The sequence below is a fragment of the Vreelandella populi genome (genome assembly GCF_003989825.1).
Lineage (GTDB): Bacteria > Pseudomonadota > Gammaproteobacteria > Pseudomonadales > Halomonadaceae > Vreelandella > Vreelandella populi.
Genome location: NZ_RZHE01000015.1, coordinates 1 through 229,511, shown reverse-complemented (window position 1 = coordinate 229,511; position 229,511 = coordinate 1). Strand labels below are relative to the sequence as shown.

Genomic DNA, 229,511 nt, shown 5'->3' with positions numbered 1-229,511 from the left:
GCCGTGGCTGCGTGGCACGCTCCTGAGGCTATGAACAGCGAAGGCAGTACCGCCTGTAACTCGACACCAGGAACATTGAAGTCGCGCCGCATCTCCTCGCGTGGGTCGCAGACAATGACTTCAAATCCCAGTGTCTGAGCGAACTGGGCGCAGGGAACGGCGATAGTGGAAATGCCTGCGATAACCAGGCGCAACGACGGGCCAATACGAAGATAGGCGGCATGCTCATCGCACGTGACGGCAGGCCCCGGCCCTTCGGGCACGATGAAGCGCTTGCGCGAGCCGTCCAGTAACACATGACGTATCAATGGTCGGCGCCCCATCAGCGTGGCATGCACGACTTCAAGATGGATCAATGTGTCGGCGCTGGGTTCAAGCCGTTCCACCAGCACATCAAGACGCCCGCCGCAGGGCAGGCGAACGGTGTCATCACTTTCTCCACCGTAATGAATCAGTTGAACCGGTGAAGATGAAAGGGCGCCCTTTTCCAGGCGTTCCAGAAAGTTCTCTTCAACGCACCCGCCTGATAGTGAACCGATGAACTGCTCTTTTGAGCACGCAGCCATGACGGCCCCGGGTTCCCTGGGTGACGAGCCAAAGGTCGTCAGTACCGTACACAGCCAGACCACACGGCCCTGGTTAGCCCACTGAAGGGCACGCTCGATAACCTGAAGATCAAGGTGCTGCATTACAGCGCCACCTCGGCGCGTCTTTCTATGGGGATATCGCTTTGCTCAAGCTTTCGACGAACGGTCTCGGCGGTAAACGGAGGATGTGTAAAGCGCACGCCTGTTGCATCGAACAACGCATTGGCAATGGCCGGGGCGCCGGGGAGCGACGTGGATTCGCCGACACCTAGTGACGGCTGATCCGTTCTATCCAACATTAGAAGCTGAATATCCGGAAGCTCCGAAAAGCGCAGGATGGGGTAGCTGCCCCATTCGCGATTCATGGGTAAACCCTTTTCGAAGGTCACCCGCTCTTTCAGGGTTCGGCTAAGTGTCTGGATGACGTTGCCATGCACCTGGTGGCGTACGCCGTCGGGGTTGATCATGAGTCCAGCATCCTGGCCCACATACAGACGTTCGATAATAATTCGGCCGCTGGCGGGATGCACTTTCAGTTCGACGACCCAGGCCGCCAGCGCCGCGCCGAAGCCGGGGAATTTACTATGCACATACTGCGCGTAGGCAAACCCGCGCCCGTAATGCCAGCCCGCTTCGATACGGGGGGTAGAATATGCTGGGCGAGGCTGCCAATGAGCGCGTGTTGCCAGGGCCTTGACGAGTTCTATGGCGCGCGTATCGGTCAAGTGCCGAATTCGGAAGGCAATAGGGTCTTCCCCGGCCAAGAAAGCCAGCTCATCGATGGCACTTTCGTGTGCAAACGCGTTCGGCATGGCGGAAACGCCGCGTAGCCATGAGGCGCGCACGAGCGTGGGCACATCATCACAGGCAATGCGCCGATGCGGATAGCCATAGGGCGGAACGGACGTGCGGTCCCCCATCTGGAAAGGCACGTCGCTGGGTTGCTGTGTGCCTGTCAGCAAAAGCGCCAGGGTCGGTGCATTGTTGGAAGGATAGCGAGCAACGAACCGGTAACCTGCCAGGTTACCGTCGGCATTGATGCCGGCGTCAACATCCATCCGCTGGGCGGCCCCCTTGGGTTCCCAGAGATGCTCCTGCTCGCGGGTGAGTTGGACGCGCACGGGGCGGCCAACGGCCCTTGATAGCAACGCCGCATCAGCCCCCACATCATCAGCGCAGTTGCGGCCGTAACAGCCGGAAGCCTCCATACGCGTGATGGTAATGGCGCTTTCATCCAGCAGCATCAGACGCGACAGCTCGGCACGCAGGCTATGAGGATTCTGCGTGCCCGACCAGACGTGCAGTTGATCGTCACGGTAGTGAGCAACCGAGCATGAAGGCCCAATTGAGCCATGCAGTTGAAATGGCCAGACATAAGCGCGTCGAACACGATGTTGAGCACTTTTGAGGGCATCGTCGACCTGGCCTTCTTCAAGCAGCAGGCGCTTTTGAACCGGCAATTCATCCAGCGCCTGTTCAATGTTATGCATGGGGGGCAGTGTGCCGGGCTTGCGCCAAACGATATTGAGTTTACGGGCAATAGCAGCTGCCTGCTCTTCGCGTTCAGCCACAACGCCGACAAAATCACCAATCGTCACGACACTGACCAGCCCTGCCATGCCGGCGACTGAACTTTCATCGACGGATATCAGTGAATGACCGACGAAATCGCCCCGATCATAGCCACTGTAAGGAGGTCGTATCACATGGCCGTAGAGCATATCCGGCAGGCGAAAGTCATGCACGAACGTCAGTGCACCCGTTACCTTACCGGGAATATCCACGCGAGGCGCAGCCTTGCCCACCAGGCAATATTGGTGGGCAGGTTTGAGGGGAACATCATCGGCAAGCTTCAAGGCATGTCGGGCACCGGCGAGCAGTTCGCCATAGCCGATGGCGGGTAACGTGTCGTCTAACGGTGCAATATGACCTACGCGACAACGGAGCTTATGTTGAGGTAAACCAAAATGCAGGGCGGCTCTGGACAGTAAATATTCACGCGCCTGAGCGGCAGCACGACGAAGCGGCTCGGCAGTAATCTGAATAGTGGCGCTAGCAATCGTTGGCCCCTGGTTGGGTACCTCGAACGGATCTCCCAGCACCATGGTGATGGACTCAAGCGCTACCTCAAGCTCTTCAGCTACGATCTGGGCAAGCGCGGTGCGTATGCCTGTGCCAAGATCCACATGGCCGTTGAACGCCAGCACTTGGCCCGTGCTCAGGATAGCAATGAATATTTCGGGCTCAGTAGGTACGAAATTAGAGTGTGTGCCCGGTTGTCCTGGCGCAGGTTTGGGAGGCGTAATCGGGTCCCGATACACGATAAGAAGGTCTGGATCATGTAGAAGGGCTTGCCGATCATAGGCTTTCTTACCGGTCATGTGGCCTCCATGGTTGTTTTTAGATGCTCAGGTCTTTCATGTATCGTGAGAGGTTGCTTGAGTTTAATATAAATTTATAATGTGTACGCCATAAATTGGCGGTGAATAAAGCGGTAATTCTCGCGTTATACGTAAAGTCTCCTTAACCTTTTTCCACTGCCATACTTGAAAGACATCATTGCGCATCAGCAAGGAGTTTGAATGACATCGGACCGTTCCCACGACGTCCAAAAAAATGCGCACCCTACGCCGTCTGAGCAGGGGTACGATTTTTCAGAGCAGGTAGGTCATTTGCTGCGTAAGGCCTATCAGCGTCATATCGCCATTTTTCAACGTCACGTCTGTGATAAGCAGCTAACGGCCATTCAGTTTGTCGCCTTGTGCACAGTGATGGAGCGGGGGGCCAGTTCCTTAACCGATATCGTTAACGCCACGGCTATAGATCCTGCCACTGTTAGGGGGGTGATCAAGCGTCTCAAGGCCCGTGAATGGGTCACGCTGACCACCGACCCCAACGATCAACGCAAGGTGATGGTGGTAATTACCGAAGCCGGGGCCGCTATCGTTGAGGCAATGGTGCCCAATGCCCGACAGATCAGCGATGCCACCATGCAAAACCTCAACCCTGCCGAGCGCGTCGCGCTGATGCACCTGCTGGAAAAAATGAATGCAGACCCCGTGGCCTAGCACGGGGAGCTTTTCCGTTTGTGGGCGCGACAGTCAATGCATCCTTACTCGCTTTATGTCATTGCCAAGCCGCACCCAGAGTGGCGCCAAAAGCGGCAGTATGATGGCCAGTAGCGACAGCCCGAACAGGCCCATGGCAATGGGGCTGTGCAGGAATACCTCCCAGGAGCCGCGACCCAGCAGCAGACTGCGGCGCAGGTTCTCCTCAAGCAGCGGCCCCAGAATCAAGCCGAAAGCCAAAGGGGCAGCGGGTAGCGATAAGAGATACAAGACGTACCCTACAGCGCCGAAGAAGAGCATGATGTAGACATCTGCCATGCTGCTGCGAATAGCATAGGCGCCCACCACGCAGAGCAGGGCAATGCCAATGAGCAGCGTATGCGAAGGGATGCGCAGTACCCAAGGCAACCAGCGCATCAGCAAAAGGCCGATGACCAGTGTAAGCAGCAACGCGAGGAAGAATCCGGCGTAGAGGCTCGAGACGAAACCTGGGTTTTCTGCGAAGAGCATGGGCCCAGGCCGCAGCCCATGGATCAACAGCGACCCCATTAATACTGCTGTGATGGCATCTCCAGGTACGCCCAGCGTCATCATTGGTATCAGCGTGCCACCAATGCTCGAACTATTAGCGGCCTCGGGCCCCACCACACCCTCGACGGCGCCATGGCCGAAGCGCTCGGGATGCCTTGAAAAGCGCATCTCCTGGGCATAGGCGATAGCCACTGCGATAGCCGACCCGGCAGCGGGTATAGCGCCGACAAATGCGCCAATAAAGGAACCGCGCAGCATCGACGCCCAGCGTCCAGCGATCGTGCGAAGATTTGGTAGAGGCAATTGGGTAGATTGCATGTCGAACTCAGGCGTGGCGCGGTGAGAGCCGTGCAGATTCCTTAGAACCTCAGCGAGACCAAACAACCCTACACATAGCGGTACTAGTTCGATGCCTCCTTGCAGGCCACGTGTATCGAAAGTGAAGCGCGAGACGTCGGTTAAAGCATCGAACCCTACCATTCCACAGAGTAGACCGACGGCGCCGACCAGCAATCCGCGTACCGTTGAACCTGGCGAAGCGTAGGCAAGTAGCACCAAACCGAACACTGCGATAGCCGTGAACTCGGGGCTTTTAAAGCGCATCGCGATCGAGGCCAGCATTGGAGCGGTGACAACCAGAAGTGCCAGACCGATGACGCCTCCCACGCTCGAGGCGATCAGCGCATAGACCAACGCTTCCTTGGCCCGCCCTGCGCGGGCAAGAGGATGGCCGTCCAATTGAGTGACGATTGCACCCGGCGTGCCTGGAATGTTGATCAGGATAGCGGAGATTGAGCCACCATAGACGCTGGCAACGAACACACAGAGTAGAAAAAGAATGGCAAATGCGGGGTCCATACCGAAACTCAGCGGTAGCAGAATAGCCAGCGCCATGGTGGAGCTTACGCCCGGCAGGGCGCCGAGCACGATGCCAAGCAGAGTGCCCAGCACGGCAAGCATCAAACCCCAGGGCGATGCGAGCGTTGCCAGGAGCGAGGTAAGGAAACTGTCGATCAGCATGGGAGTCTCCTAACCGCGGGCGTCATAGAGCGACACCCAGTAGGGTGATGAAGATCAGATACAGCGCAAGGCTTAGCAATGCGGCGGTCATGATGCCGAGCAGTAAGGCACGACGCAGGCGATGGCAGCGACGATACTCCAGCCAGATGAGCCAAGGGGTGGCGAAAAGCCAGGTCGCTGGCAAGAAACCAAGCGATGTCACCACGCTCGGCAGCGCCAAAAGAGAAACAAACAGGGCCACCGCGTGCGTGTGACGGCCAAAGGGAACGTTATTTTGGGGCGGCGTCTGCTCGGCTGTCCTGCGCGAGTGCAGTGCCCAACCGGCCAGCCCCTTGAGAAGTAGAAGGCTGCCTCCCAGCAACATGAAGCTGAGAACGGTCAGCGGCAGCAGTGCGGGACCTGGATCAGGGCCTCGGCCTAGCGTGTTCATCAGCATTGTATTGCCACTTACGTTGATGAACCCGACAAGGGCAATGCCACTGAAAAGCAGTCCACAGGCAAGATCGCGCCCGACGGCGCGATCAAGAAAAGCGTTAAACGAACGCATGGCGTCTCTCCTAAGCCGTGAGCAGGAGCCGTCAGCGCGTCAGCGCGTCATCCACCAGATTGGCGGAAGAAAGGATTTCGTAGACCTCATCGGCGCGCTGGGTAAGGTAATCTGAGCTTGCCTCCCTAGGTTGCGGAGCTATCACTAAGCCCACCTCACTTGCCGCCAACTGAAACGCTTCGTCTTCAAGCAGTGTGTAGAAAGCCGACTCCAACGTGTCGCGGCGCTCATTGGGTACGCCTTGTGGCAGATAAAGCATAAAGAAGTCCTCCGCCGTGAAGTCATAACCTTGCTCCTTGAAGGTAGGAACATCCGGTGCAAAGGGGTGGCGCGCATCTGAGGCCACGCCCAGTATCTGGAGCTGCCCCGAGGCGTGCTGGTCAGCTAATAACGGTATTGGCAGCAGGGCGGACATGACCTCGCCAGAAAGCAATGCCGAGAAGGTGGGGGCGTAACCCTGATAGGGGATCTTCGTCAGTGTAACGTCAAACTGCGACTCAAGCATGCTGGCTGCGATATAGGAGAAGCCGCCGGGCGAGTCGTTACCGTTGATAATTGCGCCGGGCGATTCCTGGAGTGTTTGCAGATAGTCAGCAATATCCGTGATGCCCGTATCGCTGCCCACCGCGAACGCGGCTGGCTCGGGGCCGATGAATACCAGCGCCTCAAGTTCGTCCAATGGCGTGGCATTGGGGTTCATGTAGCTTTGGGCGATGGCATGGGTACCCATCATACCTAGGGTATAGCCATCTGGGTCGGACTCAGCTACGTGGCGAATGCCCGTAGACCCGGCCGCCCCCGTCACATTTTGAACGACGATGGGGACAGAGAGTGCCGTGCCAGCATGCTCGGCCATTAAACGGGCCGCCAGGTCATAGGCGCCGCCAGCGGGCCAGGGAACGACGAGGGTGAGCGCACGCTCGGGAAAGTCATCGGCTAGAAGTCCGGAACTCAGGGGCAGGGTGAAGCCCAAAACGGACGCTATTATCAAACGGCGAAGTGTCATGTAAGTTACCTGTTATGTTGTCAGTGGGATCAACGCAAAGCGTTTTATTGTGGTTTGTTGGTTTTGCGAGCTGGCGAGCGTTGAAGTACTCCTTCCTCTTTTAATGAACAGTGAGTGTTAAGAAGCCAAAAGGCCGCAAAGCGGCCTTTTAGAAGTGCTGTTCAGCCTCCCAGCAAATGATCGATCGCTGCCTGGCGGTCGATGACATCGCCGTACTTGCTGTCGATGTCGAACAGGTTCGCCTCGTGCGGATCAGGGTGGCGGTCGCCCACACAGTCGCGCACTACCATCACGCGGAAACCGTACTGCAGGCCGTCGACGGCGGTGGCACGAATGCAGCCACTGGTCGAGCAGCCGGTGACGATGATCGTATCGACGCCCATGGCCACCAGCATCGATGCAAGCGAAGTGCCGAAGAAGGCGCTCGCGTACTGCTTGGTGATAACCGGCTCAGTTGAATCCGGCACCACTTCAGTGCAGAACTCGGCGAAGGGGTTGCCAGCTACCATGGCGCGCATGACCGGCGACTTCTTCACCCAGATGCCGCCATCGACCTGATCCGGCGCATGGTAGAGAATATTGGTGTGGATGACCGGGGTGCCACTCTGCCGAGCGGCATCCAAAAGCGGCGGCATGTTGGCCACGGCCTCGACGACGCCGGGGGCGAAAAGCGGCGACTCCTCACGCACGTAGCCCTGCATGAAGTCCACCACCAGAAGTGCTGCCTTGCGCCCGAAACCGATGCGCCCGTCCCAGACGCCCCGATAGTTCTCCTGGGCTGAGTTTTCTTCATGACCCGAGTCGTTTTGAAGCGAGCTGTCTTGAATCGCATCAGGGGTTGCCATGGGTAAGCTCCTAGTAGGCGCCAGAGAGCAGGGCGCCCGCGCCGGGCACCACCGGCTCCAGGTCCAGCGCCTTGAGCATGGCGTAGGTGGTGGCGATGGCAGCGGTCACCACCGGCTTGCCGGTCAGCGCCTCGACCTTGGCGACGGCTGGAAGTGAGGGCATCTGCACGCAGGCCGAGAGCACGATGGCATCGATATCGCTCAGGTCGAGACTGGCCACGATCTCGGGCAGCTTGGCCGGGTCATGACGCGCCACGTCAAGGTTGTTGGGAATTTCCAGGGCGCGATAGTCGACTACCTCAACCCCTTCCTGGCGGATATAGTCCACGACCATCTCGGTCAGCGGCTTCATGTAGGGAGCTACCACGACCACACGCTTGGCCTTCATGACATGCAGAGCATCCACGAGTGCACCGGCGCTGGTGACGACCGGCGTATCGCAGCCGTTCTCTTCAGTGCGGCGGCGCAGACGCTTCTGCGACTCACGGTGATAGCCAGGGCCCATCGACATGATGGCCACTAGGCAGGCGTACCCCATGACGTCCACGGCGGCATCGGAAAGCTCCAGCGCGCAGCGGTCGGACTCCCCGTCCATGGCGGCCAGCTCGTCTTTGCTCACGGTTTTCATGCGCATGCGGCTGGAGTGAAAGGTAAAGCGTTCGGGGCGAATCAACTGCCGTGCGGTGAGCATGGCGGGAATTTCCGTCTCCATGGTGATGTTGGAGCTCGGCACGATCTGGCCGATACGATAGGTCTTGGTTTCAAGCGTCATGGCAATCGGCCTCTCAGAGTGGGGTGCCGAGGAAGTCTTCGAAGGCTGTGAAGAAACCTTCGAAGTCATCCCAGGGAATCATGTGGCCTGCATTCGCGGCGGTAGTAATACGAATCGACGGCAACAGCGTTTGGATCTCTTCGCGATCTTCCTCCTGGATCACGCCGCCTTTGCCAGCGCAGATCAGAAGCAAGGGCACCTTGATAGCAGGGAGATCCTGGTGGATATCCACACTATGGAACTCCTCGAAGGCCTGCACGATGGCCGGCGTATAGCACGTGTGCAGCCACTCGGCGCGCAGGCGCAGCTGCTCCTCGCTCCAGGTGGGGCAGTAGGCGCGCATAGTGTCTAGATCGGCGCCATGGGTGCAGTCGCGAATGGAGTCCACGTACCAGGGCAGCTTGCTGGGATACTCCCGGCGCCCGGGGCCGGAGACAGGCGGGTCGATCAGCACCAACTTGTCGATGCCGCGTGCGCCACGGGTCATGGCGCGCAGGGCAAAGCGTGCGCCCATGGAGTGGCCGGCGAGGATTACGTTTTCAAGCCCCAGCGCTTTGATAAAAGCGATGACATCATCGGCACAGGTATCAATATCGTAGTCAAGCTCCGGCCCCGTGGAGGAGAGCCCCCGCCCGCGCACATCCAACACGTAAGTATCGAAGTGTTGGCCGAGGCGCTCGGCGACGAATGCCCAGGTGACGGCGGGGCTTGTGATACCCGGGATCAGCACCAGCGCTTGCCCGGTGGAAGCTGACTCGCCGCCAAAGCGCAGGTAGTGCTGGCGAATACCGTTGGCGTGGACGTTGGCGCCGTAGCGGTACGTGCTGGCAGAGGTCGTATCGGTCATGCCGGGCTCTCCTCACTAACGGCTTCAGGTGCTTTCAACGGCGTCTCGAACACGTCGTAGCCGAAGACCCAGGCGGGGTCCTCATCCTGGCGCAGCCAAGTGTTGTCATGGGAAACCTTCTGCACGCGAGAGGCCCGCTCGAAGCGGTTGGTGCGGTAGAGCTCGAAAGCATTACGATAGTCGTGGGCGCCCACTTCTTCCAGGCAGCGGACCAGCATGGCAGCATCCTCGATAGCCATGGCAGCCCCCTGAGCCATGTGGGGTTTCATCGGGTGACAGGCATCGCCCAGCAGTACCAGGCGGTTGTCGTGCCACAGCGGCAAGGGGTTGCGTTCCAGAAGCGGCCACTTGGTCACCGTTTCGGTGCAATCGATCAATGCCTGAACGGTGGGGTGGTAGCCCGTGAAGGCTTCACGCATCTCTTCGCGCGAGCTGTCAACGAAGGACGTGCCGTGGCTCCACTCGGGCTCCGGTACGCCGGTGACATAGTAGTACTCTTTCTCGTCGCCGGTAACGAAGTAAACCATCATATGACGGTCTTCTGACCACCACTTCACGCAGGCCTCGAAATCCAGATCATAGGCCTTGAGCTTCTCAGCGGAGATGATCGCCCTGTGCGCGACCCAGCCGCTATAGATGGGTGCCTCAGACCCCAGCAGTTTTTCGCGAATTTGCGAGTTGACGCCATCGGCGCCGATCACAAGGTCCGCTTCCTCGGTGGTGCCGTCGGCAAAGGTCATGCGCACTTTGCCGCCCTGGTCGTCGACATCCACCAGGTGCTTGTCGAAGAAAAGATTTTCCTGATCGAGCGTGCTGACCATCAACTCGTGTAGGTCGCCGCGGTGAACGGTGATGTATGCCGCGCCGTAATGTTCGTGGGCAAAGTCGCCAAGAGGAATACGCGACTGGTATTCGCCGGTCAGGCCGTTGCGGCTGAACCAGTGGTCGGGGTGCGAGCCCATGGCATTGAGCTTGTCCTCAATGCCGATGCGCCGCATTACCTTCATTACGTTGGGACCCAGATGGATACCGGCGCCCAGGCGGGAAAATGCCGGGGCCTGCTCGTACACCTTGGTGGGGTAACCGGCCTGCTGCAGCAAGGCGCCAGCAGCAGCGCCGCCAAGACCTGCGCCAATCACGGCGATGGTGGGTTTGTTATTCATAACGTTATTTTCCTCGTTTTTATTGGCATAACGCACAGGGGAGGCAATAGCCAAACCTTTGAAAGGGTATTTGAAACGCTATAAAACAACGTATACGCCATTTATTTTTTGGTCAAGGAAAAATCAATTCAAACCTTTAAATAATTTCCATCATCTATTAGATTCTTGTAACTATATATTTAATATGGATATTTATGTTTTTTTAAGTTGCCATTATAAAAAACTTGCGAGATGGGAGAGGAGAGTGGTATATGTTTTATAGTCGCGTATTTATAGTGTGTGCACTATTTTTAAGCGAGTCAAAACACTTTGCACCGTGCAGGTGCATTGAAGGTGGGGATGGCCACAATAGATAAAATATTGTCAAAAAAATAATTAACAATTACGTAAGCGCTGCCGATAAATAAGAGCTCTCTAAATAAATACTTGCTTTAACAATAACGATGATAATTCCCTATGACGCTGAAGCTAAAAGTGAATGGACAGAATGTTGAGCTGGCCATTCCGCCTACAACACCTCTGCTCAACGCACTGCGTAACGACCTGGCGTTGAACGGCCCGAAGTATGGCTGTGGGCTGGGCGAATGCGGTGCGTGCAGTGTGCTGGTGGATGGCATGGCTGCCAGAGCCTGCGTACTGACAGTCGCCTCGGTGGTTGGACGAGAAGTCACGACACTGGACGGGCTGGCCGATAAGGGCCGCCTGGATCCTGTTCAACAAGCGTTTATCGATGCGCAGGCAGCACAGTGTGGCTATTGCCTGAATGGCATGATTATCAGCATCCGTTCGTTGTTGAACCACACCTCCACTCCCTCTTCCGAACAGATTGGGGCGGCGCTGGAGCATCATCTTTGCCGTTGTGGCACGCACCTGGAAATCCTGGATGCCGCTCATCGTGCTGTCGCACTCAACGCGATGGCGTTGGGAGGCGTTGATGACTGAGCGCCATTCCACGGTGAAGCCCTATCAAACTGCCTTGCCCGCCGGCTTCGAGAACCTGCGCTACGGTGTTGTAGTACGCCCGCCTCACTACCGCTGGAACGGCGAACATCTTACGTGTGACCGGCTGGCGCACGTTGATACATCGGCGCTGAAAACGTTGCCATATGACGCAAAAGCTGTGGTTGAGGGGAATTTTGTAGGGGTCGTGGCAAGCAGTATTGAAAATGCCCGCGATGCCGCTAAGCACTTGATTCTAAGCTGGCAGGCACACGACCAAATTGCGGAGACGCCAGCACAGCAAGCACGCGTAAACGAAGAAGATCACAAGGCTCTGGTACATAAAAAAACCGGCGTAGCTGATGTCGAGGGCGGCCACGCTGACAGATATGAGCGCGACTACGGCTGGCCCAGCCGCATGCGCTGGGGAGAAACCGAAGGCTGGGTGGTTGCCGAGTATCGAAACGACCGTCTTGATATCTGGACACAAACCACAACGCCGGAAGCGCTGCGCCAGGATTTGAGTACCCTGACGGCACTAGATGCGGATCAGATAGCGCTTTATACCAACACGGGAGCAGAGCGGCGCGTGGCCTCGGGCCTTGGCCGCCATTGTGGTGACGATGCCGCTGTGGATGCTGCCCTGATGGCACGTGCGCTGGGTCATCCGGTCGCTGTATGGCTGGATGCACAGTACAGCGTTGATGTTAAGGCTCTCGGGCAAGCGCAACGCCTGTCGTTAAGTGCCGCCTTTGGGGAAGGTGATCACATCGAGCATTATCGCTACCGGCAGGCGCATGCCAGTGGCGAGGTGGCAGCCGTCGGGCTGTTTTTGAGCGGGCGAGCCCTTGTGCTGGGTGTTTTAACGGACACTGAAAAGCCGCTGTATTCTCCGTATACCTTCCAAAACGCGCATCTGTCGGCGCATACCGGGCGCCCCTCGGGGCAGCCTTTGAACGATACCCTGCTGGGTATTCAACAGACCTTCGCCCGTGAATCATTTCTTGATGAAGTCGCTCATGCGCGCGGCCAGGACCCGCTGGCGTTACGCCTGCACTATCTTGACGACGTACGTGGTCGCGAGATTATTGAATCGGTTGCCAAGCGAGCTGACTGGCAGGTAAATACCCCTTCTCGTATAGCATCGAGTGATGTGTTGCAGGGCCGTGGTTTGGCCTATGCACAGCTACCCGACCGTCAACAGCGTCTGGAAAGTGGCGTACGCTCTGCCTGGATTGCCGATGTCGAGGTCAACCGGATCACGGGGAACGTGCAGTTAACGCGACTGGTCGTGGGCCAGGATTCGGGCGTCGAGGTTGATACAGCGCGTTTGCAACACACGCTTCAAGCGCGAGTATTAGGCGAAGCGCGGCCATTACTGGGAAGTGAGCCGGCTTTCGATGAGTGGGGCGATGGCAGTTTAGAAGCCAAAAAAGAGTTGCCTTTGGCCAGGCGCCAGTCTTCGCTTGAAAGGCAGGTGGTGACGCCAAATGAAGCATCCTCCGTGTTGCCGGTTCCCCTTGAGGATACCGAATTTTCGCCGGGTGTTGCCGTCATTGCCAATGCATTGTTCGATGCCACCGGCATACGTTTTCGTCAGCCGCCTTTTACGGCCAATCGTGTACGGCAGGCGCTGCAAGAGCAGGATCTGGAAGCATCCCAGGGCCGTGATAGCCTGTTTTTACCTCGCAAAAGCAAAGCGCCGCGCCGCCAATGGCTGGCGGCCGCTGCCTTCATGACGGTTGCCGGTAGCGCGGCCATGGCCTGGCCCTGGAAAGGGGCGATTGCGCCTGTCTCGCGGCCAGCGGCCAATCTCTATTCCGCTGAAACTATCGAGCGCGGGCGACTCGTAGCGGCGGCAGGCGACTGCGCGGCTTGCCACACCGCAAGCGGCGGTGCCGTCAATACCGGCGGTCACGCGTTTGAGACACCCTTTGGTACGCTTTACAGCACCAACATCACGCCCGACGAGGCGACCGGCATTGGCAACTGGTCCTATGCCGCTTTCGAGCGTGCGATGCGCCACGGTATTGGCCGCGATGGTCGCCATCTGTATCCGGCGTTTCCCTATACGGCGTTTGCCAAGACCAGCGAATCCGACCTTCAGGCGCTCTATGCTTACCTGATGTCCCAGCCGGCCGTAGCAGCGCCAGCGCCTCAAAACGATCTATCGTTCCCTTTCAGTGTGCGTGCGCTCATGGCGCCCTGGAATGCGCTTTATCACGACCCCAAACCGTTTCAGCCGGATCCTGCGCAAAGTGAGCTCTACAATCGCGGCGCTTATCTCGCCGAAGGACTGGGGCATTGCAGTGCCTGCCATAGTCCGCGCAATGCGATGGGCGCGGAAAAGAACGGTAAGTACTACTTTGCCGGTGCCGTCGTCGATGGTTGGGAGGCGCCTGCCTTGAATACGCTTTCAAAATCTCCCGTTGGCTGGAGCGAAAGCTCGCTGTACGACTATTTACGTCACGGCGAATCGGCCCTGCATGGCGTGGCTTCAGGGCCAATGGCGCCTGTCGTTGCCGGATTGAGCGAGCTGCCAGAGTATGACGTGCGCGCCATCGCCCATTACGTGGCGCAGCAGATGGAGGCCCCGTCAGGGGACACTGAGGCACAGCAGGTCGATGCCCAGCAACGCTTGGCCGCAGCGGCGGTGAGCCCCAGTGGCATGGAGGAGGGCGAGCGCCTGTTTGAAGGTGCTTGTGCCGCCTGCCATCTGGATAACGGCTTGCCATCGTTTACCCGAGCCAGAACGTCGCTTGCGCTGAATACCAACCTTTACAGCGAGCGTCCCGATAACGTTATTCAATCGATTTTAGGCGGTGTGCATGCTGACACCGTCCCTGGTGTAGGTAACATGCCCGGTTTTGCCGACAGCTTCAGTGATACACAAGTCGCTACCCTGGCAACCTATCTACGGGCACGCTTCGCGCCCGACGCGCCTCCCTGGCAACAACTTGAACAACGCGTTGCCGCAATACGCCAGCCTCATCACAACAATACGCACTCTTCTCTCTGACAATACAAAACGAGGTGGATCATGAAACGCAGCAAGTGGATATGGGCAGTCTGGATAGTGGTTCTTTTGAGCTGTCTTGTGCCTTACACCCTACTAACGAATGTCGCGGCCTGGTACGGCAGTTTTCTGTTCTGGACCTGTGCGGGGGTTGCCGTCATCGCACTGAATATCTTCATCACCAAAGACTTCGAGGAGCATGGCAATGACTGAGTCAATGATCTGGTGGTCGATCGCCATCTATCTACTGATCGCGACCGGGATTGCCGTTCTCTCACGCCAGGGCGCGGCAGAAAGCATGTCGGGTTACTTTCTGGGTAACCGGCAAATGAACGGGTTTGTCTCGGCCTTAAGCTACAGTGCAACTACCTATAGCGCCTTTATGATGGTCGGCCTGGCCGGGCTTACCTATGCCGGTGGTGTAGGCGCACTGGGCTTTGAAATTATCTACTTTGCCGGTGTTTCGCTGGTGGCCATTTTCGGCCCCCGCTTCTGGGCCGTTGGCAAGAAGTTCGGGTTTGTAACGCCTAGTGAGATGCTGGGTCATCGCTATAACAACAAGCATGTAGCTATGGCTGTCTCGCTTGCCAGTTGTATATTTCTAATTCCTTACTCTGCCGTTCAGTTGGCTGGCGTGGGCTACCTGCTGCAAGGGATGACAGATGGTGCGATTACCTTTACCACGGGTATTGTGATCGCCACAATCATTGCCATTTTCTTCTCCTATATTGCCGGTATCCGTTCGGTCATGTGGACCGACTCGCTACAGGCGCTGATGATGATTGTTGCCTCTACGCTAGTAGCCTTTCTGGTAATCCAGGGCTTGGGCGGCTTCAGCGGATTATTCGGCACGCTTGAAGCCGAGCATCCGGCATCACTGAGCGTTCCGGGTTCCGGCATTTTCAGTCTGGTGACCTTCCTTGGGCTAAGCATTCCCTGGTTCTTTTTCAGCCTCTCCAATCCACAGGTGAGCCAGCGCCTGTTCATGCCATCTTCGCTGCGCGCGATGCGCCAGATGCTGATTGGTTTTCTGATATTCGGCCTGATCTATACGCTGGTATCAGTACTGTGGGGCTTCTCAGCGCTGGCCGCGTTCCCGGATCTGGCGCGAGCGGATCTGGCAACGCCTACGCTGCTGGCGTCTGACTTCATCCCACCGGTGCTGGGTGTCATTGTCATGATCGGCATCATGGCAGCCGCCGTCTCCACCATTGATTCCATCATGCTGACCCTGGCCTCCATGCTGTCGCGTGACGTGTATGCCAACGTCAAGCCTGGCGTGAATGAAAAGCGCCAGCTGCTGATGGGTAAAATCGTGATTCCGGTTATTGCCCTGATGGCGCTTGGGTTTGCCGAATTGCAGCTGGATCTGATTGCAGTGCTTTCGGTGGCGACCTCGTCAGGCCTGGTCGCCATGGTGCCTGCCATTATCGGAGCTTTCTACTGGAAGCGCGGCACTGCTGCAGGTGCGCTGGCAAGCGTCGTGGGTACCAGCGTGTTCGTGCTGGGGATGTATGCCACGGGTAACTCCCTGCTGGGTTTACCTGCCGGTATATGGGGTATCTTTGTCTCCACGTTCCTCTTTGTGGGTATAAGCCTTGCTACCAAGCCGCATGAGGCTTCGGCCAATGCCTTCCTGAACGCTATTTCCGAAGAGCTCGGGCGTAAAAAGCGTGCTCCGGTCAGTGCGCCGTCATCTCAGAGCGCCGCTGTGTAGGACTATTTCTACCGACGCTATCTCTCGGTAACTGTCTGCCTCGATGCTGGGCTGGTAAATACAGCCAGCGTCGGGGCAGAGGTTACCGCCCTCAACGTCATACTGACGATATGCAGGAGTGGTTATGGATCACGCAAGCTTTACGGAAATCTGCCTTCACCAGTTGAAAATGTCCGGCGTCCAGTCCGATGAAAGGCTCATCGTACTGACCCAAGGTAACGACCGCCTCGATTATGCCGATGCTTTCATGGCCGCCGGGCAACGTTTGGGCGCCAATATGTACCATATGCGTCTGCCGTCACCGCCTCTTGTGGGTGGTTGGAATGTCGGCACTACCGGGCTTGCTGCGATGCCCGAGGCGGTGGAAGCGCTCAAGAACTGCGACATGCTTATCGACTGTATCTTTTTGCTGTTCTCCCCAGAACAGATGGCCATTCAGGCGGCGGGCACCCGAATTCTTACCGCTGTGGAGCCGCCTGAACTGCTGGCGCGTATGCTGCCAACCCAGGAACTCAGAGAGAAGGTCGAGATTGCCGCTGAGCTATTGGCCAAGGCCAAGGTGATGCGTATTACTTCTCCCCATGGCACTGACGTTACTTACCAGCTTAATACCTACCCGACGGTTGCCGAATATGCGTGTACCGATGAGCCGGGCCGCTGGGACCATTGGCCGTCTGGCTTCGTGTTTACCGGCGGTGATGACGATGGCGTAGACGGCACCATTGTCGTGGCGCCCGGCGATGTCCTGTTGCCTCAGAACATGTATGTCCGCGAGCCGATCACCTACACCATCAAGAAGGGCTGGATTACCGGTATTCAAGGTGGCTTGGATGCCGAGCTGGTTAAATCCTATATGGACAGCTTCAACGACAAACGTGGCCTGGGCATGAGCCATGTTGGCTGGGGCATGAACCCTGATGCCAAGTGGCACCGCATGGTGCCCGGTGAGTTTCCGGGCGGGATGGGCATGGAGCCACGCAGCTTTTATGGCAACGTGATGTTCTCCACCGGCCCTAATAACGAACTGGGTGGTCCCAACGATACGGCCTGTCATCTGGATATTCCCATGCGCAATTGCTCGCTATTTTTGGACGACGAGCCTGTCGTGGTTGATGGCGATATCGTTGTGAAGGATATACAGATGCCTAGAAACTGACCGTTAGCGGCATTTCAATACAAAAGGCACCCGGCGGGTGCCTTTTGGCGTTTGAGCTTTCTTAAAGGCTCACTCCCACACAGCCAACTGGCGGCGGTGAGTAACCTGAGCCTGGGTAGCACTCACCGGACGTAGCCAGACTTCTGTGCTGGGCAGACACTGAGAAAGCAGCGCGCAGGCACTGGGGGTGAGCGCGCCGATACGCGGATAGCCGCCAATCGTCTGGCGGTCATTCATCAGGACAATCGGTTGGCCATCGGGGGGGATCTGTACCGCGCCCAGGGGAATGCCTTCTGAAATCACCCCTTCCAGTTTGCTGTTAAGCGCGTGCCCGGTCAGCCGAATGCCCATCCGGTCAGCGCGTTGGTCGACGGTCCAGGGCTGGTTGAATGCTTGATAAAGGCTACGCCCGGCAAAGTGGGCCACCTGGGAGCCCAGCACCAAGGGAAGCTGGCAGCGCTTTTGTGGCATGGGCAAGCTGGCATTGTCCGGCAATCGGCGGGGTGATGGTGTATCGCCTTGCCAGCTCAGCTGATCGCCGGCTTGTAGAGGCTTGCCGTTCTCATGCAGGCCACCGATCATCTCTCGCACGGTACAGGCACGGCTGCCGAGGATTTCCGGGGCCTGCAGGCCGCCGGGAAATGCCAGATAAGCGCGTAGCCCGGCGTGCGGCTGGCGAAACGTCAGGCATTGCCCGGCTTTTAGGGTAAAGCACGCGTTAGGAGCGAGCGGCTCGCCATCAATGCGGGCATCGAGATCGGCCCCGGTCAGCGCAAGGCAGACGTTGCTGCTGGCTTCTAATGTCAGGTTGCCGCCCATGACGATTTCCAGCGCCGCGCTATTGGTTGGGTTGCCCAGCAGCCAGTTCGCCCAGTTATAGGAGATCCAGTCGGCAGCGCCACTCTGGGTAACGCCCAGATGACCCACGCCGAAGCGCCCCGCGTCCTGAATGAGAGCCAGCGGCCCGGCCTGTTTAACGGTTATGCTGCCTTGGCTCATGCGCGCTCCTCCAGTGGGGTGGCATCACCGCCGGCGGCTTCAAACTCAGCCTTGGAGATGGACATGAAGCGTACCTTGTCACCTGGGCGGAATAGCGGTTCACCGCGCCGGGCGTACTCAAACAGGGGAACCGCCGTGCGACCCAGGATATTCCAGCCACCGGGTGAGAGCAGCGGATAGATGGCCGTCTGCCTATCGGCGATGCCCACGCTTCCGGCCGCTACGCGGCGTCGTGGTGTCTTCAAGCGTGGCGTGGCCAAGTCTTCATCCACTAGCCCCATGAATCCGTAGCCAGGAGCAAAGCCGAGGGCGAACACGCAGTAGTCGTGGCCGCAGTGACGCTCAATCAACTGCTCAACGCTTAACCCTGCGCGCTTGGCCACCTGCGGCAGCTCAGGGCCAACGCTCTCGTCGTACCACACCGGAATTTCATGTAGCTGGCCGTTTTGAGTATCGGCGGGCTGCAAGTCTTTCAGCGCTTCGCGGGCAAGGGCTGTGGCCTCAACAAAGGCTATGACCCGGCAATCATAATGAATCAACAGTGTCGTGTAAGAAGGAACAAGGTCGATCAGCGCATCGCCGAAAGCGTGACGCAAGGCGGTGTCGGCCGCCATGATCCAGGCCATGTTGCTCTCGTCGATGGCGTCGAACAGACGTACTGTCAGCGCATCCATGGCAGCGGTTTCAAGACGCAGTTTCACGCGGACTCCAACGCTTTAAAGGCATCACGGATGGCACGTACGGCCGCGATTGATTCGGGGTTGTCGCCATGCACGCAGAGCGTGTCGCAGGGCAGGTGAAGTGCGGTGCCGTCACGGGCGGTCAGGGCTTCACCCTTGGCCAGTGCAATAGCCTGGGCCACGATAGTTGCCTGGTCGTGATGCACAGCACCTTCTAAGCGGCGCGACGCCAGGTGGCCGTTGGCTTCATAAGCGCGGTCAGCAAAGGTCTCAAACCACAGCGTGATGCCCATTTTGGCAGCCAGTTCGCGATGCGGCGCGGTATCAGCGGTAGCCATTACCATTAACGGGAGGCTTGCATCAAACGCTCGCACAGCGCGCATCGCGCCTTCCAGCAGCTCAAGGTTGGCGGCCATATCGTTATACATGGCGCCGTGCGGCTTGATGTAGCTAAGCTCGGCATCCTCGGCGCGGCAAATGCCCGCAAGCGCGCCTGCCTGATAAAGCATCATATCTTCGACTTCAGCCGCCGAGCAGGTCATGGAACGACGCCCAAAGCCCATCAAATCGGGATAGCCTGGATGAGCGCCGATGCGCACGCCATGCTTGGCCGCCAATGCGACGGTGTGGCGCATGACGTGGGGGTCGGAGGCATGATAGCCACAGGCGATATTGGCACAGTCAACGTAAGGCATGACCTCAGCATCAAGGCCAAGTGTCCAGTTACCGAAGCTTTCGCCCATGTCGCAGTTGAGTAGGGGAATGACCATAACGACTCCAATTATTATTACAGAGGTTATTTGGGATGCGTTATTAAAGCCAAACTAATATAGGGGAGAGGCTCTTTCACTTACCAATCGTTTTTCACGATACTTAATATCGGTAACTTCTATCGTATTGTTATTTCTTATAAAAATAGTTGACGATAGGGGGTAATACGATTATCAACTAAATAAAGCACTCGATAAAAAATAAAGAAAAACGCGCATTTGACTCAAGCTACTCACAATAAATGGGTCGATAAAAAAGCGTTTTCCGGGGTGAATCATGCACTTGCCAGCCACGCACCATCAACGGGGCGGTTTACTGCCAGCGTTGGACTTGAAATTACATTGCAGTGGTAGCTCGCTCTACGAGCCAAATAACTGCTCTGTGAATCGATGCGCTTCGATAGGCAGCGCCGATATCTTTTGGTCATTGCACGCGTGGATTAGGCAACATTATGCTCGATTTCAAAGAACTTGAAGCCTTTGTTTGGGCCGTCAAATTGGGATCCTTTCGCAAGGCGGCCGTACGTCTGCATTTGACTCAACCATCGGTTTCAGAACGTATTTCGCGCTTAGAAGCGACGGTAGGCGAACTGCTGCTGGAGCGCTCGGCTCGCCCGGTGCAGCCCACGATGCGCGGGCGTGAATTTTTCCTGCATGCCGAGCGCATGCTCAGCCAGCGCGATGAAGCCATGAAACTCTTCGACAGCGAAGAGGAGTACTCTGCCCCTCTTCGGCTAGGTACGATTGAAACCATTGCCCATAGCTGGTTCCCCGAATTCATGCGCCAACTTACCGAGCGCTACCCACGTTTAACCATTGAGCTGACGGTGGATTACTCGCCGACGTTAAACGAGCGGCTTATCAGTAACGAGCTGGATATCCTGCTGGCTATGAATGGCTATCTGCCACCCAAGCAGATCGAATACGAAGCGTTAAGCCCATATGAAATGGGTATGTTCGTATCTCCCCAGCATGCAGAAATGCTCAATGAAAGCGCCGAAGCCTGGTGTAAGAAGCTGCCGTTTATTTCGTTTGGCAAACTGGCCCGCCCTTATGAAGAGCTGGTTCAGTACCTGGCCGAGCAGGGCGTTACCCATCCGCGTATCCATAGCGTTAGTACGCTGATGACCATCGCACGCATGACGATGGAAGGCCTGGGTATCGGCGCGCTTCCGGTTGCCACGGTGCTTGATGAGTGGCGGCGTGGCGAGCTTCTTCGTCTGGCGTTACCGGTGCCGCTACCGGCAATGAACTATGATGTGATATGGCGTCGCGCCAATCATCCCCGCTTTTGCAGAGGCGTTGGCCGTTTAGCCCAACAAACAGCCATCGCTTACGCGCATGCGCGCCGTGTCGAGATGACCAGCGCGCTATTCAACGGGCACTGGGTACAGCCGAGCGCCTCCCTTACCACCCCTGACGCATCAACTCCACTAATATAAACAAGAGGATTTACTCATGCGTATGCGCATCGCGACCCCACTATTTCTGGCAACGGCTTACGGCCTGTTAACGACAGCTTCCGTCCAGGCAGCTCAATGGACCATGGCCACCCCCTATGGAGACGCCAGCTTTCATACCCAGAATACCAAGCAGTTTGCAGAAGATGTGGCTGAAATGACGGATGGCGAACTAACGATCACCGTGCATAGCGGGGGCTCGCTTGTCTCTCATGGTGAGATCAAGCCATCGGTACGTCGCGGCACCATCGATGCTGGCGAAGTATTCATGTCGGTTCTCTCCAATGATGACCCGATCTTCGAAATCGATACGCTGCCCGGCGTAGCCGGCAGCTACGAGGATGCCTTTGCGTTGTGGCAGGCCACCAAGCCCATGATTACTGAGCTATTCGCTCAGGAGGGATTGATTCCACTTTATGCGGTTGCCTGGCCGGCGCAAGGGATTTATACCGCTCAGGAGTTGACGGATCCCGCCCAGTTTGAGGGGTTGCGGGTGCGTGCGCCCAATATCAATACCCAACGGTTCGTGAACAACCTGGGCGGCAGCCCCACGGAAACCGAAGAGTCGGACATTCCCACTGCGTTCAGTACTGGCCGTGTAGACGCCATGATTACCTCAAGCTCTACGGGTAATTCCATGACGGCGTGGGACTACGTGTCCTATTACACCGACGCCAACTTATGGCTTCCGAAAAACATCGTGTTTATCAGCCAGCGCAGTTTTGACCGTCTGGATGAAGAGACTCAAGAATCATTAATGGAGGCCGCCGCGCGTGCGGAAGAACGTGGCTGGCAGTTAAGCCGTGAAAATAATGAGGAAAGCCTCGCCACCCTTGAAGAGAACGGTGTCAGCGTCGCCAAGCCCAATGAAGAGGTCGCTGCTGCGCTCCAGGCGGCAGGCGACCAGCTCTTCCAGGATTGGCTGAGCCGCGCCGATGATGAAGCGGAGGCTGCGCTCGAGGCTTATCGGGAACAGCAGGCTAACTAAGCCTGGAACGTTCTTCAGAGGCGGTATTGGCCGCCTCTTTTCGCCCAGCCACTCGGTGAGATAACGAACATGACGTTTAAATTCGACAAGCTCTACCGCCTTGGTGCTTGGGGGGCGGCGGCCTGCATGATCGCGATTTGTGCACTGATTGCACTGCAGGTGGCTTTTCGCGCTATTGATGCGCTGCTGATTCTGGTGGGCCTGAGCCGCCTGGGTATCAGTATTACCGGTGTTTCCGAGATGGCGGCCTATTTATTAGTGGGCGCCACCTTCCTTGGCCTAGCCTATACCTTTGTGCATTACGCCCATATTCGCGTGACGCTTTTGATTTCACGACTGCCTTCTGCCATCCGGGTATGGTTTGAAGTGGCCGCTCTGCTTATTGCCTTGACGATCAGCCTGATACTCGGGTATGGCCTGATTGAGCTGGCAAGAGAAAGCCTGCAATACAACGATGTGTCATCGGGCTTTTTATCCATACCGCTGTGGATACCGCAAAGTGTCCTGGTAATCAGCGTAGGCCTGCTCAGCCTTGCCTTAATAGAAGCGTTGGTGATTGCGCTGCGCATCGCCGTACGTGACCCGTCCAGCTTTCGCGAAGCAACATCCACCGATGATAGCGAAATGCACTGATTCCCTGCCGACACTGCTTGGCCACGTTATGTTGGAGAAAAACCGTGTTAACACTCAGTTTGGCAACTATTTTCACCTTGGTGCTTTTGCTGGGCGGGGGCGTCTGGATCGCTTTTGCCTTGATCGGTACCGCCTGGGTGGCACTGCAATTCTTTAGCCCGTTTGACCCAGGGCCGATTCTTGCCTCTGATTTTTGGGGGGCGAGTTACGGTTGGGATTTAACGGCGCTGCCGATGTTTATCTGGATGGGCGAAATACTCTTTCGCTCAGGGCTTGCGGACAATATGTTCCGCGGTCTTTCGCCCTGGCTCAACCGCTTACCCGGGCGCTTGCTGCATACCAACATTATCGGTAGCGGCATGTTTGCAGCCGTATGCGGCTCGTCGGCGGCCACTTGTGCCACCGTAGGTAAAATGACCCTGCCAGAGCTTGAGCGGCGCGGCTACGATAGCAATATGGCCATTGGTACGTTAGCCAGTGCCTCGACGCTAGGCTTGCTGATTCCGCCCTCCATCATGCTGATTGTTTACGGTGTGGTGACCGAGCAGTCCATTTCACGCCTATTTATGGCAGGCGTTGGCCCGGGCCTTATGATTCTGGCGATGTTTATGTCTTATCTGATCCTCTGGGCGCTCATCAAGGGTGATCGAGCGGGGCTGACCGGGGCAGATGAATCATCCATGAGCTTCTCAGAGAAGCTGCGTAATACCTGGGCACTGGCACCCATTCTGGTGCTGATCGGCGGCATTATTATCTCTATTTACGGCGGGCTGGCATCGCCTACTGAAGCGGCGGCGGTCGGGGTTGTACTCTCTATGATGATTGCGCGCTGGAACGGCCACTTCACACTTCAGATATTCAAAAGCTCGTTATTTGCGGCAATTCGTACGGCCTGCATGATCGCGTTTATTATCGCCGGCGCGTCGTTTCTTACCTCGGCGATGGGCTTTACTCAAGTACCCATGCAGTTGGCACGTACGATTAGTGAAATGGGCTTATCACCCACTATGCTGCTGATCGCCCTGACAGCGCTCTTGCTGATCATGGGCTGCTTTTTGGACGGTATATCGCTTATCCTGCTGGTAACCGCGGTGATTATGCCAGTGGTGAGCGCGGCGGGGTTTGATCTGATCTGGTTTGGTATTTATCTGGTGGTCGTGGTGGAAATGTCGCAAATCACCCCGCCTGTAGGCTTTAACCTGTTTGTCATTCAGGGACTGACCGGCAAGGATATTTTGACTATCACCAAGGCGACGCTGCCTTTCTTCTTATTGATGCTCTTGGCAATTGCCTTGATGCATTTCTTCCCGGCAATCGCGCTTTATCTGCCTTATGCAATGAATAGCTAATCTAAACAGGCCGCGAAACGCGCGGCCTGTTGGTTACTACGGGCGCGATGGGGGTACGATTATTTGTTTTTCGGTTTGCTGATTAATCCTGACCGGTGGATATTAAGGGAAGCATCGCGCCGACTGTGCTCTTTTTGATTTACATCAGGATAGCGTAAAGAGACTAGCGCTTGTTTTTGGTCCTCCAATTGAGAACTCAGCGTTAGCGTATGCTGGAAGAGCAACTGATGAGCTTCAGCCAACAAAGTGGCGCTATCGACCTTGACGGGAGCGGTCATATTCAACGCATTGATGAGTATATCGGTTTGCTTTTGAACATTATGAAGTACTTCATCTATTTTTAGTGCGTAGGTATAGCTAACCGTCTTTAACTGATATAACAAAGCAGCCAGCTGAGAAGCTGGGTTTTTGGATAACCAGGCGTCAGCAATAGGCCCAGACAAACGAATACAGAGCAGGGGTTTATCGTTCAATAAAAAGCTTTCATGACTCTGATGTATCGCATGCACTATGTTATCAGGAACTCCCCATTTAGCTGCCAACCATGCGCCGACTAACGTATGGTCACAACCAAAATAGCTCTGCTCTGCGCGCGCTAGCTCTGCATGTGAGCCTTCTGCATAAGGAGGTTCTGCATAAAAAGCGTCTGTAAAAGTCAGGTCTGTGCGAGATAAACCTGCATGCGGTTGTTCTGTATAGGATAGAGGAGGTTCGGCATACAGCGTCTTCGCCTCATCAGGGTAGACGGATTGAAGCGCCAGTATGCCAATATCTTGCAATAAGGCTGTGGTAAAGGCGCTTCCACTTTGCTCCGGACATTCCTGCTCAGCAAGATAACGTGCCACCAGAGCGGCGGTGATGGCACGTTGCCATGTTCGGTTATGGTAAGGCGCCTCTGTGGCATGCTGGAATAAACTAAATCCTAATATAACGGCAAGAGTCGCATCTAAACCAAGACGCTGTACTGCCTCCAAACAGGTTTGAACGGGTGAGGATGTTTGTGAGTGATACGCGCTGTTAGCAAACGCAATCAAACGCAGCGTTAAAGCTGGGTCGTGCTCAATTGCCTTGACATAATCACCTAAGGTTGATCTTGATGAACGAGCTATTTCAAGCACCCGAAGCGCAACAGAAGGTAGTGAAGGGAGATTCTTACACTGTAAAAGCGATTGGTTCAAAAACGCCGGTAGCTCGTTAGTCAGTGTCATGTAGAGCGTATTGTCTGATTCTAAAGAGCCCGTCATGTGCTCTCCTCATGTACTGTCAGCGTAGCGGGCGGCGTTGATGTCGTACTAATATCATATACTCCCTAGCTGCTAACGTCTTCTCAGGTAGTTAATGAAAAAATTTTTACGACTAATGGTTAGCTCGCCAGTAGGTTTTTTTAGGTCAAAAAGCCGTCTTTTTGAAACTTTTTCTGGTTATCCTACGCCCCATCAGTCCAAATCATGTGTTGGCTAAGGAAGTGGATATTGAAGAGCGCGATGCTTAGATTGGCGGGCTTTCCCGCTTGCAAATTCTAGGATGACGACGCGACAATTTGTATAAATAATCGTCATCATCTAAGCCGTCCATGTCTCAAGGCGAGAGGGCCTGCCAGATTAAATTGACGCCCACCAAAAACATGGCAAAAATCACCAGCCGATAAAACAGTTTTTCATTAACACGGCTTTGCAGCCAAAAGCCGTTACGCACGCCCATCCAGGCAACGGGCACCAGCAGCAGGGAGGCCCAGGCGCTGGTCACGTTAACTTCACCCAGCCACAGATATGGACCTAGTTTGATCGCGTTAACTACCGCAAACGAGACGGCGCAGGTGGCAATAAACGTCTCTTTGGATAGCTTGCGTGGCAGCAGGTAAAGATTCAGCGGTGGGGCACCGGCATGAGCAATAAAACTGGTAAAGCCACACACGCTGGCGGCAGGCAGTGCCCAGCGGGTGGAGATGGCCTTTTTGGCCACTGGCTTGAACAGCATGTAGGTGGCAAACACCAGAGATATCCCTCCAAGCACCAGGCGTATCCCTTGTTCGCTCAGACGGTCAAATAACAGCGTGCCCACCGCCACCCCGACCAGTAGCCCTGGCAAAAAGCGCCATACTTCGGCCATATCATGCTTACCCCACCATGCCTTTACCGCAAATACATCCATCACCAAGAGCAGTGGCAGCAATAGCCCTGCCGCTTGGGTAGGGCTAATCGCCAGCGCCATTAGCGGCACCGACAGCGTACCAAAACCACCGGCAAAACCCCCTTTGGAAACCCCTGTCAGATAGACGGAAAATACGATTAACAGCCAAGCGATGGTGGAGTATTCAGGGAGCACGGCGATTCCTTGGCGGTCACGGAAAAGTAAAGCATTGAATGTTAAAATCCTGCCTTAGCAGGGTTTTAATCACATGGAGATTTATGCGAGATGAATGTTAGCAGGCGAAGGGGTCTGTGTCCCAATTGCCTTCTTGATGAGCCAAGCTCACAGAATAATCAGCGTGGCGAGACCCAAAAAAGATAAAAAACCAACCACATCGGTAACGGTCGTCAATATCACCGCACCCGATAAAGCGGGGTCAATCTGTAGTCTTTTCAAAACCAGGGGGACCAGCACACCTGCGATGTTAGCCAGGCTCATGTTGATAAAGATTGCCAGGGTTATCACCAGCGTGATCAGAGGGTCGCTAAACCAGAAATAGGCAATCAGCCCGACCACTAACGCCCAAACCAGACCATTACTCATGCCTACCCATAGCTCTTTATTGTAGAGCCAGCGTTTATTGTTACCCGCGAGTTGGCCCAGCGCTAAACCGCGTATAACAACGGTAAGCGTTTGGCTGCCGGCAATACCCCCCATGCTTGCGACTACTGGCATCAAAATGGCCAGTGCTACAATTTGATCCAGCACGGCTTCAAATTGCCCGATAACAAACGCTGCTAAAAAAGCGGTCAATAAATTAATACCTAACCAAACGCCTCGGCTTTTAGCGCTGCGCACAATCGGGGTAAAGACTTCCTCTTCATCACTGACGCCTGACATATGCTTGAGCGTCAGGTCGGCATCATCCTGGGTAATTTCTAATACGTCAGCGGCGTTTAGTTGCCCGACCAGTAAGCCGTCGCTATCGCATACGGGCACAAAGTGAAGCTCTTTAGAGCGCAGCAGCGCAGCCGCATCGCTGACTTTCATTTGGTCATTGAGGGTAAAAAAATCATTTATGTAATCATCAACCACGGCATCCTGTGGCTGCTTGATTAAATCAATTAGGGTTAAGGTGCCCAGTAACCGCTTATCCTTATCTGTGATCATGATCTGCTGCGACTCATCGTCGAGCAAACGATGAATTCGGATGTAGCGTTGCACTGCTTCCAACGACACGCCTTGTTTTACATTAACGGTTTCTGGGTCCATGTAACGACCCACTACGTCATCCTCATAGGCATGTAGATTCTCGACCTGGGCGCGAATCTCTTGGTCGAGGCTTGCGTAGACGCTGGTTTTTATTGACTCATCAGCAACATCCAGTACTTCTGCAACTTCTTGAGCATCCAGGCCTTTAACAATTTGCTCAACGTCGCTGGCCGATAAATCTTCGATATAGTCGGCACGGATACCTTCGTCAACTTCCGCGAGAACCTCGCCTATCACCTCGTCAGGAATAAACTCCCAAAGAAAATCGCGTGTTTTGGCCGGGAAGGATTCAAGTGTTCGCGCAATGTCTAAAATATCGAGTTCATTGAAAAACTCGTGTAGAACCGCTGTTTCTGGAGTGTCTAAAAGCTTTTGAAGGTGAAGCAGCAGCTCTTCGTTATTGGTATATTTTTCATCATCGCGCATAGCGTCCGTCCTTTTTGGAAACTAGGTATTGAAGGCAATAAAATTGCAAACTCTCGGCGGCTCGCTTTGTTGAGTTTATAGACTGGTTGGATTGAAAGCCACGCGTACCCCGGTAGCCATGCGCTGCTGACCGGACACAGGTGGTACATCGTTACCTACCATTTCATTGGTGACATCGGTCTAGGTCAGCGTAGCGTGGGTGAACCCTAATGGCGCCAGAGCCAACGGAGGCAAGTATGGAGTATGTGCGGACTCATCTAGAGAAGGCCAATAGCTAACCTCAGTTGTATCCTGGTTGAAGAAGAACATAAGGGCCGGCCTAAGTGCTCTCGCCCACCTGAAGCGTAAAACCCACGTCGTGCTGGCGGCGGTAGACGCTTTTGCCGCTTAATCTGCGAATGAGTTCCTGAGCGGCCAAGCGGCCCATGTCTTCGCGTGGAGAGAGAATAGTGGTGAGTTTCGGCGTGATATGTTGGCCGAGCGGTAGGCCATTGAAGCCTGCAATGGCAATATCATCCGGCACACTAAGACCTCGGCGCTGGGCGGCCAACAGGGCGCCTGCGGCAAGGTCGTCGTTGGCAAAATGGATGGCCTGTGTAGCGGGATAGTGTTGTAACACCTGGGCCAGACTTTCTGCGCCTGCCTGCAGGCTGCCTAACGTATCCAGTTCTAACAAGGGGGCCTCAAGCCCCTTCGCCTTCAGCACCGCTTTATGTCCTTCGTAGCGCATCCCCGCGCGATAATCGTGAGAGAGCCGCGCGGCAACATACACAATTCGCTGATAGCCTCTGTCGATAAGGTGGTTCGTCATACAGCTCCCGGCAGCCGTATGGTCGAGGCCTACATTTAGGTCCATCCCTTTGCCTAGTTCCATCACTTCCATAATGGGGTGGCCACAGTTAGCCAATAGCGTCCGGCACGCATCGTTATGGCGTAGCCCGGCGGTGACCAGAGCCGAGCACGACCAGCCTAGAAAGGTACGCACTAACTGATACTCACGGTCCAGGTCGTAATCGGTATTGCCGAGCAGGATCTGATATCCCTGTGCTTCTAGCGTTTCCTGCAAGCCTTTAATGACCTCCACAAATACGCTGTTGATAAGTGAAGGTACGATAATGGCAATTAACCGGGAGCGGGAGGATGCCAAGCTTCCTGCTACCAGGTTGGGCACATAACCCAGGCGCTCCACGCTTTCCAAAACACTTTGGCGTGTACTGTCGCTCACCTTATCTGGGTGATTCAGAGCCCGCGATGCGGTAATCGGGGATACCCCCGCTGCCTGGGCCACTTGGCTGAGTGTAACTTGCTCAGGACGACGACGTGACTTGGCATTAGTCGGGGAGTCTTTAGACATTAGTCACACGTCCTTGATGTTCAACTTGTCGATACGCAGAGAGTAATCTAGAAGTAATGGTAGCGCTATCATGACAGCGCTACCATTTGACGGTTGATTGATGGTTAAACACCGCGACGATAACTAATAACAACAACAGTGAGGTATCACTAGGTGAACAGCCAGAGTGAACAACTTCTTCATATCGGCGTTATTGGTCTTGGCGCTATGGGCATGGGAATAGCGAATACTCTTTTGCAAAAGGGGTTTGATGTTACTGGTTGCGATATCGCTGACGAAGTCCGCGCCTCTTTTGTCGCCTCCGGTGGGCGCAGTGTCGCAACGCCTGCAGAACTCTCTCACTGTAATGTTGTGCTGGTCGTGGTGGTTAACGGTAATCAAGTTGAACAGGTGCTGTTTAGTGAGCAGGGCGTGGTTGGGCATCTAGCGTCAGGTAGCCTGATCATACAGTGCGCCACGGTAGCGCCTAGTCAGGCGAAACAGCTTGGCGAGCGTGTGGCAGCAGAGGGATTGATGATGCTGGATGCACCGATTAGCGGCGGTGCTGCTAAAGCCAAAAGTGGCGAGTTATCGGTCATGGCGTCGGGCGCCGCGAAGGCATTCAGCTACGCGAGTGACGTGCTCGATGCCATGGCGGCCAAGGTTTATCACCTTGGCGAAGATCCCGGTGTGGGTTCCAGTATGAAGCTGGTCAATCAACTGCTAGCAGGCGTACATATCGCGACTGCCGCTGAAGCCATGGCGTTGGGTATCCGAATGGGGCTTGACCCCGAGGTCATCTTTGAGGTGATTACCCACTCGGCGGGCAATTCCTGGATGTTCGAAAATCGTGTCCCCCACATTCTCAAAGGTGACTACACGCCGCTTTCGGCGGTGGATATCTTTATTAAAGACCTCAATATCGTGCACCAGACCGGGCGTGAGCTTTCGATGGCAACGCCGGTTGCCGCCAGTGCGTTGCAGCAGTTTACCTCGGCCAGTGGGGCAGGCTTCGGTCGAGAGGATGATTCCGCCGTTATCAAAGTCTATCAGCGGCTATCAGGTATTACGTTGCCTGAAGCGGCTAACGATGCTCAGGGAACCTAAGCATGAGCGCGGAGCAGGGCATAGCCCTTGAAAAAATAGCCCTTGGAAAAACAGCCCTTGGAAACATAGTGCTGGGAGCCATCGCCGATGATTTTACCGGGGCAACGGATCTTGCCAATAACTTGGTGCGCGGTGGCATGCGCTGTGTACAGGTAATTGGCGTGCCGCAGGAGTCGATAGATCTCCAAGAGATTGATGCGGTAGTGGTAGCCTTGAAATCACGCTCTTGCCCGGCAGCTGGGGCCATCGCGGATTCTCTCGCGGCCCTTGAGTGGCTACGTGAGCAGGGCGTCCGACAGCTGTACTTTAAGTACTGCTCTACCTTTGATTCCACTGATCAAGGCAATATCGGCCCCGTGGCCGAAGCATTGCTGGATCGCCTGGGCGCCTCTCAAACCGTAATGGTGCCGGCGTTTCCGATTAATGGTCGTTCGGTTTATCAGGGCCACCTGTTCGTAGGTGACCGCCTGCTTAACGACAGTGGTATGCAGCATCATCCGCTCAACCCGATGCAGGACGCCGATCTGGTGCGGGTCTTATCCCGCCAAACATCCCATCCGGTAGGCTTGCTCAGTCACTCGGTATTGGCCCAAGGCGCCGGCGCCACTCTTGATCACTTATTCGCACTTGCCGAACAGGGCACTCGCCATGTGATTTGTGACACGCTTGATGAGCAGGACCTGGATATATTGGCAGAAGCTACCGTGCTGATGCCGTTGGTTACCGGTGGTTCTGGCCTGGGACAGGCCTTGCCCGCTCAGTACCGTGCCCAAGGCTGGCTGGAGCCCGTTACCGAACCGGGGCGTTTACAGCCTGCATCAGGCAGTGCGCTGGTGTTGTCCGGGAGTTGTTCTAAAACAACCCTGGCACAAGTAGCTGATTTTCTGGCGCGTCACCCTAACGGCGGTTTTGCGCTAGACCCTTTGTCGCTTGCCGAAAGTGATCGACAGTGGGAGCAGGCGCTGGCTTTTGCTCGGCAGCAACTATCGGAACAGACCGCGGTATTAATCTACGCTTCGGCAGAGCCAGAGAAGGTTAGCGCTGCCCAGAAAGCATTGGGTGTCGCGCGGGCAGGAGCGCTGGTCGAAGAGGCATTGAGCCAATTGGCGGTCACGCTGGTTAACGAAGGCGTTGGTCAGTTGCTAGTCGCCGGGGGCGAAACCTCGGGGGCAGTAGTCTCGGCGCTGGAAATTTCCACCCTACGTATTGGCGAGCAGATTGATCCTGGCGTGCCCTGGACTCAGACACCGCTGGCGGGGCGTGAAGCGCCGCTTTCCCTGGCGTTGAAGTCGGGTAACTTCGGGAGTGTCGATTTCTTCACACGAGCCTTTGAGGTGCTGGCATGAGCGTTTATCTGCGCCGCCCCCATCCTAATAGCTGGCGGGAGCAGATCAGGGCCCTAGGCAAGTCGCGAAGCTTGAGGCGTGATTACCTCGGGATTAGTCCACATTGCGATAAAACATAAAGAGGTACCGATACGTCATGATTCGATTAGCCGCCAACCTCAGTATGCTGTTTAACGAGCACGATTTTATGGACCGTTTTTTAGCGGCGGCTGATGCGGGTTTTAAAGGGGTTGAGTACCTGTTTCCCTATGCCTATAGCGCTGCGGAACTGCGCCAGGCGCTTGACGAAACACACTTAGAGCAAGTGCTGTTCAACTTGCCGCCGGGTGATTGGGAAGCCGGTGAAAGAGGCCTTGCCAGCCTGCCTGGGCGCGAAGCTGAGTTTCGTGATTCGGTCGTCGAGGCGTTACGTTACGCCGAGACGCTCAACTGCCCCCGCGTTCATGCCATGGCGGGCTTGCTGCCTAAAGGTGCCGATGCGACGACCCAAGCCGATCATCAGGCTACCTACTTGCGTAACCTGCGCTACGCCACTACTGAGGCCGCCAAGCTGGGCAAGGACATATTGATCGAGCCTATCAATACCCGGGATATGCCCAATTACTTCTTGTCGAGACAGGCGCAAGCCATGGCGGTATTGAAAGAACTGGGGACGAGCAATCTGAAACTACAGTTTGATCTTTACCATTGTCAGATCATGGAAGGAGACCTTATTCGCCATCTTGAGCGGCAGTTTAGCGTTATCGCTCATGTTCAAGTGGCGGGAGTGCCGGAACGGCACGAGCCCGATGTTGGCGAGGTCAACTATCCGGCGCTGTTTACCAAGCTCGAAACGCTGGGCTATAGCGGTTGGGTTGGCTGCGAATACAGGCCGGCTGGCGATACGCGACAAGGTCTAGGCTGGGGTAGAAACTATGGGCTTCACTCATGAGCGAGTTGTGGAAAACGGTCTCAAACGCTAACAACCTACAATAAAGCGAGGACACCTTAATCATGCATATCTTAATCACGGGCGCCGCTGGATTTTTGGGACAGCGTCTTTTACATCGACTGATTAGCCGCAAAGAGCTGTGCGGTCATCCGATCTCGCACTTAACGCTGGTCGATCAAACCCAGGCTGGCGTACCTGACGCGTTTGATATGACGATCCGCAATGATGCCGTGGATATTACAGCTTCTGATGCGCTGGGTAGTGCGCTTGATCAAAAGCCCGATGTCATCTTCCATCTGGCGGCGATCGTAAGCTCCGCGGCAGAGGCCGATCTTGATCTGGGGATGGCGGTCAATTTTGATGCTACTCGCGCTCTGCTGGAAGGTTGCCGTGCCCGTGGTTTGCATAAGACGCGCTTAGTCATGGCAAGCTCCGTGGCGGCTTACGGCGGGGATCTGCCCGATGTGCTGGATGACATGACGGCCTCGCAGCCGCAAACGTCCTATGGCACGCAAAAAGCAATGTGCGAGCTTCTAATCAACGACTACAGCCGACGCGGCCTGATTGACGGCAGAGTACTGCGTTTGCCGACTATTGTGATTCGCCCTGGGCGGCCGAATGCCGCGGCGTCGAGCTTCGCGTCCAGTATTCTGCGCGAGCCCTTAAACGGGGAGGAAGCCATTTGCCCCGTACCGTTGGATCAGGCGCTTTTCGTTATGTCACCGGATAAGGTGATCGACGCGTTGATACATGGCGCCGAAGTGCAGGGAGAAGCGCTCGGCAAGTTTCGCGCGTTCATTCTGCCGGGCATCACCACCAATGTTTCCGAAATGCTGGAGGCGTTGCGTGAGGTGGCGGGCGCTGAGGCAGTGGAGCGTGTACGTCATGAGCCTGACCCACACATTGAGCCTCTGGTGGCTAGCTGGCCCGCTCGGTTTGAAACCGCTAAAGCTAACCAACTGGGTTTTGTCGGGGACCGAGATTTCAAACAGATTATCGATGCCTATGTGGCAGAGCATCGCTAATGGATCTTCGCCTGCCTGGCGGGCGAGCAATAAGGGGCTACTACTCCCCGCCGTTCTTACTAATAAATACAATCAGGAGTATTACCATGACCACTCGTTTCGCTCGACGTACGCTTGCGACCGCCATCGGCACCGCTACCACGCTTGCCCTGGCGGGCCTGGCATTTCAGGCTCAGGCCGCCACAGAGGTAAGCGTGGGCTACGCTATTTCTAGTGACTCTCACTATGGCGCCGGTTCGCGGGCATTTAAAGAGACCCTCGAAAGCCTCTCTGATGGTGCTTTTACCGTTACGGATCACCCCAGTGGCTCGCTCGGCGGGGAGCGGGCCATGATCGAGGGGCTGCAAATAGGCACCGTCGATATAGTGATTACCTCCTCCGGGCCATTGGGTAACTTTGTACCAGAGACCTACGTTCTCGACCTGCCGTTCTTGTTTACCAGCTACGAGCAGGCTCGCTGCGTGCTTGATGGCGAGATTGGCCAGGAACTACTCGATAAGATGGGCGACCATGACCTGGTCGGCCTGTCCTGGTCGGAAAACGGCTTTCGCCATATCACCAATAGCCGACGCCCCATCGCAAAGCCTGAGGATGTCCGTGGCCTGAAGATACGCACCATGGAAAACCGCATTCATCAGCAGGCTTTTCAGGGATTAGGCGCGAGCCCGACACCCATGGCCATGCCGGAGCTATTTACTGCCTTGCAACAAGGCACGGTGGATGGCCAAGAAAATCCCCTTACGGTCATTGTGGCCGCGAACCTCTATGAGGTGCAGGACCAGCTATCGCTGACTGGCCACGTCTATTCGCCTGCCATTCTGCTTGGCTCGCCGGTTCTGATTGATGGACTAAGTGAAGAAGAGCGCGCCTGGTTTGATGAAGCCGCCCAAGCCGCTACCGAAGCGACCCGCGCTGAGGTATCACGCTTGGAAGAGGAGGGCGTGGCATTCCTTCAGGAGCGTGGTATGACAGTGACCGATAACGTCGATCCAGCACCCTTCCAGGAAGCCGTGGAAGCGGTCCATGCCGATTTCATTGAGCAGTACGGCGATGAGATGCTGGAGCGCATTCGCAACAGCAGCTGCTGAGCCCATCTTGTGGCGCCCTTGGGCGCCACCTTCCTATTACCTGGCGGATGAGGTGACTCATGGTGTCCTGGTTTCTGCGTGTCGAACATATATTGACTCGGTTGGCGCTGGCGATTGCTATTCTGATGCTGATCGTTTCGGTATCGCTGGGGTTCTATCAAGTGCTTACGCGATTTCTCTTCAACGCGCCCTCAACCTGGTCGGAGACGTTGTCGCGAGCGTCTATGATCTGGTGTGTTTTTATGGCAGCAGCGGCTACGTTTCGCGGCGGCTTTATGATGGCCGTAGAGGTTATCTACAAGCTTGTGCCCAAGCCCACCCTGCTGGCGCTTGAGTGGTTTATCGGCCTGTGCTGTCTTCTGGTGCTCTTTGTATTGGTGTTCTACGGCATCCAGATGACCCAGCGGGTCAGCAACCAGACGTTGTCGGCCCTTGAAGTCTCAATGTCTTGGGCGTACGCGGCTATCCCGGTAGGCAGCGCCTTTGCGATGCTGGCCGTTATCGCGCGGCTGCTGGCCCAAAGTTGCGGTCTTGAAGCTTTAGGGCCAATGCATGATGAAGCAGCCGAGCAAGAGGTAGCAGCAACGTCCACCATGCCGCCTGCTACCCAGAGTGAGCCGCGCTTATGAACTTAGCCATTGGTCTTTCTCTGTTGATTTTATTCGCCACTGGCGTGCCGATCGCGATCTCCATTCTGCTGGCATCGATCATCGGCATTGAGTTTTTCTCGCGCTTTCCCTTGATGATGGTGCCCCAGCAACTGTTTGTGGGGCTGGATAACTTCCCGCTGATGGCGATTCCTTTTTTCATCTTGGCGGGCAACCTGATGGCGGCCGGTGGTATCTCTAACCGACTGGTTGACTTGGCCAAGTCAATCGTGGGCGGCGTTCAGGGCGGGCTGGCAATGTCCTGCGTACTGACCTGCATGATGTTTGCGGCGGTTTCAGGCTCCAGTGTGGCGACGACCTTTGCTATCGGTGCAATTCTTATTCCCGCAATGGTCAAGCACGGTTATCCCAAACCCTTGGCCGCCTCCATCCAAGCTTCATCGGCAGAACTGGGGGTGCTAATTCCGCCCTCTATTCCCTTGATTCTATTTGGGGTAAGTACCAATACCTCGATTGGTCAGCTGTTCATTGCAGGCATCGGTCCAGGGTTGTTGGTCGGCGGTGCGCTGCTGGTCTTTGTGTATATTTTCTGCAAGCTGCGCGGTTTTGGTCTTCAAGATCGCAATGACCGCACCCGCTTCACGACGGCCTTCCAGAGCGCCTGGGCGGCGATGCTGATGCCGGTGGTGGTCATCGGCGGCATCTATGGCGGTATTTTTACCCCTACGGAGGCCTCGGCGGTGGCGGTGTTTTATGCCTTGGTCGTCGGCGCTTGCTACCGTGAGCTTAAGCTTGCCGACCTGATACCCGTACTGCGCCAAAGTGTTGTGTCTACCGCCGCGGTAATGCTGATTATCTCAGCAGCCGCCCTGTTCAGCTTCTTAATCAGCCGCTCCGGCCTTCCGGCTCAAGTTGCCGCTGGGGTCACGGCCATGTTTGAAAGCCCCTGGGCTTTTTTGCTGGCAGTCAATGCGCTGCTTCTTGTGGTGGGGATGTTTGTAGAGACCGGCGCCGCCATCCTGGTGCTGGCCCCGATCCTCACCCCGATTGCCATGCAGTTTGGGGTTCATCCGGTGCATTTCGGGCTGATCATGGTGGTCAACTTGGCCCTGGGAATGATCACTCCACCGCTGGGCGTCAACCTGTTTGCTGCATGTGCGGTGGCAAAAATTTCCATTGATCAGATGCTGCCTTGGTTAGTGCGCTTTGTGCTGGTAGTGCTGGTGTGTCTGATGGCGATTACCTATATGCCCTGGATCTCCATGGGCTTGGTTAACCTGCTGTATGGCTAAGGAGTATATTGATGATTCATTTGCCCGAATTTCCGCCCCAGGCAGCCCTGATAGGTAATGCCTGGGTCGATACCGACGCTACGTTACCGGTAGAGGCCCCTGCCCGTGGAGAAGTCGACACGCAAATTGCCCGCTGCACATCCAAGCATGTTGATGACGCCGTCACTATGGCGCGGCGCGCCTTTGCCGGTGAGCTGGGGGAGTGGGCTCAGTGGAGTGCCCGGCAGCGCAGCGCCTGGTTATTTGGTTTTGCCGATGCCATTGAGGCTAACCATGAGAATTTATCAGCCTTGGAGTGCCTGGACACAGGTAAACCTTTAACCCAGGCGCGCGCGGATATTAAAGCCTGCGCTCATTACTTTCGCTTTTATGGCGGAGGCGCCGATAAATTACATGGCGAGACCCTGCCCTATGAAGAGGGCTACACCGTCATGACGCTACGCGAGCCATATGGTGTCTGTGCTCAGATTATTCCCTGGAATTACCCGGCCCAGATTTTCGGCCGCTGCGTGGCAGCCGCCTTGGCGACCGGCAATACCGTGGTCCTCAAGCCTGCCGAAGATGCCTGTTTGAGTGTCTTGAGCTTGGCAAAGCTGGCGGTATCTAACGGCTTGCCAGCAGGAGTGCTCAATGTGGTACCCGGGCTTGGGCGCGAAGCTGGCGCTGCCCTGGCCGCGCACCCAGGCATTGACCATCTCTCTTTCACCGGCTCGCCCGTGACCGGCACCCAGGTAACCCAGGCTGCTGCCGAACACCACGTTCCCGTCACGTTAGAACTGGGTGGCAAGTCGCCGCAGATTGTCTTTGCAGATGCTGATCTCGATGCTGCTTTTGAAGCGGTGGTGCGTGGGATTATCCAGAATGCGGGGCAAACCTGCTCGGCGGGAAGTCGTCTGTTGATACAGCGCGATATATCGAAAGCGTTTACGGATCGTCTAATAGAACGCTTCTCGACACTGCAGTGTGCGTCGGGTGAGGAGGACGTTGACTGCGGCCCGCTGATCAATGCCCGCCAAAAATCGCAGCTTGATCAGCGGCTAGCCACGGCTGAAGCGGACGGTATTCGAGTTTCGGCGAGAGGGCAGCTAGCTAAAAACGCCTCACCAGCCGGGCATTTTGTCGTCCCGCATCTGCTCACCGATATTCCCGATGATCATGATGTGCTGCGCGAAGAGCTGTTTGGCCCAGTGCTGGCTGTCCAGATATTTGAGGATGAAGCGCAAGCGCTGCGCCTGGCGAATGCAACCGACTTCGGGCTTTGCGCCGGTGTCTGGACGCGCGACGGTGGCCGCCAGCTGCGCTTGGCAAGAGGAATCCGCAGCGGCCAAGTATTTATCAATAACTACGGCGCGGGCGGCGGTATTGAACTGCCTTTCGGCGGTGTCGGGCGCTCGGGCTATGGGCGGGAAAAAGGCTTCGAAGGGCTGCGCAGCTATACCCGGATTAAAACGGTCGCCATTCGCCATGGCTAGGCAAAATCATATCTATTTCAGGTTAGGAGCTTATTCATGAATCAATCCGTTCGTACAGAGCATCGCATCGGCATGGTCGGTGTAGGACTAATGGGCCACGGCATTGCCAAAAACATTCTCAACGCGGGGTATTCTTTGGCCTTTCTTGATCACCCAGGCAACCAACCCGTGGACGATCTGCTGGCGTCGGGCGCCGTGCCGTGTTCTAGCGCGCGGGAAGTGGCCGAAAAAGCCGACGTGGTATTGCTGTGCGTAACGGGGTCGCCCCAGGTAGAGGCCGTGCTCTTTGAGCCTGATGGCGTGCTGGAGGGGCTCGCCCAGGGCACCATTGTAGTGGACTGCTCTACCTCGTTGCCAAGCTCCACGGCTAAGGTCGCCGCTAGGGTGGAAGAAGCGGGCGGCCACCTGGTCGATGCGGCGATGACACGCACTCCCAAAGAAGCCGAGGAGGGGCGCTTAAACCTTATTGTCGGTGCACATGAGACGCTGTTTGAAGCGTTGCGCCCGCTACTCGCAAGCTTTGCTGAGGTCATTACCCATGCGGGCGCCGTAGGCTCAGGGCATACCCTTAAGCTGTTGCATAACTACGTGTCGTTGGGCTTTTCAGCCGTACTGGCCGAGGCGACCGCGGCTTCCCGGCGAGCGGGTATCGATGACCACGCTTTTCTGGAGGTGTTGACCAAGGGCGGCGGGGGCGGCGTGGTGCTGGAACGGTTACGTCCCTTTATTGAATCAGGCGATGCTTCGGGGTTTCGCTTTAGCGTGGCGAACGCGCATAAAGACCTGGGCTACTACCACACCATGACCGATGAGCTTAATACGACAAGAGGCGTGGCCGGTGCGGTGGCAGCGCTGTATGCAGGCGTAGAGGATCAGACCATGGCGGTGCCGGAGTTGATTCACCTGCTTGAGACGCGCACTGAATCCTGACCAGGGTGATGAATGACGGATAGTAGTTAATATGGGGAATTATCGATAAAGGCAAAGCTCAACAAGCTTTGCCTTTATGCTTCAAGCGCGGCGACTGAATGCTTCAGTCCCTTGGAAACCGGGCTTCCAATTCAGCAACCTGTTCAGGCGTCAGCGCGCGCGGGTTTTCGCCGCGCAACAGCAGAAACAGCTTTGCCGTTTCCTCGAGCTCTTCAGTGGCATACACCGCCGCTTCGAGGTTTTTTCCTGCAACAACCGGGCCGTGGTTGGCAAGCAGCACGGCACTGTGCTTGCCTGCTAGGCCGCGTACCGCTTCGCCTAGTTGTTGGTCGCCCGGGATGTGGTAAGGAACCAGGGGAAGCTTGCCCACGCGCATGGCGTAATAGGCGGTGAGAGGCGGAATGCAGTCGCAGGGGTTGATACCCGGCAGGCAGGAAACCGCCACCGAATGCGTGGAGTGAAGATGAACGATAGCGCCAGACTGCGGCCGCTCGTCGTACATGGCCATATGCAGAAACTGCTCTTTGGTGGGTTTATCACCGCTGATCAGCTGGCCTTGGGTATCCAGGTGCGAGATACGCGCAGGGTCCAGTCGCCCAAGACAGGCGTTGGTAGGGGTCATCAGCCAGCCGCCGTCATCAAGGCGCACGCTGATATTGCCGCTGGAGCCCATGGTCAGGCCACGATCGAACAGCGATTTCCCCAGCGTGCTGATCTGTTCGCGCAGGCGGTTCTGGTCGTGCGTGCTCATGCCAATACCTCAAACGCTCGGGTGAAGAAATCCACGCTGCCAAAGTTGCCCGACTTGAGCGCCAGGGAAAGCGGCGCCTCGCGGTTGGCAAGTGCCGCCTGTGTCCAGGGTACGCCGGGGTCGATCTGCTCGCCGATACGTAGCGCTGAAACGCCCAGGGCAGACACCACCGCACCTGAAGTTTCGCCACCGGCAACCACCAGTCGGCCAACGCCTTCATTGACTAGGGTAACGGCAAGCTGGCTTAGCGCTTCTTCGACGAGAAGGCCGGCCTTATCGACGCCCAGCTCCGCCTGAGCGGCCTTGACCTTATCAGGGTCGGCAGAGGCATAAATCAAGGCAGGTGCATCTTGTTCAAGACGCTCGAACGCGAAGGCCAGGGCCTGCTCCCACTGTTTGTCGTCTTTCGCCAGAGCCTGCGGGTCAAGCGCAAAACCAGCGCCAGGATGGCGTTCGAGGAAATCAGCAACCTGGGCAAGCGTTGCCCGTGAGCAGCTGCCGGACAGTACCAGCATGTTACCAGAGGCGGGTTGAAGACGCCCCGGCTCGGCAATCTCGGCAAGCCAACCCTGTTTGCGGTACTGGGCAGGCAGGGCCTGGCCAAGCCCCGAACCACCGGTTACCAGGGACATCGTTACCGTTGCCTCCGCCAGTACGTCCAGGTCGCTGTCATCGACGGTATCGCAGATTACATGGCGTACGTTTTCAGCTGCCAGGGCATCAAGGTGTTGGCGAGTGGCCTCGGCTCCCTTGGCTAGCGTGGCGCGGCTGGCCAAGCCTACGGCGTGGGAGGTCTGGCGTGAAAGCACGCGTACCAGATCCGCATCGGTCATGGGCGTCAGCGGGTGATGTTGCATGCCGCTATCGTTAAGCAGGCGATCGCCAACGAACAGGTGTCCTTGATATACCGTACGGCCATTAATCGGAAATGCCGGGACCATCACGGTTTGCGAGATGCCGAGTCGATCAAGTAGCGCATCGGCAACCGGGCCGATATTGCCCTTGTCGGTTGAATCAAAGGTCGAGCAGTATTTGAAAAATATCTGCCGGGCACCCTGTTCACGTAACCAGTCAAGTGCTGCCAGTGAATCGGCGACGGCCTCATCAACCGGGCAGGAGCGTGACTTAAGCGCCACGATCACGGCATCCACGTTGCTTAAATCAGGCGGGGTGGTCGGCACGCCGATCACCTGAACGCAGCGCATGCCGCCGCGTACCAGGTTATTGGCAAGGTCTGTGGCACCGGTGAAATCGTCGGCGATAGCGCCCAGTACGATGGTCATAGCATTCTCCAGGATACGGCCTTCAGGTAGCAGCGGTTTTGCGGCGTGCGCGCTTGATCAGCGGCGTAATCAGCGTGACGGCCAGCAGAAGGAAAGCAATGCTCAGCAGCGTGGCGCTGATAGGACGCTCAAGAAAGATGCTGAAATCGCCTTGTGACATGGATAAAGCACGGCGCAGCTCGCTTTCTGCGATAGGGCCCAATACCAATCCCAAGATAATGGATACCAGGGGGAAGTTGATCTTCTCAAGCAGATAGCCCAGCACGCCAAAGCCCATCATCAACCATACATCAAACATGGAGTTGCGCACCGAATAGGTACCCACGATGCAGCACATGATAATGATGGGCCCGAGTGCGGAATAAGGTACATTCAGCAATTTGGTAAACAGCACGATGAACGGCTTTGAGAAAAGCAGAATCATAAAGTTGACGATAAATAGCCCGGCAAAGACGGCGTAGATCAAGTCACTGCTGGTTAGCATGAACATTGGCCCAGGCTGCAGGCCGTGCATGATAAACGCGCCTAGAATAACGGCCGTAGTGCCGCTACCCGGAATGCCCAGCGCAAAAAGCGGCACCAGGGCACCCATGGCCGCTGCGTTATTGGCGGACTCAGGGGCGGCGATGCCTTCCGGCGCGCCCTTGCCAAATTTCTCAGGGTGCTTGGACCAGCGGACCGTTTCGCTATAGCTCACCATTGCCGCGGTACTGGCACCGATACCCGGCAGGATACCGATGACGACCCCGATAATGGATGAACGCGACAGGGTCATGCCAATCTGGCGCAGAATAGGCAGGTCGAAGATCTTTACCTTCACCTTTTTCAAGGGCTGGTGATTTTCATGGTCCAGCGTGCGTTTCATGACTTCTGAAACGGCAAACAAACCGACAATGACCGGAATCAAGCCCACGCCTTCGGCCAGGTTGAGATTGCCAAAGGTAAAACGGCTGGTGCCGGTGAGTGGATCAATACCGATGGTCGCAATGAATAGGCCTAGAGCAGCACCAATCAAGCCGAATATGAGACGACCACCGAGTGATGCAACCACGGTTAAACCAAGTACCGCCAAGGCAAAGTATTCGGGGGATGAAAACTTCAAAGCCATCTTGGCCAGCATGGGCGTGAATATAATCAGCGCGACGGTACCCACAAGGCCGCCAATAGCCGAGCTTAAAACGCCGATGCCCAAAGCTTTGCCTGCTTCGCCACGCTGCGTCATGGGGTAGCCGTCAAACGCCGTCATTACCGCTTCAGGCGTGCCAGGGGCCCGGTACAGAATGGCCGTAATCAGACCTGAAAAGACCGTTGCGCCATAGATGGCGGTCAACACCATAAAGGCCGTGGTCGGCTCCATGCCATAAGTAACCGGCAGCAGGATAACCACCAGAATGACGCCGCTAATGCCGGGCAGTGCACCGCCGATAAAGCCGATAAACACGGCAGAGGTTAAGAGCAGCAGGTTAAGTGGCTGCATCACCACGGCTAACCCGCCCAAAAAATGTTCTAGCATGGTCGACTCCCTAGAAGGTTGGGTCTGTTATGGGTCAGCCTTACGGCATGGGGATGCCGAGCAGCGAAACGAAAACGCCCTGCATCAGTACGGCAGCAATAACTAATGTAATGGCAATGGTCATCCACGAACGGGCGCCCAGCAGCAGCGTGCCGATAAACGTAAATATCAGGCTGGCGATTAAAAAGCCGACGCTTTGCATCAATAACGTGTAGGCGACAGCCGCCGCTATAAACCACCAATGGCGGGTTCGGCCAAGAGAGAAGCGTGACGAAGCTGGTGCTGTTTCAGCTGAGGTGTCAGGGGTAGTCTGGGGCTCGCTGACCAGTGCCTGCTTGCGGTCACGCCACGTGATGGCGAGCAGTATAATGCCCAGCGTAAACAGAACGATCAGCAGTGTCAGTGGCCAAACGCGAGGGCCGATAAACGTGGATACTTGCGCAGAGCTTGGGAATTGCAGTGTGGGATAAAGACTCACCACCGCGAGTGACACGACCCCCAGCGCAAAAAGAGTGATCCTGGCGTGCATGGTAAACCCTGAAAGGGATAATGGAAGACCGGCCCCGCAAGGCCGATCTCTCAAATGGATACAGGAGGGGACATGCCCCTCCACCAACCAGCAGCTGCTGGTTTAGTCGTTTTGCAGCAAGCGTGAGTAAAGCTCGTAGTTGTTCTCAAGCCGCTGACGGTACTCGTCGCTACCCATCCAGCCTTCGCGGTAGTCAAGGTTCACTCGCTCAGCGTAGCTCTGATAATCTTCAGAGTCGTACACCTCTTTGAAGGCTTCTTCCAGACGTTTCATGATCGGCGCAGGCGTATCGGCGTGTACAAAGATGGCGCGATCGTTGCCGTCGGTCAGATCCCAGTCGTTTTCAACTGTCGTCGGTACATCCGGGTAATCGTCAAGACGCTCATCGCTGAACACCAGAATCGGCATCATCTGGCCTGCTTCGATGTAGCTCAGCAGCGGGCTTAGCGAGGTGGTGGTCGCATCAATGTTGCCGCCTAGCACGTTGGCAGTGGCGTTGCCTGTGCTGTCGTAAGGGATAAAGTTCATGTCCAGGCCTGACGCATCACGCAGCGACAGGAAAGTCACATGGTCAGGGCTTGCCGTATGCGTGCCTCCAACGGTGACTTTGCCGGGATTTTCCTCAGCGTATTTCACGAAGGATTCAAAATCGGGAAAACGCTCAGGATTGACAAAAAGCGCCATCACGTCGGACTGCATACGTGCAACCGGCGTTAATTGATCCAGACCCACGGGGTTTTGGCCCGCCGCAAGTGAGGTCACAAGCGTAGTGGACGCAAAGTCCAGCGTATGGCCGTCAGCTGCGCTTGTCGCGGTACGCTGGTGCGCCAACGCACCAGAGGCCGCCGGCAGGTTAACCACCGTAATGCGAGCGCCACCCATCGCTTCTTCAAACATCGGGCGAACGACCCGCGCGAAGTTATCGGTACCACCACCGGCACCTGCCGCTACCAGAAACTGGATCGGCTTGCTCGGGAAGTTATCGGCATCGCTGGCGCTGACACCGGTCGCCACACCGATAAGGGCAAAAGCGAAAGAGGCGTATTTAACACTATGCTTAATAGACATATTTTTCTCCAAGTTGATTGTTATTGCTTTTAAGATCCGTTGCGATAAAAAGCAGGGCCAATGGCATGCCGCCCTGCTGTTGGTTACTGGCTATCCGCTTTATAAAACAATTCATCTTGTTTAAGACGAAGCTCATATAGCCGCGAGGATGGTAACCGAACATCGGCCAGGGTAATGGGTTGATTAGAGGCAATATCCCGAATCACCTCGGCGCCAGGCAGTAGGTAAAAAGGCACCTTGGCTTCACCTGCAAGGGCGGCGGCGGGGTGAATTTCCGGGCGCAGGCCTTCGATATGTCGGTGGTGCCCCTTCATTTCGAGCAGCTGACCTGCACTAATGGGCTGGGTCGTGCGTGCCGTCAGGTCGAACTTGGGCGTCGTGGCGTGACCTCCCCCTGACGTCAGGCCATTCAGCACGATATCCAGCAGGGAGATAGGCGCTTCCAGGCCTAAAAGGTGGCGCGGCAGGTAAACCATGGCACTATTACCGCTACGGCTTAATACGTGACCTTTATCGCGCAGCAGCGTCCATACATGCGGGTCTTCACAGCGCACCACTACAAATACACCGCCTGCAAAGCTAAGCTCGTCTGGACGGCGCAGACAGTTGAAGACTTCAAGACGCTCGTTGCCTTCCAGCACGCCGCCTTCTGACCAAGTGTCCAGCAGTGACGGTACTTCAATCGTTCTGAGCACCATGGCATGAAATTCAGGCAGATCTGGCTGCAGGCCTGTCGCGTTGGCAACATTGACCATCTCGCACAGGTCAGGCACGGAAATCTGCGGAATAGCTGACAGGACCTCACCGCGAGCTTTAACCGTTGCGCACGCATCGCTATCGTCAAGCTTCCAGAGCGAGGCCATTTCAGAGGCATCGTATTGGGTGCCGTTACAGGTCACGGTGCCTTGCGCTTCATCCCAGATGAAGTCGTATTCGCTGCTTTTGCCTGCCGAAACAACCTCAAAACCCAGCGTTCTCGCCCAAGTAATAAGGCCGATAAGAAGACTTGGCTGATCGCCATCAAGCGGGGTGAACAGGCGCCCCTGCTTTTCAGCCAGACGCGTCAGGTAAGGGCCCACCACCGATTCGGTTTCTTTGGTGGCGATACCTACATGCTTGCCTGCCAGCAACGCAGCTTCGGAATAACGGGCACCTACATCAGGAATGCCCGTGGACTCAACCAGAATGTCAAAGGGGAGTGCCTTTATCGTATCGAATGAGGCTGTGGCAATATAAAACCCTTTTTCCCAGGCAGCTTCGGCATCACTTGAAGAGTGGCATACCATTATCTGGGATTCGGGAATACCCGCATGGCGTAAGGCTTCAGCCGCTTTTTCAGGGTTGATATCGATCGCGATACGGGCCGATAACCCTTGCATCTGGCGTGCCTGGCGAAGTACGCCACGGCCAAAATCCCCAGCACCTGCAATGCAGGCTTCAACTACCTTGGTTGACTCAAAGTGTTGTAAGTAATTCATAGATAAAGGGTATTCCCTGTTTTGGTCAGAGTGTATTGCAGGGTGACCGTTAACCCATTAAGGCTGATTTGCCACGGCGGCACAGTATACAGATGCTGGAAATGTTGTGGTATACCATTTTAAGGGTCAATAAAAGCAGTGTAATACTTTAGTATTAAAAAAGTGCATTTTTTAATTAAGTGTATGAATGCATTGGGTTAAAGAATAGTTTGTTTTTATATTATAAAATTTGAAAGGATATTTTTGGTATGCCATTCTTTGTGTTTGCTAACTAACGTGAATAAATCTATGCCAGAAGCTGTTCAGTCCAATCACGCGGGGCTTGTCGAAAAAGTCGCGAACTATTTACGTGAACATATCGTGATGGATCATTTTCAGCCGGGTCAGCGGCTGCCTGAACGTACGTTGGCTGTCGAATTGCAGGTTTCGCGCACGCCTTTGCGCGAGGCGCTCAAGATTTTGGCTACTGAAGGTCTGGTGGTGATTTCCCCTAACCGGGGCGCGGTGGTGGCAGATGTCAGTGCGGCTGATATGAAAGAGAAAGCGTATGTACTGAGCGTGCTCGAACAGGCAGCTGCCGAACTCACCTGCGCTATCGCCAGTGATGAGGATATTGCTGAGTTTCAGGCACTGCATTATGAAATGAAAGCAGCCTTTCTAAGGCGGGACCGACAGAACTATTTTCGTTTAAATCAGGATATCCACAATCAGATTGTGGCTCTGTCAGGTAATACAACGCTAATCGACATGCACACCACGCTTAGCCGGCAGCTATATCGGGTTCGCTATCTTTCCAATCAGAAGAATGAAAAATGGGCGACTGCGATGGAAGAGCATGAGGCTATTCTAGCGGCGCTGGAAGCACGTGACGGCGTGCGTGTTGGGCGCGAGTTGCGCAACCATTTAGGGAAAACCTGGATAAAGTACGCTAACGGCGAAGAAGTGAGGGATCAATCCGGTAACCTGCCCGGCTAGCGCAGCGCTTACCGTTTAAAAAAGATTACAAGCGCTTTTGTGATGTCTATTGTCGTGTTAATCCTTCATGGTGGGCTCTGGCCGTGTCGCTAGCCACATCGCCACCCCAGCCAACAGCGCAATAATTGCCCAGCGCAACCAGCCGCTACCCACATGCAGCAAGATAAATAGGGCGCTTGCGCTAATCATGCCTACCGCCAGAATTTTGGCACGCCGGGTAATGGCGCGCTCACGCTCCCAGTTCTTGATCAATGGCCCAACATAGCGGCGCGAGCGGATCCATGCTTCAAAACGCGGCGAGCCTTTCGAGGCACAGTAAACGGCCCCCAGCATAAACTCGGTAGTCGGTAACAAGGGCAGGAAGATACCGATGACGCCAATGCCGAAACTCAGCGCAGCAAGACCTACCCATAAGGCGCGAACCAGCGTTATGGATTCTTTAGGTTGGCTGTGTTCTAGCGGCGTACCGTTTGGCTTTTTCTCTTCCATCAACATACCCTAATGCTGGGGAGTGCGTTGCGGCGCGTCATGACCTTATCGCTGATGTTAAGCTAGCTGCGCGTCCGGATGACGACGCATCGCACAAAGCAGCGTAAACCTGTTGATACTGGGTGAGTTAGCTATCAAAAATCAAGGCGCAAGGGCAATAAGAGGGGCCGACGCCGTGTCGCTCTGAATGACCTGAAGCTCCGAGCCGTACACCCTGGCGACAGTGGCGGCCGTTAAAACATGTTGGAGCAGGTCGTGTTCAACGCATTGCCCTAGGCGTATCAGCCATACACGGTCAACGTAAAGAAGTCTGATCAAGCGTAGAGAGAAGGGGAAAGAGGAGGAAAGAATCACTTTTTATCATTCGCTAAAGCGCAATAATCCAAAGACTATTTATAAAACAAACGTTAGGCGAGCCATTTAATATCGGCCCGCCTAACGTGATAAGACTTGCTAATGTTTTACAATGAAGTTGGCCGTATTAGGTCGCTATACGTAATGAACGTATCATTTAATAAAGCACCGTCAATAAAGCCTAGCCAAGCATGGCCACTCTGCAAAGCAGATGTTAGCCTGCTTTCTTGTTAACAAGCGTTTCAGCCAACTGGGTGAGCTTATCATCGGTGTTCTTTTCTTCTTCAAGCGTTTCGGCGAGAAGGTCTTTGGCTTCGGTATAGCCTAACTGCTCGGCAAGCGCACAGAGTGTACCGTAAGTAGCGATTTCATAATGCTCTACTTTTTGCGCAGCGCCGATTAGGCCAGCATCACGCACGGGGCCTTTTTCGGTTGCGTCGATAAGCTCTTGGCCCTCTTCGATCAGGCCCTCCATCGCATGGCACTTCATGCGCTTGATACGGATATCTGGCAGGCTGTCGGCTACCTTTTCAAGCCTTTCTAACTGCCCTTGAGTTTCTTCAAGGTGATGTTTGAACGCCTCAGCCAGTTGAGGATCATCAGCTGCCCGAGCCAGTTTGGGTAGTGCCTTTGTAATCTGCTTTTCAGCACTATTTGTATCAGAAAGAAGGTGGGTGAAAAGCTCCTTGGCGTTTTTAATAACCATCGTGTTGCTCCTGCTTGATTAATAAAAGGATCATCCGTAATAAACGTCTTCAGCCCTTTAAAGCTAGCAGGGAATTTGCACAGAACAAATTTATGTAAGTTAAGCTTTTAAGGCAGGTACCATTCGTTAATGCACTTAATGTTGAAATAAGTAACTTAAAAATTGATTAAAGTTAATATCTATCAATATTAAAACGGTGATGAAAAGTTATGAGCTGCCGATAAACAATTGAAAAGCAATGAAACACATCATGAGGGCTACGCCGATATCAATCAGGCGCCAGGTAAGCGGGCGGGCAAGCCAAGGGGCAAGGCTGGCGCCACCAAGGGCCAGTGCGCTGAACCATATGAACGAGCCGCTGGCGGCTCCCAAGGCGTAGGCGCCGGGCATCGGCTGTTGGGCGCCAAGTGAGCCAATCAGCAACACGGTATCCAGGTAGACATGAGGATTAAGCAGCGTGACCGCCAGCGCAGCTAGCATTATGGCGCTAAACGAACGGGGTGATGTGGAAGTAGCTTGAAGCGATTGAGGACGGCAGGCGCGGTATAACGCCTGACTGCCATACCAAAGTAAAAACACTATGCCGCCCCAGCGTGCGATAGCAAGCAGCAGCGGGCTTTGGGTCAATATGCTTGCCAGCCCAAAGACTCCTGCGGTTATTAGGGCTGCATCGCATAAGATGCACAGCAAGGCGACCGCTACATGGTGCTCGCGTCGCAAGCTTTGCGATAAAACGAAGGCGTTCTGCGCGCCAATCGCCATGATTAGTCCAATGGCTATAAAAAGGCCATTGCTATAACTCTGCCACATTCCGTTTATTCCTTATCAATCGCCTTTTAAAGCGTGTTATGCCGCTTATTAGAAGCGCAGTTTGCTAGAATCATTTTCATAAGAAAAACGAATACTCCTGATGCCCTATAAGGAAAACTGATTGCTGGACTATAAATTGCTGGCGGCCCTGGCCGCCGTGATAGAACAGGGCGGGTTTGAGCGCGCGGCGAATACGCTGGGGCTATCCCAGTCGGCGGTATCCCAGCGGGTCAAGCTGTTAGAAGCCCGTATTGGTCAGCCGGTGTTAGTGCGTGCGACGCCGCCTGCTCCCACAGAAATCGGTCGTCGATTGCTGAATCATGTACAGCAGGTGCGCTTACTTGAGCGTGACCTCACGCGCCAGGTGCCTGCATTGGATGATGCGGTGCCGGAACGCCTGCGCCTGGCGATTAATGCCGACAGTCTGGCCACCTGGTGGCCCTCGGCAGTGAGTGGTTTTTGTACCCATCAAAACGTATTGCTGGAGCTGGTCGTCGAAGATCAGGAGGTCGGGTTAAAGCGTATGCGCGCAGGCGAAGTAGCTGGCTGCGTATGTGCTGCCGAGCGCCCTGTCGCAGGTGCCAATAGCGTGGCATTAGGTGCCATGTCGTATCTTGCGGTCGCAAGCCCTGCTTTCATGACGCGATACTTTGCTGGCGGCATCAGTACAGACGTACTTCCTCAGGCGCCTGCCATCGTATTTGGTGCTGATGACCAGTTACAGCACCGCTATCTGGCGACGCTGAATATAACGGGCAGTTTTGCCTATCATCTGTGCCCTTCGTCTGAAGGCTTCGTGCGTTTACTGGAAAGCGGGCTTGGCTGGGGAATGGTGCCCGAGCTTCAGGTACGTGATGAGCTGGCCCAGGGCAAGCTCGTCGAGCTGATAACCGGGCACGTCATCCATGTACCGCTTTACTGGCATTACTGGCGTAACGGCGGGCGCTTACTGGCAGGTTTGACGCAGCATCTCCGCCATGAAGCACAAGCGGCCTTGGTACCGCTGTAACGCTGCTTGGCTCTGTCAAACGGTTGTCATCTTTTACCGGTAAGGTGCTTGTTTTCATTACGGTACTACCCTATGCCTGCCCCAGCGCTTGTTATCGAAGGCTTACACAAAACGTTTGGTGATAAAAAAGCTCTGGACGGAATCGACCTTCAGCTGTCGAGCGGCAAGGTATTGGCCCTGCTTGGGCCATCAGGCTGTGGCAAAACCACGCTGCTGCGCTGTATCGCGGGGCTTTCCGGTATCGATGAAGGTCATATCTGGCTCGCGGGGGAGTGTGTCGCCAAGCCGACGCACTACCTGAGCCCCAACGAGCGCCAGTTGGGCATGGTGTTTCAGGATTATGCGCTTTGGCCGCATATGAGCGTTGCGCAAAATGTTGCCTTCCCCTTGGAAATGCAAGGGGTGAAAGCAAGTGCACGGCGTGAGCAGGTGGCGTGGGCGCTCTCCCTGGTAGGGCTTGGCGATTATGCCGACCGCCAGCCAGGGTCGCTTTCGGGAGGCCAGCAGCAGCGCATATCTCTGGCGCGGGCCATTGTAGCCAAGCCCAAGCTGCTGCTGATGGATGAGCCGCTCTCGAATCTGGATAAAGGTCTACGGGAAAATCTGGCGCTGGAAATACGCACGCTAATTGAAGAGCTCGCCCTGACGGCTGTGTTTGTGACCCATGACCAGCACGAGGCTTTTGCCCTGGCCGATCAAGTGGCCGTATTGCAGCAGGGGAGGCTTCAACAGATAGCCTCTCCCAAGGCCCTGTACCAGGCGCCTGCCACCCCCGATATTGCTGCGTTTATTGATGCGGGTACGCTGGTTGATGGGTACTTCAGTGCCTCCGGACTAGAGCTTGCAGGGCAAATGCTTCCCGTTGCTGCCTGTGATGGTTATATCGGGCCTTCGCGTATTTTATTACCCCGGCGAGGCATTACGCTGACAACACCCGCCCAAGGGGCGCTGGTGGCCACGGTGCGTGGTCGGCTGTTTCAGGGCGACTACACCTCGCTGACACTCGCACTTGATCAGCATACCGTTTTAAAACTGCATACCTATGAATCCGATGTACCTAACGAGCACGTTGGCCTTTTGGTCGACGGTTCAGCACTGCGTGCATGGCGGCCAAGTGGAGAGGCGCTAACCTGCGCTTCTATCCGGGATGCTGTTGCACTTCTTTAAGCTGTAACCCACCTGTAAGGAAATCACTGATGGTCTCTCGACGCTTGTCTGGCCCTGCAATGGCGGCCCTCACGAGTATGTTGTTATTAGCTACAGGAGCAAGTGCTCAGGCACAGGCTTTAACGGTTTATTCTGCAGGTCCGGACGCGCTGATTGAGCGGCTGGCTGCGGACTTTACCGAGCAAACCGGCATTGCTGTGAACGTTTTCCAGAGCACCACCGGGCAGGTGATGGCTCGCCTGGAGGCCGAGCGTGCCAATCCGCTGGCGGATGTGGTTATTTCGGCTTCATGGGACAGTGCTACGTCGTTAGCAGATGAAGGACTGCTGCACGAATACCTTTCCGCCAATGCAAACCAAGTGCCGGATTTTCTAAAGACAGACTATTACGTTGCCCAAGGCGTATCGGCCCTGGCCCTGGTCTGGAACCGTAACAGTGACTCGCCTGCACCCAAGGATTGGAGCGACCTGACGGACGCCGCCTATGCCAATCAGGTCACCATGCCTGACCCGGCTCAATCCGGGGCGGCTTTCGAGCTGGTCACCGGGCTTTTGACCTCCATGGGTGAAGAAGGAACATGGTCGTTACTTGAAGCGCTGGTGGATAACGGCATGATCGTGCCGGGGCCAAATGCGCGTGCGCTTAATCCCGTGTTACAGGGCGCCAAGTCGGTGGTGTTTGGCGCGGTTGACTATATTTCGCTTGGGCAACAGGCCGATGGCGAGGCGATAGACGTCATTTTTCCTGAAAGCGGCACGGTGATCGCCCCCCGGCCCATGATGATTCTGGCCTCGACTGCACAGCCTGATGAAGCCGAACAGTTTGTCGACTTTGTCCTTTCTGAACAGGGCCAGAAGCGCGTAGCAGAGAGCTACTTGATGCCCGCGCGTGATGATATTGACGCCCTGCGCCCGACACTTGGCGAATTAACGCTGATCGATGTGGATGCCGAAGAAATGAACGCTCAGCGCGATGCCATCCTATCCCGTTTTCGTGACGTGACGGGCCATCAATGAGCGTAGGTAAGAGGCTACGCCTGCCCCGGTTAACCGGGGCAGGCAGCGTATTGCTGCTCACTGCGCTGGCGCTGTTAATGCTGGTGGGGTTGCCGCTTGGGTATATCATTTTGCAGGCGGTGTTTCCCCATTGGACACGGGGGGATCTTTCGGGCGCCTTCACGCTATTTATACCCACGCTGCTAGATCCCGCGTTGCTCAAACTATTAGGTAATACGCTGCGCTTGGGGTTGGTGGTGGTTGCCGCCTGTGCCTTACTGGCCGTGCCTCTGGGGGCACTGCGGGCATTAACGCGCGTGCCGGGTGGCGCTTTGTGGGATGTCATCTTTCTGATCCCCTTCATGATTCCGCCCTATATCGCGGCTCTCTCCTGGATGTTGACGCTTCAGCCGAGGGGCTACGCTCAGCAGCTGACCGGCATGGAGGCGAACCACTTTCTGTTCTCCTTTCCGGGCATCGTGTTTGTCATGGTGCTTAACGTGTTTCCGGTGGTTTATTTTGCCGTTTCGCGCACCATGCTGAGTGTCGGCGGTCGCTATGCGTCAGCCGCGCGCGTTTGTGGTGCCAATAAATGGAAGACGCTCTGGCGGGTCACGTTACCCCTATCTACGCCCGGTATCGCGGCCAGCCTGCTGCTGGTCTTCGCGCTGACAATTGAAGAATTCGGGACCCCCGCCATGCTGGGTGCCCAGGCAGGCTTTTACGTTCTGGTAACCGGCATTCACCAGCGCTTTTCCGATTGGCCGATTGATATTCCAGGGGCCGCAGTGCTTTCGCTGTTGCTGGTCATGCTGGCCATGGGCGCTTTCTATTTCCAGCACTGGCTGGTAACGCGGCGTTCCTATATTAGCCAAACCGGTAAGCCCGCCGTGCTGGAGCGCGCCGAACTGGGCGGTTGGAAATGGCCGGTCATGGTACTTTTCTCAACCGTTGCGTTCATTTCGGTGGTAGTGCCCATTCTAGCCGTATTGGCAACGGCGCTGACGGGAACGCTGTCAGGCGGACTGGTGCTCGACAACCTGTCGTTGCGCCACTTTGAGGCGCTGTTTGCTAATCGCGGCGGTGCCATGCAGGCGTTGGGCACGAGTTTGAGTCTGGCGGTGGGCGCTGCCTTGATTACCGGCGTGTTAGGCGCGCTGGTCGGGTATTTGGTGGTACGCGCTCAGGTGCGCGGTAAAGGCCTGCTGGATTTGCTGTCGCTGTTACCCAATACGCTGCCGGGCGTCGTGGTGGCAGTGGGGCTGATTCTGGCGTGGAACCAGAGCCATTGGCCCATCCAGGTATACAACACCAGTGCGATGTTGCTGCTGGCGTATACGTGCCTGCTGCTGCCTTACCCGGTACGCTACGCATCCGCTGCGTTTCGCCAAATGGGGGAGAGTCTTGAGGCGGCCGCGCGCGTATGCGGGGCGGGTTTTCTGACCACGTTTCGGCGTATTTTGCTACCTGCGCTGGCGCCCAGCCTGCTGGTGGCCATGCTGCTGGTATTTGCAATCGCCTCGCGGGAGCTGGTGGCTTCACTAATGGTCGCGCCCGCGGGCATGCGCACGGTCTCAACGTTTGTGTTCGGTCAGTTTGAGCAAGGCTCGCCAGGCGTCGGAATGGCCATGAGCGCCGTGGCGATTTTTACCACCACGGCGCTGTTGGTCGGGCTGACCGCGTTTAGTCGCAAGCGGTTAGCCGTCACGGGCTAGCTGGGAGCGCTAGAACACGGCGCGTACGGCAATATATAGAACCGAGGGTGCCAGTAACGCGCCAAGGCCGGTATAGAAGGTAGCCGTCATGGCGCCATAGGGAACAAGTTTGGGATCGGTGGCGGCAAGCCCGGCGGCCACGCCGCTGGTAGTGCCCATCAACCCGCCGAAGATCATCGCCGAGCGGGGGTTGTCCAGGCCGATATGCCGGGCAGCGATGGGGGTTAGGATCATCACCAAGATCGACTTGAACAGGCCTGCCGCAATCGAAAGGGCAATAATGTCGGAAGGTGCACCAATGGAGGCACCTGCAATAGGGCCAACAATATAGGTGACGGTACCGGCGCCAATGGTGGTCAGGGAAACCGGGTCGCGGTAACCAAACGCGTAGGCCACGGCAACACCTGCAATGAAGGACACGATTACCCCCAGAAACAGCGCAATAATGCCGCTGATGCCTGCCTCACGAATCTCCTGAAAGCGAACGCCATAAGCAGTGGCAATAATAGCCAGGTCGCGCAGCATGCCGCCGCCCATCAGGCCTAACCCGGCGAACAGACTGATATCGGCAAGCCCTTTACTGCCGCCGGTATAAATGCCGCCGAAATAAGCCAGTGCCAATCCCACCATAATGGCAATCGCCGAGCCGTGAACGCGCCCTTTGGTCAATTTGTCGCTGACCAGATAGGAGATATACATGGCCCCGCCCACCAGGGCAAAAGCGGCGATCAGGTGCTGTTTTTCAAGTTGCGTAACTAGTGATTCAATCATGATAGCGGCCTCTTGTTAGCGGGCATGGCGCGCGCGAGCGCTGGCATGAGAATGAGGGGACGATGAGGCGCTCAAGGCTTTTTTAGCGCCTTTTGGCGACACGGGCACGATGTCCTTGGTTTCGCCGGCTTTCTTTTCGGCTGGAGTGGCGCGGCCGAGCCGGTTGAGAAAAGGGATCAGGGCAAAGCTTACGATGACCGCCAAAAGGGCTGCCAGCAGGGCAATCATGCCGCCATCAAACGCCGCCGCCACATCTTGGCTGGCGGCCATGGCTACCACGATAGGAATATACATACCGTTCCAGAACTTGATGCCGTCTTCGGTACTGGCGGGCATCTTGTTCTTATCCATCAGATATCCGCCCAGAAAAATCAGCATCAGCATGGCAATGCCAACACCACCTACGTTGGAGTCCACGCCGAGCAGTATGCCCAGCACATCACCAGCCCACAGGCCCACCAGCATGCAGCCTGCCAAAAGTGCAACACCGTAAATTACCATGGCAACCTTCCTGTATTATCGTTGTTGGAAGTGGTCTAGTTCGATGGTACGCCGCAGACAGACTCATTCCTTGCCTGCGGCGCACGTTTGATCACGCGCTGGCCGTGGCCGGTTGAGTTTTGAAGATATCGGTATAGGTACTGCGCAGCTGGTTCTTCTGCACCTTGCCCATGACATTACGCGGCAGGGCATCGGCAAAGAAGACCCGTTTGGGCTGTTTATAGCGGGCAAGCTGATCTTTAAGCGCTGCCAGCACTTGGGCTTCCGTCACGGGTTCGGACGCATCGGGTACCACCACCGCAACCACGCCTTCACCAAGGTCGGTATGCGGTACACCGATGACCGCAGACTCGACCACACCCGGTAGCTCGTCAATTAACTGCTCTACCTCTTTGGGGTAAACGTTATAGCCACCGGAGATCACCAGGTCCTTGTCGCGGCCTACAATATTCAGGTAGCCATACTCGTCGATAAGTCCCAGATCGCCGGTAATGAAGAAGCCGTCATCGCGAAACTCTGCCTGGGTTTTTTCCGGCATGCGCCAGTACCCCTGAAACACGTTCGGGCCACGCATCTCGACCATACCGGTTTCGCCCGGGGCAACCGCTTTACCGCTTTCACGATCCGCAATACGTACTTCCACCCCCGGAAGCGGTAGGCCCACCGTGCCCGGGCGGCGCTTGCCGTCGTAGGGATTGGAAGTATTCATGTTGGTTTCGGTCATGCCGTAGCGCTCGAGAATGGCGTGACCGGTACGTTCTTCGAACGCCTCGTGCGTCTCGGCCAGCAGCGGCGCTGAGCCGGAGATGAACAGGCGCATATTGGCAACCACCTCGCGGTTCAGGCGCTCGGAGGCAAGCAGGCGGGTATAGAAAGTGGGCACGCCCATCAGCACGGTGGCGTGGGGCATGAGATCCAGCAGTTCATCGACGTCCAGCTTGGGCAAAAACGTCATTGAGGCACCGTTGATCAGCGTGATGTTGCACGCCACAAAAAGACCATGGGTATGGAAAATCGGCAGCGCATGGATCAGGTGGTCCTGATCGGTATAGTGCCATGCCTCGCTCAGCGCCTGGCTGTTAGAAGCCAGGTTCTTATGACTGAGCATGGCGCCCTTGGAACGTCCGGTAGTGCCGGAGGTATATAAAATCGCGGCCAGTTCGTCTTCGCCCACCTCACAGACTGTCTCCGTTTCCTGGGCGCTTACGACTTTGTCCATCAGGCTGCCGTCGGCCTGGGTGCCCAGGCTTTCGACTTGAGCAACGCCAGACGCGCTCGCATTGCGCTTGGCCTCTGTAAGTACCTGTGGCCGACAGATGTAAAGATGAGGCTCGGCATCTTGTAGAAAGTAGCCAATTTCGCTGTCGGTATACGCCGTATTGAGCGGCAGATAGACCGCGCCTACCTGTAGGCAGGCAAGATACAGCATGACAATTTCAGGGCTTTTATCAACCTGCACGGCAACCCGGTCGCCGGGTGAAACGCCTAGCTCAAGCAGTACGCTGGCCATTTTGCGACTGGTCGCGAGCACGTCGGCATACCGGTAGCGCTGACCATTAAGCGTATCCATCAACACCTTGTTAGGCTGGCGCTCAAAATGCGGGTAGAACTGCAGATAGAGATTGTGATTCATGACGATTCCTTATTATTTTGCAACAGCGGCCGCTATCAAGCGCTCGCTTCGGTACTGAAGTACTGATCGGCCTGGCCTGCCAGGCGGCGAATATCATTGGCACATACCACGCTGTGGTTGCGGGTGTAGGCTTCATGGTTTTGCTCAATACGGTCAAGTTGATAGAGATAGTTGACCATCAGCCCGTGGGCTTGCTGCATGCCTTTGGATGAGGTATCCCCCAGCCAGTTAAGCCGGTGAAGGCTGGCGCCGTTGCCTAGATGAAAACGCGCAACAGGATTGAGCGGCTGACCGCTGCGGTGCTTGGCCTCTACCAAGTAGCGGGCCGCCAGGCGCATGAACTCCTTGTGCACGGCGGCCGGCAGGTCGACGCTTTCGTTGGACTCAAGAAAAGTTTGCAGCGGCTGGGAAAGCGTTACCGCCTGCGAGGTGCGATGCTCGGCAAGCCAGTCGGCAAAGCCCGGCACCGGTGAGAGGGTGACGAAGTTCTTGAGCTGGGGGAGCTCGCGGCTCAGCTCCTGCACTACCTGCTTGATCAGGAAGTTGCCGAACGATACGCCCTTGAGCCCCGCCTGGCAGTTGCTGATGCTATAAAACACGGCGGTGTCAGCTTCATCCATGGGCACTTCTTCACCGTGCTCCAGAATGCGTTGGACGTTGTCCGGAATACCTTTGCATAGCGCCACTTCCACGAAGATAAGCGGCTCGTCTCCGGTTGCCGGGTGAAAGAAGGCATAGCAGCGGCGATCCTCCGGGTCCAGCCGACGGCGCAGGTCGCGCCAATCGCTGATGGCATGCACCGCTTCGTATTGGATCAATTTTTCCAGCACGGCGGCGGGGGTGTTCCAGTCAATGCTCTCCAGCACCAGAAAGCCCCGGTTGAACCAGGAGTTGAACAGGTGAGAAAAATCGCTGTTCAGTGCGGCAAGATCAGGTTCATGACGCAACTGCTTGAGCAGGTCGGCACGCATTTTAACCAGCTCAAAGGTACCGCCTGGGCAAAGATTCAAACGGCGCAGTAAATCCTGGCGGCGTGGTTCACAGGCATTAAACAACTTCTCAAGCGCCGCGTTATCTTCAGAGTCGCAGTAGGCCTTATAGGCTGCGTGAATCGCCTGGGGCTCGGCGGCATACTCATCGGCCAGCAGTTTAAAAAAAGCCTGACGCTCTTCTTCTTCAAGCTGCTGATAATGGGTTAGGGCGCTTTGTGCCGTCATTATCTGAGAGGCTTCGCCCCCGCGTTGCATCAGTGTTTCACAAGCTGAGGAGAGAGCATGCAAATGGGCATCGCTCCCTTGCACGGCCTTCGAGGCGTTGCCCAACAGGCGAGTACGCGTGCTGATGTTGGAGAGTAGTCCTTGAAGAAACGTCATGTTCACATTCATGCACATCGACCTCTGGATGGACGGTTCCCTAGCAGCACACGCTTTATGGTGCTAGAGAGATTTATCAGATGCTTTGTTATATATAACAAATAGAGGTTTAAGATATATAGGTCAATAGATGCGCGTTAGACATAGGGTGAAGACGGCGCTGAAGGCAGCAGGGCGCAGCTGCGACAATAAGAGAGGGCGCAAGGCCAGGCGAAAAGAACTGTGCAGAATAAAGTTCAGGGGTTTGAGGCAGGTATTGTGAAGCTGCTGTACGCTCAAGCGTTGATGCAAACGAGTGCCTTAAAGAAGGGCTTGCGTGCAGCAGCTTAAAAGGGTTTACGTGGTTTACCGGCGTTCAGCTATCACTCAGGGTCACGGTTAATGTTAAACGGTGACCATGCCTGACGTACGGGCATGATCTCCAACCGGTTGATATTGATATGTGCAGGCAGTGTGGCGAGATAGTAGAGCTGCTCGGCAATATCTTCGGCCTGGAGCGGCGTGGTGCCGCGGTAAAGTGCGTCAGACGCCTCCTGATTACCTTTAGTGCGCACCAGGGTGAACTCGGTTTCCGCCATGCCGGGGGCTAGGTCAGTGACACGGACGCCGGTGCCCAGCAAATCACAGCGCAGGTTATAGCTGAACTGTTGAACAAACGCCTTGGATGCGCCATACACATGGCCGCCGGGATAAGGCCACTGGCCCGCCACCGAACCCAGATTCAGAATGCTGGCGCCTTCGTCATTCGCCAGCAGCAACGGTAGAGCCGCGTGGGTCACGTTGACCAACCCGGTGATATTGGTATCGATCATGGTATGCCAGTCTTTAAGATCGACCTTTTGCGCGGGTTCCGGGGCCAGTGCCAGGCCTGCGTTGTTGATCAGGCAGGTCAGCGGTAAAAATTGTTCGGGCAACTCGCCAAGCGCCTTGGTCACGGCATCGCTATCGCGAACGTCCAGCGTCAGGGTGAGTACCGGCACCTGCTTGGAAAGCTCCTCCTCCAGCGCCTTTAAGCGCTCTTCCCGACGGCCGGTCAGAATTAATGACCAGCCGGACTGTGCAAACCGCTGTGCGGCGGCTTTACCAAAGCCGGAAGTAGCACCGGTAATTAAAACGCTAGGCATCGCGATGACTCCTTTGTGGTGGGCAAATAGCACAGCTCTAATGTAGCCTGTTTCGGCGTGTTTAATGAAGGTTTGATGGCTATTTACCTAGCCGTTAGCTATTTGGCATTCAGAACAAACGTTACCCCTTTGGGTGGCCAGGCGGGACGATTAGATCCAGCGGTTGTCAGGTTTCCACGTTGCAGTAAAGTGCTGGATCAACCGGGGGAGGCATAAAGTAATGCCAGTTCTACCTCATGGTCTTTAAGCAGAGACATGGCCTCATTGACACCTGCCATGCGAATCTCGACATTGATACCACTAAATGTTGACATGAAATCACCCAGAGGCTTAGCAATCAGATCCGCGATAAACCCTTCGCCCACGGCAATTCGCACATCCCCCCGCGCCAGCCCCTGCAGTTCCATAGCACAGCTTCTTCTTGGGCGCGCTGAGTATGGAAATGATGTACTAGCAGCTGCCCGGCCTGGGTGGCGCGCATACCGCTACCATGACGCTCGCAAAGTTTGGTATCCAGGGTTTCTTCAAGCGCTTTGATTTGGCGGCTAAGCGCCGAGGGGGCAACGTCCAGATGCGCCGCGGCACGACGCAATGACCCACGCCGGATCACTTCGTTCAGATACGTCAGGACGCGCTGGTTAAGCATAGGAGAAAGCCATTTAAATAGATTGAGTCATCGAAATCGTTTAACAAAACTGCTTGATAGGCTAAGAACAGACTATTCAAGTAAAAGCGTCAGTAGAGTTTTGTAAACAGCTAACTGCTCAGGTGCTCTTTTAGGCACTTTAGTAGAAGATCACGGCTTTCATACAGCATATCACCCCGCCAGATACAGTGAGACTGGTGGCTTGTCGTCACATCCTCAAGAGGAAGAAAGCGCACATTAATAAAGCCCGCTTTGGCAAGTGACTGAGGGACCAGCGCCACGCCCATAGCATTGGCCACCAGAGCGAGAATCGTTAGCCAGTGCGAGACTTCGTGGCAGATATATGGGTCGACATCCTCATGGTGAAACAAGCTGATGATACGGTCGTAGTAATGAGGGGCCAGTTCCCGGCCAAATATAATAATCGGCTCGTTGGCGAGGGCTTTAATAGCTATGGTCCGTTGCGCAGCCAAAGGATGATGGGCTGGCAGGCAGCAGAGAAAAGATTCATCGGAGAGCACCAGCGACTCAATGCCTTCAGGTAGGGGCATTGAGTGTATAAAACCGATATCAAGCTTTTCCTCTACAACGGCATCAACTTGTTGCGCTGAGTTGCGCTCAGTCAGTTGGATATCGATCCCTGGATAGTGTGTTTTCATGTTAGTAATGACCTCGGGTAGGCCGCGAAACAGCATCGCGGGGGTAAAGCCTACACGGACCAGGCCTGAGGCGCTGGCAGCAATACGCTGGACAAGCTCTTGAGAGTCTTTGAGCTGTCCTAGAATACGTCGCGCCTGATGTTGAAAGGCCTCACCCGCCGGGGTCAGTTCCACCCGCTTGCTACTGCGCTCCAATAGCTTTACTCCCAGTTCGCCCTCCAGCTGTCGCAAGCTGGCGCTAAGCGGAGGTTGAGAGATATGTAATCGCTGCGCTGCGCGGCCGAAGTGTAGCTCCTCCGAAAGCACTAGAAAGTAGCTTAGCTGTCGAAAAGTGAGCGCCACGATATTAGCTCCAAGTGATTCACCAGATTTTAATCATACACAAAACTGTATCAATGAATCTCAAAACAGTATTGGAGACGGCGCAATTACCCGCTTAATGTGAGGGGAAAACATATAATAAGCCCAAGAGGTACACATTTTGAACATGCCTATTCATCGTAATATTCCTGATGCCTGGGGACAGAACAGTTATCGGAGCGATCCGAGTCTTTCCCAACTGCTGGATGTTTATTTACCCGCTTCACTACGTCGTCACCTTGAACCGTATCTAAGCGAGATGGGAGAGCTGGCAGGGGGGGAACTGGAGACACTTGCCCTCGAAGCAGATCAAGCGCCGCCTAAGCTAGTCCTTCGTCGACGTAACGGTGCCGAGGTTCAGGAAATCCGTAAGCATCCCGCCTATCAGCGTCTGGAAGCGTACGCCTACGGCCGGTTCGGCTTGGCGGCCATGTCCCACCGAGGCGGCGTGCTCGACTGGCCGGAGCCGATGCCCGCTTTGGTCAAGTACGCCTTGACCTATCTGTTCGTGCAGGCGGAATTCGGTCTTTGCTGCCCTCTGAGTATGACCGATGCGTTGACCCGAACGCTCAGAAAGTTCGGCGACGACGCCTTGGTAACGCGCTACTTGGATTCCCTGACGTCCCAAGATATGGCGAACAACCACCAAGGTGCCATGTTCATGACCGAGCAGGACGCGGGTTCCGATGTGGGCGCCATCACGACTAGAGCTCGCCAAGAGGACGGCAAATGGCGGTTGTACGGCGATAAATGGTTCTGCTCCAACCCCGATGCCGCACTGGCGATGGTGCTCGCCCGCCCCGAAGGGGGCGGTGCAGGCACCCGCGGCCTGACCCTGTTTCTGATGCCGCGTCACCTGGACAACGGCGAGTTGAATCATTACCGGATCGTGCGCTTAAAAGACAAGATGGGTACACGCTCCATGGCTAGTGGCGAGATCGTTCTCGAAGGTGCCGAGGCCTATGTTGTCGGCGAGCCGGGCCAGGGCTTTAAGCAAATGACCGACATGATCAATATGTCGCGCCTCTCCAACGGCGTACGTTCGGCCGGGCTGATGCGCCGCTCGCTCAATGAAGCACTGTTTATTGCTCGCCACCGCAGCGCATTCGGTAAACAGCTGATGCATATGCCGCTAATGCAGCGTCAGCTCAGTAAGATGATGGTGACCGCCGAGCAGGGACGAACCTTAGTGTTTCACACCGCCGAGTGCCTGCGTCGTGCCGATGCGGGCGATGCCCAGGCGGTAAAGCTTCTGCGAATTCTTACGCCTATGATCAAATTTCGCACCACGCGAGATGCGCGCAAGGTGGCCGGCGACGGCATGGAAGTACGCGGCGGGTGCGGCTATATCGAAGAGTGGTCCGATGCGCGCGTATTGCGCGATGCTCACCTGGGCTCTATTTGGGAGGGCACAAGTAACATCGTCGCCCTCGATGTATTCCGTGCTGTGAGGCGAGAGCAGACCCTGCCTGTGCTGGCGGAGTACCTGAGTGCGCGGCTCGACGAGATCGCGCTCGGCGACAGCGAACGAGCGCTTTTCAAGGCGCTGCTCGCAAGCGCCGTGGCCGGGGTCGAAGCGTTGGCGCTGGAAAACGAGCACGACGCGGATGCACGGCGCATCGCCAGCGGCCTGTATCACGTCACTTCGGCGATCCTGCTCGCCTGGGAGGCGTATCAAGTGTGCAATGACAAGCGCAGACTGGCGTTGGCACGTTTGGTCGTCCGCCATAAGCTATTGCCTAGCTCGCCGCTTGCTCCGCGCTCGGAATCGGGCGATGCCCTGACGATACTACTTGAAGAGGCACCAATGAGCGACGAGCAGGTAGAGGCCCTGGTGTCAGTAGACATGCTGGCGCGTCAGGTGGAGGCAGCCTATGACTAAGGCAATGGGCGCACTAAGCGATATCAAAGTAATCGATCTAAGCCGGGTGCTGGGCGGGCCTTACTGCACCCAGGTGCTGGGCGATTACGGTGCCGATGTCATCAAGGTCGAGCCGCCCAGCGGGGATGAAACCCGTGGTTGGGGACCTCCCTTCGAGGGCGATGCGGCCTCTTACTTTCATGGCTTAAATCGAAGCAAACGCGGCATGGCACTCGATCTTCGCCACCCCGATGGTCAGGCTGTACTGCTTCAACTGCTGGCAAGTGCAGATGTACTGGTGGAAAACTTCAAACCCGGCACGCTCGAGAAGTGGGGGCTGGGTTTCGATACTCTGAACGAGCGCTTTCCCCACCTGATCCAGTGCCGAATCAGCGGTTTCGGCGCCGACGGTCCCATGGGGGGATTACCGGGTTACGACGCTATCATTCAAGCGATGGCCGGATTGATGAGCGTTAACGGCGAGAAGGGCGGCGAGCCCTTACGCGTTGGCTTACCGGTGGTGGATATCGTTACCGGGCTAAACGCGGTGATCGGTATCACGCTGGCGCTTCACGAACGTACACGCAGTGGAAAGGGCCAGTTCGTCGAGGCGGCGCTGTTCGATTCGGGGCTCTCCTTGATGCATCCTCATTTTCCGAACGTTTTCTACGGAGGGCCTCAGCCGCGGCGCACCGGCAACGAACATCCTAATATCGCGCCATACGAGGTATGCCGCACCGCCACCCAACCCGTTTTCCTCGCGGTAGGTAACAACGCCCAGTTCGCTCGCCTTTGCGAACAGCTCGATTGTAACGAGCTACTTACCGATGACCGCTTTGCTAGTAACGGTGCGCGTCTTTGCAACCGTGAGGCGCTTCGCGAAATGCTCGAGACGGCCATGGCCAGCCGCGACGGCGTTACACTCGCCGAACAACTGATGCGAAGCGGCGTGCCTTGCGGGCCGGTCCTGAATACGTCTCAGGCCTTGGAGCACCCACATACTCAGCACCGCAACATGGTGATCGAAATAGGTGCATACAAGGGTACCGGCTCGCCGATCAAGCTGGCGCGAACGCCCTCTAGCTATACTACACCGCCGCCGCGGTTTGGCGAACATACCGATACCATCCTCAAGGAGGTAGGGCTGACTCAAGAGCAGATCGATGCATTAAAGGAAAAGGGCATATTGCCAGTGGCGCTGCGAGCTTGAGCGGCCCACGAATTATCGCTCGATACGAAAATATGTAAGTCAATAGCTATTCCAAAAATAACACAACGCGAGATCACTTCCATGACAAGTACACGCCTGGCCACCGGCCTTTTATCGACCATTTTTGTTGTCTTTTCTGGTGTTGCATCAGCAGCCGAGCTGCCTAATACCATGACCTGGACGGCCTACGATGTAGGCTCCCAAGGGCATTCGGAGGCTTCAGCCATCGCTGATGCTTTTGGCCGCGCTTATAACACACGTGTTCGTATTCAGCCCGCGGGTTCTGCTATCGGGCGGCTTCAGCCGCTGTTAAGTGGGCGCGCCGACTATGCGTTTTTAGCCACCGAATCCTTTTTCGCGACAGAAGGGCTCTACGATTTCAGTGATCGGCGCTGGGGACCTCAGGATCTGAGGGCGATTGCGGGGCGCCCCTCCACCTTCGGCGTTCCTTCCGCGGCCGATGCGAATATACACACTCTGCAAGATTTGCAGGGCAAGCGAGTGGCTTACGTGGCCGGCAATCCTTCGGTCAACGTAAAGTGCGACGCTATCCTTGCCTTCGGCGGGCTGACACGCGATGACGTCGATGCAGTGATGTTCCCCACTCACGGCGCTGCCATGAGTTCTTTGGTCGAAGGTCGCGCTGATGCCACCTGCACCACCACCACGGCCAGCCAACTATACGAGCTGGAAGAGTCCTCGCGTGGCATTCGTTGGGTAGATATTCCTGCCGATGACGAACAGGGGTGGTCGCGCATGAACCAGGTAGCACCGGTCTTTCAGCCGTTCACCGAAACGATCGGTGCGGGACTTTCCGAAGACTCTCCCGCCAATATGCTGGCCTACCGTTATCCCATCATCGTCACTATGGCGGATCAAGACGAAGAACAGGTCTATCAGTTGATTGGAGCGCTGGATGAAAGCTACGACCTTTATCGTGACGCCACCGCTGCTATTAAGCGTTGGTCCATCGAAGACGCTGGCGTGCCACCTATCGATATTCCGTTCCACCCAGGCGCCGTTCGCTATATGCAAGAGAAAGGGCTTTGGGATGAGGATATGCAAGCTTGGAACGATGCACGCTTGGCGCGGCTTGAAGCACTCAAAAACGCTTGGAGTTCACTTCTCGAAGAAGAGGCTAACCTGAACGGCGATGCGCTGGCCGAACGCTGGGAAGAGCGTCGCCAACAGGTCATCGACGAGCTTTAAAGTCGGCCTATAGAGGAGTGTCGTCATGAGTGATGCAAGCCAGGCGCGCATGAGCGGAGTCGCCCGCTGGGTCGTAATGGGGCTTGGTGGGCTGGGTCTATTGATGACGATCAATCAGACCTTTGCGCTTAAGTTATTCGGCTTCTACCCCATCGGGAATGCCTTTATCTACTACTTGATTGGAATTTTTCTGGCAGTAGCTCTGTTGATTTTCCCTGCCCGTCAGACCGATAGCGAGCGCTTGCCTTGGTACGACTGGCTGTTGGCCGCCGCCGCGTTAGGTGGCAGCCTTTACCTCGGGCTCAATGGACTGCGTATGACCCAGCAGGGATGGGAGTACTTCGCTCCGCTTTCGGCGACGCTCATCGCTACCATGATGCTATTACTCGTACTGGAGGGCGTGCGGCGCTGTGGAGGCTGGGCCATCTTTGCAGTGGCGCTAATATTCGGTGCTTATCCGCTCTATGCAGGCTATATGCCGGGTTTTCTGTGGAGCAACGGGTTTGAGCTGGGTGAAACCATTCGTGCTCACGTGATGGGCGCTGAAAGCATTGTTGGCGTGCCCATGCAGGTGGTGGCCAATCTGATTGTTGGCTTTGTCGTCTTCGGTATTGCGCTTACCATTACAGGCGGTGGTGAGTTTTTCATGAATTTCGCCACGGCTTTGATGGGGCGAAGCCGCGGCGGCCCTGCCAAAGTGGCGGTGGTCTCCAGTGCTTTCATGGGTAGCCTCTCTGGGAGCGCCGTTTCCAATATTTTAACGACCGGGACGATCACTATTCCCGCCATGAAGCGCAGTGGCTATAAGCCTGAGTACGCCGCCGCAGTGGAAGCCTGCGCCTCCACTGGGGGAACGTTGATGCCGCCGGTCATGGGAGCGGTGGCGTTTATCATGGCCTCGTTTCTGGGAGTGAGTTATGGCGAGGTAATGATAGCGGCGCTACTGCCGGCGATCTTGTTCTATCTGGCGCTGCTGCTGCAGGTGGATCACTACGCAGCGCGAAAAGGGCTTCAGGGAATGCCCGCCAAGGATATTCCTAGAATTGGTACCACGCTGGTGGCCGGATGGCCTTATCTATTGAGCCTGGCTGTGCTGATTTATATGCTTCTGGCCATGCGTCTGGAGAGCCAAGCACCCTATTACGCGACACTCGTATTGCTGGGCATTGCACTGTTTCGCCGACAGAAGCGGCTAGGATTAAAGCAGTTGGGTGAGTTCTTCTATCAACTTGCTCATGGCGTGGGCAACCTGGTCGCGGTGCTCGCAGGTATTGGTCTAGTGGTCGGTGGGCTCTCCTACACTGGCGTGGCGGGCGCTTTCTCCCGCGAGTTACTGCTTTATGCGGGCGACAGCATACCGTTAATGCTGGCAGCCGGAGCGGTAACCAGTTTCATTCTGGGTATGGGAATGACTGTAAGTGCTTGCTATATCTTTTTGTCCATTCTTCTGGCGCCTGCATTAGTGGGGGCTGGATTGAATCCTCTGGGCAGTCACCTGTTCATTCTTTACTGGGGCATGCTCTCGTATATCACGCCACCGGTGGCGCTTGCTGCTATCACCGCCGCAGGCGTGGCAGGTGCCAATAATACGCGCACCAGTCTGCATGCGGTGCGCCTGGGTGGGGTGCTATTTGTACTGCCTTTTCTGTTTGTTCTTAACCCTTCATTGATTCTCCAGGGCGAGGTGTTCGATATTGTTGTCTCCACGTTAACAGCTCTAACCGCTATCTGGCTGGTGGCGGCGGCGATGGAAGGCTATCTGTACCGCGTCGGCTCCGTTTCTTGGCCCTTAAGAGGGGCACTGCTGATAGCGGCACTACTAATGATGTATCCGGAAGGCCGAAGCGATTTGCTGGGGCTTGGAATGTTAGTAGTCACGTATGGTGTGGCGTTTTTGCGTCAAGCAAGGCAAGTGCCTTCGCCACCGCCACCGCTAGACCAGGTATGTCATAAACCATGAACGCTTTGCCCCTTGTCGGGTTTTCGCCGACAATGCCTGATTCCTTTAAACGCGGGGCAGAACGGATGCAAGCAAATGGATTTTTTGACCGGGTAGGCGAGACCATTGGCGATGTGATTCGTACGGTGGTGGAATTTCTTCTGGGCATTTTTACCAACTTCTTTGGTGCCTTTGGCGATTTTATTGACGGCCTGACCCGATCATTAGGAATCAACGACTCTTTTTTAAGCATTGCGGTGTTGGTGATCGGGCTGCTGATTCTATGGGGAGGGGTAAAGTCGTTTTTACGTGGCTCAATTGTTGGAGGCATTGTGAAAACTATTATCGCGCTATTTATTCTTTCTTGGTTGATGATGTAACGCAGTGGCACAGCCTTTCTATAAGTAAGCGCGCTAAGTATTTGTATGGATACCGGAAGTTGGCGCGCATTACTAATGCCTGAATTCAACTCATAAGAGTATGACCATTTATCATTTGCCTATTTGGTGCAATTTGCCATCATTTGCACTTCTTTAGTGCAAAGTGGGTGTAATGAAAACTTATCTTGGCAAGATGCGTGGCGAACGTATTCAGCGCGCCCGAGTAGGCTGGCAAGATGCCATCTGGTCATGGCTGGGTGCCTTTACCGGTATGGCCGTCATCTGTTGGCTAAGCTCGGCATGGCTTTCGCAACAGCTGCTGATTGTGGGCTCGTTCGGGGCGACATCGGTGCTGATTTACGCCGCGCCGGAAAGCCCTTTCGCCCAACCCAGCCACGTGCTGTTTGGTAGCGTGCTCTCGGCCTGTATAGGCGTAGGCTGCTATCAGCTGCTGGGAGCAACACCGATTTCCATGGCGCTTTCAGTTTCCCTGTCAATTCTGGTAATGCAGCTCACGCATACGGTGCATCCACCCGGCGCAGCGGCCGCCTTGATTGCCGTAGGCGGTGGGGCTAGCGTGCATCAACTGGGGTGGTGGTATCCGTTATTGCCTATTGGCATGGGCTGCGTGGTCATGCTGGTCATCGCCATTCTGGTCAACAACCTGGCCCGCCATCGCCGCTACCCGCGCTACTGGTAAAGCGCTTAGAGGCGCTGAAGCTGTTCTTCAAGCGCAAAGATATGCGCATCATCAACCTGCAACTCGCGCAAGGCGCTTGCCAGGTTCATAAGGTAGTCGCGGTTGGGCCCGCTAGGCCCTTCGGCGCGGGCGATCTGCTGCGCCATGGCCTCAAGCGGCGCCGGGCCTAGAAACGCAGGGTTATCATCGGTGGCCATATAGACCAGGCCCTGAGCTTCGCTGCCATCGGTAAAGTGCATTGAGGTGATTTCACGCAGGTAGCCGTTTTTCTCGCGGTGGTCCAGCGGCGCCAGGGTTTCCGGAGTAATCCGGTAGGCCATGCCGTGGCAGATGGCGCCGGCCACCGGCGTTAGCGTGACTACACGGCCAGGCGCTTCTGGCGTGCCGCGGTGATCATGCGAGCCCTGCCAGAAGCGACGCTCCCAGCCGGTAATATAGGCACTGCGACTTTCCAGATAGGCAAAATCAGCTTTCCAGATCAGCGAGCCGTAGCCAAACAGCCAGATATCGGCGTGCTGTGCAAACTGGTTGCGCTGCTGGTTGATGGCGGTGGTGTCGATCAACGTGGGCACCGTGAACGTGGTGAAAAGGCCATGGTAACATGCCCTATCACTTTCTCCTGGAGCGGGACATGCGCGCGATTTTTCTGGTAGATAACGGCTCGCTGCGCCCGGCGGCCACGCTCAACCTGCGTCGGATAGCGGCAGAGCTGTCGCAAAAGCTGGATGAGCCGGTACAGGCTGCCTCGTTACTTCACTCCAATAAAATTCCCCCTGACGAGCTTGAGGGTACGCCCGCGTTGACCCTTGGCCCTGCTGCTGAATGCAGCGCTGAGCAAGGGGCAACCGAGCTTATCGTGGTACCGTTCTTTTTTGGCCCGAGTAAAGCCTTGACTGGCTATTTGCCCGAACGCATGGCGGCTCTACAGGAAAAGTTCCCAGGCGTTAGCGTACGCGTAGCCCAGCCACTGGTAGACGAGCTGGGCGATATCGATCTGCGTCTAGCCAAGTTGCTGGCGGATAACGTACGTGAGCATCTTAACGGTGAGCGGCCGCACGTTGCCCTGGTAGACCACGGAAGCCCCATTCCCGACGTCACGGCCGTTCGCAACCGCCTAGCCGGGCAGTTAAGTGTTCTGCTGGAAGAGGAGGTCGCCTGTGTGGCGGCGGCGTCCATGGAGCGCCGCGACGGTGATGAATACCGGTTTAATGAGCCGCTTCTGGAAAATCTGCTGGATAAGCCTGAGTTTCAGGCAGGGCCGGTGGTACTGGCCATGCTATTTCTCTCGCCAGGCCGCCACGCAGGCGAGGGCGGCGATATCGATGAGATTTGCCGCGCGGCGGAAAAGCGTCATCCAGCTCTTAACGTAATGACTGCGAAGCTCGTCGGCGAGCATGCCGGGATCGTAGATATCTTGCATTCCCGGCTACGCCAAGCGATTGATGGCGAACGCTTTCTACTCGACCTACCCGCACTCAGTGATACGCCACGCTAGGTGATAGGTGTAACAACGTCCAAGAGCGCGTAGAATCGCGGGCCTTTGCACGCGCACTTTATACGCTAACCAGGGCCCACATCTTGATCGCAACCGCCAATATCACCATGCAGTTCGGGGCCAAGCCCCTGTTTGAAAACGTCTCCGTCAAATTCAACAACGGCAATCGCTACGGTCTGATTGGCGCCAATGGTTGCGGCAAGTCGACCTTTATGAAGATTCTGGGCGGAGAGCTTGAGCCGTCATCGGGTCAGGTCATGCTGGATAGCAGCACGCGGCTGGGGAAGCTGCGTCAGGATCAGTTCGCTTATGAAAACGAGCGTGTAATTGACACCGTGATCATGGGCAACACCGAGCTTTGGAAGGTTGCCGCCGAGCGCGAGCGCATCTATAGCTTGCCGGAAATGAGCGAAGCGGACGGCATGGCGGTCGCTGACCTTGAAGTACGCTTTGCCGAGCTTGATGGCTATACCGCCGAGTCCCGCGCAGGTGAATTACTGCTGGGTCTGGGCATTCCTATCGAGCAGCATACCGGGCCGATGAGTGAAGTGGCCCCAGGCTGGAAACTGCGTGTGCTCCTGGCCCAGGCGCTGTTTTCCGACCCTGATGTACTGCTGCTCGACGAGCCTACCAACCACCTGGATATCAATACCATCCGTTGGTTGGAAGATATTTTGACGGCGCGTAACAGCACCATGATCATCATTTCCCACGACCGCCACTTCCTGAACAGCGTATGCACCCACATGGCGGATCTGGACTACGGCGAGATTACTCTGTTCCCGGGTAACTATGATGACTACATGACGGCGGCAACCGCCGCGCGCGAGCGTCAGCACTCGGATAACGCCAAGAAAAAGGCCCAGATTGCCGAGCTTCAGCAGTTTGTGAGCCGCTTCTCGGCGAACGCCTCGAAAGCCAAGCAGGCGACCTCGCGCGCGCGCCAGATCGACAAGATCAAACTTGAAGATATCAAGCCCTCAAGCCGTGTCAGCCCGTTTATCCGCTTTGATCAAAACAAGAAAATACACCGTAATGCGGTGAATGTTGATGCCATTACCAAGGGATACGATGGCGCGCCGCTGTTCGAGCGGTTTTCCATGACGGTTGAAGCCGGTGAGCGTATCGCCATCATCGGCCCCAACGGTATCGGCAAGACGACATTGCTAAAAACCCTGGCGGGCGATTTGCATCCCGATAAAGGCGAGGTGAAATGGACCGACGCGGCCGAGCTTGGGGTGTTTGCTCAGGATCATGCCGACGACTTTGCCATTGATGCTACGCTGTTCGAGTGGATGGCGCAGTGGACCCAGGGAGGCGAGCAGGTGGTGCGTGGAGCGCTTGGCCGGATGCTGTTCTCAAGTGACGACATCGGTAAATCGACCAAAGTGATTTCCGGAGGAGAGCAGGGGCGTATGCTGTTTGGCAAGTTAACACTCACTAACCCTAACGTGTTGCTGATGGACGAGCCGACAAACCACCTGGATATGGAGTCCATTGAAGCGCTCAACCTGGCGCTGGAAAATTACCCAGGCACGCTGCTGTTTGTCAGCCACGACCGCGAGTTTGTCTCCAGTCTGGCCACACGCATCATTGATATGCAGCCTGGCGGCATTGTCGATTTCAGCGGCAGTTACGATGACTATCTGCGCAGCCAAGGGGTGGCGTAACACTCAGCCGATAATCTGGGTGTAGGTGTCTTCCGTGGCATTTTGATGCTGGGTATCCAGCACGTCGGCGTTAAATAGCGTTGCCGCCTCTTTGGCAAGTGCCACAAAGGCAATCATCTGTTGATTGCGGCGTTTGTGTAGGGGCGGTTTGACGATCAGGCTGATGCCTTTGATTTCCTCATCGGCGCTTTCGTTTCTGTACAGATCAGGGAGCTCGCCGGGCAGGAAGGCGTTGGCAATCGTGATCGGGTTGGCCGGCTGCTGGCCCGCCACCAGAAATACCTTCTTAAGCGGGTCGTAGTCGGCGTTGATCTTTTGAAGCCACTGAGTAAGCGTTTGCTCGGTGGCCTGCCCCGGTTCAGCAAAAATGATAAATAAAGAGTGCTGGGAAACCTTGGCGGCCGGTTGGATCGTCACAGGCGTTTCGTCGGCAGGTGACTCGACAACCCTGGCAGGTGACGGCGTAAGCCTGTCCGCTTTCTCTTTGGCGCGACGTCGGCGCCATGGAATAATGACGTAGATGAATATTGCTGCCGCTAATCCCCCGAATACCAGCGATATCAATGCCAACATTAAAATGGCAGTCGTGCGATCCATATTCTTAAAATCCCTTTTTTTAATTCGTGACTCAGTGTTATTTAATCGTAGAGCTCTTGCCTTCAATGCCAGCGGCACCCTCAGCCAGTAAAGCACCAATAGCGAGAGTGTTTACCTGGAAAAGCAGTTCAAGCGATGGGAGGCATGATCACGGGCGGAGGTCAAAAAGGCTTTTATAGGTTACGGTACCCACCTTTTGGGCGAAATTTCATGCCCGTACTGACTGCAAGCCCAACAGACCCAGCGAAAGCAAAAACGCCACCGGCGAATGCAACATACCATCTTCGCATTTTGCCAACGTACTAGGTTACCAGTCTTTACCTTTATAAAAGTACAAAAAAAGCACTACCGCAGTAGTGCTTTTTGATCAGTAAACTGTCAAACGGCAGCTGGGCTTAGCCCGTGCGATCATACCCGTTATCCATAAACGGATAGTCGGTATAGCCCTTTTCATCGCCACCGTAGAAAGTGTCGTGGTTGGGTTCATTGAGTGCTGCATCAACCCGAAAGCGCTCAGCGAGGTCAGGGTTGGCAATATACGGCCGACCAAACGCCACGACATCTGTCGATTTGTCGTTAATGCGGGCTTCGGCGCGTTCAGCGTCGTAGTTGCCGCAGTAGATCAGGCTACCGCTAAAACGCTCTCGCATCTGCTCACGGAAACCGTCGGGGAACTGAATATCACCACCGGCCCAGTTGGGCTCGTTCAGGTGCAGGTAGGCGAGGCCGCGCTTGGAAAGCTGCTCCGCTATGTAGAAGGCCATCTCTTTCGGCTCATCATCGGTCAGGCCGAACAGTTCGATAAAGGGGGTCATGCGAATGCCCACCCGGTCTGCGCCGTACACCTCAATGACCGCATCAATAACCTCTAGCGGGAAGCGGGCACGATTCTCGATCGAACCGCCGTATTGATCGGTACGCTGGTTGCTGCCAGTTGCCAGGAACTGGTTGAGCAGGTAAGCGTTGGCCGCGTGCACTTCCACCATATCGAAACCGGCACGCTTGGCGCGAATAGCGGCTTGGCGATAGTCGTCCACAATGCCGGAGATTTCATCGGCTTCAAGGGCACGGGGCGTGCTGGTGGGGTGCTGGCCAGCAGTGCCATCTTCAAACTCGACAAAACACTGGGCGCCTTCGCCTTTCAGGGCGCTAGGCGCGACCGGCTGCTCTCCATTGGGTTGAACCATTTCATGGGAAACGCGCCCAACGTGCCATAGCTGAATTGCAATGCGACCGCCTTTGGCATGAACGGCGTTAACCACCCCTTGCCAGCCGGCTTCCTGCTCATCGGTCCAGATACCCGGCGTGTAAACATAACCGCGAGCGGTGGGCGAAATATTGGTAGCTTCGCTGATGATTAACCCCGCACCGGCCCGCTGCCCGTAGTAGGCCTCTTGCATCTTGCCTGGCACGCTGTCCGGCGTGCGCGACCGGGTAAGCGGTGCCATGATGACTCGGTTGGGAATCGACAGGCTGCCCAGTTGGGTCGGGGTAAAAAGCGTTTCATACGCCATGCAGCTAACTCCTTTTACGGCAATAATAGATAACAGTGGTCAGAATAGACCAGTTTACTAGTAAGCGCCAACTATGATGTTCTACGCGCTGTTATGCGGTCTAGTTAAAACAAACCCCCGCCTGGAAAATAAGGCGGGGGCATTAGAGCGTGAGGGATCATTTATTCACGTTGCCAGGGCCAGCGCCGTTTGACGGGCGTATCGACTTGCCCAATGGCGCTGGTAAGCGGCAGTATTATCGCGGCTAGCTGCCGGTGGCATACGGCGCTGCTGAGCACACCCGGGCACTGTTTAAGGAGTAGCTCGCACTGCTGGGAGGCCAGAAATATCTGTTCAACCGCCTGAGGGGCAAACAGTGGCCGGGCCTCTCTGCAGCAGCGGTTTAACTCTCGCGCCAGCATTGAAAGCATCGTGGCATCCAGCCAGCAGGGCAGCGGGTCGTCAAGGCGGCCAGCAATAGAGTGCTGAATCGCTTCAAACGAGGTTCGCAGAAACACGAGGGTCTGGCGAAGCTGTCGCTGCTCACTGGTCATTTGGCCATCCCGCTAAATGTCACTAAAAGAAATTGGTTCTCATTAACATCTTTTCGACGATAACGGCAGTCAATTAGGGTGTCAATATAAAGGCTATCGACAGGCGGAGGTTTTAACCGTACCGGGTAGCGCCATTTACTGACTAAGCAGCACGAGCCCTTGGCCAAAATAGAAAACGCCAATCCCGGTAACGATCCAGCGTGTCCAGGTGCGAAAGTTGGCATCGGTCAGGCGGTGTAAAATACGCGTCCCGGTTTGGGTACCTAAAATGGCAAAGGGAGCCGCCAGTAGTACCATGCCCCATTCTCCTGCGCTTAATGCCAGCGCCGCCCCCAGGTAAAACAGGATCTTGATGCTATGGGCGACCACCTGAATCATCGCTTTGGTGGCCACTACCTGGCGGCGGTCCATTTGCGAACGCACAAAAAAGATATCAATTAAAGGTCCCGACACCCCAGCGGCAATAGTTAGCCCGCCGGAGGCCATGCCGCACAGCAGCGCGTGGCTGGCCCGATTGGCATTCAGATGAAACCAGCGCTTGGGCATCCACACCAAAATCGGCATCAAGCCGATCAGGATCGAAACGGTGGCCGCATTGGGGCTGTAATTGAACAACAGCAGTAACCCAGCCGCGCTCAGCACGCCAAGCGTCATAAAGGCAACGATTCGCCAAACAATAAACCGCCGTGAGAGCCATGCGCGCGACCCGTTGGCGGTCAGCTGAATTACACCATGCACGGCCATGGCAGTGCTCGCTGGAAAAACCAGCAGCAGAAACCACAGCAGCACCAAACCGCCCGCCATGCCGAAGATGCCTGACAGCATTGAGGTCAAAAAGACAACAAAGACAAACAATGAACCGATGAGTAATGACATGTTAGGGCTTCTTAGCTACGGCAAAAGGGCCAGACCTGATAGAAACGGCGGCATTGAAACTCGGCTTCGCAGGCGTTGAGCTGGGTCTGGTAGCGGCTTGTGCGGGTAGCAATCTGTTGCCCGGCGCGCAATACATGCGGCTTATTACGGTAAGTGCCGCGCCGATAGCCGCCGGCCCCTTCGTGATAGGCGTAGTAGAGGTGTTCCGGGTTGGTCAGCGAAATGCCCGCCTGCTGTTGTGAGCGGCGGTTGTACCAGCCGATAAAATCGGTGGCGTGCTTCATACTGGTACGCCGCGCAAACAGGCTGCCGGCCTGGTCACGGTACTCGCCCCATACCGGGTCCTGCGCCTGGGCATAGCCTTTTGCCGAAGAGGGGCGAGGGCCGGGAATAAAGCCTAGATAGTACTTACGATCCGGACGGATATGGCTTTTAAAGGAAGATTCCTGCTGAATAAATGCCATTTGCGTGGCAATCGACGTGCCCCATTTTTCTTGAGAATCCCGCGCGTAGTCATACCAGGTGGGCTGTTCACGGAAAATTTCGCAGATATTGCTCTGATCCCGAGGCGGGTTAGGGGCAAAGGTGGCGCACCCTGAGAGCAGCAGGACAGTGCTGATTACCCCCCACGTACGCAGTGTCATAAGCCACGACAAGTATCTCGTGGGAAAACTATCAACAGGGCAAAGCATGACGAATTCCTTGTGGATAAAAGTGCCGTCACCGATATTTTATACCGAGTCAAATCAGCTTCTTGTTGGCCGCTAGCGTAACAGGTTTTCAAGGCATCGGCGTAGCCGCTGAGCCTCACGGGCCAGCGTTTCACCTGAAAGCATACCTACCCCCATTACCAGGCCTGAGCGCGGGTCATGTTCTGCGCATACCGGGCTTAGCGGGCGTACGATCAAGTGCTCTTTGAGTAGCGCTTGGGCAAGCTGAACATCGTTGATGTGCGATGCAAATTCGATGCACAGGCTAATAGCGCTGCTCGGTGGCGAAATACGCTTTACAAAGGGAAGGGCACGCAGCTGGTCATGCATTACCTGCTGGCGGCCAAGATAATCGCGCTGAATACGACGGCACCAGGCATCCAGATCACCATCAAAAATGAACTGCGCAAGCACCGCCTGATCCAGCATGCGCCCCTCACGAAACAGCTCGCTGCGCAGGCGGTTCATGGGCCCGGACAGCTGGCGGGGGACCACCAGGTACCCCAACCGCAGGCCCGGAAACATCATCTTGGAAAAAGAGCCGGCCAGTAAGTGATGTCCGGATTCTGGATCAAACAGCAGGTTTGAATGGTCGTTGCGGTTGAACTCGTAGTCATCTTCAATAATGTAGGTAGGCGCCAGGGTATCGCACAGGCGCTGCTTGTCGTGAAGACAGGTCGGCACACTGAGCGGATAGTGATGGGAGCCGGTCAGATACGCCAACTGAACGGGGGCCAGCGAGGCTGACAGGGTATGGCCATGATCGGGGTGCCACGGCAGCATCTCAACGTTCATTCCCGTAGCAGTAAATACATTGCGCGCCCCCCAGTAGCAGGGTGATTCCATTGCCACCGTATCGCCTACATCGGCAAGCGCCATGGCGCAAAGCTCAAGACCGTTATGGGTGCCATCGGTGATGATGATCTGGTCAGTGTCGCAGCGAATATTGCGCCAGCGCTCCAGAAAATCGCGTATGGCTCGCTTTAACGGCCCATAGCCGCCGGTCGAGTAGGAGAGTAGCAGCGCATTTTGCGGGACTGTCACGCTGGCATAAAGCTGGCGCCATTTACGCATGGGAAATTGGGCAATATCCGGAATACCCGGCACAAAGGCCCCGCTTTGAATCAGGCTGGCGCCCAGGCCTTGCAGCACTTTCTGCGCGCGTTTGGAAAGGGGGCGATTCTGGGTAGGCGAGTTGGCGGCGAGGGAAGGTTTGCTGGTCCAAGTGCCCTGACCATGAGCCGTTTTAAGCAAGCCTTCTTCAAGCAGCGTACCAATCGCCAATGCCAGGGTCTGGCGGGCCACCCCCAGCTTCTGTGCCAATACCCGATGAGAAGGTAAGCGTAGCCCGACGGGCCACTGCTGGGTAATCGCAGAACGCAGTGCTTGTTCAATACGGACCTGCTTGCTTAGCCGTTCAGGTTGGAGTGCATAAAGATGTTCAAGTTGGTGCAAAACCTGCTCACGGTCCATGCAAAGCTCCCTTTTACCTGGCTGAAAGTACTAACAGCGTGAACTGTCAGGCAATTATCAGCCGATTCTTTGCACTGTATTGGTGCATTAAGAAAGTGGTCTAGTTAAACAGAAAAGTGGTGCATACGCGTTCTACCTTCAGCCTGCTAGCGTGTCTATATGCCCTATAAACGGGATAAGGATACTGCGCCATAGAGCGCCAATGACAACATCCAATAACTTGCAGGATACTTTGCTATGAGCACTCCCACTTCTGAACAAGATAAACTCGTCCGGGTACTGGCCCGTGGCGATGTACTCGCCCTCGCGTTTGGGGCCATGATCGGCTGGGGCTGGATCGTTCTTACCGGAACCGCCATCCAGTCCGCCGGCAGCCTGGGCGCTATTCTAGCCTTTATTGTGGGTGGTTTTGCCATTGTGCTGGTCGGTTTGACCTACGCAGAGCTTGCCTCCGCCATGCCCAAGGTTGGCGGCGAGCACGTTTACAGCTACCGGGCGCTAGGCCATCTGCCCTCCTTTTTATGTACATGGGCGATCATTCTCGGCTATTTGAGCGTGGTGGCGTTTGAAGCCGTTGCACTGCCCACGGTTATTGAACACCTGGCGCCTAACTACGCCGTCGGGCACCTTTGGACCATTGCTGGCTGGGAAGTAAAAGCGACCTGGGTGGCCGTGGGTGTAGGCGGTTCGCTTTTGATGATGTTGATCAACTACTTCGGCGTGTCCACCGCGGCCCTGCTACAAAAAGTGGTGACCGGCCTGATTCTGCTGGTCGGCGTGATGTTTGTGACAGGCTCCCTGTTTGAGGGTGAGACTATCAACATGATGCCGCTTTTTGCCCATGGCGATAACGGCACCATGGCTGGGATCATTGCGGTGTTGGTCATGGTGCCCTTCCTGTTTGTGGGCTTTGACGTGATTCCCCAGGCCGCGGAAGAGATCAATCTGCCTTATAAAGCCATCGGCAAGGTACTCATGCTTTCGGTCATTCTGGCGGTGGTGTGGTACGCGCTGATCATTTTGGCGACTAGCCTGGCGCTTAACAGCACCGAGCTTGCTGCAAGCTCCTTGAGCGTGCCGGACGCCATGGGCGCGCTGTTTAACGCTTCCTGGGCCAGCAACCTGATGGTAATGGCGGGTATCGCGGGCATCATTACCAGCTGGAACGCGTTCTACATTGGCGGCTCGCGGGCCATTTATGCGCTGGCTAAAGCCGGCATGCTGCCCGCGCCGTTTGGCAAGCTGCACCCGCGCTATAAAACACCCACCAACGCTATCTTCCTGATGGGCTTTCTCTCCTGCATCGCGCCGTTCTTCGGCCGCCCGGCTCTGGTGTGGATCGTTAACGCCGGTGGACTGGGTATCGTGATCGCTTACCTGTTTGTGGCGATCTCTTTTATGGTGCTGCGCGTGCGTGAGCCGGACATGCCCCGTCCGTTCCGCATTCGTCACGGCAAGCTGTGCGGCACCCTGGCCATTGTTCTGTCCTTCGGCATGGCCTGCCTCTACTTGCCGGGTAGCCCGGCCGCGTTGAGTGGTGCGGAGTGGAGCATCTTCGCCGGCTGGTCGGTACTGGGTATTGCGCTGTATATCCACGCGCTGCGTACCTACGGCCGCGCCTATAGCGACCAACACATGATGGCGGATCTGTAAGCCGTCTACGACATTCACAGGAGCATTGTATGAGCTTTATCGAACAGTGGTTGCACGAAGCCGTCCCCGCCCTGGTAGGCGGCGAGTGGCGCACCGGAAAAGAAACCTTTGCCGTGGACAACCCCGCCACCGGCGAAACCATTGCCCGTGTCGCAGAGCTTGGCGCGGAAGATACCCGTGATGCCGTGGCCGCGGCTTATGAAGCCGGCCCTACCTGGCGCGCTACCCCGGTAAAACAGCGCTCAGCCCTGCTGCGCCGCTGGTTTGAACTGATCACTGAACATGCCGACGACTTAGCGCGGCTGATGACCATGGAGCAGGGCAAGCCGCTGGCGGAAGCCAAGGGCGAAGTCACCTACGGCGCCTCGTTCATCGAGTTCTTCGCCGAAGAAGCCAAACGCATGGCCGGCGAAACCCTGCCCAGCCACGGCGCCGACAAGCGCCTGTTGGTGCTGCGCGAGCCAGTCGGCGTGGTGGCCGCCATCACGCCGTGGAACTTCCCGTTGGCGATGATCACCCGCAAGTGTGCCCCGGCACTGGCCGCGGGCTGCACCGTGGTGATCAAGCCCGCCGAGGCAACGCCCCTGACCGCCCTGGCAGCGGCGTACCTGGCGCTGGAAGCGGGCCTGCCCGCAGGTACCATCAACGTGGTGACCGCCTCCAAACCAGCGGAAGTCGGTGAAGTGCTGACGACTGATTCACGCGTGCGCAAGGTGTCGTTCACTGGCTCCACGCCGGTGGGCAAGCGCCTGCTGGCCCAGTGCGCCAGCACCGTGAAGAAGACCGCCATGGAGCTGGGCGGCAATGCGCCATTTATCGTGTTTGACGATGCCGACGTGGACGCTGCGGTGGACGGTGCTATCGCCTCCAAATTCCGCAACGCCGGGCAAACCTGCGTGTGCACCAACCGCTTTCTGGTCCAGGACGGCATTTACGATGCGTTCGTCAGCAAGCTCACCGAACGGGTAAAAGCCCTAAAAGTAGGCGACGGCCTGGCAGACGGCAGCGTAATTGGCCCGCTGATCAATCAGGCCGCGGTCGATAAAGTGCAGCGTCATGTGGATGACGCCATGAGCCAAGGGGCGCGCCTTATGTGTGGCGGCGAGACTCATGCGGCGGGCGAGCGCTTCTTCACGCCCACGGTACTCGCTGACGTGACCACGCAGATGGCGGTGGCCGATGAGGAGACCTTCGGCCCAGTTGCGCCTGTATTCCGTTTCAAGCAGGACGAAGAGGCCATCCAGATGGCTAACGATACCCCATTCGGTTTGGCGGCCTACTTCTACGCCACGGATTACCGCCGCATCTGGCGCACCATGGAAGCGCTGGAATACGGCATGGTCGGCGTCAACGAAGGGCTGATCTCGACCGAGCTGGCGCCGTTTGGCGGTGTAAAAGAGTCCGGCTTGGGCCGTGAAGGCTCCCACCACGGTCTCGATGAATTTACTGAATTAAAATACGTCTGCGTCGGCGGCTTATAAGGAGAAGTATCATGACAAATCACGAACTGAACGAACTGAAAAACCGTTATGTGGCCAACGGCGCAGCGACCCCGAATACGGCCTTTGCCGAGCGCGCTGAAAACGCCGAACTGTGGGATGCCGACGGCAACCGTTGGATTGACTTCGCGGGTGGCATCGGCGTTTTGAACCTCGGCCATCGCCACCCGAAAATCGTTGCCGCCGTTGAAGCGCAGCTACACAAGGTCATGCACACCAGCGCCGCGGTCATCTCCTACGCGCCTTACGTTCAGCTGTGTCAGAAACTGTGTGAACTGACCCCGGTACGCGGCCCCGAGCGTAAAGCCATGCTGGTCAACACCGGTGCCGAAGCGCTGGAAAATGCCGTGAAGATTGCCCGCGCCGCCACTGGCCGTACCGGCATCATCACCTTCGATGGCGCCTTCCACGGCCGCACCATGATGACGCTTGCTATGACCGGCAAAGTGTTGCCCTACAAGAATGATTTCGGCCCGATGCCGGGTGACGTCTTCCGCGCGCCGTTCCCCAATCCCTTGCACGGTATTAGCGAAGAGGCCTCACTTAATGCCATTCGCACGCTGTTCAAGACTGATATCGCCCCGCATCGCACGGCGGCGATTGTGATCGAGCCGGTCCAGGGCGAAGGCGGCTTCTACATCGCTTCACCGGATTACCTGAAAGCGCTGCGCGCGCTGTGTGATGAGCACGGTATTCTGCTGATTGCTGACGAAGTGCAGTCCGGCTTTGCGCGCACCGGCAAGCTGTTTGCGCTGGAACATAGCGGCGTTGAGGCGGACATTCTGACGACTGCCAAGAGCCTGGCTAACGGCATGCCGCTGTCTGCGGTGGTCGGTTCGGCCAAGGTGATGGACGCCTCCGGCCCCAATTCCCTAGGCGGCACCTACAGCGGCAACCCGCTCTCCTGCGCGGCGGCCCTGGCGGTGATCGAGGTGATCGAGGAAGAGAATATCCTTGAGCGCAGCGCGCAGATGGGTCGCCTGTTGGCTGAACGTTTTGGCGTATGGGAAGAGCGCTTCCCCGCCGTGGCACACGGCCGCCAGCTGGGCGCCATGGCCGCGTTCGAGCTTTTGGATAGTAACGGCAAGCCCGACACCGCGATGACCCAGCAAGTTTGCGCGAAAGCGCGTGAGAAAGGGTTGATCCTGCTCTCCTGCGGCTTCTATGGCAACAGCATCCGTATTCTGGTGCCGTTGACAGTGTCTTCCGAAGTGCTGGAAGAAGGCTTAAGCATTATTGAGCAGTCGCTGGAAGCGCTTAGCTAATACGCCGCATTAGGCATCTATAGCCCGCCCCCGCCAAAAGCGTTCGCTTGCGGCAGGGGCGGGCTTTTTTATATGCCGCTGAATAACGCAAAATGCCAGGGAGGCGCTTATTCAGACGCCGTCAGCCGGGCGAACAAGGGCATCAGCAGCGCGAAAAGCTCGGCTTGAGAAGAGATGCTGCACTTGGCGTAGAGCTGGCGACGAAACACTTTAACCGTTTGCAGGCTAACCCCCAGATGCAGGCTGATGGAGAGAGAGGAGTGGCCTCGTAAGATAAACAGGGCCACTTCCGCCTGGCGCGGGCTGAGTCTGATACGGTGTTCCTGCTTGAGCACCCCTTGTAGACGCTCTTCAAGCGGCGCCGGTGCAGCTTTCATTGCGTCTTGTGGCCGATAATCCTGCCAATGTTTTTTCATCAGGCCGGCAAGGGTAATGGCGTGCTGCTCCACCGCCTCACGTTCCCGTTTGTTGAAAGGCTTGCCACTGGAGCGATCTCTGCCAAGGCAGGCCGTTAAAGTGACGCCTTCAGTGAGGCTTGTGAAAATCGCGATCTCATCAAGCAGCGTGGTCTGCTGATAGTAGTTCTTGTAGTAGTGCGTGCGCCTGAAATGGTCAGGAGCAACATCCATCAGGCGGCGTATCCCTTCCACACCACCTCGCAGGTGCTCGCGATAAAACGGGTCGAGCAGATAGGCGCCACCTAGATATTGGCTGTCCATCGGTAGATAAACTACAGGGTCGGTGTACTCCCGGTAGAGCACCATGGGCCGCTGTTCGCCGTGATAAGCGATGATAATCAGGTTATCGAACGCCGTTAGGTGTTTTACCAATCGGGAAAAATGTTGAGGTAACTCAGGCGTTGCCAACGCCATGATGGTGCTGGCCAGCAACGGGTCATATTCGTTACGTATCACCAATTCCACATCCGCAAAGCCATACCACGCTGGGGTTATATACGATCGGGTGGGCGGCCAATACCTTTTAAACAGGTTGGCTGCCAAGCGTCTCAGTCTAGCTGGACAGTAACAATATCAGCAATGGCGAGGCCAAGCCGGTCGTTAAAAGAAGAAAACTCTCGCTGGTACCGCCTCAATAACAAGCTTGATAAACCAGCTCGTCGTTTTGTGCTGATAGGGTAATTGCCCGGTGCCGGTTCTAACGTTTCCTGGAGATGGATGATGGCGGATAACAATATAAGACTGGAAAGAACCTTATCCCTAAAAGCCGTGGTGCTGTTTGGCCTCGCTTACATGACACCCTTGATCGTGCTGGGCACCTTCGGCGTAATCGCCAGTACCAGTAATGGCGCGGTACCCACTGCCTATCTTATTACTACCGTGGCCATGCTGTTCACGGCATACAGCTACGGCATCATGGCGCGGACCTACCCGGTTTCAGGTTCTGCCTATACCTATGCACGTAGGGCCATCGATTCGCGGGTGGGTTTCATGGTGGGGTGGAGCGTGCTGCTGGATTACTTCTTCCTGCCCATGGTGATCTGGCTGATCGGCGCTGCCTACCTGAATGCGCGTTTTCCGGAGGTGCCAAGCTGGATATTCCTGCTTGGCTTCATCGGTATCACTACCTTCCTGAATATCTACGGCATCAAGCTGGCGTCCAAGGTGAACTCGCTTTTGATGACCTTTCAGATACTGGTCATCGCTTTCTTTGTACTGCTGTCGATTCGCCATGTGGTGTCTACCGGCGGCACCGATGCACTTTTCAGCCTTGGACCATTTCTGGGTGAAGACGCGGGTTTTACGGCGATTGCCGCAGGTGCCGCGGTGGCGGCCTACTCTTTCCTTGGCTTCGATGCCGTGACGACGCTGACCGAAGAGACTATCGAGCCAAAGCGCAATATTCCCCGGGCCATCATGCTCACTGCCCTGATCGGTGGCGGTATCTATGTGCTGGTGGGTTACACAACCCAGTTAGTACATCCTGGTAGCAGCTTCGTAAACTCCGACTCCGCCGCCTTTGAGATTGCAACAACCATCGGGGCGGATCTCTTCGGGGCTATCTTCCTGGCGGGCATGGTGCTTGCCCAGTTCACGTCCGGCCTTGCGGCTCAAGCGAGTGCTTCCCGGCTGCTGTTTGCCATGGGGCGTGACGCGGTACTACCACCCAAACTGTTCGGCGCGCTGCACTCACGCTTCCATACCCCGGTATTTAGCATCGTTCTAACGGGCGCTATCGGTATTATCGCCCTGTTTCTTGATGTGCTGTCCGCTGCGTCGTTCATCAATTTTGGCGCTTTTATCGCCTTTATCATGGTCAACCTGTCAGTAATCTTTCTGGTCAGCAAGGACGCCGAGGCAAGACGCCAGTATGGTGTGCTCAAAGGGATGGTGGTTCCGCTGATTGGCGCCGCGGTCAACCTGTGGCTAATGAGCAAGCTGGATATCAACGCCTTTATCCTTGGCCTGATCTGGCTTGCCATCGGTCTGGCCCAGTTGACCTACCTGACCCGCTTCTTCCGCCGTGAACCGCCGGAAGTCGATTTTGACGAGTCAGAGCCTGAGCCAGCGTACTCGGTGGCACAAGAAACGCGTTAAGGAGTTTAGTATGTCCCGATACTTGCCTGTGCTGATGGTACAGGAAATCTCACGGCGGTACGGCGCCGACTCCGAGCTTCTGGAATTCGAAGCTGAGCTGGCGGTCCATTTGAGCGACTTTGGCGCTGATTTTGAGCAGCCTCGAATGGTGGTCTATCCCGAAATGCATCTTTGTAGCGCCTCGGGAACACCTGAACAGCGAAAGGAGCAGTTGGAAGCCGCGGCTGAGCATATCGATGGGCCGCGCCACCAATGCCTGTCGCGTATCGCCCGCAACCTGGGAATATGGCTACTGCCCGGCACGGTATGCGAGCGTGGGGAGGATGGGCATCTTTACAACACCGCTCCGGTGTATTCGCCCGAAGGCGAGCGAGTGGCGGCCTACCGCAAGTGCTTCCCCTGGAGGCCTTATGAGCCGTACCGCCCAGGTGACCGCTTTGACGTGTTCGAGGTGCCGGGGGTAGGGCGGGTTGGGCTTGCCATCTGCTACGACATCTGGTTTCCCGAAACGGTGCGGCAGCTCGCCTGGATGGGGGCCGACGTGATCATCAATCAAGTCGCTACCACCACCTGCGACCGCGCTCAGGAGCAGATTCTTGTTCAGGCAAACGCCATCTTCAATCAGGTATATATGGTGAGCGTCAATGCTGCCACGCCCTCGGGCGAAGGGCGGAGCCTGATTGTCGATCCTGAAGGGCGGATTCGCGCGCAAATGCCCGGCGCCACCTCAGGCATTCTCACCGACGTGCTCAACCTGGAGGAGGTTGAAAGGGTGCGCACTTTCGGCACCGCCGGGTTGAACCGCATGTGGTCTCAGTATCGTGATGATGATCCCGTACTCGAATTACCCATGTACGAAGGCCGCATTGATCCGCGTAAGTGGAAGAATCGATAACAGCTGAGTTCTCCTGAGTTGCTTAGAGCATCGCTCAATTGACGTGGCGTGCCTGCAACGGGGCTAGCCCGCCACCCCTGGAAGCCTTCGCTTTCCGTGGTGGCGGGTTTTGCATTTTAGGGCCACATTAACCTACTCGAAATGCGCGAGGCCGCTGCTCATTGAAGTGGGTGGCGCTATGGCCTTGCTGCCCTTATTTCTATTTTTTCAATCAGGAGCGCTGATGAGCGTCTTTTCTCTGGTGAGCATACTGATCACGCTCGCCGCCGTCTCGAGTTACTTCAACTACCGCTATATCAAGTTGCCGACCACCATCGGCGTCATGCTGGTGGCGCTGATCGCCTCCCTCGCTCTGATTCTGATCAGCCCCTACCACGAAGGGCTGCGTGACGAGGCAACGGCGTTGGTGGCGCGTATCGACTTCGACCAAGTGGTGCTGCACGGTATGCTGGCCTTTCTGCTGTTTGCCGCCGCCATCCATGTCAAGTTCGACAATCTGAGCCGCGAGTGGCTGCCCATTGCGCTGCTGGCCGTGGTGGGTACCCTGATGTCCACCTTCATCGTGGGCACACTGACCTGGTTGCTGCTTGACTGGATGGGGCTCGGCATTCCCTTCCTGCACGCTCTGCTGTTTGGCGCCTTGATCTCACCGACCGACCCCATCGCGGTGGTCGCCATCATGAAATCCGTGGGTGTTTCCCAGCAGCTCGAAAGCCAGATATCCGGGGAGTCGCTGTTCAACGACGGCCTGGGCGTGGTGGTATTTCTGGTGCTTTTGCAGCTTTCGGGACTAGATGTGGCAGCCGAAGGCTCACACATGTCATCTCCTATTGATGCGGCGGCGATCGGCATGCTGCTGCTCAAGGAGGTGGGCGGGGCGCTCTTGCTGGCCTCGGTCGTGGGGTACGTGACCTATCAGATGCTCAAGCGCGTGGATAACTATCAAGTAGAGGTGCTGCTTACCCTGGCGCTGGCCATGGGGCTTTACGCCCTGGCGGATGGCCTGCATCTGTCCGCGCCCATCGCTGTGGTCATCGCGGGGCTTTTCGTTGGCAATCATGGGCGCCTGTTCGCCATGTCGGAAAAGACACGCGAAAACGTCGATACCTTCTGGGAGCTGATCGACGAGATTCTCAACGTGGTGCTCTTTTTCCTGATCGGCCTGGAGCTTCTTATCCTGCCCATCGAACGCGCCTGGCTGGTAGCGGGCGCTTTGGCGATCCCCATCGTGCTAGCGGCGCGCGGGTTTTGCGTATCCATCATCATGGGCCCGCTTGGCCGAATGACCAGCCAATCCCCAGGCGCGATCCGGATTCTCACCTGGGGCGGGCTGCGCGGCGGCATCTCGGTAGCCATGGCGCTGTCGCTGCCCGAAGGCGAGCTCAGAAACCTGGTGCTCACGCTCACCTACTGCGTGGTGGTCTTTTCGATCATGGTTCAGGGCCTGACCATGGGGAAAGTCATTCGCTTGAGCAGTAAACCGTCGGCGCGCTCATGAACCTCAGGCAGACCGTTCGCTGACGGCCTGCCTGCCGATCATGAAGTGAGTGGCTTAATCCAGCATCTCGGGCTCGTTGGCATTGGCCGGTGTGAGCAGATAATAGAGCGCGGGCACTACCAGCAGGGCGAGCAGCGTGGCCGAGATCAGTCCGAAGATGATCACCAGCGTGAGCGGTCGATAGGTAGCGCTGCTTATGGCCAGCGGAATAAGCCCGATGATGGTGGTCACTGCGGTGGTTAAAAGCGGGCGCAACCGTCGGGCGGCGCCTGCGGAAGCGGCCTCGGCTACGCTCATGCCCTCCCTGAGAAAGCCGTTCATGGTATCGACCATGATGATGCCGTTGTTGATCGCAATACCGATCAGCGATACCAGCCCGATCATGGCAAAAAACGAAAACGAGATGCCGAACGCCCAGAAACCCAGCGCGGTACCAATAATCGCCAGCGGCATGGTGGCAAAGATGATCAGCGCCTGGCGGAAGCTGCTGAACACGATCACCAGCACGCCCACCACCAGCACGATGGCCACCAGCATGGCGATACCGATCGAGCCGACGGTGTCGGCGGTCTCGGCGGATTCGCCGCCCACCGCGATGCGATATCCCGCGGGCCAGTCGCGCTGTAACTCCTCAAGGCGCGGCGCAACGTCGTTCATGATTTCGGTCACGGTACGGCCCTGGTTCTTGGCCAAAACGGTCAGCGCGCGCTCGCCATCGACGTGGGAAATCGCAATCGCGCCTTCCGACTGCATGGGGCTCAGCAGCTGGAACATAGCGATAGAACCGCCGTCCGGCAGATAGGCGCGCACTCGCGAGAACTCCTCGACATTGCTCGGCCCGCCCGCTTCACCTGGCTGGCTCGGCCACTCCATGCCTAAGCGGATGTCGATATCGTCGGTTTCACCGGAGGTGGCGAAGGTGCCGATGATATCGGAGCTGTAGGCGATGCGTACCTGGGCGGCAAGCTCTTCGTGGGTGATGCCGAAAAAGCTCAGGGCATCGCGATCAGGGCGCAGCGCCAGTTGGGGCTGCGGTGCGCCCAGGTTATCGCGCACGTCCACCACGTTCGGGGTAGAGCTGAGCACCTGCTGCACCTGCATCGAAAGCTCTTTCAAGGTATCCATGCTGCCGCCAAGCAGCTGGATCTCGATGGGATCCCCCGGTGAGGGGCCGCTGCTTTCCGGCACGACCAGAAGCTCAGCGCCGGCGACGTTACGGGTGAGAAAGTCGGAAAGCTCGGCGCGCAGCGACTCCGCCAGCACGTAGGAGTCCTCATCGCGTGCATCGCGGGCCTTGAACATCGCCGAGAAGCCAATGAAGTTCTCGGCATCACTGGGCTGTAGCGAAGCGGCGCCGCCTCCGCCAGCGAACGGGCTCTTGAGCCCCACCAGCTTGATGATGCTCTCGAAGTAGGGCTTATTGCGCAGTATCTCGCCGATCTGATCAGCCACGACCTGGGAGGTCTCCAGCGGCGCGGTAGGCGGAAGCTCGATATTGATGCCCAGCCGCTCACCGTCCGCCGGCGGGAAGAGTTCGAGGCGCGTTTGGGTAAACGCAAACAGGGAAATCACGAACAGCGCGACGGCGCCCAGCACCCATAGCCAGGCACGGCCGCGGCCGGCCACGATATAGCGGCCGTTAAAGCGTTCCACCCCGTTAACGGCGCGCTGGGTCACGCGATCCGCCATTCCCGGTTTTTCCTCACCTTCTGCGCGGCGCTGCTTGCCCAGAAGCACCCGCGAAAGCGGCACTGCACAGAGCATTGCCACGACAAAGGAGAGCACCAGGCAGATGATGATCGTGGTGGGCAGTACGCGGATAAAGGCGCCCATGGTACCGCCAATCGACATCAGCGGCGCCATGGCCAGAATCGTGGTCACCTGGGCTGCAAAAATGGGAACCGCGTACCGTTTGACGGTGATCAGCACGGCTTGGCCGAAGGTGCGTCCATTGCGGTAGATTTCGTCGTGCAGCCCCTCCATCAGGATGATGAAGACATCGATGATCATCACCAGCGCGATCACCATGCCGATGATCACCAGTTCGTTGAGCGAATAGCCAAACGCCCAGATAGCCAGCAGCACGCCGGCAAAGGTAATCGGGACAGCCAGGCCGGAGACGATCGCCTCACGCCAGGAAATGGTGATGAACAGGATGACAAATACCACCAGCATGGTCTGCAGGGCGCTGACAAAGACTTCCGTCAGCGAATCCCAGATCTGTACGGCGTCGTCCTGCAAGACGGAGTAGTGCACTTGGGCCGGCCAGGTGTTGGCGGCTTCCAGGTCGGCGAGTGTTGCGCGAATGCGCTCGACCACCTGCACGGTATCGGCCCCCGGGGTTTTGGTAATCGACATCTCGAGCGATGCATCAAAATCGCCGCCGCGCTCGCTGAAAAACGCCCGCGACTGTTCGGTTTCCTGCATGCGCTTGACGGTCGCGACCTCGCCCAGGGTCAGTGCGCGGGAGCTCTGGCTGTTCTCAAGCCTGGATACGGGCAGCGCGCGCAGGTCATCGATATCCGAAAAGCGTCCTTCCAGGCGTACCACTGCGCCCATGTTCTGACTGCGCACTTCACCAAAGGGCTGTTCAATATTGGCCTGCTGCACGGCGTTGCGGATGGCGGTAGGCGATAGCCCTAGCGCCAGCAGTCGCTCCGGGTTGATCAGGATCTGTACGATTTCCTCGCGCTCGCCGCCGATGTTGACCTCGTTGATGCCCTGCACACGTTCCAAGGCATCGCGAATTTGGCGTGCGGTCTGGTTAAGCGTGGCGGAACCGGCGCTCCCGTGCAGCGCCAAGGTCAGGATCGGGCGGTCGTCCACCGAGCTCTGGTTGATGCTGGGGCTTTCGACCTCGGAAGGAAAACCGGACTCTGCATCGGCCACGGCGGCGCGCAGCCGTGTCATGGCATCCACGGTATCGGTCGATGCGTCGAACTCGACGGAAATCACCGACAGCGAATCGAAGGAAGCGCTGTTGACCGTGTTAACACCGCTAAGCGTGGTGATCTCGTCCTCGATCAGATCGGTGACCTGCTCTTCGATGGAGCGCGGATCCGCCCCGGACCACACCGTGGTGATGCTTGCCTGGGGGATATTCAGCGCGGGCAGCGCCTCCTTGACCAGCGCCGAGTAGGCGAACAGCCCGCCCAGCACCATCGTGACCGTCAGCAGAATACCGAAGATTGGCTTGAGAAAGAAAAAGCGCATCAACTGATGAGCGTTGCGTACCTCGTCGGTTTCGCGCGGCGCCTGCGGTGTCTCCTGGATAGTTGTATCCGAACTCATGGTTGACCCTCGATAAGCGTCACGCGATCACCATCGTTCAGCCGGGTGCGCCCTTCGGTCACCACCTGCTCACCGGGGGATAGCCCCTCCAGCACTTCGCGGCGCTCGCCAGCCTGTTGGCCAAGCTGGACGCTGCGCTCCTCCACTCGGCCGCTCTCCTCATCAAACACGAACACGAAGGCCTGATCATTCAAAAACCGCAGGGCGTTGAACGGAACGCTCAGCGCCTGCTTTTTTTCAGGCTCGGCCATCCAGACGGCCACGAAGGCGCCATCCTGCAAGCGCGGGTTGTCGCTGGTGGTGCGAATAATGATCTCGAAAGTGCGCGACTGCGGATCGACCGACGGGCTGATCGCGTGTATTTCACCTATTTCGCTCTCACCGAGCATCTCGGGGTCGAGGCTGTCCGCGTGCTGTGGCGGGCGCCCACCGATAATGGCGCGCGCGCCTACTTCGACGCGGTCGAAATTATATGACGGCAGATCAAGACGCACCTCGAAGTGTGAGGGATCGATCACCAGCGCAGGTACTGTCTGAAGCGCGCCCTGCTCGGAAGAGGTGTCCACGGTGCTGGGCATGAAGTAGCGGCCCTGTTCGATGTTGAGCCGCGCCAGTACGCCATCGATGGGCGATACCAGCCGTGACTCCTCAAGCATGACCTCGGCCTGGGCGATCTGGGCACGGGCGTTGTCACGCGTGGCCAGCGCCTGCTCGACCTCCACGCGCGCCTCGTCCAGCTCCTGGGCAGACGCCGAGCGCTGGTTGACCAGCGTCTCGTAGCGATTTTGGGTGACCCGCGCCAACGACAGGCTAGCCTCGGCCTCGTTTAACGACGCACGGGCGGAGGCCAGCTCCGCTTCCAAACGCCCAGGGGCCTGGTGCGCAATCAGTTGGCCCTCGGCAACCGGCATGCCTACACGCAAGTCCTGGTCCACAAAGGTGACCTTGCCCTGTTCGGTAAAGGTCAGGTACTCCCGGCGCAGCGAGCGGGCAGTGCCCTGGCTGTATTGCCATCCCTGCAAGGCGGTCACCGCGGCAGGTACAACGCTGACGCTGACCGCGGGTTCTTCCGGAACCTGCGTCTCAGCGTTATCTTCTCCATTACTTTCTCCACCACTACAGGCGCTCAGCAGCAGTAAAAGCGCAAGGCTAAAAGCGATGTGTTTGATGTTCATAACGCAGAAGTTCCTGTTGAGGACGGATCAAACGCAGAGACGGCATCAAAGCCGCCTCCCAGGGCAAGATGCAAGTCGATGCGGTTTTCCAGACGATCGTACTGGGCCGTGATAGTGGCGCTGCGGCTATCCAGCGCGCGCTGGTAACTCTCCAGCACATTCAGGAAGGGCTCGATGCCCTGCATGTAGCGGTTGAACGAGACGCGAACCGCTTCTTCGGCGTAGTCAGCCGCTTCATTGCTTTCCACAACGCGCCGGTCCAACAGAGCGTCCACTTCCAACGCCGTCTCGACTTCCGAAAGCGCCGTTAGCGCGACATCCACGTAGCCGTAAAACGCCTCATCACGCTGGCCTTCAGCGGCATCCGCCTGGGCGCGTAAACGTCCGCCCTGAAAAATGGGCTGCACGATATTGCCCGCAATCGTCCAGATAAAAGAGCCGCTGCTGAACAGATCCGCCAGTTCGCTGCCTGTTGAGCCGGTGCTGCCGGTCAGTGAAATGGAAGGAAGAAAGGAGCGCTCTGCGGCGCTTAGTCGGTAATCTGCTGCCTGGAGCGCCCACTCGGCACTGCGCACATCGGGCCGGCGGGCCAAAAGCTCGGCGGGAACCCCGGCCGAGGGAAGCGGCGGCACGGCAGGCAGTTCGCTGGTCGTGATCAATTGCCCTGCGGGGTACTCGCCCATCAGCGTTTCCAGTTGGCGCGTCACGCGGGCCAGGTTTTCCCGGCGCTGCTCAAGTCCCGCCTTGGCGGAGCCCAGGTTGGCATAAGCCAGGGTGACATCGGTGGGCGAGACGACGCCGGCGTTGGCACGGTTTTCCACTTGGCGGGCAAACTCGCCAAGTGCCTCGACGGTGCTCTCGGATAAATCCACCTGGGCTCTTGCCTGCACGACGCCCAGATAAAGCGACACGACATCCGCGGCCAGGGATTGATGCATGCCCCTGAGCTGCTCGCTGGCGGCGAGAAAATCCGCCTGCCCGGCGTTGGATAAAGACGAGAGCCGCCCCCATAAATCGATTTCCCAACTGACATCCAGCGACGCGCTATGGCTATTGGAAATGCTTTGCCCGCCGCCCTCGGACCCGGGTGCCGGGGCGCCCTGGCGCTGCTGCCGCGAGCTGTTCAACCCGGCGCTGACCTGGGGGAAGAGGTCCGCGCGATCACTGCGTGACTGCGCCTCGGCGATGCGCGCCTGGGCGATGGCCTGGGCAAGCCCCGGGTTATAGTCCAGGGCATTTCTAACGAAAATGTTTAGCTCTTCGTCCTGGAAATCCTGCCACCACGTATCACCAGCGAACACCTGTTGCCCGGTTGCTGCCAAAAAAGCGCCTGGGAGTTCCACGGGTAGTGGAGTGGGCTTAGGGGAAGGGGTGGCCGCACAGGCGGTCAACAACACCCCCAAGCTTGAAAGATAAACGAATCTGCTAAATCCATTGAAGGGTATCGGCATATATTCAGTCCGTTGAAAGAAGGCGTAGCATTATTTCGCGGTGGCTGGCCTTGATGGCTGCAATCTCGGAGGCGGCACTTTCGCCTCCAATAATCATTTGCCAGAACATGGCCAGCACCGCCGGTGAAAACGCTAAGGCAATCTGCCCAGGCGTAAGGGCTGTGTGCGACGTGTACTGGCGTAGATAACTTTCCAGTGCGCGCTGGCGTTTTTGGATATAAGGCCGATAGGTCTGCTGATACCACTGCTGGACTCTAAGAGGATTTCTACCGCTTTCGACGATCAACAGCCGCATGATGGTGAGCCTGCGTGTCGTTTTGCTATCGCCATAAAGTATGTCCAGAAAGCTATCGACGGCGGATTCCAGAGTGCCTTCGCTGCTCAGCTCCCAGGCATCATCGATCGCGATGGGTAGCATGATCGTATCGAGCAGCGCCTCGAACAGCGCTTCCTTGCTTGTGAAATGCGCATAAAACCCCGCTTTGGTGATGCCTGCCTTACGTGCAATGCGCTCAACCGTGGCGCCTTCGAATCCTGAAATACTGAATTCATCCAAAGCGGCGTCCAATATGTACTGGCGGCGAACAGGTGCGGTTAGTCGCGTACGTTTTGCCGAAGCGGTGGTTGCTTCACGAGTTTTTGTCATGGGGATGATTACCGCCCAGGAAGCGATGGTAAAAAATGCTACTATACCTTAACGACCGTTTGGTCGTTAAACGTTTCTTCGATCGCTCATCCATGGCATAGCGCCAAGGGGTAAACCTCTTTGCCGGCGCTGCCGCATGTTGATCGCTAACCGCTTCAGGGATAAGCACATGATTAATGTACACAAAGGGCGCTGGTCGCTAACGTTAGCCATCGGTAGTTTTGCGCTCAGCGCAACGGCTTTAGGGGCTCAGTGGGAAGGAACCCTGGGGGCCGGTGCGGTTTACACTCCAGACTATCTGGGCAGCGACGATTACGAATGGACGCCTTTTCCGGCCCTTGAAGCAAGCTACGACAACACGCTGTTCGTCAGCATGAGAAGCGGCATTGGCTGGAATATCGTCAATCGTGACGGTTTGCAGGTGGCGCCCTTTATTGGTTACACCTTCGGGCGCGATGATACCGGTGACATCAGCAATCTGGAGGAAGTCGATGGTGGCGCCACGGCCGGGCTGCGTATCAGCTATCAGGGTGGCCGCTGGCGCTACAGCGGATCGGCCGAAACGCCCTTCACCGGCGATATCGATGGCTACCGCCTCGCTTTAAAGGCCAATCACGTCACGCGCTTTAACGAACGTACCGTCATGACGCTTGGGCCGGAACTTACCTACTTCAGCGACAAGTGGACCGATGCGCTGTTCAGCGTTTCGCCGGGTGAGAGCGCAAGGTCAGGCATTGCGGCTTACGCGGCCGACGATGGCGCTTTCTCGGTAGGCGCCAATGCCTCGTTGAGCTACTACTTGACGCGGCAATGGTCGGTCACCGGCGTCGTTGGCGTATCAAAGCTTACCGGTGATGCCAGCGATAGCCCGATTGTTGACGATCTCGGCAGCGATATGCAGTGGCGCACGGGCGCGTTTATCAACTATCACTTTTAAGACCGCTGCGGTTATTTCGAAACTGACTGAACAAATTGTTGCGCCGCTCCATCGGCTGGCATAACCAAAAAGCCACATGCACCATCACCAGCAACACCTCGACCAGTTCGCCGTCTTAATGCATCAGTTGGATGGCGGCCTGTATTTCTTGTAGGGAATCGTGGTGGCGTTTGATCGTGAAAACGTAGACAGCGTTTGAACCAAACGAGCTATATAAATGCCTTCACTCTACGGATGGACGAGGACTATTCGCTGGTAAATCTATTCGTCATAAAACCAGAATGTTACCGTCAAGGTATTATTGGCGTAAGCAGCAGTATGCCAACGTATAAATCAGCAAGGTTTTTACTGACAGGAGAGTAACGATGTATATCGCGATGAACCGTTTTCGGATTGCCCCAGGACGCGAAGAGGATTTCTTAGAGGTGTGGCGCAACCGCGATTCGCATCTGAATGAAGTGCCGGGTTTTAAGCAGTTCAAGATGCTCCAAGGCGCAAGTCAGGAAGATCACACGGTGTTTATCTCTCATAGCGTATGGGAGTCTGAAGAGGCTTTTCGTGCCTGGACACAGTCAGAGGCGTTCCGTAAGGCCCATGCAGGCGCCAAGTCGCCGGAAGGCATTTACCTTGGCCCGCCCAAGTTTGAAGGGTATGAGGTGGTGTTGTAACCACAGCGGCTATTTTGAACGTGAGGCTATCGTTAGCAGTGGCAAATAGCGTTCCAACAGCTGGGCGCACCAAAAGATTAAAACGCTGATGAAAGTCCGCCATCTGTGTGACTAGCTCGCTGCGCTTGTGCCAGGCCGCTAGGTAGTCAGAAAGCGAGATATCTTGCCTACGTTGAGCAATATTTTGAAAGCCTGGGTCAGGATTGGCTATTGCTGCTCATCCAACCGTTCAACTGTTAGTGCCTAGCTTCCTTACCCTCAAAAGGGCTAGCACCAAGCATACATACCCGGCTCAAACTGCTCTTTGACGCACTATTCCTCTGCCGATAAAGGCAGTTAAAAAAAGCCAAAAAAATTGCTATTCGAGCCCTTGAAAGTCGGTTGAATGCTCCTATTTCGAGAATTGCGGAGGCGCTGCACCTCGGGCGTAGCGGCCTCCTCTCACAATCTGCCTAGCGTAGGAGGTGTTCGATATGTTCGATGATCTCAAGCGTTTTGAAACCGGCTCACCCCAGCAGTTTGACTGGCTGCGTCAGTTGCTGGACGGCTTCTTTTCCGACGGTAATGTGATGGATATTCGCGCGGTGCCTCGGGGCAGTTTCCCAATGATCAACATAGCGCGTAGCGACGATACCGTGCGGGTATACGTATTTGCTGCGGGTTTGGCACCATCGGATCTGACCATTGATGTCCAAGACAATGTGCTCACTTTGCGAGGCAAGCGCGAGCCCGTAATGGGCAGCAATGAGGATGGAAGCTCGCGCCCGGTGTTTCGCCGCGAACGCGCCAGTGGTGAGTTCGTACGGTCTATAGCCCTACCAGATGGATTGGATGCCGAGCGTGCAGAGGCGCGCCATGCCCATGGCGTGTTCGAGATCGTGCTGCCTAAACGGGAGGAGCTCAAACCGCGCCGTATTGATGTTCAGGCGGCGTGAGTCATGTTTATTAACCTTGAGAAGGAGGGATAAATCATGAATAACGTTGTTCTTTCATCTAACCGTTCTTCGCTCCAACAGCGTGGCGATGAGAAGCGCGAACAGGAAGCCCTGCTGCCAGCAGTGGATATTATTGAGGAGTCCAATGCGCTCAAGCTGGTGGCTGATATGCCCGGCGTTACTCATGAAACGCTTAAAGTAGAGCTCGACAATAACGTACTGAGTCTGGAGGGAGAGATAGCGTTGGATATAGCCAAAGGACTAAGTGCACTCCATGCTGAGGTACGGGGCCAGCGTTTCGCGCGGCGTTTTCGCCTTAGCCACGAAGTGGACAGTGATGCTATTACCGCCACTATCGTCAATGGTGTGCTGACGCTAACGCTGCCTAAGAAGGATAGCCATCGCACGCGGCGTATTGAAGTCCAGGCGGCATAAGGGCAAGCGACTGAGTAAACAGCAGAGTGCCTGCGATACCGTGGGCACTCTTTTTTGTACGCTTATTAGCTACCGTTCTACGTAAAACTCGCCCTTACCTACCACCACTGCGTTACCGCCAACGTGAACAAAACCGGGCTTGAGGTCGCCATTAGCCGCGGTAAAAATAACACTGGGACGCCCCATGTCTACTCCTTGATGGATTTGCAAGCGTAAGGGGCTTGTTTGGGTCGAGGCCAAGTACCCGGTTAACGCCGCCGCGGCACTCCCGGTGGCGGGATCTTCGCAAAGGCCATGTTCCCTGGAAAACATACGGCTACGAAGCGTTGTTGCTGAGCTTTCAGACGTCTCTGTTACATAGAGATATATCTGTTCAGTGCCGCTCGAAGCAATGGCGCTGGCCCATACGGCTGCTGAAATGTGTATATTTTTCAGGGCCGCCGGGTCACTCAGCTCAATAAGATGAAATGCCAGCCCGCAGGATGAAATAACCGGCGTGCCGATGACCTGATGGGATTGCAAGCCGAGTAACGACGCTGCCGTTTCCTGGTCCAGCGTGCTTGGCGTAATGCTGGTGGGCCTTGCGGTCGTAAACGCGGCTTTCTCACCCGAGTAGCGAATGGAAAGCTCGCCCACGGGCGGGTGGAGCACTAGCGTTTGCTCACGCTTTACTAGGCCAAGTTCGGCGAGAAGCTGCGCGGTGCCGACCGTGGGGTGGCCGGCAAACGGCAGCTCTTGGGTGGGCGTGAAAATCCGCATTGGGTAGTGGTTTGAACCTGTTGCAGCACCTAAAAATACCGTTTCAGCCAGATTAAGCTCATTGGCGACCGCCTGCATGGTCTCCGTTGACAGCCCGCCGGCATTTACAAAGACTGCCAGCTGATTGCCTGAGAAAGGTTGGTCGGTAAAGACGTCGAGCAGGTAATATTCAGCGATTTTCATATGGGTCTCTTCAAGTTGTGTGTTTCCAAAAGGATTTACGGCCCTCCTTTTGCGCTTGAGCACGGGTAATACCAATATCTCTTAGCAACCGGTCATCAAGTGTCAGCAATTGGCGGCGGCTGCGGCGACGCTCGCGGTAGGCGCGTATTTGAGAACGTAGCTGATAGCGAAGCTGAATAAGGCTAAAACGCGGCATGGCAAATCCTCCAGTGGTTTGCCACTTCAGGTTACGCAATCGGCTATTGGTAATACAGATATAGAATTCTGTATTTTAACAATACAGATAGCGTATCTTATATCTCTGTATGGCGCCTTTAAGAGGTGTCTGTATTGCTTTGGAAGGGGATAGGCTATGACACGCTATGAAAAAGTCGCGACTGTATTGCGCGAACGTATCGAACGCGGCATTTACCGCGTGGACGACCGCCTTCCTTCCATTCGTGCTGTTTGCAAGGAGATGGAGGTCAGCATCTCGACAGCGCAAGAGGCTTACCGTCAGCTCATGGATGCAGCGCTCATTGAGTCTCGGCCCAAGTCCGGCTATTTCGTACTGCCAAGCCGGGTGCCGACTGTACTTCCGTCAGTATCTCGCCCCGCCCAGCGGCCGTTGGATATTTCCCAGTGGGATCAGGTGCTGGAGCTTATCGCCACACAGCGTGACGATAGCCGGCTCTTGTTGGGTCGCGGCGTGCCGAATCTTGATTATGAAACGCTAAAACCACTGTCAAAAATTCTCGCGGGCCTGCATCGCAGCAGTGATTTCAACGGCTTCAATTACGATAAACTGAACGGCAGCCCCGAGCTTCGTCAGCAGGTGGCCAAGCTTGCCGTGGCCTCAAACTGTCTGCTTCACCCCGATGACATCCTGATCACAACGGGCTGTCAGGAAGCGCTTGCCATCTCGCTGCGCACGCTCACCCAGCCCGGCGATGTGGTGGCGGTGGACTCACCCAGCTTCTACGGCACCATGCAGATATTAAAGGCCAATGGCCTAAAAGCCCTGGAAATACCCACCGACCCGCAAACGGGTATCAGCCTGGAAGCATTGGAGCTGGCGCTGGAGCAGTGGCCCATTCGCGCGATACAGGTGACGCCTACTTTCAACAACCCTTTGGGGTATACGATGCCTGAGGCGCGTAAGCGGGCGCTGTTTCAGCTTGCCCAGCGCTTTGATGTCGCGATTATTGAAGATGATATCTACGGCGATCTAGCCTTCACTCAGCCTAGGCCGTGCACGATTAAATCTTTTGATGACGACGGGCGCGTACTGCTGTGCAGCGGCTTTTCCAAAACGGTGGGGCCAGGCTTGCGGGTAGGGTGGCTGGCGCCGGGGCGCTATCGTGATCAAGCGCTGCACATGAAATACGTCTCCACCGGTGCGTCAGCCACGCTGCCGCAGCTGGCGGTGGCGGAGTTTGTGGCCAAAGGGTACTACGAGCGCCATCTTCGCTACGCCAACCGCCAGTATCAGCGCCAGCGGGATATCATGATCAGCTGGGTTCAGCGCTACTTCCCTGAAGGTTCGGGCATTAGCTACCCACAGGGAAGTTTTTTGCTATGGGTGGAGTTACCAGCGGCAGTGGACTGCGTGCGCCTCAATGAACGGCTGGCGCAGAAGAAACTCCACGTGGCCCCTGGCTCGCTGTTTTCCGCATCGGGCAAGTTTCGCCAATGCCTGCGCTTGAACTACGCGTTTACGTTAACACCCGCCATGGAGGACGCCGTACGCAGCGTGGGCGAGCTTGCCATGAAGATGGTGGAAGAGGCCAACCAGCATGCGGCATATTAAGATGAAAGCGGCTTCCATCCTCACAAAGTAAGGTTGTCCTGACGCACCTCCAGCTGTTCCAGACGCTGCTTCAATAGCCCCGGAAAACGGGTATACCAAGTCTGATTGAGCGGAGAAGGATGGGGCAGCGGGTAGAGCGTAAAGGTTTGCGTTTCGCCTTGGTCGTCCTCCAGCGTCACCTCGATACTGCTTTCAAAGCGATCATCACGTTTCCAGAAGGCTTCCAGACGTGCACGTTCCTCTTTGGAGCGACCAATACCGAACCACAGAAAGGCTTCGCGCCCCAGTGTGATCAGGGTTCGCCCCTTCCAGCGCGAAATCAGTACCTCGTTCATCAGGTTATGAAAGTGACGCTTGACCTTCATCGACCATGCCTTGTTACCCACGGGCTTATAGGGCACGGTGTTGATCCAGAAAAAGTGCTCGCCCACCGCTTTTGATGCCTCAAAATCCGGCATCGACTCGCCATAGAGCTGCTCGTAAAGCGCCTTTCTGACTAACTGCCCACCGGCACCAATAAAGGGTTCGCCATGGCGTACCTCGTCACGGCCTGGGTCGCGGCCGAAAAAGCCGATGCGCAGGTTCGGCTTGCCAAGGCCGATAATGGGTTCTAGCGGGTCGCGTTCGAAGCGTTCGTAGACTTCAACATCGATCCCCTCGATCTCTGCTGCCAGGGTTTTGAATTTCTTCTGCTGACGTGGGGTCAGTGACATCCTGCATCCTCCTTGTTGCAACCACCGGGCGCCTGGTTCAATCGAACCACTCCTGGGCCGTCCGCCACAGGCACATACCGATAAAATAAACCGATGCGAGCCCCCATCCCCATAGCGCCCAGGCTGTGTGCTCGGGGCTTGAGAGTATTAGTGACGTCGCGCAAGCACACCACACCAGTGTGACGGCGATATTGAGCGGCATGAAAAAGCGTACCCGGAATGGGTGAAGAAACTTCATGCGTGTCACGGTGAGGATAGCCAAAAAGATAATAGTGGCCAGCGTGATGTAAGGCGGTAGGTCGAGAATATAGAAATAGGCGGCGGCGATGTTCCAGGCGGCTGGAAAGCCCACAAAATAATTGTCCTGGCTTTTCATATTGGTGTTGCAGAAGCAGAACATGGAAGACAGCAGGATAATGAACACCGCCAGCAGTGCAAAATTGGGCGGTAATTCGATGAAGTAGTAGATGAAAAGGGCGGGAATAAATGCCCAAGTAAGATAATCGATGACCATATCCAGCGTTGAACCATCGAAATTGGGTAGTACAGCTTTCACTTCATACTTGCGTGCCAGGGTACCATCGAAACCATCAACCATCATCGCCGCTCCCAGCCAGAGCAAGCAGGCCACCGGATTGTTGTCGATCAGGGCGAGCAGCGCCATAGTGCCCAGCAGCACCCCGCTGGCCGTCAATATATGCACGCTCCATGCCTTGCATATTGAAGCGCGGGATTCCGTGTGCGAAGAAATCGGTTGAGCCACATTCACCCCATAGGGAACGCATTGTCCCCTGTCCTTTGAATTTATCGGTAAGCCTTTAAAGAACGATACACTACTACGCGAATGCTTCCAGAAAATGCGCTGGCAGGTTTGCCGTTAATAGCTGACTCTAATGTTTTTTATATCGGGCGCTTGAACTTTTTCCGCGCCTGCTCTGCGCGTTTACGTGTTACGCAGGTAAGCGAGTGGTCATTAAGTAGCCCCATCGCCTGCATCAATGCAAAGGCCGTGGTGGGGCCAATAAACTTCCAGCCGCGTTTCTTCAACGCTTTGGAGAGGGCGATGGATTCAGGCGAGACGGTCTGGGTTTGCGGTTCTTTTAACGCATCAGGCGCGGGCTCGAAGCGCCAGAAAAAGGCTGCCAGAGAACCTTCCTGTTCGACTAATTCCTGCGCTCGCTGTGCATTGTTGATCGCCGCTTCGATTTTTCCGCGATGGCGGATAATGCCCGCGTCTTGCAGCAGACGCTGCACATCACGCTCATCAAAACGCGCGACCTGATGAAAATCGAAATGATGAAAGGCCGCGCGAAAGTTCTCACGCTTATTGAGAATTGTCCGCCAGCTTAAGCCCGACTGAAAACTCTCCAGGCAGAGCTTTTCAAACAGGCGCTGATCGTTATCAACGGGAAAGCCCCACTCGTTGTCGTGGTAAGGCAGAAACTCCGGCGCACCGCCGCACCAATAGCAACGGGCGTGTCCATCGGGAGCGATAAATTCGTTCGCCATAGTGGTTCCCTTGTTTTATTCAAGTAGGTGGCAGGCTTAGCCATGCCTGGCTTAGCCAGCGGCCCGCGCGTAGTAGTTCAGCTTCTGTGGCGCCCGCATAGCCAAGTACAAGGCCCGCACGCTGGGGTTGTCCCAGATAGTAGCGGGATAGTGGGGAGAGGGTAATATTTGCCTGCTGGGCCAGTTCAACCAGCTGTGCTTCCTGGCTCACACTCTCAAGCTCAGCAACCAAGTGCATGCCAGCATGGCCTGAAGAGAGCTTTAACCCGGCCTCGATAGCGGGAGCCAACGCACTACGCAGGCAGGCTTGGCGCTGGCGATAGCACATGCGCATACGGGCGATATGGCGTGAAAAATCACCCTTGGCAATAAACTCAGCAAGCGCCGACTGAATGGGATAGTTGCCTTCGCGGTGCAGGCGGGCGTGGGCCAGTCGGAAGGTATTCGCGAGCGCCTCGGGCAGGACGATATAACCCAGCCTCAGCCCCGGGTAAAGCACCTTGCTGAACGTGCCGATATAGATGACGGATGCCTGCTCCGATAAGCCCTGAAGCGACGGCGTGGGTGGCGTGTCGTAGCGAAACTCGCTGTCGTAGTCATCTTCAATTACCCAGGCGCCGTGCCTTGCCGCATGCTCCAGTAACGCCAAACGCCGAGGGACCGGCATGGTGACGCCACTCGGGTATTGGTGGGAAGGCGTTACGTAGATCAAACGTGGCGCAGGCGTATTGGTCGGGCAAAGTGATGGATTAAGACCTTCTTCATCAACTGGAACCGGAACGATATTCAGGCCCGCTGCTAAAAAGCAGGTCTGTGCGCCGCCGTAGCCAGGTTCTTCCATCCATACTGTGTCGCCGCTATCGGCCAGCAGTTGGGCCACCAGCTCGAATGCCTGCTGCGCACCTTGGGTGATTACAATCTGCTCAGGAAGACAGCGCACCGCGCGGGAAAGCGTCAGGTAATCGCACAATGCCTCTTTAAGCGCGGGCAAACCGCCATGGGTTTGATACGAAAGCCACGCGGTATCGGCCTGGCGATAGTGGCGCCTTAAAAGGCGCTGCCACTGAGCGTGGGGAAACAGGTCAAGCCCCGGTACACCTGGCGCAAAAGCTTGGTAGTGCTGGCTTAATGTACCGCAACGATCAATCAGCGCCTGCCCGCGGGCTGAATAGCTAAACGCCGCTTCAGAAAGCGGCTTGGGAGGAGCCGCTAGGGTAGGCAGATTGGCCACGTACATCCCTGCGCCCCGCCGGGAGACAACCAAGCCCTCGGCTAACAGGCGATCCATCGCCGACAGCACGGTATTCCGGCTGATACCCAGGCCGCGAGCCAGGTGCCGTGAGGAAGGTAAATCGCTTCCGGCGGCCAGCTTGCCATGCTGAATCCAGCGGCGCAGCGTGCTGTAAAGCTGGTGTACCAGAGAGGTTGCTCCTTCGGCATCTACACGCAGCGCCAAGGCATCAATGAGCCATTCACTAGACGGCGTTCGCTCCTTCACTGGTTCCCTCGCTATTGAGCAAAGTGGTTCTTCTATAAGGGCCACTATAACGAGAGACTGCCTATACCAACATCTTTTTCAAGGAGTGCCACCATGCATAATGTTCGAGCTGCCGTGCTGGATGACTTAGATGCGCTTAGCGTACTGCTGGATGACTATCGTCAATTTTATCAGCAGGAAAGCGACCTGGACGCCGCCCGACACTTTCTGAGCCAGCGTTTCGGGTTGGGAGATTCATTTATTCTGGTCAGCGAAGACGCGCAGGGGTGTGTTAATGGTTTCATACAGCTCTACCCCGGTTTATCCACGGTCGGGCTCAATGCGCGGTGGACGCTGAACGATCTTTACGTATCGCCGGAAGGCCGTGGCCAAGGAGTGGGGCGGGCGTTAATGGAAGCTGCCGCAATGCTTGCTCGCGAGCATGGCGTTACACGGCTGGTACTGATGACCCAGGTAGAGAATGAGCGCGCGCAGCGCTTGTACGAATCACTTGGCTGGCAGCGTAATACCGCGTTTTATAGCTACCTGCTGGATGTGAACCAGGAGCGCGTATGACCGAACAACCGGTGTCTTCTGTATTAGCATTTCCTCCCGCTACGCCTGCCAGCATGGCCCAAACAATGTATGCCAAGCTTTGCCACTATACCGATGCCTGGGATGTGGCTGAAGATCTGGCCAACGGCATCGACGCCATTGTCGTGATTGATACGCGCAGCCTTGAGCACTACCGCGCCGGACATATTCCCGGGGCAGTAAGTCTGCCGCATCGAGAAATGACACCCGAGCGATTGGCAAGGCTTGATAGATCACGTGTCTATGTAACGTACTGCGATGGTATCGGCTGTAATGGATCAACAAAAGGCGCGTGGAAGCTTGCCAGCGCAGGGCTAATAGTGAAGGAGCTGCTAGGCGGTTTGGATTTTTGGCGCCGTGATGGGCATCCGGTGCAGACAGGCGAATTACAGGGTAAGTTTTTGAAAACGCCTCTCAACGATTGCGGCTGTTAGTACAAGCTTTAGAAAGCCTGACGGGCCCGGCGTTTGCCGAGCCCGGGCTATGCTTAAGCGTCGCTTAGCTTACGCGCACGGTGCAGGTTTTCCATGGTATTCAGACATGCCTGGGCGGCTTCTTTGCCTTTGGCCAGGAAGTGCTGGAAGTAGAAGTCGTGATGAGTGCTGTGCTCATGGAAGTGGTGCGGTGTGAGTACCACCGAAATGACCGGCACCTGGGTATCGAGTTGAACGCGCATCATGCCGTCGATTACCGCGTGGGCGACGAAATCGTGGCGATAGATGCCGCCATCTACCACAAAGCCGGCTCCTACAATCGCGCCATAGCGGCCGCTCTCGGCCAGCACTTTAGCTTGCAGCGGAATTTCATAGGCGCCTGATACGGTAAACGTATCCACTTGATCAGCGTTTAAGCCATTGCGCTCCACTTCCTCAATAAACGCTTGATAGGCTTGCCCGACGATATCGTTGTGCCAATGGCCCTGAATAAACGCGATGCGCTGAGACGTGGTGTGCGAGGAGAGTGTTAAAGGAAAGGTCTGATTCATGGTCATTCTCTTGGATAAGTGGTACCAGAATCAGGGCATTCGGCATCCGCCAATAGGCAAAACGTACGCCTCCAAAGGCTTTCGCCGCGGAATGACGCCGTTGAGTCGATGCCGTTCTCTTTCATCCGGACTATCACCGTCGGCTTCGGTTTCTCACCGAATCTGCTGACCTCAAGAAGATAAACCCCTTGAGCGCTCGCGGGCTTAGGCCGCTTTCGTAAGCGAAAGGTACCATCACCGCCGGTGGGGACTTTCACCCCGCCCTGAGAACATGTTGCTGTATCTGCGCTATGGCTGGATATCAGTCTGTCTATCTTACGCTGATTGTAAAAACTCAGCCAGGGGTCTGTAGCCCCTGAATGCCGAAACGTAAAGCTGATCTAAGACGCATCAGCAGGTGAGCACACGTCTACCCATTCAGCCTTGACCAGCTCGGCCAGCCGCGAAGGGCATACGCGAACAGCGCTGTCAGGTGAGCCGGCGGCGGGCAACACTTCATCAAAATGCTGAAGCGATTTATCGCAGTACACCGGCAGGTCGGCGGTTAACCCAAACGGGCAGACGCCGCCAGCCGGGTGGCTGGTAAGCTCCATCACCGTTTCATCATCAAGCAGCGTCGCCTCGCCGCCAAAAACATCCTTAAACCTGGTGTTATCAATCTGGGCGTCGCCACTAACTACAATCATCAAGGGGTTCTCACCGATCTTGTACACCAGCGACCTGGCTATCTGGCCGGGTTCGACGCCGTGAATATCGGCGGCTTGCTGCACAGACGTGGCGTTGTCTTCCAGCTCGATAATCTTAAGATCAGGGGCGTACTCTGCCAGAAAACTGCGAGCGGTCAGTAAACTCATAGATGGCTCCTTTAACGGTGTCGTTTCAGATTAACGTGCTTTCTCCAAGTCAGCCAATCCAGACGAGCATGAGGGGGGGAAGTGGGCGTTACGTTACGCTCTCATGTTGTATTGTGTCTTTTGAGCTTCCACTCTAGTGTTAATCATGTAGCTACCCCGATAACAACAATGAGGCGGCCCTGATGAATGGGCCGAATAAAGAAATGAGTGAGCTAAATAAAGGACAGCACGAAAGCAGTCAGCTGAGTCAGCTGAGTCAGCCGATCAGCCGCTTTCCCATTCCTCCCTTGGGTGAGTCGCCCGTTGATATTCGCGAACGCATTGAAGCAGTACATGAAAAAGCCGGGTTTATTCCCAACGTATTTCTTACCCTGGCACACCGTCCTGATGAGTTCCGAGCTTTTTTCGCGTATCACGATGCGTTGATGGAGAAACCGGGCAACCTGACACTTGCCGAGCGGGAAATGATTGTCGTGGCGACCAGCGCCGCCAACCAGTGCCAGTACTGTGTGATTGCGCATGGGGCTATTTTGCGTATTCGCGCTAAAAATCCGTTGGTGGCGGATCAGGTGTCACTTAACTACCGCAAAGCGGATATTTCATCGCGGCAAAAGGCAATGCTGGATTTCGCCTTGAAGGTAACCCAACAGGCCTATGCGATAGGAGAGGAGGATTTTGCTACCCTGGCAGCGCATGGCTTCAGCGAAGAGGATATGTGGGATATAGCATCGATTACGGCTTTTTTCGGTATGTCCAACCGCTTGGCCAATGTCACCAATATGCGGGCAAACGATGAGTTCTATACGCTGGGACGATGATATTAATTGCAAACCCCTGGCTGCTAAAAACAATCCAGGGGCTTGGTCACTCATAAGTTGCGTAGGCTTACAGAGCTTCGACAACCTCATCGATTTGCATTTTCAAGCTTTGCAGTCCGCCACCTGAGAGGTACCAAAGCGCTGGGGTCAGGCTGACCAGGCGTACATCTGAGGCGCCTGCATCTGCTAATGTGTGTTCCAGGGCTTCCATATCCGCAGGCTCATCGCCAATCGCCGCGCTACGATCAACAATCAGTATCACGTCGGGCTTAATCTCGGCGATAGCTTCCGAGGATAGCGGTGTAAACGTGCGGCTGCCACGCGTTTCACTGGTAACGCTGTCAGGCATATCGAGAGTTTCGAGGCCCAGTACATCATGTACTACTGGATGCGTATTTAGCGTCAGGCCACCCTGATTATGGGTTGCGACCAGTACACGCGGCGCGTTGGCCAGGGCCTGACGCTGTTCTTCAATGTGAGCATGCAGTTCTTCAAGCGCTTCTTCGGCACGCGCTTCGGCGTGCAGGCGGCTGGCGATCTGGCGAACATTATCGTCAAACGCCGTCAGGTAATCGTCACCTTGAACACTGGTATTTAGTAGAGGGGCGATCACTTCCATATCTTGTTGCCACTCACCTTGGCGGCCGGTGAAGAAAATCAGGTGGGGCTTGCTATTGTTGAGCGCTTCGATATCAGGCGAACGTAAGCCACCGATGTCGGTATAGCGCTCATCTTCATACTGGGAAAGGTAATCGGGAAGGTTCTGCTGAGGAACGCCCACTACCTGTTCGCTTAATCCCAGCTCGTCCAAGGTGTCCAGGCTACCGAGATCAAAAGTGGCAACGCGATCTTCGCCATAGGCGGCAGCACTTGCAACAGATAACAGTAGAGAGGTGGCCAATACCTTGATTTTCATAGCGACTCCATTCATGAGAAATATTTGTATATGAGACTTTTTCTCATGTTCTCAGGGAATAAATCTATTGTCACTAAGTGTATGTGGAACAGAGTGTTGCGAAAAATGCTATGCCACATGTGACTTACGAGTTGGTTCTTTAAAGAGATTTCTAAAGATAGGCCTACGTATCTAAACTAGGAGGCTCATCTTAACAAGCTGCTTGATGTAGTTATTTTATATTAGATGATATGTTGTGGGACTATCTTTTCATAATCTCGTGGAATGAAGTTTTTAGTTCGTCTAATAAGTTTTATTTGAATAGTATTTAAAATGAATCTTATAAAGCTAGTTATGAAATATTATTTATATAACTTCGTATCATATTGTAAATATTTGTTATGGAGATTAAGATTATGAATAGGATATATTTTTTAACCATTCTGTTATTAATTCTGCTTTGGAATAATAAAATAAGCAGCTCAGTCTGATAGTTATAATTTACGGAACAAAAAAAGACGGTCGTTATCTTACTCGCCAGATTGTTAAAGTCGCTAAGACAGGTGTTGCTCAGAAAAGCATTACACCGGTTTAACTGGTTTCTTTTATTTTTAGTTAAGGTCAATGCACTATGCCCGCTGCCAATGTATTGGTTAAGTATAATAAGGATAAAGAGAATGACAGGCGTGTGTATGCTTCCTTTCGTCGCCAGCAACGTAACGTTTACTTTCTCTATATTATCGCTTCTCTAATGCTTTGTAGTCTCTTCGGCTGGTTTCTCCATGAGCAATATCATCAGGAAATGAGTTCTGCTAAATCTCATAGTGCAGCACGGGCAAATACTATCGGTGAATGGACAAAAAGCGTTTTCTCACAAAGCAGTCAGGCGCTTTTAAGTATTTCTGAGCTTATTGATATTCAAGGTATGCCTGACGATGAGGCGGCAATATCCATGGCGGTGGAACTGGAAAATCGCCATCACTATGCACCGTTGATCCAGGAGATTGGCTTGTTGGATAGTCAGGGCCGTGTTCTGGCCAGCAGTGGTAGTAACCGCTATAGGGGCAGAGATCTAAGCAATACAGCTTTTTTTACAGCACTTAGCAGTAACCAGCAGCAGGAAATAGTAACCCCGCTTTACTGGTCCAGCGAGGATCAGGCGTATTATCTGCACCATGCACTACGTTTGAACGATCAGCAGGGCAATTTTATAGGCGTTGCGCTGGCGCGCGTGGCGCCACAAATATTTGTCGATACGATTAGCCAGATGCAGTTTCAAAGTGGTGAAAGTATTGCTCTGATTGATCCAACGCTCAGGCTGATTGCCCGAACCCCGCAACTGGATGAACGCACGCAAACAGGCACCCAACTGGGTGGCCCTATTACGCAGGGCATTCTGAATAATGGCCAGAGCTCATGGTCAAACGTGAGGGGACTATCTCTGGACCATCACGAGCGGCTTTTTTGGCTTCAACGAGTTGATAATTACCCGATATGGGTCGTGGCGGGCATGGAGATGGAGCAATTGCTGGCAGAATGGCGTCAGCGAGCCGCCATTTTGTTGGGGATGTTAATCGTTATTGTCTTGTTGGGCGGCTGGGGAGTACGCCATTACGTCAATCGTTTGAAGCTAGAGTTGTTATTGCAACAACGCCTTGACGAGCGTGAGCAGGCGCGCGCCCAAGCCCAGGCAGGCGAGGCCTATCTTCAGGCGCTTATTCACTCCATACAGGATCTGATTTTTGTTTTTAATACACAAAATCAGATTACCTATATGCATGTACTGCACAAGGAAATGACGCAGGAAGGCGAAGATAGTCTGGTAGGCAAGCACTATGCAGAGGTTTTTCCCGGCGCATTGGTTAAGCGCTTTGATGATGTTTTTGAACAAGTAAGGTGGTATCGGCAAGTCGTCACTATTGAATATCCGCTTAAAGTGCGTCGCGGAGAGCTGTTTTTCCAGGCGGTTGTCAGCCCCCTTGAAAATACCGACGGCAATTTTTCGGGAACGCTGCTGGTTGCGCGGGATATTACCGAAGCCAAGCAGAGCGAAGTGGAATTGAGCATTGCCGCCGCGGCCTTTCAAGCACATTTGGGTATTATCATCACCGATGCCCATGGCCTTATTCTCAAGGCCAACCCCATGTTTACCCTAATTACAGGCTATACGCAGGCGGAAGTCATTGGCCATGATCCGCACATTTTCAGCTCAGAGCACCAAGGGACTGATTTCTATCGCCGTGTATGGCGCAGCGTAAAGAAGCATGGTCGGTGGGAGGGCGAGGTATGGAATCAGCGAAAAAATGGCGAAGCGTTTCCGGGGTGGGTGGCAGTTAGCTCGATTACCAATGCCGATAATCAGTTAACCCACTATGTGGCCACCGTCATTGATATCAGCGAACGGAAATCGGCCGAACAGGAGATCCATCAATTAGCGTTTTATGACTCCGTGACGGGGTTGGCTAACCGCCGCTTGTTTATGGATCGCCTGGAAGTAGCACTCAAGGAGGTTATACGCTATCGCAGTTACGGCGCGCTGCTGTTTATCGATATTGACCATTTCAAGCAGATCAATGATGTCTATGGCCACCCGATCGGTGATCGTCTGCTGAAAGGCGTCGCGAACCAGCTTACTCAGCAGCTAAGGGAAAGCGATACGCTAGCCTGCTTGGGCGGGGATGAGTTTGCGGTACTGGTACCCTCGCTTAATGCTGACCCGGTAAAAGCCGCTCAATTGGCTGAACGTATCGCTCACAAGCTGATGGCCGTTATACGACGTACCAGCGCGCTGATAAACCATTCAATCAACATCAGTGCCAGTATCGGGATTACGCTGCTAAGCGATTCAAATATTGATCAGGAAGGGTATCTGCAGCAAGCCGACATGGCGCTTTCTCAAGCCAAGGTGAAAGGGCGGGACACGCTCTGCTTTTTTGATCCTGCCATACAGGCAGCCCTGTTAACGTCGATACATTTAGAGCGCGAATTACGCCAGGCGTTGGCGCTTAAACAATGGCAGTTGTACTACCAGCCACAAGTGGATGTAGACGGCAAAGTCACGGGGGTGGAAGCGCTATTGCGTTGGCAGCACCCCGAGCGTGGGCTGGTATCGCCTGGGGAGTTTATCCCTCTACTCGAAAGTACCGGTCTTATCAGCGAAGTAGGAGAATGGGTGCTGGAAAAGGCTTGCTATCAGCTGACCCGCTGGGAGCAGTCACCAGAATTTTGTCACCTGACCGTATCGGTCAATCTCAGCCCGCTGCAATTTCAAGATGCAGATTTCGTGGCACGCATTAAGGCGATCTTCGAGCGTACACAGGCACCCCTGCAGCGCCTGAAGCTTGAAGTGACAGAGTCACTTTTTGTCGAAGCGCGAGATAACGCACGCGATAAGATGCTTAAACTGAAAGCGTTGGGCGTACGTTTTTCGTTGGATGACTTTGGGACCGGGTACTCTTCGCTGATGTATCTGACACAGCTGCCACTGGATCAGCTCAAAATTGACCAATCCTTTGTGCAGCGGGTACTGACCAGCAGCGCGAATGCGGCCATTGTCGAGAGCACTATTGTGCTGGCCGAAAGTCTTGGCCTGGATGTGATCGCCGAAGGAGTAGAGACGCAGGCCCAAAAAGCGTGGCTCTTGGAACACGGTTGCCGCGCGTATCAAGGGGATCTGTCGGGCCGCCCGGTTCCCGTTGATGAGCTTGAAGAGCAGCTTACTGCAACTCAGCATTAGCGGTTCTGAGCAGCGCTGCATTGCCAAGCTGCTTAGCCAGCGCAGGTGTATCCGGGACGTTAGCTGCCAGTGTGCTTGGAATAATGACTTCCAGGCGCGAATCCTGCCGCCAAGCGCTGCTTTCGATATTCAGCGCCCCGTCGGCACGGTTGAGCCGTTGCCAGCCACTGGAGGTATGAAAGATACCTTTAATACGCGCATCGCCTGGCAGCTCACCCAGATAATGCGCCAGGCTATCCAGGTCAAAGCGCTCGTCAGGATGCCAGCGTAGCCCCAGGCTTACGTAACCAAGCGAAGTGCCGGTTTCCTGCTGTGGAGTGCCTATTACCGGCGGAAAATCGAAAAAGCCGCCGTTAAGGCTGGGAAGTGCGCTTAGAGCTTGATGAGCGTCGGGCATGCTCAGGTCACGGGCGTGGCTATGACCGCCGGCAATCAGGCGTTCAAGGGCCAGTTCGCCGTTAGCCACCGGTTCAATCCATTTGCGTGGCGGCCATAGCGTTTGGGCAAACTGTTGAGCCGCCTGCTGTTGCTCGGGCGTTGACTGATCAAGCATGGTCAGTGCAACGGCGTCTGCAATGGCCAACTGATCCTGAAACGTTTCATGGGTCCGTGCGCGCTCATCGTCAAGACGGCGTGGGTCCAGCGTGGCAATAATATCGCGGACATCGACCACATCGCGAAAGGCTTCGCCGCGTAACAGGTCGAGAAGCCCCGCCGGGTGGCCCAGCCCTGAGGGTTCAATAATCACGCGATCAGGCTTGCTGCGCGCGAGCAGGTTCACAAGCGCTGCCTGCAGCACAAACGCAAGCTGACAACACAGGCAGCCACCGGGCAGGCCCTTGACCACGACATCGTCACGCTGATCGAACATGGCCTGGTCAATACCGATCTGGCCAAACTCATTGACCAGCACGGCCCACTTTTCATCCACCGGCTTCTGCTTGATCAGGCTGTGGATAAGCGTGGTTTTACCGCTACCCAGAAAGCCGGTAATGATATGAACCGGCACTTTTGCCAAGGCTTGCACGCTTAACCCCCTGTCATGTTCATGAAACGCACTACCTGAATATCACCGTCGGTAGTGAAATGATGTCGCTCGGGCTTAAGCGGTAGCGCATTGACGATTGCTTGCTTGAGTCGCTGCATGTCGCCGGGGTAGCGGCGCAGCACGGCGCGTAGATCCACCGAGTGCTCGTTACCCAGGCAGAGAAGCAAACGGCCCTCCACGGTAACGCGTACGCGATTGCAGGTATCGCAGAAATTGTGGCTGTGGGGCGATATGAAACCTACCCGACTTTCGCTGTCGGCCATGCGGAAATAGCGTGACGGACCGGGGGTAGTCTCCGTGGTCGGCATCAGCGCGTAGCGCTTTTCGATCAATGCCTGCACGTCATCGCTCGAGTAAAAGGTTTCTGCCCTGGAGTGGTCAGATACATCGCCAAGCGGCATCTCTTCGATAAAACTGATATCCAGCCCTTCATCGCGAGCAAACTCTACCAAGCCCAGCACTTCATCATCGTTGCGGCCCTTGAGGATCACCGCGTTGAGCTTGATGCGCTTGAAGCCGGCTTCCTTAGCGGCGTGGATGCCATCGATCACTTTGGCCAAGTCACCGGTACGGGTAAGCTGCTTGAAGCGTGCCGGGTCGAGCGAATCCAGGCTGATGTTGAGCCGCCGCAAGCCGCCAGCGTAAAGCCGCTTCGCGTGCTTGCGAAGGCTTGCCCCGTTGGTGGTCATGGTGAAGTCGTTTAACCCCGGCAAGGCGCCGATCTCATCGACCAGCTGTTCAATACCGCCGCGCACCAGCGGCTCGCCCCCGGTGAGACGAATTTTCTCGACGCCCATTTCCGTAAAGGCGCGGGCAATCTGGCCGATCTCTTCCAGGGTGAGTACCTGCGCGCGAGGCAGAAATGTCATCTCCTCACTCATGCAGTACACGCAACGAAAGTCGCAGCGGTCGGTCACCGAGATGCGGACGTAGTTTACGCGCCGGCCAAAGTCATCAATTAGCTGTTCGGTCATGGCCATCTCGCTAGTGGTTGGATGCAGACCGCCTCGCCGGGTTGAGCGTCTTGCTGTTCATCGCCTAGCTCAATTAGGCAGTTGGCAGCCACCATCGAGGTTAAAATCCCGGAACCCTGGGCGCCGGTTGCGCGCACGTGAAGCACGCCATGCTCATCACAGCGATACACGCCACGTAGAAAATCGGTACGCTGCAGGCGGCTTTTCAAGGGAGTCTCGGCAATTGCCTTCAGGCGGGCGGGCAATGCAGGCTTCTGCCCTTCAATACAACGTAAAAGCGGCACCACAAACTGGCTGAAGGTTACCATGACCGCGACAGGATTGCCGGGCAGGCCGACGAAGGGCGTCTGCTGCTCGCCGATCAGACCGCAAGCCATGGGTCGGCCGGGGCGCAGGGCTACGCGCCAGAACGCCAGCTGCCCCATCGCTTGAAGCGCCTGACGGGTAAAATCTGCCTGGCCGACGGAGACACCGCCGCTGGTGATCACCAGGTCGCTTTTTTGAGCGGCGTCTTCAAGCGCTTGCTGAATGGCGTCCGGGTCGTCGGGTAGAATGCCGATATCGATCACCTCGGCGCCCTGCTCGGTCAGAAGGCCAGTCAGGGTAAAGCGATTGGTGTCGTAAATGGCGCTGGGCGGCAATACCGCGCCGGGGGCGGTCACTTCGTTGCCGGTGGAGAAGATCGCCACCCTGGGGCGGACGCTAACGCTGACCTCTGCGTAGCCCAGCGACGCCACCAGCCCCATGCTGGCCGCGTCCAGCCGGTTGCCGGCGGCAAGCGCCACGCTGCCCGCGCGAATATCTTCCCCCGCCTGGCGGATATGCTGGCCGCGCTTTATCCGATCCGGCGCGTTGATCGTGACGTGATCAGGCTGCTCGTCGAGCTGCTCGCGCATGACGATGGTGTCGGTCCCCTCGGGTAGCGGGGCACCGGTGGTAATCCGCACGCACTGCCCGGCGGGAACCGGCCCCGAGAACGCCTGGCCGGCGAAGGCGTCACCTACCACCGGCCAGCGGGTGTCCTGAGTATCCGGCCAGGCCAGGGCCACGCCGTCCATGGCCGCGTTGGTCTGCTGGGGCACGTTGATCGGCGCGGTGATATCCACCGCCAGGCGCCGGCCGTAGGCGTTTTCCAGCGGCACGTTTTCGCAGCCCGTGGTGCGCGTCGCCAGGGTCATCAGGGCGGTCATGGCTTCGCTGACGCTGAGCATGGTCTCACCCAGCTCAAAACAGGAAAGCGTCATGGCGTCTCCTTGGTAGCCGCAAGCGATAGTTCAAGGTGATGTTTCTCTTCTTCGGTATTCAGATTAGCAAAGGCCTCCGGGCAGTCGGACATATCAACCCGGCACCAAGAGTGGCGCGCATACCAGCGGTCGATCTTGCGCTCGCCCTCGGCCAAGGCGGCTGCCAGGTCATCGGCAAGCGTCGTGCGCAGCAGGGCCACTACGGGGTGAAGGCGCTCGCCGTCATAGGCAACGCCAATATCGTGCTCGCCGATACCCGTCACCATACGTGCCACCAGATCCCGGGGCAGCGCTGGAGAGTCGCAGGGGGCGACCAGCAGCCAAGGCGTGCTTGCCGCACGCAGGCCGCTATAAATACCCATCAGAGGGCCTTTGAAGCCCCCTTCGGCATCACTGATCACGCGCGCACCCAGCAGGGCGTAGCCATCCAGATTGCGGTTGGCGTTAATCAGAAGTTCGCTCACTTGGCCCTCAAAGCGCTGCATGACATGAGCCACCAGCGGCAGCCCGGCAAAGGGTTCAAGCCCTTTGTCACGCCCGCCCATGCGGCGACCCTCGCCGCCAGCTAGCACTAGGCCGGTAATTGACTGAGCGGGAATCATACGCCTGCTTCCTTGGAGGTTCTGACCGTTGGCGGCCGGGGTGGAGGGCTGTCCAGCGCCAAGCGGGCGCCAGCATTGATGGCCTGGAATTGCTTGCCTTTGGCTCGGGCGATCAGCATGACGCCGAAGCGCTCGGCAAGCTCGACGCCTTTTTGCGTCACACCCGAGCGCGAAACCAGAACGCTGATGCCCATTTGCGCCACTTTTAGCACCATTTCAGAAGTAAGGCGTCCAGTCGTATAGAAAATATCTGCATCGCTGCTTGCCGTCTGCTGAAGCCACTGGCGCCCAGCCAGTGTATCCACGGCATTGTGGCGCCCTACATCCTCAACAAAATCGAGCACGTCTGTCTGGCGGCAGAGCGCACAGCCATGCACGGCCCCCGCGCTTCGATACGTATCATTGTAAGCATTTAAATGAAGGAGTAGCTGATACAGATCGGATTGCGTCAGCATTGTGGCGGGCAGGGTTGTCAGTGCGGTCTGCGCGAGCAGATTGCCAAAGACCGTGCCCTGGCCGCATCCGGTGGTGACGGTCCGGTGGCCCAAGCGGGCTTCCAGATCGGCAGGCAGGCGACGAGTCACGACCGCTGCGGCCTCAACCTCCCAATCTACCTGGACGGCAATTAAGTCATCCACCGAATGGAGCAGGCCCTGGTTACGCAAATAGCCGACCACCAGCGCCTCCGGGTCGTCACCCAGTGTCATGAGGGTGACAATTTCACGCTTGTTAAGGTAAACCGTCAGCGCCCGCTCGGCGGCAATGGCCTGCTGGCGCATGTCGCCATAGGCATCCATGACATCAATAGTGGTAGTGGCCGGTAAGCGGGCACGGCTTAACTGAAGGGCGGTCATCCGCAATCCTCGCTGATCCCAGGTCAAGAGCCTATGAATAAGAATAGTTGAGTAAAACACACTAGGTTGACGATGATGGCGCCCAAGAGGCTTACTTGTCTACCCGTTCAAGGTGTTCACTCCATGCATGACAATCTACGTACGCTCAGCGTGACACTAGCCGCTGAACCCAAACAAATGAAAGGGTTTACGCTCACTCAATGGCGAATTGCCCAGCTGACGCCGGGAGATCAGGGTGAGCATGTGCTGGGGCTCCAGCTTACCATGACCGAGCGTGCCGCTTATCGCTTCAACCTGAGCTCTACCTCGCCCAGGCTGTTCGTGCGTGCTGGCTTCACCGGGCAGGCGCCAAAGCCTGATGCCATTTCGGCAAGCCAGGATGTGGCCGCAGGCTGGCTTGACGGCGAGCAGCAGGTCCTGGAAACCGCCATGCCGGTGGCTATTCAGGTCTGGATTGAAAATTATCTGGCGCGGCATGGTGAGGCGCCGGAACAAGGGCGTAAGAAAAAGCGTAAAGGTGCTGGGCGGGCGCAGCCAACGCCTAGCCAGGAACCGCCCCAATGAGCCGTTGGGAGCGCTGGTCGCAGCTCAAGCGCGGCGTGGAGAGTAGTAGGGCCTCCTCACAACCGGAGGCTGATGAGGCCCAGACGCGAGGTGCCGAAACGCAGGTTCATGAAGAAGACGCCCAGGCAGTACCCGCAGCTGACCCGCCGCCAGATCCAACTGAACCTGAAGTACCGGCTCCGGGTAGCTTGGATGATAGCCTGCCCGACCCCGATCTTCTGCCCGCTGGTAGCGACTTCAGTATCTTTATGGCGTCAGGAGTGAGTGCAGCGCTACGTCGGCGGGCACTGAAGCGGCTATGGGCGACCGGCAACTACAACGTCAGAGACGGCCTGGACGACTACGACGCGGATTATCGCCAGCAACTCAAGCCCATGGCCGAGGGGCTTGCGGACAAGCTGCGGCGTTGGACGCATAAGGCAGAAGAGGTACTGGAGTCATCGGATTGTGACGAGACGCGCGAATCGGCAGTCGTGCCCAATGAGTCCCAGGACGATACAAATACTTGCACACAGCCAGCGAAGGCTATAGAAAGAGCCGCCACTATAGAAAAAGCTAAAACTTTAGAAACTATCGAAACGGCCGAAACTATAGAAAGGGCTGGTGGGCAGAGTGCCTCGGATGAGTCGGCAAACGCTGAAAACGCCCGCCTCAAGAAACGCTAAGACATTAATGAACGCGTGGCGGAGAGACCCTGTGGCGTTGGATCATCGGACCAACAGCATAATGGTGTAAACTCCCGTATGCCCATATGCTTAGGCAGTTATCTATAAAAGATTAAGCACCATAAAATATAAAGCACATCATAAAAGCATGACCTCTTGACCGTGAGAATGCATGAATCAAAAAATACCCCTGGCGTCAGTTGACGACCAGTGTAATGCCGCCGCCCGAGAAGCTGTGCGCCAGCGTATCTCGTGGCCCGCTAATCTGACGCCAGCCAATGTGACCTACCATAGCCGCGGACATATTCTGCTGTTGGGCAGCGCGCAAGCCACGCATGATGCCGCTCGTGCCCTTCAGGGGCGCGGGCTGGCCTCAATCACGCTACTGGCAACCGATACACAAGCGTCGCTTTCGCCCCTCACGGGCGGCAGCGAGCCTGCTGTGCAACACCCCCTAACGTCTGAACAGTGCCAACAGCTGCAGATTACCGGTTATTTGGGAGCGTTTGCGGTAAGTCTTCAGCCTGCCAGCGATGCACCGCTCAACCTGGCCCGCGCGCTGATTGCCCGCGAGCATTTTGATGTGGTACTCGACATGACGGGCGCCGGACCTGCCAGTGACGTTTGCCGCTGGGAGCTGCCGCCGCCGGGCTATCTGAAGTGGAGCGCGCAGCCATCAGCGGCCGGCGAGCCGCTTGAAAGCGTGCTGGAGCGCGCCGTTGAACTCGTAGGCGAGTTCGACAAACCGCGCTACTTTCAGGTCAACAGCGACCTCTGCGCCCACTCCTCCAGTGGCAATATTGGCTGCACGCGCTGTCTGGACGTGTGTCCTGCCGATGCGATTACCAGCTATCAGGGGCGCATTGAATCCAGAATCGAGATTGATCCGTTTCTGTGCCAGGGCGTGGGCAGCTGTACCAGCGCCTGCCCGACGGGCGCGATCGAGTTCCGCTTGCCGGAAACCCGCCGCCAGCAGGATACGCTGGCCACCTGGCTTGCCGCCTACCGCGATGCCGGCGGCACGCAGCCGGTAATGCGCTTCGTGACCCATGACACCCTGGAAGCTGAAAAGCGTGCGGGCGTGGTAACGGCAGGCCACGTGCTGGATGCGCCTCTGGAAGAACTGGGTGCTGCAGGCCACGACCAGTGGCTGACGGCACTTGCAAGCGGCGCGGCAGAGGTAAGAATTCAGCTGCATGAAGCGGCGCCGCCCCGGCTAAGCGCGTTTCTGAGCGATCAGCTGGCTCAGGCGCAGCGCTTGCTGGAAGCACTGGGTCACGATCCCGAGCGCATCCAGTTAATAGCTCCCGGCGAGCAGGCGGCCCGCGATGCTCTACCGCGCCTGATGCCGCTGACCGATACCTTGCTTGCCTTAAGCGAGCCGGACAAGCGTACCCGGCTCAATCAGGTGCTTGAGTGTCTCGCAGCACTGGGCCAGCCGAGCGGCCAGCGCCATGGCGTAACGCCGGGTGCGGCCTATGGCGGGCTGAATGTCGACAGCAACGCCTGCACGCTCTGCCTTGCCTGCGTCAGCACCTGCCCGACGCCTGCGCTGGCAGCTGGCAGCGACTCGCCGTCGCTCAGCTTTCGCGAGGCAGACTGCGTGCAGTGCGGTCTTTGCGAGCAGGCATGTCCGGAAGACGCGATTACCCTGGTGCCCGGTTTTCTGGCCTCGCCCGAGCGCCTTGAGCGCCATGTCTGTCATGAGGAAGCGCCGTTTGAGTGCATCCGCTGCGCCAAGCCGTTTGCCACTGTCAGTACGGTGGCCATGATGAAGCAGAAGCTCGCCAATCACCCCTATTTTGCCGGTGAGGCGCTGGCGCGTCTGGAAATGTGCGAGGACTGTCGGGTGAAGGATGTCTGGCTGACTATGGCCCGTGACCCCAATGCACAACTCAAGGTGTAATGGCTATGAATGATGCAAAGGGCCCGCTAAGCGAGATGGATGCCATCCGCGCGGATATCTACCAGCTGCTGGCCAGCCTGATTCGCCAGCCGCCGGATGCCGAGCAGCTTGAGTGGCTGACGACGCTTGAGAGTGACGCCGATGGCAGCCAGCTTGCCGAATGCTGGTCGGCGCTGATTCAGGCGGCGCGCACCAGCACGCCAGAGGCGCTGTCCCGGGCGCATTTCAATCATCTGGTAGGCGTCATTCAGGGCGATATCGTGCCCTACGCCTCTTTTTATCTGAACGGTGAGCTGATGGACAGCGCGCTGGTAGCGCTGCGTCGGGACCTGCGCCTTTTAGGATTCGAGCGCCGTGACGCGGTACACGAGCCCGAAGATCACCTGGCCGCCGTGTGTGAAGTCATGGCGATGCTGATCACCGCCCAGCGCGACGAACAGATCGATTTTTTCCGTCAGCATATCGCACCCTGGGCAGGCCGCTGCTTTGCGGATATGGGCAAGCTGGAAAGCGCCTTTTATGCCGCCATCGGTCAGTTGGGCAGTGCGTTTATCGACAGTGAGCGGGCGAGTGTGGAGGCGCAAGCCGCCTATCGCCCCGTGCGTATCATGGCGCCTTAGGCGCCATGGCCGCCAGCCGAAACAGAGCCTTTAGGCCGAATAACACAAGCAGGAAAGAGGATTTCCCCATGCAAACGTCTCACAATCCCGAACGCCGTCGGTTTATGAAAAAAGTGGGTCTTGGCGCCGCTGTCGCAGGCGCGGGGGCGGCAATTGGCCACGCCACGCTTACCCAGGCGGACACGCCGAAGCCAGCAGAGCCTGCTCCACAGACCAAGAACTACCATGAAACCGACCATATTCGCGCTTACTACGCCTCGCTGCGTGACTGACGGCTAAACGCCAGGAGAATAGCCATGCGCCTTACACGCAAATCTGATACGCCTAAAGCCCCGGGGCTTGGAATCTCGCGTCGTCAGTTCATGAAACGCAGCGGTGCTACGGTTGGCGGCGTGGCCGCAGCCGGTTTTATCGGCGCGCCCATGATGCAGCGCGCCGAGTCCGCGGAAAAAACACCGGTGCTGGACTCGCCAGTTGAAACCAAGCGCACCATTTGCTCGCACTGCTCGGTGGGTTGCGGCGTTTATGCCGAAGTTCAGGAAGGTATCTGGACCAAGCAGGAGCCTGCCTTTGACCACCCGATCAACCGTGGCTCGCACTGCGCCAAGGGCGCGTCGCTGCGCGAGCACGGCCACTCCACCCGCCGCCTGAAATACCCGATGAAGCTGGTCGCGGGTGAATGGCAGCGCATGGGCTGGGAAGAAGCGGTCAATGAAATTGGCGACAAGCTTCTGGAACTGCGTGAAAGTTACGGCCCCGACAGTGTCTACTGGCTGGGCTCGGCCAAGTTCAGCAACGAGCAGGCGTACCTGATGCGCAAGCTCTCCTCCATGTGGGGCACCAACAACACTGACCACCAGGCGCGTATCTGCCACTCAACAACTGTTGCGGGCGTGGCCAACACCTGGGGTTATGGAGCGATGACCAACTCGCTCAACGATATGCATAACTGCAAGTCAATGCTGTTTATCGGCTCCAACCCCAGCGAAGCGCACCCGGTAGCGATGCAGCACTTTTTGATCGCCAAGGAGCGTAATAACTGCGACATCATCGTGGCCGACCCGCGCTTTACCCGCACGGCGGCGAAAGCCAACAAGTACGTGCGCCTGCGCCCCGGCACCGATGTTGCCTACATCTGGGGTCTTTTGTGGCACATCTTTGCAAACGGCTGGGAAGATAGCGAATACATCAGCCAGCGCGTTTACGGCATGGACGAAGTGCGCAAGGAAGTTGAGCAGTTCCCGCCCAGCGTCGTTGAAGATATTACCGGTGTGCCCGAAGCGGAAATGTTCGATGTGGCCAAGCGCCTTGCCGACAACCGCCCAGGCTGCGTGGTGTGGTGCATGGGCGGTACCCAGCACACTACCGGCAACAACAACACCCGTGCCTACTGCATTCTAGAGCTGGCGCTGGGTAATATCGGCAAATCCGGCGGTGGCGCCAACATTCTGCGCGGCCACGATAACGTGCAGGGCGCGACCGACCTGGGGCTTGGCTGTGACTCCCTGCCCGGCTACTACGGTCTTGCCGAAGGCGCGTGGCAGCACTGGGCCGACGTCTGGGGCGTGGGTTATGCGTGGCTACAGGAGCGTTTCGACGATACTGAATACGCCGACGGCAAGCCCATGTATACCAGCGGTATCACGGTATCGCGCTGGGTGGATGGGGTGCTTGAAGAAGATGAAAACATCTCCCAGCGTACCGCGCTGAAGGCCATGTTCTACTGGGGCCATGCGGTCAACTCGCAAACCCGCGGTACTGAAATGCAAAAGGCCATGCAGAAGCTTGAGATGATGGTCATCGTTGACCCTTATCCCACCGTGGCATCGGTCATGCACGACCGCACCGATGGCGTGTACCTGCTGCCCGCCGCGACCCAGTTCGAGACCACGGGTAGTGTAACCTCCACCAACCGTTCCATTCAGTGGCGCGACCAGGTGATCGAGCCGTTGTTCGAGTCCAAGCCTGACCATGAAATCATGTACCTGTTCGCGAACAAGCTGGGCTTTGGCGAGCAGTTCGTGAAGAACTACGCGATGGACGGCAACCGCCCGGTAATCGAAGACGTGCTGCGTGAAATCAACCGCGGCATGTGGACTGTTGGCTACACCGGCCAGAGCCCGGAGCGCCTGAAAGAGCACCAGAAAAACTGGCACACCTTCAGCTTCGAGAACCTGCGCGCTGAAGGCGGCCCCGCCGATGGCGACTACTATGGCCTGCCGTGGCCGTGCTGGGGAACACCTGAGCTCAAGCACCCAGGCTCGCCTAACCTGTATGACACCAGCATTCCCGTCATGGAAGGTGGCATGGGCTTCCGGGCGCGCTTTGGTATCGAGCGTGACGGCGTCAACCTGCTGGCCGAGGGCTCCGCCCCTGTCGAGAGCGATATCGACGACGGTTACCCCGAGTTCACCGACCAGCTGCTCAAGGATCTGGGCTGGTGGGACGACCTGACCGCCGAAGAGAAGCAGGCCGCGGAAGGCAAGAACTGGAAAACCGACTTCTCTGGCGGTATTCAGCGGGTCGCCATTGCCCATGGCTGTGCGCCTTACGGTAACGCCAAGGCGCGTGCAGTGGTCTGGACCTTCCCCGATGAAGTGCCCAAGCACCGCGAGCCGCTTTACACCACGCGGCGCGATCTGGTCGAGCGCTTCCCGACCTGGAATGACTTCGACTCCATCATGCGCCTGCCGACGCTCTACAAGTCGATCCAGGATCGCGACAACAGCGCCGACTACCCGATCATCCTGACCTCGGGCCGCTTGGTCGAGTACGAAGGCGGCGGCGAAGAGACCCGCTCCATGTCGTGGCTGGCCGAGCTTCAGCAGGAGATGTTCGTCGAGATCAACCCGGCCGATGCCAATGACCTGGGCGTGAAGGACGGCGATCAGGTGTGGGTGGAAGGTGCCGAAGGCGGCCGCGTGAAGGTAAAAGCGCTGGTCACGCCGCGGGTGGACCGCAAGGTCGCCTTCATGCCGTTCCACTTTGGCGGCATGTTCCAGGGCGAAAGCCTGCGCGACCGTTACCCGGCAGGCTCTGACCCCTACGTTATCGGCGAGTCGGCCAACACCGCGACCACCTACGGCTATGACCCGGTCACGCTGATGCAAGAGACCAAGTGCACCATTTGCCGCATCGAGCGCGCTTAGGTCCCGGTCTACCAGATATTAAGCCAGGGCGGGTAGCAACCCGCCCTGGCAAGAGGAGAACACCATGGCTCAAATGAAATTTATGTGTGACGCCGAGCGCTGCATCGAGTGCAACGGCTGCGTCACCGCCTGTAAGAACGCCAACGAAGTGCCTTGGGGCATTCAGCGGCGCCGGGTCGTCACCCTGAACGACGGCGAAGCCAGCGAAATGTCGATCTCGGTCGCCTGCATGCACTGCGATGACGCGCCTTGCATGGCGGTCTGCCCGACCGACTGCTTCCACAAGACCGATGATGGGATCGTGCTGCACGATAAAGACCTGTGCATCGGCTGCGGCTACTGCCTTTACGCCTGCCCCTTCGGCGCGCCGCAGTTCCCGCAGACCAGCGCCTTTGGCGAACGCGGCAAGATGGACAAATGCACCTTCTGCGCCGGCGGCCCCGCTGAAAGCAAGGAAGAAGAGTACGAAAAATACGGCGCCAACCGGATTGCTGAAGGCAAACTGCCGCTCTGCGCCGAGATGTGCTCCACCAAGGCGCTGCTGGCCGGTGATGCCCAGGACGTGGCCGACATCTTCCGCCAGCGGGTCGTTCAGCGCGGTCATAAAGATGGCGCCTGGTCCAACAATCCGCAGGCCAGTACTGACAACCTAGCCTACGATGCTGCCCAGAAAGGGTAAGGAGGCGTGTCATGAACCTGTTGACTGCACAGGCGCCCGCAGCGGTGCCGCGCTCAGGTAAGGGGCTTGCCCTTGGCATCTGGCGGTTTATCGCGGTGGCACTTGTGCTGGCGCTTAGCTTGGCCTTCGCCCAGGTAGCCGTGGCCCAGGCAGACCCTGACCGCGAAATGACTACCGCCGCGCCGGGTATTACCGCCGATCAGTGGCGGCAAGTGCGCAGTGGCGAAACCGGCCCCAACTACCGTGATTCGCGTCACGACAGCAACTACAACCTGATCAATTCAAGCGGTGAAACCTGGCGGCACATCCGAAACCGTTGGGTCTCCCCGTTTGGCCTGATCGCGATAGGTGCCACCGCCGCGCTGATTACGCTATTTTACCTGATTGTAGGGCGCAAGGATCTTGAAGCGCCGCGCACGGGGCGCTTGATACTGCGCTGGTCGCTGATGATGCGCGCGCTTCACTGGACCGTGGCCACGCTGTTTCTGGCGCTGGCGCTGACAGGTCTGAATCTGCTGTTCGGCAAATTCGTGTTCCGCACCCTGTTTGGCGACGCCGTCTGGGCATGGATGATTGCTGCCTCGAAGCTTTTGCACAATTACATGGGGCCCATCTTTGGCGTGCTGCTGGTGATCATGCTGGTAAGTCTGATCAAGGAGAATATTCCCAAGTGGCACGACTGGGAGTGGATCAAGAAAGGCGGCGGCATGATTGGCAAGAAGCACGTGGATGCAGGCTTTGCCAACGGTGGCGAGAAAGCCTGGTACTGGATACTGGCAAGCGTAGGCTTGCTAGTCGTGGCCAGCGGCTTCGTGCTCGATTTCCCCAACTTTGACCAAAGCCGCGACACCATGCAGTGGGCCAACGTCATCCATGCCGTCGGCGCACTGGGTATCACCGCGATTTCTCTGGGGCATATCTATATCGGTACGCTGGGCACTGAAGGTGCATTGGAAGCCATGACCACCGGCTACGTCGATGAAACATGGGCCAAGGAGCACCACAATCTGTGGTACGAAGAGGTCAAGGATCAGACAATCCCTGAGGAAGAGGTTGCCGCGCGCAAGTCATCTGGCACAAGCGCCGGGCCATCGGCCACGCGAACCAGCTGAGAAGCACCCGCAGCACCCGAGACACCGCCATTTGGCGGTGTCTTTTGTTATGCTGGTCCTACATCAATTTTTATGAGAGCAACGCCAATGTCAGCATTTAACGAATTGGATCAGACCACCCGTACCGAGCTTGAAGCCGCCGCCTTTCGTCGTCTGCTGCGCCATCTGGACGACAACAAGGACGTGCAGAACATCGACCTGATGATTCTGGCGGACTTCTGCCGTAACTGCCTTTCCAAATGGATGGTCAGTGCCGCTGAAGAGCGCGGTGACTCGCTGGAGTTGGAGGCCGCCCGCGAGTACGTCTACGGCATGCCCTATAGCGAATGGAAAGCGAACCACCAGGCAAAGGCGACCCCAGAACAGCTGGCCGCCCTCGAGGCGCGCCAGGCCAAGAAACAGAACCAGGAGTAGGCGCATGGAATCCATGGAGCCTTTGAACATAGCGGTTCTCACCATCTCGGATACCCGCACCGAAGAGACCGATCGCAGCGGGCAAACCCTCGTCGAGCGGCTGACCGATGCTGGTCACCAGTTGGCTGAAAAACGTATTGTGCCCGACGATGTGTATCGTATCCGCGCGGTGGTGGCTGGCTGGATCGCCGACCCGGCCGTGCAGGTGGTAATTACCACCGGCGGTACCGGCTTTACCGGGCGAGACTCCACTCCGGAAGCGGTGTCTGTACTGCTGGACAAGCACATCGAAGGGTTTGGCGAACACTTTCGCCGCCTGAGCGGCGATGAGATCGGCAGTTCCACCATTCAAAGCCGCTGCCTGGGTGGGCTTGCCAACGCCACGGTAGTGTTCTGCCTGCCGGGTTCCACCGGCGCCTGCCGCACCGGCTGGGACGGCATTCTGGCCGAGCAGCTGGATAGCCGTCATAAGCCGTGCAACTTCGCCAACCTGGTGATTCCCGGACGAGGTCAGCATGGCTGAGCTACAGCCGATCGAAACCGCGCTCGAGGCGCTCCTGCAAAACGTAGGCCCGCTCGAGGCTGAGCGAGTACCCCTGGAAGACGCGGCGGGGCGGGTGCTGGCCGAAGACGTGCTGGCCACCCTCAACGTGCCGCCGTTCGATAACAGCGCCATGGACGGCTACGCCCTGAGAGCTTTTGATGCGGGCAAGCGCCTGCCGGTCAGCCAGCGGATTGCCGCCGGCAGCCCCGCGCGGCCTCTTGAGGCAGGCACCTGTGCACGCATCTTTACCGGCGGGGAGATTCCCCCGGGGGCTGACTGCGTGGTGATGCAGGAACGGGTAACCCTTGAGGGCGACACGGCGCACCTGCCCGAGGATATTCCTGAGGGGGACAATATTCGCCTGATGGGGCGCGATGTGCGCAAGGGGGAGCGGCTGCTGGCGGCAGGCGAGCGCCTGGAGGCCGCCGCCCTTGGCCATCTGGCCGGGCAAGGGGTTACCCAGGTCAGTGTGCGCCGCCGGCCACGCGTCGCGTTGCTTTCCACCGGCGATGAAATCATCGAACCGGGCACACCGTTAAAGCCGGGCCAGCTCTACAACTCCAACCGCCCGATGCTCAAGCGGCTGCTGGAGAACTTCGGTGCCGAGGTGGTTCGCCTGATCAGCGTGCCGGATGACGCCAACCAGACTCGGGCGCTGCTTGAACAGGCGGCCAACGAGGCGGATGTGGTCGTCAGTACAGGCGGTGTCAGCGTAGGGGAAGAGGATCACGTCAAGGCAGCGCTCGAAGCGCTTGGTCAGCTGGATATGTGGAAACTCGCCATCCGCCCCGGCAAACCCCTGGCACTTGGCCGGCTGCCGCGTGCCGATGGCAGTCAGGCGCGTTTTGTCGGCCTGCCGGGGAATCCTGTATCCGGGTTTGTGGGCGCCTGGCTGTTCCTGCGCCCGCTGATGGGCGTGCTGCTAGGCTGCCCGACGCTTGTAGAGCTGCCGGCGCTTTCGGTTACAGCGGATTTTGCCACCTCGACCGGGCCGCGCCAGCATTATATGCGCGTGGCGCTTGAATTCACGCCCAAGGGTATTACCGCGAGCGCTTTTGCCGACCAGAACTCCGCCGTGCTCTCCTCGTGTATCAAAGCTGATGCGCTGGCGGTGATTCCGCCTCACCATCAGGTAGTGCAGGGCGATGTTATCAACTGCTTATGGCTTGCGGGCTAAAGGCGGGCATCAAGTAAAAGCAGCAGCGACTGTTGCTTAAAGGCAACCCCATACGGGGGCAATATTCCCTCGGCATAAATAACACCACAGTTAAGGCAGCCGTTTGGGCACCATTCTTCTGCTAATAGACTACAAACGGCGCCTTGAGGGCGCCTTAAGTAGGCTATGGGGATATCGCACACGCTATCCTGAAGCTTAATGTGCACTTTCTGTTGAAGCCGGCGCGGTCAATATTCGCGTTGGGCTAGCGTAACAATGATTTCATAAATGCTAGCTAATGTTTGTATTAACAGCAGCTGAAGTTTTATTAAATTCTTTATACAGACTCTAAATTTAACGTTGGTTAATTATAGAGTGGCTATTTTTATTTTTTCATGAGTAATTGATATAAGATCATGAAAAATAAAAAAATATTTTTTATTCTTAAATTTTATGTTTGTCGTTATTTTTTTGACAAAACTGGTACAAGAACGTAACCTCAGCGCCAACGGAACTGACGATCTTTTGCTGAGGATGCAGCATGTTATCTCTTACCCCCACTGCGTTATTAAATGTGCTGCGTGATATTGCATCGCACCATTGTCCAGCCCATACCGATATGCTGCCCTCGGCAGGTACACCCGAGCGTAGCGGCCTTAGCCAAGCCGTTCAGCACTTTTTTGGCTTAGCCGACGGCGCGCTTTTGACCGATGCCTCCATTACGCTGGAGGAGTGGGCCAAGGCGTTGAGTGAAGCGGCCTGCATTCGTCACCTCAACGTGTTCGATACGATCTCTTCAGGGGCTTTTAATCATCAGCTGCAGCGCTCGTATAGGCACCGCGCCGAGACGCTGGCTCAAGAGGTTTCGGCACTCAAGGGGCTATTTGACACGCCGCTAATGACCAACCGTACGCTGGTAAGCTGGCTGCCGCTTCAAACCGTATCCGGGTTTATGCTGGGCGCGCTACTGCCCCAGGAAGCAGGTTTTAAAACGCGTTCGTTGTTTGACCATGCCAATGCGCTTTGGAAACTTAATGCGGGCGATATCGTGGTGACCAGCAGTGATCGCTGGGGCCAACTGGCCGAGCGATTGCCATCGTTACCCGCCAATATTACCGCCGTCACGACGACCCCGCTGGATAAACAGACGTATCAAACGTTGCTGGCTAACGGCGTCGCCCAGATAATCGAGCTTTATGGGCAGCCCAGCACTGGTATTCTGGCAATGCGAACCTCTCAAGAGGCACCTTTTGAGCTGTTAACACACTGGCACCCAACCGAAAGCGACGATGTGCTGCTTCAGCTAACCGCTAATGGCGTACCTGAGGAGACATCACTTGGGGCGCCTCTTCATTGGGTAGGCGCGCGCCACTTCACAACGGCCCATGAGCCAGACGTCACGCGTGGCATTTTCATGCAGCAGCTGTTTGAACGTCCGGGGCAGTTTGTCGCCGAGAGTGCCAACGCGGCATAAGCCACCTGCCGCGTTCTCCTGACCGTTAGACAATGGCGTGTGGTACAAAGCAGGAGGAGTCCTTGGTAATCCGTCCTACGTCCTCGCGCACGCCTATGCCGCACGCACGATCACCCACTACCCAGCTGCCAATCAGGGCATGATGCTCGCCAAAGCGTGGCATGGGCTGATAGGCCTGACGAATCCATGGGCTATCGGTATAGGGGCCGTCTACCGCCTCGCGCTGACCGTCTGGCGTTAACAGCTCGATGTTGCTGCCTTCGCGCGAAAAGAACGGCTTGCGTACCCAGCCTGGGGAAAGCGGCTCAGGATTGCGCTCTTCAAAGTGGGCGGGCAAAAGATTGGGATGGCCTTTAAAGTGCTCCCAGAGCAGCGGCAGAATGCCCTTGTTAGAGAGAATGGCTTTCCACGGTGGCTCGAACCAGTGGGTATTCAACTGAGGGATATGTTCGCCAAAGCCATCGTCGGCAAGCTCCTCCCAGGGGTAGAGTTTAAACAGCGCCTTGATCGGCTGATTATCCAGGTCGACAAAATAGTCGCTATCCGCACGGCAGCCGATATCTTCCATATAGATAAACGGCGCTTTCAAACCGGACTGAACGGCCACATCCTGCAGATAGTGAACGGTGGCCCGCTCCTCCAGGTTATTTTTGATGCAGGAGAAATAGAGCGCGGCGCCATCGAGGCGGTCATCGATATGCGCCATTGCGTTGATCAGACGCTCTTGGATGGAATTATATTGATCGGCACGGCGCGGGATGATGCCCTGCTCAATTGCCTGCTCAAGCCATACCCACTGAAAGAAGCCCGCTTCATACAGTGAGGTAGGCGTATCGTAGTTAAGCTCAAGCAGCTTGGCATGGCCCTGGCCTGAATAGGCAAAATCCATGCGCCCGTAAAGGTGCGGCTGGCCGGACACCCACGAGTCATGAATGGTGTCCCACATGAACTCGGGCAGGGCCAGGCGTTGCATCAATGCATTGGAGTGGCAGACCCGGTCGACAAGCTCCATGCACATTTCATGAAGCTCTTCGGTGGGCGCTTCGATATCCCGCTCTACCTGTTCAAGCGTAAACTGATAGTAAGCACTTTCCTTCCAGTAAGGCTCGCCTTCAATGGTATGAAAATGAAACCCTAGCTCGTGAGCCAGGGTTTTCCAGTTGGGGCGCTCGGCGACGTCGATTCTAAGCATTCAGGTATCCAGTGCTGATCAAGAACCCCAGCCACCGCGGGCAGAGGAGCGTGAACCGAAGCCGCTGCGCTGCGTGGCCGCCTGACGGTTCTGCATCGCCGAGGTGCGCATGGTCTGTTGACGCTGATTGACACGCTGGCTGGCCTGGTTGGTCGCCGTATTCCAGTTGCCTTGGTTCTGACGGTTGCGATACACCGGCTCTTGGTAGACGCCACGGCTAGCGGCACCGCTGCTTGAACGCGACATCATGTTGCCCACCATATAGCCCATCATCGCAGGCATGAACCAACTGCCGCTGCTGCTACCTGTCGCCGCCTGAGATTGCTCCTCGGTCGGTGCAACGCAGGCCCCTTCACCGTGTTCGGCTTCACAAGCTTCAAGGGTATTAAAGCGCGGTACTTCTTTAACCGACGCTTCGTAGGCCTCTTCGCACGCGCTCTGGGTATACACATCTGCTGCCACACACTCATCCACGCTCTGATAGCTGCGCGGGCTGTCGAAGCTCACATCAGTAGTTTGTTCCGGCTGGCCACAGGCGGTAAGACCGAAGGCGCTAGCCCCCATCATCGCTAATGACAGGCGAGCGCTACGCTTGCGGCGGGGGAGGTGGGGGGTCTGATCGTGATTTGCCATTGATGAACTCCTTACCACGTCATGCTGGCTGCGTTAATCAGGCCGACCGCGATGGATACGCTACCGACCAGAATGCCGTACGCCACATGGCCTTCGGTAATATGCAGTGACAGGCTTTCACCTTGGTTTTTCAGCACCATTTTCAGACCGAAAAAGGCGCCTAGCTGAACGCCGAACGCGATGATGCCCCATAGGATAAAGTCGATAAAACTCACCGAATTAGCCATGGCGCTGTAAAGCGGCAGGGTGAAACCCAGAATCGAACCGGCATAGGCGGTGGCGGCCGCGACATTACCTTCACGAATCAGCGTCCACTCATTGTGGGGCGTAATGCGGCTATAGCAGTACATGAACGCGATCAGGAGCACCAGCGCGCCAATCAGATAGCCTAAGAAGTGGGGGAGGCCTTGTAAATACTGCATGTGTAGGATCTTCCTTGGTTGAGAATAAACGTTGTCGTTAAAGCGCTGCCTAGCGCCCTTGTGTCAATCCGTGTCTGAAACGCTGCGTAAAACGCCTGATAAACAGTGTAGATGGCTGGCGCTGTTTAAATAGCATCAATGTCCACGGAGGTAACATCAACCCCCAGGTTCTGGATCAGCATGAAGCCGCCTTCGCCGTCATTTTCGGCATTTAACAGCACGTATTCCATACGCTCAGAGCCTTCAATAGAGCGCTCGTAGAGCATGGCGTGATGGGTAACACTGCGGGTCATGACACTTTCCGTGGTCATTACCTGTTCTTCAAGTAGCACAGGCGGCGACCAGAGGCTCGCCTCATCGCCCCATACGCGCTGATACTGACATTCGCGCCCGCTTGTGTCAGTAGCTTCAACGGTGATGGTCTGGGCGCCGAGTTCGCCCGCTTTCTTGTCATCTGGGTTGATCAACGCATCAAACTCCCCATCGGATAAATGGGTGACGCGATAGAAATCAAACAGCTTGTATTCAACCACGCGCTGGTTTTCGACATTGGCCTGTAGCCACGTATCGTTATCCAGATAAAAGCGCACCAGATGAGCGCCTTGGTCTAGGTCAATATGACCAACGGCCGCAATGTGATGAAAAGTGTCACTATCCCAGCCAAAAAGCGTATCGGGATAAGCACTTAACTCAGACAGCTGAATTTTGACGCGGCCATCGAGTCGTAGACCTTCGAAATCTTCTTGCGACATCCCGATGGGCAGGCCAGCGCTAAAGGCGGATGCGCTTTGTGCCTGGGCGTTCGTCGCCTCATTGGGTGTGCCAAACAGTGCCTTTAATGTCTTAAGCATTCGATAGGTCTCCGAAGGACAGCGGGTAGGGCATGATATCTGTTAATCGATAAAATTGGCCCAGTAAAGCGCAGGCCCGCCGGTCGACGGGCACTATTTTATTTATGCTTGCGGAGTGTTTTTCTTGGCTTTCAGGCGGGCCAGCACATCTTCGGCCTTGCGTTCATTTGCGCCGATGCCTGCTGCTTTAAGGCGTGAATCCAGAGAAGAGCCGCTCTCTTCGGCAGCCATCTGTTCGGCGGCCTGCATCTGGGCGGAGTTGAGCTGTTGGCGCTCGCGAATGCGCTCAAGCGACTCCATGGCACTGCCCATGGCGCTATTTTGTCCAGAATGGCGCGCTGCCACGGCAGACTGGGCCTTTTGTGCAGATTCAGTCGCCTTCACCACGCTTACCTGCTGCTTGAGCTGGCGCAACTGGTTTTCGGTGTTACGAATGGCACCACGCAGATTTTCAATGCTGGCGTCGTACTCGCTGACAATATTACGCTCGGCGTCGAGTTCGTCCTGCATGGCCACCATACGCTCGGCGACTTCCACGGCAAGGGCTTCTTCGCCTTTATCCAGGGCGGCTTCAGCGCTTTTCTCAAGCTCGCTGATCTTGCCTTCCAAGGTATCGGCTTTATTACTGTTCAACTGGCGCTGGCCCATCAAGCGCGCCAGTTCCGTCTTGGATTGTTTGAGGTGATGCTCGGAATCACGAATTTCCTGATCCAGAATACGCAGTGCCTGTGAATCAACGACCGCCTGGCCGGTTTCATTGGCTTTACCGCGTAATGCAGTCATGATTTTACTTAACATAGGTGTTGCTCCTGAAAAAAGCGTATTAAGAAAAGTGTTCTTGAATTAAACCCGCCACTTCCATTGCAGCGCTTGCCGTTGCGTGCAGTTCGGCACAGATGGAGGCCAGTTTTGAGTCGCCAAACAGCTGGCCATAGGCCACGTAAAAATCGCGCTCATCAATCGTCACAATACCCACTGAGGCCAAGGGAAGCGCCAGGCCCTGGCGCAGCAGAACCTCGTTAAGCTCCGTCGGGTTAGACACGCTCTCTACGTCGGTAATAGCGGTCATTGCAATCCACTCGTTGTCACTACGCGACAACGTCAGGGTTAAATTGCCGTAGTCGTGAAGCTCCCAGATAAGCGTCTGGTTGGCTTCATCCAGGCTGACATTGGCATCTGGCCATTCAAGGCCGTCGGTATCTTGTTGCGACGGGGTATCGGTAATAATGCGGTAAAGTTCGGCCGCCGAGAGGGCGCCCGTTTCATGTTGTGTAGTCAAAGCAGCAAGCTCCTTATGCAAAGTGAAGTTTAGTTTAGCACTGGCGCTAAATAACCTTCTAGCGAAGTACGACTCATTGCCATTCAAAAACAGTGGGCTACGTATAAAAAAATGTCGAAAAATGCGCCATGTTCGGTAACGATTTAATAACCTAGCCGATACGCTACCACGACGTGCGATTCAGTGTCGTACTAACGCGCTTTGTTAATGCATGTGTCTCAACGCATGTAGTCGTCACGCAGGACATGCCAACGTAAGCCATACTAGCGACAGCACTTTTCACAATATGACGTTAATCGTAGAGCATGCCCAGCCATAAGACCCGCTGGGCGAGCACGAGTTCGATACCAGGGAAGCAAAGTCAACGGAGTGAATCTTCATGAAGAACACCAGAACAGCGCATTCAGCCCCGGTATGGCAACAAGACCTTACCTGCTTTCGCGATTCGCTTGCCCACCAGCCGATGCCGGGGTGTGGCAGTGCTGCAAGTGTGGTCGCAAGCATGGGGTTGGCGCTGATACTCAAAGGCCTGCATTTAAGCCAACAGCATGAGGCAAGTGAGGCGAGGGCTGCGTTGATCAAAGAGGGCGAAAGCCTAAAGCACCAGTTGGCCCCTCTGGCGGATAAAGACGTTACGGCATTTGAAGAGCTGATGGCCGCGTTACAAATGCCCCAGCATGATGATAAGCACAAGGCGGCCCGGCGCACTGCGGTTCAAGCAGCGGCCACCACGGCGGTGGACGTGCCACTACAAACGGCACGGCTGTGCCAGGCGGCATTAAACCTGGGCGAGCGTGCCAGCGCCTATAGTGAAAAGCAGTTTGCCAGTGACACACAGGCCGGGGGCGAGCTGCTAGCCGCGGCGCTGCGTAGCGTACTGCTCAACGTGGTGGCCAATATGGATTCGCTCGGCAGCGAAGAAGAAAAACGCCGCGCTCAAGAGGCTCACGATGAGCTCAAGCAGCAGGCGGCGTTGTTAGTGGCTCGAATGTCGCAATAGGTGAAGTGGGTTTAGGCTGAACGATATGTATCAGCAAATCGCTTACGCAATTCGTTTTTCTGCACCTTGCCCATGGTATTGCGCGGCAGCTCCTCCACAAAAAAGACTTGCTTGGGCTGTTTGTACTTGGCCAGGCGCTGCTGCAAGTGGCCGATAATGGCCGCTTCATCCACATGGCTGTCTTGCTTGAGAACAACGACAGCGGTCACGCCTTCGCCAAGATCCGGGTGGGGCAAGCCAATCACCGCAGACTCCTCAACCTGCTCAAGCTCGTCAATAATCTGCTCCACTTCTTTGGGATAGACGTTGTACCCCCCGGAAATCACCAGATCCTTGTCACGCCCTACAATATGGACATAGCCCTGGGCGTCGCGCATCGCCAAATCGCCGGTGATGAAAAAACCGTCATCGAGTAACTCTTCACGGGTTTTCTCGGGCATCCGCCAATAGCCGATAAAGACGTTAGGCCCACGGACCTGAAGAATGCCGATGTCGCCTTCGGCGACTTCTGTGCCTGATTCTCGGTCGATAATCCGGATATCCACACCGGGCAGTGGCATTCCTACGGTGCCCGCCCGGCGCTCCCCCTGATAGGGGTTGGAGATATTCATATTGGTTTCGGTCATGCCGTAGCGCTCGAGAATCGCATGGCCGGTCTTGGCTGCAAACGCTTCATGAGTTTCAGACGTTAATGGAGCCGAGCCGGAGATAAACAGTCGCATATGGGCCGTCACCTCCGGCGTCAAACGCTCATCCTGGACCAGCCGGGTATAGAACGTGGGCACACCCATCAGCACGCTGCCCTTGGGCAGCTCCGAGAAGATCACATCGGCATCAAACCTGGGCAGAAACAGCATGCTGGCGCCCGACATCAAGATCACATTGCAGGCAACAAACAGCCCGTGGGTGTGAAAAATGGGCAACGCGTGGATCAGGCGATCATTGGCGCTAAAGTGCCACACCTTCATCAGCGTTTCAGCGTTGGAGGCCAGATTAGAGTGGGTCAGCATGGCGCCTTTAGAGCGCCCAGTGGTACCAGAGGTATATAAAATAGCTGCCAGATCGTTTTCACCCAGGGTGGCGATCTCCTCACAGGGCGTTACGTGGCGGGATTTTTCCATCAAGCTACCGTCATCGGCAGTACCGAGCGTAGCCACTGCCGGGCAGCCGGTTTCAGCGGCAAGTGCTTGCGCTTCATCTTCTAGCTTGGGTTGGCAAACAAACAGAGCGGGTTCGGCGTCGTTTAAAAAGTAGCGTATTTCATCGCCGGTATAGCCGGTGTTCAATGGCAGATAGACGCTGCCGATGCGTAAGCAGGCCAGATAAAGCAGGATCGCCTCAGGGCTTTTATCCACCTGTACGGCGACACGTGCACCTTGTGTTACGCCCAGGTCGGTAAGCGCGCCGGCCAATTCGGCACTGATACGTAATGCATCCTTATATGTGTAATAGCGGCCTTCACGGGTGGTGATGAAATTGGCGTCAGCGCGCTCACGCATCTTGGCGGCAAAGGTTTCAAACAGGTTATGGTTCATTTGGCGGTTTCTCCCTTGGCCAGCTTGCGGGCGCGACGAGCAAGGTCACGCACTTCATTTGAGCAGGCAACGGTACCCTTGGCGGTATAGTTTTCGTGATTACGCTCAATGTCATCAAGCACATACAAATAGTTGACCATCAGCCCCGCCGCTTGTTTAACGCCTTTTGACGAGATATCGCCCAGCCAGTTAATGCGATGCAGTTCGGCACCGTTGCCCAGGTGAAAGCGGGCGACGGGGTTGAGAGGCAAGCCTTTGGCATTTTTGGCTTCCACCAGATAGCGGGCGGCCAGGGGGCGAATAATTGTTTTCAGGCGTTCTTCGCGCACGGCATCGTGGTGCCAGTCGGGCGTTTCAAGCTCACCCAACGTGTTACGCAGGGTTTCCGGCCACTGCTCATCCTCGCGCTGCTCGGTGAGCCACTGGGCAAACCCGGGTACCGGCGATAGCGTCACGAAGTATTTGAGCTGAGGGAGTTCCTGTGAAAGCTCCTGTACCACCTGCTTGATGAGAAAGTTACCAAACGAAATGCCACGCAGGCCGGTTTGGCAGTTGCTGATTCCAAAGAAAGCGGCCGTATCGTCGTCTTCGGGGTCATCGCCGTTTTCTTCGCCCATTAAAATCGGCTGAATGCGACTCGGCAAGCCTTTATGCAGGGCCACTTCGACAAAGATCAGCGGCTCGTCGCCAATCGCTGGATGAAAGAACGCAAAGCAGCGCCGGTCGCGGGCATCCAGTCGTCGGCGCAGGTCATTCCAATCCTGAATCTCATGCACCGCTTCATAGCGGATGATCTTCTCAAGCACCGATGCAGGGGTGTTCCAGTCGATCCTTTTAAGCATTAAAAAACCGCGGTTAAACCAGGAGCCGAAAAGGTGTGCGAAGTCGTCATCAATCGGCTCGAGATCGGGCTGCTCACGCAGCAGTCCCAGCAGATCCTCACGCATCTTGACCAGCTCATAAGTACCGTCCCGGGCTAGGTTCAAGCGCCGAAAAAGCTCCTGGCGGCGCGGCTCACAGGCCTCAAACAGAGCCTGTAAGGTGTAATTGTCGCGGGCTTCAGAATACGCTGTATAGGCTTCATCAATTTGCGTGGCATCAGCGGCAAAATCACTCGCCAGGCGCGCAAAAAAGCTGGCTTTTTCAGCGGATGATAAGCGTTGGTAGATCGCCAGCGCCCGGCTTGCGAGAGCAATGCTGGAGGCTTCGCCGTCGCTGGCTAAAAGCGCCTGACAGGCGCTCACCAGATGCTCATGATCCGGCGTCAGCGCCTCCGGGTTACGGCGCCGTAATAGTGCATCACGCTGGGTGATATTGTTAAAAATCTCCTGCAAAAACATCATGTTCATGGACCAGCTCCTTAACCCATTATCAAGTTAGGTAACCACAGCGCGATACCTGGGAAGAGACACAGCAACAAGATGCCCAAGACCATGCATAGCGCGTAGGGCAGGCTGCCCATCAGGATGTCGCGCAGCGAGATATCCGGCGCGATCCCTTTGATAATGAACAGGTTTAGCCCCACGGGTGGCGTGATCAGTCCGATCTCCAGGTTGATGGTCAGGATCACGGCGAACCAGTAAGGGTCAAAATCGGCGGCAATGATAATGGGCAGTAGAATCGGTGCGGTCATCACGATCACGGCCACAGGCGGCAGAAAGAAACCGGCTACCAGCAGAAAGAGGTTAATGATCCCCATCAACACCCAGCGGTTGACCTCAAGGTCAGCAATGACGGCGGCCACCGTCTGGGTAATAAACATCGAGGAGAGCGCGTAGGCGAATACTTCGGCGGTAGCGATGACCAGCATGATCATCACGCTTTCGCGTAGCGAGTCGCGCATGATCAGTTTGATCGGGCCCAGCTGCCACATGCGATAGATAAGAATGGCCAGCGCGAGACACAAGAAGGCGCCTACGCCAGCCGCTTCCGAGGGTGTCGCTACCCCGCCGTAAAGCGCGAATAAAATGCCCGCCACCACGCCTAGAAAAGGCAGAACGCGCACTAATGCCTTCAAGTTGCTATCAACGTTGTATTTAACCGTTTGCTTCAGGCGCTCGGCAGACTCTGCCAACGGGTTGTTATAACCACCGGCCATTTTGCAGGCGATCATCGTCCATATCATGAACAGCCCCGCCAGCATAAAGCCCGGCACCACGCCTGCAATAAATAGTCGACCGATAGAGGTCTCGGTGGAGATACCGTAAATAATCATGGTGACCGACGGAGGGATCAGAATGCCCAACGTACCACCCGCGGCAATACACCCCGCCGCCACGCCATCGGGGTAGCCGCGCACGCGCATTTCAGGAATGCCCATTTTACCAATCGCGGCACAGGTGGCCGGTGACGACCCGGAAAGTGCGGCAAAGATGGAGCAAGCACCGATATTGGAGACCGCCAGACCACCGGGTAAGCGGCCCATCCATAAGTCGAGCGAGCGATAAAGGTCGCGTCCGGTGGGCGATGACGCTACCGCTGCGCCCATCAAAATGAACATTGGAATAGCCACAAAGCCAAATTCCGCAATGCGGTCAAAAAACGTTTCGCCAAAGTAGGTGAGTTCGGAAAGCCCGCGATCATAAAGTAACGCCAGTAGCGACACACCGCCCAGCGCGAAAGCGATAGGGGTACCGATGGCCATGAGCGCAATCAGCGCGATGGCTACAATAATGCCTAAGGTAATCGGATCCATGCTCAGTGCTCCCCGCGTAGAATTTCAGCCACGTATTGCAGTACCAATAGCGAAGCGCCTAATGCCATGGGCATAAGCGCCGGCCAAAGCGGCGGGTTCCAGACTGAACCGGTGGTCCAGTTGCCGTGCACGGCTTCCAGCACATACACCCAGGAGGCATAGGCAAGCGCTGCACAAAAGGCCAGGCCAAAAAGCGAGGCCACCAGGCGCATGGCTTTCTGGGCGATACCGCCCAATGCATCAGGGACAATGGTGATGGCAACGTGGCCGCCAGTCATGAGTACGTAGGGGCTGCCCATCAGCATGGCGCCGGTCACTGAAAAAACGGTGAACTCGGTTTGCCAGCTGGTGCTCATGCCCAGCACGTAGCGAATAAAGACCATCTGGCAAATCACCAATACGCCTGCGACAAACAGGGCGCAGGCCAAATAGGCAAACAGGCGTGACAGCCTGTCCATCAGGCGGATATAGCTGCCGATAACCCCACCGCGAGCGGCAGGGGGATGCGTGGTTGAAGTTGCCATAGTTCCCTCATCAAGCTAAGCAGGCGTCAATCGAACCGGACCACTCGCCTAATGCAGGCAAGTGGCCGCAGGTTGTTGGGGTAAGTGCTTACTCGACGGCTAGCGCCGCATCGATGATGGCTTGGCCATTGGGAACGTTATTGGCAAAGTTCTTATAGGAGGTTTCACGGGCGATATCGAGCCAGGCGTTGTAGTCCTCCTCGCTCATACTGACCACTTCCACGCCGTTCTCTTCGTAAACATCGACCATTTCCTGATCAATGGCTGCCGCTTCTTCGGCAAAGAACTGCTCGGCCGCTTTACCCGCTTCCACCAGAGCTGCCTGCTGCTCTTCATTGAGACCCTGCCATACCTGTTCGGAGATCAGGATCGGCTCGTACATGAACCACAGCGCGAAGTCGCCTGGCTGGGTCATGCACTCAACCTGTTCATAAAGTCGAAACGAGATAAACGACATGGAAGAGGTGTTGGCGGCGTCGAGTACGCCGGTCTGCATAGCGGTGTAAATTTCAGAGGAAGGCATGGAGGCAATGGAGGCGCCAGCGGCTTCCAGCATCTCTTCAAACGCCGGGCCCGCTGCACGAATGTTTTGTCCGGATACGGTGTCGGGGGAGGTAATGCACTGCTCGCTGGACGCGAAACCGCCCGATAGCCAGGCATGGGAGAGAACGCGGGCACCCCCATCCAGAATCACAGCTTCAATCAGCTCCATGTATTCCGAGTCGTTAAGGCGCTGGGCGTGCTCCTGGTTACGCACCAGGCCGGGCATCAGGGTGGCAGAAAATTCAGGGTGGCGGCCGCTCGCGTAGTCCAACGGTAGCGAGGTAATGTCCAGGCGCCCCCGGGTAAGTGCGCCCCACTGCTCGCGGGCTTTGAACAACGACTGGCCAGGGTAGACTTCGATGGTAAGCCCAACATCCGCCTCAGCGACGTGGCGGGCCATCATTTGCACCATTTCATCGCGGACATCACCTTGCCCGCCAGGGAATTGGTGAGAGGCGCGCAGCACGGTATTGGCGCTGGCATGAGAAACGGCAATGGCCAAGCCCAGGGCGGTCAGGGTAGTACACAGGTAGCGTTGCATGTGGCGTCTCCAACTCTTTGTTGTTGTGTGTTTGGAAGAGCGTTTTATGTGCATCAGAAAATCTGATATATATTTCAATAGTTGTTCGCTGTGCTAATGTCAAATAAGTGCAGCAAACAATAAGTATAATGGCATGCCTTTTTTGGAGGTGAAGCATGGCCGACACCAAGCGTTCCAACGCGCAGAAGCTTCGCGACTCTCTGGAAGACGATATTATCAACGGGCGGCGTGTACCAGGAGAGAGGCTGGACCCCGAAGAGTTGGGGCGTGCGTTCAACGTATCGCGCACGCCGGTACGTGAGGCCTTTCAGCAGTTAGTCGCCAGCGGCCTGGTTACCGTTTCGCCGAAGAAGGGCACTTTTGTAGCCAAGGTGGGTATCGACCAGCTCATCGAGATGTTTGAAGTGATGGCTGAACTTGAAGGCATGTGTGGACGACTGGCAGCTCGGCGCATCGGCGAGCAGGAGCTTGCTGAACTACGCGCCGCTCATGAACGCTGCGAGGCCGCCGCTCTGGCGGGCGATACCGACGAGTACTACTACGAAAACGAAGCCTTTCATGACTGCATCTATGCAGCAAGCCACAATACTTTTCTGGCCAGTGAAGCCCGCCAGTTAAAGCAGCGCTTGAAACCCTACCGGCGCTTGCAGCTTCAGGTTCGCCAGCGGATGCATAACTCGCTGAACGAACACCAGACCATTGTCGATGCCATTACCCAGGGCGATGCCGCGCTTGCCCAGCAGGCGTTGTGTGATCACGTGCTGATTCAGGGCGAACGATTCAGCGACTTCGTGTCCAGCGTACGCCGCATGGAGGCACCCATCAGCCAAACGGGCTAGGCAATGTCCGTATCGGTGGGGTAATGGTCCTTGAAGACATATCGCGCTCGGCGGAAACTCTCCCTACTAACGATCTGGAGAGAGAACGTGACGCGCCATATTGCCTTATTGGCTTACCCAAACTGTCAGCTGCTGGATGTCAGCGGCCCCTGGCAGGTCTTTGCCAGTGCCAATGCGCTAAGCCCCGAACCGCTATATCAATTAACGCTTATTGCTGATGCGCCAGGCCCGTTGATGACCAACGGCGGGCTCGCAGTGTGCGCCAATCATGCTTATGCCGATATGCCTCAACTGCTGCCTCTGGATACGCTGCTGATCGCGGGCGGTAGCGGCGTCATGGATAAACGTCACGACCAGCACGTGCTGACACATTTGCGCGAGATAGCGCCCCAGGTGCGCCGGTTAGGTTCCATCTGCTCGGGGGCTTTTCTGCTGGCGGCCGCCGGGCTGTTGGATGGCCAGCGGGTCACCACCCATTGGCGCCACGCCGACCAGCTTGCTGAGGAGTACCCGGCGCTGAGCGTTGAGCCCGATGCGCTGTATATTCAAAGCGGCGATCGCTACACCAGTGCCGGAGTGACGGCCGGTATCGATCTGGCACTTTCGCTGGTAGAGGCCGACCACGGCGCAGCCCTTGCCGGGCGGGTGGCGCGTGAGCTGGTAATGTTTTTGCATCGCCCAGGGGGGCAGTCACAGTTCAGTGAAATTCTGCGCTGCCAGCAAGATGCCGGCCCGCTGCGCCGTTTGCTTGATCATCTGCATGCCGACCCCGGCGGAGCACATTCGCTGGAAAGTATGGCAGCACTCATGGCCGTGTCACCGCGTCACCTTACTCGCCTGTTCAAGCGTCACTTAACCACGACGCCGGGCACCTACTTAACTCAGCTACGCCTGGAGCAAGCGCGTCTGGCGCTGCTGGATGAGCGCCAAGCGGTATCGCTCGAGCGGCTGGCCGAGCGCTGGCGACTGGGAGGCGCCGAACAGCTGCGCCGTCAGTTCCAACGTTACTACGGTGTTTCCCCCTCTGTATATCGTCAGCGCTTCGGCGCGGCTGCAACGTCTACCCTTATGCCTACGCTTTTGGAGCCATCGTCATGCCCTTAACCGTCACGCTGTTATCGCTGTGTCAGGCGCTGTTGGTTAGCGGCAATATCCTGCTGATTGCCGTATCGCCACTCATTGGCGCCTCGCTGGCACCGACGGCTAACTGGGCCACCGCGCCGGTGGCCAGCCAGTGGCTGGGGCTGATGTGTGCAACGATTCCCGCGTCGTTGATCATGGGGCGGTTGGGCCGCAAGCGCGGCTTTGTGCTGGGCAATCTTATCGGCTTGGTAGGCACGGCAGTGGCCATTGCCGCGCTACGCCAACAGAGCTTTGGGCTGTTCCTGCTGGCGACCTGGCTGATTGGTATCGGCATCGGTTTTGGGCAGCTTTATCGCTTTGCAGCCATTGAGGCAGCCCCAACGGCCCTGCGTGATAAAGCCATTGGTTTAGTGATGGGCGGCGGTGTGCTGGCGGCGTTCTTTGGCCCCTGGCTTGCCCGCTTTAGCCGCGAGCTGAGCGAAACGCCGTTTCTGGGCAGCTTTGTCGGGCTTGGCGTGCTCTACGCGCTGGCACTCGGCATACTGCTTTGTACGCGCTTGCCGGTGGCCTTTGTGGAGGTGGTTCAAGGCGAGAAGAAGCCCTTGTCGGCTATCTTACGCCAGCCCATCTTCCTGCTCGCCGTTAGTTCGGCAGCGGTCGGCTATGGGGTAATGAACGTGGCAATGACGGCAACGCCGCTGGCAATGGCAGGCGCCGGGCACGATTTTAACCATGTCGCCATGACCATACAGTGGCATGTGGTCGCCATGTTCCTGCCCTCATTTTTTACCGGCCATTTGACGGCACGCTTTGGCGCCCCGCGCATGATTGGAGCTGGCTGTTTATTGCTGGCCGCAAGCGCGGTCGCCGCACAGTTCGATGCCGGGTTTGCTGGCTTTAACGTTGCGCTGATTCTGCTGGGCGTTGGTTGGAATTTTACCTTCCTGCCCGCCACCGGGTTATTAACACAAAGCTATCAGCCGGCGGATAAGGCGCGCACTCAGGCGGCCAACGAGTTTCTCGTATTCGGTACGGTCGCCTTAACGGCGCTACTAGCGGGGCCGTTGGTCAACACCTTGGGCTGGGCGATGCTCAATGCGCTACTGATCCCTGTTTCGTTATTGCCAATAGTGCTTCTGCTATGGCAGCGGCGGTCAGGCGCTCCCTTGATGTCTTAAAATGTTATACCTTTCCGGGGAAGAACTTACTTATTTACCAAGTCAGGGAGTTACATGATTGCCAAAAGGGAACGCGGCAAGCTAGAGCGCCAGCTCGTCGCATCGCTGACCGATGCCTGTGAGCAGGCCAAGGCTGAAGTGCCTGGGTTTGTCTGGCTAACTCATTGTGTTGATTACCAGCACTTCCCCGACAGCCTGGTCGTCATCTGGGTGTTTGATACTGATGCCCACCTGGCCTCAGCGCTAAAGGGTGATGCCAAGCAGCGCCTACATGAGCTTACGGCCAGCGCCTTGGCTGAGGCAGGCGTGGCGCTTGATAGTGTGGCACGCCATATCGATTTCGATAGCGAGCAGGCGTGCCAGCGCGCCCATGGCGGCGACTGGCAGCGCCGGTTGCGCTCACGTGCAGTGAGGCATTGATGGCCAATAAAATCGACAGCCCCTGCATATCTGCCTGTCAGCTAAAAGGCGGAATGTGTACTGGCTGTGGGCGCAGGATTGAAGAGATCCGCCAATGGAAGTCCATGAAGCGGCCCGAGAAACTTGCCACTATTAAACGAGCCGAGCAGCGGCGCAAAAAACTCAATCAATAGCGTATGCAGACGCCGGGCGGATTAAAAATCACCCGGGGCGCATTGCAGACAGGTAAGGCCCAGGGCGCGCCACTGGGCAACCACCGCATCGCGGTCATCCAGCACCAGCCAGGGTTCGAAGCCGTCTTCACGCATGGTGCTGAGCAGGGCTTCTTTGACCGCTTCATCATCCACGTGGTCATGGCCATCCGGGCGCAGGTACATGGCGTCAAATGGGATCGCGTTGCGGGTCAGCCACTCATGGGTATGCTCGCGGTGGGTATCCGGGCGGCCGCTGCAAATCACGATCTGCTGACCTTGGGCTTTGAGTAATTTTACCAGCCGAGCGACTGGTTCGATCACCGGTGCTTGTGCCATATGCGCAAAGAAGGGATCCCACTGTTTTGTGGGCCCTAACACCCATTCGTGCACTTTCGTGGGATGAAATTCGGCTAACGTACCGTCGACATCGACAATCACCGCTTGGCTCATGCAAGGCTCCTGTTATTCGAGGGGATAGCGTTCAAAACGTGGTTATTCAAAAAAAGTGCCTTTTCCGTGGCGAGGCGCGCACCCAGCAGTGTGCGCCATGCGCTCAGGGCGGGGTCGGATAAGTGGGTAAACAGTGGCACGACATGCTCGGCGTTTATCTGGTCGGCAAGCTCAACCAGGTGCGAGGCGCGCAGGTGTACATTCCAGCGCTGCCAGAGGATGTCGCCGGCGGAAAGCTCGGCGCAGCGCGAAGGCGTCAGGTAACCGGTGTGCAGCAGGTGAAAGCCTGGCCACATGGCGGCCGTATCGTCACGGTCGCTGATCAGCTTGAGACTTGGTTGAGAGGCATCGGGGCGCGCCAGGAGCGCTTCTATTCTTTCATCCGAATGAGAACGGCGCAGCGTCGCAGGGAGTGCCAGCAGTGTTTTCAGGTTGGCTCGAATAATCGGGTCGATGGCAAGTGAAAGCCCACGGGCATCCGCCTCTTCGGCTAGCCAGAGCGCCATTTCAAGCGCCCGGCCTGATTCGGGTACCGGGAAAGCCAGCGGGCGGTTCAGATGTTCGCTGATGGCGTCAACACACGCCTGTTGGGGTTGATCATAGGTGCCGTAGGAGGCATCGAGCAGGGCAATATTCGCGGGCGGGGGCGTATCAAACGGAAATAGCTGCGATTCAAAGCAGGCGTCACCACTGTAGAAAATGCCGCCCTCGACACCCAGGTGAATCCATACCCCGCCCAACGAATGGCCTGCTTGACCGGTGGTCACCTCAATACCCGCAATCCGGCAGGTGCCGCGCTCGGGCAGCGGTTGCCAGGCTCGCCCTTTGGGAAGTGCCTGGGCAACAAGCGGCGTGCAGTAAAGCGGCAGCGTCGGGGGAAGTTCGCTCACCCCGCCAATATGATCCACATGGTCGTGGCTGATAATCACCGCATCGACATCGAGCCCGCGTGCCCAGGTGATTGCTTCGCCTGGATGCAACGCGCCGCCGGCATCCAGCAGAATCCGCTTGACGTTGGCTTCCACCACAATGGCCGCCGGGCCTTTGTCGCCCAGGCCGCTTAGAATATCGATCCTGGCGCTCATTGGTCAGGCTCCAGACACCAGCCTTCCAGTAGCGTTAGCGCCACCTGCTGGCCCTCTTGGAGCGCCTGGGAATGATAGGCCAGCAGCGTTTCACCACTGTTCAGATGCAGGTGCAGTTCGTAGCGCTCGCCACGAAACGTCTGGCGCTCAACGCGCGCCGTTAAATCTTGTTGGCTTGGCGCGTCGGGATGCACCTGAATATGTTCAGGACGAACCAGTACCGGCTGGGAGCGTTGAGAGGCGGGTGACGTCAGCCCCCGCATCAACTCATTACCGCTGATTCGACGGCCCGGCGCACCGGTATCAATCATTAACTGGCTGCCCTGGCCGATAAAGCTTGCCACCCAGGGTGTGCGCGGTTCGCGGTAAAGCGTTTCGGGCGTGGCCCACTGCACCAGTTTGCCCGCCTGCATGACCGCAATACGGTCGGCCAACGCCATGGCTTCGCTTTGATCGTGAGTGACGTAGACCATGGTGGCTTCGGTGCGACGATGAAAATCCGCAAAGCTGTGCTCCATGGAAGCGCGCAGGTGACGGTCAAGGTTCGCCAAGGGCTCATCCAGTAGCACGACCGAAGGGTCAGTGACCAGACAGCGAGCGAGGGCCACGCGCTGGCGCTGGCCGCCGCTTAAATCCTGAGGCGTGCGCTGGGCGTAGGGTTCAAGGGCTACCAGGGAAAGCGCCTGCCCAATGCGGCGCTGGTACTCTGCACCACGCACGCCGCGTAGCTTGAGCGGGTAGCCGACGTTATCGGCAACGCTCATATGCGGCCACAGCGCGTAGGATTGAAATACCATGGCCATGTTGCGCTGCTCGGGGAGTACGTGGTGTTGCTCGCTTGCCAGAAGCTTATCGCCCAGATGGATTTCCCCGGCACTGACCTGCTCGAACCCGGCCAGCATACGCAGCATGGTGGTTTTTCCGCAGCCGCTGGGGCCGAGAAGGGCGACAAACTCGCCCGGTTCGACCGTCAGCGAAAGGCCGTCCACGGCCTTATGTTCGCCAAACTGCTTGGTGACTTGCTTGAGGGTTAGCCCTGCCATGGCACGACTCCTTTGGGTAAACGCGGGGCCAGAAGGCTAAGCGACAGCATGAGTGAGGCGACCATCAGCACGACCAGCACGGACACCGCTGAGGCCAGCACGCTTTCGCCGCCCTCGTCGAGGTTGAAAATCAGCACGCCCAGGGTTTCGTTACCGGCGCTCCATAACAGCGCTGAGACCGTCAGCTCGTTGACGGCCAACAGAAACACCAAAAGCCCACCGGCAAATAGCGCGGGGGCAATCAGCGGCATGACGATGGTGGCAAGGCGGCGCCACGGACCGGCACCGGCGAGCTGGGCAGCTTCTTCAAGGGAGGGGTCTAACTGGGCGAGGCTTGCGCTGACCGGCTTCAAACACACCACCAGAAAACGCGCCAGATAAGCCACGAAGATCAGCCCCAGCGTGCCGTAAAGCGCGACGTTGATAACAGGTAATGGGCGCACGAACAGCAGAATGCAGGCAATCGCCAGCACCACGCCGGGCAGGGCGTAAGGTAGCTCGATAATACTCAGCGTCAGGTTTTGCAGGCGCGCGGGAAGCCGCTGGAGGCGGTACGCCAACGGCAAACTACACAGCATAAGCACCACGGACGCGCCACCGGCGAGCCAAAAGCTATTGCGCATGGCGCGCCATGTAGCGCCCTGGCGGCCAATCACTTCATGGTAGGCATTTAGGGTGGCGGTATCGGCATTGAGCGGTACGCCCATGGCTGGTACCAGCGAGCTGACTACCAGTGCCACCAGCGGCGCGACAAGAATGACCAACAACACGCTTACCAGCAGCACCGTGACCAAGGCGCGAAAGCGGCCCAGTGAGAAATCATGGGCGCGCCCGCTATGCCCCACCAGCCCGAAGCGGCTACGGCCCATCCAGTATTGCTGAAGCGCCACACCCGCCAGCGCCAGTACGCCAATCAACAGCGAAAGTGCGGCCATTTCAGCGAGTACGCCGGTGCCAAAACTGGCCATGCGCTGATAGATCAACGTGGGCAGAACATAATAGCCCGCAGGAATGCCCAGCATGGCGGGAATACCAAAGTTACCCAGGCTTGAGATAAACGCCATGGCGGCACCTGCCACCAGGCCGCTTCTCGTCACGGGCAGCACGATATGACGCCATACCTGAGTTTGTCGGGCGCCGCTAATACGGGCGGCTTCGACAAGCTCGCGGGGTAAGGAAAGTAGCGACGTGCGCAGTGCCAGAAACACCAGCGGGGCACTTTGAATACCCAGCAGTAGCGCGATGCCTTCCGCTGAGTAGAGCGGCTGTGGGCTGCCCAGTGGAGGCGCCATGCCGATGCTTTTAAGTAAAGGGCTTGCCGGGCCAAATAGCTGTAGCCAGCTAAGCGCCGTGACTTGGGGGGGAATCATCATCGGCAGCATAAAGCAGAACACCAGCCACGCCTTGCCGCGAATGTCGGTCAGGGTGATTACGAACGCAAACAGGCTGCCTAGCGCAAGGGCAATCAGCATGCCCAGCCCCGAGGTGTAGAGGCTGTGCGACAGCGCCCGCCAGGTGCTCGCTGACTGGAGCACGCGCCAGAGCGGCGCGTTGCTCCCTTGCGTCAGATCGCTTAACGCTTCAACCAAAAGGCGCAGGCTAGGCGCCAGGCTCAGCAGGACGACGGTAAGCGTCAAAAGGGTAAGCAGCCAGCGATGCTGGCTGCCTTGGGTAAGACTCGGTGACATGATCAGCCGCCGAACAGATCGCTGAAACGCTGCTTCAGGGCTGCTTCATGCTCAAGCGCCTGGGCGATATCGACGGGCATCAGTTCGATGGTGTCACGGGCGGGGAAGCCTTCCGGCGGGGTGACACCCGGATGGGCAGGCAGATAACCCTGCTCGCTGACAAGCTGCTGGCCTTCTTCCGAAAGCACGAAATCGACAAACTTTTGCGCTGCATCGACATTCTTGGCGCCTGCCATGATCGCGACGGGCTCGGTTACCGCGCTCACACCTTCTTCAGGGAAGACAAACTCAACCGGTGAGCCTTTGGCCGCTTCGCGGATGGGTAGAAAATCCACCACGATCCCGTAAGGCTTGGTGCCGGCCGCCACTGCGTTGAACACACCGCCGTTGCCGCCCTGGGCCTCGGTACGGTTATCGTGAAGCGCATAGTAGTAGCCCTCACCCAGGTCAGGGTTCTCACTAATCGCCGCCATATGAATCAGTGCAGCACCTGAGTAGAGGGGGCTTGGCATCGTGACCAGACCTTCGTATTCGGGCTTGAGCAGGTCCTGCCAGCTTTGCGGTTGCTCTTCAGCACCGGTGTTGTACACGATTCCGGTGGTGATCAGTTTGGTGCCGTAGTAGTAGCCGTCCGGGTCAAAAAGCTCGGCGTCAAAGGCCTCTCGGGCGGGGCTTAGGTAAGGTTGCAAGTAGTTTTCCTGCTTTAACGACTCCATGGTCATGCTATCGGCGATCAGCAGCACGTCAGGGTTGCTGACCCCGGCGGAAAGCTCGGAGCGCAGGCGGGTCATTAAGCGTGTAGTGCCGTCGCGCACCCACTCCACTTCAATATCCGGATAAGCCGCCTGAAAGGCATCGACTGTTTGCTGGGCATCGCTGTTGGGCTGGCTGGTATAGAGCACGAGTTTATCGTCGGCAACGGCACTTGCTGAGAGAGCTAAGCCTGCGAGCGTGCTGGCAAGAGTAACGGCGGTGCAGAGTGAGCGCTTGAGCATCAGGAATCTCCAGTGAGTTAACCCTGCTCACACTACTGTCATCACCTTACAACATCGTGACAGTACGCTTTCGTTTGGTGGGGCTAGGCTTTCGAAAACCTCGATAAGGCTTTCGTTAACAAAATGTGGGGGGATGAGAGCAGGATGAAAGGGTTAAACGAGCGTCGCCAGGCGCTGCTTGAGCGGGTGCGTCAAGAGGGGCGTCACTCTCTGGAGGCGCTGGCCAGCCAGTTTGGGGTGTCCGTGCAAACACTGCGGGGCGATATTCGCTTTCTTGCCGAAAAGGGGATGGTGCTTCGCCGCCATGGCGAGGTATTGCCGTTTCCCCATCGCGAGAATATCGGCTACGACCAACGGCAGATCGTCAATGAAACCGGAAAACGCTATATTGCCCGTCAGGCCGCTTCATTGGTTCAGCATCACCAGTCTCTGTTTCTAGGTACCGGCACCACCGTTGAACAGCTGGCCGACGCGCTGCACGACAAAAAGGGCCTGCATATCATGACCAATAACCTTCACGCGCTTATCAAACTATCTGCCCTGGAGTGTGAGTTGGTGGTTGCGGGCGGCCGTGTGCGCCGCCGGGATCAGGACGTAATTGGCGGCGACGCGTGGCGCTTTTTTCAACGCTACCGGGTGGATGTGGGCATTGTCTCGGTCGGCGGCATGGATGCCCATGGCAGCCTGTTCGACTACAACGACGATGAGGTCATGGCTCGCGAAGCGCTTTTGGCCAATGCGGCCTATCGCGTTCTGGTGCTGGATAGCACCAAGTTCGATTTACCGCTGCGCTGTGCCGCCGGGCAACTGGCCGACTACGACGCGGTCGTGACTGATGCTCCGTTACCCGACCGATTGCGCAGCCCACTTGCGGCTAAAGGCGTCAGGTTTCTGGGATGACAGGGCTTCAAGCATCCTGATCGCTGTCCGGTAGCTGTTTAAAGTGGATGTAACGGTGCAAACGAATGGCTGGGCGAATCAACAGCTGAAGGCTGCCAATTACGAAAAGGCATACGCCCACCGTTCTTACGCTGCCCTCAAAAAAGAAGCACACGCTGCCAACGGTAAACCAGATGCCCAGCAGAAAGTCGTTGAGCATGCTGAACACTTCATAGCGCCGATGGACCACAAGCTCTTCATGGCCAATGGTGAATGTCCAATCATGTGTTTTAGCGTTCTGTTGGCGTTGCATTGGCTGCTCCCATGTCAATAGGTGGCGGTGCTATATGAACGTCTCTTCTTTATCGCATTCTGGCATATGCCTTCTTTACCAGAGCAGAACCTGGGCATTTTTAACCCGTTATGCTGACAATATTATTCGCTATTAGATGATGTAATATAAGGTGATAAATTAACCGCAAGGTATAGTGAACGATAAGAAAATAGGCTTTCTGGGGGCAAAGAGGGCAGGTAATGATCGATGACACGTTACACAAAGCCATAGACGCTGAACTGGGAAGCAAGCGTTGCAGGCTGCGCTTTGCCAAACAACTGGAGGCACGCTTTGAAGAGGATACCCAGCGGCGGCGAAGCCATATGCTAGTAGTGGCTGGTATGATCGCCATTCCCATCTATTTTCTTTTCTTGGTCAATGACTATAGCTTTCGTGCCGAGATATTCATCCAAATCCTGCTGCTACGCCTGGCCGGTATATTTGTAATCAGCTTGCCCATTTTTTGGTTGGTTTACCGGGGCGTATCGCCCATCATGCGTGAAGCGCTAATGGCCAGCATCATCGTAATGACCATGCTCATTGCCTGCCTAGTCCTGTCGGCCTCTACGACACCTTTTTCGTATTTCGACGTTTTCTCCTTTGGCCTGATTCTGGTGGCGGGCAACATCTTCTTTCCGCTCCGTTTTTCGTATGCCTGCCTCTCATCGGCCCTCAGTATCCTTATCATGCTGACGTTCGTGCTGGATTACGAGCCGATGCCACGTGAGGCTAAGGACCTGGCCCTGCTGGGCATTTTTACCACAACGCTATTTACCCTGGTTACTAACTACCGGCTTGAGCGCAGCGAGCGCAAGTCCTACCTCCTGGTGCTCAGAGAGAAGATACGCGCCGGCTACTATCAGAAGGATAATCAGAAGCTGTCGCAGCTCTCCATGACTGATCCTCTGACCAATATTGCCAACCGCCGCCAGTTCGATTCGCTATTGGCGACACGCTGGCAGGAAGCGGGCGAGCAGGGCGCCTGCCTGGGCCTGATGGTAGTCGATATTGATTACTTCAAAGCCTATAACGATTATTACGGTCATTTGAAAGGGGATAAGTGCCTGCGAAAGGTGGCCGCCGCAATGCAGGCCAATAGCCGAGATACGGACCTGGTGGCGCGTTTTGGCGGCGAGGAGTTTGTCATACTGATGGCGGAGGCAACGGCGGCTAGCGCCCGGCAAGCGGCAGAACGCATCCGCCAAAGCGTCGAGGCGCTGCAGATTCCCAATGTTGGTCATTCATCACACAGCGTCATCACCGTAAGCGTTGGGGTCGCCACGCTATGCCCAAGCGATGGCCTTACGTCAGCGGATTTATTCGCCCACGCGGATGCAGCGATGTATATCGCCAAGCAGCAGGGGCGAAACCGGAGCTGGGTGGCGGATACTGACGTTTTGCTTTCCAGTGCTAACGCGATCAATTGAGCAGATCATACGTCCCTCTAAAGGTAACGCTTACCGCTGGCTGGACTCACTAGGATAAGCACGCTGCTTATTTGACAACGGCTCGTCAGTGAGGACAAATACGCAAAAATATTGCCTGAGGAGCACGCCGTGGATAACGATCAACACGATGGGAACCCGCGCTATGAAGCGCTGGCGGTCGATACCTTGGCAGCGCGCCTGGGAGATGTACACGAGGTAGCCAGCCGTGTCGGCGGCGCCCCGACGAACTGGGAAATTCGTGAGGTAGGTGACGGCAACTTGAACCTGGTGTTTATCGTGACGGGCACCACAGGTAGCGTGGTGGTCAAGCAGGCGTTGCCTTACGTTCGTATGGTAGGTGAAAGCTGGCCGCTGCCGCTTTACCGCGCACATTTTGAGTATTACGCGCTGGTACGCCAGGCCAAACGCGCCCCAAACATTGCGCCTGAGGTATTTTACTTTGATAAGCCCCAGGCCCTGATCGTGATGGAGTATCTCTACCCCCATACCATCTTGCGCCGTAAGCTGATCAAGGGCGAGCGGGTGGCGCAGTTGGGGGAAACCATCGGCCAGTTCTGTGCGCGCACGGCGTTTCGTGGTTCGGAGCTTTCCCTGCCAAGCCCTGAGAAAAAGCAGGATGTGGGGCTTTTTTCCGGCAATGTAGCCATTCCCGCGATTACCGAATCGCTGGTGTTTACCGACCCCTATTACGGCGCCGCGATGAACCATCATACGCCGGAGCTTTCGCCGGTGGTGGATGAGCTGCGTCGCAATGCGCCTTTAAAGGCCAAGGTACAGCGGCTATTGATGAAGTTCACCGCCAACACCGAAACCATGCTTCACGGTGACCTGCATTCGGGCTCGATCATGGCGACTGATACCAGTGTGCGCGTGATCGACCCTGAGTTTTCCCAGTATGGACCGATGGCGTTTGATCTGGGAATGGCCGTAGCCAACTTCCTGATGGCCTACTTCAGCCAGCCCGCCCACCGCCAAGAAGACGACCTGGCCGACTATCAAGCGTGGATTCTTGAGGTGATAGAGGCGTGCTTCACAAGCTTTGATGCCGAATTCCGCCACTTATGGCAAACCGAGCGCACCGGCATTCTGTTCCCCAGGGCGCTGTTTGAAGAGCAGGGCAACAGCGCGGACGACGCGTGCGATGCGCTCTTGGATGAAATTCGCCTGGATGCGCTGGCCTACTGCGGTATTGAGATGCACCGCCGGGTGCTGTCTCTTGCCCATAATGCCGACTTCGAAGAGATCGAAGACACCGCGCTGCGCGCCCGGCTTGAAGCCCGCAATGTGCTGATGGGCCAGACCCTGATTATGGAGCCGGAGGCCTACTGTGACCTCAGCGCGCTGATAGCGTTAGCTAGCGCGTTTAATCAGAAAATGGTGCTGTAAGTGCTTGCCTTGTAGCGCGGCGTAAGCGCCAGCGCACCCGCCAAGCACCGCGCGAGCGGTGCCGGTCTGGCCACTAAGACTTGTTAAAGCACAGAGGCCATATCCAGGCGGCTATCGCCGCCGCTGCGCCGGGCCGCCGCTGCGGGTGCCTCATACGCTCGTTCCTCGCGAGATTCGTTACGCCGCGCTACCACTCACCACTCAAAGCTGATCAATACGATCAAACTTGCCGGCGATATCGCTTTCGGTCCAATGGGGCACCCAGCCTTCTACATTGTCGAAGAAACGCAGCGCGGTAAACTCAGGTGCCGGGCCCATATCAAACCAATGGGGCGTATTGGCAGGCACGCTGATCAGGTCGTTGCGGGTGCACAGCACCTGATACACCTTATCCTCGATATGCAGGCAGAAAAGCCCTTGGCCCTTCACGAAAAAGCGTACTTCGTCTTCGTGATGGCGGTGTTCATTCAGGAATTTCTGGCGCATGGCGTCCTTTTCAGGGTGCGTGGGCACCATGTGCAGCACATCAACTGTCTGGTAGCCGCCCTGGGCTTTCAGGCGCTCGATGTCATCCTGGTAGAGCGCCAGAATATCATCCTGGGTAGCATCGTCGGCAATTTCGCCCGGTGTTGCCCAGCGCTCAAACAGCACGCCTACACGGTTGAGCTCAATCTTGATCTGCTCGCCGTCGGTAATATCGACCAGCGCATTATTCGGGTCTTGATCGGCAAATACTTTGAGTTGTGACATTAAGGCGCTCTCCGCTAGTTAATGCTTGAACCGTTAAAGGCTAATTCGTTAGAGATTGATCTCATCGAAGCTTGTCACGCAAGCGTGCTGTGTACCCGCCTGAGTGCCTTCACGCACCAATTGTAGCGTCTGCATGCCGGCCTGCTTGGCGGCATCAAGCTCTTCTACCACATCGGATAGAAACAGGATTTCATCGGCGGGGAGCTGTAGCTTGCTGACAATATGCTGATACGCCTCGGCTTCACGCTTGTGGCCGATATGGGTATCGAAATAGCCGCTGAACAGCGGGGTTAAATCGCCCTCTGTGCTGTAGCCGAACAACAGCTTTTGCGCCTGCACGGAGCCTGACGAGTAAACATAAAGCTGTTTTCCGGCTTCTGCCCACTGCCGCAGGCGCGGGGCAACATCTTTATACAAGTGCCCCTTGAAGGCGCCGCGTTGGTAGCCATCGGCCCACATCATGCCCTGCAGCGCCTTGAGCGGCGTGACCTTCTGATCGGTCTCGATCCAGTGAAGCAGGGTTTCGACCACTTTATCCAGCGAAGCGTCCGGTTCCTTGAGCTCATCGCGCACCGCGGCTATCTGCTCTTCTATATCGGGTTGCGCTGAGTGAGTGTAGACAAACTCGGGCAGCTGATCATGAGCGTAGGGGAACAGCACCTTATGCACAAAGCTGATATCTGTCGTGGTGCCTTCGATATCGGTCACCACGGCGCGGATGTTTGTATTATCAAGACCTGGGTTATTTATCATTTGGACCACCGGCTCTCTTCAAGTACACAGGCAAGTAAAAACTCAATGGCTTCCAAGTGGCGGCGGCATTCGGCAATGGTTGCGCCAACGGCATAGATGCCGTGGCCCGCTACCAGAAAGCCCCAGGGCATCGGCCAGCCGGCACGCACGTGCGCGGCCAGCTCGTCCATATCTTGAGAGTTGGGCACGACCGGCAGGCAGATGGTGGCGTCATGCGTGCTGTTGCCGTGTAACGCCTTCTGCATTTCAAAGCCGTTCAGCGCAATGCCATCAGGAAAGCGATGCGAAAGCACGGTGCTGGCCACGGTGTGGGTATGCAACACGCAGCCAATCGTTGGGTCCAAGCGGTAGAGCGCAGCGTGAAGATCGCTTTCCGCACTGGGTTTTCCGCTACCTTCAAGTACGCGGCCATCAAGGTCGCAAAGCAGTAGATCGTCGGCCTGAATACGGGTTTTATCGCGGCCGGAAGCGGTCACCAGGTAACCTTGCGGTGCGCGGGCAGAAAAGTTGCCGCCCGTGGCGGGCGTCCACCCTTGCTGGGCCGCCCAGGAAATGGCCGCTAGCAGTTCGTCTTGTGAGGTCATCGTAGGATCAGCATCGCGTCGCTTTCAAAGGCCTTCATTCTATATGATATGCTCCGCGGCTGATAAGCCGCACGCCGTATTCGTTCTGTTCATACGTGCTTTCCATACGTACTTTCCATACGTGCTTTCTCATCCGTTCTTTATCTCAGTACTCAAGGAGCCCCTGATGCCTCATCTTCAGTCACGCAGTTTACGGGTGTATGCCGACTCGCTTGAGTACCTGGATCAAACTCGCCTGCCGCAAACCGAAACATGGGTGCGCTGTGCAAGCCCCGAGGACTGGCAGGTTGCGGTAAAAAGCTTGGCGATTCGCGGCGCGCCGTTAATTGGCTTAAGTGCGGCTTTTGTGCTGGCGCAGTATGCCGTGCAGCATCCCGGTCAGGAAAACGAGTGGCAATTGGTGAGTGATCGCTTACGTGCAACGCGCCCCACGGCGGTTAACCTGATGTACTGTCTGGATGCCATGGAGGCCTGCTTTGCCCAAGGGCCGGATGCGCTTACCGAGCGTGCCGCTGCGCTGTTTGAAGAGGACCGCGAGCTGTGTCTACGCATGGCCGAGCGCGGCGCGGACTTGCTGGCAGAGGGCGAGCGAGTGCTTACTCACTGCAACACCGGCGCTTTGGCGACGGCCGGTGTGGGCACGGCGATAGGCGCGCTGGCGGTGGCCAAGAAGCGTGGCGTGACGCTGCATGTCTACGTCAACGAAACCCGCCCACTACTTCAGGGCGGTCGGCTGACCGCCTGGGAAATGGCCGACCTGAATATTCCTTATCAGCTGATTGCAGATAGCATGGCCGCGAGCCTGATGGCCGCAGGCAAAGTGGATAAAGTGATGGTCGGCGCTGACCGCATCTGCGCCAACGGCGACTTTGCCAATAAAGTGGGCACTTACATGCTGGCGGTCGTCGCCCACTACCACCAGGTGCCGTTTTACGTGGTTGCGCCCTACACCACGGTAGACAAAGCCTGCGCCACCGGCGATGACATTCCTATCGAGCAGCGCGACGCCGCTGAAATACGCGGAGCCACCGGTGCTTTCGGGGATGTCGTTTGGGCGCCGGAAAATGCGCCGGTGTGGAACCCCTCGTTTGACGTTACGCCCGCCTCGCTAGTGACCGGCTGGGTGCTGGATACCGGCGTGTTCGATAAAGCCGCCATCGCACGGGGCGAGCACTGCCGGTAATGGTTTTCCTGAAGCGCTAGCCTGGTGCCGTTAGTGAGGCCCGCACGCAGGTCAGGCCAGCAGGTGGTAGTCAAAACGTCCTTCCAGCGCCTCTTCGGCCATTTATAAGCAAGGAGCTGCTATGCTTTGGCAAGGTTTGCTTTGGCGCCTCGCGCCGATTTTTTCATCACCGTCAAAAGGTGTTCTTATGCTCCGCCAACCGCGTCTGGCCCGTGCGGCCGTTCTGTTTGCGCTTGTCTCCCCGCTTGCCGCCGCCGATACGCTCGTATTTACCGCCATTCCCGACGAGGACGAAACGCGCCTTCAGCAGCGTTTTCAGGCGGTGGCCGACTACCTCGCCGATGAGCTCGATGTGGATGTACGCTTCATTCCCGTGACGTCCTACGCCGCCTCCGTTACCGCGTTTCGCAACAACCAGGTCCAACTGGCCTGGTTCGGCGGCTTTACCGGCGTGCAGGCGCGCGAGCTGGTGCCCGGCTCTCAGGCGATCGCCCAGGGGGCCGAGGACCCGGAGTACAAGAGCTACTTTATCGCCAACCAGGCCACCGGTATCGAGCCGGTCGAGTCTGACACCGCCCCCGAGGCGCTTAAAGGGCTCACCTTCACCTTCGGCTCGCAAAGCTCCACCTCCGGGCGGCTGATGCCGGAGTACTTTCTGACTCGCGACTTGGGCGCCTCGCCAAACGCGCTTTTCGAGCGCGTGGGCTACAGCGGCAACCATAGCCGCACGGTGTCGCTAGTACAGTCCGGTGCCTACCAGGCCGGGGTATTGAGCTACACCGCCTGGGAGAACGAGGTCGACCAGGGCAACGTCGACCCCGAGCGGGTGCAGGTTGTGTGGGAATCGCCCACCTACCCGGACTACCACTGGACCGTGCGCGGCGACGTGGACGAGCGCTTCGGCGAGGGCTTCACCGAGCGGCTTAAGCAGGCGCTGATTGACATGGACGACCCGGACCTTCTGGCGAGCTTTCCGCGCTCGGGCTTCATTCCGGCCTCCAATGAAGATTTCCAGCCCATACATGACGTCGCCGTATCGCTGGATCTGCTCTAGCGGTGAGCGATTTCGCTCTCAAGGATGCCGAGGCGCACTACGGCGCCACGCGGGTGCTCGGGCCACTGTCGATTCGTATTGCCGCCGGTGAGCGTGTCGCGCTCATTGGCAAGAGCGGGGCGGGAAAGTCGACGCTGCTCTCGCTGATGTTCGACCGCTGGCAGGCGCAAAATGTGGCGCTGATGCCCCAGGCGCTGGGGCTCGTTGATACACTCTCGGTGTTTCACAACGTCTACATGGGGCGGCTCGACCGCCACCGGTGGTGGCGCAACCTTGCCTCCTTGGCAAAACCGTGGCGGCGCGATATCGATGAGATCAAAGCGCTGCTCGACGAGGTGGGCATTGGCGAGAAGCGCTGGACGCCTTGCGGCGAGCTTTCCGGCGGCCAGCGCCAGCGTGTGGCGGCGGCTCGGGTGCTCTACCAGCAGAGCGATCTGCTGCTGGCCGACGAGCCGGTTTCGGCCCTCGACGGCCCCCAGGCAAGTCACGTAATGGCCAAGCTGACCGAGGGCTACCCGCAGGCGGTGCTGGCGATGCACGACCTGGAGCTTGCACTTGCCTTCTGTACGCGCATCGTCGGTCTCAAGGACGGCGCGATTGTGCTCGATGCTCCGAGCGAGACGCTCTCCAGCGCTGCTCTTCAGGATCTCTACTGATGGCGCTGCGTGCCACCACCCGCGTCACGCTGGGCTTTATTCTGCTGGCGCTGATATGCCTTGCGCTTGGCGATTTCGAGATCAGCGCGCACGACCCGTGGCGCTCTGTCGGCCAACTGTTGCTGGGCCTGGTCCAGCCGGATTTCAGCGGTGTCGATTCATTGGGCCAGGCGCTCTTGCGCACCGTCGCCTTCGCGTTTGTCGGCGTGGGCCTGGGCGCGGGGGCGGGGATGCTCCTGGCGCTATGTTTTCACCGCTGGTGGGTGCGTACCTTCAGTGCCTTCATTCGCGCCATCCACGAACTCTTCTGGGCGCTGATCTTCCTGCAAAGTTTCGGCCTGCACCCGGTGACGGGGGTGCTGGCCATTGCCATTCCCTACGCGGGCATTTTCGCCAAGGTGTACGCCGAAATCCTCGATGAGACCGATCCGCTCCCCCTTGATGTGCTCCCCCGGCGCGCCGGGCGGCTCTCGAAGCTCGTCTACGCACGTATCAGCCAGGCCTGGCCGCACCTGGTGAGCTACACGGCCTACCGGCTGGAGTGCGGGCTGCGCTCCAGTGCGGTGCTGGGCTTTGTGGGCATGCCGACCATTGGCTACCACCTGATGGCCGCCTTCGCCCAGGGCCACTATTCGACGGTGGGTGCGCTTTTGCTGCTGTTCTACCTGTTGATCGGCACGCTGCGCTGGTGGGTACGTCCAAGACTTTTGCCGGTTTACCTGCTGGTCGCGCCGTTTCTGCTAGGCACCGGGCTTCCCATCATGTGGTCGAACGTAACGCGATTTTTCACCGAGGATATCGTGCCCACGCCGCTCAAAAGGGGAGAGGGACTGCCCGCGCTCTGGGAGTGGTTCGCCCAGCTATTCATGAATCAGGCGCTGCCCGGCATCTTGAATACGCTGCTGCTGACACAGGTTGCTCTGGTGGCCTCCGGGGCGCTTGCGCTTGCGCTCTTCCCGGTGATTTCGCGCCATTTCACCCATCGCGCAAGCGGGGCGGCGGGGCACGTAGTGCTGGTCATCATGCGCTCGACGCCAGAGTACATGCTGGCATTCATTCTGCTTCAGCTCTGGGGGCCGTCGATGCTGCCGGCGGTGGTGGCGTTGGCGCTGCATAACGGTGGCATCATCGCGCACCTGGTGGGTCGACGCAGCAACGAAATACAGCTTCGCCAGGATGCGCCGCATGGCATCGACCGCTACGCCTTTGAAATGCTCCCAAGGCTTTACGGCCCCTTCCTGGCGCTTGTGTTCTACCGTTGGGAAATCATCATGCGGGAGACGGCGATCCTGGGCATTCTGGGCATCGCCACGCTCGGCTTCTATGTCGACAGCGCCATCCAGGAGATTCGTTTCGACCGGGCGATGGTACTGATATTGATCACCGCGCTGATTAATATCGGCGTCGATGTGCTCGCCCGGCGGCTACGCGGCTATCTGCGCCTTCGTCACGGCGTCAATCGCCAGCAGTGCTGAGCCGGGCCTGCTTTCAAGGAGTCACATGAAGGCTATGAACTCCTGGGTCTAGCTGTCAGCCAGGCCCGCACGCAAGCCAGCACGTTGTAATCGAAACGACCATCCAGCGCATCGAACACCGCTTTCATACCCAGGCCTGCGTGCTGCTCGAACGCCGCGCGAATTTGGTTAAGCGTGTTTTCATTGAGCTGAATCACCTGATCAAGTGCCAGCGCGCCGCTTTCGATCACATCGGCCAGATGGCGGTAAACGGTGTTGGGGGCAAGCCCCCGCGCTTGGGCGATTTCCTCAGGCGCTAGCCCTTGGCGCAAGAGGGCGGCGGACTCCAGAGCGCTATCGCCCACGGAAACACTTGCGGGCGCGTCCTTGTGCGCCGTGATGACTGCCAGAATCCCTTCGCCGTAATCCTCGAGCTTGCGCGCGCCGATGCCGGTGATGCCGCCAAGCGCCGCTAGGTTCTGCGGGCGCTGCTCGTTTAGCTCGGCAAGCGTGGCATCATTGAAGATGACGTAGGCGGGTACGCCCTGAGCGTCGGCCAGTGCCTTACGGTGCTGGCGCAGCGCTTCCCAAAGGGCGCCGTGGCCCTGAGCGCCTGAGCCGCCCTTGCCGCGGCGTGTGGCTTTGGCCTTGGTGGGTTTGCGCAGGGTAAGCGCCTGCTCGCCGCGCAGCACCGGCTTGGCATTGGCGGTGAGATGAATGCCGCCGTGGCCTTCCATGTCCACGCTTAACAAGCCGTTGGCGATCAGCTGGCGATAAAGCGCCTTCCACTCGTTGGCGGAGAGCTCGCCGCCAATACCGAAAGTGCTGATCTTGTCGTGACCAAAGCGGGTGATACGCTCGTTGCTTTTGCCTAGTAACACGTCCACCAGGTACGTTACGCCGAAGCGCTGCTCGGTGCGGTAAACGCACGAAAGCGCCTTTTGCGCCGCCACCGTGGCATCCCAGGTCTCCGGCGGGGTCAGGCAGTTATCGCAATTGCCGCAGGGCTCGTCCAGGTGATCGCCAAAGTAGTGCAAAAGCGCTTGGCGTCGGCAGCTGATGATCTCGCACAGCCCCAGCATGGCATCGAGCTTTTGCTGCTCAATGCGCTTTTGGTGATCATGAGCGCTGGAGTCCTGCTGCATCTGGCGCAGCGTGATCACGTCTTGAAGCCCGTAGGCCATCCACGCATCCGCGGGCAGGCCATCACGCCCGGCGCGGCCGGTCTCCTGGTAGTAGGCTTCGATGCTCTTGGGCAGGTTGAGGTGCCCGACAAAGCGCACGTCCGGCTTGTCGATGCCCATGCCGAAGGCGATGGTGGCGACCACTACCACGCCATCCTCACGCAGAAAGCGGGTCTGGTTCGCTTGGCGTTGCTCAGGCGGCAGGCCCGCATGATAGGGCAGGGCGGTCAGCCCTTGGCGCTCAAGCCAGGCGGCGGTGTCTTCCACCTTTTTCCGGGAAAGGCAGTAGACGATACCCGCCTCGCCGTCGTGGTTCTCACGAATAAAGCGCAGCAGCTGCTCGCGGGCGTTACCCTGGTTTTCGGCGATATGGTAGCGGATGTTGGGCCGGTCGAAGCCGCTGTTGTAGAGCGCCGCGTTTTCGAGCTGTAGGTGCTCGATGATATCGCCCCGAGTGGGCACATCGGCGGTGGCGGTAAGGGCGATGCGCGGCACCTGGGGAAAGCGCTGGTGAAGCTGGGAGAGCTGGCGGTACTCGGGGCGAAAGTCATGTCCCCACTGGGAAACACAGTGGGCCTCGTCAATGGCGAACAGTGCTATCCGGGCCTGATCCAGAAGCGCCTGCATACGCGGCGTGGCGAGCCGCTCGGGGGCCACATACAAAAGGTCCAGCTCGCCTGAGCGCAGGCGGTTCTCCACCTCGACCGCTTCATGATAGTCGAGGCTGGAGTTGAGATAGGCGGCGCGTACGCCGTTTTGAACGAGTGCCGCCACCTGATCCTGCATCAACGCGATCAAGGGCGACACCACGATGGCGGTGCCTTCGCGTAACAGCGCAGGGATCTGGTAGCACAGCGATTTTCCGCCGCCGGTAGGCATCAGTACCAGCGCATCGCCACCGGCAACCACATGATCAATAATCGCCTGCTGCGGGCCACGAAAGTGCTCAAAGCCAAAGACTTCCTGCAGCACCTTAAGGGCCGCCGGGTTGGGTTCTCCGTGCATCCTCGCTCTCCTTTTTGCCGAGCGGGGATTGTCGCACGAAAAAGCTTCTTACGCGTTTGCCTAGCGGATTCCAGCGCGTAGAAAAGCGATCAACAACGGCGCAATGCTAAGGAGCGTGACCGCACTGACCGTTGCCCAGTTAACCCCGGTTTTCGGGGCGGAAAATGTGCCCAGGCCGACGGTTAACGGGCGGCTCTCAATCGAGTCAGCCCACCAATGACCGCAGAAAGCGCTTCTAGTGATGGCTAATCGCACTTGCTCGTAAGGCAGTTGAATAGGCTGAGTCAGCGGTAAGTAGCCATTCCTTAGAAATTTCAGCCAATGGTGATTATGATTTGTACTAGTCAGAAGTTAAGAGAGTGCAGCGTTATTAATAAATGGTAATACAAGGAGGCACTGCTATATATAAAGACAAGCCCCCTAATGATTTATTGGTATTTTTCAGGAGCTATATTGTCGATACATCTCGCTAATCCCTTATTACGTCGCTTTCAACGGGTCGCTTTGATATTGGCGGTTTTTGTCATAGTAGCAATGGGATGGCAGGGGATACGTGTACAAGAAGCATTGTTAACATCCAATGACGACGTCCAGGAACATCTTGAAACTATTACCTTGATTCAAGAATTTCGAGCAACACTGCTCGATCTGGAAACGGGGGAACGGGGCTATGTGGTTACTGGTCAACCTGCCTATTTACTACCTTATCAGCAGGCTCGTGCTCGACTAGCCGACAAACGCGAGCAGTTAGGGCAAATACCTGCGTTCACATCCGCTGATAATGAGCTACTTATCGATAACTTCGATGCTTTAGTCGCTCGTCGTGTGCAAATTGCTGAGGCGAATATTGCCGTGCGTGAAAGCGATGGCTTGGAAGCGGCAGCATTGAGGTTACTGGCGGCGGGCGGCAGGCAAACTATGGATCAACTGCGCAGCCACCTTGGTAGGTGGGAGCACGGGGAGCGTGAGAACTTGAACGCTCAAACTCAGCAGGCTAAGCGGCAAGCGCGAATGTCGCGGTGGATATGGGGAGCAGGCGCTGCTTTCGTGGCGCTACTTTTGATCATCACCTGTGTGTCCATTATTAGCCAATGGCGCCATCGTCAGAAAATCATAGCGATGCAGCAGACATTTATCTCCACGGTTAGTCATGAGTTACGTACGCCACTGACGGTGATACTCGGGGCGTTAAATATGCTGCATAGCGGTATTGGTGGCACGCTGGATAAAGATGTGAAGCGCTTAATAGCAGTAGCGAATGATAACGGTAAGCGTCTAAAACTTTTAATTGACGATATCCTGGATATTGAAAAATTAGAAAGCGGTCAATTGACCTTTAAGTGGCAGTCAGTGCCTCTTAAATCGCTGGTAGAAGAGGCCGTCGATATCAATCAGCCTTATGCGGAAAACTTCGCGGTTTCTTTGGTGTTAGCTCCTCAGGCCTCAACCCCTCCAGATACCAACGATGCCTTGACTCAGCCATTGGAAAGCAGTGATTGCGTTGAAGTAGACCCTGAACGCTTTGCCCAGGTCATGGCAAATTTGATTTCAAACGCTTGTAAACACTCTCTACAAGGCGCTCAAGTAGTGGTTGGCACGCGACGGGTAGATAACCATTGGCTTGAAGTGAGTGTTACTGATAAAGGTAATGGTATTCCGTGGTCATTCCAACCTCGCGTATTTGAGCGCTTTGCTCAGGCAGATGGTTCTGATAAGCGTCGTACAGGAGGAACCGGGCTAGGGTTGGCTATCACCAAAGCACTCGTTGAGGAAATGAGAGGCACCATCGGGTTTCATTCCATACCCCATGAAGGAAGCTGCTTCTGGGTGCGTTTGCCTAAGGATAAAAAGCACAGCTGAAGACCATTGTTCACTCGTTTCAAGGGAAGCTTATGCCAACAACGGATAGCACCATCTTAATAGTTGAGGATGAAGAGGATATTGCCTTCCTCTTGCGCTTCATACTGGAACGTAATGGTTACCATGTCGAACATGCCGAGGATGGAAGACAAGCGCTTGAGCGGGTTGACCCTGGGTCTAGCAGCAGTCAAGTGCCCGATCTAGTGTTACTGGATATTATGCTCCCCTACCATGATGGCCTAGAGGTGCTCGCTCGGCTACGGGCTCAACCTGCATGGGCGGAGGTGCCGGTCTTGATGCTTACTGCAAAGGCACGGGAAGCGGATATCGTGCGTGCCCTAGAGTTGGGCGCGGATGACTATGTGACCAAGCCGTTTCAGCCCGATGAATTGTTGGCCCGCTTACGAAGATTTTTGCGGAAACGTTAAAAAGGAAAATTGATGGGACGCGTTTACCTTGTGACTGGCCAGGAGATGAGGCCACGGAAATGGCAAGTAGCGCTTATCGTGCTGACCTTGGCAATTGCGCCATATGTAGTAGCCGACGAAGGGCGAACTGAACTCGAAGTATCGCAGCGCTATGAACATTTAGACAATGGCTTCTCTGCCTGGCAAGCCCAGCGCCTTGATGCTCAAAGACGAACGGTGAATGGCATCACCTGGTATGGCGCTGTCCTTAGGGAACGCCGCTATGGAAACTGGGATGAGGGTGTCGAAGCTGGCGTTGCGATACCCATAGGGCAAAATTGGGTAATACAGCCAGAGGTAGGGAAAACCTTTGGCGGCAGCTTTTTACCAAAAGGGTACGTTGATCTTCGCGTACAGCGGCTATTGCCTGATGGCTGGGTAGGCAACGCCAGTCTACGCCGTACCGAGTACGATAATTCCCAGATCAATCGCTTAGCGCCAGGGATAGAGCGCTATTGGGGGAATTGGCGTGGCGCGTATACATTGAACATCAGCGATGTTGAAGGAGCAGGAACGCCAATTGGGCATGCGGTGGCGCTTGATCGCTATTACAACGATACAAGTTTTGTCGGTATACGTGCTAGTACAGGACGTGAGGAAGAAGGGCTGCCTAATGGGCGAGTGTTTACTACCTCCGTTTCAGGGCTGGGGCTGCGGGGTAGACACTGGCTTAACGCGGATTGGGCTGTTTCCTGGGATTTGGGCTGGGTTAGCCAGGGGGATATCTATAACCGGTATGGCGCGCAAATAGGCTTACGCCGTGCCTTCTGAATTAGGCGCGCTAGTCGACCTGTTGATGGCGGCCCTACGACAACTAACCGTTTTGCCAAGCGATCCAGCCCTTCGACTTGCCGTATACAGCGCGCTTGCCCTAGCCGCATTAACGTTAGTAGGCATGCTAAACGTGCTGGTACTTTCCGAGCTTGCAGCACGACGTGAGCGAAGGCGAGCCGCCTTCACCCGGTTATGGCGTCCAGTGCTCATAGCCTCGAGTATGGGCGAGCAAGTTGAGTTGCCTTCATTACCTCGTCAGCGTTTGGAAGAGAAGCTCTGGCTACTGCTCATGTGGGCCAACTATCAGCGCCAACTTCGTGGCAGTACGAAAGAGAGGCTAAATACACTTTTTAATCATTTAGCCATGGACAGCTTCGTGTCGGCCCTACTGGATAGCAGGAAGGTACACCGGCGACTGTTAGCGCTAACCTGCCTACGCCATATGGGTGACGAGAGCTTCTGGGTATCTGTAGCGCCTCGGGTAGCGTCATCAAATCCGGTTGAAAGTCTTGCAGCCGCAGAAGCACTGGTGGCAATGAACCCTAGTCGTGCCATGCACTTTTTAGTTCCTCTCTATATTGAGCGCCGGGATTGGGCGTATTTTCGTTTTAAATTACTTTGTAAACAGGCAGGCCGAGAAGCGGCAGGACCTCCACTACTCGCTGCTTTAAAGCAAGCATCTCCGCCGCGAATAGTGGCGCTGTTGGAATGGGTGGTGCCTTCCCACGTGGCTGAGTGGGCAAGGCAAAGCTTACGCCAAACACCTGTTTCTGCAGAACTGAGTAACGAGCAGAGAGACGCCGTATGTGCCTCTCTACGCTGTTTAGCCGAGTTACATGACCCCCAAGACCGTGAGTTAGTAGTAAGCGCACTCGACCACCCGTTACCACAGGTACGAAGCGAGGCTGTTGTTGCGCTCAAGCGACAGGCGACTATTGAAGATGAATCACAATTTACACGTATGCTAAGTGACCCTAATTGGTGGGTCCGTCAAGCGGCAGCTGATGCATTGGTTGCGCTTCCCAATATCGATGAACCACGCCTTAACGCTCTCTGCGAGGGACTGCAAGACCGTTATGGCCGTGATGCATTGCGTCGCGCAATAGCGGAGAAACGCTAATGGGAAGCTGGCAAGCATTACTCGCCATCGACTGGGTCTGGTGGGGGCAGGTTGGTTTTATTGGTTACTTTGTGCTGCTTAATGGCGGATATTTAACGCTCAATGTACTGTCGATGGTGAGCCTTCGTCGCTATATGCGTCAGCGCGCCGAGTTTGGTGAAACGGCCCCTTATTTAGGCATCGAGCCAGCGGTCTCTATTTTAGTGCCCGCGTTTAATGAAGAGGCCACCATTCGAACCTCGCTCTTGTCACTGATGCAGATTCAGTATCCGGAGTTTGAGGTCGTGGTCATTAATGACGGTTCGAAAGATAATACGCTAGCCGTCATGAAAGAGGCATTCGAACTGGAGGAGTATCCTGAGCCACTGCGTCGAACTGTTCCTCATCAAGACGTACTAGGCGTTTATCGCTCGCGTCGCCATAGTCATCTCAAAGTGATTGATAAAGTAAATGGGGGCAAGGCGGATGCCTTAAATGCGGGGATTAACGCAGCCAGGCATACGCTTTTCTGTGCAGTGGATGCCGATTCCATTTTACAGCGAGATAGTTTGTTACGGGTCGTACAGCCCTTTTTAGAGGATGAGAGAACAGTCGCCGCTGGCGGGACGGTGCGTATTGCGAATGGTTCAAAAGTACAGGGTGGATTTCTACTTGAGGCAGGAATTCCCCGCAGTTTGCTCGCGCGCTTTCAGATCGTAGAGTATTTGCGCGCTTTTCTATTTGGTCGTTTAGGCTGGTCGCCAATGAACGCCGTGCTGATTATTTCAGGCGCCTTTGGCTTATTTAATCGTGAACGCGTCATGGATGTGGGCGGCTACAGTACCACTACAGTAGGGGAAGATATGGAGCTTGTGGTAAGGCTTCACCGTTATCACCGTGAAAAGCGTCTTCCTTATCGCATCCATTATTTGCCAGACCCTATCTGTTGGACCGAAGCACCCGAAGATATTGTTACCTTAGGGAAGCAGCGTAGCCGCTGGCAGCGTGGCTTAGCCGAAAGCCTATCGCGCCATACCAAACTGGCGGTAACGAGGCGAGGCGGCGCGCCAGGATGGTTAGCATGGCCCTTTATGGCGCTGTTTGAGTGGTTGGGGCCCCTAATTGAATTGGGAGGCTATCTTTTCATGGTAATCGGTTTCAGTCTGGGCGTTATATCTCCTGTCGCGTTAACTGTCTTTATGCTGGTGGCTATTGGCATGGGGATACTGCTTTCGGTTAATGGTCTTTTGCTGGAAACACTATCATTTCGGGTATACACAAAAAAGCGAGATATGTGGCAGCTGTTTTTTGTAGCAGTGATAGAGAACTTTGGTTATCGCCAATTAAATACTCTCTGGCGCTGCCGGGGTTTATGGCAATGGTTTTCTCGCCGTAAACACCAATGGGGAGCGATGAAGCGTAGTGGTCAGTGGGGGCAGCATTAAGTTATTTCTGCAAACCAGTTGCACTCGATCATTAATGTGCCAAGGTTTTCAATAGCCTTGGTTGGTATTCATATACTGATGCCTGTCTTGAGTATGAGGGCTTATCGAATCCCCGCGCGCAAAAATGATTGCACAAACTGACGCTGAAAGAGCAGAAAAGCGATTAACAACGGCGCAATGCTAAGGAGCGTGGCCGCGCTGACCGTCGCCCAATTAACTCCTGTTTCGGGAGCAGAGAATACGCCCAAGCCGACGGTTAATGGGCGGCTTTCCACTGAATTGGTCACTACCAGCGGCCACAAAAAGTTGTTCCAGTGATGGCTGATGGACACCAACCCATAGGCCAGGTACGTAGGCTTGGCCAAGGGCACGTAGACCTTCCAGAGAATTTCCAGCCAGTTGCAGCCTTCGATACGCGCAGCATCTTCAAGCTCCCGAGGAATGGTCTTGAACGTCTGGCGCAACAGGAAAATACCAAAGGCGCTGGCTACATAAGGCAGGCCAATACCGGTGATGGTGTTGATTAACCCCAGCTCGCTGGCAATACGGTAGTTTTCCACAATCAACACTTCGGGAAATACGAATAGCTGAATCAGCACCAGCATAAACAGCAGGTTTTTACCCGGAATGGGAAAGCGTGCAAAGGCAAATGCCGCCAGCGTACACACCACAAACTGAGCGAGTACTACGCCTGTCACCAAAGCAAAGGTGTTTAGGTAATAGCGGCCAAAGGGCGCCTGTGACCAGGCGTTAACGAAGTTATCTAGTGTCAGCGGGGCAAACAGATCAAAGCGCACCATAAATTCGCTGGGATGGAAGGCAGCCCAAAAAGCGTACAGCAGCGGGAAAATCCAAATCACTGCCAATAGCCACGCCGCCACGGTTTCAAGCGATGGAATGGATAGTTGGCGTGATCGAGACGTCGAGTTCCTGGTGTTCGAATGTGTTGTGGTTGAACTCATTGGTAATGCGTCCTGCGGTCTAGAATCGTGAACTTCAGCGTGGCAATCACCGCAAGTACCAGCAGAATCACCACCGTAATGGTGGCCGCCGTGGTGCGATCAAAAAACGAGAACGCATTTTCGTAGACATAATACAGCAGCAGATTGGTCGCATTATTGGGGCCGCCCTTGGTCAGAATAAACAGATGGTCAACGACGCGTACCGCATTGATTAATGCGTTGATCAGCACAAACAGCGTGGTCGGCATTAAGAGTGGAAAGGTCACTCGCCAGAAGAAGCTCCAGCGGCTGGTGCCTTCAAGGTCGGAGGCTTCTTTCAACTCAGGCGGAATGCCTTGAAGTGCGGCGAGATAAAAAATCATAAAAAAGCCGGCTTCTTTCCAAATCGACATCACGATCACCGAACCCAGCGCCACGCTCGGGTCGCCCAGCCAATTCACCCCGGAAAACCCCAGCGCCCCGAGCAACTTGTTAAACAGGCCAATTTGCGGGGCATAGAAAAACATCCAGATATTGGCCGCGGCAATCATGGGCAAAATAGTCGGTGTGAAGTAGGCCATACGCACAAGGCCGCGCCCCGGCAGCTTGCCGTTAACGAACAGCGCCATGCCTAGCGCCAGGGCAATGGAGGTAGGGATCGTGCCTAGCGCGTAGATCAAGTTATTGCGCGCTACCTTCCAAAATTTGGGGTCATCGAACAGAAACCGGTAATTCTCAAACCCTACGAACTCTGTTGGAGCACCACGAAAGCCAGGGAGAAACAGGCTGTTAATCACGGTCGTAATAGTGGGCAGATACGCAAAAGCGGCTAACAGCACCGCAGCTGGAAGTAACAGCAATGCGCCATACATCTGCATTTTGTGGTGGGCGGTTAATGCCATGGGTAACTACCGCAAGTGAAGAAAAGCCGGGGCGAACCCCGGCGAATGGGCAAGGAAAGGCTTAACGTGCGTAACGACGCAGTATGGCGTCCGCTTCCCGCTGGGCTTGGTTAAGCGCGGCTTCCGGTTCCATCTGACCGGTTAACGCTGCCTGAACGGCGTTATCCAGCGTGCGGCGAATGCGGCCACCCTGGTAGGTGGAAAGCTCGGCAGTACCGTATTCCAGCTGGTCACGGGCAACGGCGGCGGGCGGGAAACTCTCCACGTATTCGCGTAGCGCATCGGTCTCGTAAGCGGCCGGGCTAACGCCCATGTAGCCCGTTTCAATCGACCAGTCGGCGGCGCGTTCCGGTGCGGTCATCCAGCGAATAAACGTCATTGCAGCGCGCTGCTCTTCTTCAGAGGCATTTTTAAAGATGTAGAAGTTGCCGCCGCCGGTGGGACTGCCGCGCTGGGTGTTCATGGGCAGCATGGCGACGCCGAAATCAAAACCGGCCTCGTTGCGCACGGCAGTCAGGTTGCCGGTGGTGTGCCACATCATGGCGGTGGACTGCTCGATAAAGTTCTGACGCAGCGTGCCCCACTCAATGGTGCCGTCCGGCATGGCGTTATGTTCGGTCGCCAATGACACCCAGTATTCAAGGGCTTCAACTGCAGCGGGATCATCAAAATAGACCTCGGTGCCGTCTTCACTCATCAAACGGTGGCCGTTCTGAAACGCGAACGCCTGGAACATCCAGTACGGGTAGCCGGTAGACGGCACCATCACGCCCCATTGGTCACCGTTGGAGGCTTCGCGAATCGTCGACGCCATATCGGCCATTTCCTGCCAGTTTTCCGGCGGAGTTTCAGGGTCTAAACCGGCTGCTTCAAAGGCGTCCTTGTTCCAGAACAGCACAATGGTGGAGCGCTGGAAAGGAATGCCGTAGGTATTGCCATCCAACTGGCCGTTTTCCATCAGGCCGGGGTAGAAGCTGTCGAGCCATTCGCGCTCTTCATCGGTTTCGACCAGGTCATCGAATGCCACAATGGCGTCCTGCTCGATCAGTTCGTAAAGGTCGATGGAGAACATCACCGATAGCTGCGGCGTATCGCCTGACTCAATCGCCGACATCGTGCGCACGCGGGTGTCGTCGTAGTTGCCGGCGTAGATGGCTTCTACCGAGATATCGGGATGCTCGCTCTCAAACTCATCGACGAGATTATCGATCACGTCCGTCAGGGCGCCGCCGACCGATATGGGGTAGTACATGGTCAGGTCAACGGGATCAGCGCTTGCCTGGGCGGCGCTTAATAGTCCGGCCACCAGGGCTGTGGTCGCAAAAGGGATACGCAAACGCATAAAAGACTCCACGAACATTAATGTTGGAAAGAGCCCACCACGGGTGGACGGGGGATTGATCGGTGTGTAGACGACAGTAGAGTCGGCGTCAGGTCATGACGCCGCAGCCCATCGGTACCAAACAGGTGGGCACTTTCCGCCGTCCAATGCAGGCGGCACGCTTGGCCGGTTAGCGCATGCTTGCCGCTTAGCCGAACCCGAAGGGTATGGGTGCCTACGGTGACGTGAGCGATCGTATCGGCGCCCAAATACTCCTCGCTAAGTACGGTGGCCGGAACGCCAGGCTCTGATGCCGGGCGTAGCTCAATATCTTCCGGGCGAATGCCTAACTGCCCGCCAGCAGCTTCTAGCGGCGCGACCGTGGTGGTCGGTTCGCCGTCGATAACCGCACCCTGATCGCCTTTTACAAGTGGCAGCAAGTTCATGGCAGGACTCCCTATAAAGCTAGCGGCAAAGGCGCTGGCAGGCTGGTTATAAAGCTCGTCAGGCGTACCGTCTTGGACGATGCGGCCGTGCTGCATCAGAATCACGCGATCCCCCATGCTCATGGCTTCGACCTGATCGTGGGTTACGTAAATGACAGTCATGTTCAGGCGGCTCTGAAGCGCCTTGATCTCCCGGCGCATATCGCTGCGTAGCCGCGCATCCAGGTTGGAGAGCGGCTCATCCATCAAACAGATCGGGTGCTCTGAAATAATCGAGCGGGCAAGCGCCACCCGCTGGCGCTGGCCGCCGGAAAGCTGGGCCGGTTTACGGTCCAGGTAGTCGGTAAGATCGACAAGCTCGGCCACCTTGGCCAGCCGCTCACGCTGTTCAGCCTTGGGCACCTTACGGCTGCGCAAGCCAAATACGATATTGTCGGCAACGCTTAAATGCGGGAACAGCGCATAGGATTGAAACACCATGCTTAAGCCGCGGTCACCCGGCGGCAGGCGTGTCACATCGCGCTCACCGATATGGATCTGCCCGTCGCTTGCCTCTTCCAGGCCCGCAATCATGCGCAGCGTGGTGGATTTTCCGCAGCCCGAAGGGCCCAGCAGAATGACAAACTGACCAGGCGTTACGTCAAAGGAAATGCTATCGACAGCGGTCGTCGCGTCCCAACGCTTGGTGACGCGATCCAAGCGGATTCGCGATTGCTCCATAACACTCATCACCAGCTGTTGGTTATTGTTGGTCAGCTTGCGTTGAAGGTGTGTCAGTTGTGTGACGCCTATATGTCGAAGTTGTGTCAGGTAATGGTTATATAGCTCTCTTGGCTAAAGACCACAACGTGGCAGGAAAACATAACCTTTATTATGGCTTGAGAGCCGAGGCGGGCATCGCATAACGCCGAGTCGATTTACCCGCTTTCACCACCTGCCCCGGTACCTCATGGCCGATAAGCTCGGGGAGGGTGGCGGCGACGTCAAGCAGGGCCTCCAGGTCAACACCAGTGTCCACGCCCATGGCTTCAAACATATGCACTAGGTCCTCGGTACACACGTTGCCGGTGGCGCCGGGGGCGAAGGGACAGCCGCCCAGGCCACCGAGTGCGGCGTCAAAGCGGGTAATGCCTGCTTGCCACGCCGCCAGCGCGTTCGCCAGGCCCATGCCGCGGGTGTTGTGAAAATGCAGGGTGAACGGCATTTCGGGCCATCGCTTAAGCACGGCATCACACAGGCGTTTGACCTGAGCAGGGTTGGCCATGCCGGTGGTATCGCACAACGTTACCCCTTGAATGCCTAGCGCAATCAGCTTTTCGACCAGCTCCAGCACTCGCGCTTCGGGCACCTCACCTTCGAAGGGGCAGCCAAACGTGGTGGAGAGGGAGGCGTTGATAAACACGCCGCTGCCTTGAGTCACGTCCAAGATAGCCGCGAACTGCTCAAGCGACTGCTCCGGCGTCATGCGCAGGTTGGCTAGGCCGTGGCTATCGCTTGCCGACATCACTAGGTTGATCTCATCGACGTTGCAGGCAAGCGCGCGTTCGGCACCTTTTACGTTGGGTACCAGCACGGTGATGTCTACGCCTTCCCGGCGCTGAATGCCGGTAACCACGTCGGCGGCATCGCGCAGGTTGGGAATCGCCTTGGGGGAAGTAAACGACGTCGCTTCGATGCGTTTAAGACCCGTGGAGGAGAGTGCGTCAATCCAGCGGATTTTGTCTTCGGTAGGTACAAAACGCGACTCGATTTGCAGGCCGTCACGCGGGGCCACTTCGTTGATCTCGATTCTCAAAGGGCAGGTTGATAACTGGCTCATAACAAACTCCTTAAATGATGCCTGCTTGGCGCAGTTTGGCGCGAGTTTCCTGATCGATACCCAGCTCGTCCAATACGTCGTCGGTATGCTGACCAAGCGCTGGGCCGCCATTGCCCAAACGTCCAGGCGTGGCGCTTAGCTTGGGCAGTACGCCGGGAACCTTGAGCGGCTGGCCATTGGGGCGGGTAAAGGTTTGAATCATCTCCCGCGCCAGGTAGTGGGGGTCAAAGGCGATATCTTCAGCGGTGTAGGGGTAGCCTGCGGGTACTCGGGCATCATCCAGGGCCTGTAGAATGGCATCGCGCGGGCGCTCTAGTGTCCAGGCTTCAATGGCTGCGTCAATCATGGCGGCTTGCCGGCTGCGCCCGTCGTTATGGGCAAGCGCTGGGTCATTGGCTAAATCTTCTCGGCCAATCACGCCCATCAAGCGTTTGAAGATGCTGTCACCATTGCCCGCGATAAGCACATAGTCGCCGTTCAGGCAGCGGTAGGCGTTGGATGGCGTAATGCCGGGAAGGGCACTGCCGCTGGGCTCGCGGACCTGGCCGCTGGCATCGAATTCCGGCAGCAGGCTTTCCATCATCGCGAACACTGACTCGTAAAGCGCGACATCGATCTCCTGGCCCAGGCCGCTGCGGTTACGCTCCTGAAGGGCCAGCAAGGTGCCGATCACCGCGTAGAGCGCGGAAAGCGAGTCGCCGATACTCACGCCCACTCGCACGGATGGCTCATCCGGCTGGCCGGTAAGGTAACGCAGCCCGCCCATCGCTTCACCAATCACGCCAAAACCGGGCTTGTCGCGGTAGGGGCCTGTCTGTCCGTAACCCGAAATATGCACCATGATCAGCCGCGGGTTCAGGGTAGATAACGCTTCCCAACCCAGCCCCCAGCTTTCCAGCGTGCCGGGGCGGAAATTCTCCACGACAATGTCTGCCTCGGCGGCAAGCTGGCGCACCAGTGCCTGGCCCTCTTCGCTACGTAAATCCAGCGCTACTGAGCGCTTGTTGCGGGTCTGCACATGCCACCAGAGCGAGGTGCCGTCTTCGATCATTCGCCATTTGCGAAGTGGATCGCCGGCACCAGGCGGCTCGATCTTAATCACATCAGCACCAAATTCACCCAGCAGTTTGGTGGCAAAAGGGCCGGCGATCAGCTGGCCTAACTCAAGCACTTTTAGGCCCTGCAAGGGGAGCTGGCGCGCCTCAGGAGCATTCATCAAGGTTCTCCTCTACTTATCGTTATTCGCAGTGAGCGCCAGCATGGGGCAGCCGTTTAGGGTCGACAATTAGGCAATGGGTAACAAAGGGTTCGTGGCTGGCGAAGGTATGCGCTAGCATGAGCAGATTGTTGGTTAAAGGATGTGATCATGCGCCGCTTCGACTTTGTCACCCTTAAGCTGTTTATTTCTGTGGCAGACGAAGGACGCCTGACGGCCGCGGCCGAACGTGAGCATCTTGCCCTTGCCGCGGTAAGCAAACGGATTAGCGACCTGGAGGCGCTGGTAGGGACTACGCTGCTGTATCGCCGCCCTAGAGGCGTTGAGCTGACTCCCGCCGGGCAGGCATTTTTGCACCATGCCCGACGTATCATGGATAATATTGAGCGTCTGGAAGCGGAGCTAAGTGAATATGGCGAAGGGGTGCGCGGTCACGTGCGTATCCACTCCAACACCTCAGCAATTATTGCGTTTCTCCCTCAGGATCTCAGCACCTTCTCCCGCCACTACCCCGATATTAAAATTGACCTGCAGGAACGGGTGAGTAGTGAAATTGTGACCGCCGTACGCGATGGATTGACCGATATCGGCATCTTCGCAGGGCACGTCGCAGCACCTGACCTTCAGAAGCTTTCGTACCGGCATGACCGGCTGGTATTGGTGACGCCTGGCAATCACCCGCTGGCAGAGCGTGAAAGCATTGCCTTCAATGAAGCGCTCGACTTCGATTTTATCGGCCTCCAGCAAGATGCCTCGCTGCAAGCGCTGCTGCATGAACAAGCCAATTTCGCTGATAAAGCGCTGCGTATGCGTATTCAGGTACGTAGCTTCGACGCCATTTGCCGCATGATTAATCACGGTATGGGCGTGGGCATACTGCCGGAACAAACCATCTATCGCGAACTGGGGGATCTGGAGTTGAAAAGCATTCCGCTTAGCGACCCCTGGGCGCAACGTGAGTTGGTGATCGGTATGCGCCGCTATGCCACGCTACCGGCCACTGCCCGCCATTTAGTGGATCACTTAGTTAAAGATGAAACGACGCCTTTTTAAACGCCATATATACCTTTCGGCTTCGCGTTTGAAGAATGCTCGTCCACGTGATGAACCCTCCATTACAGGCCGATCCCTGAATAAACCTGGCTAGCGACTGCCGGTGTTTCTTCATCTTTAGTCGTATGCTGATTCGTGGAAGCGTTCAAACGCCCGTTATCATGGGGTTTCTGGCCATCGTATTTGACGAAGCCTGACTTCTCGAACGTCGATTTGAGCGTATCGGCGGCTTGTTTCAAGATCGATAGGGACAACATCGCAACATCCTGCCTATAACGACAAATTGAGAGAGTACATCTCATGCAAAAATCACTGCTTGCCACGCTCACCGCGTTAGGCATTTTAGCGGTTGCTCCCTTCGCGCTGGCCAACCCGATTGAAATTCAAGTTAACAACACCATGAGTGAAGGCGGCTCTGAAAGTGCTGCGGTTGAGCGCTTTGCGGAGTACCTGGAAGAGCAGGCGCCGGGGCGCTTCAACGTACGGCCTTTCCTGGCAGGCTCTTTGGGCGGTGAAGATTCCGTACTGGAGCTGCTCAACCTGGGCCAAACCCAGCTTTCACTCACCGGTGGCAACTGGCGCCAGCAATACGCACCGGAATACGACGCCATTACCGTGCCCTTCCTGTTCACGACCTGGGATGAGGTGGATAACTATATCGATAGCCCATCAGGGCAAACCCTGATCGAACAGGCGGAACAGCAGGGCGGCCTCAAGTTTCTGGGTGTTCAACATCGCGGGCCGCGCCATATGACGGCCAATAAAGAGATTCGTACGCCGGACGACCTTCAGGGCTTTCGCCTGCGCCTTCCATCACTGCCAATTTGGCTGGAAGTCTGGCAAGAGGTAGGTGCCCAGGTGGTTAACGTTCCCGCCCCGGAAATCTATCTCGCCATGCAGACCCGCCAGGTCGATGGCCATGAAAACTCCCTGTCTTCACCCTATACCCGGCGTTTGTGGGAAGTGCAGGACTACCTCATCACCACCAGCCACGTGCAGTTCCCGTGGAGCTGGGTCGCTAGTGCGCGCTGGTGGGAGGGGCTGGATGAAGAAGATCAGGCCCTGATCACTGAAGCGGTTGATGTCGCGCGAGCACATGGCACCGAGCAGGAGCGCGAACTGGATGATTTCTACCTGGGTGCACTTCAGGAAGAGGGCATGACGGTTGTTGAACCAGATATTGAAGCCTTCCGCGAAGCGGCCATGCCCGCCATTGATCGTGTGCTGTCAGAAATGGCCGACGGTGTACGCGACGACGCTATCAGCGCGAGCCAAGTAAGCGACTGATCATCATCAGGTGGCGGCATTATGATGCCGCCACCGTCTTAGGTAAGGAGTTATCTTGTGGATGGAGCACTGCCACCCGCAAACGGAGCCGATCGTTTGGCTTTTTACGTGCTGCGCTATGTGACCCGCTTTTGCGATGCCGTAGGCGTTGCGCTACTGGTCGGCATTTTAGGGTTGATCGTGATCGCCGTGGTTGCCCGCGATCTGTTGAACTGGGGCATGCCCTGGACCGAGGAAGTCGTCTCGCTGTTAGCCATTTACGCCATTGGTTTCGGCTCGATCTCCGCTTGGGTACGCAGCGACCATCTGGTCGTGGATCTGTTTAGCCATCGACTGAGTGCGCTGGGCCATCAAGTGCAGTATCGGCTGACGGCTATTATCTCCGTCGGTTTTTTTGTACTAGCCAGCTGGGGCGCCTGGATCATGTCTGATATGAGCGCCAACAATAAAACAGTCTCGTTAAGTATCAGTTTTTCCTATCTCTATTACGGCTTGTTATTCAGTTTTGTTGCCATGGCGCTGATCGCCACCTGGCAAACCTTACGTGGCCCCGTCACGTGGTTGAATAAACCCGCGCACGAGGAGATAACGTCATGATGGAACTTGCGATATTCGTCGGTGGGCTGCTGTTCTTAATGATGATTGGCCTGCCCGTGGTGGTGTCGATTGGGGTTACCTCTTTTATTGCGCTGGCGGTAACCGGGGCCGGCGGCTTGCCGGTTGAGCTGCTTTCACTGCGCATGGTGCAAACGCTTAATAATTTCACCTTGATGGCGATTCCGCTGTTTATCCTGGCAGCCAACATCATGAACCTGGGTTCGACCACGACCCGGATATTTGATTTTGCGACGGCTCTGGTGGGTTTTACCAAAGGCGGGCTGGGCCACGCCAACGTGGTGGCGAGTTCTATCTTTGCCACTATGTCCGGCACTGCGGTGGCCGATGCCGCCGGGCTTGGCAGTATCGAAATCAAGGCGATGAAAGAGCGCGGCTATGCGCTCGACTACACGACCGGGATTACCGCGGCTTCGAGTGTGGTGGGCCCTATTCTGCCACCGAGCATTGCGCTGGTGGTTTACGGCTGGCTCGCTAATGTGAGTATCGGTGGGCTCTTCATGGCAGGGCTGCTGCCAGGTATTTTAATGGCACTCCTGCTGATGGGCATGACCGTATTACTTGGCGCCACAGGCAAAGTCGTGATGCCTGCTCCCGTACCCTTTGATGCAGGTGAGGTCGTTCGGACCGGCAAGCGGGCCATTTTACCTTTGATGATGCCCGCGATAATCGTGGGTGGTATCTGGGGTGGCTTCTTCACACCAACAGAAGCTGGCGCGATCGCTTCGCTGTATGCGGTGATATTGGGCGGCGTTATCTATCGCGATCTGAGCTGGAAGAGTCTGTATGACGCGTTTCGCCGTACGCTGATGTTCAGTGCGGTCATTCTATTGATCATTGCGGTATCAAGCTTCTATGGCTGGATTCTGGTGCGTATCGGCATTCCCCAGGCGTTAGCCGGTCAAGTGGCCAGTATCGATATGCCCACTATTGCACTACTGATCTGTTTTGCGCTGTTCTTCCTGCTGATCGGCTGCTTTATGTCGGTCATTGAAAGCATTTTGATTTTTACCCCTATTGTGGTGCCTGCCGCGCTGAGTGCTGGGCTGGACCCGGTGCATTTCGGTATCGTGATGGTGATTACCCTGTCGGTCGGGGTTATTACGCCGCCGTTCGGCACGGTGCTGTTCATGATGGTGGGCATTACCCGGCTGCGTTACGGCCAAGTGGTCAAGGCGGTGCTGCCGTTTTTGCTGCCTATTATCGCGACCATTTTATTGTTGATTGCTGTGCCGGGGTTGGCCACCTGGCTGCCTGGGGTGATGGGCTACTGAAAGATTGCTGAATAGTGATAAACGTACACCGCCCCGCAGGGTTAACCTGCGGGGCGGTGTACGTTTACGATGGATACTTTTAGGTAGAAGGGTTAGGCAGAATGCGCCCTGGATTCATCAGACCTTTTGGGTCGAACAGGGATTTAACGCCGCTAAGCAACTCCCGCTCGATAGGCGAAAGCCGCGCCAAATAGGCTGCCTGCTTGGTGCGCCCAATGCCGTGTTCGGCGCTGATGCTGCCGTGGAACTCGTCAAGCACGTCAAAAAGCTGCTCTTCCAAAGCGTACAGGTGGGCTTTTTTATCCACGTCAGGAAGCGCAGTGGGGGGCAGGATATTGAAGTGCAGATTGCCATCGCCCACATGCCCGTAAGCAATAATTTCGCACTCGGGAGAAGCGTTCATTACTACTTCACTGGCGCGAGTGACAAAGTCAGGAATGGCTGAGATAGGTATCGAAATATCGGTACGTAAATGCTCGCCGCGCCGCCTCTGACCTTCCAGCATGCTTTCACGAAACTGCCACAGCTGCGCGGATTGGGTAGCGCTGGATGCCAGCGCTCCATCGAGCACCAGGTCACGCGCCATACCGGTTTCCAGCAGTTGCTCCAGCATAGCGCCTAGATCCACCGGCCCTGTGGCCGCGACTTCCATCAGTACGTACCAGGGGTAAGCGCTTTCCAGCGGGTCGCGTAGCTCGGGCGTTGCCTCTATCGCAAGCTCAATGCAGCGACGGGGAATGAGCTCGAAGGCCGTGAGCAAATCACAGCAGTCGCGTCGCGCTAAACTATATAGATCGATCACCGCTTGTACCGATGGCAGGCCTAGCAGGGCGGTGCGGTTCTGGGTAGGGCGAGGAGTGAGTTTTAGCACGGCGCCAGTGACAATCCCCAAGGTACCTTCACTGCCCAGAAACAGCTGTTGAAGGTCGTAACCGCGGTTGTCCTTATGCAGAGCATTGAGGCTATCCAGAACGCGCCCATCAGGCAGCACGACCTCAAGGCCGAGCACCAGCTCGCGCATCATGCCGTAGCGCAGCACGTTAAGCCCGCCTGCGTTAGTGGCGATATTGCCGCCAATCTGACAGCTGCCCTGCGCGCCGAGCGAAAGCGGAAAGTCGCAGTCATGCTCCGTTGCGGCCAGTTTGACGTTTTCGAGAATACAGCCCGCATCCACCGTGATAGTGAAGTTGATGGGATCAATGGCGCGCACGTTATTCAGGCGTTCGAGACTGATCACCAGCTCCTGACCGCTTGCCGCGGGCAAGGCGCCTGCCACCAAGCCGCTGTGACCGCCCTGGGGCGTCATCGCGATACCTTGTGCGTAGCAGCGCCGAACAACTTCAGCGACTTCCGTTGTGTTTGCCGGGCGTGCCACGGCCAACGGCATACCTAGCGTGACGCCCGCCCAGTCGCTGACGTAGCGCGCCATGTCGCCTGGCTCGCGCAGCAGGCCACGCTCGCCAAGTAGGCTGGTGAGTTCATTTAGAAAGCTAGTAGTGTCTGTCATTGGGCTGCTTCCTGCCAGGCTGCTCCCTCGGGGTAACGATGCTGTGCCTGGGACTCGGCATGCATGGCAATGCTGTAGCCCGGTGCCTCGGGTACCTGATAGCGTCCATGGTTGATCACTACCGGGTCGATAAAGTGTTCGTGAAGATGGTCCACATACTCAAGCACGCGCCCTTCAAGCTCACCGGATACCGCGATGTAGTCAAACAGCGAGATGTGCTGGGTGTATTCACACAGCCCAACGCCGCCGCCATGCGGGCAAACCGGTACGTCGAATTTAGCAGCCATCAGCACGACTAGAATCACTTCGTTGAGCCCACCCAGACGGGCAGCGTCCAGCTGGCAGTAGTCAATAGCGTCTGCCTGAAAGAACTGCTTGAACATCACTTTGTTGTGGCAGTGTTCGCCGGTCGCGACCCCGATAGGCGCGACGCGGTGTCGGATTTCCGCGTGACCCAAAATATCGTCGGGGCTGGTGGGCTCTTCGATCCATAGGGGATCGAATTCAGCCAGCCGCCGCATTTTGGCCACCGTTTCGTCGACCTCCCACACCTGGTTGGCGTCCATCATCAGTACATTGTCCCAACCGATGACTTCACGCAGTAGCGCTGCCCGGCGGGCATCCTCTTCAATATCGCCGCCGATTTTTTGTTTAAAGTGAGTCCAGCCCTCTGCTAAAGCTTCCCGGGCCAGGCTGCGCACTTTTTCATCGCTGTAGCCAAGCCAGCCCGCTGAAGTGGTATAGCCGGGGTAGCCATCGCGGCGCATTTCGGCTTCACGCGCCGCTTTGCCGGGGGCCTGGCGGCGCAGCAGGCAAATTGCTTCTTCAGGCGTTAGCGCATCGGTAACAAAGCGGAAATCCAGGCAGCGCACCAGCTGCTCCGGGGTCATATCCACCAGCAGTTTCCATACCGGCTTGCCTTCGCGTTTTGCCCACATATCCCACACGGCGTTAACGATGGCGGCGGTGGCTAGGTGAATCGCACCTTTATCCGGCCCAATCCAGCGTAGCTGACTGTCGCCGGTAAGCTCGCGCCAAAACGTGCCCATATTCTCGGTAATTGAGGAAAGCGTGCGGCCTTCGATCAGTGGCGCTAATGAGTGGACAGCGGTGACCACAATCTCGTTGCCCCGGCCAATAGTAAAGGTTAAGCCATGACCTTCTGGGCTGCCGTCATCGGTATGCAGAATGACATAGGTGGCGGAGTAATCGGGTGCGGCATTCATGGCATCCGAGCCATCGAGCGAGCGTGAGGTGGGAAAACGAATATCCTGGATTTCAATGTGTGTAATTGTTGTCATTGCGTTCTCCTGGGGTGTGATTTAAGTAGTGAAAAGATCAGCGGCGGGCCAAGTGACGCATCAGTTCGCGAATGCCGTAGGTCCAGGGCGGCAGCTGATCGCTTCTGCCCACCGGGTTAACCAGGGAACCCAAGGTTGGGGTGGCAATAGTGACGCGATCACCGAGGTGGTGGGTAAAGCCCTGGCCTTTGCCATCGCGGTCTTTAATGGGTGAGAACATGGTGCCCAGAAACAGCATAAAACCATCAGGGTACTGGTGGTGGTCGCCGATGGTTTGGCTTACCAGATCCAGCGGGTCGCGGCTTATTTCACGCATATCGCTCTCGCCTTGAAGCAGAAAGTCGTCATCCTCACCTTCAATACGCAGTGAGACTTGGCAATTGCGCACGCTGTCGATAGTAAAGTGATCATCGAACAATCGAATAAACGGGCCGATGGAGCAGGAGGCGTTGTTATCTTTCGCTTTGCCAAGCAATAGTGCGCTGCGCCCTTCAACATCGCGCAAGTTGACATCATTGCCTAGAGTCGCACCACGTACCTGACCGCGGCTGTCCACGGCCAGCACGATTTCCGGCTCAGGATTATTCCACTGCGAGGACGCATGCAGCCCCACCGGTGTGCCAAAGCCTACCGAGGAAAGCGGCTGGGCTTTGGTAAACACTTCCGCGTCAGGGCCGATACCCACTTCCATATACTGTGACCAGCCACCGCGCGCCTGAAGCGCTGTTTTTAGCGCCATGGCTTCTTCAGACCCGGGGGCAATCCTGGAAAGATCGGTACCAATCAATGCCTGCAGGTCATCGCGCAGCGCAACGGCTTTAGCCGGGTCGCCGCCAGCCTGCTCTTCGATTACCCGCTCCAGCAAACTGACGGCGAAGGTGACGCCGCAGGCTTTAACAGCCTGAACATCGCAAGGGGCGAGCAGGTAGGGCGCTTGTGGTTGAGTCTGTTGGGAGTTTGTCAGCAGCGTCTCGATACTGCCCAAAGGAGTACCCTCTGCGCGCCGCACAACTTCTAGCACATCGTCGCGTTCCAGCAGGTCGGCCATGGTGGGGCCAAACTCGGTGATATCGATGATGTTGCCCTCGTGCACCGTGACCAATGCAGGGCCCGCGCGCGTGCCATCCAGCCATACGCGGCCCACGAGCAGGGCGTTATCCAGGTCGTTGGGAAGAGTGTCAGTTAGTGATAGTGGCTGCATGAGTGCCTCCTGATGGGCTGGCGACCGGCAGTTGATACCTTGTCGCCTATGTTTTTATAGACTGTTGTTACAGACGGTTGTTATAGAGGTTGTTCTGTATGACAGGTATACCAGAGCATGACTTACTCTAGCGTACCGCTACAATTCGGGTCGATAAGCAAATCTGTTTAGATGAAGGTGGTTGCGCAATTGAAGGCCACTAGCTAGGTTTTAAACTGCTGGTATGATACGTATACAGCAAGATGGTCAGTTACATCCGCTATTGCTACTCGCAAATAACCAACAATAAATCTAATGGTTGTGAGGAAAATAAGATGCGCTACAAAAGCCAATACCACCTAGCCATGTCTCGCCTGTTAACCGCTACGCTAATCGCTGCGGGTATCAGTGTGGCCGGTGCGGTACATGCCGCCGAGAACCTGCGTTTTGCCCACGTTTATGAAACGTCGGAACCTTTCCATAAATGGGCGCTGTGGGCGGCGGATGAAATTGAAGAGCGGACCGACGGACGCTACACCATGCAGGTATACGCAGCCTCTTCTTTGGGTAAAGAAGAAGACATTAATGAAGGGCTTGGGCTAGGCACGGTGGATGTTATCTATACCGGCACGCAGTTTGCTGGTCGCGGTTACGGGCCTATCGGCATTGCGGGGGCTGCGTATATGTTCCGTGATTTTGATCACTGGCAGGCCTTTGCTGACAGTGACCTGTTCCAGGAAATTGCCCAGGGCTACCAGAATGCCACCGGCAACGTCCCACTGGCGCTCAACTATTATGGCGAACGCCATGTAACATCGAATACGCCGATCAATACACCCGAGGATATGGCAGGCCTCAAGATACGTGTGCCCAACGCGCCGATGTACATGATGATGCCCAACGCGGTAGGCGCTAACCCCACCCCAATCGCTTTCGATGAAGTCTACCTGGCCCTGCAACAAGGCGTGGTCGACGCGCAGGAAAATCCGCTGCCGACCATTCGTGCCAAGGCCTTTCATGAGGTACAGGATTACATCAACCTGACCGGCCACATTACCGATTCGCTGATCACGATCGTAGGCGGTCCACGCTGGAACCAGCTAAGCGAAGAGGATCAGGAGATATTCCGCGAGGTGTTCCAGGAGGCCGCTGAGAGCAACACCCAGGATATCCTGCAGGCTGAGGAAGAGTTGGTCGCCTGGTTTGAGGAGCAGGGCAATACCATCAACGAAGTGGACCGCGACATCTTCCGTGAGGCCGTTGTGCCCGCCCATAACGGCAATGCCGCCACCTGGGATCAGGAAATCTACGATCGCCTACAGGCTATCGGCCAATAATCCAACCTCAGCGAGCACTTCGCTAACTTTTTGGCGAAGTGTCTGGAGTATTGTGCCATGAGTGACGCACGCGAAGATGCACCGCCCAGCATTGATCCAATGGTGGATTTTGAATCCGCCTTCGACGATGCCCCCTTCAAACTGAGTGATTATCGAATTGAAGACTTTGTGACCCTGACGCTGTTCTGGGCACTTATTCTGGTGGTATTCACTCAGTTTTTTAGCCGCTATGTGCTGGGCAGTTCTATCGGCTGGACTGAGGAAATTGCCCGTTATCTGCTGATCGGGGTTGGCTTTTTGGGCAGCGTAATGGCCGCCCGCAACGGTAGCCACATCATGGTGGAGTTCTTCTACCACTACATGCCGCCGTGGCAGGCGCGCTTACTGGAGCGCCTGGTGGGCCTGGTAAGCCTTGGCTTTTATATAGCAATGGCGTGGATCGCCTATCAGTTGGCGTCACGTACCAATAGCTTGATGGTGTCGGTCGACCTGCCCAAGAGCATCATCTATTTCACGGTCTGTGCGGCGTTTGTATTAATGGCGCTACGTACCATCCAGCGGCTTTATCTGAAGTACCGGGATCGTACCGATGTCGTTTGAGAAGTGGTTTCCCGTCACGCCATTTTTATCGAGAGGCCTGCCATGTCCCGAATTTCCATGATGCGCTGGCAAAAACCGCTAGTGTCGCCGCTGCTGTCGGCACTGGCCGTGCTGGGTTGCGTACTATTACCGCTGATGGGCTATGACCTCGGCTTCTTGTTTTTCGCCTTATTCACTATGTTGGTGCTCGGGGTTCCCATCGCGGTTAGCTTGGCGGGCGCCTGCTTGATGTTTGTACTGATCACAGGCCAGGTGCCCAACATCGTCATAGCGCACCGTATGATCAACGGTATCGACAGCTTCCCACTCCTGGCCATTCCGTTTTTTATCTTTGCTGGTAGCTTGATGAATAACGGTGGCATCACTGAGCGGATCTTCAATTTTGCCAAGGCCTTGATGGGCTGGATGCGCGGTGGGCTGGGGCACGTGAATGTGGGCGCCAGTATCGTGTTTTCTGGAATGTCAGGGGCGGCCGTGGCGGATGCCGGTGGCCTTGGCATGATTGAAGTGAAAGCGATGAAAGATGCGGGCTACGATGAGGAATTTGCGGTGGGTATTACCGCGGCCTCATCCACCATCGGGCCGATTATCCCGCCTAGTTTACCCATGGTCATTTACGGCGTCATGGCATCCGCCTCTGTGGGCCAACTGTTTGCAGCTGGGTTAATTCCTGGGTTGTTAATGGGGGTGATGTTAATGCTGATGATCTTTATCATCTCGCGCCGACGGGGCTATCAGCGTGACGCGGTATTTTCGATGCGCGTACTTGGGCATACCTTTAAGCGGGCTTTTCTATCACTAATGACGCCCGTCATTATCGTGGGCGGTATTATCACTGGCGCGTTTACCCCTACCGAGGCGGCGGTCGCCGCGGTGTTTTATGCGCTGATACTGGGTGTCGTGGTTTACCGCACACTGACCTGGCGGAAGTTGTTAAAAGTCAGTATGGAAACCATCGAGACAACCGCAGTCATTCTGTTCATTGTCTCTTCCGCATCGATATTTGCCTGGATACTCACTAGCAATCAGGTTACCCAGAACGTAATCGCCTTAATGGGGCCCTTTGCCGATAGCAAACTCGCCGTACTGGTGATGGCCAACATTGTACTCATCATTGTCGGCTGCTTTATGGAAACCATCGCGGCGATTACCATCTTGGTGCCGGTCCTATTGCCCATGGCGGTGGCCGTCGGGGTAGACCCCGTTCACTTTGGGGTGATTATGGTGCTCAACCTAATGATTGGCCTACTGACGCCACCGGTGGGGATGGTGCTCTACGTACTTTCCCGAGTATCCAATGTCAGCTTTGAGCGCTGCATGCGAGGAACCATTCCGTTCCTTATCCCTCTGGTGATCTGCTTGTTATTAGTGACCTTTATCCCAGCTATTTCTATGTGGCTTCCCACGCTGATATACCGTTGAGCACTACCGTGGCTGGTTGGCCGTCAACAACAATATTAAGACCTGGAGTATTGTTTAATGACTGATACGTCATTGGATTTTCGTGTTACCCGTGAGGATCTAACGCGCTTTATGCAAGCGGCACTTGTGGCTGCCGGTGCTAACCAAGCATCTGCCGATGCCGTGAGCCGCGCGCTGGTAACCGCCTCACGCATGGGCACCGACAGCCATGGGTTACGTCTATTACCGCATTATTTACAGGCGCTTAAAGGTGGACGTATTAACGGCGCGCCTGACATGGTGTTTCACCAGCGCTTGGCGGCAACGGGCTTTTTAAATGCCGATGATGGGCTAGGCCACCTGGCAGGCTACACCGCCATCGAGCATGCCATGGCGATGGCCGGCGAAGTGGGAATGGGAGCTGTGGCGGTCGGTAACTCATCGCACTTTGGGGCAGCGGGATGCTATGCGTTGGCGGCGGCCGAAAAGGGCTACCTGGGCATGGCGTTCTGTAACTCGGATCCGTTTGTACTGCTACACGATGGGGCCAAGCCCTTTCATGGCACCAACCCCATCGCCTTTGCGGCGCCAGTGGCGGGGGATGCGCCGTATTTGTTGGATATGGCGACCAGCTCGATTCCCTGGAATCGTGTGCAACAGTTCGGGGCGATTGGTCGTGAGTTGCCGGATCAAGTGGCCGCTGATGCGGGCGGAAAGGTAAGTCGCATACCTGGCGAGATTGCCGCATTGCTGCCGTTAGGCGGTAGTAGCTTTGGGTTTAAGGGTGCAGGGTTGGGCGGCATGGTAGAGATACTCAGCTCGATGCTCTCGGGAATGCAGCACGGTTTCAAACTTCTACCCATGGGCGGACCGGATATGTCGACGCCACGTGGCGTAGGGCATTTCTTTTTAGCGATGAAACCCGATGCGTTTGTGGAAGAAGGCACGTTTGCGCGCGGGTTGGCTGAATATTTAGCGGATCTCCGTGCCCAGCCTGCCACCCCAAATGCGCGGGTAATGGCGCCAGGTGATCGTGAATGGCGCTGCCAAGCGCAGCGCGATGTAGACGGCATTCCACTGGATTCTGCCAATCAGTCGGCCTATGCAGAGATCGCCAGGCAGTACCAGCTAGCGCCGCTATCTCGACTCGACTGAAGGCACAGTTGAAGGATCGCAACGGGAAATGCAGTAAAGTGGCGGTGAATTCCAGGTTAACCAGGAGTGACTGCCTATGAGCAGATACCGGATCGAGCGTAAAACGCTGTCTGAACAAGTCGCCGAACAGCTCGAGGCGGAGATTCTTGAGGGGCGGCTAAGTGAAAATGATCAATTGCCTTCAGAACGGGAATTGATGGAGCAGTTTGGTGTGGGCAGGCCCGCCGTGCGTGAAGCGCTGTTCCATTTGCAACAGCTTGGGCTAATCGCGATCAACAGCGGCACACGTGCCAGAGTGATTCGTCCTACCGCCGAAGCCGTCATGGCAAGGCTTTCTGGCGTCACACGACAATTGCTTTCCAAGCCTGATGGGCAGCAGTATTTTCAGGAAGCCCGGGCGATGTTTGAGATATCGCTGGCGCGTAATGCCGCACGCCACGCAAGCGATGAGGATTTGACGCGATTGCGCGATGCGCTGTCAGCCAATCGTGATGCCATTGGGGATGAGGCTCGCTTTAAACGCTCCGATAATGACTTCCATGGCGTATTGGCGAGTATCGGCCGCAACCCGATCTTTGACGCCATTCACGTAGCGCTTTCTGAATGGCTGGACGATCGACGTGCCCACGTGTTGCAGCAAAAGGACGAAGATAAGGCGGCCACTGCTGCTCATACTGAAATCATCGAAGCGATTGAATCCCGGGACCCTGATGCGGCCGAGGCGGCCATGCGGCGCCACCTCGACCGTCATTACGGTACCTATAGGCAGCTTAAAAAGCGCCTCTCGGATGCTTCTTAGCGTTACCGGTGCTAGCGCTCACGCTTGCCATCCTCCAACCGGGAAACGTTTAAAGGATTATCGTCGCGTAGCGCTTCAGGCAATAAGCCGGCAGGCAAGTCCTGGTAGCAGACCGGGCGCAGGAAGCGATAAATCGCGGCGCTGCCGACGGACGTGGTGCGGCTATCAGACGTTGCCGGGAAAGGCCCGCCATGCACCATCGCATGGCCAACTTCGACGCCCGTAGGCCAACCATTGGCCAGAAGGCGACCAGCGCGCTGCTCAAGCGTCGGCAGCAGCGCCTTAGCAGCGTCCAGGTCACCATCGTCCATTTGCAGGGTAATGGTCAATTGGCCTTCGAGTTGTTCGGCAATGCGCTGTATTTCATCGTTGTTCTGACACTCGACGACCAGCGAGGAAGCACCGAAGACTTCGCCTTGCAAGGCGTCATCAGCCAGGAAATCCTGGGCGCTGGCCACAAACAGCCCTGTTTGGCAGCTATGCAGGCCGTCACCTGCTTGGCCGCGCGCCACTTCCTTGACGTTGGAATGGCCCGAAAGGGTAGATATGCCATTTTGATAAGCTTCATGAATGCCGGGTGTCAGCATCGTTTGGGCACTACTGGCTTTAACGGCTTCCCCAGCAGCAGCGATAAAGGCATCCAAGTCAGCGCCTTTAAGGCCAATCACCAGGCCTGGGTTGGTGCAGAACTGGCCTGCGCCCATGTTCAGCGAAGCCACAAAACCTTCGGCAATCTTGTTGCCGCGTGCTTTCAGTGCCTCGGGGAACAGGAATACCGGGTTGATGCTGCTCATCTCGGCATAAACGGGAATCGGCTCGGGGCGGGCTTGAGCAGTCGCCATCAAGGCCATGCCGCCGCTACGCGAGCCCGTAAAGCCGACCGCTTTAATACGCGGGTCCGAGACCAGTGCCTGGCCAATATCGCGACCTGAACCGAACAGCAAAGAAAATACGCCTTCAGGCATTTCGCACTTGGCAACGGCGCGTTGAATGGCGCGGCCCACCAGCTCAGAAGTGCCGGGGTGGGCAGAATGCCCTTTCACGATCACAGGGCAGCCCGCTGCTAGTGCTGAGGCGGTATCGCCCCCCGCCACGCTGAAGGCCAGCGGGAAGTTGCTGGCGCCAAATACGGCCACGGGGCCGAGAGGAATCTGGCGCTGGCGTAAATCCGCACGTGGCATGGGTTGGCGCTCAGGCTGTGCTGGGTCGTGGCGCAGGTCTAACCATTCACCTGCGCGTACCACCGAAGCGAACAGCCGCAGCTGGCCGCACGTCCGACCGCGCTCGCCTTCAAGACGTGCTTCAGGCAGGCCAGTTTCCGCCACGCCGCGCTGGGTAAGGTCAGCACCAATCGCCTCAATCTCCTCGGCAATGGTTTCCAGGAAATGGGCGCGCGCTTCAAGGGAAGTTTCGCGGTACTGGTTGAATGCCGCTTCGGCAAGCTGGCAGGCTTTTTCAACCTCGGCGCGGCTGCCTCCGGGGTAGCGTGGCTCAAGTGTCTCGCCGGTGGCTGGGTTGACGGCATAAATATCGGCTTGAGAACCAGTGACGGCCTGTTGGCCGATCAGCAATGTACCTTGCAGTGTCATGTAGCCTCCTGTTAAAGCACGTTGATAGCGGTTGTTTCGTACTCGTGATTCGTTGGCATGCGCAGCGTATTACGTAGCGGGCGGCCAAAATCGTTAAGCGTAATCTCGAAACGATCGCCATCGCGGGTTTGGATCTGGTCGGCAAAGCTCAGCGTGGCGGTGCCGAAGAAATGGACGTGGACATCGCCAGGGCGGCGAAAGCCGGGGTACTTGAAGTGGTGGTACTCAAGGTTGGCGAGACTGTGGGCCATATTGGCCTCGCCCGTTAAAAACGGCTTTTCCCACAGCGTTTGGCCATCGCGTACGATACGGCTGGTACCTTCAAGGTGAGCAGGCAGTTCGCCGATCAGCAGTTCAGGACCGATGCTGCAGGCGCGCAGCTTGGAGTGCGCCAGCCACAGGTAGTTGAATCGCTCGGTAACGTGGTCGGAAAACTCGTTACCTACAGCGTAGCCGATCCGCCACGGCGTGCCATCATCAGCGACGATATAAAGCCCGGCAAGCTCAGGCTCTTCACCGGCATCCTGGGCAAACGCGGGGGAGGGCAACTCCGCTTCTGGCGCAACGATGCAGTCGCCATCACCTTTATAGAACCACTCCGGCTGTGACCCTTCGGTGCTATCTGAGGGCTTTCCACCTTCAACGCCGAGCTTGAACATACGCATGGAGTCGGTCAGCTCCTCCTCGGCCACCTGGGTTTTGGCATGCATGGCCGATCGTGTATCAGCGCTGCCCAAGTGAGTGAGGCCGGTGCCGGTTACCAGGCAGTGAGCGGGGTCAGGGTGAGTAAGCGGCGGCAACAGGCGTTGCTCGTCGATTAACGCCTGGTAATCAACCTGTGTGTCGCCGAGTCGAGATTTAATGGCTTGCTCAAGCGACTCCCCGGCGGCGATAGCCGCTTTGGCTAACGCATAGGTGCCGCCTTCGATCGTGATGGGGCGTACGGTCTGGGCATCTTCCACCAGAGCGACGTGGACTTGGTTCTGGTCGAGGTACTGAATCAAGCGCATATGATTCCCTTATATAATGTCGGTGATTAGTTGCCGCGCACAGCGGTGAGATCAGGTAGCCACGTCACAATGCCGGGGAAGGCGATCAAGATAACCAGCACCACCAGCAGGGCGGCGTAGTAGGGCAGCATGGCTTTAACCAGCTGTTCCATGGAGACCTTGCCTACCCCACAACCAACGTAAAGACAGGTGCCCACCGGCGGTGTTAAAAGACCGATACCCAGAATGAATGCCATGAGTACGCCGAAGTAGACCGGGTCGACGCCCACTGAAGTGACGATAGGCGTCAGCATCGGCGCCATGATCACCATGGCAGGGGTCAGGTCCATCACGAATCCTACTAGCAGCAGTAAGCCCGCAACGATCAACAGTAGTAAGAAGGGGTCCTGAGTGATGGCCTGAACCTGGGTAACCAGCGTTTGCGGCACCATGTTGATGGTCAGAAACCAGGCAATGACGGTGGCAAAGGCCAGCAGAAGCAAGACCATGCCGGTCAATCTAGCCGTACGAATCAACATGCCCCATAGCTCGCGGATGTGGAATTCGCGGTAGACCACCAGCGAGATAAACAGCGAGTAGAGCAGCGCGGCAACGGCCGCCTCAGTGGCGGTAAATACGCCACCAATAATCCCACCGATGACGATCACCGGCAGTACCAGGGCAAGCCAGGCTGCCTTGAACGCTTGCCACAGCACATCGAAACGGAACTTGCGGGTCTGCCCGGCGTGGCCGATGGTGGCCATGATGAAGGTTGTGGCCATGAGGCCGAAGCCAATCAATATCCCCGGCACGATACCGGCGATAAACAGGCGGCTAATGGAGGTTTCGGTCACGATGCCGAACAGAATCAGAGGTATAGACGGCGGAATGATAATGCCGATGACCGAGGAAACGGTATTGATCGCCGTGGCCTGCGGGGCGGTATAGCCCTGCTTGGTCATTGAGGGAATCATCATCGCACCGGTCGCGGCAGTATCGGCCACGGCAGAACCGCTAATGCCGCCGAAGAACATTGACCCGGTAATCGCAACCTGGCCCAAGCCACCGCGTACAAAACCGACCAAAGCCCCTGCAAGCTCCATTAAGCGACGGGCAATGCCGCCGTTGCTCATTACTTCGCCCACTAGAATAAAGAACGGTATGGCCAACAGTGGAAAGCTGTTTACCCCACGGATTGACTGCTCAATCATGATGGACAGAGGGATATCCGAAAGTAGCGCCATCACCACGGCCGCAACGCCCAGGCCAAAGGCGATGGGTAAGCCCAGGGCCAGCGAGGCGAACAGAATGCCTAGAAAAATCCATAGCATGGTCTAACGGTCTCCATCAGCGGTGGGCATGACGTTCGGCGAGCGTATCTGCAAAATGCTTTGCCAGGCGCGCCAGATAGCCACGGCGGCAATAAAGGCGGCGCAAAGTACCAGTGAGACATTGACGATATTCCATGGCACGCCAAGGATTGCGGTGCGCCCGGAGGCACGCGACATCACCAGAAAGCCACCCCAGACGATGATTCCCATCAACGCGGTGATCACCAAATGCTGAAACAGATACAGCGCATGGGCGGCGCGCGGTTTTAACCTGCGTACTAAGATATCCACCGCAATATGTTCATAGCGGGCGAACGCCGCCGCGGCCCCCAGGAAAATCAGCCAGATAAATAGCATGCGTGCCAACTCATCGGCCCAGGGCAGCGAGTGATTCAATACGGCGCGCCCCACTACGTTGGCCGACACCGACAAGATGAGCGCTACTAGCAGAGCCGCAATCGCGTGTTCCATCGCCAGTGTCAGCCAACGAAACAGCGCAGGACCGCGGCGCTGCTCGGTATCGATCTCCAGCGGCTCGCGCTGAGGGTCGTCAAAAAAGGCCGCGGTATCCGGAATAGGAGTATCAGGTTTGTCCATGAGCTCTCCGAAAAGACAGGTAACGACCATGCAAGAGACGCTTGCCTCTTGCATGGTCTAGTCGTGGAAAATGCGCACGAGAGCAATCCGAAGTATCAGCGGATACCTATTGGGCTGCTGTCGATCCGGCGAGCCGCTGGAACTCAGCCACTAAGTCTTCACCAATGCGCGGTGCCCACTCGTCATAAACGGGCTGTACGGCTTCCTGGAAAGCGGCTATCTGCTCGTCATTAAGACGGGTAATTTGCATGCCACGCTCTTCAAGCTGGTCGCGTGCCCAGTCGTCGTACTCGGCCGAAAGCTGGATTTCATAATCGGCGGCCTGCAGAGCGGCTTCCTGAACCAGCTCCTGATATTCAGGATCGAGGCGATCCCAGGTACGCTGGGAGATCATCTTGATAAAGGGGGTATAAACGTGGCGTGTTTCGGAGCCGTAGTCCTGCACTTCGTAGAAGTTGGACGTCAGGATGGTGCTCCAGGGGTTTTCCTGGCCATCGACAACACCTTGTTCCATGGCTGAAAACAGCTCACCGAATGCCATGGGCGTCGGGTTGGCACCTAGCGCCTGCCAGATAGCCAGGTGAACGGGGTTTTCCATGGTGCGTACGGAAAGACCGCGAACATCTAAACCGGCTACGTCTTCCGGCGATGAAACTTCCCGTGCGCTATTGGAAAGCTGGCGGAAGCCGTTTTCAGCAAAGGCCAGTGCCTTGATGCCGGTGCCGTCAAACGCGTCGAGCATCTCTTGAGCGGCGTCGCTACGCATGGCTTCAATGGCGGCCTCACGAGTAGGAAGCAGGAACGGCAGGTCGAAAACTGACAGCTCTTCGACGTAGCCGGTAGCGGGGGAGGTCGATGGATAAGTCATGTCCAGCGTGCCGGTCTGGAGCATTTCCATCATCTGCACGTCGTCACCCAGCTGGCTATTGGGGAAGATGTTGACGCTGATTCTTCCTTCGCTGCGCTGGTCGAGAATATCCGCAAAGTACTTGCTGGAAATGTACTGAGGCGAGGTTTCGGCGAGGCCAAGCCCCATGCGTAGGGTCACGCTGCCGTGGTCGCCTACAACGCCGCCTTCGATCTCGGGCGGGTCAGAAAGGTCGGGCGTTTGCGCGTAAGCCATGCCTGAGCTGAGCAGGGTAGCACCGGTCATTAACAGGGTGCGCTTCCAAAGATAATGCATCGTTATCACTCTCCTGGCGTGCTGCAGACCGCTTCGCGAAGAACGTCTTGCAAGCGAGCTGCAACGTGGTTGTTGTTATGTGTGTGCGGCACTTCTTCAATGGGATAGCACCGCAGCCTTGGACTGAATGTCTAACGTTTTGAGTATATGTTCAACATATACTTTTGTATGTATCGACGGCGCTGTGAAGAACGCGTACCGTCATGGCGACCCCCTCCTTGCGTTGAAAGGAGATTATTTCATTGAGAATGTTGGTAGGGCCGGTTGAGTGGTTTAGGCACGCCTACTGACGTTTTACCTTTACTTTAGGCGTGGAGCGTAGCCATGGCCAACCCTCATCGTATAACTCCTGAGCAGTTGCGTTCACGTTACTGGTTCGATAACCCTGACCACCCCGGCACCACGGCGCTGTGTATTGAGCGTTACCTCAATTACGGTATTACGTTGGATGAGTTGACGAGCGGTAAACCAATTATTGGTATCTGCCAGTCAGGGTCTGATTTAACCCCGTGCAACCGTCACCATATTGATCTGGTCAAGCGGGTTAAAGACGGCATTCGCGCGGCGGGTGGCGTGCCGTTTGAATTTCCCATGCATCCTATTCATGAAAATGTGCGGCGGCCTACCGCGGCGTTGGATCGCAACCTTGCCTACCTGGGGCTGGTGGAAGTGCTCCATGGCTATCCGTTGGATGGTGTGGTGCTAACTACCGGCTGTGACAAAACCACCCCAGCCGCGCTGATGGCCGCGGCAACGGTGAATATCCCCGCCATTGTGCTGTCCGGTGGGCCTATGTTAAACGGCTGGCGGGGCGCCGAGCGGGTGGGCTCGGGGACGATTATCTGGGAGCTGCGTAAGCGCTTGGCCGCGGGAGATATCGACTACGCAGAGTTTCTTTCCCGTGCTAGCGACTCAGCGCCTTCGATTGGTCACTGCAATACCATGGGCACGGCGTCCACCATGAACTCCATGGCTGAGGTATTAGGAATGAGCCTGCCGGGCTCGGCGGTCATCCCTGCGCCCTATAAAGAGCGTGCGATGGCGGCCTATGACACCGGCGTACGAATCGTCGATATGGTCTGGGAAGATCTGCGCCCGCTGGATATTCTGACCCGCGAAGCGTTTGAAAACGCCATTGTGGCCTGCTCGGCGCTGGGGGGATCCTCCAACGCACCGGTACACATTAATGCTATCGCCCGTCATGCAGGCGTTGAGCTGAACAACGACGACTGGCAGCGCTTGGGCCACGAAATTCCGTTGCTGGCCAATGTGATGCCCGCTGGTGCTTTTCTATGTGAAGAGTTTCACCGTGCGGGGGGCGTGCCCGCGATCCTTCATGAGCTGCAGGGGGCCGGCAAACTGCACAGCGATGCGCTGACGGTGAATGGCCGCTCTCTGGGCGATAATCTGCAGGGCCGGGAAACTCAGGATCCTAACGTGATCTGTCACTACGCCGATCCGCTGGTGGCCCACGCAGGGTTTCTTAATCTCAAGGGCAATCTGTTCGACTCAGCGCTGATGAAAACCAGCGTTATCTCCCAGGATTTCCGTGAGCGCTTTTTGAATGATCCCAACGACCCTGAAGCCTTTGAGGGCAAAGTGGTGGTGTTTGATGGCTCGGAGGATTATCACGCCCGTATCGATGACCCGGCGCTGAATATCGACGCCCGCACCATTCTAGTGATGCGTGGCGCAGGCCCGGTGGGCCATCCCGGAGGTGCCGAAGTGGTCAACATGCAGCCGCCAGAGGCGCTGATCAAACAGGGGATTGAGTCGCTGCCCTGTCTGGGCGATGGACGTCAGTCGGGCACTTCCGGCTCGCCGTCGATTCTCAACGCGTCTCCAGAAGCGGCCACCGGGGGCGGGCTGGCGCTGCTTGAAAGCGGCGACCGGCTGCGGGTTGATCTTAAGCGTGGCGAGGTGCAGCTGCTGATTGACGCCAGTGAGCTGGAAGCCCGCCGCGAGCGTTTGGCTCAGCAGGGCGGCTACCGTTATCCAGGCCACCAGACCCCTTGGCAAGAAATTCAGCGCAGCATGGTCGAGCCGCTGGATCGCGGCATGACGTTAGAATCTGCGACCAAGTACCGCGATGTGGCCCGCCAGCATCCGCCCAGAGACAACCACTAGCATGAGCCGCTTTAGTGCCTTGTCGCATCGCCAGCAGGGACTACTGTTGACCGGTGGTGGCGCGATGATCATGGCGCCGGATGCCTTGTTGATCAAGGTAGCCGACCTGCCGGATGCCGAGATTCTCATGTGGCGCGGTTTTCTCTCCGCGCTGGGTTTTTTGTTAATCGCCCTGGCCCGTTATGGCCGCGGCACGTTGGCGGCTTATCGCCGCTGCGGCTGGACCGGCATCGCCGTGGCGCTGCTGTTCAGCCTGACAACCTGCGGTTTTGTGCTTGGCAATCAGTACACCAAAGCAGGCAACGTGTTGATGATACTGGCCAGCGCGCCGCTGATCGCGGCAATTCTTTCCTGGGTCATTCTCAAGGAGCGTTTGCCCCGACGCACGTGGCTGGCGATCTGTTTGTGCATGGCAGGTGTCGCCATGATTGCGTTAGATGATTCAGGCGCAGGCTCTTGGGTAGGTAACGCTTTCGCTTTGGTGACGGCGACGACTCTGGCGATTAATTTTACTCTCTGTCGTACGCGGCCGGGTGTGGATATGAGCCCGATGCTGGTATTCAACGGACTTATTGTGGGAAGCACCGCAGGGATTTTCTGGCTGGCGGGGAGCGAGCCGTCCTTACCCGCCACAAATCAACTCGCGGTGGTGGTGCTGCTTTGTCTGTTCATTGTGCCTTGCGGTGTCACGCTGTTGCAGCGTGGGCCGTTGTATCTGCCTTCCGCTGAAGTGGGCTTGCTGCTGTTGCTGGAAGTCGTGGTGGGCACGTTACTGGCCTGGTGGATCCTGGCCGAACAGCCCGCACCTGTCGCCATGGTGGGCGGCGCCTTGGTGCTCGGCACGCTAAGCGCTAAAGGCCTTTATGAACGGCGGCTGGAGCTTAGGCAGCGTGCAGGGCTTGAAACGACGCCGCCCGTCACAGTAGACCGGTCAAGTACGCTATGATTGGCTGGAATTGAAATAGGGTCTTATCGCAGTGACATCATCTCTCAGTAAGCCGCTGGCTCGCCCCAGTATCGCTGAATACCTCGCCGAGGAGATCTTCGGCGGGCGCTATCGCCCTGGCGACTTTGTGCCGCGTGAACTGGATCTATGCGAACGCTTTGCCATTAACCGCTCGGCGGTGCGTAGCGATCTGCGCCAACTGGTGGAGGCGGGCATTATTGAGCGTATCTCAGGCCACGGCTCCAAGGTGCGCGAGTACTCAGAGTGGCATATTCTCGATGTTCAGGTGACCGACTGGTTGACTCGTTATGCGGCCCCCAATCCTGATATCCAGCGCGAAATCCTCGCGTTTCGCCTGGATGTTGAACCCTATGTGGCAATGACCGCTGCCAAGCGCGCCAAGGCGCGTGACTTAGTGGCCATCGAAGAGGCCTTTGAAGGGCTTGGCCAGAACTTGCGCAATGCGACCTGCCAAGAGGAGCGGCGTTTACACAGCGAATGTGATATTGCCTTCCACGAGGCGATCTTCAAAGCGACCCACAATATCGTCTGGGCTCAGTTGTCGCATATCTTGCGGCCCTCGATCTACCTGCTGGTCTCGATGTCGAACGAAAGCGCCTCTGATCCGGAAGAGAGCCTGGAGCGTCATCGCCAGCTGATGGAAAGTATTCGCCTGCGTCGCCCCCGCGAGGCGTTTCTTGCGGCCCAAGCGGTATTGGCAGGGACGGCAGAAGCGCTGGGGCTTGAGCATAGCGTCAGCTCATTAGGGCGCAGCGTTGAGCTGCCCCACACTGCTCCCTGAATCTATTTCTCGTTAAGCTTTCACATTAAAACCTTTCACATTAAAACGAAGGCAAGCACATGTCTGACTTCAACCTCGGCCTAGTAGGTGTGGGCAAAATCGTTCGCGACCAGCATCTCCCGGCGATAGCCACCATTCCTAACTGCCGACTTGTCGCCACGGCAGATCCACATGCAATGCTGCCGGATGTTCCCAGCTATCAAGACTTGGGCGCGATGCTTGATGCCCATCCAGAAATAACCGCCGTGGCCATCTGTACGCCGACGCATTTGCGTTACTCACAGGCGCGCCTAGCGTTACTGCGTGGCAAACATGTGCTACTGGAAAAGCCGCCCGGGGCCACACTCAGTGAAGTGGAAAGCTTGATCTCACTGGCTGCCGAGCAGGGCGTTAGTCTGTTTGCCGCCTGGCACTCACGCTTTGCCCCAGGCGTTGCAAAAGCCAAACAGTGGCTTTCAGGGCGCCAGGTTCAGCGCGTCGAGATCGAGTGGAAAGAAGACGTACGGGTATGGCACCCAGGTCAGGCGTGGATATGGCAACCGGGCGGCATGGGCGTATTTGATCCAGGTATCAACGCGCTTTCGATCGTCACCACTATTCTTCCCCAGGCGTTTTTCCTGCGCCAGGCACAGTTATGGGTGCCGACGAATTGCCAGACCCCGATTGCCGCTGAGCTGTCTTTTACCGATCCAGACGGTGCCGAGATTGAGGCGGTCTTTGATTTTCGCCAAACCGGCCCGCAAATCTGGGATATTCACGTCGATACGGATAAAGGACGTTTGAGCCTGACTCTGGGTGGGCGGCGTCTGCTGATTGACGATGAGCTGATAGTGGATGAGGAGGAGCGGGAGTATGCAGGCCTTTATAACCACTTTGTTGAACTTGTCGCCAGTGGGCGTAGTGACGTGGATGTAGCGCCACTACGCCAGGTGGCTGACGCGTTTTTATATGGCCACCGCGAGGCTACCGACGCGTTTGTAGAGTGAACGTGGCCAAGTTGCGGTGGAAAGTTAAGCCGCGATGGCGAGGTAGCCTAGCGTCTATCTCAGTGCTTGTTGCCGTCTGAACCCATACCATTACGCTGCATGCAGCTGTCGTAAGCTTGGGGAACGAAGCTCTCTTCCCCCACATCATTTCGAGCGAATTTCAGGAACTCGCAAAGTGGGGGAAGCATGTCGGACGTTAACCGGTACTCGGTTAACGTTTCAGCCAGATAGCGCATGTCCTTTTCTGCATTTCCGAGGCTGAACTGCAATTTCGTACACTCTTTCTGCAGCACCCACTCCATAACCGGAGCTAGCATGGCGCTGTTGGCGCCACCCTGAGAACAGATTTCCAGCAATTTATTCTGCGGGACATCCATTCCAGCAGCCATGGTAGCGGCTTCGCTAACCAGCGCCGCTGCACCCAGCGACAGGAAGTTGTTAATCAGCTTCAACTTATGCGCTGACCCGACCGCACCCACATGAAAGATGTTCTCGGCGAAGCTTTCAATGACCGGCGTAATGCGCGTAACTGTTGAGGCATCGCCTCCCAGCATGACATTGAGCCGCCCCTCACGGGCTTCGCGCGGCGTGCGGGCTAGCGGTGCATCAACCAGGGTGACTCCGTGCTCCGCGACGGTTTCAGCAAGGCGCTCGGTCGATTCAGGATGCGCCGTAGAGCAGTCGACAATAATCAGCCCTTCATGGGCCCCTGCCATCAAACCATCAGTTCCGGTCACAATCTCGCTGACCTGTTCAGACGTCTTGACGCAGATAAACACAATATCGCTGGTTTTGGCCATCTCGGCGGCGCTTACGACTTCAACTGCCCCTTCGGCAGAGAGCACTTCTAAAGGCGAGCGATTGCGGTACGCCATAACGCTTAGCGGGTAGCCGTTACGCACTATGTTGCGGGCCATTTCCTTGCCCATTAAGCCGAGCCCGATGAATCCGATACGTTCCTGTTTCATGGTGACCTCCGATCAGTTATTTGATTACATCTTAGATAACGCTCACTTACCTGTACTTGACCATAAACCTAAGCAGAAAGCGTTTACTGGCGTGCTTGGGGGAAAGCAACGCCTAAACGCTTTGACCAATCGTGAAGCGCTTCGGGAACGCCCTCTGGAAGCGGAACGCCTTGTTGTGAGTAGCGCTTGTGTAAATCGAGCCCGCGCTCTCCAGGAATACGTACCTGAGGATCGCCTTCGGCGACTGGATTGTTACGACACGCATCGGCCAGTGCGCCGGTTTCGCGCTTGAACGCTTCAAGCCCACCAAAGGCTTCCGGGTCCAGCACCTGCACCATGACTGAGGCACCCCACTGCGTAGGCGCCTGGACGCGCCCGAACCCAGCCAGGCCAGACGTCAAGGCTTCCACCATGAGTCCTAGTGCGTAACCCTTGTGGCCGTGGTCAAGCCCGCCGATGGGCATAATGCTGCCTTTGGGCTCGTCGAACAGTACCTCGGGGCGATCGGTCGCTTGGCCCTGGTTGTCTTTAAGCCACGGGTAAGGCAAGCGGCTATTTTGCTTGTTAAGCCGCCCCACCATGCCATTGGTGGTAATGGATGTGCTGACATCTAAAAGGACAGGGCCTGAATCAGTCGGGTAGCCCACGGCGATAGGGTTGGGCGTATGGGTAGCCTCTAAACCGCCATAGGGGGCAACGGATTTAGTCGCCGGGTCGGATGACTCGATCACCACCACAAGGTCCTGATCGGTGGCGCGTTTTAAGTAGGCAGCCAGGCAGGCAATATGGTTAGAGCGCCGAATCACCACCGTACCAGTACCGCAGGAGCGCGCCATGGATTCCGCGGCTTCCATGGCTTTGAGGATCAGCCACGGCCCGGGTAGGTAACGGCCATCCCAGGTCTGTACGGCGGAGCGTTGAGAAATTACCTCATACTCACCGGTGATGGGCATACGGCCTGACTGGATTTCCTCAAGATAAGGGGCGAGAAGCTGTAACCCGTGAGTGGTATGGCCCATCAGGTCGCCTTCCACCAGTACCTCAGCGACGGCATTGGCTTTATCCTCATCGAGCCCGGCTGCTAAAAGTAAGTCAGTGCTGAATCGCGTTATTTCCTGAACATCGTAACATTGGCTCATTGTGTTTATTTTCCCAGCGTTATGGGTGGACGGATTGTTTATTGATTGTGGCGTCTGAGCTGGCGTATCAGGGCGCTATGGTCGAGGTCACCCTCTCCCTGGGCGATAAGCGCTTCATAAAGCCCGTTGACCAATGAGGATACGGGTAGCTTAAGCTGCAATTCTTGGGCTAAGGCCATGGCAGTCTGGGTGTCTTTTAATTGCCATTTCGACGGCCCGCCGGGGGTGAAATCTTCCTTGATCATGCGCTGGCCGTGGATACGTAGAATGGTCGAGTCGGCAAAGCCTCCTTCAAGCGCATTAAGCATCTGTGCCGGGTTAGCTCCCCCTTGCTCCGCCAGTAATATGGCTTCGGCTACCGTGGCAATGGTATTGGCCACGATCATCTGATTGGCGAGCTTGACCAGCTCACCGCTGCCCGCTGGGCCCACATGTACCGGTCTGCCGAGCGCCAAGAGGATAGGCTCGACGGCTTTAAAGCTTTCTGAATCGCCGCCCACCATAATGGCCAGAGTGCCGTCAATCGCTCCCTGCTCACCGCCGGATACCGGCGCGTCCAAGTAGTGAATCTGATACGTTGCGGCCTCCTCCGCTTGGCGGCGTGCTGTCTCGACCGGGATAGAGCTCATGACGATCAGAGTGGCACCGGGCTGCATGGCGTTGAGCAGGCCAGCTGAACCTAGCAGCAATTCATCACACACAGGCCCCGAGCTGAGCATAACGATCACGACGTCGCTTTCGGTTACTGCCTGTTCAGGCCTTTCCACTGTCTCGACACCCACCGTTTCCAGGCTGTCGGCCTTGCTTTTTGTCCGGTTCCAGGCGCGCACCTGGTGTCCTGCTTTGGCCAAGCGTCTTGCCATAGGAGCACCCATAATACCGGTGCCAATAAAACCGATAGACCGTGAAGTTGTCATTGTTGGTTCCTCTAACGGTTAGTAGACTGTTGAAATATTGCATGGCGCTTTTAGACGAGCTGTTAAACCGCTTTTATTGTTCTTGTTGAGGCAATAATCTGCTTTTGCTTATCCTCGTAGATAAAGCGGTATTTTGATATCACCTGATTCTCTGAAATTGATAAGACGCTCAAGTACTTTAGATTCTGAGCGCTCCAAGTGAGCCATTAATAATTTTGCAGCCTGATCAGGCTTTTGCAGAAGTATTTTCTCAAATACCCATAAGTGCTCATCAAAAAAAGGATCTTGATCGGGAAGTTTAAGTACCCGCCCAAGCAGATGTTTACTGATTAATAAGATAGGATGAGTGCGCCGTAGCATATTCATTACCTCTTGGTTATCACCCAAGCTGACGGCTGTGTGGTGAAGGTCATTTTCTAACTCATCCAGTAATTCGCCTTTAATATCGGGGTAACTGTCTGCGGCGTGTTTGAGTTTGGCAATATAGCCGTTGAGTGCACTTTCTGAAATATGATTAGCGGCACGCGCAATCATATAAGGCTCTAACTGGCGGCGTGCCTCATAAAGGTTGTGTAGTCGCTTGTCATCTAAAGGGACCACACTCCAACTATTGTATTTAAACTTTTCGACCAGGCCGATGGACTGCAAATGGAGAAGGATTTGATGGGTAACCGTGCGACTAACATTCAGCGATTTGGAAAGCTGAAGTTCATTGAGCTCAAAGGCGCCTTTGATCGAGCATAGAACAATGGCATGCTCGACGCTGTCGATGTGGGCGCGCCAGGAAACGGTTCGATCAACTTTGGGAATGTGGCCACGCTGGTTGAAATCATTTTCACTGAGAGTGCGCCGTACTATCTCGTGTGGCGATGCGCCCACCAGATAGCCGCGCCCCTCAAAGCGGCAGATATACTGCTCTTCATGCAACCGGCTCAGGGTTTGGCGAACTGGGGAGCGGCTGATACCAAACAGCTCGGCTATATTCCCTTCAAGCAGCACAAGGCCGGGTTCTAGACGCTTTCCAACAATACCCTGCTTAAGAGCCGTATAGAGCTGGTCGCGCAGCGTTTGTGTCATGGTTAGTTAGTTGCCTTTCAATATACGATTAGGTGATGGCACCTACCAACCAGGGAACGAACTCATTACTACCATAACCCAGTGACTCGCTAGCACTCATGTCGCCTGAGGCAATGGCGATGATACGCTCAAAAATCTGTTCCCCGACGTCTTCTACACTGGCAGTGCCATCGACGATAACGCCACAATTTATATCCATGTCCTCATGCATTTTCTCATACATGGAGGTATTGGTTGCGAGCTTCAGGCAGGGCGCGGGTTTAAAACCTGAAACCGATCCCCGTCCGGTAGTAAAACAGACAACCGTTGACCCAGAGGCGATTTGGCCGGTAACAGAAACGGGGTCGTACCCCGGGCTATCCATAAAATTAAAGCCACGAGTGGTTATTTTCTCGGCATAGTGCAGCACATCGTTAAGGCTTGAGCTGCCGCCTTTCGCAACGGCCCCAAGGGATTTTTCAAGAATCGTCGAAAGCCCGCCCGCTTTATTGCCGGGTGACGGGTTATTATTTAACTCAGCACCATTTATTTCGGTGTAATGTTTCCACCATGTAATACGATCAAGCAGTTTTTGCGCGACGTTTTCATTGATAGAGCGGTCTATCAAAAGGTTCTCAGCGCCGTAAATCTCGGGAGTTTCCGCAAGAATCACGCTGCCCCCATGTTGCACGATAAGGTCAGCCGCGTGGCCAAGCGCGGGATTCGCCGTAATCCCTGAATAACCGTCTGAACCGCCGCACTGAAGCGCAACCACCAGGTGCTCTAGGGATGCAGGTTTACGCTGCATCTGCCCATGCTGAGCAGCCATCTGCATGATGTGATCGCACGCGGTTTTAATACTGGTGCGAGTTCCTCCCGCATCCTGAATATTAAAGTAAGCAAGCCGCGAAGCGTCTTCTAACCCTTTTTTTGCGACGAGTGTTTTGACCTGGTTGGTCTCACAGCCCAAGCCAATAATAAGCACGAAGGCAAAATTGGGGTGCTGGGCATAACCTGCGATGACGCGCTCAAGAAAGGAAAAGCCCTCTGAGTCCGTGTTCATGGCACAACCCGAGCCATGAGTAATCGCGACGACACCATCGAACCCCATCTGACTTAGTTCGTCAGACTGATTGAGTGTGTCTGCCGCTGCTTTCGCTACCGTCGCGGAGCAGTTAACGGTGGATAAAATACCAATGTAGTTACGCGTGCCCACGCTACCATCATTACGTTGAAAACCCTGAAAGGTTCGTGAGCTACGTTGGGTTTCTGTTTGCGGGTGAGGCTGAAAATCTTTTAATGAGGAATCGAGTTCTATCATGGTGAGGTTGTGGGTGTGTACATGCTCCCCGGGTTCTACGTCTTGCGCCGCTATCCCAATCAGCTGGCCGTATTTATAAACAGCCTCATCCTTATTTATTTTAGTTAACGCAACTTTATGACCTGCATCGATATTCTCTTTAGCTAATGTGCCATTTTTATCAATTGGAAACCCGTTGGGTACCGCTTTTGAGGCTACGCCCACGTTATCCCGAGGGTTGAGCTGAATAATAACTGACGGGGAATTAATGAGATCCATCGTTTACCTCAAACTTATTATTGGTTTTTTAGGTAAGCGCTATGCGAAAGCTAGTAAGCGGTCACTGTTGATGCACTTTAGCAATTAAGCGGTGTACGTCGATTATACTATCGTCCTATATAATGGTCATTGAATGCAATGTTCATTTGATCTAGATTGCTTTCAGATATCTAACATTTAACCCTTTTGGACAGGGGAGGCGGGTAGCCAACGGGTTAGTTATCGCCTACAGACGAGGAAAAATAACTTACTGATTCAATGATGTTTTATGTGAATTTTTTCTTTGTTTTTTCTAGGAGCCATGAGTAGCCAAAAAATCATCACTGAACTATTGTCATGCAGGTATGCTGTATGACACCTTTAAATAAGATGTATATTTGGTTTCAAGCAAAACAATAATGAGAAATTAAAATGCCCTACATCATCAACTATTTAACAAAAGTTCAGTTCGGCGAGAACGCGATTGCAGAGCTAGCTAATGAGCTGCAGTTGCTTAAGGTGAAAAGGCCTTTATTCGTGACTGATAAGGGGCTGAGTAGCACTCCTCTTATTACGCAGGTAATTGAATCTGCGAACCTTAATGAGCAAGCCTGTGTTTTCGATGGCACGCCTTCCAACCCTACTGAAGCCGCCGTAGAGCAAGCGCTGACTTTCCTGCGGGAAAGCGAGTGTGATGGCATTGTGGCCGTGGGCGGTGGTTCCAGTATTGATTTGGCTAAAGCAGTCGCTTTACTTTTTAACCACCCCGCGCCATTACGTCAGTACGCGGCGATTGAGGGTGGGGTCGCCAGGATCAATGCCGATGTGCTGCCGCTGATTGCGGTACCCACAACGGCGGGGACGGGCAGTGAGGTGGGGCGAGCCTCTCTGATTACTATGAAAGATGATCGGAAACTGGGTTTTCTTTCTCCGTACCTGATTCCCTCTGTCGCTATCTGCGACCCACGTTTAACGCTCGGTTTACCGCCTTTCCTGACTGCTGCAACGGGTATGGATGCGATCGCTCACTGTGTTGAAACTTTTTTAAGTCCTAAAGTGAATCCTCCTGCTGAAGCGATTGCATTGGACGGCCTGAAACGCGCGAGTGCCTATCTGGTCGAGGCAGTTGAAAACGGCACTAACTTAACCGCTAGAAATGAAATGATGATGGCGGCCCTTGAAGGAGCGATGGCATTTCAGAAAGGGTTGGGGGCGGTGCATTCTCTATCCCATGCGTTAGGTGGTCTGCATGAGCTAAAACTTCACCACGGCACGCTCAATGCCGTGTTAATGCCGACTGTTCTCAGGTTTAACCAGCCTGATTGCGAGGAGAAATTTGCTCGTCTCAAAGATGCGATGGGGCTTGCCCAGGATGACGATTTAGCCGAAGCATTTGAAAAGCTCAATATTAAGTTGGGAATGCCTTCCAGCCTGAGTGAAATGGGCGTGAGGGAAGAACATCTAGACCAAGTGGCGCAGTGGGCACTGGAAGACCATTCCACGGCTACCAACCCGCGTGCACCTTCCAGAGAAGACTTCTTCAAAATGCTTAATGAAGCTTTCTAAGTGATAAGGCCTCTCGGCTTAATAGCAATAAAGGAAGTTTTTGGCAGGAAAGCAATAAAGGATGGAACCCGGCAGTTTCAAAAAACGATAATCAAAACCAGGCAGTTAACGACTAAAGGAAAGTGGATATGACAATTACAAACCATTCTCTCAAGATCAAGACGCTCCTCACTTCCAGCATTGCGGCAGCGGTTATGGTGGCCTCTGGCGCAGCCCTTGCGGATTATCCAGAACGTCCTATTACGTTGATTGTACCCTGGGCTGCGGGCGGCGGCACTGATGCGACAGCGCGCACCATCGCCCGTGCATTGGAAGAGGAGTTGGGCCAGAACGTCAACGTTGTTAACCGCACCGGAGGCAGTGGCGTTGTTGGCCATACTGCCATGATCAATGCCAGGCCAGACGGCTATACGCTTGGCCTGGCGACCGGTGAAGTGAACATGATGCATTGGCAGGGGTTGACCAATCTTACTTATGAAGACTTTACGCCGATTGCGCAAATCAACTATGACTTCCCCGGCATACAGGTCGCCGCAGACTCCCCTTATGAAAGCCTTGAAGAGCTGCTCGAAGCTATACGTACTGAGCCTAAAGGCACGTTTACTGCCTCAGGTACCGGTCAAGGCGGTGTTTGGCATTTAGCCTTTGCGGGTTTTTTGATGGACCAAGATATTCCCGCCGACCAGGTTACCTGGATTCCTAGTGAAGGCGCGGCGCCAGCGATGGTAGAGCTGGTATCCGGGGGTATTGATATCGTACCCAGCTCTGTGCCGGAAGGCCGTTCCATGATGGAAGCCGGTCGGGTTAAAAGCTTTGCAGTGATGTCGCCTGACCGTATCCCCAGCTTTCCAGATATCCCCACCACCAAAGAGTTAATCGACACTAACTATCAAGTGGGCGAGTGGCGAGGTATCGCCGGTCCTAAAGGCATGGACCCGGAGATAGTGGCAACGCTTGAGGCAGCATTAGAAGCTGCTTACAACAGCGAGACCTATCAGGGGTTTATGGATCAGCAAGGCTTTGGTACCGAATGGCGTAACGCGGAAGAGTTCGGACAACTGATGCAAGAGATGGATAGCGTCTTCGGTGAAATTGTTGAGCAGGTTGGCTTAGCTAACTGAGGCACGACAATATAGGCGGTTTCTCACAATAGAATCTGTTGTTGTAGAAACCGCCACTACTTAATCGTTTCCTGATTTGCCACGTTTATATGGCCCTTGTTTTCCTCCTCACCACCGGGAGGAGTATGTCTGAAACAGGCCGTATTCGCCTTATGGCATAAACGAAGTCGTGGCGTTTAAGAAGCCATCGCTCATAAAACTTGGTCAGTTAATGATGTAGATGATCTTCAGACAGTAGTTTTCATCCGCCTTTCAAAGGAGCCAACGCATGCAACTGCCCACTAATCCCTTTAAAAACATGCTGATCAAGCGCGAACCCATGTGGGGTTGCTGGGCTGGCTTTGCGACGGGGTATGCCGCTGAAATAATCGCCAACACCGGGTTCGATTGGCTGCTGATCGATGGCGAGCATGCCCCGAATACGGTACCCACTATTCTGGCCCAGCTGCAGGCCGTAGCGCCTTATTCATCAGCACCTGTTGTGCGTAGCGTTAATCATGACCCTGCGTTGATCAAGCAACTGCTGGATATAGGCACACAAACATTAATGGTGCCGATGGTGGAAAGCGCTGAGCAAGCAGCCGCCTTGGTACGGGCGACGCGCTACCCGCCGCATGGCATACGCGGCGTGGGCGGTGGGCTGGTGCGTGCGACCCGTTGGGATGGCGTGGATGACTACCTAAATAAGGCGCATGAGTCGCTTTGTCTGATTGTCCAGGTTGAGTCACCTAAAGGTGTTGAACAGGCAGAAGCGATTGCAACAACCGACGGAGTAGACGCGGTTTTTATTGGTCCGGCAGATCTTTCGGTAGGGATGGGATATCCCGGCAATCCTCGCCACCCCGATGTCCAGAGTGCGATAAAGAAAGTGATTAAAACGGTTCATGCAGCAGGCAAGCCGGTAGGGATTCTGGCGCCATTAGAGGAGGATGCGCGCCGCTATCAGGCGTTAGACTGCCAATTTATTGCGGTAGGTATTGATATCAGCCTGCTTCGTCAGGGGGCGCTGGCAATGCTTGCCCAGTATAAAGAGTTGCCTCCTCAGCCGTCATCAAAAGCGTACTGATATAAGGTGGCCTTTAAGCAATCTCTATAACCAGAAATCGCAGGCAAGTAATTACTAGAGGACATTGAAATGACAATTACAAACCATTCTCTAAAGACGCTCCTTACTTCCAGCATTGCAGCAGCGGCGATGGCAGCCTCTGGTTCAGTTCTTGCGGATTATCCAGAACGCCCGCTTACGTTGATTGTGCCCTGGGCGGCCGGCGGCGGTACTGATGCAACAGCGCGCACCATTGCCCGCGCCTTGGAAGAGGAGTTGGGTCAGAACGTCAACGTGGTGAATCGTACCGGCGGCAGCGGCGTAGTTGGGCATACCGCCATACTTAACGCAAAGCCCGATGGCTATACGATTGGCTTGGCGACCGTTGAGGTCAATACCATGCATTGGCAAGGATTGACGGATTTGACTTACGAAGACCTTACCCCTATTGCGCAAATCAACTATGACTCACCCGGCATCCAGGTCGCGACAGACGGCGCATTTGAAAGTCTTGATGCGCTAATGGAGGCAATTCGCACTGAGCCCAAAGGCAGCCTTACCGCGTCGGGAACCGGACAGGGCGGTATCTGGCATCTCGCTTTCGCGGGCTTTTTGATGGATCAGGGCATTCCTGCCGACCAAGTTATCTGGGTTCCAAGCGAAGGCTCGGCGCCCGCGATGACGGAGCTGGCATCGGGCGGGGTAGATGTCGTGTCTACGTCGGTACCCGAAGCTCGCTCAATGATTGATGCTGGGCGCGTGAAAAGTTTTGCCGTCATGGCCCCGGAGCGTCTTTCAGCCTTCCCCGATATTCCTACTACCAACGAACTGGTGGGCAGTGACTATCAGGTAGGTGCGTGGCGCGGAATCGTCGGCCCTCAAGGAATGGATGCAGAGGTGGTCGCAACGCTTGAGTCAGCTCTCGAGGCTGCATATCAAAGTGATACGTACCAGGATTTCATGACGCAGAGAGGGTTTGGGACCGAGTGGCGCAATGCGGAAGAATTTGGCCAAATGATGGAAGAGATGGACGGCATTCTCGGGGAAATTGTTAAACAAGTTGGCTTAGCTAACTAAGGAATGACAATGAGAGATGTTTTCGCCGGCATAGGGTTTATGATTGCAGGGATTGTGACGATTATCACAGCCCAGCAATTTCCTACTCTACCCAGCCTTCAGTATGGGCCTTCTCTGTTCCCCTCTCTTGTGGGAGGGGGATTCTGCATCGGTGGCGCGGTACTTACCTTAAATGCGCTATGGCAGAGAAGAAAAGCGGCCGTTCAAGAAGTACAGGGTAATCCGACACTCGCTGCCTCGCCGTCTGAAAAAATGAGCTGGGCGATGGTGCTGCCCCCCATAGCGATCGTCTTTTATATCCTGGCAAGCGATTACCTGGGAGCAATGCTTACCATAACGATCATTATGTTTTTGCTCATGTTATTGAGAAAAACAAAGATTCACGTGGCCCTAGTAACCTCTGTGGTTATGTCATCCGCTATTTATTTTATTTTCTCTCACTATTTGCTTATTCCATTGCCTCAAGGGGTTTTATTAGGGGGTAGCCTGCCATGGATATTTTAATGAATGGAGTGGGGCTGGTTTTAAATTTTGATACCATTTTGGTTATTTTGGCAGCTTCATTATTCGGTATATTTGTTGGCGCAGTCCCCGGTCTTACGGCGACAATGGCTGTCGCACTATTAGTACCTTTAACCTTTTACATGGACACTATTCCCGCTATCGCGGCCATTGTAACGACATCGGCTATGGCGATATTTGCGGGGGATATTCCAGGTACGTACTTAAATATTCCGGGCACACCGGCGTCAGCCGCCTATGTGGGTGAATCTCACGCCTTAGCGAAAAAAGGCAGAGCGAGAGAGGTTTTAGGTATTAATCTAGTTTGTTCCGTTTTTGGTGGTATTTTTGGCACCATTATTTTAATCGTCGTTGCTCAGTCACTCGCGGAAGTGGCGCTTAAGTTTAGTGCTTTCGAATACTTTTGGCTCGCGGTATTGGGACTAAGCTGCTCAATTTTTATTTCTGTAGGCTCTAGAACAAAAGCATTCCTTTCACTGCTTTTTGGCATTCTACTTTCAACCGTAGGGCTGGATATGATGAGTGGCGCTCCTCGCTTCACGTTTGGAGTGCCAGACCTTATGGCAGGCATTAATTTCATACCCGTTATGATTGGTATGTTTGCTCTCAATGAACTGATGGGTTATTACGGCTCAAAATCCGAGAAAAAAACTATCAGTATTGTTGATAATGATAGTGTTTTTCATAATGTGCCTAGACACATTAAACGGTATTGGCGCAATTTGTTGCGTGGCAGCTCAATTGGTACGTTGATTGGCGCATTACCTGGGGCTGGTGCGGATATCGCCGCCTGGATCTCATATGGTGTGGGAAAAGGTAGGTCAAAAGACAGCGCTAAATATGGCACTGGTCATATAGAAGGCATTGTGGATGCCAGCTCGGCTAATAATTCCGGTATCAGTGGTGCATGGGTGCCCGCCCTGGTCTTCGGGATTCCGGGTGACTCTATTACCGCTATTGTGATTGGCGTTTTGTATATGAAAGGGATGAACCCTGGCCCTACCATTTTTATGGACGGGAGTGGGTTAATCTACGCACTTTTCATTGTGTTTATCTTGGCTAACCTGATGATGCTACCTATTGGCTATATGGCTATCAGGTTATCAAAGTTATTCATTCTGACACCCAGCCGAGTATTGATGCCCATTATCTTGTGCTTTTGCATTGTGGGTGCTTTCGCTATTAATAATAGCGTTGTGGATATCTGGTTAATGCTAATCGTTGGGCTGGTGGCTTATCTTTTAGCAGTCAATGGCTTCCCTATGGCGCCAGCGATACTTGGTTTGGTGCTGGGGTCCGTTGTTGAAAACAACTTTATGAGTGCCATGCTGAGAACCGGCGGCGATCTGACCAGCTTTTTTGCACGGCCTATCAGCGCCGGGCTTGGCATTGCGGTCATTTTGCTGTGGTGCTCACCCTTGTTGATTAAAGCTTATCGCTATCAGAAGCAAAAATCCGAGCGAGCATCTCTATGATAAAACGCTCACCTGCTTTTAAATTAATTGTGGCTACTTTGATTGAGGAGCGGTTGAGGTGCGTAAAGACGCTTGCGAGATAACCTCTCGAAGCGTGCTCATCAGCGCCGCCGCTCCGGGGGAAAGCCGCTGGTGGCGTAAACTTACTAGTCCATAAGGCTGCACGCTGAGCGTTTCGCTAAATGGAAGTAGATGAAAGCGCTGCGGCGGGCAGAGCAGGTCAGCGGTCTCCCGGGTGGTCACCGTAATGGTGTCGGATTTATCAACCAGCGCCAGCGACACCAGCAAATCGGCAGTGTTGACGACTTGACGGGGCGGCGCTACCTGATGGTGAAGAAACAGACTGTCCACGCGCTGGCGCATCAGCGCTCCGGGTGGTTGCAGCGACCACGGATAGGCGGCCATATCGGTGAGATGCAAGGATGTTTTGCCTGCCAAAGGGTGCCCCTCGCGGCAGACAAAACACAGCTCCTCCTCACCGATTTCCTCAAACACAAAGTGCTCTATGTTGCTGCCTGAAGGAATACGGGTGATGGCAAAATCCAGTTCTCCCTCCAGTAAGCGTGGCACCAACGCTTTGCTAACATCTACTTCCACACTGATTTTGAGTTCCGGACGGTCTCGCTGAACACGTTCAATGGCACTGGTGAGTAGCGTAACCGCAGGTGCCATCACGGTGCCGACCGCGACGGTGCCTAGGTTGCCATCGCGTAGTGCGGTCAACTCCTCACCGGTATGCCGCAGTGCCGACAGCACGCTATGCGCGTGGCGAATCATCACCTCTCCATACCAATTAGGCGTTAGCCCCCGTGGCTGACGGTCAAACAAGCGCACGCCCAGGTTGGCTTCCAGGTCACTGAGCAGTTTTGAGGCAGCGGGTTGGCTCATGTTTAGCTGGGCGGCAGCACGGTGCAGGTTGCGTTGCTCATCAAGTGCTAAAAATAGCTGAAAGTGACGCAACTTTAGTCGTGCGTGAAGAAACCAGTTCTCGTCAAGAACACCCATGAAATAAGCCTTCTAGTAGTACTGATAACAATAAAGATATCGAAATTGACGCATTTGCATATTGGTTGGTTATGGCAGAGCTGTCTACTGTAGGGCATGTAATAGCGCCGACCATGTCGCGCTAGTAAAGCGATGCTGCGCAAGAACAACTATGTCGAGCTAATAACAACGTCCTCAACAGGGGAAATAACATGCCTCTCATGCGCTCCAAAACAAGCCGCGTTGGTTCAATACTACTGCTGAGTGCAGGAACCGCAGCGCTATTTATTAACGTGGCCCAGGCCCAAAGTGATAAGGAACCCATGGTAAATAGTGAAGCAGAGCATGGCGTCACCGAATCCGTGTTTGGCCAACTTCCTGATGGTCGTCAAGTGGACGTTTATCAACTCACCAACGCCAACGGCATTGAACTGCGAGTTGCCAATTATGGCGGTACGATCCTTTCGCTAAAGACGCCTGACCGGGAAGGCAATGTCGACGATATCGTATTAGGATTCGACTCGCTGGACGAGTATTTATCTGATGAATATCAACAGGCTAACCCTTACTTCGGTGCCATCATAGGGCGCTACGGCAACCGTATTGCCGAAGGGCAGTTCACGCTTGAAGGTGAAACTTACACGCTTGCCACCAACGATGGCGACAACCACCTGCATGGCGGCCAACAAGGGTTTGATAGGGTGCTTTGGCAGGCCGAGCCGTTTGAAAATGATGAAGGCAAGGGGCTTGTGCTGCGCTATACCAGCGACGATGGCGAAGAAGGTTACCCCGGTCGCCTGGAAACTGAAGTGACTTACACTCTGACCGATGACGATGCCTTGATCGTCGATTACCGCGCTGAGACCGATAAGGCAACGCCCATCAACCTTACCCAGCATAGCTACTTCAATCTCAAGGGTGAGGGAAGCGACTCCATTCTTGATCATCAGCTTATGCTCAACGCCGACGTCTTTACACCGGTCAGTGAATCCTTGATTCCGACGGGAGAGCTGCAACCAGTTGAAGGTACGCCGTTCGATTTTACCCAGGCAACACCGATTGGCGAGCGGATTGAGCAGGACAACGAGCAGCTCTCTTTCGGTGGCGGCTATGACCATAACTTTGTGCTTAACCGAGGTGACGCGGAACTCGGTGATCTGGTGATGGCGGCCAAAGTATGGGAGCCACAAAGCGGGCGGATGCTGGAAATCGAAACTACCGAGCCAGGCATTCAGTTCTATTCGGGTAATTTCTTGACCGGCGACCTGACCGGTAAAAGTGGCCAACCCTACCCGCAGCGCTCTGGCTTTGCGCTGGAAACCCAGCACTTCCCCGACTCGCCCAACCAGGACAACTTTCCCAGTACGATTTTAGAGCCAGGAGAGACTTACCGTTCGCGCACAGTCTTCCGCTTTTCTGTCCAGGACGATATAGGCTCGACCTGATCAACAACTGCCTTTGGCATCAATAACACCAACAACCGTTAAAACGTCAGGAGCACAATAATGGGCATCGTAACCACTTTCACGCGTTTGGCGCTGGGTAGCGCAATCATGTTGGCCTCGCTGGGTTCAGTACAGGCGCAAAGTGACGACGTGAAGATCGGCTTTATCGTCAAAAAGCCGGAGCAGGCATGGTTTATCAACGAGCAGCGCGCGGCCACTGAGGTAGGGGAAGAGCTCGGCTTTCAAGTGGTTCGTTTAGGCGGCGAAGACGGTCAGGAAGTACTCAGCGCCATTGATAACCTCTACGCCCAGGGCGCTCAAGGGTTTGTCATTTGCCCACCCGATGTGCGCCTGGGGCCTGCGATTATGAACCGTGCCGAGCAGTACGGCATGAAAGTGATCACCGTGGATGATCAGTTTGTGACCTCCAGCGGTGAGCCGATGGAAGGCGTGCCGCACCTGGGGATGTCGGGAACCAAAATCGGTCAGCAGGTAGGCGAGGCGATTGCCGCTGAAATGGAAGCGCGTGGCTGGGACCCTCAGGAAGTAGGCGCGCTGCGTATTACCAACAACGAGCTACCGACGGCTGTAGAGCGTACTGACGGTGCCACCCAAGCGCTGCTCGCCTCAGGCTTTCCGGAAGAGAATATTTTCGACGCACCTCAGCAGAGTACCGACACCAACGGAGCATTCTCGGCCGCATCGCCAGTGCTTTCCCAGCGTGGAGAGTACGAGCATTGGGTCATTTATGCCCTCAACGAAGAGAGTGTACTTGGCGGTGTTAGGGCAACTGAACAGTACGGCTTGGCGGCGGAAGATGTCATCGGCGTGGGGATCAACGGTTCGGGCGCGGCGTTTGCCGAGTTTTCCAGAAATAACCCGACCGGCTTTCATGGCACCGTCGCCGTCAGTTCCACCATGCACGGCCGCCAGACCGCAGAAGATCTTTATCGCTGGATAGCCGAGGACCAAGAACCATCGGCCAACACTGAAACGACCGGTACGCTAATGACACGTGATAACTGGGAAGAAGTACGTGAAGAGCTAGGCCTTTAAGGCGATTTGTCACGGACTATCTAATGGGGTGCTTACGTATGTCTGATGCCTATCTACGTTTCGATGCGATTAGCGTCGTCTTCCCCGGCGTGCGTGCGCTGGATAAGGTAAGTTTCGCCGCCCATACCGGGCAAGTTCATGCGCTGATGGGGGAGAACGGCGCGGGTAAATCTACCCTGCTCAAGGTGCTTAGCGGTGTTAACCGGGTTGCTGAAGGAGCGTTGTGGATCAACGGGCAGCGCCATGTGTTCAGTAACGCCAGGGAAGCGCTGAGTGAAGGGATTGCCATTATCTACCAGGAGCTGACCCTCTCACCCAACATGTCGGTGGCCGAGAACCTGTTGTTAGGGCAACTGCCGACACGCAATGGGTTTATCGATCGCCGCCAGTTAAAACAGAAAGCGCTGGCAATACTTGCCGACCTGGGCGAGGGGGCTATTCATCCCTCAACCAAAGTGCGTGAGCTCTCGATTGGCCAGCAGCAGATGATCGAAATTGGCCGGGCGCTGCTTCGGGATGCCAAGGTGATCGCCTTTGATGAACCTACTAGCAGCCTCTCCATTCAGGAAATTCGCCAGCTTAAACGCATCGTCAAGCGGCTGCGCGATGAAGGGCGGGTAGTGCTCTATGTGACTCATCGCATGGAAGAAGTATTTGAGATGTGCGATGCGGTCACTATCTTCCGCGACGGCCAGCATATTCGCACCCACGAGGACATGTCAGCGCTGAATCACGACCTGCTTGTCAGTGAAATGGTGGGCCGCGATATCGATGATGTTTACGGTTACCGCCCGCGTGAGCAAGGTGATGTGGTCTTGAGCGTGGAGGGGATTCAGGGGCGTGGTCTCAAGGCGCCGGTGAGCTTCTCGGTCAAGCGCGGTGAGGTGTTTGGGCTGTTTGGGTTAGTGGGCGCGGGGCGTAGCGAGTTGCTACGGCTGGTGTGCGGGGTCGAGGCCCCCAAAGCTGGCAGCGTTCACTTTAAGGGTGAATCGCGACGTTTTAAAAGCCCAGCCGAGGCAATCCGTGCGGGAATTGCCATGTGCCCCGAGGACCGTAAATCCCAAGGTATCTTTCCGGTGGCGAGCGTGGCTGACAACCTTAATATCAGCTGTCGGCGTTTTTTTAAACGCTGGGGCGCCTTCCGCCATCCAGGTCGCGAGCGGCGCAATGCAGAAGCCTATATTCAGCAACTCAGCGTTAAAACGCCCGGCCACCGCACGCCGATCGGCAAGCTTTCGGGTGGGAATCAACAGAAGGTGATTTTGGCCCGTTGGCTCGCAGAAGAGATCGACCTGTTCGTGATGGATGAACCAACGCGTGGGATTGATGTGGGCGCACGAAGGGATATTTACGCGCTGCTCTACGACCTGGCCGAACAGGGGAAGAGTGTGGTGGTGATCTCCAGTGATCTAGCTGAGGTGAGTTCCATCTGTGATCGCATTGCCGTCATGCGTGATGGTGAACTGGTGGACATAGTGTCGCGTGATTCTGCCACGCCGGAGCGATTGTTGGGGCTGGCGTTGCCAGCGTAAGCTGACTTTTCAGGATATCAATAATGACAACGAACAAATCAACCTCCTTTGATGGCGACGTACCAGCGCCTGCGCGTCCGGCAGGGCGTCGGGGGCTTATAAAACCGCTACGCACACTGTTGGACACCTCAGGTCTGATCGCCATTTTTTTGCTGCTGTTTATAGCGCTAGCCGTGTTTATCCCCGGTTTTCTCACGGGCCGAAACATGGTCGGGCTGCTACTGTCGATCACCCTGATCGGTAGTCTGGCGACCACCATGATGCTGGTGCTGGCATTGGGTGAAGTGGATCTCTCGGTGGCCTCTACGGTGGCCTTTGCAGGGGTGGTGGCAGCGATAGTGACGACCAGTACCGACAGCGTGTTTATCGGCGTGATTGGTGGGATTGTTGCTGGGGGCGCGGTAGGTGTTTTTAACGGCTTGGTCATTGCTAAGTTCGGCATTAACTCACTCATTGCAACATTGGCCGCGATGGAGTTTGTGCGCGGGCTTGCCTATATCACGTCCGGTGGCGATGCGGTGATGATTACCGTGCCAGGTTTCTTTGACCTGGGCAGCGCCTCCTTTCTTGGCCTGACGCTGCCGGTGTGGACCATGCTGGCCTGCTTTGTGATCTTTGGTGTGGTGCTCAATATGACCGCCTTCGGGCGTAATGTGCTGGCCACCGGCGGTAACTCGGAAGCCGCTTCGCTGGCCGGGGTCAATGTGCGCCGCCTCAAGATCATTGTGTTTGGTCTTCAGGGTGTGGTGGCAGGCGTTGTTGGCGTGCTTTTGGCATCACGCATGGGGCTTGGCGACCCCAATACCTCCATGGGGTTGGAGCTTGCCGTCATCTCTGCCTGTGTACTGGGCGGGGTCGCGCTATCGGGTGGCGTTGCCACGATTACCGGCGTGTTGGTTGGGGTGCTGATCATGGGCTGCGTACAAAACGCCATGGGCCTGCTTAACGTACCCACCTTTTACCAGTACTTGGTGCGAGGCGCGATTCTACTGCTGGCGGTAATGTTTGACCGCTGGAAACAGACCCGTCGTCAGCGGGCTTGACGGTCACGTCTTTATCTCATTTTCCACAATTACTCGTTGTACGGAGACTTCCCCATGTCCGATCTCAAGCGTCCGCTTCGCTCTGCCCAGTGGTTTGGTACTGCCGACAAGAACGGCTTTATGTACCGCAGCTGGATGAAAAACCAAGGCATTCCTGACCATGAGTTTCAGGGCAAGCCGATCATCGGTATTTGCAATACATGGTCAGAGCTAACGCCTTGCAACGCGCACTTTCGCAAGCTGGCTGAGCATGTGAAGAAAGGTGTATTAGAAGCGGGGGGCTACCCGGTTGAATTTCCCGTGTTCTCCAATGGTGAATCGAACCTGCGCCCCACCGCGATGTTTACTCGCAACCTGGCCAGCATGGATGTAGAAGAAGCTATTCGTGGCAACCCGATTGATGCAGTGGTACTGCTGGTCGGCTGTGACAAGACCACCCCTGCGCTGCTCATGGGCGCGGCGAGCTGCGATATTCCCACCATTGTGGTTACCGGTGGGCCGATGCTCAACGGCAAGCACAAGGGCAAGGATATTGGTTCGGGTACGGTAGTGTGGAAGCTTTCCGAGCAGGTCAAGGCGGGGGAGATCTCGCTACATGACTTTATGGCCGCCGAGGCGGGCATGTCGCGCTCTGCGGGTACCTGCAACACTATGGGCACTGCCTCGACCATGGCCTGCATGGCGGAGTCCTTGGGTACCTCACTGCCCCATAACGCTGCGATCCCAGCCGTGGATTCGCGCCGCTATGTACTTGCGCACCTGTCGGGCAACCGGATTGTCGAGATGGTCAATGAAGACCTGAGACTTTCTAAAATTCTTACCAAGGAAGCCTTTGATAACGCCATCCGCACCAATGCCGCGATTGGTGGCTCTACCAACGCAGTAATTCACCTCAAGGCGATTGCCGGGCGTATCGGGGTAGATCTCAATCTAGATGACTGGAGCCGGGTAGGGCGCGGCACTCCCACGGTGGTGGATCTTCAGCCCTCAGGGCGTTTTTTGATGGAGGAGTTCTACTACGCGGGTGGTCTGCCCGCTGTGCTTAAACGGTTGGGCGAAGCTGATCGACTGCCCTTCAAAGATGCGTTAACCGTTAACGGCAAAACCTTGTGGGAAAATGTTAAAGACGCTCCGCTGTATAACGATGAGGTAATCCGTCCACTGGATAACCCACTCACCGCGGATGGCGGTATCTGCGTGTTGCGTGGCAACCTGGCGCCGAACGGGGCAGTGCTCAAGCCTTCGGCGGCGACGGCCGAGCTGATGCAGCATCGTGGCCGTGCGGTGGTGTTTGAGGACTTCGACGATTACAAAGCGCGTATCAACGATCCAGACCTGGACGTTGAAGCCAGCGACATTCTGGTCATGAAGCACTGCGGGCCGCGCGGCTATCACGGCATGGCGGAAGTCGGCAATATGGGCCTGCCACCCAAGATCCTCGCCCAGGGAATTACCGACATGGTGCGTATTTCCGATGCGCGGATGAGCGGTACCGCCTATGGCACGGTGGTACTGCACGTGGCTCCGGAAGCGGCAGCGGGCGGGCCACTGGCTGCGGTACGCAATGGCGACATGATCGAACTCGATTGTGCCAACGGTCGGCTGCACTTGGATATCAGCGATACCGAACTTGCCACGCGCTTAGCCGAAAGCGACCCCACCGCTGCATCTACGTTAATCGCCAGCCAGGGCGGTTACCGCCAGCTCTACATTGAACGGGTGCTGCAAGCAGATGAAGGCTGCGACTTCGATTTCCTGGTGGGTTGTCGTGGGGCTGAAGTGCCCCGCCACTCACATTAAAAGAGGCTATAGCTCACTGAAAACTGCTACCCAGGCATAAACACGATGCTGGTTTGAGAAATTTTGGCTTAAAAGCCCCGTTGGCACGACCCAACGGGGCTCATGTGCCAAAGGTAACCATTAAATATGCAGATAAATAAGAGAGAATTTAAGGTATTGGCACTGGTTTTATTTTTTAAGATATTGTATTTAAATAACTTTAACTATTTGTGGTACGGGTTGGTACGCCTGCTGCAATATTTCATACAAGAACGCAGCATCAGGAAGATGCACACAGTATCAGGAAGATGATCAGTTCTTAGCTAGATGTTTCTTATTTAAATTTACGAAGTAACAGAAAGCGTATTACTCAGGAGGCATGACATGAAAATGGAAGCTCTGAAAAAACTAGGTATCTTAGGCGTATCTTTTGGTCTGATGGCAAGCCCGCTCGCTTTCGCTGAAATGCAAAGCGGCACCGAGCAAGAACCCATGCCGCAAGAAGAGCCGATGCAGGATGAGCAAGGCAACTTCAACTCTTACGATACTGAGCACGATCAGGATGTAACGACTGAGTACGAAGAGGAAGAGCAAGAATTCACTTATGAAGAAGAGGAAGAAGAGCAGGAGTATGACACTGATACTGATTCCGACAGCGATGATCAGTGGTAATACCGCCTACTAACGGAATGACTCTTTTTTCGGCTCAAGGATGAGCTACAAAATGCCCCGCCAATTGCGGGGCATTTTTGCGTTTAAAGACCGCTTAGAGGCTGCTGGTTTATAGGCTATTGTTAAATGTGATTAATCACCTGATCCGTAACGACAACAAGGACGCCCTATCGTGGTGAACTGGAAAGAAACACCGCAGCTGCCCAAGGCCGAAGGACGTATTGAGGCTATTGACTTGGCCCGTGGTATTGCCATTGGCCTTATGATTGTAAGTCACGCGGTAAGCGGATTGGTGGGTATTCGAAACGTGCCCGACTGGGGCATGGTACCTGTCCATTTTTTAACCAAGTTCTCATCATCGCTGTTCATTTTAGTGTTCGGCATCGCGCTGGCGGTGGCTTTTCTCTCTCATACGCAAACGGATGGGTGGCCCAAGCGGCGCTTGAAGCTATGGCTTCGCGCGTTGGAAGTCTGGTTCTGGTACAAGGCGCTTGTCATTATCGAAATGCTGCCCTTCAGTTCTCCCGCCGATATTGTTGATACGCTGCTTTACGGCCGTTTTGCCATCTGGGTGGAGATTCTTGGGTTCTATGCCATCGCACTACTCTGGGTACCGTTAATCCTGCCGCTCTGGGCGCGGGCGCCTCTTTGGAGCCGTATTGTCGTGATTGCAGGATTGGCAGGGCTTTCTACTTGGCTGCAGGGGGTTACCTTTGGTGGAAATGATATTTTGAAAGCGTTCTTGGTAGATCACCAGGATCATTACGCCTGGGGCCAGATTAGCCGGGCCCCGCTGATTCTTATTGGGCTATTGATCGGTGAGGCGCTGCTACGCTGCTACTTTACGCCCCCGTTACGCCGTCGTTTGGTGCTGATGCTCATGGGGATAGGCGCGCTAATGATTGCGGCCTTTTATGGAATCGCCTTTACCGAGGGCGATGCTTATGCCGCCATGATGGCCGTTGCCAATAATGCTGGTAAACATCCGCCCGGTCTTGAGTTCATGCTGTTCAGCGTTGGCGGCGCGCTTGTGCTGTTGGGGTTGGCCCTGGCAGGAGGCGCGCTGGCTGCCAAGGCACTCTTGCCGCTTACCGTGGTCGGTAGCGATGCGCTTAAAGCGTTTATCTTTCATATTGTGATGATTTTTCTGGTGCTGCGTTTTCTCCTGCAGAGCGAGGGTATGTACAGCTATCCACAGGCGCTTGGCATTGGTGGCGTGTTAATTATTGGTGCCGCTGTCTGGATCTGGCTGACCCGTTGGATAGCCAGGCACCGTTAGGAGGTAGTTTGCGATTACTAAAACGCTGGCTTGCAGGCGTGGCGCTGATGCTGGCCCTGCCTGTTTCAGCCGCCGTGCATGCAGCACAGGAAGTGGATAAACAGACCCCTTGGCAGGGCGATCTAAATGCCCGCATGGCGGCTATCGAAGAGTTCTTTGGAGGTGAGCTTGGTGTATATGTGCAAGACCTGGCCACAGGCGAGGCCTACTCCTGGCGGGCGGACCAGCCCTGGTATCTAGCTTCGCTGGTGAAAGTGCCTATTGCGGCACAGGTGCTGGCCGAGCGTCAGGCAGGCACACTGACCCTTGAGCAGCGCCTGACGCTTACGCAAAGCGATTTTGTGGACGGCGCTGGACCGATAATCTGGCACGATCCTGGAGCGCGGATCTCCATTCGTTACCTGCTGGAGCAGATGATCATGGTCAGCGATAACACGGCCTCCGATATGTTGATAAACCGAGTGGGTCTGGATGCCGTTAATGCCAGAGCGCAAGCCATGGTGGCAGCCGGTGGCGGCCAGCCAGAGCATATAGGCCCGATTACCCGGCTGGTAGGCGTGCGCCAAGGCGTTTATGGGCAGCTACACCCAGATGCACGCACGCTAGGCGGCATGGATTTTATCGCCCTCCGCCAGAATCAGATAAGCCAGCGCCCGGCCGCGCTTGCACGTGCGCTGGGTATCAGCCCCGAGATGCTGAACCAGCCCGACTACGACCACGCCTTTGATGCGTATGAAGCAACGGGCGAAAACGTTGGCACGCTGCGCGCGTACGGTGACCTGTTGGCAAGCCTTGAGCAAGGCGGCTTGGAGGACCTGAATGCCACCCAGCGCGAAACGCTGCTGGAGATCATGCGCCGAACCCGCTCCGGTGAACAGCGTTTGAAAGCCGGTATGGGCGATGCGTTCAGCTTTGCGCACAAGACAGGCACACAGCATCGTAGAACCTGCGATGCGGGCATCGCCGAGCGTGTGGCAGCAGGTAGCGACGGCGGCCCGTGGGTCATTGTTACCTGTAGCCGTGGCCCGATAGCAGTAAGCGAGCACGAGCATGCCCTGACCCGCGTAGGTGAGGCGCTGCGTTACAGCGGTGCGCTTGGCGCGCCTTGATTTCGGCTGACACCACAACCCATACGCGAGCGTGGTAAACTAATGGCCCACTATGATGGTTAAATAAAGGAGTTTGTTATGGCACGTGCCAGCGCCCGTCACATTCTGGTCAACAGTGAAGAGCAGTGCTTATCCCTTAAACAGGAAATCGAAAACGGCCGTGATTTTGCCGAAGTGGCCAAGCAGCACTCAAGCTGCCCGTCTGGTCGTCAAGGCGGTGATTTAGGTAGCTTTGGCCCCGGCCAGATGGTGCCTGAGTTCGATAAAGTCGTTTTCAGCGGTGAGCTGAACCAGGTTCACGGCCCGGTAAAAACGCAGTTTGGTTACCACCTGCTCGAAATCACTGACCGCAGCTAAGCAGCCAGTGTTGCTATAGCCGTGCACCGCCTTCAGGCGTGCACGGCTTATTTTTCGTTTTGCTTATTTTTCATTTTTAAGTGTGTGGTCTCGCGTAAAAACTGCCTCACACGTCGCGGCTTTTACACTGTGGTGTAAGGAGTACGCCTTGAACGATCCGATTATTTCGATTACCGGCCTGAATAAAACCTACCAAGGTGGCTTTCAGGCGCTTACCCATGTGGATTTAACCATTCAGCGTGGCGAAATATTCGCCCTGCTGGGCCCGAATGGCGCAGGTAAAACCACGTTGATTAGCGTGGTGTGTGGGTTGGTGAACCCAACCCAGGGCCAGGTGCTGATTGATGGCTTTGATAGCGTTCGCGACTACCGCCAGGCGCGAGAACGCATCGGCCTGGTGCCTCAGGAACTGACCAACGAAGCCTTTGAAACGGTATGGAACACGGTCAGCTTCAGCCGCGGCCTGTTTGGCAAGGCACCCAATCCTGCCCATATCGAAAAGGTGCTGAAATCCCTGACGCTATGGGATAAGCGCCACAACCGCTTGATGACCCTTTCAGGCGGTATGAAGCGCCGCGTGCTGATCGCCAAGGCGCTTTCCCACGAGCCGCGCATCCTGTTTCTGGATGAGCCCACGGCGGGGGTGGATGTAGAACTTCGCCGGGATATGTGGGAAGTAGTGCGAGGGCTTCGCGAAAGTGGCGTCACGATCATTCTCACCACCCACTACATTGAAGAAGCCGAGGAGATGGCCGACCGCATCGGCGTGATCAACCGCGGTGAAATCGTGCTGGTGGAAGAAAAAGCGGCGCTGATGCAAAAACTGGGCAGTAAACAGCTGACTCTGCAGCTGCAGTCACCGCTTACCCAACTGCCGAATGCTTTGCAGCATGAAGCGTTGAGCCTTACGGCCAATGGTCATGAACTGGTGTATACCTACGATGGTCGCCAAGAAGAAGAAGGCCATGGCATTCCTGCGCTGCTGGCCACGCTTGAGCGTGAAGGCATCACCTTCAAGGACCTGCATACGCGGCAGAGTTCGCTTGAAGATATTTTTGTTGATTTGGTCAAGGAGCGCGCATGAACCTTTACCCTGTTCGCGCCATTTATATGGCGGAAATGGCGCGTACGCGACGCACCATGTTGCAAAGCATTGTCTCGCCGGTTATCTCAACCTCGCTCTACTTTGTGGTGTTCGGCGCTGCCATCGGCTCGCGCATCAGTGAGATTGGCGGGGTAAGCTACGGTGCCTTTATCGTGCCGGGGCTGATCATGCTGATGCTGCTGACCCAGAGCGTGTCTAATGCCTCGTTCGGCATTTTCTTTCCCAAGTTCTCGGGCAGTATCTACGAGATATTGTCAGCGCCCATCTCGTATCTTGAAGTGGTGATTGGTTATGTGGGGGCGGCGGCGTCCAAGTCGATTCTGCTGGGGCTGATCATTCTCGCCACCTCTAGCTTCTTCGTGCCGCTGGAGATCGCCCACCCATTCTGGATGCTGACGTTTCTAGTGCTGACCGCGGTTACCTTCAGCCTGCTCGGGTTCATTATCGGCATCTGGGCGGATGGTTTCGACAAGCTCCAGCTGGTACCGCTATTGGTCATCACGCCGCTTACCTTTCTCGGCGGCAGCTTCTACTCGATCGATATGCTGCCCCCCTTCTGGCAGAACGTCACGCTTGCCAACCCGGTGGTGTATCTGGTCAGCGGCTTTCGGTGGAGCTTCTACGGCATCAGCGATGTCAGCATTGTGGCCAGTGTGGCCATGATTTCGCTGTTTCTCGTGGCAAGCCTTGTCACCATTGCCTGGATATTCCGCACCGGCTATCGCCTGAAGCCATAACCCGTATTCTTCATGTTTTAACCTTTAGAGCTGATACCCCCTTATGCCGCTACTGCACAGTATTGTTCATCGCCTGGCCCCATCGCTTGATGGTGAGCGCTTAACGCTGACCGCTGCGCCCGCACCTGCCCAAAGCGATGACCCGGCCATGGCGAGCCTGGTGAATACGCTGAATGACACGTACAACACCAAGGCTAAAGGCTGGGGAAGCTTTGCCGAAGAGGGCGATCAGGCCGGCCCTTTGCTTGCTTGGCTGCATGACTATATGGCCGGTGGGCAGGATTTTACCCAGCTTTCTACAGCCATTGCCGAGCGCCTGGCCCGCGAGCTGCAGGCACAGCTTTCGGTAAGCGGCTATCTGCTGCTGGCGCACATTCGCCAGGGCGATACCGAAACCCTGTTTATCGCCCTGGTCCATCAGCGTGAAGGCATTGGTATTAACGAAGACCACCAAGCCGTGCCCGCCGCGCAGTTGAATACTAGCCAGCTGACGCTTGCTGCCCGCATTAACCTGACCCAGTGGCAGAGTGAGGCACCTGGCACCCAGTACGTGTCGTTTCTGAAAGACCGGGGTGGTAAGAAGCTTGCCGAGGGCATGACGACGCTATTGGGTATGGAAGAGGGCATCGATGCCCCTCTTGAGACCCGCACGCTGCTAAAAGCCTTTAGCGACTATGTGGAAAAGGAAGACCTCGACGAAGACGCCAGCCGCGAAAAAACCGACACCTTGGTGGATTACGCCAACGAGCAACTGCGCCGGGGCGAACCCATGACCCTGGAAACGCTCTCGGAGCTGGTGGACGAACAGCAGCCCAAAGCGTTTTATGAGCATATCCGTAACGTCGATTACGGGTTGGCTGACGAAATTCCGCCGGACAAGCGTACCATCAGCCAATTCCGCCGGTTTACTGGGCGTTCAGGCGGCGTGTCCATTAGCTTTGACTCACACCTTTTAGGTTCCAGCATCGAGTATGACGAAGGCCAGGACCGGTTGATCATCAAGCAAGTGCCCAAGCAGTTAAAAGAGCAGTTGGCCAAGCGGAAATCGTGAAGGGTGAGTGGAGAAACGTGAATGGTAAGGGGTGAAGGAGATATGGGGGGTGGTGGACGATGGCACTAAGCTTGCCCTGTAGCGTCGAACCTTCACATACACCTATTATCAGGAGAGCGCCCCATGCTGGATGCGATTACCGATTTCTTTCAACGCGCCCTAGCCGAACCCGAGCAGCGCGAAAATCATACGCTTACCCTTGAGCTGGCCACTGCGGCGCTGCTTTGCGAAGTGATGCGCGCTGACTACCATGCAAGCGACGCAGAGCGGGCGGCGTTACAGCAGATGCTTACCGCTCGCTACCGATTAAGCGAGCGTGAAGTTGAAGAACTAATGACACTTGCCGAAGCGGAGGTCGAAGAGGCGGTCGATCACTACCAGTTCGTCAGTTTGGTAAAAGAGCACTACAGTTATGCACAGCGCTGCGAGCTGGTGGCGCTGATGTGGCAGCTGGCCTGGGCTGATGGCAGCGTGGACCCGCTTGAGGAGCACCGCATTCGACGCTTGGCGGATCTACTTCATGTAAGCCACAGTGATTTTATTCGCACCAAACTACAGGTAAAGGAGCGCCACGACGCGCATGAGTGAATCACCTGAAGCGACCAATCTCACCGAGCTGATCCAGGCGATGGAGGAGAAGGCGGATGGTATGTCCCACGTTAGCGTCAATGATATTGTCGATGCCGTAGGCCGCCGCTCCTTTGGACCACTGCTGCTGATCGCTGGAATCATTACCCTGATCCCTGTCATTAGCGGTATTCCAGGTGTACCCACCTTCATGGCTGTACTGGTGCTATTAGTGTCGATTCAGCTGCTCGCGGGGAGGAGAACATTTTGGCTACCCAAGTGGTTATTAAACCGTTCGGTATCTCGCAAAAGCTTTGATAAATCCCTTCATATTATGCAAAAGCCCGCTAAGTGGATTGACAGCCTGCTTGGTGCTCGATTGGTATGGATGACGAATGACGCGGGTATTCGCGTGACGGCACTTGCCTGCCTAGCTGTGGCGGTGGCCATGCCGCCGATGGAACTCGTCCCCTTTACGGCTAACGGAGCAGGCGTTGCCCTTACGCTGTTAGGTCTAGGACTTGTCGCACATGACGGGGTGGTGCTCTCACTAGGGTTTTTGGTTACCGGCGCCACGTTCGTGGCGATGCTTATGTATTTTTTGTAGCGTTTTAAAGCGCGTGTATGGGCGCTCTCCTAATTGAACTATGCTATACCCTCCAAGGAGGTAACTTATGAGGGGAAAGGTGCGCATGGACATAAAAAAAGCGGTGGCTGTCACACTGGCCTTGATACTCGCAGGTTGTAGTAGCGATCAGCCTGGCTGGATGGACGGCGCGTTAAATGACGTTGACCAACGCGCATGGATGTCAGCTTCCCATGAAGCAAAGATAGCAACTGCCGGACAGTGGCTGGAACAGTGGCAGGCTGAGGGTAGAGTAGCGCTGGATAAACCGATAGAAGAGATGCAGCCTGAAGCAGAGACGTTGGTAGAGTGTCTTGATGATAAGTTGACAGGTTCGATGAATATGCCTGTCGATGTAGTGAAGCGGAATGCCCTTATATGCGCGCATCAACAAGACTACCGCCACTAGGTATTCGGTTAGTCCTTATATGTGCAGTCTGACGTGTACCTAAACACCTAGCTAATATGCGTCAAGTAACCCCTCTACCAGCTGGTTTAACCGCTGCTGAAACTGCCCTCCAGGCGAAGGCGGCGTGGGGTCTGAAGTGATCACTACCGTCATGGCCCGTTCGGGTATGACGTAAAGCGCCTGGCCACCGTATCCGCGCCCGTAGTAGGTAGGCGTTTCTGCCAGTTGGGTAATAAACCAGCCAAACCCGTAGCCGTCGCCTGTCCATTGAGAGATGCCGCGCGGTGTCCATGAATCTTCTACCCAGCCTTCGGGCAGTATGCGCTGACCTTCCATCATGCCGTCATTGCGATAAAGCTCGCCTACTTCAATCAGAGCACGCGGCGAAAGCTGCATGTCGTTGCCGCCAAAGTAGATGCCTTGCGGGTCACGCAGCCAGGGGGGAATGGAGATATTCAGCGGCTCACCCAGCAAGCGCTGGGCAAGCGCGTAGGTAGTTTCTCCGCTGGCATGAGTAAGCGCGGCTGAAAGCAGATGGCTTGTGCCGGTGGAGTAGAGCATGCGCCCTCCGGGCTCATCGACGAACGGGCGGCTCAGTGCATCGTTAACCCAATTGGCGCTTGCCACCCAGGCGCCGTAGTTACTGCCTGAGGTGCGCTCAAGCCCTGCCTGCTGGGCAAGCAGATGCGCCACCGTAATATTCTCAACGCGTGGGTCAAGGCCTGCTGGCAAGTGCTCACCGAAAAGCGCTGCCATGGGCTGCTCGACGGATTCAATAATGCCTTCTTCAATCGCCGCGCCGGTAATGGCCGCCAGCACCGTCTTGGAAAGCGACTTGATATTGGTAGGCGATGCTACGCCTGGGCCGCCTTGATGAAACTCGTGGATAATCTCGCCATCGTAGGCCACTATCACGTTGTGTACGCGGTCTAGTTGGCGGGTTTGATGGTTTAGTGTCTGAAGTGCATGCGCAGAAGGTTCATTAGCGGCTGCATAGGCGGTGGGTAACAGTGAAACAACAGCTAACGAAACAAGCAAGGCAGTAGCGCGCATCGTGGCACCTTCGGTATAAGTGGCAAAGGTTCGAGCTTCAGAAGCGAGAGAGGTTCCACCATGCATGCCCCTGGCGAGCTGTCTCAGCAGGTCGGTGCCAATGCACGAAAAGCACGACTGGCGAAGAACCTTTCCCCCAACCTTGGCGCAGATGAAGCGTATCAACACAGTAGAGGTACTGTTAGCAATCGATACCCAGCAGCAGAAATGATTCAGCGAGCATTCCACGAGAACCGTCAGCGTCTCGGCTAACGCTAGCAATACGGCCCGCAAGCCTAGCCGTTTTCTGCTTTCTGAAAGGGAAATGCAGGAGCATTACGCAAAAAGCTGAAAAGCCTGCTAGGCTGAAAGCGTTATCTAGACGTAAGTAACCCTTTGATTTCATCAAAAACGCAAACTAGCAAGGAGCGCCAATATGCGTAATATCATCTATATCGTAGGTCTGATCGTCGTTGTACTGTTCATCCTATCAATGCTCGGCCTGCGTTAATCGCGCCAATAAAAAGCCCACAGGCAAAACCTGTGGGCTTTTTTGTGCGCGTCTGTTTTTACGCAAGCACCTTCCTTAAGCGCAGTCGGCCGCCCCTTGGCCGAACATATCAAACATCAGCTCGCGCCCCATGGCCGTTAATACAAAGCGGCCATATGCGTTAAAAGTGGCGGCGTTACTTACTTCCAGGGTCTTTTGGCAGGCTGCCCACCCAGGCGCTTGAGTGCGCAAAGCATTAAGCTCACGTTCGGCCAGGCCGCGCTGCGCAAGCGTGACGCTCTCAAGTACATACCCGTGGTCATAAAGCATTTCGGCTACCGATGAAAGGCAGTGGCGAAGACTACGTTGAGCGCTAATGGCAGGTGTGTGGCTGGAATCGTGAACGTACTGTGCATGCATGATGCGATGTCCTGCGAACGGCGCGAGTGAATATATTGCAGTACATTGTAAAGCAGGGGAGGGTGTTAGACCAAGGTCTAAATCGTCGCTTTTACGCTGGTCTATTAGATATTCATCGAATTGTAAAACACTGCTGCCAGCATAGCGTTTTTTCATATTACTGTTGCTAAGATTTATTTGGTTATATTAAATATGACGCATTTATTTAGCTTGCACTTAATTAGTAACAATATAAGCAAAGAAGTTACATAAATAATACAAATATGTTTATTTGTGTATTTTTGTTAATTCAAGGCTTTTAATGAATATTAAGTTCTATTTTAAGTTATGGTATTTATATAATTAATTAAGATGAAAGGAAGTGGAAAACGTTTCAGTAAAATAAACAAACGACAGTTTGATTAAGTCTGGCTTTCATCTTAAAAGAAATGAATTAATAATAACGCTTAAAATAGTGTTTATGCATTATTGCTAATAATAAAGCAGAAATGAGGGCAAAAGGAAAATGCTAACTGAAATAAAAAGCGCATAACTATATAAGCAAAGGGAGCGACTGATATGCCGAAGGGGAAAACAATGCCATCTGAGGCCGATAGAAGAGCGATGGCACCAATGGCCCTCCGAAGTAGAGTAGCCGCTAAACAGTTACTTTCTATGGGTGCCCTAAACGAGTATGCAACCTTTTTTGCATTAAGTAAGGTGCCTTTAAAAAGTGGGGAAAAGACAATGCTGGCAAAAAAGATAACGGTTTTGGCGGGGGGCGATCCAACGCTGCAGCACACACAGCTGAAAATTCTTGAAAAGCAAATGGCTGCCGTTAGGCGCTACCTCAGCCAGCAGTATTTTAAGTGTAAAAATGTTTAGAAAAACATAGGCTTATGTTTTTTGGCAATATTTAGCTGAGCATGACGGTAATCTACTGAATAGAGACGCATGGCGCTAAAGTAACTTCGTTTTCAGCCGATAGTATTGGCAACGTACATGGCTTTTCTCTGCGAGGACTAGATTTATGGCATCAATTACTGCACTCGGCGTGGGTTCTGGGCTGGATCTCGCTGGTTTGGTGGATCAGCTCAAGGCAGCCGAACGCCAAAAATTGACCCCTGTTCTTCAACAGCAGAGCGCCCAAAAAACTAAAATTTCTGCCTATGGGCGCCTTGAGTCCGCAATGGATAGAGTGCAGAGTTCTATTACTGCGTTGAACGATGCCGCCACATTTAAACAGCACAAAAGTACGGTAACCGGCAGTGGCGTTTTGGCAACCGCCAGCGAAACAGCTAATGCTGGGCGTTATGAAATCACCGTTTCACAGCTGGCCCGTTCGGGCAGTGCTGCCTCCAATAGTGTAACGCTTGACCAGGTGCTGACAGCAGAAGCCACAAACCTGACCCTGAATTTTGGCGCTACCTATACCGATGGTGAGTTTGACAGCACAGCGGCACCTCAAAGTAGTTATAACCTTGAAATAAAAGCGGGTAGCACGCTGGCTGATGTTCGTGATCAGATCAATGCAGATAAAGAAGCTGGCGTTACGGCTTCCATCATCAATGACGGTACAGGATATCGCTTAGCGCTGAGTTCTAAAGAAACGGGCAAAGAGGCCTCTCTGGTTGGTTTCTCAGGGCTTGCATCTCTGACAATGGATGCAGCTACGTTACGTGCAGGCCAAGATGCTGAGCTGAACGTCAATGGTATTGCTATTACTAGTACAACCAACCGAGTGGAAGAAGCTATTCAGGGGGTAACGCTTGACCTTACAGCTGTCTCCGAGAACCCCGCTACGCTCGTGATTGAACGTGACGAGGCGTCGCTGAAAGAAGCGATTAACGCGTTTGTAAGTAACTACAATGAGATGAAATCCACCGTTGGACGTATGACCCAATTTAACGGTGCAGGTGAGACGTCTGGAGAGCTGGTAGGGGATCGCACCGTTCGTACCATTGAAGACCGTTTGCGCCGAGATATAACGGATAGTCTTGGAACAGGCGATATCTCAAGGCTTTCTCAAATGGGAATTGCCATTGACGAGCGTGGGCGCCTAAAGGTTGACGAAGCTAAGTTGGACGAAACCATAGCTGATAACCCGGAAGGACTAGCTGCCTTTTTCGCCGGTGACACGAAAGAGGGTGGTTTTGCAGGACGTTTAAGTTCAACGCTTAAAGAAATAACGGCAGATGATGGCATCATTCAAAGCTCTGTAGGTAGTGCTGAGCTGCGCGTTGATAGCTTGGAGAAACGTAAGCTACGTATGGAAGCTAGTATTGAGCGAAGCACTGAGCGTTACCGTAAACAGTTTGCGGGACTAGACGGCATGATCGCGCAAATGAATTCTATGAGCAGCTATCTCACGCAGCAGTTCGACATGCTGGGTGCTATGCAGAAGAGTAAGTAAAATAGCAATTAGATGAATCATGTTAATTGACAAAAAAAGTATTTTTTCTAAAGAATCCAGCTGGCCTGCCGTTAATTATAACAACGGCGGCGTACGCGCCACCAAGCAGGCCATAAGGCCAGTTAATCTTTGGAGAGCATTTCCATGTCTGTAATCAACACTAACATCACTTCCATGATTGGCCAGAACAACCTGCGTTCTTCGCAGAGCATGCTGGCTCAGGCGCAAGAGCGCCTTTCTTCTGGCCTGCGTATCAACAGCGCATCTGACGATGCTGCCGGCCAAGCCATCGCCAACAAAATGACTGCCCAAATCAAGGGTATGGACCAGGCGAGCCGTAACGCTAGTGATGGTATCTCTCTGGTTCAGACCATGGAAGGCGGTCTTGATCAAGTTAACGATAACCTTCAGCGTATTCGTGAGCT

Annotated in this window: 217 protein-coding genes and 1 riboswitch (1 of these 218 running past the window's edge); of the genes, 114 read left to right on the top strand and 103 right to left on the bottom strand. The window is 56.0% G+C overall.

The features are described from left to right. Positions 1-689 carry the 5' portion of an XdhC family protein gene (locus tag ELY25_RS15685; RefSeq protein ID WP_126952203.1) on the bottom strand. Its footprint begins 265 nt before the window's first position, so the window shows 689 of its 954 coding nt (coding positions 1-689); the start codon lies at positions 687-689; its stop codon lies off the left edge, out of view. After that, complete coding sequence (locus ELY25_RS15680) at positions 689-2,968, bottom strand: xanthine dehydrogenase family protein molybdopterin-binding subunit (RefSeq protein ID WP_126952202.1); 2,280 nt, start codon at positions 2,966-2,968, stop codon at positions 689-691. The genes ELY25_RS15685 and ELY25_RS15680 overlap by 1 nt, the downstream gene beginning before the upstream one ends. A 201-nt stretch (positions 2,969-3,169) precedes the next feature. On the opposite strand from ELY25_RS15680, the gene ELY25_RS15675 reads away from it, so the two are divergent. Further along, positions 3,170-3,655, top strand: coding sequence for a MarR family winged helix-turn-helix transcriptional regulator (locus ELY25_RS15675; protein WP_126952201.1), 486 nt, complete (start codon positions 3,170-3,172; stop codon positions 3,653-3,655). Positions 3,656-3,688: 33 nt separating this feature from the next. On the opposite strand, the gene ELY25_RS15670 is transcribed toward ELY25_RS15675, so the two are convergent. The 7 genes from ELY25_RS15670 to ELY25_RS15640 all read right to left on the bottom strand — a co-directional run bounded on the left by ELY25_RS15670 (position 3,689) and on the right by ELY25_RS15640 (position 10,386). After that, a complete protein-coding gene (locus ELY25_RS15670) occupies positions 3,689-5,206 on the bottom strand; it encodes a tripartite tricarboxylate transporter permease (protein WP_236995754.1) in 1,518 nt (505 codons plus the stop codon). Positions 5,207-5,228: 22 nt separating this feature from the next. Then, positions 5,229-5,753 (bottom strand): tripartite tricarboxylate transporter TctB family protein, encoded by a 525-nt coding sequence (locus ELY25_RS15665; RefSeq protein ID WP_126952200.1) that lies wholly within the window; start codon positions 5,751-5,753, stop codon positions 5,229-5,231. A gap of 31 nt (positions 5,754-5,784) precedes the next feature. Beyond that, positions 5,785-6,759, bottom strand: coding sequence for a Bug family tripartite tricarboxylate transporter substrate binding protein (locus tag ELY25_RS15660; RefSeq protein WP_126952199.1), 975 nt, complete (start codon positions 6,757-6,759; stop codon positions 5,785-5,787). Positions 6,760-6,920: 161 nt separating this feature from the next. Continuing rightward, positions 6,921-7,604 carry an N-carbamoylsarcosine amidohydrolase gene (locus ELY25_RS15655; protein WP_126952198.1) on the bottom strand — a complete coding sequence of 228 codons (684 nt, stop codon included), beginning with the start codon at positions 7,602-7,604 and terminating at the stop codon, positions 6,921-6,923. Between the two features lie 10 nt (positions 7,605-7,614). Beyond that, positions 7,615-8,376, bottom strand: coding sequence for a maleate cis-trans isomerase family protein (locus ELY25_RS15650; RefSeq protein WP_018916975.1), 762 nt, complete (start codon positions 8,374-8,376; stop codon positions 7,615-7,617). Between the two features lie 13 nt (positions 8,377-8,389). Continuing rightward, a complete protein-coding gene (locus ELY25_RS15645; RefSeq protein WP_126952197.1) occupies positions 8,390-9,223 on the bottom strand; it encodes an alpha/beta fold hydrolase in 834 nt (277 codons plus the stop codon). Continuing rightward, a complete protein-coding gene (locus tag ELY25_RS15640) occupies positions 9,220-10,386 on the bottom strand; it encodes an FAD-dependent monooxygenase (RefSeq protein ID WP_126952196.1) in 1,167 nt (388 codons plus the stop codon). The genes ELY25_RS15645 and ELY25_RS15640 overlap by 4 nt, the downstream gene beginning before the upstream one ends. A 456-nt stretch (positions 10,387-10,842) precedes the next feature. On the opposite strand from ELY25_RS15640, the gene ELY25_RS15635 reads away from it, so the two are divergent. From ELY25_RS15635 to ELY25_RS15615, 5 genes are all read left to right on the top strand, one after another. Further along, positions 10,843-11,328: a (2Fe-2S)-binding protein gene (locus ELY25_RS15635; RefSeq protein WP_126952195.1), complete on the top strand. Its 486-nt coding sequence runs from the start codon at positions 10,843-10,845 to the stop codon at positions 11,326-11,328. Next, on the top strand, positions 11,321-14,344 hold the full coding sequence (locus ELY25_RS15630; RefSeq protein ID WP_126952194.1) for a c-type cytochrome: 3,024 nt from the start codon (positions 11,321-11,323) through the stop codon (positions 14,342-14,344). The genes ELY25_RS15635 and ELY25_RS15630 overlap by 8 nt, the downstream gene beginning before the upstream one ends. A 21-nt stretch (positions 14,345-14,365) precedes the next feature. Continuing rightward, positions 14,366-14,554 (top strand): hypothetical protein, encoded by a 189-nt coding sequence (locus ELY25_RS15625; RefSeq protein ID WP_126952193.1) that lies wholly within the window; start codon positions 14,366-14,368, stop codon positions 14,552-14,554. Beyond that, complete coding sequence (locus ELY25_RS15620) at positions 14,547-16,058, top strand: sodium:solute symporter family protein (protein WP_126952192.1); 1,512 nt, start codon at positions 14,547-14,549, stop codon at positions 16,056-16,058. Before ELY25_RS15625 ends, ELY25_RS15620 begins: the two co-directional genes overlap by 8 nt. A 124-nt stretch (positions 16,059-16,182) precedes the next feature. Beyond that, complete coding sequence (locus ELY25_RS15615; RefSeq protein WP_126952191.1) at positions 16,183-17,214, top strand: 2,5-dihydroxypyridine 5,6-dioxygenase NicX family protein; 1,032 nt, start codon at positions 16,183-16,185, stop codon at positions 17,212-17,214. 69 nt (positions 17,215-17,283) lie between these two features. Here the strand turns inward: ELY25_RS15615 and ELY25_RS15610 are convergent, their stop codons facing one another. The 3 genes from ELY25_RS15610 to ELY25_RS15600 are packed head-to-tail and all read right to left on the bottom strand — an operon-like array spanning position 17,284 to position 19,663. Then, positions 17,284-18,213 (bottom strand): 5-oxoprolinase subunit C family protein, encoded by a 930-nt coding sequence (locus ELY25_RS15610; RefSeq protein WP_126952190.1) that lies wholly within the window; start codon positions 18,211-18,213, stop codon positions 17,284-17,286. Then, a complete protein-coding gene (pxpB, locus tag ELY25_RS15605; protein WP_126952189.1) occupies positions 18,210-18,914 on the bottom strand; it encodes a 5-oxoprolinase subunit PxpB in 705 nt (234 codons plus the stop codon). Before pxpB ends, ELY25_RS15610 begins: the two co-directional genes overlap by 4 nt. Further along, complete coding sequence (locus ELY25_RS15600) at positions 18,911-19,663, bottom strand: 5-oxoprolinase subunit PxpA (RefSeq protein ID WP_126952188.1); 753 nt, start codon at positions 19,661-19,663, stop codon at positions 18,911-18,913. The genes pxpB and ELY25_RS15600 overlap by 4 nt, the downstream gene beginning before the upstream one ends. 452 nt (positions 19,664-20,115) lie before the next feature. On the opposite strand from ELY25_RS15600, the gene ELY25_RS15595 reads away from it, so the two are divergent. The 4 genes from ELY25_RS15595 to ELY25_RS15580 all read left to right on the top strand — a co-directional run bounded on the left by ELY25_RS15595 (position 20,116) and on the right by ELY25_RS15580 (position 24,093). Further along, positions 20,116-21,105 carry a LysR family transcriptional regulator gene (locus ELY25_RS15595; protein ID WP_126952187.1) on the top strand — a complete coding sequence of 330 codons (990 nt, stop codon included), beginning with the start codon at positions 20,116-20,118 and terminating at the stop codon, positions 21,103-21,105. A gap of 16 nt (positions 21,106-21,121) precedes the next feature. After that, positions 21,122-22,111: a TRAP transporter substrate-binding protein gene (locus tag ELY25_RS15590; RefSeq protein WP_126952186.1), complete on the top strand. Its 990-nt coding sequence runs from the start codon at positions 21,122-21,124 to the stop codon at positions 22,109-22,111. Positions 22,112-22,180: 69 nt separating this feature from the next. Further along, positions 22,181-22,744: a TRAP transporter small permease gene (locus tag ELY25_RS15585; RefSeq protein WP_126952185.1), complete on the top strand. Its 564-nt coding sequence runs from the start codon at positions 22,181-22,183 to the stop codon at positions 22,742-22,744. A gap of 44 nt (positions 22,745-22,788) precedes the next feature. Continuing rightward, positions 22,789-24,093: a TRAP transporter large permease gene (locus tag ELY25_RS15580; protein ID WP_126952184.1), complete on the top strand. Its 1,305-nt coding sequence runs from the start codon at positions 22,789-22,791 to the stop codon at positions 24,091-24,093. Between the two features lie 59 nt (positions 24,094-24,152). Here the strand turns inward: ELY25_RS15580 and ELY25_RS15575 are convergent, their stop codons facing one another. The 4 genes from ELY25_RS15575 to ELY25_RS15560 all read right to left on the bottom strand — a co-directional run bounded on the left by ELY25_RS15575 (position 24,153) and on the right by ELY25_RS15560 (position 29,275). Then, on the bottom strand, positions 24,153-25,337 hold the full coding sequence (locus tag ELY25_RS15575) for an HDOD domain-containing protein (RefSeq protein WP_126952183.1): 1,185 nt from the start codon (positions 25,335-25,337) through the stop codon (positions 24,153-24,155). Positions 25,338-25,671: 334 nt separating this feature from the next. After that, positions 25,672-26,418: a sulfite exporter TauE/SafE family protein gene (locus ELY25_RS15570; protein WP_126952182.1), complete on the bottom strand. Its 747-nt coding sequence runs from the start codon at positions 26,416-26,418 to the stop codon at positions 25,672-25,674. 147 nt (positions 26,419-26,565) lie between these two features. Continuing rightward, entirely contained in the window at positions 26,566-27,921 is a 1,356-nt protein-coding gene (gene mgtE / locus ELY25_RS15565; protein WP_126952181.1) for a magnesium transporter, read from the bottom strand. A gap of 319 nt (positions 27,922-28,240) precedes the next feature. Further along, complete coding sequence (locus tag ELY25_RS15560) at positions 28,241-29,275, bottom strand: LacI family DNA-binding transcriptional regulator (protein ID WP_126952180.1); 1,035 nt, start codon at positions 29,273-29,275, stop codon at positions 28,241-28,243. A gap of 153 nt (positions 29,276-29,428) precedes the next feature. Between ELY25_RS15560 and ltnD the strand changes: the two genes are divergently transcribed. The 9 genes from ltnD (at position 29,429) to ELY25_RS15515 (ending at position 39,053) form a co-directional block, all read left to right on the top strand. After that, positions 29,429-30,361 carry an L-threonate dehydrogenase gene (gene ltnD, locus ELY25_RS15555; RefSeq protein ID WP_126952179.1) on the top strand — a complete coding sequence of 311 codons (933 nt, stop codon included), beginning with the start codon at positions 29,429-29,431 and terminating at the stop codon, positions 30,359-30,361. Between the two features lie 2 nt (positions 30,362-30,363). Then, positions 30,364-31,707, top strand: coding sequence for a 3-oxo-tetronate kinase (gene otnK / locus ELY25_RS15550; protein WP_126952178.1), 1,344 nt, complete (start codon positions 30,364-30,366; stop codon positions 31,705-31,707). 136 nt (positions 31,708-31,843) lie between these two features. Beyond that, entirely contained in the window at positions 31,844-32,638 is a 795-nt protein-coding gene (otnI, locus tag ELY25_RS15545; protein ID WP_126952177.1) for a 2-oxo-tetronate isomerase, read from the top strand. A gap of 62 nt (positions 32,639-32,700) precedes the next feature. Beyond that, a complete protein-coding gene (gene denD / locus ELY25_RS15540; RefSeq protein WP_126952176.1) occupies positions 32,701-33,663 on the top strand; it encodes a D-erythronate dehydrogenase in 963 nt (320 codons plus the stop codon). Positions 33,664-33,749: 86 nt separating this feature from the next. Further along, positions 33,750-34,751, top strand: coding sequence for a TRAP transporter substrate-binding protein (locus ELY25_RS15535; protein ID WP_185856125.1), 1,002 nt, complete (start codon positions 33,750-33,752; stop codon positions 34,749-34,751). Positions 34,752-34,810: 59 nt separating this feature from the next. Beyond that, positions 34,811-35,380 (top strand): TRAP transporter small permease, encoded by a 570-nt coding sequence (locus ELY25_RS15530; protein WP_126952175.1) that lies wholly within the window; start codon positions 34,811-34,813, stop codon positions 35,378-35,380. Further along, a complete protein-coding gene (locus ELY25_RS15525; protein WP_126952174.1) occupies positions 35,377-36,651 on the top strand; it encodes a TRAP transporter large permease in 1,275 nt (424 codons plus the stop codon). The genes ELY25_RS15530 and ELY25_RS15525 overlap by 4 nt, the downstream gene beginning before the upstream one ends. Positions 36,652-36,662: 11 nt before the next feature. Further along, positions 36,663-38,123 (top strand): aldehyde dehydrogenase family protein, encoded by a 1,461-nt coding sequence (locus ELY25_RS15520; RefSeq protein ID WP_221885428.1) that lies wholly within the window; start codon positions 36,663-36,665, stop codon positions 38,121-38,123. Positions 38,124-38,159: 36 nt separating this feature from the next. Then, entirely contained in the window at positions 38,160-39,053 is an 894-nt protein-coding gene (locus ELY25_RS15515) for an NAD(P)-dependent oxidoreductase (protein ID WP_126952173.1), read from the top strand. Positions 39,054-39,156: 103 nt separating this feature from the next. Here the strand turns inward: ELY25_RS15515 and otnC are convergent, their stop codons facing one another. From otnC to ELY25_RS15485, 6 genes are all read right to left on the bottom strand, one after another. Next, entirely contained in the window at positions 39,157-39,804 is a 648-nt protein-coding gene (otnC, locus tag ELY25_RS15510) for a 3-oxo-tetronate 4-phosphate decarboxylase (RefSeq protein ID WP_126952172.1), read from the bottom strand. Next, positions 39,801-41,087 (bottom strand): 3-oxo-tetronate kinase, encoded by a 1,287-nt coding sequence (gene otnK / locus ELY25_RS15505; protein ID WP_126952171.1) that lies wholly within the window; start codon positions 41,085-41,087, stop codon positions 39,801-39,803. Before otnK (ELY25_RS15505) ends, otnC begins: the two co-directional genes overlap by 4 nt. A gap of 22 nt (positions 41,088-41,109) precedes the next feature. Then, positions 41,110-42,600 carry a tripartite tricarboxylate transporter permease gene (locus ELY25_RS15500; RefSeq protein ID WP_126952170.1) on the bottom strand — a complete coding sequence of 497 codons (1,491 nt, stop codon included), beginning with the start codon at positions 42,598-42,600 and terminating at the stop codon, positions 41,110-41,112. 40 nt (positions 42,601-42,640) lie between these two features. Continuing rightward, complete coding sequence (locus tag ELY25_RS15495; protein WP_126952169.1) at positions 42,641-43,129, bottom strand: tripartite tricarboxylate transporter TctB family protein; 489 nt, start codon at positions 43,127-43,129, stop codon at positions 42,641-42,643. Positions 43,130-43,231: 102 nt separating this feature from the next. After that, positions 43,232-44,197 (bottom strand): Bug family tripartite tricarboxylate transporter substrate binding protein, encoded by a 966-nt coding sequence (locus ELY25_RS15490; protein ID WP_126952168.1) that lies wholly within the window; start codon positions 44,195-44,197, stop codon positions 43,232-43,234. A gap of 83 nt (positions 44,198-44,280) precedes the next feature. After that, entirely contained in the window at positions 44,281-45,675 is a 1,395-nt protein-coding gene (locus ELY25_RS15485) for a flagellar biosynthesis protein FlgA (RefSeq protein ID WP_126952167.1), read from the bottom strand. Between the two features lie 288 nt (positions 45,676-45,963). Here ELY25_RS15485 and ELY25_RS15480 point away from each other — a divergent pair, with 288 nt between their 5' ends. Continuing rightward, a complete protein-coding gene (locus tag ELY25_RS15480; RefSeq protein WP_126952166.1) occupies positions 45,964-46,650 on the top strand; it encodes a GntR family transcriptional regulator in 687 nt (228 codons plus the stop codon). 57 nt (positions 46,651-46,707) lie between these two features. Here the strand turns inward: ELY25_RS15480 and ELY25_RS15475 are convergent, their stop codons facing one another. From ELY25_RS15475 to ELY25_RS15465, 3 genes are all read right to left on the bottom strand, one after another. Further along, the gene (locus tag ELY25_RS15475; RefSeq protein WP_126952165.1) at positions 46,708-47,139 is read right to left on the bottom strand and encodes a YbaN family protein; all 432 of its coding nucleotides are present in this window, start codon (positions 47,137-47,139) and stop codon (positions 46,708-46,710) included. 568 nt (positions 47,140-47,707) lie between these two features. Then, a complete protein-coding gene (locus tag ELY25_RS15470) occupies positions 47,708-48,199 on the bottom strand; it encodes a YciE/YciF ferroxidase family protein (protein ID WP_126952164.1) in 492 nt (163 codons plus the stop codon). 207 nt (positions 48,200-48,406) lie between these two features. Then, positions 48,407-49,009 (bottom strand): LysE/ArgO family amino acid transporter, encoded by a 603-nt coding sequence (locus tag ELY25_RS15465; RefSeq protein ID WP_126952163.1) that lies wholly within the window; start codon positions 49,007-49,009, stop codon positions 48,407-48,409. Between the two features lie 121 nt (positions 49,010-49,130). Here ELY25_RS15465 and ELY25_RS15460 point away from each other — a divergent pair, with 121 nt between their 5' ends. The 4 genes from ELY25_RS15460 to ELY25_RS15445 all read left to right on the top strand — a co-directional run bounded on the left by ELY25_RS15460 (position 49,131) and on the right by ELY25_RS15445 (position 53,895). Beyond that, positions 49,131-50,018 carry a LysR family transcriptional regulator ArgP gene (locus ELY25_RS15460; RefSeq protein ID WP_126952162.1) on the top strand — a complete coding sequence of 296 codons (888 nt, stop codon included), beginning with the start codon at positions 49,131-49,133 and terminating at the stop codon, positions 50,016-50,018. A gap of 72 nt (positions 50,019-50,090) precedes the next feature. Next, positions 50,091-51,185, top strand: coding sequence for an ABC transporter ATP-binding protein (locus ELY25_RS15455; protein ID WP_126952161.1), 1,095 nt, complete (start codon positions 50,091-50,093; stop codon positions 51,183-51,185). 77 nt (positions 51,186-51,262) lie between these two features. Continuing rightward, positions 51,263-52,201 carry an ABC transporter substrate-binding protein gene (locus tag ELY25_RS15450; protein WP_236995753.1) on the top strand — a complete coding sequence of 313 codons (939 nt, stop codon included), beginning with the start codon at positions 51,263-51,265 and terminating at the stop codon, positions 52,199-52,201. After that, positions 52,198-53,895, top strand: a complete 1,698-nt coding sequence (locus ELY25_RS15445; protein WP_126952159.1) for an ABC transporter permease — start codon at positions 52,198-52,200, stop codon at positions 53,893-53,895. The genes ELY25_RS15450 and ELY25_RS15445 overlap by 4 nt, the downstream gene beginning before the upstream one ends. 9 nt (positions 53,896-53,904) lie before the next feature. Here ELY25_RS15445 and madM read toward each other — a convergent pair whose 3' ends face one another. The 8 genes from madM to ELY25_RS15410 all read right to left on the bottom strand — a co-directional run bounded on the left by madM (position 53,905) and on the right by ELY25_RS15410 (position 60,944). Beyond that, a complete protein-coding gene (madM, locus tag ELY25_RS15440; protein ID WP_126952158.1) occupies positions 53,905-54,666 on the bottom strand; it encodes a malonate transporter subunit MadM in 762 nt (253 codons plus the stop codon). Positions 54,667-54,681: 15 nt separating this feature from the next. Further along, positions 54,682-55,167 carry a malonate transporter subunit MadL gene (gene madL / locus ELY25_RS15435; protein ID WP_126952157.1) on the bottom strand — a complete coding sequence of 162 codons (486 nt, stop codon included), beginning with the start codon at positions 55,165-55,167 and terminating at the stop codon, positions 54,682-54,684. 91 nt (positions 55,168-55,258) lie between these two features. After that, positions 55,259-56,800: a malonate--CoA ligase gene (locus ELY25_RS15430; RefSeq protein WP_126952156.1), complete on the bottom strand. Its 1,542-nt coding sequence runs from the start codon at positions 56,798-56,800 to the stop codon at positions 55,259-55,261. 35 nt (positions 56,801-56,835) lie between these two features. Continuing rightward, positions 56,836-58,173 (bottom strand): malonyl-CoA decarboxylase, encoded by a 1,338-nt coding sequence (locus ELY25_RS15425; protein ID WP_126952155.1) that lies wholly within the window; start codon positions 58,171-58,173, stop codon positions 56,836-56,838. A gap of 362 nt (positions 58,174-58,535) precedes the next feature. After that, entirely contained in the window at positions 58,536-59,297 is a 762-nt protein-coding gene (locus ELY25_RS15420) for an SDR family NAD(P)-dependent oxidoreductase (protein ID WP_126952154.1), read from the bottom strand. A gap of 197 nt (positions 59,298-59,494) precedes the next feature. Then, on the bottom strand, positions 59,495-59,704 hold the full coding sequence (locus tag ELY25_RS18150; protein WP_335808213.1) for a LysR substrate-binding domain-containing protein: 210 nt from the start codon (positions 59,702-59,704) through the stop codon (positions 59,495-59,497). Further along, the gene (locus ELY25_RS18055; protein WP_236995752.1) at positions 59,635-59,943 is read right to left on the bottom strand and encodes a helix-turn-helix domain-containing protein; all 309 of its coding nucleotides are present in this window, start codon (positions 59,941-59,943) and stop codon (positions 59,635-59,637) included. Before ELY25_RS18055 ends, ELY25_RS18150 begins: the two co-directional genes overlap by 70 nt. A gap of 110 nt (positions 59,944-60,053) precedes the next feature. After that, the gene (locus ELY25_RS15410; protein ID WP_126952153.1) at positions 60,054-60,944 is read right to left on the bottom strand and encodes a LysR family transcriptional regulator; all 891 of its coding nucleotides are present in this window, start codon (positions 60,942-60,944) and stop codon (positions 60,054-60,056) included. Between the two features lie 145 nt (positions 60,945-61,089). Between ELY25_RS15410 and ELY25_RS15405 the strand changes: the two genes are divergently transcribed. From ELY25_RS15405 to ELY25_RS15380, 6 genes are all read left to right on the top strand, one after another. Then, positions 61,090-62,844, top strand: a complete 1,755-nt coding sequence (locus ELY25_RS15405) for an acyl-CoA dehydrogenase family protein (protein WP_126952152.1) — start codon at positions 61,090-61,092, stop codon at positions 62,842-62,844. Further along, positions 62,837-64,033: a CaiB/BaiF CoA transferase family protein gene (locus ELY25_RS15400; RefSeq protein WP_126952151.1), complete on the top strand. Its 1,197-nt coding sequence runs from the start codon at positions 62,837-62,839 to the stop codon at positions 64,031-64,033. The genes ELY25_RS15405 and ELY25_RS15400 overlap by 8 nt, the downstream gene beginning before the upstream one ends. 81 nt (positions 64,034-64,114) lie before the next feature. After that, positions 64,115-65,242, top strand: a complete 1,128-nt coding sequence (locus ELY25_RS15395; RefSeq protein WP_126952150.1) for a TAXI family TRAP transporter solute-binding subunit — start codon at positions 64,115-64,117, stop codon at positions 65,240-65,242. Between the two features lie 25 nt (positions 65,243-65,267). Then, positions 65,268-67,202: a TRAP transporter permease gene (locus ELY25_RS15390; protein WP_236995751.1), complete on the top strand. Its 1,935-nt coding sequence runs from the start codon at positions 65,268-65,270 to the stop codon at positions 67,200-67,202. Between the two features lie 65 nt (positions 67,203-67,267). Beyond that, positions 67,268-67,561, top strand: a complete 294-nt coding sequence (locus ELY25_RS15385; RefSeq protein WP_126952149.1) for a hypothetical protein — start codon at positions 67,268-67,270, stop codon at positions 67,559-67,561. 172 nt (positions 67,562-67,733) lie between these two features. Then, positions 67,734-68,261, top strand: coding sequence for an HPP family protein (locus ELY25_RS15380; RefSeq protein ID WP_126952148.1), 528 nt, complete (start codon positions 67,734-67,736; stop codon positions 68,259-68,261). 5 nt (positions 68,262-68,266) lie between these two features. Here the strand turns inward: ELY25_RS15380 and ELY25_RS15375 are convergent, their stop codons facing one another. Continuing rightward, positions 68,267-68,824 (bottom strand): gamma-glutamylcyclotransferase, encoded by a 558-nt coding sequence (locus tag ELY25_RS15375; RefSeq protein WP_126952147.1) that lies wholly within the window; start codon positions 68,822-68,824, stop codon positions 68,267-68,269. 68 nt (positions 68,825-68,892) lie between these two features. Between ELY25_RS15375 and ELY25_RS15370 the strand changes: the two genes are divergently transcribed. Together ELY25_RS15370 and ELY25_RS15365 are read left to right on the top strand one after the other, a co-directional pair. After that, positions 68,893-69,756: a sirohydrochlorin chelatase gene (locus tag ELY25_RS15370; protein WP_126952146.1), complete on the top strand. Its 864-nt coding sequence runs from the start codon at positions 68,893-68,895 to the stop codon at positions 69,754-69,756. An 83-nt stretch (positions 69,757-69,839) separates the two neighbouring features. Then, entirely contained in the window at positions 69,840-71,426 is a 1,587-nt protein-coding gene (locus ELY25_RS15365) for an ABC-F family ATPase (protein ID WP_126952145.1), read from the top strand. 3 nt (positions 71,427-71,429) lie between these two features. On the opposite strand, the gene ELY25_RS15360 is transcribed toward ELY25_RS15365, so the two are convergent. The 6 genes from ELY25_RS15360 to ELY25_RS15335 form a co-directional block, all read right to left on the bottom strand. Next, a complete protein-coding gene (locus ELY25_RS15360) occupies positions 71,430-72,023 on the bottom strand; it encodes a cell division protein ZipA C-terminal FtsZ-binding domain-containing protein (protein WP_126952144.1) in 594 nt (197 codons plus the stop codon). Positions 72,024-72,418: 395 nt separating this feature from the next. After that, complete coding sequence (locus ELY25_RS15355) at positions 72,419-73,537, bottom strand: alkene reductase (protein ID WP_126952143.1); 1,119 nt, start codon at positions 73,535-73,537, stop codon at positions 72,419-72,421. 161 nt (positions 73,538-73,698) lie between these two features. Continuing rightward, positions 73,699-74,070: a hypothetical protein gene (locus ELY25_RS15350; protein ID WP_126952142.1), complete on the bottom strand. Its 372-nt coding sequence runs from the start codon at positions 74,068-74,070 to the stop codon at positions 73,699-73,701. Positions 74,071-74,205: 135 nt separating this feature from the next. Beyond that, positions 74,206-74,946: a sulfite exporter TauE/SafE family protein gene (locus tag ELY25_RS15345; RefSeq protein WP_126952141.1), complete on the bottom strand. Its 741-nt coding sequence runs from the start codon at positions 74,944-74,946 to the stop codon at positions 74,206-74,208. An 11-nt stretch (positions 74,947-74,957) separates the two neighbouring features. After that, positions 74,958-75,638, bottom strand: coding sequence for a transglycosylase SLT domain-containing protein (locus ELY25_RS15340; protein WP_221885429.1), 681 nt, complete (start codon positions 75,636-75,638; stop codon positions 74,958-74,960). Between the two features lie 72 nt (positions 75,639-75,710). Next, a complete protein-coding gene (locus ELY25_RS15335) occupies positions 75,711-77,129 on the bottom strand; it encodes an aminotransferase-like domain-containing protein (RefSeq protein WP_126952139.1) in 1,419 nt (472 codons plus the stop codon). 237 nt (positions 77,130-77,366) lie between these two features. Between ELY25_RS15335 and ELY25_RS15330 the strand changes: the two genes are divergently transcribed. From ELY25_RS15330 to gabT, 3 genes are read left to right on the top strand one after another with little or no spacing between them, the layout of a single operon-like run. Continuing rightward, complete coding sequence (locus ELY25_RS15330; RefSeq protein ID WP_126952138.1) at positions 77,367-78,782, top strand: APC family permease; 1,416 nt, start codon at positions 77,367-77,369, stop codon at positions 78,780-78,782. A gap of 29 nt (positions 78,783-78,811) precedes the next feature. Then, positions 78,812-80,263 carry an NAD-dependent succinate-semialdehyde dehydrogenase gene (locus ELY25_RS15325; protein ID WP_126952137.1) on the top strand — a complete coding sequence of 484 codons (1,452 nt, stop codon included), beginning with the start codon at positions 78,812-78,814 and terminating at the stop codon, positions 80,261-80,263. Positions 80,264-80,274: 11 nt separating this feature from the next. Beyond that, positions 80,275-81,546 carry a 4-aminobutyrate--2-oxoglutarate transaminase gene (gabT, locus tag ELY25_RS15320; protein WP_126952136.1) on the top strand — a complete coding sequence of 424 codons (1,272 nt, stop codon included), beginning with the start codon at positions 80,275-80,277 and terminating at the stop codon, positions 81,544-81,546. A 107-nt stretch (positions 81,547-81,653) separates the two neighbouring features. Here gabT and ELY25_RS15315 read toward each other — a convergent pair whose 3' ends face one another. Next, positions 81,654-82,469, bottom strand: a complete 816-nt coding sequence (locus ELY25_RS15315; protein ID WP_126952135.1) for a helix-turn-helix transcriptional regulator — start codon at positions 82,467-82,469, stop codon at positions 81,654-81,656. Positions 82,470-82,724: 255 nt separating this feature from the next. On the opposite strand from ELY25_RS15315, the gene ELY25_RS15310 reads away from it, so the two are divergent. The 3 genes from ELY25_RS15310 (at position 82,725) to ELY25_RS15300 (ending at position 86,494) form a co-directional block, all read left to right on the top strand. Then, positions 82,725-84,101, top strand: a complete 1,377-nt coding sequence (locus ELY25_RS15310; protein WP_126952134.1) for an APC family permease — start codon at positions 82,725-82,727, stop codon at positions 84,099-84,101. Positions 84,102-84,111: 10 nt separating this feature from the next. After that, positions 84,112-84,996, top strand: a complete 885-nt coding sequence (locus ELY25_RS15305) for a carbon-nitrogen hydrolase family protein (RefSeq protein WP_126952133.1) — start codon at positions 84,112-84,114, stop codon at positions 84,994-84,996. A 223-nt stretch (positions 84,997-85,219) separates the two neighbouring features. Next, positions 85,220-86,494, top strand: coding sequence for a cation:proton antiporter (locus ELY25_RS15300; protein ID WP_126952132.1), 1,275 nt, complete (start codon positions 85,220-85,222; stop codon positions 86,492-86,494). Positions 86,495-86,548: 54 nt separating this feature from the next. Here the strand turns inward: ELY25_RS15300 and ELY25_RS15295 are convergent, their stop codons facing one another. Genes ELY25_RS15295 through ELY25_RS15280 form a run of 4 tightly spaced genes read right to left on the bottom strand, consistent with a single transcriptional unit; the run spans position 86,549 to position 93,057 of the window. Beyond that, complete coding sequence (locus ELY25_RS15295) at positions 86,549-89,785, bottom strand: efflux RND transporter permease subunit (RefSeq protein WP_126952131.1); 3,237 nt, start codon at positions 89,783-89,785, stop codon at positions 86,549-86,551. Beyond that, the gene (locus ELY25_RS15290) at positions 89,782-90,960 is read right to left on the bottom strand and encodes an efflux RND transporter periplasmic adaptor subunit (protein ID WP_126952130.1); all 1,179 of its coding nucleotides are present in this window, start codon (positions 90,958-90,960) and stop codon (positions 89,782-89,784) included. The genes ELY25_RS15295 and ELY25_RS15290 overlap by 4 nt, the downstream gene beginning before the upstream one ends. Beyond that, on the bottom strand, positions 90,957-92,411 hold the full coding sequence (locus ELY25_RS15285; RefSeq protein WP_126952129.1) for an efflux transporter outer membrane subunit: 1,455 nt from the start codon (positions 92,409-92,411) through the stop codon (positions 90,957-90,959). The genes ELY25_RS15290 and ELY25_RS15285 overlap by 4 nt, the downstream gene beginning before the upstream one ends. A gap of 4 nt (positions 92,412-92,415) precedes the next feature. Then, positions 92,416-93,057, bottom strand: a complete 642-nt coding sequence (locus ELY25_RS15280; RefSeq protein ID WP_126952128.1) for a TetR/AcrR family transcriptional regulator — start codon at positions 93,055-93,057, stop codon at positions 92,416-92,418. A gap of 169 nt (positions 93,058-93,226) precedes the next feature. On the opposite strand from ELY25_RS15280, the gene ELY25_RS15275 reads away from it, so the two are divergent. The 4 genes from ELY25_RS15275 to ELY25_RS15260 all read left to right on the top strand — a co-directional run bounded on the left by ELY25_RS15275 (position 93,227) and on the right by ELY25_RS15260 (position 96,032). After that, a complete protein-coding gene (locus tag ELY25_RS15275) occupies positions 93,227-93,994 on the top strand; it encodes a MipA/OmpV family protein (RefSeq protein WP_126952127.1) in 768 nt (255 codons plus the stop codon). A gap of 365 nt (positions 93,995-94,359) precedes the next feature. Next, on the top strand, positions 94,360-94,662 hold the full coding sequence (gene hmuQ, locus ELY25_RS15270; RefSeq protein ID WP_126952126.1) for a heme-degrading protein HmuQ: 303 nt from the start codon (positions 94,360-94,362) through the stop codon (positions 94,660-94,662). Positions 94,663-95,135: 473 nt separating this feature from the next. Further along, complete coding sequence (locus tag ELY25_RS15265) at positions 95,136-95,597, top strand: Hsp20/alpha crystallin family protein (protein ID WP_126952125.1); 462 nt, start codon at positions 95,136-95,138, stop codon at positions 95,595-95,597. Positions 95,598-95,633: 36 nt separating this feature from the next. Next, on the top strand, positions 95,634-96,032 hold the full coding sequence (locus ELY25_RS15260) for an Hsp20/alpha crystallin family protein (protein ID WP_126952124.1): 399 nt from the start codon (positions 95,634-95,636) through the stop codon (positions 96,030-96,032). A gap of 69 nt (positions 96,033-96,101) precedes the next feature. Here the strand turns inward: ELY25_RS15260 and ELY25_RS15255 are convergent, their stop codons facing one another. Together ELY25_RS15255 and ELY25_RS15250 are read right to left on the bottom strand one after the other, a co-directional pair. Next, the gene (locus ELY25_RS15255; RefSeq protein ID WP_126952123.1) at positions 96,102-96,974 is read right to left on the bottom strand and encodes a PhzF family phenazine biosynthesis protein; all 873 of its coding nucleotides are present in this window, start codon (positions 96,972-96,974) and stop codon (positions 96,102-96,104) included. 10 nt (positions 96,975-96,984) lie between these two features. Then, entirely contained in the window at positions 96,985-97,170 is a 186-nt protein-coding gene (locus tag ELY25_RS15250) for a YjiS-like domain-containing protein (RefSeq protein ID WP_126952122.1), read from the bottom strand. Positions 97,171-97,326: 156 nt separating this feature from the next. On the opposite strand from ELY25_RS15250, the gene ELY25_RS15245 reads away from it, so the two are divergent. Continuing rightward, positions 97,327-98,763 carry an aminotransferase-like domain-containing protein gene (locus tag ELY25_RS15245; protein ID WP_126952121.1) on the top strand — a complete coding sequence of 479 codons (1,437 nt, stop codon included), beginning with the start codon at positions 97,327-97,329 and terminating at the stop codon, positions 98,761-98,763. A gap of 20 nt (positions 98,764-98,783) precedes the next feature. Here the strand turns inward: ELY25_RS15245 and ELY25_RS15240 are convergent, their stop codons facing one another. The 4 genes from ELY25_RS15240 to pdxR form a co-directional block, all read right to left on the bottom strand. After that, entirely contained in the window at positions 98,784-99,476 is a 693-nt protein-coding gene (locus ELY25_RS15240; RefSeq protein WP_126952120.1) for a uracil-DNA glycosylase family protein, read from the bottom strand. A 37-nt stretch (positions 99,477-99,513) separates the two neighbouring features. Next, positions 99,514-100,197, bottom strand: a complete 684-nt coding sequence (gene pcsA / locus ELY25_RS15235; RefSeq protein WP_422822393.1) for a phosphatidylcholine synthase — start codon at positions 100,195-100,197, stop codon at positions 99,514-99,516. 179 nt (positions 100,198-100,376) lie between these two features. Continuing rightward, complete coding sequence (locus ELY25_RS15230; protein ID WP_126952118.1) at positions 100,377-100,985, bottom strand: DNA-3-methyladenine glycosylase I; 609 nt, start codon at positions 100,983-100,985, stop codon at positions 100,377-100,379. A gap of 19 nt (positions 100,986-101,004) precedes the next feature. After that, positions 101,005-102,483, bottom strand: a complete 1,479-nt coding sequence (gene pdxR, locus ELY25_RS15225) for a MocR-like pyridoxine biosynthesis transcription factor PdxR (protein ID WP_126952117.1) — start codon at positions 102,481-102,483, stop codon at positions 101,005-101,007. A gap of 93 nt (positions 102,484-102,576) precedes the next feature. On the opposite strand from pdxR, the gene ELY25_RS15220 reads away from it, so the two are divergent. Both ELY25_RS15220 and ELY25_RS15215 read left to right on the top strand, forming a co-directional pair. After that, positions 102,577-103,038: a GNAT family N-acetyltransferase gene (locus ELY25_RS15220; protein ID WP_126952116.1), complete on the top strand. Its 462-nt coding sequence runs from the start codon at positions 102,577-102,579 to the stop codon at positions 103,036-103,038. Continuing rightward, the gene (locus ELY25_RS15215) at positions 103,035-103,490 is read left to right on the top strand and encodes a rhodanese-like domain-containing protein (RefSeq protein ID WP_126952115.1); all 456 of its coding nucleotides are present in this window, start codon (positions 103,035-103,037) and stop codon (positions 103,488-103,490) included. Before ELY25_RS15220 ends, ELY25_RS15215 begins: the two co-directional genes overlap by 4 nt. Positions 103,491-103,543: 53 nt before the next feature. On the opposite strand, the gene ELY25_RS15210 is transcribed toward ELY25_RS15215, so the two are convergent. Continuing rightward, positions 103,544-104,041, bottom strand: a complete 498-nt coding sequence (locus ELY25_RS15210; protein WP_126952114.1) for a 6,7-dimethyl-8-ribityllumazine synthase — start codon at positions 104,039-104,041, stop codon at positions 103,544-103,546. A 109-nt stretch (positions 104,042-104,150) separates the two neighbouring features. Beyond that, a riboswitch (FMN riboswitch) is annotated at positions 104,151-104,316 on the bottom strand. 105 nt (positions 104,317-104,421) lie between these two features. Beyond that, the gene (locus tag ELY25_RS15205; RefSeq protein ID WP_126952113.1) at positions 104,422-104,895 is read right to left on the bottom strand and encodes a YbaK/EbsC family protein; all 474 of its coding nucleotides are present in this window, start codon (positions 104,893-104,895) and stop codon (positions 104,422-104,424) included. A gap of 179 nt (positions 104,896-105,074) precedes the next feature. Between ELY25_RS15205 and ELY25_RS15200 the strand changes: the two genes are divergently transcribed. Beyond that, entirely contained in the window at positions 105,075-105,713 is a 639-nt protein-coding gene (locus ELY25_RS15200; RefSeq protein ID WP_236995762.1) for a peroxidase-related enzyme, read from the top strand. Between the two features lie 67 nt (positions 105,714-105,780). Here ELY25_RS15200 and ELY25_RS15195 read toward each other — a convergent pair whose 3' ends face one another. Then, positions 105,781-106,629, bottom strand: a complete 849-nt coding sequence (locus ELY25_RS15195) for an ABC transporter substrate-binding protein (RefSeq protein ID WP_126952112.1) — start codon at positions 106,627-106,629, stop codon at positions 105,781-105,783. Between the two features lie 781 nt (positions 106,630-107,410). Here ELY25_RS15195 and ELY25_RS15190 point away from each other — a divergent pair. Then, positions 107,411-110,344 (top strand): bifunctional diguanylate cyclase/phosphodiesterase, encoded by a 2,934-nt coding sequence (locus ELY25_RS15190; RefSeq protein ID WP_236995750.1) that lies wholly within the window; start codon positions 107,411-107,413, stop codon positions 110,342-110,344. On the opposite strand, the gene ELY25_RS15185 is transcribed toward ELY25_RS15190, so the two are convergent. From ELY25_RS15185 to ELY25_RS15165, 5 genes are read right to left on the bottom strand one after another with little or no spacing between them, the layout of a single operon-like run. After that, positions 110,325-111,371, bottom strand: coding sequence for a CobW family GTP-binding protein (locus tag ELY25_RS15185; protein ID WP_126952110.1), 1,047 nt, complete (start codon positions 111,369-111,371; stop codon positions 110,325-110,327). The genes ELY25_RS15190 and ELY25_RS15185 overlap by 20 nt on opposite strands. Before the next feature lie 2 nt (positions 111,372-111,373). Continuing rightward, positions 111,374-112,366, bottom strand: a complete 993-nt coding sequence (gene moaA / locus ELY25_RS15180; protein ID WP_126952109.1) for a GTP 3',8-cyclase MoaA — start codon at positions 112,364-112,366, stop codon at positions 111,374-111,376. Beyond that, on the bottom strand, positions 112,363-113,610 hold the full coding sequence (moeA, locus tag ELY25_RS15175) for a molybdopterin molybdotransferase MoeA (protein ID WP_126952108.1): 1,248 nt from the start codon (positions 113,608-113,610) through the stop codon (positions 112,363-112,365). Before moeA ends, moaA begins: the two co-directional genes overlap by 4 nt. After that, entirely contained in the window at positions 113,607-114,212 is a 606-nt protein-coding gene (gene mobA / locus ELY25_RS15170) for a molybdenum cofactor guanylyltransferase MobA (RefSeq protein WP_126952107.1), read from the bottom strand. The genes moeA and mobA overlap by 4 nt, the downstream gene beginning before the upstream one ends. Then, on the bottom strand, positions 114,209-115,066 hold the full coding sequence (locus ELY25_RS15165) for a formate dehydrogenase accessory sulfurtransferase FdhD (protein WP_126952106.1): 858 nt from the start codon (positions 115,064-115,066) through the stop codon (positions 114,209-114,211). Before ELY25_RS15165 ends, mobA begins: the two co-directional genes overlap by 4 nt. Positions 115,067-115,189: 123 nt before the next feature. Between ELY25_RS15165 and ELY25_RS15160 the strand changes: the two genes are divergently transcribed. The 12 genes from ELY25_RS15160 to ELY25_RS15105 all read left to right on the top strand — a co-directional run bounded on the left by ELY25_RS15160 (position 115,190) and on the right by ELY25_RS15105 (position 127,349). Then, positions 115,190-115,630 (top strand): DUF3305 domain-containing protein, encoded by a 441-nt coding sequence (locus tag ELY25_RS15160; protein WP_126952105.1) that lies wholly within the window; start codon positions 115,190-115,192, stop codon positions 115,628-115,630. Beyond that, complete coding sequence (locus ELY25_RS15155) at positions 115,627-116,295, top strand: DUF3306 domain-containing protein (protein ID WP_126952104.1); 669 nt, start codon at positions 115,627-115,629, stop codon at positions 116,293-116,295. The genes ELY25_RS15160 and ELY25_RS15155 overlap by 4 nt, the downstream gene beginning before the upstream one ends. A 172-nt stretch (positions 116,296-116,467) precedes the next feature. Next, positions 116,468-118,201, top strand: a complete 1,734-nt coding sequence (locus ELY25_RS15150) for a 4Fe-4S binding protein (protein WP_126952103.1) — start codon at positions 116,468-116,470, stop codon at positions 118,199-118,201. A gap of 5 nt (positions 118,202-118,206) precedes the next feature. Next, positions 118,207-118,821, top strand: coding sequence for a TorD/DmsD family molecular chaperone (locus ELY25_RS15145; protein ID WP_126952102.1), 615 nt, complete (start codon positions 118,207-118,209; stop codon positions 118,819-118,821). A gap of 68 nt (positions 118,822-118,889) precedes the next feature. Beyond that, a complete protein-coding gene (locus tag ELY25_RS15140) occupies positions 118,890-119,093 on the top strand; it encodes a twin-arginine translocation signal domain-containing protein (protein WP_126952101.1) in 204 nt (67 codons plus the stop codon). A 24-nt stretch (positions 119,094-119,117) separates the two neighbouring features. After that, entirely contained in the window at positions 119,118-121,970 is a 2,853-nt protein-coding gene (locus ELY25_RS15135) for a molybdopterin-dependent oxidoreductase (RefSeq protein ID WP_126952100.1), read from the top strand. A gap of 64 nt (positions 121,971-122,034) precedes the next feature. Then, complete coding sequence (fdh3B, locus tag ELY25_RS15130) at positions 122,035-122,649, top strand: formate dehydrogenase FDH3 subunit beta (RefSeq protein WP_106375145.1); 615 nt, start codon at positions 122,035-122,037, stop codon at positions 122,647-122,649. Between the two features lie 11 nt (positions 122,650-122,660). Further along, on the top strand, positions 122,661-123,761 hold the full coding sequence (locus ELY25_RS15125) for a formate dehydrogenase subunit gamma (protein WP_126952099.1): 1,101 nt from the start codon (positions 122,661-122,663) through the stop codon (positions 123,759-123,761). 87 nt (positions 123,762-123,848) lie between these two features. Then, a complete protein-coding gene (locus tag ELY25_RS15120; protein WP_126952098.1) occupies positions 123,849-124,175 on the top strand; it encodes a DUF1244 domain-containing protein in 327 nt (108 codons plus the stop codon). 4 nt (positions 124,176-124,179) lie between these two features. Next, positions 124,180-124,698, top strand: coding sequence for a molybdenum cofactor biosynthesis protein B (gene moaB, locus ELY25_RS15115; RefSeq protein WP_126952097.1), 519 nt, complete (start codon positions 124,180-124,182; stop codon positions 124,696-124,698). Continuing rightward, a complete protein-coding gene (locus tag ELY25_RS15110; protein WP_126952096.1) occupies positions 124,691-125,896 on the top strand; it encodes a molybdopterin molybdotransferase MoeA in 1,206 nt (401 codons plus the stop codon). The genes moaB and ELY25_RS15110 overlap by 8 nt, the downstream gene beginning before the upstream one ends. Before the next feature lie 520 nt (positions 125,897-126,416). Then, entirely contained in the window at positions 126,417-127,349 is a 933-nt protein-coding gene (locus tag ELY25_RS15105) for a hypothetical protein (protein WP_126952095.1), read from the top strand. Positions 127,350-127,374: 25 nt separating this feature from the next. Here ELY25_RS15105 and ELY25_RS15100 read toward each other — a convergent pair whose 3' ends face one another. The 6 genes from ELY25_RS15100 to ELY25_RS15075 all read right to left on the bottom strand — a co-directional run bounded on the left by ELY25_RS15100 (position 127,375) and on the right by ELY25_RS15075 (position 131,726). Further along, positions 127,375-128,541 carry a glutathionylspermidine synthase family protein gene (locus ELY25_RS15100; protein WP_126952094.1) on the bottom strand — a complete coding sequence of 389 codons (1,167 nt, stop codon included), beginning with the start codon at positions 128,539-128,541 and terminating at the stop codon, positions 127,375-127,377. A gap of 18 nt (positions 128,542-128,559) precedes the next feature. Then, positions 128,560-129,174, bottom strand: a complete 615-nt coding sequence (locus ELY25_RS15095) for a DUF1190 domain-containing protein (protein WP_126952093.1) — start codon at positions 129,172-129,174, stop codon at positions 128,560-128,562. A gap of 11 nt (positions 129,175-129,185) precedes the next feature. Continuing rightward, positions 129,186-129,596, bottom strand: a complete 411-nt coding sequence (locus ELY25_RS15090) for a DUF350 domain-containing protein (RefSeq protein WP_126952092.1) — start codon at positions 129,594-129,596, stop codon at positions 129,186-129,188. A 125-nt stretch (positions 129,597-129,721) separates the two neighbouring features. Beyond that, on the bottom strand, positions 129,722-130,447 hold the full coding sequence (locus ELY25_RS15085; RefSeq protein WP_126952091.1) for a DUF2491 family protein: 726 nt from the start codon (positions 130,445-130,447) through the stop codon (positions 129,722-129,724). 102 nt (positions 130,448-130,549) lie between these two features. Continuing rightward, complete coding sequence (locus ELY25_RS15080; RefSeq protein ID WP_126952090.1) at positions 130,550-131,245, bottom strand: PspA/IM30 family protein; 696 nt, start codon at positions 131,243-131,245, stop codon at positions 130,550-130,552. Positions 131,246-131,270: 25 nt separating this feature from the next. Next, complete coding sequence (locus ELY25_RS15075) at positions 131,271-131,726, bottom strand: DUF2170 family protein (RefSeq protein WP_126952089.1); 456 nt, start codon at positions 131,724-131,726, stop codon at positions 131,271-131,273. Between the two features lie 379 nt (positions 131,727-132,105). Here ELY25_RS15075 and ELY25_RS15070 point away from each other — a divergent pair, with 379 nt between their 5' ends. Then, a complete protein-coding gene (locus tag ELY25_RS15070; RefSeq protein WP_126952088.1) occupies positions 132,106-132,726 on the top strand; it encodes a cyclodeaminase/cyclohydrolase family protein in 621 nt (206 codons plus the stop codon). Positions 132,727-132,737: 11 nt separating this feature from the next. Here ELY25_RS15070 and ELY25_RS15065 read toward each other — a convergent pair whose 3' ends face one another. The 5 genes from ELY25_RS15065 to ELY25_RS15045 form a co-directional block, all read right to left on the bottom strand. Then, on the bottom strand, positions 132,738-134,261 hold the full coding sequence (locus ELY25_RS15065) for a malonate--CoA ligase (protein ID WP_126952087.1): 1,524 nt from the start codon (positions 134,259-134,261) through the stop codon (positions 132,738-132,740). Continuing rightward, positions 134,258-135,610, bottom strand: a complete 1,353-nt coding sequence (locus tag ELY25_RS15060) for a malonyl-CoA decarboxylase (protein WP_126952086.1) — start codon at positions 135,608-135,610, stop codon at positions 134,258-134,260. The genes ELY25_RS15065 and ELY25_RS15060 overlap by 4 nt, the downstream gene beginning before the upstream one ends. 11 nt (positions 135,611-135,621) lie before the next feature. Further along, positions 135,622-136,956 (bottom strand): TRAP transporter large permease, encoded by a 1,335-nt coding sequence (locus ELY25_RS15055; RefSeq protein ID WP_126952085.1) that lies wholly within the window; start codon positions 136,954-136,956, stop codon positions 135,622-135,624. A gap of 2 nt (positions 136,957-136,958) precedes the next feature. After that, on the bottom strand, positions 136,959-137,480 hold the full coding sequence (locus tag ELY25_RS15050) for a TRAP transporter small permease subunit (protein ID WP_126952084.1): 522 nt from the start codon (positions 137,478-137,480) through the stop codon (positions 136,959-136,961). Positions 137,481-137,568: 88 nt separating this feature from the next. Then, positions 137,569-138,564 carry a TRAP transporter substrate-binding protein gene (locus tag ELY25_RS15045; RefSeq protein ID WP_126952083.1) on the bottom strand — a complete coding sequence of 332 codons (996 nt, stop codon included), beginning with the start codon at positions 138,562-138,564 and terminating at the stop codon, positions 137,569-137,571. A 155-nt stretch (positions 138,565-138,719) separates the two neighbouring features. Here ELY25_RS15045 and ELY25_RS15040 point away from each other — a divergent pair, with 155 nt between their 5' ends. From ELY25_RS15040 to ELY25_RS15020, 5 genes are all read left to right on the top strand, one after another. Then, positions 138,720-139,403, top strand: coding sequence for a GntR family transcriptional regulator (locus tag ELY25_RS15040; protein WP_126952082.1), 684 nt, complete (start codon positions 138,720-138,722; stop codon positions 139,401-139,403). An 87-nt stretch (positions 139,404-139,490) separates the two neighbouring features. Further along, on the top strand, positions 139,491-140,507 hold the full coding sequence (locus tag ELY25_RS15035; protein ID WP_126952081.1) for a GlxA family transcriptional regulator: 1,017 nt from the start codon (positions 139,491-139,493) through the stop codon (positions 140,505-140,507). After that, positions 140,498-141,664 (top strand): MFS transporter, encoded by a 1,167-nt coding sequence (locus ELY25_RS15030; RefSeq protein WP_126952080.1) that lies wholly within the window; start codon positions 140,498-140,500, stop codon positions 141,662-141,664. The genes ELY25_RS15035 and ELY25_RS15030 overlap by 10 nt, the downstream gene beginning before the upstream one ends. 54 nt (positions 141,665-141,718) lie before the next feature. Continuing rightward, entirely contained in the window at positions 141,719-142,084 is a 366-nt protein-coding gene (locus ELY25_RS15025; RefSeq protein WP_126952079.1) for a hypothetical protein, read from the top strand. Continuing rightward, entirely contained in the window at positions 142,084-142,257 is a 174-nt protein-coding gene (locus tag ELY25_RS15020; protein ID WP_126952078.1) for a DUF1289 domain-containing protein, read from the top strand. Before ELY25_RS15025 ends, ELY25_RS15020 begins: the two co-directional genes overlap by 1 nt. 21 nt (positions 142,258-142,278) lie before the next feature. Here the strand turns inward: ELY25_RS15020 and ELY25_RS15015 are convergent, their stop codons facing one another. Genes ELY25_RS15015 through ELY25_RS14995 form a run of 5 tightly spaced genes read right to left on the bottom strand, consistent with a single transcriptional unit; the run spans position 142,279 to position 147,539 of the window. After that, positions 142,279-142,728 carry a phosphatase domain-containing protein gene (locus tag ELY25_RS15015; RefSeq protein ID WP_126952077.1) on the bottom strand — a complete coding sequence of 150 codons (450 nt, stop codon included), beginning with the start codon at positions 142,726-142,728 and terminating at the stop codon, positions 142,279-142,281. Next, a complete protein-coding gene (locus ELY25_RS15010; RefSeq protein WP_126952076.1) occupies positions 142,725-143,813 on the bottom strand; it encodes an MBL fold metallo-hydrolase in 1,089 nt (362 codons plus the stop codon). Before ELY25_RS15010 ends, ELY25_RS15015 begins: the two co-directional genes overlap by 4 nt. Beyond that, positions 143,810-144,856 (bottom strand): ABC transporter ATP-binding protein, encoded by a 1,047-nt coding sequence (locus ELY25_RS15005; RefSeq protein ID WP_126952075.1) that lies wholly within the window; start codon positions 144,854-144,856, stop codon positions 143,810-143,812. Before ELY25_RS15005 ends, ELY25_RS15010 begins: the two co-directional genes overlap by 4 nt. Beyond that, the gene (locus tag ELY25_RS15000) at positions 144,844-146,544 is read right to left on the bottom strand and encodes an ABC transporter permease (RefSeq protein WP_126952074.1); all 1,701 of its coding nucleotides are present in this window, start codon (positions 146,542-146,544) and stop codon (positions 144,844-144,846) included. Before ELY25_RS15000 ends, ELY25_RS15005 begins: the two co-directional genes overlap by 13 nt. Positions 146,545-146,546: 2 nt before the next feature. Beyond that, entirely contained in the window at positions 146,547-147,539 is a 993-nt protein-coding gene (locus tag ELY25_RS14995) for an ABC transporter substrate-binding protein (RefSeq protein WP_126952073.1), read from the bottom strand. Between the two features lie 144 nt (positions 147,540-147,683). Here ELY25_RS14995 and ELY25_RS14990 point away from each other — a divergent pair, with 144 nt between their 5' ends. Then, a complete protein-coding gene (locus ELY25_RS14990) occupies positions 147,684-148,439 on the top strand; it encodes a DeoR/GlpR family DNA-binding transcription regulator (RefSeq protein WP_126952072.1) in 756 nt (251 codons plus the stop codon). Positions 148,440-148,446: 7 nt separating this feature from the next. On the opposite strand, the gene ELY25_RS14985 is transcribed toward ELY25_RS14990, so the two are convergent. Beyond that, entirely contained in the window at positions 148,447-148,731 is a 285-nt protein-coding gene (locus ELY25_RS14985; protein ID WP_126952071.1) for a YrhK family protein, read from the bottom strand. 221 nt (positions 148,732-148,952) lie between these two features. Between ELY25_RS14985 and ELY25_RS14980 the strand changes: the two genes are divergently transcribed. Both ELY25_RS14980 and mtnK read left to right on the top strand, forming a co-directional pair. Then, complete coding sequence (locus ELY25_RS14980) at positions 148,953-150,179, top strand: GGDEF domain-containing protein (protein ID WP_126952070.1); 1,227 nt, start codon at positions 148,953-148,955, stop codon at positions 150,177-150,179. A 129-nt stretch (positions 150,180-150,308) separates the two neighbouring features. Next, entirely contained in the window at positions 150,309-151,586 is a 1,278-nt protein-coding gene (gene mtnK / locus ELY25_RS14975; RefSeq protein WP_126952069.1) for an S-methyl-5-thioribose kinase, read from the top strand. A 201-nt stretch (positions 151,587-151,787) separates the two neighbouring features. On the opposite strand, the gene ELY25_RS14970 is transcribed toward mtnK, so the two are convergent. From ELY25_RS14970 to mtnB, 3 genes are read right to left on the bottom strand one after another with little or no spacing between them, the layout of a single operon-like run. Continuing rightward, complete coding sequence (locus ELY25_RS14970) at positions 151,788-152,336, bottom strand: 1,2-dihydroxy-3-keto-5-methylthiopentene dioxygenase (RefSeq protein WP_126952068.1); 549 nt, start codon at positions 152,334-152,336, stop codon at positions 151,788-151,790. Positions 152,337-152,384: 48 nt separating this feature from the next. After that, positions 152,385-153,089 carry an acireductone synthase gene (gene mtnC / locus ELY25_RS14965; RefSeq protein ID WP_126952067.1) on the bottom strand — a complete coding sequence of 235 codons (705 nt, stop codon included), beginning with the start codon at positions 153,087-153,089 and terminating at the stop codon, positions 152,385-152,387. Then, a complete protein-coding gene (mtnB, locus tag ELY25_RS14960) occupies positions 153,086-153,673 on the bottom strand; it encodes a methylthioribulose 1-phosphate dehydratase (RefSeq protein ID WP_126952066.1) in 588 nt (195 codons plus the stop codon). The genes mtnC and mtnB overlap by 4 nt, the downstream gene beginning before the upstream one ends. Positions 153,674-153,839: 166 nt before the next feature. Between mtnB and mtnA the strand changes: the two genes are divergently transcribed. From mtnA to ELY25_RS14940, 4 genes are all read left to right on the top strand, one after another. Next, entirely contained in the window at positions 153,840-154,856 is a 1,017-nt protein-coding gene (mtnA, locus tag ELY25_RS14955) for an S-methyl-5-thioribose-1-phosphate isomerase (protein ID WP_126952065.1), read from the top strand. Between the two features lie 187 nt (positions 154,857-155,043). After that, a complete protein-coding gene (locus tag ELY25_RS14950; RefSeq protein WP_126952580.1) occupies positions 155,044-155,910 on the top strand; it encodes a putative selenate ABC transporter substrate-binding protein in 867 nt (288 codons plus the stop codon). Between the two features lie 2 nt (positions 155,911-155,912). Continuing rightward, a complete protein-coding gene (locus ELY25_RS14945; RefSeq protein WP_126952064.1) occupies positions 155,913-156,566 on the top strand; it encodes a phosphonate ABC transporter ATP-binding protein in 654 nt (217 codons plus the stop codon). 230 nt (positions 156,567-156,796) lie between these two features. Further along, a complete protein-coding gene (locus tag ELY25_RS14940) occupies positions 156,797-158,041 on the top strand; it encodes a PhnE/PtxC family ABC transporter permease (protein ID WP_236995748.1) in 1,245 nt (414 codons plus the stop codon). 32 nt (positions 158,042-158,073) lie between these two features. Here the strand turns inward: ELY25_RS14940 and recQ are convergent, their stop codons facing one another. Then, positions 158,074-160,209 carry a DNA helicase RecQ gene (recQ, locus tag ELY25_RS14935; protein ID WP_126952062.1) on the bottom strand — a complete coding sequence of 712 codons (2,136 nt, stop codon included), beginning with the start codon at positions 160,207-160,209 and terminating at the stop codon, positions 158,074-158,076. 423 nt (positions 160,210-160,632) lie between these two features. Here recQ and ELY25_RS14925 point away from each other — a divergent pair, with 423 nt between their 5' ends. The 5 genes from ELY25_RS14925 to ELY25_RS14905 are packed head-to-tail and all read left to right on the top strand — an operon-like array spanning position 160,633 to position 165,854. Next, positions 160,633-162,069: a sensor histidine kinase gene (locus ELY25_RS14925; RefSeq protein ID WP_126952061.1), complete on the top strand. Its 1,437-nt coding sequence runs from the start codon at positions 160,633-160,635 to the stop codon at positions 162,067-162,069. Between the two features lie 32 nt (positions 162,070-162,101). Beyond that, entirely contained in the window at positions 162,102-162,497 is a 396-nt protein-coding gene (locus tag ELY25_RS14920) for a response regulator (RefSeq protein WP_126952060.1), read from the top strand. 12 nt (positions 162,498-162,509) lie between these two features. Then, the gene (locus ELY25_RS14915) at positions 162,510-163,307 is read left to right on the top strand and encodes a YaiO family outer membrane beta-barrel protein (RefSeq protein ID WP_126952059.1); all 798 of its coding nucleotides are present in this window, start codon (positions 162,510-162,512) and stop codon (positions 163,305-163,307) included. Continuing rightward, complete coding sequence (locus ELY25_RS14910) at positions 163,297-164,430, top strand: HEAT repeat domain-containing protein (protein WP_126952058.1); 1,134 nt, start codon at positions 163,297-163,299, stop codon at positions 164,428-164,430. Before ELY25_RS14915 ends, ELY25_RS14910 begins: the two co-directional genes overlap by 11 nt. After that, entirely contained in the window at positions 164,430-165,854 is a 1,425-nt protein-coding gene (locus tag ELY25_RS14905; protein ID WP_126952057.1) for a glycosyltransferase family 2 protein, read from the top strand. Before ELY25_RS14910 ends, ELY25_RS14905 begins: the two co-directional genes overlap by 1 nt. Before the next feature lie 101 nt (positions 165,855-165,955). Here the strand turns inward: ELY25_RS14905 and ELY25_RS14900 are convergent, their stop codons facing one another. The 6 genes from ELY25_RS14900 to ELY25_RS14875 form a co-directional block, all read right to left on the bottom strand. Continuing rightward, complete coding sequence (locus ELY25_RS14900) at positions 165,956-166,816, bottom strand: carbohydrate ABC transporter permease (protein ID WP_126952056.1); 861 nt, start codon at positions 166,814-166,816, stop codon at positions 165,956-165,958. Beyond that, positions 166,813-167,697, bottom strand: coding sequence for a carbohydrate ABC transporter permease (locus ELY25_RS14895; RefSeq protein WP_126952055.1), 885 nt, complete (start codon positions 167,695-167,697; stop codon positions 166,813-166,815). Before ELY25_RS14895 ends, ELY25_RS14900 begins: the two co-directional genes overlap by 4 nt. Before the next feature lie 61 nt (positions 167,698-167,758). Further along, entirely contained in the window at positions 167,759-169,039 is a 1,281-nt protein-coding gene (locus tag ELY25_RS14890; RefSeq protein ID WP_126952054.1) for an ABC transporter substrate-binding protein, read from the bottom strand. A 17-nt stretch (positions 169,040-169,056) separates the two neighbouring features. Further along, complete coding sequence (locus tag ELY25_RS14885) at positions 169,057-170,184, bottom strand: ABC transporter ATP-binding protein (protein ID WP_126952053.1); 1,128 nt, start codon at positions 170,182-170,184, stop codon at positions 169,057-169,059. Between the two features lie 151 nt (positions 170,185-170,335). Then, complete coding sequence (locus tag ELY25_RS14880) at positions 170,336-171,283, bottom strand: hydroxymethylglutaryl-CoA lyase (RefSeq protein ID WP_126952052.1); 948 nt, start codon at positions 171,281-171,283, stop codon at positions 170,336-170,338. A 10-nt stretch (positions 171,284-171,293) separates the two neighbouring features. Next, positions 171,294-172,499, bottom strand: coding sequence for a CaiB/BaiF CoA transferase family protein (locus tag ELY25_RS14875; protein ID WP_126952051.1), 1,206 nt, complete (start codon positions 172,497-172,499; stop codon positions 171,294-171,296). Between the two features lie 150 nt (positions 172,500-172,649). Here ELY25_RS14875 and ELY25_RS14870 point away from each other — a divergent pair, with 150 nt between their 5' ends. Continuing rightward, positions 172,650-173,552, top strand: a complete 903-nt coding sequence (locus ELY25_RS14870; RefSeq protein ID WP_126952050.1) for a LysR substrate-binding domain-containing protein — start codon at positions 172,650-172,652, stop codon at positions 173,550-173,552. 62 nt (positions 173,553-173,614) lie between these two features. Here the strand turns inward: ELY25_RS14870 and ELY25_RS14865 are convergent, their stop codons facing one another. Beyond that, positions 173,615-173,809 (bottom strand): hypothetical protein, encoded by a 195-nt coding sequence (locus ELY25_RS14865; RefSeq protein ID WP_126952049.1) that lies wholly within the window; start codon positions 173,807-173,809, stop codon positions 173,615-173,617. Positions 173,810-173,852: 43 nt separating this feature from the next. Between ELY25_RS14865 and ELY25_RS14860 the strand changes: the two genes are divergently transcribed. The 3 genes from ELY25_RS14860 to ELY25_RS14850 are packed head-to-tail and all read left to right on the top strand — an operon-like array spanning position 173,853 to position 176,728. Further along, on the top strand, positions 173,853-174,839 hold the full coding sequence (locus tag ELY25_RS14860) for a TRAP transporter substrate-binding protein (RefSeq protein ID WP_126952048.1): 987 nt from the start codon (positions 173,853-173,855) through the stop codon (positions 174,837-174,839). 57 nt (positions 174,840-174,896) lie between these two features. Continuing rightward, the gene (locus tag ELY25_RS14855) at positions 174,897-175,436 is read left to right on the top strand and encodes a TRAP transporter small permease (RefSeq protein WP_126952047.1); all 540 of its coding nucleotides are present in this window, start codon (positions 174,897-174,899) and stop codon (positions 175,434-175,436) included. After that, positions 175,433-176,728: a TRAP transporter large permease gene (locus ELY25_RS14850; protein ID WP_126952046.1), complete on the top strand. Its 1,296-nt coding sequence runs from the start codon at positions 175,433-175,435 to the stop codon at positions 176,726-176,728. The genes ELY25_RS14855 and ELY25_RS14850 overlap by 4 nt, the downstream gene beginning before the upstream one ends. Positions 176,729-176,807: 79 nt before the next feature. Here ELY25_RS14850 and ELY25_RS14845 read toward each other — a convergent pair whose 3' ends face one another. From ELY25_RS14845 to ELY25_RS14835, 3 genes are read right to left on the bottom strand one after another with little or no spacing between them, the layout of a single operon-like run. Continuing rightward, on the bottom strand, positions 176,808-178,235 hold the full coding sequence (locus tag ELY25_RS14845; RefSeq protein ID WP_126952045.1) for an FAD-binding oxidoreductase: 1,428 nt from the start codon (positions 178,233-178,235) through the stop codon (positions 176,808-176,810). Beyond that, entirely contained in the window at positions 178,232-179,536 is a 1,305-nt protein-coding gene (locus ELY25_RS14840) for an L-fuconate dehydratase (protein ID WP_126952044.1), read from the bottom strand. The genes ELY25_RS14845 and ELY25_RS14840 overlap by 4 nt, the downstream gene beginning before the upstream one ends. A gap of 37 nt (positions 179,537-179,573) precedes the next feature. Then, entirely contained in the window at positions 179,574-180,737 is a 1,164-nt protein-coding gene (locus tag ELY25_RS14835; RefSeq protein WP_126952043.1) for a fumarylacetoacetate hydrolase family protein, read from the bottom strand. A 314-nt stretch (positions 180,738-181,051) separates the two neighbouring features. Between ELY25_RS14835 and ELY25_RS14830 the strand changes: the two genes are divergently transcribed. The 5 genes from ELY25_RS14830 to nanR all read left to right on the top strand — a co-directional run bounded on the left by ELY25_RS14830 (position 181,052) and on the right by nanR (position 186,008). Then, a complete protein-coding gene (locus ELY25_RS14830) occupies positions 181,052-182,053 on the top strand; it encodes a sialic acid TRAP transporter substrate-binding protein SiaP (protein WP_126952042.1) in 1,002 nt (333 codons plus the stop codon). A 57-nt stretch (positions 182,054-182,110) separates the two neighbouring features. Beyond that, positions 182,111-182,653 carry a TRAP transporter small permease gene (locus ELY25_RS14825; protein WP_126952041.1) on the top strand — a complete coding sequence of 181 codons (543 nt, stop codon included), beginning with the start codon at positions 182,111-182,113 and terminating at the stop codon, positions 182,651-182,653. 42 nt (positions 182,654-182,695) lie between these two features. Next, positions 182,696-184,075, top strand: a complete 1,380-nt coding sequence (locus tag ELY25_RS14820; RefSeq protein ID WP_126952040.1) for a TRAP transporter large permease — start codon at positions 182,696-182,698, stop codon at positions 184,073-184,075. Positions 184,076-184,132: 57 nt separating this feature from the next. Continuing rightward, positions 184,133-185,209, top strand: coding sequence for an Ldh family oxidoreductase (locus ELY25_RS14815; protein ID WP_126952039.1), 1,077 nt, complete (start codon positions 184,133-184,135; stop codon positions 185,207-185,209). Between the two features lie 76 nt (positions 185,210-185,285). Further along, entirely contained in the window at positions 185,286-186,008 is a 723-nt protein-coding gene (gene nanR, locus ELY25_RS14810) for a transcriptional regulator NanR (protein WP_126952038.1), read from the top strand. An 11-nt stretch (positions 186,009-186,019) separates the two neighbouring features. Here the strand turns inward: nanR and ELY25_RS14805 are convergent, their stop codons facing one another. From ELY25_RS14805 to ELY25_RS14785, 5 genes are all read right to left on the bottom strand, one after another. Then, entirely contained in the window at positions 186,020-187,597 is a 1,578-nt protein-coding gene (locus ELY25_RS14805; RefSeq protein ID WP_126952037.1) for an aldehyde dehydrogenase (NADP(+)), read from the bottom strand. 11 nt (positions 187,598-187,608) lie between these two features. Then, a complete protein-coding gene (gene araD1, locus ELY25_RS14800; RefSeq protein WP_126952036.1) occupies positions 187,609-188,607 on the bottom strand; it encodes an AraD1 family protein in 999 nt (332 codons plus the stop codon). A gap of 26 nt (positions 188,608-188,633) precedes the next feature. Beyond that, positions 188,634-189,917: a TRAP transporter large permease gene (locus tag ELY25_RS14795; protein WP_018917158.1), complete on the bottom strand. Its 1,284-nt coding sequence runs from the start codon at positions 189,915-189,917 to the stop codon at positions 188,634-188,636. 3 nt (positions 189,918-189,920) lie between these two features. Next, positions 189,921-190,514, bottom strand: coding sequence for a TRAP transporter small permease (locus ELY25_RS14790; protein ID WP_126952035.1), 594 nt, complete (start codon positions 190,512-190,514; stop codon positions 189,921-189,923). A 106-nt stretch (positions 190,515-190,620) separates the two neighbouring features. Further along, positions 190,621-191,697: a TRAP transporter substrate-binding protein gene (locus ELY25_RS14785; protein ID WP_126952034.1), complete on the bottom strand. Its 1,077-nt coding sequence runs from the start codon at positions 191,695-191,697 to the stop codon at positions 190,621-190,623. A 324-nt stretch (positions 191,698-192,021) separates the two neighbouring features. Between ELY25_RS14785 and ELY25_RS14780 the strand changes: the two genes are divergently transcribed. Genes ELY25_RS14780 through ELY25_RS14765 form a run of 4 tightly spaced genes read left to right on the top strand, consistent with a single transcriptional unit; the run spans position 192,022 to position 196,558 of the window. After that, complete coding sequence (locus ELY25_RS14780) at positions 192,022-193,824, top strand: IlvD/Edd family dehydratase (RefSeq protein ID WP_126952033.1); 1,803 nt, start codon at positions 192,022-192,024, stop codon at positions 193,822-193,824. 1 nt (position 193,825) lies between these two features. After that, entirely contained in the window at positions 193,826-194,770 is a 945-nt protein-coding gene (locus ELY25_RS14775) for a DMT family transporter (RefSeq protein ID WP_126952032.1), read from the top strand. Between the two features lie 31 nt (positions 194,771-194,801). Continuing rightward, positions 194,802-195,572 (top strand): FadR/GntR family transcriptional regulator, encoded by a 771-nt coding sequence (locus tag ELY25_RS14770; RefSeq protein WP_126952031.1) that lies wholly within the window; start codon positions 194,802-194,804, stop codon positions 195,570-195,572. A 59-nt stretch (positions 195,573-195,631) separates the two neighbouring features. Next, positions 195,632-196,558 (top strand): Gfo/Idh/MocA family protein, encoded by a 927-nt coding sequence (locus ELY25_RS14765; protein WP_126952030.1) that lies wholly within the window; start codon positions 195,632-195,634, stop codon positions 196,556-196,558. Positions 196,559-196,617: 59 nt separating this feature from the next. On the opposite strand, the gene ELY25_RS14760 is transcribed toward ELY25_RS14765, so the two are convergent. The 5 genes from ELY25_RS14760 to ELY25_RS14740 all read right to left on the bottom strand — a co-directional run bounded on the left by ELY25_RS14760 (position 196,618) and on the right by ELY25_RS14740 (position 202,217). Continuing rightward, positions 196,618-197,526 (bottom strand): NAD(P)-dependent oxidoreductase, encoded by a 909-nt coding sequence (locus ELY25_RS14760; RefSeq protein WP_126952029.1) that lies wholly within the window; start codon positions 197,524-197,526, stop codon positions 196,618-196,620. A gap of 83 nt (positions 197,527-197,609) precedes the next feature. After that, the gene (locus ELY25_RS14755) at positions 197,610-198,665 is read right to left on the bottom strand and encodes an Ldh family oxidoreductase (RefSeq protein ID WP_126952028.1); all 1,056 of its coding nucleotides are present in this window, start codon (positions 198,663-198,665) and stop codon (positions 197,610-197,612) included. Between the two features lie 38 nt (positions 198,666-198,703). Next, complete coding sequence (locus tag ELY25_RS14750) at positions 198,704-199,582, bottom strand: NAD(P)-dependent oxidoreductase (RefSeq protein WP_126952027.1); 879 nt, start codon at positions 199,580-199,582, stop codon at positions 198,704-198,706. Positions 199,583-199,690: 108 nt separating this feature from the next. Then, a complete protein-coding gene (locus tag ELY25_RS14745; protein WP_126952026.1) occupies positions 199,691-200,659 on the bottom strand; it encodes a GntR family transcriptional regulator in 969 nt (322 codons plus the stop codon). Between the two features lie 28 nt (positions 200,660-200,687). After that, the gene (locus ELY25_RS14740; RefSeq protein ID WP_126952025.1) at positions 200,688-202,217 is read right to left on the bottom strand and encodes a UxaA family hydrolase; all 1,530 of its coding nucleotides are present in this window, start codon (positions 202,215-202,217) and stop codon (positions 200,688-200,690) included. Positions 202,218-202,628: 411 nt separating this feature from the next. Here ELY25_RS14740 and ELY25_RS14735 point away from each other — a divergent pair, with 411 nt between their 5' ends. The 6 genes from ELY25_RS14735 (at position 202,629) to ELY25_RS14710 (ending at position 209,002) form a co-directional block, all read left to right on the top strand. Further along, positions 202,629-203,762, top strand: coding sequence for an iron-containing alcohol dehydrogenase (locus ELY25_RS14735; protein ID WP_126952024.1), 1,134 nt, complete (start codon positions 202,629-202,631; stop codon positions 203,760-203,762). Between the two features lie 128 nt (positions 203,763-203,890). Further along, complete coding sequence (locus ELY25_RS14730) at positions 203,891-204,883, top strand: tripartite tricarboxylate transporter substrate binding protein (RefSeq protein WP_126952023.1); 993 nt, start codon at positions 203,891-203,893, stop codon at positions 204,881-204,883. A 268-nt stretch (positions 204,884-205,151) separates the two neighbouring features. Beyond that, entirely contained in the window at positions 205,152-205,949 is a 798-nt protein-coding gene (locus tag ELY25_RS14725; RefSeq protein WP_126952022.1) for an HpcH/HpaI aldolase family protein, read from the top strand. Between the two features lie 69 nt (positions 205,950-206,018). Continuing rightward, positions 206,019-207,005, top strand: a complete 987-nt coding sequence (locus ELY25_RS14720; RefSeq protein ID WP_185856123.1) for a tripartite tricarboxylate transporter substrate binding protein — start codon at positions 206,019-206,021, stop codon at positions 207,003-207,005. 9 nt (positions 207,006-207,014) lie between these two features. Then, positions 207,015-207,509, top strand: a complete 495-nt coding sequence (locus ELY25_RS14715; RefSeq protein WP_126952021.1) for a tripartite tricarboxylate transporter TctB family protein — start codon at positions 207,015-207,017, stop codon at positions 207,507-207,509. After that, complete coding sequence (locus tag ELY25_RS14710; protein WP_126952020.1) at positions 207,497-209,002, top strand: tripartite tricarboxylate transporter permease; 1,506 nt, start codon at positions 207,497-207,499, stop codon at positions 209,000-209,002. Before ELY25_RS14715 ends, ELY25_RS14710 begins: the two co-directional genes overlap by 13 nt. Before the next feature lie 33 nt (positions 209,003-209,035). Here ELY25_RS14710 and ELY25_RS14705 read toward each other — a convergent pair whose 3' ends face one another. Beyond that, positions 209,036-210,007: a LysR substrate-binding domain-containing protein gene (locus ELY25_RS14705; RefSeq protein WP_126952019.1), complete on the bottom strand. Its 972-nt coding sequence runs from the start codon at positions 210,005-210,007 to the stop codon at positions 209,036-209,038. Between the two features lie 191 nt (positions 210,008-210,198). Here ELY25_RS14705 and ELY25_RS14700 point away from each other — a divergent pair, with 191 nt between their 5' ends. From ELY25_RS14700 to ELY25_RS14630, 15 genes are all read left to right on the top strand, one after another. Continuing rightward, positions 210,199-211,431, top strand: a complete 1,233-nt coding sequence (locus tag ELY25_RS14700) for an aldose epimerase family protein (RefSeq protein ID WP_126952018.1) — start codon at positions 210,199-210,201, stop codon at positions 211,429-211,431. Between the two features lie 60 nt (positions 211,432-211,491). After that, the gene (locus tag ELY25_RS14695) at positions 211,492-212,487 is read left to right on the top strand and encodes an arabinose ABC transporter substrate-binding protein (protein WP_126952017.1); all 996 of its coding nucleotides are present in this window, start codon (positions 211,492-211,494) and stop codon (positions 212,485-212,487) included. Between the two features lie 38 nt (positions 212,488-212,525). Beyond that, positions 212,526-214,019: an L-arabinose ABC transporter ATP-binding protein AraG gene (gene araG, locus ELY25_RS14690; protein ID WP_126952016.1), complete on the top strand. Its 1,494-nt coding sequence runs from the start codon at positions 212,526-212,528 to the stop codon at positions 214,017-214,019. A gap of 23 nt (positions 214,020-214,042) precedes the next feature. Continuing rightward, entirely contained in the window at positions 214,043-215,062 is a 1,020-nt protein-coding gene (gene araH / locus ELY25_RS14685) for an L-arabinose ABC transporter permease AraH (RefSeq protein WP_126952015.1), read from the top strand. Positions 215,063-215,116: 54 nt separating this feature from the next. Next, complete coding sequence (locus ELY25_RS14680) at positions 215,117-216,862, top strand: IlvD/Edd family dehydratase (RefSeq protein ID WP_126952014.1); 1,746 nt, start codon at positions 215,117-215,119, stop codon at positions 216,860-216,862. A gap of 363 nt (positions 216,863-217,225) precedes the next feature. Then, positions 217,226-217,513, top strand: a complete 288-nt coding sequence (locus tag ELY25_RS14675) for a hypothetical protein (protein WP_126952013.1) — start codon at positions 217,226-217,228, stop codon at positions 217,511-217,513. Between the two features lie 172 nt (positions 217,514-217,685). Next, entirely contained in the window at positions 217,686-218,792 is a 1,107-nt protein-coding gene (locus ELY25_RS14670) for an acyltransferase family protein (RefSeq protein WP_126952012.1), read from the top strand. Between the two features lie 8 nt (positions 218,793-218,800). Then, the gene (locus ELY25_RS14665; protein ID WP_236995747.1) at positions 218,801-219,901 is read left to right on the top strand and encodes a serine hydrolase; all 1,101 of its coding nucleotides are present in this window, start codon (positions 218,801-218,803) and stop codon (positions 219,899-219,901) included. 78 nt (positions 219,902-219,979) lie between these two features. Then, positions 219,980-220,258 carry a peptidylprolyl isomerase gene (locus ELY25_RS14660; RefSeq protein ID WP_126952011.1) on the top strand — a complete coding sequence of 93 codons (279 nt, stop codon included), beginning with the start codon at positions 219,980-219,982 and terminating at the stop codon, positions 220,256-220,258. Between the two features lie 148 nt (positions 220,259-220,406). After that, the gene (locus ELY25_RS14655; RefSeq protein ID WP_126952010.1) at positions 220,407-221,342 is read left to right on the top strand and encodes an ABC transporter ATP-binding protein; all 936 of its coding nucleotides are present in this window, start codon (positions 220,407-220,409) and stop codon (positions 221,340-221,342) included. Then, positions 221,339-222,100: an ABC transporter permease gene (locus tag ELY25_RS14650; protein WP_126952009.1), complete on the top strand. Its 762-nt coding sequence runs from the start codon at positions 221,339-221,341 to the stop codon at positions 222,098-222,100. The genes ELY25_RS14655 and ELY25_RS14650 overlap by 4 nt, the downstream gene beginning before the upstream one ends. A 43-nt stretch (positions 222,101-222,143) precedes the next feature. Then, positions 222,144-223,151 carry a nucleoid-associated protein YejK gene (gene yejK, locus ELY25_RS14645; protein ID WP_126952008.1) on the top strand — a complete coding sequence of 336 codons (1,008 nt, stop codon included), beginning with the start codon at positions 222,144-222,146 and terminating at the stop codon, positions 223,149-223,151. A 123-nt stretch (positions 223,152-223,274) separates the two neighbouring features. After that, the gene (locus tag ELY25_RS14640) at positions 223,275-223,739 is read left to right on the top strand and encodes a tellurite resistance TerB family protein (protein ID WP_126952007.1); all 465 of its coding nucleotides are present in this window, start codon (positions 223,275-223,277) and stop codon (positions 223,737-223,739) included. Beyond that, the gene (locus tag ELY25_RS14635; RefSeq protein ID WP_126952006.1) at positions 223,732-224,325 is read left to right on the top strand and encodes an exopolysaccharide biosynthesis protein; all 594 of its coding nucleotides are present in this window, start codon (positions 223,732-223,734) and stop codon (positions 224,323-224,325) included. The genes ELY25_RS14640 and ELY25_RS14635 overlap by 8 nt, the downstream gene beginning before the upstream one ends. 67 nt (positions 224,326-224,392) lie before the next feature. Beyond that, on the top strand, positions 224,393-224,752 hold the full coding sequence (locus ELY25_RS14630; protein ID WP_126952005.1) for a hypothetical protein: 360 nt from the start codon (positions 224,393-224,395) through the stop codon (positions 224,750-224,752). 51 nt (positions 224,753-224,803) lie between these two features. Here ELY25_RS14630 and ELY25_RS14625 read toward each other — a convergent pair whose 3' ends face one another. Together ELY25_RS14625 and ELY25_RS14615 are read right to left on the bottom strand one after the other, a co-directional pair. Further along, positions 224,804-225,805, bottom strand: coding sequence for a serine hydrolase domain-containing protein (locus ELY25_RS14625; RefSeq protein ID WP_126952004.1), 1,002 nt, complete (start codon positions 225,803-225,805; stop codon positions 224,804-224,806). 565 nt (positions 225,806-226,370) lie between these two features. After that, the gene (locus ELY25_RS14615; RefSeq protein ID WP_126952003.1) at positions 226,371-226,694 is read right to left on the bottom strand and encodes a hypothetical protein; all 324 of its coding nucleotides are present in this window, start codon (positions 226,692-226,694) and stop codon (positions 226,371-226,373) included. Positions 226,695-227,252: 558 nt separating this feature from the next. Between ELY25_RS14615 and ELY25_RS14610 the strand changes: the two genes are divergently transcribed. From ELY25_RS14610 to ELY25_RS14600, 3 genes are all read left to right on the top strand, one after another. After that, positions 227,253-227,558 (top strand): hypothetical protein, encoded by a 306-nt coding sequence (locus tag ELY25_RS14610; protein WP_126952002.1) that lies wholly within the window; start codon positions 227,253-227,255, stop codon positions 227,556-227,558. A 145-nt stretch (positions 227,559-227,703) separates the two neighbouring features. Further along, on the top strand, positions 227,704-229,086 hold the full coding sequence (fliD, locus tag ELY25_RS14605; RefSeq protein ID WP_126952001.1) for a flagellar filament capping protein FliD: 1,383 nt from the start codon (positions 227,704-227,706) through the stop codon (positions 229,084-229,086). A gap of 144 nt (positions 229,087-229,230) precedes the next feature. Beyond that, the coding region (locus ELY25_RS14600; RefSeq protein WP_479715062.1) for a flagellin N-terminal helical domain-containing protein at positions 229,231-229,511 on the top strand (281 nt) is incomplete at its 3' end.

Bases quoted from the DNA above. Each gene is read 5' to 3' on its own strand.
- ELY25_RS15680 (WP_126952202.1), bottom strand. From the start codon at position 2,968: ATGACCGGTAAGAAAGCCTATGATCGGCAAGCCCTTCTACATGATCCA.
- ELY25_RS15675 (WP_126952201.1), top strand. From the start codon at position 3,170: ATGACATCGGACCGTTCCCACGACGTCCAAAAAAATGCGCACCCTACG.
- ELY25_RS15670 (WP_236995754.1), bottom strand. From the start codon at position 5,206: ATGCTGATCGACAGTTTCCTTACCTCGCTCCTGGCAACGCTCGCATCG.
- ELY25_RS15665 (WP_126952200.1), bottom strand. From the start codon at position 5,753: ATGCGTTCGTTTAACGCTTTTCTTGATCGCGCCGTCGGGCGCGATCTT.
- ELY25_RS15660 (WP_126952199.1), bottom strand. From the start codon at position 6,759: ATGACACTTCGCCGTTTGATAATAGCGTCCGTTTTGGGCTTCACCCTG.
- ELY25_RS15655 (WP_126952198.1), bottom strand. From the start codon at position 7,604: ATGGCAACCCCTGATGCGATTCAAGACAGCTCGCTTCAAAACGACTCG.
- ELY25_RS15650 (WP_018916975.1), bottom strand. From the start codon at position 8,376: ATGACGCTTGAAACCAAGACCTATCGTATCGGCCAGATCGTGCCGAGC.
- ELY25_RS15645 (WP_126952197.1), bottom strand. From the start codon at position 9,223: ATGACCGATACGACCTCTGCCAGCACGTACCGCTACGGCGCCAACGTC.
- ELY25_RS15640 (WP_126952196.1), bottom strand. From the start codon at position 10,386: ATGAATAACAAACCCACCATCGCCGTGATTGGCGCAGGTCTTGGCGGC.
- ELY25_RS15635 (WP_126952195.1), top strand. From the start codon at position 10,843: ATGACGCTGAAGCTAAAAGTGAATGGACAGAATGTTGAGCTGGCCATT.
- ELY25_RS15630 (WP_126952194.1), top strand. From the start codon at position 11,321: ATGACTGAGCGCCATTCCACGGTGAAGCCCTATCAAACTGCCTTGCCC.
- ELY25_RS15625 (WP_126952193.1), top strand. From the start codon at position 14,366: ATGAAACGCAGCAAGTGGATATGGGCAGTCTGGATAGTGGTTCTTTTG.
- ELY25_RS15620 (WP_126952192.1), top strand. From the start codon at position 14,547: ATGACTGAGTCAATGATCTGGTGGTCGATCGCCATCTATCTACTGATC.
- ELY25_RS15615 (WP_126952191.1), top strand. From the start codon at position 16,183: ATGGATCACGCAAGCTTTACGGAAATCTGCCTTCACCAGTTGAAAATG.
- ELY25_RS15610 (WP_126952190.1), bottom strand. From the start codon at position 18,213: ATGAGCCAAGGCAGCATAACCGTTAAACAGGCCGGGCCGCTGGCTCTC.
- ELY25_RS15600 (WP_126952188.1), bottom strand. From the start codon at position 19,663: ATGGTCATTCCCCTACTCAACTGCGACATGGGCGAAAGCTTCGGTAAC.
- ELY25_RS15595 (WP_126952187.1), top strand. From the start codon at position 20,116: ATGCTCGATTTCAAAGAACTTGAAGCCTTTGTTTGGGCCGTCAAATTG.
- ELY25_RS15590 (WP_126952186.1), top strand. From the start codon at position 21,122: ATGCGTATGCGCATCGCGACCCCACTATTTCTGGCAACGGCTTACGGC.
- ELY25_RS15585 (WP_126952185.1), top strand. From the start codon at position 22,181: ATGACGTTTAAATTCGACAAGCTCTACCGCCTTGGTGCTTGGGGGGCG.
- ELY25_RS15575 (WP_126952183.1), bottom strand. From the start codon at position 25,337: ATGACGGGCTCTTTAGAATCAGACAATACGCTCTACATGACACTGACT.
- mgtE (WP_126952181.1), bottom strand. From the start codon at position 27,921: ATGCGCGATGATGAAAAATATACCAATAACGAAGAGCTGCTGCTTCAC.
- ELY25_RS15560 (WP_126952180.1), bottom strand. From the start codon at position 29,275: ATGTCTAAAGACTCCCCGACTAATGCCAAGTCACGTCGTCGTCCTGAG.
- otnK (WP_126952178.1), top strand. From the start codon at position 30,364: ATGAGCGCGGAGCAGGGCATAGCCCTTGAAAAAATAGCCCTTGGAAAA.
- otnI (WP_126952177.1), top strand. From the start codon at position 31,844: ATGATTCGATTAGCCGCCAACCTCAGTATGCTGTTTAACGAGCACGAT.
- denD (WP_126952176.1), top strand. From the start codon at position 32,701: ATGCATATCTTAATCACGGGCGCCGCTGGATTTTTGGGACAGCGTCTT.
- ELY25_RS15535 (WP_185856125.1), top strand. From the start codon at position 33,750: ATGACCACTCGTTTCGCTCGACGTACGCTTGCGACCGCCATCGGCACC.
- ELY25_RS15530 (WP_126952175.1), top strand. From the start codon at position 34,811: ATGGTGTCCTGGTTTCTGCGTGTCGAACATATATTGACTCGGTTGGCG.
- ELY25_RS15525 (WP_126952174.1), top strand. From the start codon at position 35,377: ATGAACTTAGCCATTGGTCTTTCTCTGTTGATTTTATTCGCCACTGGC.
- ELY25_RS15520 (WP_221885428.1), top strand. From the start codon at position 36,663: ATGATTCATTTGCCCGAATTTCCGCCCCAGGCAGCCCTGATAGGTAAT.
- ELY25_RS15515 (WP_126952173.1), top strand. From the start codon at position 38,160: ATGAATCAATCCGTTCGTACAGAGCATCGCATCGGCATGGTCGGTGTA.
- otnC (WP_126952172.1), bottom strand. From the start codon at position 39,804: ATGAGCACGCACGACCAGAACCGCCTGCGCGAACAGATCAGCACGCTG.
- otnK (WP_126952171.1), bottom strand. From the start codon at position 41,087: ATGACCATCGTACTGGGCGCTATCGCCGACGATTTCACCGGTGCCACA.
- ELY25_RS15500 (WP_126952170.1), bottom strand. From the start codon at position 42,600: ATGCTAGAACATTTTTTGGGCGGGTTAGCCGTGGTGATGCAGCCACTT.
- ELY25_RS15495 (WP_126952169.1), bottom strand. From the start codon at position 43,129: ATGCACGCCAGGATCACTCTTTTTGCGCTGGGGGTCGTGTCACTCGCG.
- ELY25_RS15490 (WP_126952168.1), bottom strand. From the start codon at position 44,197: ATGTCTATTAAGCATAGTGTTAAATACGCCTCTTTCGCTTTTGCCCTT.
- ELY25_RS15485 (WP_126952167.1), bottom strand. From the start codon at position 45,675: ATGAATTACTTACAACACTTTGAGTCAACCAAGGTAGTTGAAGCCTGC.
- ELY25_RS15480 (WP_126952166.1), top strand. From the start codon at position 45,964: ATGCCAGAAGCTGTTCAGTCCAATCACGCGGGGCTTGTCGAAAAAGTC.
- ELY25_RS15475 (WP_126952165.1), bottom strand. From the start codon at position 47,139: ATGGAAGAGAAAAAGCCAAACGGTACGCCGCTAGAACACAGCCAACCT.
- ELY25_RS15470 (WP_126952164.1), bottom strand. From the start codon at position 48,199: ATGGTTATTAAAAACGCCAAGGAGCTTTTCACCCACCTTCTTTCTGAT.
- ELY25_RS15465 (WP_126952163.1), bottom strand. From the start codon at position 49,009: ATGTGGCAGAGTTATAGCAATGGCCTTTTTATAGCCATTGGACTAATC.
- ELY25_RS15455 (WP_126952161.1), top strand. From the start codon at position 50,091: ATGCCTGCCCCAGCGCTTGTTATCGAAGGCTTACACAAAACGTTTGGT.
- ELY25_RS15450 (WP_236995753.1), top strand. From the start codon at position 51,263: ATGTTGTTATTAGCTACAGGAGCAAGTGCTCAGGCACAGGCTTTAACG.
- ELY25_RS15445 (WP_126952159.1), top strand. From the start codon at position 52,198: ATGAGCGTAGGTAAGAGGCTACGCCTGCCCCGGTTAACCGGGGCAGGC.
- madM (WP_126952158.1), bottom strand. From the start codon at position 54,666: ATGATTGAATCACTAGTTACGCAACTTGAAAAACAGCACCTGATCGCC.
- madL (WP_126952157.1), bottom strand. From the start codon at position 55,167: ATGGTAATTTACGGTGTTGCACTTTTGGCAGGCTGCATGCTGGTGGGC.
- ELY25_RS15430 (WP_126952156.1), bottom strand. From the start codon at position 56,800: ATGAATCACAATCTCTATCTGCAGTTCTACCCGCATTTTGAGCGCCAG.
- ELY25_RS15425 (WP_126952155.1), bottom strand. From the start codon at position 58,173: ATGACGTTTCTTCAAGGACTACTCTCCAACATCAGCACGCGTACTCGC.
- ELY25_RS15420 (WP_126952154.1), bottom strand. From the start codon at position 59,297: ATGCCTAGCGTTTTAATTACCGGTGCTACTTCCGGCTTTGGTAAAGCC.
- ELY25_RS18150 (WP_335808213.1), bottom strand. From the start codon at position 59,704: ATGGAACTGCAGGGGCTGGCGCGGGGGGATGTGCGAATTGCCGTGGGC.
- ELY25_RS18055 (WP_236995752.1), bottom strand. From the start codon at position 59,943: ATGCTTAACCAGCGCGTCCTGACGTATCTGAACGAAGTGATCCGGCGT.
- ELY25_RS15405 (WP_126952152.1), top strand. From the start codon at position 61,090: ATGCCTATTCATCGTAATATTCCTGATGCCTGGGGACAGAACAGTTAT.
- ELY25_RS15400 (WP_126952151.1), top strand. From the start codon at position 62,837: ATGACTAAGGCAATGGGCGCACTAAGCGATATCAAAGTAATCGATCTA.
- ELY25_RS15395 (WP_126952150.1), top strand. From the start codon at position 64,115: ATGACAAGTACACGCCTGGCCACCGGCCTTTTATCGACCATTTTTGTT.
- ELY25_RS15390 (WP_236995751.1), top strand. From the start codon at position 65,268: ATGAGTGATGCAAGCCAGGCGCGCATGAGCGGAGTCGCCCGCTGGGTC.
- ELY25_RS15385 (WP_126952149.1), top strand. From the start codon at position 67,268: ATGCAAGCAAATGGATTTTTTGACCGGGTAGGCGAGACCATTGGCGAT.
- ELY25_RS15380 (WP_126952148.1), top strand. From the start codon at position 67,734: ATGAAAACTTATCTTGGCAAGATGCGTGGCGAACGTATTCAGCGCGCC.
- ELY25_RS15370 (WP_126952146.1), top strand. From the start codon at position 68,893: ATGCGCGCGATTTTTCTGGTAGATAACGGCTCGCTGCGCCCGGCGGCC.
- ELY25_RS15360 (WP_126952144.1), bottom strand. From the start codon at position 72,023: ATGGATCGCACGACTGCCATTTTAATGTTGGCATTGATATCGCTGGTA.
- ELY25_RS15355 (WP_126952143.1), bottom strand. From the start codon at position 73,537: ATGGCGTATGAAACGCTTTTTACCCCGACCCAACTGGGCAGCCTGTCG.
- ELY25_RS15350 (WP_126952142.1), bottom strand. From the start codon at position 74,070: ATGACCAGTGAGCAGCGACAGCTTCGCCAGACCCTCGTGTTTCTGCGA.
- ELY25_RS15345 (WP_126952141.1), bottom strand. From the start codon at position 74,946: ATGTCATTACTCATCGGTTCATTGTTTGTCTTTGTTGTCTTTTTGACC.
- ELY25_RS15340 (WP_221885429.1), bottom strand. From the start codon at position 75,638: ATGCTTTGCCCTGTTGATAGTTTTCCCACGAGATACTTGTCGTGGCTT.
- ELY25_RS15335 (WP_126952139.1), bottom strand. From the start codon at position 77,129: ATGGACCGTGAGCAGGTTTTGCACCAACTTGAACATCTTTATGCACTC.
- ELY25_RS15330 (WP_126952138.1), top strand. From the start codon at position 77,367: ATGAGCACTCCCACTTCTGAACAAGATAAACTCGTCCGGGTACTGGCC.
- ELY25_RS15325 (WP_126952137.1), top strand. From the start codon at position 78,812: ATGAGCTTTATCGAACAGTGGTTGCACGAAGCCGTCCCCGCCCTGGTA.
- gabT (WP_126952136.1), top strand. From the start codon at position 80,275: ATGACAAATCACGAACTGAACGAACTGAAAAACCGTTATGTGGCCAAC.
- ELY25_RS15310 (WP_126952134.1), top strand. From the start codon at position 82,725: ATGGCGGATAACAATATAAGACTGGAAAGAACCTTATCCCTAAAAGCC.
- ELY25_RS15305 (WP_126952133.1), top strand. From the start codon at position 84,112: ATGTCCCGATACTTGCCTGTGCTGATGGTACAGGAAATCTCACGGCGG.
- ELY25_RS15300 (WP_126952132.1), top strand. From the start codon at position 85,220: ATGAGCGTCTTTTCTCTGGTGAGCATACTGATCACGCTCGCCGCCGTC.
- ELY25_RS15295 (WP_126952131.1), bottom strand. From the start codon at position 89,785: ATGAGTTCGGATACAACTATCCAGGAGACACCGCAGGCGCCGCGCGAA.
- ELY25_RS15290 (WP_126952130.1), bottom strand. From the start codon at position 90,960: ATGAACATCAAACACATCGCTTTTAGCCTTGCGCTTTTACTGCTGCTG.
- ELY25_RS15285 (WP_126952129.1), bottom strand. From the start codon at position 92,411: ATGCCGATACCCTTCAATGGATTTAGCAGATTCGTTTATCTTTCAAGC.
- ELY25_RS15280 (WP_126952128.1), bottom strand. From the start codon at position 93,057: ATGACAAAAACTCGTGAAGCAACCACCGCTTCGGCAAAACGTACGCGA.
- ELY25_RS15275 (WP_126952127.1), top strand. From the start codon at position 93,227: ATGATTAATGTACACAAAGGGCGCTGGTCGCTAACGTTAGCCATCGGT.
- hmuQ (WP_126952126.1), top strand. From the start codon at position 94,360: ATGTATATCGCGATGAACCGTTTTCGGATTGCCCCAGGACGCGAAGAG.
- ELY25_RS15265 (WP_126952125.1), top strand. From the start codon at position 95,136: ATGTTCGATGATCTCAAGCGTTTTGAAACCGGCTCACCCCAGCAGTTT.
- ELY25_RS15260 (WP_126952124.1), top strand. From the start codon at position 95,634: ATGAATAACGTTGTTCTTTCATCTAACCGTTCTTCGCTCCAACAGCGT.
- ELY25_RS15255 (WP_126952123.1), bottom strand. From the start codon at position 96,974: ATGAAAATCGCTGAATATTACCTGCTCGACGTCTTTACCGACCAACCT.
- ELY25_RS15250 (WP_126952122.1), bottom strand. From the start codon at position 97,170: ATGCCGCGTTTTAGCCTTATTCAGCTTCGCTATCAGCTACGTTCTCAA.
- ELY25_RS15245 (WP_126952121.1), top strand. From the start codon at position 97,327: ATGACACGCTATGAAAAAGTCGCGACTGTATTGCGCGAACGTATCGAA.
- ELY25_RS15240 (WP_126952120.1), bottom strand. From the start codon at position 99,476: ATGTCACTGACCCCACGTCAGCAGAAGAAATTCAAAACCCTGGCAGCA.
- ELY25_RS15230 (WP_126952118.1), bottom strand. From the start codon at position 100,985: ATGGCGAACGAATTTATCGCTCCCGATGGACACGCCCGTTGCTATTGG.
- ELY25_RS15220 (WP_126952116.1), top strand. From the start codon at position 102,577: ATGCATAATGTTCGAGCTGCCGTGCTGGATGACTTAGATGCGCTTAGC.
- ELY25_RS15215 (WP_126952115.1), top strand. From the start codon at position 103,035: ATGACCGAACAACCGGTGTCTTCTGTATTAGCATTTCCTCCCGCTACG.
- ELY25_RS15210 (WP_126952114.1), bottom strand. From the start codon at position 104,041: ATGAATCAGACCTTTCCTTTAACACTCTCCTCGCACACCACGTCTCAG.
- ELY25_RS15205 (WP_126952113.1), bottom strand. From the start codon at position 104,895: ATGAGTTTACTGACCGCTCGCAGTTTTCTGGCAGAGTACGCCCCTGAT.
- ELY25_RS15195 (WP_126952112.1), bottom strand. From the start codon at position 106,629: ATGAAAATCAAGGTATTGGCCACCTCTCTACTGTTATCTGTTGCAAGT.
- ELY25_RS15190 (WP_236995750.1), top strand. From the start codon at position 107,411: ATGAGTTCTGCTAAATCTCATAGTGCAGCACGGGCAAATACTATCGGT.
- moaA (WP_126952109.1), bottom strand. From the start codon at position 112,366: ATGACCGAACAGCTAATTGATGACTTTGGCCGGCGCGTAAACTACGTC.
- moeA (WP_126952108.1), bottom strand. From the start codon at position 113,610: ATGACGCTTTCCTGTTTTGAGCTGGGTGAGACCATGCTCAGCGTCAGC.
- mobA (WP_126952107.1), bottom strand. From the start codon at position 114,212: ATGATTCCCGCTCAGTCAATTACCGGCCTAGTGCTAGCTGGCGGCGAG.
- ELY25_RS15165 (WP_126952106.1), bottom strand. From the start codon at position 115,066: ATGACCGCCCTTCAGTTAAGCCGTGCCCGCTTACCGGCCACTACCACT.
- ELY25_RS15160 (WP_126952105.1), top strand. From the start codon at position 115,190: ATGCATGACAATCTACGTACGCTCAGCGTGACACTAGCCGCTGAACCC.
- ELY25_RS15155 (WP_126952104.1), top strand. From the start codon at position 115,627: ATGAGCCGTTGGGAGCGCTGGTCGCAGCTCAAGCGCGGCGTGGAGAGT.
- ELY25_RS15150 (WP_126952103.1), top strand. From the start codon at position 116,468: ATGAATCAAAAAATACCCCTGGCGTCAGTTGACGACCAGTGTAATGCC.
- ELY25_RS15145 (WP_126952102.1), top strand. From the start codon at position 118,207: ATGAATGATGCAAAGGGCCCGCTAAGCGAGATGGATGCCATCCGCGCG.
- ELY25_RS15140 (WP_126952101.1), top strand. From the start codon at position 118,890: ATGCAAACGTCTCACAATCCCGAACGCCGTCGGTTTATGAAAAAAGTG.
- ELY25_RS15135 (WP_126952100.1), top strand. From the start codon at position 119,118: ATGCGCCTTACACGCAAATCTGATACGCCTAAAGCCCCGGGGCTTGGA.
- fdh3B (WP_106375145.1), top strand. From the start codon at position 122,035: ATGGCTCAAATGAAATTTATGTGTGACGCCGAGCGCTGCATCGAGTGC.
- ELY25_RS15125 (WP_126952099.1), top strand. From the start codon at position 122,661: ATGAACCTGTTGACTGCACAGGCGCCCGCAGCGGTGCCGCGCTCAGGT.
- ELY25_RS15120 (WP_126952098.1), top strand. From the start codon at position 123,849: ATGTCAGCATTTAACGAATTGGATCAGACCACCCGTACCGAGCTTGAA.
- moaB (WP_126952097.1), top strand. From the start codon at position 124,180: ATGGAATCCATGGAGCCTTTGAACATAGCGGTTCTCACCATCTCGGAT.
- ELY25_RS15110 (WP_126952096.1), top strand. From the start codon at position 124,691: ATGGCTGAGCTACAGCCGATCGAAACCGCGCTCGAGGCGCTCCTGCAA.
- ELY25_RS15105 (WP_126952095.1), top strand. From the start codon at position 126,417: ATGTTATCTCTTACCCCCACTGCGTTATTAAATGTGCTGCGTGATATT.
- ELY25_RS15100 (WP_126952094.1), bottom strand. From the start codon at position 128,541: ATGCTTAGAATCGACGTCGCCGAGCGCCCCAACTGGAAAACCCTGGCT.
- ELY25_RS15095 (WP_126952093.1), bottom strand. From the start codon at position 129,174: ATGGCAAATCACGATCAGACCCCCCACCTCCCCCGCCGCAAGCGTAGC.
- ELY25_RS15090 (WP_126952092.1), bottom strand. From the start codon at position 129,596: ATGCAGTATTTACAAGGCCTCCCCCACTTCTTAGGCTATCTGATTGGC.
- ELY25_RS15085 (WP_126952091.1), bottom strand. From the start codon at position 130,447: ATGCTTAAGACATTAAAGGCACTGTTTGGCACACCCAATGAGGCGACG.
- ELY25_RS15080 (WP_126952090.1), bottom strand. From the start codon at position 131,245: ATGTTAAGTAAAATCATGACTGCATTACGCGGTAAAGCCAATGAAACC.
- ELY25_RS15070 (WP_126952088.1), top strand. From the start codon at position 132,106: ATGAAGAACACCAGAACAGCGCATTCAGCCCCGGTATGGCAACAAGAC.
- ELY25_RS15065 (WP_126952087.1), bottom strand. From the start codon at position 134,261: ATGAACCATAACCTGTTTGAAACCTTTGCCGCCAAGATGCGTGAGCGC.
- ELY25_RS15060 (WP_126952086.1), bottom strand. From the start codon at position 135,610: ATGAACATGATGTTTTTGCAGGAGATTTTTAACAATATCACCCAGCGT.
- ELY25_RS15055 (WP_126952085.1), bottom strand. From the start codon at position 136,956: ATGGATCCGATTACCTTAGGCATTATTGTAGCCATCGCGCTGATTGCG.
- ELY25_RS15050 (WP_126952084.1), bottom strand. From the start codon at position 137,480: ATGGCAACTTCAACCACGCATCCCCCTGCCGCTCGCGGTGGGGTTATC.
- ELY25_RS15045 (WP_126952083.1), bottom strand. From the start codon at position 138,564: ATGCAACGCTACCTGTGTACTACCCTGACCGCCCTGGGCTTGGCCATT.
- ELY25_RS15040 (WP_126952082.1), top strand. From the start codon at position 138,720: ATGGCCGACACCAAGCGTTCCAACGCGCAGAAGCTTCGCGACTCTCTG.
- ELY25_RS15030 (WP_126952080.1), top strand. From the start codon at position 140,498: ATGCCCTTAACCGTCACGCTGTTATCGCTGTGTCAGGCGCTGTTGGTT.
- ELY25_RS15025 (WP_126952079.1), top strand. From the start codon at position 141,719: ATGATTGCCAAAAGGGAACGCGGCAAGCTAGAGCGCCAGCTCGTCGCA.
- ELY25_RS15020 (WP_126952078.1), top strand. From the start codon at position 142,084: ATGGCCAATAAAATCGACAGCCCCTGCATATCTGCCTGTCAGCTAAAA.
- ELY25_RS15015 (WP_126952077.1), bottom strand. From the start codon at position 142,728: ATGAGCCAAGCGGTGATTGTCGATGTCGACGGTACGTTAGCCGAATTT.
- ELY25_RS15010 (WP_126952076.1), bottom strand. From the start codon at position 143,813: ATGAGCGCCAGGATCGATATTCTAAGCGGCCTGGGCGACAAAGGCCCG.
- ELY25_RS15005 (WP_126952075.1), bottom strand. From the start codon at position 144,856: ATGGCAGGGCTAACCCTCAAGCAAGTCACCAAGCAGTTTGGCGAACAT.
- ELY25_RS15000 (WP_126952074.1), bottom strand. From the start codon at position 146,544: ATGTCACCGAGTCTTACCCAAGGCAGCCAGCATCGCTGGCTGCTTACC.
- ELY25_RS14995 (WP_126952073.1), bottom strand. From the start codon at position 147,539: ATGCTCAAGCGCTCACTCTGCACCGCCGTTACTCTTGCCAGCACGCTC.
- ELY25_RS14990 (WP_126952072.1), top strand. From the start codon at position 147,684: ATGAAAGGGTTAAACGAGCGTCGCCAGGCGCTGCTTGAGCGGGTGCGT.
- ELY25_RS14985 (WP_126952071.1), bottom strand. From the start codon at position 148,731: ATGCAACGCCAACAGAACGCTAAAACACATGATTGGACATTCACCATT.
- ELY25_RS14980 (WP_126952070.1), top strand. From the start codon at position 148,953: ATGATCGATGACACGTTACACAAAGCCATAGACGCTGAACTGGGAAGC.
- ELY25_RS14970 (WP_126952068.1), bottom strand. From the start codon at position 152,336: ATGTCACAACTCAAAGTATTTGCCGATCAAGACCCGAATAATGCGCTG.
- mtnC (WP_126952067.1), bottom strand. From the start codon at position 153,089: ATGATAAATAACCCAGGTCTTGATAATACAAACATCCGCGCCGTGGTG.
- mtnB (WP_126952066.1), bottom strand. From the start codon at position 153,673: ATGACCTCACAAGACGAACTGCTAGCGGCCATTTCCTGGGCGGCCCAG.
- mtnA (WP_126952065.1), top strand. From the start codon at position 153,840: ATGCCTCATCTTCAGTCACGCAGTTTACGGGTGTATGCCGACTCGCTT.
- ELY25_RS14950 (WP_126952580.1), top strand. From the start codon at position 155,044: ATGCTCCGCCAACCGCGTCTGGCCCGTGCGGCCGTTCTGTTTGCGCTT.
- ELY25_RS14940 (WP_236995748.1), top strand. From the start codon at position 156,797: ATGCTCCTGGCGCTATGTTTTCACCGCTGGTGGGTGCGTACCTTCAGT.
- recQ (WP_126952062.1), bottom strand. From the start codon at position 160,209: ATGCACGGAGAACCCAACCCGGCGGCCCTTAAGGTGCTGCAGGAAGTC.
- ELY25_RS14925 (WP_126952061.1), top strand. From the start codon at position 160,633: ATGATTTATTGGTATTTTTCAGGAGCTATATTGTCGATACATCTCGCT.
- ELY25_RS14920 (WP_126952060.1), top strand. From the start codon at position 162,102: ATGCCAACAACGGATAGCACCATCTTAATAGTTGAGGATGAAGAGGAT.
- ELY25_RS14915 (WP_126952059.1), top strand. From the start codon at position 162,510: ATGGGACGCGTTTACCTTGTGACTGGCCAGGAGATGAGGCCACGGAAA.
- ELY25_RS14905 (WP_126952057.1), top strand. From the start codon at position 164,430: ATGGGAAGCTGGCAAGCATTACTCGCCATCGACTGGGTCTGGTGGGGG.
- ELY25_RS14900 (WP_126952056.1), bottom strand. From the start codon at position 166,816: ATGAGTTCAACCACAACACATTCGAACACCAGGAACTCGACGTCTCGA.
- ELY25_RS14895 (WP_126952055.1), bottom strand. From the start codon at position 167,697: ATGGCATTAACCGCCCACCACAAAATGCAGATGTATGGCGCATTGCTG.
- ELY25_RS14890 (WP_126952054.1), bottom strand. From the start codon at position 169,039: ATGCGTTTGCGTATCCCTTTTGCGACCACAGCCCTGGTGGCCGGACTA.
- ELY25_RS14885 (WP_126952053.1), bottom strand. From the start codon at position 170,184: ATGGAGCAATCGCGAATCCGCTTGGATCGCGTCACCAAGCGTTGGGAC.
- ELY25_RS14880 (WP_126952052.1), bottom strand. From the start codon at position 171,283: ATGAGCCAGTTATCAACCTGCCCTTTGAGAATCGAGATCAACGAAGTG.
- ELY25_RS14875 (WP_126952051.1), bottom strand. From the start codon at position 172,499: ATGAATGCTCCTGAGGCGCGCCAGCTCCCCTTGCAGGGCCTAAAAGTG.
- ELY25_RS14870 (WP_126952050.1), top strand. From the start codon at position 172,650: ATGCGCCGCTTCGACTTTGTCACCCTTAAGCTGTTTATTTCTGTGGCA.
- ELY25_RS14865 (WP_126952049.1), bottom strand. From the start codon at position 173,809: ATGTTGTCCCTATCGATCTTGAAACAAGCCGCCGATACGCTCAAATCG.
- ELY25_RS14860 (WP_126952048.1), top strand. From the start codon at position 173,853: ATGCAAAAATCACTGCTTGCCACGCTCACCGCGTTAGGCATTTTAGCG.
- ELY25_RS14850 (WP_126952046.1), top strand. From the start codon at position 175,433: ATGATGGAACTTGCGATATTCGTCGGTGGGCTGCTGTTCTTAATGATG.
- ELY25_RS14845 (WP_126952045.1), bottom strand. From the start codon at position 178,235: ATGACAGACACTACTAGCTTTCTAAATGAACTCACCAGCCTACTTGGC.
- ELY25_RS14840 (WP_126952044.1), bottom strand. From the start codon at position 179,536: ATGACAACAATTACACACATTGAAATCCAGGATATTCGTTTTCCCACC.
- ELY25_RS14835 (WP_126952043.1), bottom strand. From the start codon at position 180,737: ATGCAGCCACTATCACTAACTGACACTCTTCCCAACGACCTGGATAAC.
- ELY25_RS14830 (WP_126952042.1), top strand. From the start codon at position 181,052: ATGCGCTACAAAAGCCAATACCACCTAGCCATGTCTCGCCTGTTAACC.
- ELY25_RS14825 (WP_126952041.1), top strand. From the start codon at position 182,111: ATGAGTGACGCACGCGAAGATGCACCGCCCAGCATTGATCCAATGGTG.
- ELY25_RS14820 (WP_126952040.1), top strand. From the start codon at position 182,696: ATGTCCCGAATTTCCATGATGCGCTGGCAAAAACCGCTAGTGTCGCCG.
- ELY25_RS14815 (WP_126952039.1), top strand. From the start codon at position 184,133: ATGACTGATACGTCATTGGATTTTCGTGTTACCCGTGAGGATCTAACG.
- nanR (WP_126952038.1), top strand. From the start codon at position 185,286: ATGAGCAGATACCGGATCGAGCGTAAAACGCTGTCTGAACAAGTCGCC.
- ELY25_RS14805 (WP_126952037.1), bottom strand. From the start codon at position 187,597: ATGACACTGCAAGGTACATTGCTGATCGGCCAACAGGCCGTCACTGGT.
- araD1 (WP_126952036.1), bottom strand. From the start codon at position 188,607: ATGCGCTTGATTCAGTACCTCGACCAGAACCAAGTCCACGTCGCTCTG.
- ELY25_RS14795 (WP_018917158.1), bottom strand. From the start codon at position 189,917: ATGCTATGGATTTTTCTAGGCATTCTGTTCGCCTCGCTGGCCCTGGGC.
- ELY25_RS14790 (WP_126952035.1), bottom strand. From the start codon at position 190,514: ATGGACAAACCTGATACTCCTATTCCGGATACCGCGGCCTTTTTTGAC.
- ELY25_RS14785 (WP_126952034.1), bottom strand. From the start codon at position 191,697: ATGCATTATCTTTGGAAGCGCACCCTGTTAATGACCGGTGCTACCCTG.
- ELY25_RS14780 (WP_126952033.1), top strand. From the start codon at position 192,022: ATGGCCAACCCTCATCGTATAACTCCTGAGCAGTTGCGTTCACGTTAC.
- ELY25_RS14775 (WP_126952032.1), top strand. From the start codon at position 193,826: ATGAGCCGCTTTAGTGCCTTGTCGCATCGCCAGCAGGGACTACTGTTG.
- ELY25_RS14765 (WP_126952030.1), top strand. From the start codon at position 195,632: ATGTCTGACTTCAACCTCGGCCTAGTAGGTGTGGGCAAAATCGTTCGC.
- ELY25_RS14760 (WP_126952029.1), bottom strand. From the start codon at position 197,526: ATGAAACAGGAACGTATCGGATTCATCGGGCTCGGCTTAATGGGCAAG.
- ELY25_RS14755 (WP_126952028.1), bottom strand. From the start codon at position 198,665: ATGAGCCAATGTTACGATGTTCAGGAAATAACGCGATTCAGCACTGAC.
- ELY25_RS14750 (WP_126952027.1), bottom strand. From the start codon at position 199,582: ATGACAACTTCACGGTCTATCGGTTTTATTGGCACCGGTATTATGGGT.
- ELY25_RS14745 (WP_126952026.1), bottom strand. From the start codon at position 200,659: ATGACACAAACGCTGCGCGACCAGCTCTATACGGCTCTTAAGCAGGGT.
- ELY25_RS14740 (WP_126952025.1), bottom strand. From the start codon at position 202,217: ATGGATCTCATTAATTCCCCGTCAGTTATTATTCAGCTCAACCCTCGG.
- ELY25_RS14735 (WP_126952024.1), top strand. From the start codon at position 202,629: ATGCCCTACATCATCAACTATTTAACAAAAGTTCAGTTCGGCGAGAAC.
- ELY25_RS14730 (WP_126952023.1), top strand. From the start codon at position 203,891: ATGACAATTACAAACCATTCTCTCAAGATCAAGACGCTCCTCACTTCC.
- ELY25_RS14725 (WP_126952022.1), top strand. From the start codon at position 205,152: ATGCAACTGCCCACTAATCCCTTTAAAAACATGCTGATCAAGCGCGAA.
- ELY25_RS14720 (WP_185856123.1), top strand. From the start codon at position 206,019: ATGACAATTACAAACCATTCTCTAAAGACGCTCCTTACTTCCAGCATT.
- ELY25_RS14715 (WP_126952021.1), top strand. From the start codon at position 207,015: ATGAGAGATGTTTTCGCCGGCATAGGGTTTATGATTGCAGGGATTGTG.
- ELY25_RS14710 (WP_126952020.1), top strand. From the start codon at position 207,497: ATGGATATTTTAATGAATGGAGTGGGGCTGGTTTTAAATTTTGATACC.
- ELY25_RS14705 (WP_126952019.1), bottom strand. From the start codon at position 210,007: ATGGGTGTTCTTGACGAGAACTGGTTTCTTCACGCACGACTAAAGTTG.
- ELY25_RS14700 (WP_126952018.1), top strand. From the start codon at position 210,199: ATGCCTCTCATGCGCTCCAAAACAAGCCGCGTTGGTTCAATACTACTG.
- ELY25_RS14695 (WP_126952017.1), top strand. From the start codon at position 211,492: ATGGGCATCGTAACCACTTTCACGCGTTTGGCGCTGGGTAGCGCAATC.
- araG (WP_126952016.1), top strand. From the start codon at position 212,526: ATGTCTGATGCCTATCTACGTTTCGATGCGATTAGCGTCGTCTTCCCC.
- araH (WP_126952015.1), top strand. From the start codon at position 214,043: ATGACAACGAACAAATCAACCTCCTTTGATGGCGACGTACCAGCGCCT.
- ELY25_RS14680 (WP_126952014.1), top strand. From the start codon at position 215,117: ATGTCCGATCTCAAGCGTCCGCTTCGCTCTGCCCAGTGGTTTGGTACT.
- ELY25_RS14675 (WP_126952013.1), top strand. From the start codon at position 217,226: ATGAAAATGGAAGCTCTGAAAAAACTAGGTATCTTAGGCGTATCTTTT.
- ELY25_RS14660 (WP_126952011.1), top strand. From the start codon at position 219,980: ATGGCACGTGCCAGCGCCCGTCACATTCTGGTCAACAGTGAAGAGCAG.
- ELY25_RS14650 (WP_126952009.1), top strand. From the start codon at position 221,339: ATGAACCTTTACCCTGTTCGCGCCATTTATATGGCGGAAATGGCGCGT.
- yejK (WP_126952008.1), top strand. From the start codon at position 222,144: ATGCCGCTACTGCACAGTATTGTTCATCGCCTGGCCCCATCGCTTGAT.
- ELY25_RS14640 (WP_126952007.1), top strand. From the start codon at position 223,275: ATGCTGGATGCGATTACCGATTTCTTTCAACGCGCCCTAGCCGAACCC.
- ELY25_RS14635 (WP_126952006.1), top strand. From the start codon at position 223,732: ATGAGTGAATCACCTGAAGCGACCAATCTCACCGAGCTGATCCAGGCG.
- ELY25_RS14630 (WP_126952005.1), top strand. From the start codon at position 224,393: ATGAGGGGAAAGGTGCGCATGGACATAAAAAAAGCGGTGGCTGTCACA.
- ELY25_RS14625 (WP_126952004.1), bottom strand. From the start codon at position 225,805: ATGCGCGCTACTGCCTTGCTTGTTTCGTTAGCTGTTGTTTCACTGTTA.
- ELY25_RS14615 (WP_126952003.1), bottom strand. From the start codon at position 226,694: ATGCATGCACAGTACGTTCACGATTCCAGCCACACACCTGCCATTAGC.
- ELY25_RS14610 (WP_126952002.1), top strand. From the start codon at position 227,253: ATGCCGAAGGGGAAAACAATGCCATCTGAGGCCGATAGAAGAGCGATG.
- fliD (WP_126952001.1), top strand. From the start codon at position 227,704: ATGGCATCAATTACTGCACTCGGCGTGGGTTCTGGGCTGGATCTCGCT.